This window comes from Allobosea sp. CS1GBMeth4 (genome assembly GCF_900185715.1).
Taxonomy (GTDB): Bacteria; Pseudomonadota; Alphaproteobacteria; order Rhizobiales; family Beijerinckiaceae; genus Allobosea.
Map to the genome: position 1 here is coordinate 1 of NZ_FYAS01000019.1, position 217,646 is coordinate 217,646.

The following is a 217,646-nucleotide window of genomic DNA, read 5'->3' on the forward strand; positions in this document are numbered from 1 at the left end:
GCGGAGGCGGCGCGGCAGGCCGGCATTCCGGCGCTGACGGCCGAGGTCGAGGCCGCGGCGCGCGTGCTGGCGGCGCCGGCGGCGCGCCTGATCGCCAAGGGCGAGGAACGCCCGCTTCTGCTCGGCGAGGTCGAGGCGCTGCTCGCCTCCGGACGCCTCGTCGTCGACGCCTGCCGCAATGTCGTGCGCGAGGCCGGCACGGCGGTGCCGCTCGCGACCCGGCCGGTGCTGTTCGCGCTCGCCCGCAGCCTGGCCGAGGCCTGGCCGGGCGACGTCTCGCGCGAGGCACTGCTGGCGCGGGCCTTCCGGGCGAAGGAGGCCGACGAGTCGCACCGCGCCCGGCTGCGGGTCGAGATCGGGCGGCTGCGCGCCGAGCTGCACGGCATCACGGAGATCGTCGCGACGCGGCGCGGCTTCGCCCTGAAACCGCGCCGCGCCGCCGAGCTCGTGGTGCTGGCCCAGCCGCTGGAGGAGGCCCATGCCGAGGTGCTCGCCCTGCTCGCCGATGGCGAGGCCTGGTCGAGCTCGGCGCTGGCGCTGGCGCTCGGAGCGAGCCAGCGCAACATCCAGCGCGCGCTCGAGGCGCTGGCCGAGGCCGGCAAGGTGCAGTCCTTCGGCAAGGCGCGGGCGCGGCGCTGGCTGACGCCGCCGGTGCCGGGTTTCCCGACAGCCTTGTTACTCCCGGCTCCGCTGCCGGATGGCTAGACCCTGTGACGGTCCAACCGAACAGAGGAGATCATCCATGACCAGGACAGCCACCATCGTCCGCGAATACGGCCCCTTCCCCGGCGTCGAAGCCATCCATGGCGTCAGCTATGATGGCAGGCAGGTCTGGTTCGGCTCGGGCGACAGGCTCAATGCGCTCGATCCGGAGAGCGGCGAGACGGTCCGCAGCTTCGACGTGCCAGCCCATGCCGGCACCGCCTTCGACGGCAAGCACCTCTACCAGATCGCCGAGGACCGCATCCAGAAGATCGACCCGGAGAGCGGGCGCGTGCTCTCGACCATCCCGGCTCCGGCCGGCGGCGCCGATTCCGGCCTCGCCTGGGCGGAAGGCGCGCTCTGGGTCGGCCATTACCGCGAGCGCCAGATCCACCAGATCGACCCGCAGACCGGCAAGGTGCTGCGCACGCTGCAATCCGACCGCTTCGTCACCGGCGTGACCTGGACGGAGGGCGAGCTCTGGCACGCGACGTGGGAGAACGACGAAAGCGAGATCCGGCGCATCGACCCCGAAAGCGGCAAGGTGCTGGAGAGCGTGCACATGCCGGAAGGGACCTTCGTCTCGGGAATGGAGGCGGGCGGCGACCGCTTCTATTGCGGCGGCGGCAAGAGCGGCGTGATCAGGGCGGTGAGCCGGCGCTAGAGCCCGTGCCGATCAGCTTGCAGCGCAAGCTGATCGCATCCGACTCTGGATCGCGCTGCCTTCGGACGGAAGTGGCCAGTTTAGAGCATGCTCGGTGCGAAAACCGTTGCCACTTTTTCGCAGCCTGCTCCAAGGCCGGGCCGGCCGCCCCGGCCCCGTCGCATCCGGCCGGCGCGGCGCGAGCGCTCCGGCCGGCGCCCTCACCATCGCCGGAAGCTCATCTTCGTCGCGGCGAAGGGCAGCGCGGCGATGCCCTCATAGGTTCCGGCCATGACCGAGACGTCCTTGCTGCCGAGGAAGCCGAACAGCTCGGCATTGTAGTCCTCGTCGTTCCACTTGACGCGGATGGTGGTGGCGTTCTTGAGCGCGTAGTTGCCGGAATTGTCGACGCTCGGGACCGGGCAATAGGCCATGCCCGGCGCCGTCTTGGCATAGACCACCGTGCCGTCAGGGTAGAAATAGTAGTAATAGGTGTTCGGGAAATCGGTGACCTGCCACCAGCCGACGAGCCAGGCCGGCGCGACGAAGGACGGCTTGGGCGCAAGCACCTCCCAGAACAGCACCGCCGGGCGGCCCCAGATCCAGTCGAGATTCATCATCGCCGTGCCGCTCTGGTTGTTGGCGATCGGGGCGCCGTTCTGCAGCACCCGGGTCTTGTCCCAGATCTCGGTATGCGCCCCGGCATAGCCCTCGCGATAGGCGAGGATGCCCTGGCGGCCGGCGAGATATTGCTCCATCGCCTTGCGGGTGCTGCGCTTCGGCGTCTTGACCACCTCGGGCTCGCCATAGGCGTCGGTGAGATGGGCCTCGAGCTCGTCGACCGCCCCGAGATGGTAGCCGCCGTCCAGCAGCGTGTTCGCCCGCCTATGGCTGGCGGAGGGAATGCGGTGCTCGCCGCCGACCGCATTGAGCGCCCAGCTGACCTGGAAGCAGCAGGGCGTGTTCAGGCCCTTCTTCTTTTTCTGGTCGTTGGGATGCGTCTTGTTCCACTCGTCGATCTCCTTGTTCTCCTTGATGATCGGCGCGTTGAGGCTGTCGAAGTGCTTCTTCATCACCGCCGGCAGCGCCGTATGGGGCGGGTAGCTCGCGATCAGCTTCGCGGCATCGAGGCGCAGCTTGCCGTCCTTCAGGCCTGACATCGCGTCCCTCCTGCGGTTGCGGACGCCGGCTGCGCTGTGGAACCCATCTCGCGAGCACGAGCCGTCCAAGCCATTCGAGGCGGCGATTATGCCCTTGCGTCAGGCGGGTTCAACAGCCGAGTGACGCAAGGTTCCGGCGCAGGACGCCGGAGCATGGCCGAGCGACACGGCCCGGCGGAGCCCGCGCTTGCCGGTTCGGCTCTAGCGCACCACGCGCCCGCGCAGTCGGGTCCCGTCCGGCAGCCGGCAGGAGCAGCGCGCGCCGGCCCGGGCCCGGCTCGGCGCGGCGCAGGTCCGGCGCGGCGTCCGGCAAATCGCCGCCAGCACGCCTTGCGGCGCTGGATCCTCGGCCGCGCCGTAGCGCGGCATATGGATCGGGTTCGACGATCGCGGCGCGCCGCGCGGGGTGCCGCCCTGGTCGAGCGGCGGGCCGGCGCCGGGTATGCCCCCCGCCCCCGGCGCATGCAGCCTGATATCGGGCGTCGAATCGAAGATCGAGGGCGGCCCCAGCCCCTGGCGCGGCCCGCCCGGCGTCAGCGGCGCATTGCCCGGTGTGCCGATCTGCGCGGCGGCGGGAGACAGGAGCAGCAGCGCGGCGAGCGCTGCCGGAATCCTCGCGCGTGCGGTCATCGCGTCCCTCGTCTTCCGCCCGCCAGGGGCCGGCGGGAATGATCCCGGCGATCCTGACCTCCGATGCGAGACCGGGCAAGCCGGAGGGATCGCGCTTTGCCGGGACCGGCGGCGGCGCTATGCTGCTCCGGCCGGCAGCCTCCGGCCTGGGTCGCGAAGGCGTGCCGGTTGTCTCCCAGCCGGGGAGGACGCCATGGGACGCAAATTCATCGACTGCCGTGAATTCCCGAGCGAGATGAACTGCTCGATCGCGATCAGCGCCGACACGGACAGCGAGCTTCTGGAGGCGGCCGTCCAGCATGCCGTCTCCGTGCACGGGCATCAGGACACGCCCGAGCTGCGCGAGCAGCTCAAGGGCGCCTTCAAGGACGGCACGCCCGCCGAGCAGGCGCCAGGCCGCGCCGCCTGAGCGCGTTTCGCCCGGACCGAACCGTCATTGCGAGCGCAGCGAAGCAATCCAGGGACGCTGTTCGCGGCCCTAAGCCACGCGCGATCGGTGCTGCGGGCATGGCGCGACGACTACAACCGCGTGCAGCCGCATAACGGCATAAGCGGGCTACTCAACGGATTTTCCAAGCCGGAAACCGAATAAAGGAGTCGATAGTCTCGGTTGAAAGAGACCCAACGAAGTTATTGCCCCAGCTACAGTCGCTACGCGAAGCGCAGGTTTCAACAAGGATTGGAATCGACTTTTTGCAGACGTTCCGGAGCTTTATCCGGTACAGCTTCGTGACCCCGGTCGAGTTCGAGGTCGACCGTCCAGCCTCACGGATGCATTGGTTCGGATCGCCAGGGTCCGTTTTCTCGGGCTGTCTTCGAACCGGGCCGCCTTGGACCGGCATTTCCTCGCCAGTTGGCGTGCGAACGGCGGAGAATGAGCACCGGCCACCAGTGTAGCCGCCCGGATCCCAGAACCCCGTCCAGGTATTTCCCGAGACCTGCCCGCTCCATGTCGCCGTTGCACCTTTCACGATTAACTGGTTTCCGCTTCGGCTTACGGAAACAGTGCCCATGCGAGCAGAAGTGCCAGATCCACCGCCCTCGGATGAAATGCTTAACGTGTCATCGGTCCATAGCGCCCAGTAATTGCACTGCAAATTCAGCTTCCAATCGCCGGCGATGCGCGTCTGCGCGAAACTACATACCGGAACCAAGGCGATCAACATGGCGAGTAAGCGGAGCATGTTAAGTTCCCCTGCGTCGTCACAGGGAAAGAAGCTCGGAAACCAGAGATTCGCAATGGCGTGGCTCATATCAGCGCCAAATGACGGAAGGTTGCCGGGATTTGGAACTGCTGCACTCGCGGAAGAATGAACGAGAAGCCCCGCCAGGCTGCGAGCGAGGCGACACGCTGTCGGTCATGGCGGGATCGTCGTCCATGCCCCGATGCAAAGCCGTGCGCCCGGTGCGCGCCCAGCAAAACTCGCTCAGGCGCGGTCCCCTCGGGGACAACATCGAAAGCTCAACGGTTTCAAAGCGAAGGCGGAAATGGTGCCCAGGGGCGGAATCGAACCACCGACACTGCGATTTTCAGTCGCATGCTCTACCAACTGAGCTACCTGGGCATCCCTGCGAAGCGCGCCGCGCTTCGGTTGGTGCGAGGCGATATAGAGGGATGGCGGCGGGCTGTCCAGCCGACAAACGATCCAGCCGGCGGGAAAATTTCGGTCCAGCCTGCAAAGGCCCGGAAACCACGGTCGGCAGGGTCTTTTGCCGTGCTGCGCGCGGCTGCTGCGCCGGCCCGGCAGGTTGCGGCATGGCTCAAGTCGCCGATATCGATCGTCGCCCGGGAACCAAAGCGCGGCGGCCGGGTTGATGCGGCGGCGCCGGTGATGGCGCCGTGCCTACCGCCGAACTCGAGCAAGCCGCGGATGTACCGGTGGCTCGATCGCGCGGGAGGCGGAATCCGGGCGATGCGCCCCACGGAAAGTCCTGACCCGTCGATGCGGCGGTCAGCGGCCCGGTGTCTCCCCCACGCGGGAGCGCCGGGCCTTTCCATGTCCGGGCGCCGGAATTGTCCGGCGTCGTCTTTCCGGCCGCAGCCTCCGGGTCGGGCCTTCGGGGGGCCGAGGACAGGCTCCGCGGAGCGCCGGACTCCATCGCAGAGCTCAGCGCCCAGCGATGGAGTCCGGAGCTGCGCGCCTGCGGCGCTTGTCCGGAATGACGGCGGCGATGATCGGACCGCCCTGGTCAGCCGTCCTCGTCGCGCCGTGTCGGCGCCTCCTCGGTCTCGTCCAGCGGCTCGCCCGGGATCACGTAATTGCCCTTGAGCCAGCGGCCGAGATCGATGTCGGCGCAGCGGGCCGAGCAGAACGGCTTGAAGCGCTGCACCGCGGGCTTGCCGCAGATCGGGCAGGGCCGCGCCGGCGGGGCCGGGTTCTCGGGTTTGTCAGGCGCCATATTGCAAGGTCACTCCGCCATCGACAGGAAGCTCGATGCCGGTGACATAGCGCGCCTCGTCGCTGGCGAGGAAGAGGGCGGCCCAGGCGACGTCCCAGGCCTCGCCCATATGGCCCATGGGCACCTGCGCGTCACGCTTGGCCCACATCGCCGCGACGTCGCCTTGGCCGTAGGACTGGGCGAGCCCGGCCGAATGCTCGACCATCGGCGTCTTCATCAGCCCGGGCAGCACCGCGTTCACCCGGATCTTCTCGCGGGCGTACTGGGCCGCGGTGGTGCGGGTGAGCTGGTTCATCGCCGCCTTGCTGGCGCCGTAGCTGGCATAGGGCACGCCGGTGTGGCGGATCGAGGCGATCGAGGAGATATTGACGATCGAACCGCCCTGCCCGCTCTGCGCGAACTGGCGCTGCATCACCGGGATGACGTGCTTCATCGCCAGGAAGCAGCCGGTCAGGTTGACCCTGAAGACGCGTTCCCAGGTCTCGAGCGGCAGGTCGACGACGCTGCCGACCTCGGCGATGCCGACATTGTTGTCGAGCACGTCGATGCGGCCATAGCGGGCGAGCGTCGCCTCGACGAGGGCCCTGAGATCGTCCTCGCTGGTGACGTCGGTGCGGATCGCGACGGCCTCGCCGCCCTCCTCCGCGATGATGCCGGCCGTCTCCTCGGCGGCCGCGAGGTTGCGGTCGGCGCAGACGACCCTGGCGCCCTCGCGGGCGAACACGGTCGCGGTCGCCTTGCCGTTGCCCCAGCCCGGGCCGATCGAGCCCGCCCCCGCGACGATCGCGACCTTGCCTTCGAGACGTTTCGTCATGCCAGTCTTCCCTGCCGGTGTTTCCTGCCCCGCGCGGCCGTTCGCTGCCGGCCTTCGCGAGCGCGCCACCATCGGCACTCGGCGCGGCCGGAGCAAGCGCGCGCCATGCAGGCCGCCATGCGCCGCCCTGCCCGCGCCCTCAGGCGAACCGCGCGGCCGCCAGGGCGACGGCCGCGGTCAGGCCGGCGACCAGCGCGAACCAGGGCCAGAGCGAGCGCAGCGCCTGCCCGGTCTCGGCGGTGGTCGCTTTGGTCAGGACCTGGCCCATGGTGACGCGCACCGGGCTGACTGCGGTCAGCAGGCTGCCGGCGACGATGGCGGCGGCGATCACGGCGAGCCTTGCGTCGCCGGCCGGGACGAGCGCGGTGGCGAGCGGCATCGAGACGGCGCCGGCACCGGTGTTCGAGCCGGTGAGATAGCCGCCGAGCGCGCCGGCGACCGGGACGATGCCGGCCGACCAGGCGCCGAGCACGGCGCTGACCGCGAGGCCGATGCCGCCGGCGAGGCCGGAACCGACCATGATCCAGGCCATGCCGACGAGCAGGAAGGTCAGCAGCACCGCGCGGCCGGCGCGCTGCACGGTCAGCCGCACCAGCGCGCCGGCCTGCCGCGCGCCGCCATGGCGGGTGGCGACGACGAGCGCGATCGCGAGCAGGGGCAGCGCCGGCGAGAGCAGCGGCGCGAAGGCGGAGGCGTCGGCGAAGGGCTTGAAGGAGAGGTGCTCCAGCCGGTCGTGGATCGCCGGGACCAGCCGCATCAGCGCCAGCGCGACGACCAGCGCGCCATAGGGCGCCAGCCGCGCGAGCAGGCCGAGATCGAGCCCGGCCATGCCCCTGACGCGCAACAGACGCAGCAGCATGACCGGCGCCAGCGCGGCCATGGCGGCAAGCTCGATCGGCAGGACGAGATTGGCGACGACGAGCAGCGCCATCAGCAGGGCGCCGAGCCCGGACCATTCGAGGCGCTCGCGCAGCGAGGCCGGCAGCCCCGCCAGGCGGGCGAGGCGCCAGAACAGCGGCAGCAGCGCCGCGAACAGCAGAGCGGTGACGAGCGCGATCCGCCAGAGCAGCTCGGCGAGCGCGACGCCGGCGATGTCGGCGCTGATCCTGGTGCCGATGCCGAGCGCGCCCCAGGGCACCAGGATCTGGCTGAAGGTCGCGAGCGCGAGCGCCGGAGCCTTGTCGACACCGAGGCGGCGCGCGCCCGAGACGGCGACGACATAGCCGACGCCGAAGCCGGTCGAGGTTTCCAGGAACGGCCCGCGCAGCAGGCAGGCCTCGGCGAGCGCGCCATACCCGGGAGGCGTGGGCTCGGTCTCGGCCTGCGCCCGCTCCAGGCTGAGCGAGAAGGCGAGCCCGGCGACGATGACGAGCACCGCCGGCAGGCCGATCCAGGCGCCGGCGGCGAAATGCAGCGCCACCGCGAGCGCATCCGGCCGGGCCGGGCCGGCGATGAAGGCGACCAGCGCGGCGCAGAGCGTGCCGAGCGCGCCGGCGGCCAGCGCCGAGCGCCCGGAGAGGATCAGGCCGAGGAAGAGGATGAGCGGCGCGAGCCAGATCAGGATCATGGCCGGCCGGCCCGCCCCCGCTCAGCCGACATTCAGCCAGCCGAGGCGGACCGGGAAGCCCTCGCCGCCGAGCAGGTTGACCGTCTCGTAGAGCGGCAGGCCGACGACGCCGGTATAGGAGCCGACGAGCTTGACCACGAAGGAGCCCGCGATGCCCTGGATGGCGTAGGCCCCGGCCTTGCCGCGCCACTCGCCCGAGGCGAGGTAGTTCTCGAGATCGTCGCCGGAGAGCCGCTTGAAGCGCAGGCGCGTCTCGACCAGCCGCTCGCGGATCGCGCCCGAGGGCATCGCCAGCGCGACGCCGGTATAGACCCGGTGCGCCCGGCCCGAGAGCAGGCGCAGGCAGGCGGCCGCCTCGTCGACGATCTCGGCCTTGGGCAGGATGCGCCGGCCGACGGCGACCACCGTGTCGGCGGCGAGAACATAGGCGCCGTCGAGATCGGCCCGGCCCTCGAGCCCGACGCGCGCGGCCTCGGCCTTGGCGCGGGCCAGCCGGCGGGCGAGATCGCGCGGGCGCTCGCCCTTGAGCGGGCTCTCGTCGAGATCGGCGGGCAGGAGGGCGTCGGGCTTGAGGCCGGCCTGCTCGAGCAGAGCAAGGCGGCGCGGCGAGGCCGAGGCCAGCACCAGCTTCGGCCGCCAGCCCGGCGGTTTCGGGGAGCTGAAGAGATTCAACTGTGTCGGCTCGCTGCGCGTCGGGTGCGGGTGTCCCGCAAGGCTTTAGAGCATGTCGCGCCGGCCTGGGAACCACTTTTGCGAGCCGGCCCCTGCCCGGCCGGAGTGCTGCCGGGCGACGATGCGCGGCCCGGGGCTTTCGCATCCTCCGAGCATTGCGCGCAATTTGGGCGCCGCCATGCACCCGTCGCGGATTGCGCTAAGTCATTTAGATTGCCACATCGGGGACCGGGCCGGCGGAAGACTGCGGGGCCGGGCCGGCGGGCCGGCCCCTGAAACACTGGAGAGCTTGCGCGATGGCGTCACGGACGGGATCGGGATCGACGGTCGTGCTGGCTGCGAACGCGCAGAGCGTTCTCACGGCCATGGTCGCGATGCAGGTCGATGCCGGGCTCACCATCGCGATGCGGCTGCCCCTCCTCGCCAGGGGCGCCTTCGGCGATGTCGGCGGCCAGCGCGAGGCGAGCAAGGCCGTGGTCGAGAAGGCGGTCGCGATGGCGGAGAGCAGCTTCGCCGTCGGCCATGCCGCGGCGCTGTTCTGGTGGAGCATGGCGCTCAACCCGCTGACCCCGAGCGGCCTCGGCGAGGCGGCGGCCAGGGCCGCCCACAGCACGCTCGAGCCGTTTTCACGGCGCACGCGCGCCAATGCCAGCCGGCTGACGGGGCGGCGCTAGATCTTCGGTTCCGAATCCGCCTCGACCGCCGCTTCGGCTGCGGCCGGTATCATCGCCCCCGCCGCATGGTCGCGCTCCAGCTTGCGGTAGCGCGCGACGCTGACCGGAATCAGGGCGAGATAGGCGGCGACGGTCAGCGCCAGCATCTCGAAGGGATAGGCGAAGAGCAGCCCGGCCACGACGACGACGGCGACGAAGATCGGCAGCACCTGATCGCGCGGGATGCGGGTGCCGAGCGTCTTGCCGGCATAGCAGGGGATGCGCGAGATCGTCAGGAAGGCGATGAACAGGATGTAGAGGCCGACGAAGGGCGCGCCATAGTCCTGCACCGGCAGGCCGATGAACTGGAGATACAGCGGCAGCATGGCGGTGATCGCGCCGGCCGGGGCCGGCATGCCGACGAAGAAGTTCTTCTGCCATTCCGGCCGGCTGGGATCGTCGATCATCACGTTGAAGCGCGCGAGCCTGAGCGCCATGGCGCAAGCCAGGGTCAGCACGATGACCCAGCCGAAGGAGCGCAGATCATGCAGGACGAAGGTCCAGAGCACGAAACCCGTCGCCACGCCGAAGCAGACGAAATCCGAGAGCGAATCGAGCTCGGCACCGAAACGCGAGGTGCCCTTGAGCAGGCGCGCGAGACGCCCGTCGATGCCGTCGAGCAGCGCCGCGACGAGGACGCAGATCGTCGCCGATTCGAATTTGCCGTCGACCGCGAGCCGCATCGCGGTCAGGCCCAGGCAGAGGGCGATCAGCGTCACGACATTGGGAGCGATCAGCCGGAACGGGATCGGCTTGAAGCGGGCGCGCTTGGGCTCGACGCGCTCGGGCTCGAAGGGCGGAAAGAGGTCGCTCATATCAGCGGGAATACGCGGTTTTGCGGTAGGAGGCTAGCGTGGGAGCGCCAACATGCCCCCTCTCCCCTTGCGGGAGAGGGCTGGGGTGAGGGGTCGAGCGACGGTTGCCGGCCTTGGCCTGCCAGAACGCAAACCGAAGGCGGCTGAGCGGCCCCTCATCCGGCCGGTACGCGGCCACCTTCTCCCGCAAGGGGAGAAGGGAAGGCTCAAATCCCCCGGAACGCCCGGGCGATGCCATTGCCGGAGAAATCCGCCAGCACGGTCTCGCCGGCGATCGCGGTCTGGCCCTCGCCGACCAGCGGAACGACGCCCTGCGGCAGGTAGACGTCGACGCGCGAGCCGAAGCGGATCAGGCCGAAGCGCTCGCCCTGCCCGAGCTGGTCCCCCTGCTTGACGAAGGGCACGATGCGGCGGGCGATCAGCCCGGCGATCTGGACGACGCCGACGATGCCGGCCGGCGTCTCGATCGCCAGCGCGTTGCGCTCATTGTCCTCGCTCGCCTTGTCGAGCTCGGCATTGAGGAAGAGGCCGGGCGTATAGGCCATCTTGAGGATGCGCCCGGCGACGGGGCTGCGGTTCACATGGCAGTCGAAGACGTTCATGAACACCGAGATGCGGGTCATCGGCTCGGCCGGCAATTCCAGCTCCGGCGGCGGCACGGCGGTGGCGATCTGGCTGATCCGGCCATCGGCAGGCGAGATCACCAGCCCCTCGCGCTGCGGCACGATGCGCACGGGGTCGCGGAAGAAATAGCAGATCCACAGCGTGATCAGCGTGCCGACCCAGCCGAAGGGGGCCCAGAGCTGACCGAGCACCAGCGTCGCCACCACGCCGATGGCGATGAAGACATAGCCTTCCTTGTGGATCGGCACGATCAGCCGGCGGACGGAGTCGACGAGAGACATGGGCGATAGTCCTGTTGCTCTTGTTGGCGCGGGCTCGCGCGCGGCGCTTCGCGGCGGGGTTGCAGCCACGGGACGGCGAAGCTGTTTAGGCTCTTGCGGGCTTTTGCGAAAGAGGCGCGGGGATGGCGCGACAATCAATCCCCGCCCGCGAAACCCGTCCTATGCTTCACCCGTCCCCCCGACCAAGGGGGCTGTCGCGAGGCATCGTGCGGCCGGGCGGGAGAGCGGTGTCCGTTCTGAACAGCCGTTGCGGGCTGGAATGGCGGAGGGCCTCGTCCGGGCGAAGCCGGGTCCTGCCCGACCCGAAGGCACGGCGAGGCGCCATCAGAGAACCGCGCGCGGGGTTCGGGAGCGGCGAGCATCGGCCGCCTCGACATTCGACATCGACATTCGACACAGCGGCGAAAGGCTGCCGCATCCGGACCCCGCGCACCCCTCGGGACGGCGCTTGCCTTCAAACCCTCGCGGCGGGAGCCGGCGGGGCCAATGGCGTGCGCGTAGCCGCAATCTGTCGATCCTTTGCGAACCTTGCCGCGCGCAAGTAAGAGCTTTCGGGAACGAGCCCTGCTCAGCAGCTTGCCTCTATCGGCCAGATGATATTCTCAAGATCGAACAGGCTCCCGATCCGAGCTTCCCACCCTTCGATGTAGATGTGCCGCAGATCGCTCGCACGATGCAGAACCATGAGCGTGAGCAGCCTTCGCCGCATCTCGGCTCCCAACGCCTTCGGCTCCAGACCATACCCTTCCAGGAGGCTGCGGACGCGATTGGGCAGACCCGCGCACATGAAAGCGCTCGGACCGAGAAGATCGTATTCGCGCCAGCCGGTCATGACGTCGCCGAAATCGATCAGAGCGGCGAGGCGCCATTGCCCCTGTTCTTCGGCGAGAAGGAAGTTCTCCGGTATCCACTCGCCAGTCAAGATTACGGGTGACGCATAGAGCGGCACGGTCGCTGGCACGTCTTGGAGCAGCACTTCGAGATCGGATAGGAGGCCTGATGCGAGGCCCTGACGACGGTGCCGCTCGACACAGCCAACGACCTGTCCGGTGATGAAATTCGGCCAAGAGGGTTCGATGGTCGCAAGTTCGCCGGGCACCACCGATTGCACATCCGCTATCGTCCGGCCGATTTCCCTGAGCACACGCTCCTTCTGCGGTTCAGCCAAGGTCGGCCAAGCCACCGATCCGAGAATGCCATGCAAACGGGTCATAATGAGGTAGGCCCAGCCGTCGCGATCCCCCTCAGCGATGATCTGAGGAATAGGAACCGAGAGCTTTCCATCCAGTAGGCGAAGGGTCGTGCGCTCGGAAACGAACTGGTTCCTGTAGAGAGGCGGAAATAGCTTCAGCACGACGCTGCCGTTCAGATCGACAACGAGATTTGTTCCAGTCTGATAGGGCGCGAGCGCGTCTGCTGAGACATTTTCCGATCGGGCGATGTCCTTGATGTAGGCCTGCCAGTTTTCCGGCTTCGCGCGCCAATTCGCGAAGACCTGAGTATCGGTGATGATCGGGAATGTGATCATGTTCGCTCGCAGAGATCAGGTTCTCGCTCTTTCCTTGACTGGGGGGCCTCACCCCACCGCCTGCGCCGCCGCCCTGCCCGCGATCCGGCCCGAGAAGATGCAGCCGCCGAGGAAGGTGCCCTCCAGCGCGCGATAGCCGTGCAGGCCGCCGCCGCCGAAGCCCGCAGCCTCTCCGGCCGCATAGAGCCCCGGCACCGGTTCGCCACCCTGCCCGAGCACGCGCGCCGAGAGATCGGTCATCAGCCCGCCGAGCGATTTGCGCGTCAGGATGTTGAGCCTGACCGCGACGAGCGGGCCATGGGCTGGGTCGAGGATGCGATGCGGCTTCGCCGTGCGGATCAGCCGGTCGCCGAGATAGGCCCGGGCGCCGCGCAGCGCCGTGACCTGCAGGTCCTTGCCATAGGGGTTGTCGGCATCACGGTCGCGCGCCTCGATCTCTCCGCGCAGATGCGCCTCGTCGATCAGCCCGGCGCCGCCGAGGGCGTTCATCCGGGCGACCAGCCGCGAGAAATCGCTTTCGACGATGAAGTCCTCGCCCTGCTCGAGGAAGGCCTGGACCGGCGCCGGCATGCCGGCCCTCGCGCGCTGGACGACCTGGCGCCAGCTCTTGCCGGTGAGGTCCGGGTTCTGCTCCGAGCCGGAGAGCGCGAACTCCTTGGCGACGATGCTGCGGCTGGCGACGAACCAGGAATGATCGAAGCCGGTCCGGCGCAGATATTCCAGCGTGCCGAGCGTGTCGAAGCCGGGAAAAAGCGGCACCGGCAGGCGGTTGCCGCGCGCATCGAACCAGAGCGGGGACGGGCCGGGCAGGATGCGGATCGCATGCGCCGGCCAGATCGGCGCCCAGTTGGCGATGCCCTCGACATAGTGCCACATCCGGTCGCCGTTGATCAGCCGGCCGCCGGCGGCTTCGGCCACGCCGAGCATCATGCCGTCGACATGGGCCGGCACGCCCGAGAGCATGTGCCTGGGCGGCTCGCCGAGGCGCCGCGGCCAGTTGCGGCGGACGAGCTCGTGATTGCCGCCGATGCCGCCGGAGGCGACGATCACGGCCTGGGCCGCGATCGCGAAGCTGCCGGTCACGGTGCGCGAGCTCGCCTGGCCGCGCGCGGCCGCGCTGTCCTCCAGAACCTCGCCCGCGACGCCGTCGACGGCGGCGCCGCTGCGCCTCAGGCCGGTGACGCGGTGGCGGAAGCGCAGCTCGACCAGCCCCCTGGCTTCGGCCTCGGCGATGCGGCGCAGGAAGGGTTCGAGCAGGCCGGGCCCCGTGCCCCAGGTGACGTGGAAGCGCGGCACGGAATTGCCATGCCCGGTGGCGAGATAACCGCCGCGCTCGGCCCAGCCGACGACGGGGAACCAGCGCACGCCCTGCGCATGCAGCCAGCTGCGCTTCTCCCCCGCCGCGAAATCGAGATAGGCCTCGGCCCATTGCCGCGGCCAATGGTCCTCCGGCCGGTCGAAGCCGGCCGAGCCGAACCAGTCCTGCCGGGCGAGAGCGAGCGAATCCCTGATGCGCAGCCGGCGCTGCTCGGGCGAATCGATCAGGAAGAGCCCACCGAAGGACCAGTGCGCCTGGCCGCCGAGCGACTGGCGCGGCTCCTGCTCGACGATGACGACCTTGCGGCCGGCATCGGCCAGTTCGGCCGTGGCGACGAGGCCGGCGAGACCCGCGCCGACGATGACGACATCCGCGTCGAGCGCCATGCGCCCTCCCCGCTACGAGACTCCCGCTGTGGCCGAGCTTGCCGAGAAATCGGCGGATCGCAAGGGAGCCGGGGCTGCGCGGCTCAGGCCGGCCGCGGCAGCGGCACGCCGGCGCCGAAGCGCCGCGCCGCCAGCACTGTCAGCGCGAGGAAGACGACGAGAGCCAGCGCCTGGGCGATCGCGAAGGCCGGCTCGCTCTGGGTCGGCGCCAGAGCGTGCAGCGCCGGCACCTTGAGGAAGAGCTGCGCGATCAGCACGAAGACCAGGAGATAGAAGGCGAGGACCGCGGCGATCGCATAAATCCGGCGCCAGGCCTCGCGCAGGCCGAAGCCGTAGAGCGCAAGCCCGGCGACGACGATCAGCGCCAGCGAGATCGCGCCGACGACATGCGAGGGCAGCACGCCGGCGAAGGGAAAGGCATAGCCGGTGGCGCTGGTGGCGAAGGCCGTCGACAGGAAGAGGCCGTTCCAGCGCTGGCTGAGATGGCCTTTCAGCAGCGCCGCCGTCATCGGCACGCCGGCGACGATCGCGATCAGGCTGAGCCAGGTGTGGAAGCCGACCAGAGTGGTCGGATCGAGCACGGACATGACGGTTCCCCCCGCGAACCGGCACTGTGCGTCAGGCCATCGCGGCCGCCAAGCCGCAATTTCGAGCAGCGCCGGAGAGGCCGGCTCACGGCATCAGGCTGACCCTGACGCTCTCGCCCTCTTCCTGCGTCGCGCGCTGCAGCGTCGCCTTGGCCTCGTCGACCTGGCGCTGGCGATTCCAGAGCGCGGCGTAGACGCCGTCCGCGGCAAGCAGCTCGCGATGATGGCCGCGCTCGACGATCACGCCCTTGTCGAGGACGATGATCTCGTCGGCGTTGACCACGGTCGAGAGCCGGTGCGCGATGACGAGCGTGGTGCGGCCCTCGCTGACCCGGTCGAGCGCATCCTGGATTTCCTTCTCGGTGAAGGAATCGAGGGCGGAGGTCGCCTCGTCCAGCACCAGCACCGGGGGGCCCTTCAGGATGGTGCGGGCGATGGCGACTCGCTGCTTCTCGCCGCCGGAGAGCTTGAGTCCGCGCTCGCCGACCGAGGTCTGGTAGCCTTCCGGCAGAGACTTGATGAAGCGGTCGATCTGGGCGAGGCGGGCCGCCTCCTCGATCTCGGCCTCCGTCGCCTCGGGCCGGCCATAGCGCAGATTGTATTCGAGCGTGTCGTTGAACAGCACCGTGTCCTGCGGGACCATGCCGATCGCCGAGCGCAGCGAGACCTGCTGGACCGCGGCGATGTCCTGGCCGTCGATCAGGATGCGCCCGCGCTGCGGTTCGTAGAAGCGGAAGAGCAGGCGCGAGATCGTCGACTTGCCGGCGCCCGAGGGGCCGACGATCGCGACCGTCCGCCCGGCCGGCACCGCGAAGGAGACGCCGCGCAGGATCGGCCGCTCCGGCACATAGGCGAAATGGACATCCTCGAAGGTGACGGTGCCGGCGCGGACGTCGAGCGGCGGGGCGCCCGGCCTGTCCTGGATCTCCGGATCGCGGCCGATCAGCGAGAACATCTGCTCGATGTCGAGCGTCGCCTGCTTGATCTCGCGGTAGACCGTGCCCATGAAGTTCAGGGGGATGTAGAGCTGGATCAGCATGGCGTTGATCAGCACGAAGTCGCCGACCGTGTTGGTGCCGGCGCGGAAGCCCTGCACGCACATCACCATCGAGATCGTCAGCCCGATCGCGAAAATCGCGGCCTGGCCGAAATTGAGCCAGGCGAGCGAGGTATAGGCCTTGATCGAATTGCGCTCGTAGCGCGCCATCGAGCGGTCGTAGCGGGCGGTCTCGCGCGCCTCCGCGCCGAAATACTTCACCGTCTCGTAGTTGAGCAGCGAGTCGATCGCCTTGGCGTTGGCGTCGGTGTCGGATTCGTTCATCTGGGCGCGGATGGCGATGCGCCATTCGGTGGCCTTGATGGTGTAGGCCATGTAGCCGACCACCATCGCCACCAGCACGACGACATAGCGCCAGTCGAACAGCCAGAGCAGCACGGCGACGATCAGCGAGACCTCGATGATCACCGGCACGAGCTGGTTCAGGCCGAGGCGGACCATCTCCTCGATGCCGTTGCGGCCGCGCTCGAGCACGCGGGTCAAGCCCCCGGTCTTGCGCTCGAGATGGAAGCGCAGCGAGAGATGGTGGAGATGGCCGAAGGTCTGCAGCGCCAGCGTGCGCACCGCATGCATGAAGACAGGCGCGAAGATCGCATCGCGCAACTGCACGAAGGCGGCCGCGCCGACGCGGGCGACGCCGTAGATCACCGTCAGCGCCAGCGGCGCGCCGACCAGGAAGGGCAGCCAGTCCGACAGCGTCGTCGCATTGCCGGCGAGCGCATCCGTCGCCCATTTGAAGGCGAAGGGCACGCCCATCAGCACGAGCCGGCCGATCACCAGGAGCACGAAGGCCGCGACCACGCGCCGGCGCAGATCGGCCCGCTCCGGCGGCCAGAGATAGGGCCAGAGCGCGCGGAAGGTGGCGATGAAGCCGGAGCCGGGCTGGAGGACGGCCGAGCGTGCGAGGGGTGCAGGAGCCGGCGTGGCGGGCGAGGACATTGAAACGCTTCCAAAGGAAAGCGCCGATATAGGCGGATTCTCTTGGGAATGCAGGGGGCGGGGATGGAAATTGCGGAATGGCCCGCCTCGTCCTCCGCCGTCATTCCGGCCGCAGCCCCCGGGTCCGGCCTTCGGCCGGCCCGAGGACAGGCTCCGCGAAGCGCCAGAATCCATCATGAAGAACCGCGCTCTACGATGGATTCCGGAACTGCGCGGCTCCGCCGCTTGTCCGGAACGACACGCCCTTCCCGGCGGACGACGAGCTGATCGGGATCACCCCTCCCCTGCGTTCCGCCACATGATATCCGCCCGCCGGCTGCCTGCGATGACCAGCCGCGCGTTCGGCAGGTCGTTGCCCTCGACCCAGGCCCGCGCCGCCTGCTCGCCGCGGCCGAGATCGGCCCAGCGCGCGAGAAGCCGGCGCTCCAGCTCGGCCATCGGCACGTCGAGGAAGACGGTCAGGTCGAAGAGCGGCGCGAGGCCGGACCAGGGCGCCCGGTCGAGCAGGAGGTAGTTGCCCTCGACCAGCACATAGCGCGCCTCGGCCGGGACCATCGCCGCGCCGGCGCGGGCGAGATCGGCCTCGCGATCGAAGACCGGAACCGCCACGGGCGCCTCGCCCGCCCGGATGCGCTTCAAGGTCGCCGCCAGCCCGGCGCAGTCGAAGGTCTCGGGCGCGCCCTTGCGATCACGCAGCCGCATCGCGTCCAGAACGGCATTGTCGAAATGGAAGCCGTCCATCGGCACCAGCGCCGCCTCGCCCGCCGGCAGCGCCGCGAGCAGGCGCTCGCCGAGCGTCGACTTGCCGGCGCCGGGCGGGCCGGCGAGCGCGACGACGATGCGGCGCAAGCCGCGCGCCCGCGCGACGATGCGGGCGGCGAGGTCTTCGACGGTGGGCATGGCCGCTCCCTGCCTTGTTCTCGTCGCAACTGCGATGTCAGACTGCCGCGAAGCCTTCAAGGCCGTGCCCGGAGAGGATTTCCATGACGCTTCGACGCATTCTCGCCGCCGCCTGCGCGTTCGCGCTGCTGCCCGCCCTGCCGGCACTCGCCCAGTCCCGGCCGCCGGCGCAGGTCAAGATCACCAATGGCCGCTCCGTCCCGCTCGAGTCGCTGGAGATCACCACCACGGGCGAGCAGGCCCGGCTCGTCGCCAAGCTGTCCAAGCCGCTGGCGCCCGGCAAGAGCGTGTCGCTGAAGCTGAACAAGCCCGCCGGCTGCAGCTACTACGTCCTCGGCAAGTTCGGCGACGAAAGCGAGAGCGACAATGAGGGGATCGACCTCTGCAAGGAGAAGTCGCTGCGGCTGACGGATTGACCTGCGAGCCGTCAGCGGCGGCAAGCATGTCATGCTCGGGCTTGACCCGAGCATCTCTGAATCCAGCCAGCTGGTCATGAGATTCTCGGGCCTGCGCTTCGCTCCGCCCGAGAATGACAGCTGAATGGCTACGCCGTCGCGCCTTCGCGCATCAGCTTGTAGGTGATCGAGTCGACCAGGGCCTGGAAGGAGGCGTCGATGATGTTGGCGCTGACGCCGACCGTGGTCCAGCGTGCTCCGGTCTCGTCGGCGGATTCGATGAGCACGCGGGTGACCGCGTCGGTGCCGCCCTGGAAGACGCGGACCTTGTAGTCGACGAGGCGCAGCCCTTCGATCAGGGACTGATAGCGGCCGAGATCCTTGCGCAGGGCGAGGTCGAGCGCGTTGACCGGGCCGAGCGCGCTCTCGGCGACCGAGATCAGCAACTCCGTGCCGACCTTCACCTTGACGATCGCCTCGGAGAAGGTGACGAGCTCGCCGAGCGCATTGTAGCGGCGCTCGACATTGACCTTGAAGCGCTCGATCTCGAAATAGGCCGGCAGCTCGCCGAGGATACGCTTGGCCAGCAGGTAGAACGAGGCGTCGGCGCCCTCGAAGGCATAGCCCTGCGCCTCCTTCTCCTTCAGCTCCTCCAGCACGCGCGACAGGCGCGGGTCGTCGCGGCCGAGCGTGACGCCGATGCGCTCCAGCTCGGCGACGAGGTTGGACTTGCCGCCCTGGTCCGAGACCAGCACCTTGCGGACATTGCCGACCGCGTCGGGCGCGACATGCTCGTAGGTGCGCGGGTCCTTCAGCACGGCCGAGGCGTGGATGCCGGCCTTGGTGGCGAAGGCCGAGGCGCCGACGAAGGGGGCATGCCGGTTCGGCGCACGGTTCAGCATCTCGTCGAGGGCGCGCGAGACATGGGTGAGCTCGCCGAGCTCGGCCTCGCCGACGCCGACGCTGAAGCGCCGGGCGTAGCGTTCCTTCAGCTTCAGCGTGCCGATCAGCGTGACGAGATTGGCGTTGCCGCAGCGCTCGCCGAGGCCGTTCAGCGTGCCCTGGACCTGGCGCGCGCCGGCCTCGACCGCGGCGAGCGAATTGGCGACGGCGCAGCCGCAATCGTCATGGGCGTGGATGCCGAGATGCTCGCCCGGAACGACCCTGGCGACCTCGGCGACGATCCGGCCGACCTCGTCGGGCAGCGTGCCGCCATTGGTGTCGCAGAGCACGACCCAGCGCGCGCCGGCCTCGTAGGCCGTGCGGGCGCAGGCGAGCGCGTAATCCGGATTGGCCTTGTAGCCGTCGAAGAAGTGCTCGCAGTCGAGCATCACCTCGCGGCCGGCCGCCTTCGCGGTGGCGACGCTGTCGCGGATGCCGTCGAGATTCTCCTCGAGCGAGATCTCGAGCGCGACATGGACGTGATAGTCCCAGCTCTTGGCGACGAAGACGATGGCGTCGGCCTCGGCCGCGAGCAGCGCGGCGATGCCGGGATCGTTGGCGGCCGAGCGCCCGGCCCGCTTGGTCATGCCGAAGGCGGCGAATTTCGCCCGCCGCGTCGGCTTCTCCGCGAAAAACGCCGTGTCGAGCGGGTTCGCGCCGGGATAGCCGCCCTCGACATAGTCGACGCCGAGCGTGTCGAGCAGAGCCGCCACCGCGCGCTTGTCGTCGAGCGAGAAGTCGACGCCGGTGGTCTGGGCGCCGTCGCGCAAAGTCGTGTCGAAGAGATGGATGCGGGCGAGCTTCCCTTCTCCCCCTGCGGGAGAAGGCGGCCGCGCAGCCGCCGGATCAGGGGTCGCGCCGCCCTGCCCGTCATGCCCACCCTTGTGGCGAGCATCCACGTCTCGGACACCGCTCTCGGCCGACGAAGACGTGGATGGTCGGGACAAGCCCGACCATGACGATGAAAGGTCGCCGCTCATAGCCTGCCCCTCAGCCGGTAGCGCAGCACCTTCGGCATCACCATGGCGAGCATGACGAGCTTCATCGCGATCGAGAGCGAGCCGCGGCGGCGAATCTTCGAGGCTTCGATGGTCATTGTTCTTTGGTTTCTTTCAACACGTTGACGTCGTGGATGGTCGCGCCGTCGAGGTCGTTCCAGAGCGTGTCGCCGACCTCTTCCGGGTGATGAAGAATCTCGTCATTCCAAAAGCGGCGAATGCGAAAGCCTTGCGCCTTCAACCAGATATCCCGCCGCTCGCCATAACCGCTCTCGGCATGCTGGCCGCCATCGGCTTCCACGACCAATCGCTTCGCCGGACAGACGAAATCGACGATATAGGGCCCGATCTGGACCTGTCGCCGGAACTTGAAGTCGCTGAACCGGCGATCACGAAGCAAATGCCAGAGCTTGCGCTCAGCCTCGGTCGGCTCACGCCGCATGGCGCGGGCTCGCGATTTCAGAACCTCCCGACGCGTCGGCGCGGGCCCCCCTTCTCCCCCTGCGGGAGAAGGTGGCCGCGAAGCGGCCGGATGAGGGGTCGCGCTGGCGTTTCCAACTTGCGGCTCCAAAGGCGCAGGGCCGGCAGCGTCGCGCGACCCCTCACCCCGACCCTCTCCCGCACCGAAGTCGGCTGCAGCCGACTTCGGCAAGAGAAAGTGCCCATCTCCGGCAAGCCTGAGATGGGTGGGAGAGGGGGCTGCGTCGCGGTTCATCGCTTCACCTCCCAGGTGGTCATCGGCTCGCCGGTTGCCGGATCCTTGCCGTCCTTGAGCGCGATGCCCATGGCGGCGAGCTCGTCGCGGATGCGGTCGGATTCGGCGAAGTTCTTCGCGCGGCGGGCGGCGAGGCGGGCGGCGATGAGCGCTTCGACAAGCGCTGTGTCGACACCCGCTCCTGCGATCTTTGAGGCACGCCAAGAAGCAGGGCTATGCTGAAGCAAGCCGAGAATTCTAGCTGCAGCAACGACGGCCGAAGCGGAGGCCTGGTTACGTATATCCCACCCCAATGAGCCTCCCATTGTCATCGCCCCAGCCTGGCTGGAATTGAACAGCGGGTAGAGCTCGGAAACGGCGGCAACTGTATTTAGATCGTCGAACAGAGGCTCCACGACAGAGCTGATCGGTTCGACCTCTTCGTCAATCACAATTCCGTCTAGCCACTCGTACCACCGATCCAGCGTCTTCTCCGCCTCTTCCAGCGCCTTCACCGTCCAATCGATCGGCTGCCGATAATGCGTCTTGAGCATGGCGAGCCGCAGCACCTCGCCGGGCCATTTGCGCCCGCCGAAGGTGTCGGTCGCCAGCAGCTCGTTGATCGTCACGAAGTTGCCGAGGCTCTTCGACATCTTCTCGCCTTCGACCTGCAGGAAGCCGTTGTGCATCCAGTAGTTCGCCATGCGCGGCGCGCCTTCCGCCCCGCCGAAGGCGCAGCAGCTCTGGGCGAGTTCGTTCTCGTGATGCGGGAAAACGAGGTCGATGCCGCCGCCATGGATGTCGAAGACGTTGCGGGCCGGATCGTCGCAGGTGAGGCCGCCGCCGAAGGGCGTCAGCAGCTTCGCCATCGACATGGCCGAGCACTCGATGTGCCAGCCGGGACGCCCCGGTACGGTTATCCCCTCCGGCGCGCCGTCCGGCCAGCCCCAGCCCGGATCGACACCCGCGCGGCTCGGCTTCCACAGCACGAAATCCATCGGATCGCGCTTATAGGGCGCGACGTCGACGCGCGCGCCGGCGACCATCTCGTCGAGCGAGCGGCGGGCGAGCGAGCCGTATTTCGGCGCGTCCTTCAGGCCGGCGACGGCCGGCACATGGAAGAGCACATGCTCCTGCGCGACATAGGCGATGCCGCGGGCGATCAGGCGGCGGATGATCGCCTGCATCTCCGCGATATGGCCGGTGGCGCGCGGTTCCTCGTCCGGCGGCAGGCAGCCGAGCGCGGCGACGTCGGCATGGAACTGCGCCGTGGTCGTCTGCGTGACCTTCGCGATCGCCTCGTTCAGCGGCAGGTCGGGATAGTCACGCGCCGCCCGCGCGTTGATCTTGTCGTCGACGTCGGTGAGGTTGCGGGCATAGCGGACATGGTCGGCGCCGTAGAGGTGCCGCAGCAGCCGGTAGAGCACGTCGAAGACGATCACCGGCCGGGCATTGCCGATATGGGCGTAGTCGTAGACCGTCGGGCCGCAGACATACATGCGCACGTTCGAGGGATCGACGGGGGTGAAGACCTCCTTCGTCCGCGTCAGCGTGTTGTAGAGCCTCAAGGTCGGCGACATCGCAGCAGGTCCTGGCGAAAGGCGAAAACGGGCATCCTGGCCGCTGGCCGGGGCGCTGTCTGTCGGTTCGCTTTTGAGACGAGGACGTGAGCAGCCGGCCAGCGAAAGCTAGCGGCAAATAATGCAGATAATGGCGAGGGCTCGCGTCATCGTCCCCTGATGCGCCCGGGCTGCGCTTACGTCAAGTGGCAGCTTCGCAACGCCCGCGCCGCATCTGCCCGCCCTCCCGCGATTTCCGCTCTTTCCGCCGCAATGCCGCCACAAGCGGCGGACGGTCTGCGCGCAACCAACCTTGCCGTGGTTCACGCGGCCTTAACCATTTGGAACCAGTTTGTGATGTCGAAGGTTCAGGAACCGTCGAAACTCAGGGACAGTCTCATGCGCCGCGCCGTCGCTCTGGTCGGGCTCTTCGGAATCCTCGGCGCCGGCATGTCGCTCGCGCTGCTGCCGGCGACCGGCACCGTCGCCGCACCCAAGGCCGAGCGCACCTATCTGATCCCCGCCGGAGACGGCTACGGCGTCGCCGACTGCATCGCCAGCAAGTCGGAATGCGGCCAGATCGTCGCCGACGCCTGGTGCGAGGCCCAGGGCCATCGCGCCGCCACCGCCTATGGCGTCGCCGCCCGCGAGGACGTCACCGGCTCGACGCCGCGCCCGGCCGGCCTGGCGCAGGCCGAGCAGCCGCTGACGATCACCTGCGGCGGTTGAGGCCCGCGCTCACCTCACCCATTCCGAGCATTTCGCGACCTCGCCGGTCCCGCCCCAGGGCATGATCGGCACGCTGGACGTCGAATTCTGCGGCGAGCCCTCGATCAGCTTGTCGGTGTAGACCATGTAGATCAGCACGTTGCGCTTGGCGTCGCAGCCGCGGACGATCTGCATCTTCTTCCAGATCAGCGAGCGGCGCTCGCGGAAGACGACATCGCCCTGCGAGGCCTTCTCCTTGAAGCGGATCGGGCCGATCTGGCGGCAGGCGAGCGAGACGTCCGAGACCTCCTCGGCGACGCCGAACATGCCGGAGACGCCGCCCTTCTCGGGCAGGGTGTAATGGCAGGCGACGCCCTCGACGACCGGATCGTCGACGCCGTAGACGGCGAGCTTGTCGTCCGGGGTCAGCATCTTCCAGACCGTCGACTTCTTGAAGATCAGGTCCTCCTGCGCCGCTGCCGGCGCGGCGACGCCGGAGAGCGCGAGCAGCGCCGAGGCGGCGAGGAGGCAACGACGAAAGCTCATTCCAAATCTCCCCGGCATGTTCGGCAAAAGTGCTCCGACTTTTGCGACAGGCGCATGCCCAACCGCGTTATCCTGCGGAGCGGCCGGCAGGATATGGGATGGCGCGCCCGGCCGCACCAGTGCCGGGAGCCCTGAACCAGCGGACTGCGACACTCAGCCCGCGAGCGGCCTGAACGCCAGGTAATAGCCTGCGATCGCGCCGATGAAGCCGAGCCCGGAGAGGACCAGCTTCAGCCGGGCGAAGCCGCTGGCGAAGGCAACCGTGCCCTCGTCGAGGATCGGAAAGCGGTCGAGCAGGCGGGCGATGGCGAGGTTCTCGGCGACGTCGCAGAGCCCGCCGAAGAGCCAGCCGCCGCCGCACAGCGCCGCCACCCACCAGGGATAGCCGCGCATGGAGAGGCCGGCGACGATCAGGGCGCCGACGATGGCGTAGACCAGCGCGAAGGCGAGGTCGGCCGGCAGCAGCCGGTTGCGATAGATCGCCCGGCGCTCGGGGCCGTAGAGCGAGAACAGTTTCTCGACATCCTCCCTGGTGAAGCCGTTGAGATCGCTCTCCAACGCGCGGTCGACCTTGAGGCTGCGGGCCCAGAGCCAGGAGAGCAGCAGCGTCAGCACCACCAGCACCGGCCCCCAGAAGAAGAAGCCGAGCGGGATCAGGGTGGAATAAAAGGTCGGCAGTTCTTCCATCGGCGCAGGGGCTCCGGCTCGGGCGGGCTTACGGGGATTCGCCGTCTTTCCGGGGCTTCGCGTCAGCGAAGAGCCCGGAACCCAGAACCGATGCACCTCATCGAGACGGCGAGACGGCCCCATTGCCTCTCTGAACAAGGGCATCGGTTCTGGATTCCGGGCTCAGCCCTGCGGGCTGCCCCGGAAAGACGGCATTGTATCCGAGCCGAGCCTACCCCGCCTCGCGCGCCAGCGCCACGGCCTCGCGCAGGAGCGCCTCGTCGCCGATCTGGTTGGCGAGGATCAGGACGAGGCGGGCATTGAGCGCGGCGCTCTCGCGCTCGCCGAGATCGCGATGCGCCTGTGCCAGCAGGCGGAAGGCGGCATCGGGATCGGCGAAGCGCGATTCGCGCGCGAGCCGGCCGGCGGAGGCATCGGAGACCTCGGTGCTCATCCCCTGCCCTCCATCCGCTCGATCGCCGCCGCGACCGCGGCGCGCGTGGGTCTCCTGAACCGGGCGGCGACATGGCCGTCCGGCCGCAGCAGCACGGCCGCCCCGCCATCGAGGGCATAGCGCCGGCACAAGGTCGCGTCGCCCGGAGCCGGCTCGATCGCGAGGACGTGGTCGGGCGCAAACGAGAGCGCCCCTTCGCCGAGCAGGATCGCCCGCCCCTTCGCGAAGGCCTCGCTCAGCCAGGCGAACGCGCCGCCCTGCAGCGGCGCGTCGAGGAAAGGCGCGCCGGGCGCCAGCCCGCCCTCCGCGTCGTCGTCCTCCGTCGAGAGCGGCGAGCCGGCATAGGCCGAGGGCAGCGAAAGCCGGCCGGAGTTGACGAAGCGCTTGGCGAAGCCGGTCAGCGGCGCCAGCGACAGCGCCGCCTCGCGCAGCAGGCGCTCGCCGGGCGAGCGTGGCGCGATGAAGTCGGTCGCCCGCGTCGAGTTCAGGATGTTCTCGTCGGCGGCGGCGGTACGCTCGCGGTCATAGCTGCCGAGCAGGGAGACCGGGCTCCGGCCCTGCACGACCAAAGCCAGCTTCCAGCCGAGATTGTCGGCGTCCTGGATGCCGGAATTGGCGCCGCGCGCGCCGAAGGGCGAGACCTGATGGGCGGCATCGCCGGCGAAGATCACGCGGCCGTGCAGGAAACTGTCGAGCCTGCGGCACTGGAAGCGGTAGACCGAGACCCATTCCAGCGCGAAGTCGCCATGGCCGAGCATGCGCTCGATCCTGGGCCGCACGATCTCCGGCCGCTTCTCGTGATCGGGGTCGGCGTCGGGGCCGAGCTGCAGGTCGATGCGCCAGACATCGTCCGGCTGCCTGTGCAGCAGCGCCGACTGGCCGGAATGGAAGGGCGGATCGAACCAGAACCAGCGCTCGGTCGGGAACGGCGCGGTCATCTTCACGTCGGCGATGAGGAAACGGTCCTCGAAGGCTTCGCCGCGGAACTCCAGCCCGAGCAGATCGCGCGTCGGCGAACGCGCGCCGTCGCAGGCGATCAGCCAGTCGGTTTCGAGAGAATAGTCTCCATCCGGCGTGGCGATGGTCAGCGCCGCCCAGTCCTCGCGGACGTCGAGCCCGGCGAGGCGGTTGCTCCAGCGCAGATCGACCAGCGGCTCGGCCAGCACGGCGTCGACCAGCGCCGCCTCGACATGGAACTGCTGGAGGTTGATGAAGGCCGGCTGCTTGTGGCCGCCCTCGGGCAGGAGGTCGAACTCGTAGAGCTCGGCCTGCCCGCGAAAGACCCTGCCCTTGCGCCAGGTGACGCCCTTCCCGACCATCGCCTGCGCCAGACCGAGCCGGTCGAAGATCTCGAGCGTGCGCTTGGCGAAGCAGATGGCGCGCGAGCCCTCGCCGATCCGATCGGCATCGTCGATCAGCACGACCGGGATCTGCCGGCGCGCCAGATCGAGCGCCAGCGTCAGCCCGACGGGCCCCGCGCCGACGACGACCACCGGATGCCGGACAGGCGTCGACGCATCCTGATCCGGACTGCGGCGATAGGCGAACTGGCGGAAGGGCTGCATCAAGCCGACTCCTTGACCGGTACGCGATACGTATCATAGATTAAATAATGATCCTGAGCTTCGCCGACAGGGATACGGAGCGCTTGTTTCGCGGCGAAGCCTGCGCTGCCCGCTGGCGAGCGATCGAACGGATCGCACTGCGCAAGCTCGATATGCTCGACGGCGCCGTGACGATTGGCGATCTGCGCTCGCCGCCGGGAAACCGCCTGGAACCGCTCAAGGGCGATCGCAAGGGGCAATGGAGCATCCGGATCAACGACCAGTGGCGACTCTGCTTCCGTTGGGACGGCGACGGCCCGGCGGATGTCGAGATCGTCGACTACCATTGAGGAGAGATGGCGATGGCACGGATCAGAACCCATCCCGGCGAGGTCTTGCGCGAGGAATATCTCGAGCCACTCGGAGTGAGCGCCCGCGCGCTCGCCAAGGCGCTCGGCGTACCCGGCAATCGGATCAGCGACATCCTGCGCGAGCGCCGTGACGTCTCCGCCGACACGGCGATCCGGCTCGGCCGCTATTTCGACACCGATCCGCGCTTCTGGCTCAATCTCCAGGCCGCTCACGACCTGTCCAAAGCCGAAGCCGAGCAGGATTATTCCGCAATCCATCCCCGCGCCGCCTGATCGCCTTCAGCCCCTGAGCTCCGCCCACATCTGGCGGTCGCGCTCGTCGGTCCAGATGCGCGGATGGTCGAGGCCGCCGGCCTCGTCATAGGCGCGGGTGACGTTGAACGGCAGGCAGTGCTCGAAGATGACCCAATCGCCATAGGCGGGCTTCAGCGCCTCGTGCACGCGCTCGAAGGTCTCGCGCAGCGAGCGGCCGGCGGCGACATGGCCCTTCACCGCCTCGTAGAGGTCGGAAAGGAAGGCGCGCGTGCCCTTGATGCCGTCGGCGACCATGCCGCGATTGGTCAGCGCCGCGCCGCGGCCCGGCACCATGGCGGCCGGGGCGAAGGCGGCGAGCGCATCGAGCGTCGTCGGCCAGTCGGTGAAATGGGCGTCGCCGCAATAGGGGGTCGCGCCGTATTCGACGAGGTCGCCGGCAAAGATCACGTTGCTGTCGGGCATCCAGGCGACGATGTCGCCGGCGGTGTGGCCGCGGCCGAGCCTCATCAGCCTGACCTCGCGGCTGCCCAGCCAGATCGAGGCGTTGTGCGAGAAGGTCGTGCTCGGCCAGGTCAGGCCCGGGCGGATCGAGTCGGCGCCCTGGAAAAGCCGCGGGAAGCGGCCGATCTCGCTCGCCTTGTCCTCCTCGCCGCGCTCGACGATCATCGCGCGCGCCGCATCCGAGCAGACGATCTCGCGGGCGCCGTAGGCCGGCGCGCCGAGCACGCGCACGGCGTGATAATGCGAGAGCACGACATGGCTGACCGGCTTGTCGGTGACCTCGCGGATCTTGGCGATGACACGCTGCGCCATGGTCGGCGTCGCCTGCGCGTCGAAGACGAGCACGCTGTCGTCGCCGACGACGATGCCGCTATTGGGGTCGCCTTCGGCGGTGTAGGCGTAGACGCCCTTGCCGATCTCCTCGAAGGAGACGGTCTTCTCGCCGAGATCGGCGGTGGAGGCGAAAGCGGGGGAGGACATCGAACCACCTCGTAAGCTTGTCGATACTGGCGTCATGCTCGGGCTTGACCCGAACGTCTCAGGCCGCAAGGGGCGCTGGGAAGCGCCTCCTTGTCAGGAGATTCCCGGGTCTGCGCTTCGCTTCGCCCGAGAATGACGGCGCGGGCTACCCCGCATGCGGCAGGATCTCCTGCTCGATCGCGCCGAAGATCGAATGGCCGGCGGTGTCCTTCATCTCGATGCGGACGCTGTCGCCGAAGCGCAGGAAGGGCGTCTTGGGCGCACCGTGCCGGATGGTCTCGACCATGCGCTGCTCGGCGATGCAGGCATAGCCGAGCCCTCCCTCCACGACGGGCCTGCCCGGCCCGCCATCGGCGTCGCGGTTGGAGACGGTGCCGGAGCCGACGATGCTGCCGGCGACGAGCGGGCGGGTCCTGGCGGCATGGGCGATGAGCACCCCGAAATCGAACGTCATGTCGACGCCCGCCTCGGGCCTGCCGAAGGGCTTGCCGTTGACCTGGGCGAGCAGCGGCAAATGGAGCTTGCCGTCCTGCCAGGCAGCGCCGAGCTCGTCCGGCGTCACCGCCACCGGAGAGAAGGCGGAAGACGGCTTTGACTGAAGGAAACCAAAGCCTTTCGCCAATTCGTTCGGAATCAGATTCCGCAAGCTCACATCGTTGACGAGCATGACGAGGCGGATCAGCCCCCGCGCCGCCTCGGGCGTGACGCCCATCGGCACGTCGCCGGTGACGACCGCGATCTCGGCCTCGAGGTCGATGCCGTAATCCTCGCTCGCGAGCCTGACCGCCTCGCGCGGGCCGAGGAAGGAATCGGAGCCGCCCTGGTACATCAGCGGGTCGGTCCAGAAGCTTTCGGGCATCTGCGCGCCCCTCGCCTTCCTGACCAGCTCGACATGGTTCACATAGGCCGAGCCGTCGAGCCATTGATAGGCGCGCGGCAGGGGCGAGGCGCAGTCGTGCTCATGGAAGCGGAAGGACGGCACCGAGCCGTGCTCGAGGCTCTCGGCGAGGTCGGCGAGGCGCGGCGCGCAGCGGTTCCAGTCGTCGAGCGCGCCCTGCAGCGTCGCCACCACCGGGAAGGCGTCGGTGGCGCGGGTCAGGTCGCCGGAGACGACGACGAGGCGGCCATCCCGGCCGTGCATGAGGGATGCGAGTTTCATCTCTTTTCAATCCTCGCCGAACAGTGATGATGGCAGCAAACCGATCCTAGAGCGGGATACGCGGAAACGCGAACCGGCCTTTCGCATGAATCCCGCTCTAACCTGTTGGATTCGATCACGTTCTATGATCTTGGATCGGCCTGATCCGGAAATCGTCGTGATCCAGGGAGGAAAGTCCATGCAACGCCGTACGTTTCTGAAGACGGGCGCGCTCGCCGCGGCCGCCGCGCCGATCGCGATGCCGGCGATCGCGCAGTCGATGCCGGAGGTGAAGTGGCGCCTGACCTCGAGCTTTCCCAAGCAGCTCGACACGATCTACGGCACCGCCCAGCAATTCGCGAAGCTGATGGCCGAGGCCACCGACGGCAAGTTCCAGATCCAGACCTTCTCGGCCGGCGAGATCGTGCCCGGCCTGCAGGCGCTCGACGCGGTCACCTCCGGCACGGTCGAATGCGCGCATACGCCGACCTATTTCTACATCGGCAAGGAGCCGGCGCTCGGGCTCGGCACCGGCATCCCCTTCGGCCTCAACGCGCGCCAGCAGCACAGCTGGTGGTTCTTCGGCGGCGGCGAGGAGATCGTCAACGGGGCGCTCGCCAAGTTCAACGCCTACTCGATCCCCTGCGGCAATTCCGGCTGCCAGATGGGCGGCTTCTTCCGCAAGGAGCTGACCTCGCTCGACGACCTCAAGGGCCTGAAGTTCCGCATCGGCGGCATGGGCGGGGCGGTGCTGGCCAAGCTCGGCGTGGTGCCGACGCAGATCGCCGGCGGCGACGTCTACCCGGCGCTGGAGCGCGGCACGATCGACGCGGCCGAGTTCGTCGGCCCCTATGACGACGAGAAGCTCGGCTTCGTGAAGGTCGCCAAATACTACTACTATCCGGGCTGGTGGGAGGGCGGCGCGATGCTGCACCTCGTCATCAACCAGGAGCAGTGGGAGAAGCTGCCCAAGCACTACCAGGCGATCGTCCGCAATGCCTGCGAGGCGGCGAACAACTGGATGCTCGCCAAATACGACGCGGTGAATCCCGGCGGCCTGCGCCGGCTGATCGCCCAGGGCGCGCAGCTGAAGGCCTTCCCGCAGCCGATCATGGAAGCCTCGCTCAAGGCGGCCGAGGAGTACTACGCCGAGACCTCGGCCAAGAGCGAAGCCTTCAAGAAGGGCTACGAGTCGATGGTCGCCTTCCGCGGCGAGAACCTGCTCTGGTGGCAGGTGGCCGAACTCTCCTACGACGCCTTCATGAACCGGCTGCGCAGCCGCTGAGTCGTTACGCTCCTGCACACCGTCATGCTCGCCCTTGTGGCGAGCATCCACGTCTTGACCAGCGCATTGCACCGAGGAAGACGTGGATGGTCGGGACAAGCCCGACCATGACGGAAAAGATGTGGCCAAGAACTTCGGGCTCTTCGCTGCGCGAGGCCCCGGAATGACCGCAGTGCTCACCATGCCTCGCGCTTGCTCGGGTCGAAGCGCTTCTTCAGCCCGCTCCAGCACTCGCTGTAGTTCTCCTGCAGCTCGGGCAGGCCGGCGGCATAGCCGGTCACCCGCTGCGGGAATCTGGTCTCGAACATGAACGCCATGGTGCCGGTGAGCTTGACCGGCTTCAGCTCGACGGTGCTGGCATGCTCGAAGGCCTGGGTGTCGGGCCCGTGCGGCAGCATCATGTTGTGCAGGCTGAAGCCGCCGGGCGTGAAGCCCTCCGGCTTGGCGTCGTAGACGCCGTAGATCAGCCCCATGAACTCCGACATGATGTTGCGATGGTACCAGGGCGGCCGGAAGGTATTCTCCGCCACCATCCAGCGCTCGGGGAAGATGACGAAGTCGATATTGGCGGTGCCGGGCGTCTCGGAGGGCGCCGTCAGCACGGTGAAGATCGACGGGTCGGGATGGTCGAAGGAGATCGCGCCGACCGGCGAATAGTGCCGCAGATCGTATTTGTAGGGCGCGTAGTTGCCGTGCCAGGCGACGACGTCGAGCGGCGACTGGCCGAGTTCGGTCGAGAACAGCTCGCCGCCCCATTTGGCGTAGAGGGTCGAGGGCTCCTCGATATCCTCATAGGCCGCGACCGGGGTGAGGAAGTCTCTGGGATTGGCGAGGCAGTTGGCGCCGATCGGCCCGCGATCGGGCAGCGTGAACGAGCCGCCATAATTCTCGCAGACATAGGCGCGCGCCGGCCCGCCCATCAGTTCGACGCGGAAGACGACGCCGCGCGGGATGATGCAGATCTCGCCCGGCTCGATCTCGATGATGCCGAATTCGGTGAAGAAGCGCAGGTTTCCCTCCTGCGCGACGACGAGATACTCGCCGTCGGCGTTGAAGACGTATTCGCGCTCCATCGACGCCGTGACGAGGAGCATGTGCGCCGCCATGCCCGCCTGGGTATCGGCATCGCCGGCGGTGGTCAGGGTGCGCAGGCCGGTGAGGAAGGTGAGCTTCGCCTGCGGCAGTGGGATCGGGCTCCAGCGCAACGGTCCGAGCGCAGGCGGCGTCTCGTCGCGGCAGGGCGCGGTGCGGATCAGCCCCTTGTCGACCGGCTTCCAGCGCCCGCCATGCTTGACGCTGGGGCGGATGCGGTAGAGCCAGGAGCGCTCGTTGGAGGAGCGCGGCGCCGTGAAGGGCGAGCCGGAAAGCTGCTCGGCATAGAGCCCATAGGCCGCCTTCTGCGGCGAGTTGCGGCCGACCGGCAGCGCGCCCGGCAGGCTCTCGGTCTCGAAGGAATTCCCGAAGCCGGACATGTAGCGGCGTCCGCCCCGGACCTGCTCGCCGAAGCTCGACTGAACCGTGGTCTGCACGTTCATGGCTGGGCCTCCTCCTGTCTCGCCGCTTTGACAGGCGCTGCCGTTGCGCAATGATCGCGGGCGCGGCCTTCAGCGGCTCGTGTCCCGCCCTGGTTAGTTACATGTGCAACTAATGTCAACGAAGCAAAAGCCCGCCGACCGCGCCCTGCATCTCGAGCAGTTCCTGCCCTACCGCCTCAACGTCGTCGGCTTCTTCGCCAGCCGGGCGCTCGGGCGCGTCTACGGCACGCGCTTCGGCATCGGTATCCCGGAATGGCGGGTGATCGCGCAGCTCGGCGAGTTCGGGCAGCTGACCTCGCGCGACATCGGCGAGCTCTCCCAGATGCACAAGACCAAGGTCTCGCGCGCCGTGACGGAGCTCGACAAGCGCGGGCTGGTGACGCGCAGCGAGAACCGGGCCGACCGGCGCGAGGCCTTCGTCGCGCTGACGCCGGCCGGCCAGCGCATCTACGCCCAGATCGTGCCGCTCGCACTCGCCTTCGAGGAGCGCTGGGTCGAGGGCATCGCGGCGGAGGAGTTGCGCACCTTCGAGCGCGTGCTCGCCGTGCTGACCGAGCGCGGGCGCCACCTCGCGGGCGCCTATCACGCCGAGGAAGCGTGATCCCGCGAGCGCCCGTCATTTGCCGTCATCGGCGCGATATGCGAAGCGCTGACTGACGAAAAGCGGGCGCCGAATCGGCGGTTCCGGGCCGGTGTCCGGGCGCCTCCTTAGTTCCGTCGCGTTTCTAGCATGTGCTTCGCCGGTGCCGACCACCGGCGTCGGCGCAGGACGAGCCACAGGGATTCCACGCTGCCTTCGATGATTTTCGCCTCGCTCCGACGCGCGCTCGCCCCGGCGCTGGCCTTCGCCGCGCTTGCGAGCGCGGCCGTGGCGCAGTCGCCGGCCTGCGACAATTGGCGCGCCGAGCTCGCCGGGCTGCAGGGCCAGCGCGGCGGCGATGCCCGCGCCGCCCAGGCGGCGCAGCGGGTCGCCGGCCAGCTGGCGCAGCTCTCCAGCCAGTACCGCGCTTTGGGCTGCGACCGCGGCGGCTTCCTGTTCTTCGGCGAGCAGCCGCCGCCGCAATGCGGCGGCATCCGGGCTCAGCTCGGGGCGCTGCAATCGCAATACGCACAGCTCCAGCAGCAGGCGCAGGGCGGCGGCATCGAGCGCCGCCGGGCCCAGCTCGCCGCGCTGATCGACAATAATTGCCGGGCGCAGCCGCGCGGCTTCTTCGAGACGATCTTCGGGCTCGAGCCGCGGCGCGGCGAGATCGATTCGACCTTGCCCGAGCTCGACCCCGACGAGCCGCGTGACCCCGCCGAGGGTGGCGGACGCCAGGGCGGGCCCTACACCGTCTGCGTGCGCAGCTGCGACGGCTACTTCTTCCCGCTCGCCAACAGCCCCGGCGGGCGCGAGGGCCAGGACGAGATGTGCCAGTCGCTCTGCCCCGGCACCGAGACGCTGGCCTATGGCATGAGCAGCGGCGGCGACATCCAGAACGCGGTGGCGCGCACCAGCGGGCAGCCCTATTCCGCCCTGCCCAACGCGCTGAAATACACCCGCAGCTTCGACGCCGCCTGCACCTGCCGGGCGCCGGGGCAGAGCTGGGCCCAGGCGCTGGCGAACGCCGAGCAGATGCTCGACCAGCGCAAGGGCGACATCATCGTCACCGAGCAGCGCTCGCAGGAACTGTCGCGGCCGAAGCCCGAGCAGCCGCAGCGCGGCAAGAAGGGCGCGGCCAATGCGCCCGAGGCCAAGCCGGCCGCGCCGACCGGCCCGGCGCCGACCATGCTCCAGGCCGCTCCCGGCGACGAGCCGACGCCGGCGGCGAACGTGCCGACCGCCAGCACCGAATCCGCCGGCGTCGGCCCGCAGCAGATCGACGGGGAGAAGACGCTGCAGCAGGGCGACGGGCTGAAGCGCGAGAGCAAGAGCGTCACCGGCGAGCGGCGCACCGTGCGCATCGTCGCGCCGAACCTCGCGCCCAATCTCGGCGTCGGGGCGACGGCGCGGCCCTGAGGCCGCGGCAGGCTGGAGGCCCGCGAGCCCCGTCCCGGGGAGGAGGCGACGCCCGCGTCTCGAAGGATGAGGGCCGGCCCCTGTTCGGAGGAGGCGGCGCCGCCATGCGCCGGAAGCAGTCCAGGCCAAATCTCGCGCGGCTGACCAGCCCGGAACGCAGGGCTTAGATCGGCGTTCACCTGCCGGCGCCGCGACTGCTCGCGCCGCCACCCGATCCGGAGCGAGCCATGTCCGACCCAGCCATCACCACGCCGGCCCCTCGCGGCCTCGATGTCGCCGACACCGCGCGACGGCTCAAGGCGATCTTCATCGGCTCGGTCGGCAATCTGGTCGAATGGTACGATTTCTACGCCTATACCGCCTTCGCGCTCTATTTCGCGCCGAAGTTCTTTCCCTCGCACGATCCGGTGGTGCAGCAGCTCAACGCCGCGACCCTGTTCGCCGCCGGCTTCATCGTGCGCCCGATCGGCGGCTGGCTGTTCGGCCATCTCGCCGACCGCTACGGGCGCCGGCTGTCGCTGACCGTCTCCGTGCTGATGATGTGCTTCGGCTCGCTGATCATCGCGGCGACGCCGACTTACGAGACCATCGGCTTCGCCGCGCCGGTGCTGCTGGCGCTGGCGCGGATCATCGAGGGGCTGAGCCTCGGCGGCGAATACGGCGCGAGCGCGACCTATCTCAGCGAGATCGCCGATCCCGAGCATCGCGGCTTCTATTCGAGCTTCCAGTACGTGACGCTGATCGGCGGGCAGCTCACCGCGATCCTGGTGCTGCTCCTGCTGCAGAACGTCTTCCTGACCCATGAGCAGCTCGTCGACTGGGGCTGGCGCATCCCGTTCGTCATCGGCGCGCTGCTGGCGATCACCGCCATGTTCATGCGCCGGCACATGCACGAGACCGAGGCCTTCACCGCGGCGAACGCGGTCAAGAAGCGGGAGAGCTCGCTGCGCGGCCTGCTGAAATACCCGCGCGAGGTCGCGATCGTGGTCGGGCTGACGGCGGGCGGCACCGCCGCCTTCTACACCTTCACCACCTATATGCAGACCTTCGTGAAGCAGACGGTCGGCCTCTCCGACATCGTCACCACCTATGTGATCGCCGGCTCGCTGATCTTCGCCTCGCTGCTGCAGCCGCTCTACGGCGCGCTCTCCGACCGGATCGGCCGCAAGCCGCTGCTGATCTTCTTCGGCGTCGCGGGGACGCTGCTGACCGTGCCGATCCTGACGACGCTGGCGCAGACGAAATCGCCCTTCGTCGCCTTCCTGCTGATCTCCGGCGCCTGGCTCTTCGTCGCCGGCTACACCTCGATCAACGCCGTGGTGAAGGCCGAGCTGTTCCCGACATCGATCCGTGCCACCGGCGTCGCCGTGCCCTATGCGCTGACCATCTCGATCTTCGGCGGCACCGCGCCGGCGATCGCGCTGTTCTTCAAGCAGCAGGGCCACGAGCAGTGGTTCTACTACTATCTCTCGGGCGTGATCTTCGTCTCGCTGCTGGTCTATGCGACGATGCGCGACACCAAGCACGCCTCGGCGATGCACCGGCACGAGTGAGGGCCGGGACCGTCATTGCGAGCGAAGCGAAGCACCCCCCGGCAGAAAACCAAACCCTGTCCGGATTGCTTCGTCGCTTCGCTCCTCGCAATGACGGGGCGGCTTACGCCCTCTCCCCCTTCAGCCGCTTCAGCGCCTTCTCACGCCCGATCAGGGGCAGCAGCGCCGCCAGTTCCGGGCCATGGTCGCGGCCGGTCAGGGCCTGGCGCAGCGGCATGAACAGCGCCTTGCCCTTGGCACCGGTCGCGGCGGCGACGGCCTGCGTCCAGCTCTTCCACGTCGTCTGATCGAAGGGCTCCGCCGGCAGGAGGGAGGCTGCCGTGGCCGCGAAGGCCGCGTCGGCGACGAGCGTCTCGACCGGCCCCTCGACCACCTGCCACCACTCCCGGGCCTCGGCCAGCCGCGCGAGATTGCCGCGCACGGCGAGCCAGAACGGCTCGCTCGCGGGAATGCCGAGCTGCCTCAGCCTGTCCTCGACCGCGGCGAAATCGAGCTGGTGCAGGGTGCGGGCCGAGAGCGTCTCGAGCTCGTGCTCATCGAACCTGGCCGGGGCGCGCGAGACATGGGCGAGATCGACCAGCCCGGCGAGCTCGTCGAGGCTGGAGACCGGCCGCACCGCGTCGGAGGAGCCGGTCAGCACCGCCAGCGCCGCCACGGCGAGCGACTCGATGCCGGCCTCACGCAGGCCCCTGAGCGAGAGATGGCCGAGGCGCTTCGACAGCCCCTCGCCGCTCGCCGTGGTCAGGAGGTTGTGATGGCCGAAGGCCGGCAGCGCGCCGCCGAGCGCCTGCATGATCTGGATCTGCACGGCGGTGTTGGTGACGTGGTCCTCGCCGCGGATGACATGGGTGATGCCGATGTCGAGATCGTCGACGACCGAGGGCAGCGTGTAGGGATAGGTGCCGTCCTCGCGCACCAGCACCGGATCGGAGAGCGAGGCGCAGTCGACATGGGACGGGCCGCGCACCAGATCGTTCCAGCCGATCTCCTCCCAGTCGAGCAGGAAGCGCCAATGGGCCTTGCGGCCCTCCGCCTCGAGCCGGGCGCGGTCCTCGGCGGTCAGCTTCAGCGCGGCGCGGTCATAGACCGGCGGCAGGCCGCGGGCGAGCTGGCGCTTGCGCTTGCGGTCGAGCTCGTCGGCGCTCTCATAGCAGGGGTAGAGCCGCCCCGCGGCGCGCAGCTTGCCCGCCGCAACGTCGTAGAGCGCGATCCGCTCCGACTGCCTGATGCTGGCATCGGGAACGACGCCGAGCCAGGCGAGGTCCTCGGCGATCGCTTCGGCGAATTCCGGCTTCGAGCGCGCCAGGTCGGTGTCGTCATAGCGGAGCAGGAAGCGCCCGCCATGACGCCTGGCGAAGAGCCAGTTGAACATCAGCGAGCGGGCGTTGCCGATATGCAGATAGCCGGTCGGCGACGGGGCGGTGCGGACGAAGGGAGCGCTCATGGCGGCTGCTTGTCGCGCGGGAACGGCGCGAGGGCAAGGGCACGGCATGGCCCCCGGAGAAGGAGATCGACAACCGCCCAGATTGACGCAAGGGTGGGCGGCAACGGCGATGCCGATATCTGCGCGGGAGGCGAGGATGAGCATCACGGCTTCGGTCGGGTTCGGCGGCAAGAACACGGTTCCCGACACCCGCCTGGTCCAGGCGATGATCAACCCGCATGCGGCGACGCTCGGCATCGACCAGCTCGAGGTCGACGGCGATTGCGGGCCGCTGACCAGAGGCGGGATCAAGCGCTACCAGCAGGTCTTCCTCAAGATGGCGCACCCGGATTCGCGGGTCGATCCGGGCGGCCAGACCTTCCTGCACATGGCCAACAACCCGGCTCCGGCCGGCGTCGTGGTCAGCGCCTCGCGCCTGCCGGTCAAGCTCAAGGCCGGCGACTTCCTGCAATTGCCGGTGGTGATGGATCCGGCCGACGGGACGGTGCAGGACGCCTACACCGCCTTCGAATACGAGATCTTCGACAAGGGCGCCCGCATGGTCGGGAACGACTACGCCTTCGGCGTTCCCAACGAGATCGAGGTCTGGCCGAACGCGCAGGTCAGGATCGGCGTGACGCTGACACCCGCCCTGCTGGCGCATGAGCAGTTCCACTACGATGTCGGCTTCGTCGTCTGCCGGGCGCTGGCGCACCAGCTCACCATCGCCCGCGCTCCGACGATCGCCGGGCTGGTCAGCCAGCTCAACAGCCTCGTCGAGCTGCACATCAACAAGCGCGTCAAGCTGATCCAGCGCCGCTACGACATCGACACCCAGCACGGGCTCAACGCCAAGTACCAGCGCATCTGGCTCGACCGGATGACCGCCTGCCTCGCCAATCCGGCGGCGAACCAGATCGGCGGCTTCTGGCTGTAGGGCGCCGTCATCTTTCCGGGGCAGGCCGTCAGGCCTGAGCCCGGTACCCATGAACACGGCGCCGCTCCAGCCGTCATGCTCGCCCTTGTGGCGAGCACCCACGTCTTGAACACCGCACGCGATCAGTGAAGCGAAGACGTGGATGGTCGGGACAAGCCCGACCATGACGGGAAGGGCCAGATTGTGACGGAAAAGTCGGTGTTCATGGTTTTCCGGGCTCGCCGCTATGCGGCGCCCCGGAATGACGGCGCGTTCCTCGGACTAAAAATCGAAGCTCTCGCTTCCCGCCTTGCCGACGCCCTTGACCAGCGACTGATCCGGCTCGTGCGCCGGCTCGCCGGGGTCGCGGAAGCGGTTGACGATCGGATAGCGCCGGTCGCGGCCGAAATTCTTGCGGGTGACCTTGACGCCCGGCGCCGCCTGCCGGCGCTTGTACTCGGCGAGATAGAGCAGGCGCTCGACCTTCTGCACCGTCTCGAGATCGTGGCCGCGGGCGACGATGTCGGAAAGGCGCATCTCGTGCTCGATCAGGCAGGCGAGGATATCGTCGAGCACCTCATAGGGCGGCAGCGAATCCTGGTCCTTCTGGTTCTCGCGCAGTTCGGCCGAGGGCGGCTTGACGATGATGTTCTGCGGGATCACCTCGCCATCCGGCCCGAGCGCGCCCGCCGGCTTCCAGCGGTTGCGCAGGGCCGAGAGCCGGAAGACCTCGGTCTTGTAGAGATCCTTGATCGGGTTGAAGCCGCCGTTCATGTCGCCATAGAGCGTGGCGTAGCCGGCCGACATCTCCGACTTGTTGCCGGTCGTCACCACCATCGGCCCGAACTTGTTCGAGATCGACATCAGCAGCGTGCCGCGCACGCGGCTCTGCAGGTTCTCCTCGGTGATGCCGCGGTTGGTTCCGGCGAAGAGATCGGCCAGCGCCCGCTCGAAGCCCTCGACCGGCTCGGCGATCGGGACGACCTCGTAGGCGACGCCGAGCGCGTCGGCGCAGGCCCTGGCGTCGACGAGGCTCTCCTGCGAGGTGAAGCGATAGGGCATCATCACGCAGCGCACGCGCTCCGCCCCGAGAGCATCGACCGCCATGGCGGCGCAGATGGCGGAATCGATGCCGCCGGAAAGGCCGAGCACCACGCCGGGGAAGCGGTTCTTCTCGACATAGTCGCGCAGGCCGAGCACGCAGGCCGAATAATCGGCCTCGTCGCCGCTCTCGAGCGCCGCGACCTCGCCCGGCAGGCAGCGCCAGCCCTCGGGCCCGCGCTGCCATTGCGTGATCGTCACCGCCTCGCGGAAGGCCGGCAGCTGGTGGGCGAAGCTGCGGTCGGCATTGAGGACGAAGGAGGCGCCCTCGAAGACGAGCTCGTCCTGGCCGCCGAGCTGGTTGAGATAGACCAGCGGCAGGCCGCTCTCGACGACGCGCGCGACGGCGACGTTGAGCCGCTCCTCGACCACGCCGCGGCGGAAGGGCGAGCCGTTCGGGACGAGCAGGATCTCGCCGCCGGTCTCGGCGATGCACTCGACCACCTCCTCGCCCCAGATGTCCTCGCAGATCGGGATGCCCAGGCGGACATGGTCGCGGAAGACGATCGGCCCCGGCAGCGGGCCGGGCTCGAACACCCGCTTCTCGTCGAAGACGCCGTAATTCGGCAGGTCGACCTTGAAGCGCACCGACTGGATCTGGCCGGCATCGAGCAGGGCATAGGCGTTGTAGAGCTTGCCGTCCTCGCGCCAGGGCAGGCCGACGAGCACGGCCGGGCCGCCATCGGCGGTCTCGCGGGCGAGTTCCTCGCAGGCCTTGCGGCAGGCGTCCTGGAAAGCCGGCTTCAGCACCAGGTCCTCGGGCGGATAGGCCGCGAGGAAGAGCTCCGGGAACATCACGAGATCGGCGCCGCCGGCGGCCGCCTCGCGGCGGGCGGCGCGCACCTTCGCGGCATTGCCGGCGACGTCGCCGACGATCGGATTGAGCTGGGCGAGCGCCAGGCGGAAGGAAGTCGCGGTCATGAATTGGATTTAGCCTGCCTGCCCCTGCCCCAGCAACGGCCCGATGTCGCAGACGGCCCTGCCGCGAGGACATCGTTCAAATTTTTAACCCGACGTTAGGGTTAACCGCGCATGAATCGTCTCCGAGCCGGTGCATCCCCCGCCGCCGGCCGCGTTCGGAGAGACAGCGATGCGTGCTGCATCAATCGCCGCCCTCGCCCCCGTCCTGATGATGGCCTGCGCGCTGCCGCAGGCAGCCCGGGCGGCGGATTATCTCAGGGGTTCGCAGATCGAGCAGCCGGTCGAGCCGCCGCCGCTGTTCGGCGGCGGGCGCTTCGACTGGTCCGGCTTCTATGTCGGCGGCGGCGCCGGCGTGAGCGAGACCAAGTTCAAGCCGGGCGAAGGGTTGCGCGCATTGGCCAACTCCGCCTTCCGCAACACCGACCTCGTCGCCGAACGCGACATGGGCTCGTTCATCAACGACCTGCCCGACAAGCGCGACAGCGGATCCCAGTTCTTCGGGATCGTCGGCTACAACTATCTGTTCGACGATGTCGTGCTCGGTCTCGAAGCCGACTATACCCGCTCCGGCCACAATTACCGCGTCACCGATTTCATCTCGCGGCGCAGCGCCCTGTCGACCGGCAACGTCTACGACTGGTCGATGACGACCAACCAGGCGGCCAAGCTCGACGACTATGCGACGCTGCGCCTGCGCATGGGCTGGGCCTATGGCAGGATCATGCCCTTCGCCACCATCGGCGGCGCGCTCGGACGCTTCAACACGGCTTCGACGATCGACGCCGACATTGCGATCGTCAGCAATGCCGGCCAGGCCAATGAATCCAGCGTGCGGGCTGTGGGCTACCCGCTCCGCGTCGGCTCGGTGAAGAAGAACACCTACGCCTTCGGCCTCTCGGCCGGCGCCGGCGTCGACTGGGCCCTGACCGACAATCTGTTCCTGCGCGCCGAGTACCAGATCATCCGCTTCGCCGAGATCGAAGGCACTACGACCACGGTCAATACCGGCCGCGTCGCCGCCGCGCTGAAGTTCTGACGACCCCATAATCCCCGAAACGAGAAGGGCCGCAGCGCTGCTGCGGCCCTGTTTCGTCGGCGGGAGCGCCGCGGCTCACTCGGCCGCTTCGACCTCCGGCCGGGTCCGGCCGGCGCGCTCGCGCTTGAGCAGGTCGGCGACGAGGAAGGCGAGCTCCAGCGCCTGCTCGGCGTTGAGGCGCGGATCGCAGACCGTGTGGTAGCGGTCGTTGAGATCGGCATCGGTCATGCCGCGGGCGCCGCCGGTGCATTCGGTGACGTTCTTGCCGGTCATCTCGAGATGCAGGCCGCCGGCATGCGTCCCTTCCGCCTGGTGGACGGCGAAGAAGTTCTTCACCTCGCTCAGGATCAGGTCGAAGGGCCGGGTCTTGTAGCCGCTCGCCGCCTTGACCGTGTTGCCGTGCATCGGATCGCACGACCACACGACGTTGCGCCCTTCCCGCTTGGTGGCGCGCACCAGCGCCGGCAGATGGTCGAAGACCTTGTCGGCGCCGAAGCGGCCGATCAGGGTCAGGCGGCCGGGCTGGTTCTGCGGATCGAGCACCTCGATCAGCTTCAGGAGCTCGTCCGGCTTCAGCGACGGGCCGCATTTCAGGCCGATCGGATTGCGGATGCCGCGGAAATACTCGACATGGGCATGGTCGAGCTGGCGCGTGCGGTCGCCGATCCAGACCATGTGGCCGGAGGTGGCGTACCAGTCGCCGGTGGTCGAGTCGACGCGGGTCAGCGCCTGCTCGTAGCCGAGCAGCAGGGCCTCGTGGCTGGTGTAGAACTCGGTGGTGCGCGTCTCCGGATGCGCTTCCGGGTCGATGCCGATGGCGCGCATGAAGTCGAGCGACTCGGTGATCCGGTCGCCGAGCTCCTGATAGCGGTGCGACTGCGGGCTGTCCTTGACGAAGCCGAGCATCCAGCGATGCGCGTTGTCGAGATTGGCGTAGCCGCCGGTCGCGAAGGCGCGCAGCAGGTTGAGCGTCGCGGCCGACTGCCGGTAAGCCTCGAGCTGGCGGCGCGGATCGGGGATGCGCGCCTCGCCGGTGAAGGCGATGTCGTTGATGATGTCGCCCTTGTAGCTCGGCAGCTCGACCTCGCCGATCGTCTCGTTCGGGGCCGAACGCGGCTTGGCGAACTGGCCGGCGATGCGGCCGACCTTCACCACCGGCGAACCGCCGGCGAAGGTCAGGACCACCGCCATCTGCAGGAACAGCCGGAAGAAGTCGCGGATATTGTCGGCGGAATGCTCGGCGAAGCTCTCCGCGCAGTCGCCGCCCTGAAGCAGGAAGGCCTCGCCGGCCGCGACCTTGCCCAACGCCCGTTTGAGCTTGCGCGCCTCGCCTGCAAAAACCAGCGGCGGAAAGCCGGCGAGCTGCTGCTCCACCGCCTTCAAGGCTGCCTGATCCGGATAATCCGGCATCTGCTGGACGGGCTTTGCCCTCCAGCTGTCGGGCGTCCACCGCTCGGACATGGGTATTGCTCCTGATTTCACGCGCCGCGCCAGCCTTGACCTCGTTCGGGCGCGACGGCCGGCCTATACACCCGCGGGCGGCCGCTGACCACCATCGTGGCGCGGAGCGTGCCCGCCGCCATGCCGCAGCCCGAAAGAGCGAGTCCCGCCAGGGAGATGGCGCGGCCGGCTGTCAAACCGATTCCGGGCTTTGCCATGCCGGTTCAAGGCGCTTCGAACCTGATTCAACCGGGCCCGGAGCCCGATCAGCGATCGGCGGTCGGGTGAGCGCGCGACGGTGCCCGTTGATGCGAAAGGCGGATCAATCGTCCCGGCATTTGCATTTCACAGGCGCTTCCAGAGGCCGTTGTCTCGGCCGGGCGGTGCGAGCGAAACTGCCCGCGACCAACAACGCCGATCACGGCGACGGGAGGGATCATGAGACGTCACGTTCTGGCGGCCGCTTTCGGCCTGGCCTGCGGCCTCGGGGCGGCGCAGGCGCAGGAGCCGATCAGCCTGCGGGCGATGGGCTCCTTCCATGTCGGCGGCAAGCTGGTCGAGATCTCCGGCCGACAGGTGAAGGATGTCGTGTTCACGCCGGGGGGCACGCCCGCCCGCGTCGACCCGAACGGCACCTACCAGACAGGGCAGATGTATGTTCAGTACTTCCTGCCGCAGAACGAGCGCGGCAGCGTCCCGCTGCTGCTCTGGCATGGCGGCGGCATGACCGGGGTCAACTATGAGACGACGCCCGACGGGCGCCAGGGCTGGCTCGAATTCTTCCTGCGCAAGGGCTGGGCGGTCTACAATTCCGACGCCGTCGAGCGCGGCCGCTCCGGCTGGGCGATGTATCCCGACGTGATCCCCGGCGAGCCGCTGTTCCTGACCACGGCGAACCCGTTCGAGCGCTTCCGCATCGGCGCGGCCGGCGGCTACGACGCCGACGCGGGCAAGCGCAGATACCTGCCCGGCAGCCAGTTCCCGGCCGAGGGCTACGACAACTTCGTCAAGCAGATCGTGCCGCGCTGGACCTCGACCGATCAGATGATCATCGATGCCTATATCGCCGAGGTCGACAGGGTCTGCCCCTGCGTGATCTCGTTCCACAGCCAGTCCGGACAGTTCGGCTTCAAGGTGGCACAGGCGCGGCCGGACAAGGTCAAGGCGCTGATCGCGGTCGAGCCGGCCGGCATCGGCGATCCGGCCAAGGCCGCGGCGCTGAAGGACATCCCGGTGCTGATGGTGTTCGGCGACTATATCGAGCAGGATTCGCGCTGGCCGGCGATCCGCAGGACCGCGACCGATTTCGGCGACAAGATCACGGCGGCGGGCGGCTCGGTCGAGGTCGTCAACCTGCCCGCCGTCGGCATCAAGGGCAACTCGCACATGCTGATGATGGACAAGAACAACCTCGCCGTAGCGCAGCTGATCCAGGACTGGCTGGCGAAGAAGGGGCTCTACAGATAGCGCGCCCGCGCGTCTGCGCGCCGTCCCCCGCTCGCGCTCGCGGCGCTCGCGTCAGAGCACGCTCTTGCGCGGCGTGCGCATGGTGACGAGCTCTTCCGCGGCGCTCGGATGCAGGGCGATGGTGCGGTCGAAATCGGCCTTGGTCGCGCCCATGGTGACGGCGATGGCGACCGACTGGGCGATCTCGCCGGCATCGTGGCCGAGCATGTGGACGCCGATCACCCGATCGGTCTGCGCATCGACGACGAGCTTCATGTAGATGCGCTCGTCGCGGCCCGAGATCGTCGCCTTCATCGGGCGGAATCCGGTCTCGAAGATGCGCAGCTCGCGGCCGGCGGCGAGCGCCTGCTGCTCGGTGAGGCCGACCGTGCCGAGCTCGGGCGTGGTGAAGACGGCCGAGGCGACGAGCGTATGGTCGACCGTCCACGGCTTGCCGCCGAAGGTCGAGTCGGCGAAGGCGTGGCCCTCGCGGATCGCGACCGGAGTCAGGTTGACCCGGTCGGTGACGTCGCCGACCGCGGCGATCGACGGGACGCTGGACAGCGAGGCGGCATCGACCAGGACCTGCCCGGTCGGGCCGAGCTTGACGCCGGCGGCCTCGAGGCCGAGCCCGGCCGTGTTCGGGCGGCGGCCGGTGGCGACGAGGACGACGTCGGCATCGATCGGCGCGCCATGGGCGCAATGGGCCCGGCGCGTGCCGTTAGGCAGCAACTCGATGCGATCGACCGTGCAGCCGAGGCGCAGGGCGATGCCGGCATGGCCGAGCGCATCGCGCAGACGGGTGCGCAGGTCCTCGTCGAAGCCGCGCAGGACGTTATCGCCACGGTGCAGCAGGGTGACGGCGACGCCCAGGCGGGCGAAGACGCTGGCGAATTCGAGCGCGATATAGCCGCCGCCGACCACCAGCATGCGCCGCGGCAGGCTGGGAAGATGGAAGATCTCGTTGGAGGAGATGCCGAGCTCGCCGCCGGGGATCGGCGGCTCGAAGGCGGGACGCCCGCCTGTGGCGACGAGGATGTGGCGGGCGCGGATCGTCTGCCCGCTCTGCTGGAGCCTGACCTCGTGCGGCCCGGCGACGACGGCGCGTTCCTCCCTGATCGCGACGCCGGCGCCGTCGAGGCCCTTGCGGTAGAGGCCGGAGAGCCGCGTCACCTCGCGGGCGACGGCGTCGCGCAGCGTCGGCCAGTCAAAGACCGGCCTGGCGAGCTTCCAGCCGAAGCCGGCGGCATCCTCGAACTCGTCGGCGAAGCGGCTGGCATAGACGAAGAGCTTCTTGGGCACGCAGCCGCGGACGACGCAGGTGCCGCCGATACGGTCCTCTTCCGCGATCATGACCCGGGCGCCGTGGCCGGCGGCGATGCGCGCGGCGCGCGTGCCGCCCGATCCCGCGCCGATGACGAAGAGGTCGACGTCGAACTCAGCCATGATGGTCTCCCTGCCGCGGCGCGGCGTCGATCGTGGCATCGCTGCCGAACCAGAGAATGGCGGCTCCGAGCGCGGCGATCCACCAGCCCTGCCAGGCGCCGTGCCCGACGGCGGCGATCGCGAACGCCGCGGCGAACAAGGCGAGCCGCGGCGCCAGCTCCGGCGCCGGCCGGCGGCGCAGGCCGGCGAGCAGCAGAAGACCCGCGAGCGTCAGCAGCCCGGCGCCGATCGCGCCGGTCTCCGCCCAGGCCTGCAGCGGCATATCGTGCGGATGCCCCACCCCCAGCAGCGTCCTGTGCGCCGCGGAGACCTCGGCCGCGACCTCGTGCTCGTGCATGGTCGCGGAGGTGCCGAAGCCGGCGCCGGCGATCGGCCGCGCCCGCGCCACCTCGCCGAAGCTGTCCCAGATGTCGATCCGGGCCCGGGCGCTCATCACGTCGAGACGATCGAGCACGAAGGACGGCACGAGCCGCTCGGCCATCGGACCGAGCACCGGAGCGAGCGCCATGGTCAGGACGAAGGCGAGCGCGGTCGCCGCGAGAGCGAGGCGCGGCGCCAGGGCGGCGAGGGTCCAGCACAGCATCAGCACCAGCGCGCCGAGCTTGGCGGCCTCGCTCTCGGAGCGGAAGACGAAAACGAGGACGACGGCCGCCAGCAGCGCCGCGAGGGCTCGATCCGGCCAGCCGGCCGGCCGCGACCAGAGGCCATGGACGGTCGGAACCGCGAGCAGCAGCAGGACGATGGCCGGACGATTGAAGACGAAGGCCATCATCTTGCCGGTGCCCAGCGCCGCGCGCTGCGACAGCCCCGAAGCGAGCTCGACCATCACCAGCGCCGCCGCGACGATGATCGCCAGAGCGAGCGCGCGCAGCAGGCGCGGCGCCGGCCGCCACTGGCCGGATACGGCGATCGCCAGAGCGAGGACCACCGGCAAGACGAGCTCGCCCCAGGCCTGCAGCGACGACGGCGGCCGATGGCTCCAGCCGATCGAGACCAGGGCCCAGGCGAGGAAGGCGGCGACGATGGGCGCCGGCATGGCGGCGAGCAGGCGGCGCAGGCGGGCGGCGATCGCGGCGGCGGGCCCGGTCAGCAGGGCCGCACCGAGGAAGGCGGCGGCGGCGAGGCCGAGCATCAGCGGGGCGGAGCGGTTCGCCAGCCACATGGCGAGCGGCATCAGAACGAGGCAGGCCTCGCCGACCGCGCGAAGGGCCCGGCTCGCCCCTCGCTCGCCCGCGCCGGGCAGCAGATCGGGATGGGCTGACGGTGGGATCGGACTCATGGGCGCCGGCTTACGCGATGGCGGATGGGCCGCCTAGAGGTTTGCGCCGATGGCGGCCATTCGTCGAATGTCATGCGCCCGCGAGGCGTCAAAGCGAAACATCTTGACTTGTGATTATGCAATCGGGCGCAATTGATCCGCGGTCCGATGCAGTGCCACAGGCGAGCGTCAACAATCGGCGCATCGAGCGCGCCACCGGGGAGGTAACTATGCTCACGTCCTTCTTCAAGCGCGGGGCCGTGGCCGCCGTCGCTCTCGCAGGCCTCACCACGGCGGCGTTCGCCCAGATGGAACTGAAGATCATGGCCCCGGCCGCGCCCGGCGGCGGCTGGGACGGCACCGCCCGCTCGATGCAGCAGGCGCTGACGGCGGCGGGCATCGCCAAGAGCGTCCAGGTCACCAACGTCACGGGCGCCGGCGGCACGATCGGCCTCGCGCAGCTGATCGGCGCCAAGGGCGACGGCCACCAGCTGATGGTCAACGGCTTCGTCATGGTCGGCGCCATCCTGCTCAACAAGTCACCGGTGAACCTGACCCAGGTGACGCCGATCGCGCGCCTGACCGCCGAGGCGGAGGTGATCGTCGTTCCGGCCGATTCCCCGCTGAAGACCGCCAAGGATCTCGCCGAGCGCCTCAAGGCCGATCCCGCCAAGGTGACCTGGGCCGGCGGCTCGGCCGGCGGCACCGACCATATCCTGGCGGCACTGTTCGCCCAGGCCGTCGGCGCCGACGCCAAGAAGATCAACTACATCCCGTTCTCGGGCGGCGGCGAGGCGCTGGCCGCGATGCTCGGCGGCCGCGTCACCGCCGGCATCTCCGGCTACGGCGAGTTCGAAGGCCAGATCAAGGCCGGCAAGCTGCGCGTGCTCGCCGTCTCCTCCGCGAAGCGCCTCGCGAATGCTCCCGACGCGCCGACGCTGAAGGAGCAGGGCATCGATCTCGAGCTGCTCAACTGGCGCTCGGTCGTGGCGCCTCCCGGCCTCTCGGCCGACCAGACCAAGGCGCTGGTCGACGCCACCGACAAGATGGTCAAGTCGAAGGAATGGCAGGAGATCCTGAAGGCCCGCGGCTGGGACGACGCCTATCTCGCCGGCGCCGCCTTCGAGGGCTTCCTGAAGGAAGAGATCGCCCGCGTCTCCAAGGTCATGACCGAGGTCGGCCTGGTGAAGTGAGCCGACAGCGGCAAGACTGATCGCGGGGCCGGGAAACCGGCCCCGTTTTTTCCTCTCCCGGCCGCGACGCGGCGGGCAATGACGGATCGCCGAAATGAGCCAGGAGCCCCTCGCGCACCGACCGGACAAGCCGGCCCTCCTCGTCGGGCTGCTGCTGCTCGCCGTCGCCGCGATCGTCGGCTACGACGCCTCGACCCAGACGATCACCTCGAATTACGGCCTGGGGCCGACGGCGATGCCCTATGTCGTCTGCGCCGGCCTCGTCGTGCTCGGGCTGGCGCATCTCGTGGTGGCCTTTCGCGAAGGGCTGCCCCGGCCGGAGGAGGCCGACCGCAGCGCGCTGCTCTGGATCGCGGCCGGCCTCGCCGGGCTGATCGCCTCGATCGCGCTCGGCGGCGGCTTCGTACTGGCGACCACGCTGGTCTTCGCCTGCACCGCCCGCGGCTTCGGGCGCCGCGCCTTCCTCGTCGATGCGATCATCGGCTTCGTGCTCGGGCTCGTCATCTTCCTGGTCTTCGCCAAGCTCCTGACGCTGATCCTGCCGTCGGGTCCGTTCGAGCAGCTCTTCCTCTGAAGCCGAAGGCGGGTACACCATGGACACTCTGCTTGCCCTGCTGAACGGCTTCAGCGTCGCCTTCGAGCCCTCGAAGCTGCTGTTCTGCCTGGTCGGCGTCTTCCTCGGCACCGCCGTCGGCGTGCTGCCGGGCATCGGCCCGGCGCTGACCGTCGCGCTCCTGCTGCCGGTCACCTTCAAGCTCGACCCGGCCGGCTCGCTGATCATGTTCGCCGGCATCTACTATGGCGGCATGTATGGCGGTTCGACCACCGCCATCCTGCTCAACGCGCCGGGCGAGAGCGCCTCGCTCGCGACCGCGCTCGAAGGCTCGAAGATGGCGAAGGCCGGCCGCGGCGGCCCGGCCCTGGCGACCTCGGCGATCGGCTCCTTCGTCGCCGGCCTGATCGCCACGATCGGCCTCGCCTTCCTGGCGCCATGGCTGGTCGAAATCGCGGTGAAGTTCGGGCCGTGGGACTATTTCGCCCTGATGATCGTCGCCTTCGTCACCGTGTCGGCGACCTTCGGCGATTCCCCCCTGCGCGGGCTCACCAGCCTGTTCGTCGGCATCACCCTCGGCCTGATCGGCATCGACAAGCTGACCGGCCAGGCGCGGCTGACCTTCGGCGTTCCGGAGCTGCTCAACGGCGTCGAGGTGACGACGCTCGCGGTCGGCCTGTTCGCGGTGGGCGAGGCGTTCTACGTCGCCTCCAAGCGCTTCCGCGAGCCGGAGGAGATCATCCCGATCAAGGGCTCGCTCTGGATGAGCAAGCAGGACTGGAAGCGCTCCTGGGCGCCCTGGCTGCGCGGCACGGCCTATGGCTTCCCGATCGGCGCGCTGCCGGCCGGCGGCGCCGAGGTGCCGACCTTCCTGTCCTATTCGACCGAAAAGAAGCTCTGCAAATACCCGGACGAGTTCGGCAAGGGCGCGATCGAGGGCGTGGCAGGACCCGAAGCCGCCAACAACGCCTCCGCGGCCGGCACGCTGGTGCCGCTCCTGACGCTCGGCCTGCCGACTTCGGCGACCGCGGCGATCATGCTCGCCGGCTTCCAGCAATACGGGCTCAACCCCGGCCCGCTGCTCTTCGCCGAGAAGCCGGACCTGGTCTGGGGCCTGATCGCCTCGCTGTTCGTCGCCAACGTCATGCTGGTGATCCTGAACCTGCCGCTGATCGGGCTGTGGGTGAAGCTGCTCGCCGTGCCGCAGCCCTGGCTCTATGCCGGCATCCTCGTCTTCGCGACGATGGGCACGCTCGCTGTCAACAGCTCGCCGGTCGAGCTCGGCATGCTCTTCGCCTTCGGCTATCTCGGCTATCTCATGCGGCGCTACGACTATCCGGTCGCGCCCATGGTGGTGGGGCTCATCCTCGGCCCGATGGCGGAGGCGCAGCTCAGGCGGGCGCTGCAGATCAGCCTCGGCGACCCGATGATCCTGCTGGAGAATCCGGGCTCGGCGACATTGCTCGGCATCGCCTTCATCGCCCTCGTCGCGCCCTTCGTGATGAAGGGGCTGAACCGCTTCAAGGCGGCCGAGGACTGATCGCGGGAGGCGCAACCGGCGCGCACGCCCCGGTTGCGCCCGAACCATTATGGCGTGACTGTGTTCTCCCCTTCACCGGCCCCGCGGCCTGTCGAGCGAGGATGAACCATGAGCGATACGACGCTGTCTCCGTCCGCCGTCCAGAGCAAAGCCGCCGAGCCGAGCCTCCACCGCGTGATGGGCCCCTGGCTGCTGCTGCTCTTCATCGTCGGCGACATTCTGGGCACCGGCATCTACGCGCTCACCGGGCAGGTGGCGAAGCAGGTCGGCGGCGTGGTCTGGCTGCCCTTCCTGGTCGCCTTCGTGGTCGCGATGATCACGGCGTTCAGCTATCTCGAGCTCGTCACCAAGTATCCGCGCGCCGCCGGCGCGGCGCTCTATGCGCACAAGGCATTCGGCGTCCATTTCATCACCTTCATCGTCGCCTTCGCGGTGATGTGCTCGGGCATCACCTCGGCCTCGACCGCCTCGCGCGCTTTCGCCGCCAATATGTCTAGCGCGTTCGGGCTCAACCTCGCCGGAGGCATCGGCATCACTCTCCTCGGCCTCGCCTTCATGGCGATCGTGGCGGCGGTGAACTTGCGCGGTGTCGGCGAGAGCGTGAAGGCCAATGTGGTGCTGACCTGCGTCGAGCTGACCGGCCTGCTGATCGTGATCTTCGTCGGCCTGTGGGCGATCGCCGCCGGCCAGGGCGACGTCTCGCGCATCACCCAGTTCAAGCCGGCGGGCGACGGCGGCCTGTTCTGGCCGGTGATCGCGGCGACCACCCTCGCCTTCTTCGCCATGGTCGGCTTCGAGGACTCGGTCAACATGGCCGAGGAGACCAAGGACCCGACACGAATCTTTCCGAAGATCCTGCTCGCCGGCCTGGTCATCACCGGCGCGATCTACGTGCTGGTCTCGATCTCGGCGATCACGCTGGTCTCACCCGAGCAGCTCGGCGAGGGCGAGACGCCGCTGCTCAAGGTGGTGGCGGCCGGCGCGCCGAACTTCCCGATCTGGATTTTCGGCTTCATCACCATGTTCGCCGTCGCCAACAGCGCCCTGATCAACATGCTGATGGCGAGCCGGCTGGTCTACGGCATGAGCCGCGAGCACGTGCTGCCGCCGGCGCTCGGCAAGGTGCACGCGACCCGGCGCACGCCTTATGTCGCGATCGCCTTCACGACGCTGCTCGCCTTCGCGCTGATCACCTTCGTCGGCGAGGTTCCGGCGCTCGGCGGCACCACCGCGCTGCTGCTGCTCTGCGTCTTCACCGTCGTCAACATCGCGGTGCTGATGCTGCGCAAGGACAGGGTCGAGCACGAGCACTTCCGCACGCCGACGCTGCTGCCGGTGCTGGGCGCGGCCTTCTGCGCCTTCTTCGCCGGCCCGTGGACCGGGCGCGACCCGGTCCAGTACAAGATCGCCGGCGTCCTGGTCGGGATCGGCATCGTGCTCTGGCTGGTCACGATCATGGTCAACCGCGCCGCCGGCGTGCGTCCGAGCGAGCCGACCATGGAGGATATCGGCGGGCACGGCCCGGTGAACTGAGGCTTGAGCCCGTTCCGATCGGCTTGCACCGCAAGCAGATCGGTAAAGCGGTCTCCAAGCTGAAAGTGAGAGACGGATTCACCGATCAGATCGAGTCAATCTGATCGGATCCGGCTCTTGGCCGAAATGGACAAGGCCGCCGGTTCACCCGGCGGCCTTGTCTCGTTGACGGGGCCTGCGGCTCAGAGCTGGTGGCCGCGCTTGCGCATCTCGGCCTGGAAGAGGTCGTAGAGGCGGTTGCTGGTCGCCGTGCTCCAGGGCTGCAGCAGCGCGAAGATCTCGTCGATCACCTGCGGGCGATAGGAGTTGTAGCGCTGGCCGACCGGCGAGTTGAAGAAGGCGGCGACCTCCTTCAGATCGGCCTCCGTCATCTTGCTGGCGAAGATGCGGGCCGAGGAGTCGACGATCTCGTCGCGGCGCAGATCGGCCTCCGCCTTGAGCGCGGTCAGGACCTCGTCCATGTCCTTCTTCAGCTCCGGCCGGGTCGCGCCGATGTTCTGCCGGACGCCGGCGACGAACTCGGCGTAGATCGACTCGAAGGACTGCGACAGGCCGGAGGAGATCACCACTTCGCGGGCGGCCTTGAGGTGCTCCGGCGTCGGCGCCTGCTGCGCCAGCGCGGGCACGGCGAACAACGCCAGCGAGAGAAGCGCGCCTGCCAGGCTGTGACGGATCATGCGGTTACCCCTTCGTCGATCGTCCGGAATGCGGCGATTCCATTGTTTTGCGCGGCAACGTCCCTGACCGGGCGCAGCCGCCGGCCGCTCTTAGAGCATGTTCCGCAAAAGTGGAAACCACTTTTGCGACGGGAACATGCAGCGCGGTCGGCCGTCAGCGGCGCTCGGCGGCAGGATCGCCGAGGACGCGCACGCCGTCGGCACCGGCGAGAAAGGCTGCCGTCGCGAGGCCGAGGAAAAGGCCGTGCTCGACCACGCCGGGCACCTGGCTGAGCGCCAGCGCCAGAACCTCCGGCAGCTCGATCCGGCCGAGATGGGCATCGAGGATGTAATGGCCGCCATCGGTCAGGAGCGTCGAGCCGTCGGGGCGGCGGCGCAGGACGAGCTCGCCATGCGCGCCCGCCGAGGCGATGGCGGCCGCGACCGCCCGGCGCGTCGCCTCCAATCCGAAGGGCACGACCTCGATCGGCAGCGGGAAGCGGCCGAGCGTCTCGACCTGCTTGCCGGTGTCGGCGATGACGATCATGCGCTTCGAGGCGGCGGCGACGATCTTCTCGCGCAGCAGCGCGGCGCCGCCGCCCTTGATCAGCCGCAAGGCGCTGTCGAGCTCGTCGGCGCCGTCGACGGTGAGGTCGAGCTCCGGCGTCTGGTCGAGCGTCGACATCGGGATCGACAGGCTGATCGCCTGCGCCTGCGTGGCCTCCGAGGTCGCGACGCAGACGACCTCCAGTCCCGCCGCCACCCTGGCGCCGAGCCCGTCGACGAAGTGCTTCGCGGTCGATCCGGTGCCGAGGCCGAGCCGCATGCCCGGCCGCACCAGCTCCAGCGCCGCCAGCGCGGCGGCCTTCTTGAGATCCTCGCTCACGCGCCGAGCCCACCCATCAGCATGTACTTGATCTCGACGAACTCCTCGATGCCGTGGAGCGAGCCCTCGCGGCCGAGGCCGGATTCCTTGACGCCGCCGAAGGGCGCGACCTCGGTGCCGAGAATGGCCGAGTTGACGCCGACCATGCCGTATTCGAGCTCCTCGGCGACACGGAAGGCGCGGCCGAGATCCTTCGTGTAGAAATAGGCCGCCAGGCCGAAGGGCGTGTCGTTCGCCATCGCGACGACCTCGTCCTCGCTCTTGAAACGGTAGACCGGCGCGATCGGGCCGAAGGTCTCCTCGCGCGTCACCAGCATCCGCGTGGTGACGCCGGCGAGCACGGTCGGCTCGTAGAAGGTGCGCCCGAGCGCATGGCGCCGGCCACCGACCATCACCTTCGCACCGTGGGCGACCGCGTCGGCGACATGGCGCTCGACCTTCTCGACCGCGCGCGCGTTGATCAGCGGCCCCTGCACGACGCCGACCTCGGCGCCGTTGCCGACCTTCATCCTCGCGACCTCGCCGGCGAACTTCGCGACGAAATCGTCATGGATGCCGTCCTGGACGAAGAGCCGGTTGGTGCAGACGCAGGTCTGCCCCATATTGCGGAACTTGGCGATGATCGCGCCCTCGACCGCCCTGTCGAGGTCGGCATCGTCGAAGACGATGAAGGGCGCGTTGCCGCCGAGCTCGAGCCCGACCTTCTTCACGGTGGCGGCCGCCTGCTGCATCAAGAGCTTGCCGACCGGAGTCGAGCCGGTGAAGCCGATGAAGCGCACCGCCGGATGGGCGGTCATCACGCCGCCGATCGCGACCGCGTCGCCGGTGACGATGTTGAGGACGCCCTGGGGGAAGCCGGCCCGCTCGGCGAGCGCGACCAGGGCCAGCGCCGTCAGCGGGGTGTCGGGCGCCGGCTTGACCACGAAGGTGCAGCCCGCCGCCAGGCCGGGCGCGCATTTGCGGGTGATCATCGCCGCCGGGAAATTCCAGGGGGTGATCGCGGCACAGACGCCGACCGGTTGCTTGGCGACGATGATGCGCGAATTCGGGAAGGGCGAGGGAATGGTCTCGCCATAGATGCGCTTGGCCTCCTCCGCGTAGAACTCGACGAAGGAGGCGGCGTAGGCGACCTCGCCGCGCGCCTCGGCCAGCGGCTTGCCCTGCTCGGCCGTCATGATCTGCGCCAGATCCTCCTGGTTCGCCATGATCAGCTCGAACCATCTGCGCAGGATGAGCGAGCGCTCCTTGGCGCTCTTGCGCGCCCAGGGCTTGAAGGCGCGCGCGGCGGCCTCGACCGCGGCGGTGGTCTCGTCGGCACCGAAGCGCGGCACCTTGGCCAGGACCTCCCCCGTCGCCGGATTCTCGACCGGATCGACGCCCTCCCCGATCCAGGCGCCGTCGACATGGCATTGCGAACGAAGGAGCGAGGGATCCTTGAGGGTGAGCATGCGAGCCTCGGCGGTCGTGAATGGGGGTTGCCGGCGCTCTAGCACGCGGCGCGAGCGCTTGCCGATAGCAAAACGCCGCATGCCGGCGGTGCAGGATCAGAGCCTGCTCTAAAATGTCCTCAGGACGAGGGCTGCGGGTTCTCGAGCGGGCCGCTGGCGCCAGCGCTACTTCGCCATGGGCGTGCAGACGACCTTGTCGTCGAAGACGTAGCAGACGCTGAGCTCGCCGGTGCGGACATTGGCGCGGAAGATGCCGCCTTCGCGCTCATGGCGCGAGGGAACGAGCACGTAGTCGCTCGGCGCCTGCGGGCCTGCGCCCTCCCCGGCCGGGAAGCAGACGGTGACGCCGACGCCACCCTCCTTGAGCTGGAACTGGCAGGCGCCGACCTCGCCGGTCGCCTTGTCGATGCGATAGACGCGGTTGAGGTCGGTCTGCGGCGCCGGCGCGAACTCGAAGGGCGCGGCGAGCGCCGCCCCGAGAGCCGGGACCGCGAACAGGCCGGCGCCGAGCGCCCGGACAAGGAAACGGCCAAAGGAGCTTCCGGAACAGCTCGACAGTCTCGGCACCGCTACGACCCTTTTCGACGATTCGGGCGGAGGCTATCATGCTGCTCGGCGCCGATCACCTTTATGACTCGCTCTTGCCATCGTGGCGTGCAAGGCTCGCTTAAGGTCGCTCCTTCATGGTGCTTCCAATGGCAAAGCTCCGCCATAGGAGCCGGGATGACTGCAGCCCAGTACACATTTCACCTCGCAGGCTTCACGCCTGAGACGCTGCCGATGGCGAGACTGGCCGATTATCTGAGCGATCTCGCTCAGCTTCTCGGTTCGAAGGAGCACGTCCATCTCGATCGTATACAGGCCGGGAGCATCGAGCTCGCGGTGGCCGTCGACCAGGAGGCGCGGCCTCTTGTGGGTCCGCGCGTGCGAAGCGCTGCGCTGGGCGAAGGTCCCAACGATGCGCTAGCCGCGTGGCTCCGACTGAACGAGCGGCTAGGGAAGGACGGCGCAAGCGCCACGCTCAAGCTTCCGGGCGGCGAGGTCATTCCCTTTCCCGGAGCAGCGCCACTGTCGAAGCCGATTGGTCCACTGAGGCAAGAGACGACGATTCAAGGACGTTTGGTCCGCCTACAGGGTAATGGCGACGATGTCTCTGTAGGTCTGGACGATGAAGAGGGGCTGATTGGCCGGATCGTGGTTCGCGCGGAACTGGCGCGTGAACTCGGCAATCATTTTCACCGCCACGTGCGCCTTTCGGGTCGCGGACGATGGCGCCGCAATGCAGAGGGACAGTGGTGCCTGGAGCATTTGGATGTCGCCGGCTTTGTACCGCTTGACGACAAGCCCCTTGATGACGTGCTCCGTCATGCAGGCAGCCTGCTTCCGGAGGGCTCCGCGCAGAAGGCTATTGATCTGATCCACGAACTAAGGCGCGCATGATCGTAGTCGATGCGAACTTTCTTGTGCTGCTCCTGGATCCCGGCGCAATGCCTCACCTCGATCGAGGCCGTGAGCGCGTCGAATTCTTCATCCAAGAACTAACTCGGCAGAAGACCGAGCTTGTCATTCCAGCGCCAGTTGTAGCGGAGATCGTCGCCGGACGGATCGAGCGCATCGAAGAGATCGTTGCCACTCTTATCCAAAGCCGCTTTTTCACAGTCCAGCCGTTCGATGCTGTAATCGCTATCGAGACCGGCGAAATGATCAAAAGAGCACAGGACCGTATTCCTCCTGCGGAACGACTGCCCGGATGGCGTGTCAAGATGAAATACGACGCGATGATCGCCGCAACAGCCAAAGTGCGTAGGGCTAAAGCTATTTGTACCGACGACTACGGTCTGCGCATACATCTCCGAGACAGCGGAATCGACATCATCTGGATCGACGATCTGCCGCTTCCGCCAGAAGATCCACAAGGTGCCTTTGAGGGCGTCTAAACGGCTTGCCAAGCCGTGTCTCCCGGCCTTTATGCGGGTGACCACGCTACAGGATGGATCATGTCGCCTCCCCCGATCGTCGTCTTCGATCTCGACGGCACCCTCGCCGAGACCGCTCCCGACATCATGCGCACGCTCAACGTCATCCTCGAACAGGAGGGGCTCGCGGCGCTGCCGGTCGAGCGGGCGCGAGAACTGGTCGGGGCCGGAGCGCGCGCCCTGATCGAACGCGGCTTCAAGGTCAGCGGCCGCCCGCTCGAGGCCGACCGGCTGGAGCAGCTTTTCGAGACCTTCCTCGGCATCTATGCCGACGGCGTCGCGGGCAGCAGCTTCATCCATGAAGGGGTCGGCGAAGCGCTCGACGAGCTCGCCGCCGACGGCTTCGTCTTCGCCGTCTGCACCAACAAGCCGCTTCGCCACACCCGGCTGTTCCTCGACCATTTCGGGTTGAGCGAGCGCTTCGCCGCGATCGCCGGCCGCGACAGCTTCGCCTTCTGCAAGCCCGATCCGCGGCATCTGACCGAGACGATCGCGCAGGCCGGCGCCGACCCCGCGCGTGCAGTGATGATCGGCGATTCCCGCACCGACGTGAACACGGCCCGCGCCGCCGGGATTCCGGTGATCTGCGTGCCGTTCGGCTATACCGACGTGCCGGTCGAGGCGCTGGCGCCCGATCTGGTGATCCAGCATTTCAGCGAACTGCCCGATTCCGTGCGCCGGCTGGTCGGGCGCGAGCCGGTCCTCGCTGCGCATTCTTGACGGCGCGGGCGCGCGCCACTAGGAACAGCGCGGTCCGGGCGGCTAGCTCAGCGGTAGAGCACTCCCTTCACACGGGAGGGGTCACAGGTTCGATCCCTGTGCCGCCCACCATTCCCTTTCCGATTTGACGATTCGTCGGCGCGCTGAGCGGAGCGAGCGCACGACCGCGCAATGTTCGAGCAAGCCGACGCGCCGATCCCTCCACCGGGGCCACCGTGGAGACAGGATCATGCGTTTCGGCAATGGGCAGTCGGCGGCGTTCGCCGGCCGCGCCCTGCACGCCTATCTGGATTTCGTGAAGCGGACGACCCGCTTCAAGCCGGCGATCCCGGGGGCGAGGCCGTGGGAGCGCAGCCGCGAGCCCTTCATCGCGCTGACCTGGCACGGGGGCTCGCGCGCGCCACGGGCCGGCCGATCTACCTCTTCGCCGCCGTGACCAGCGCGCGCCTCGAGCTCGACAATTGGGACAAGGCCAGCATCGCCCTGCCCTTCGGCCGCGGCTGCGTGCTCTGGTCGGAGCCGCTCCATGTCCGTCGCTGCGCGGACGCGCGCGAGATGGGCCTGATCGCGCTCGACATCGCCGGCCAGCTCGACGACCTGCATGCCACGGCCCACCGCCTCCTCGCCCGGCGTTGAGTCTCGGCGCCGGTCGATCGGGAAGCCGTCAGCGGCCGGGCGGCGCGCAGTCGGCCGGCGTGGCGCAGATCCGGCCCGGCGGGCGCAGTTGCTCCGTCGCGCCCGCGGGCTCGACGACGATGCGGCTGAGATCGCCGGAGAAGCGCAGGCCGAGGCCGGAGGAGATCAGCACGATCCGGGCTCGGGGCGAGGCCAGGATGGTGGCGTTGGCGCCGGCGAGGAAATGGGCGCTGCCGCCGAGGCTGGCATAGGTGCCGAACACGTCCTCCCTGCGGTCGAGCCCGTAGACCAGCATGATCACCCGGCCGTAATCGGCGCCGAGGCCGATGCCGACCGAGAGCGCCGACCAGCTGACCGGGATCGGGTTTCCGTCGGAGAAGCGCAATTCGCCGCTGCCGTGCCGCCCGCCGAGCACGAAGGAGCCGCTGAGCTCGCCGCCGACGATATAGGCGTTCGGCTCGCCGAAGAGCGCGAGCGAGCGCTCGATCGGGATGCTGACCGTCCTGGAGGCGGTGTCGAACACGCCCTCGACCAGGCGGACGATGTCCTGCCGCGAGGTCGTCGGCAGCTGCCCAGCCCGAATATCCCCCTCCGGCGCCTGCGCCTGCGCGAAGAGCGGCGCGAGGACCAGCAGCGCCGCCAGCAGAACGCGCAGCGCAGGCCAGCTCCGGACGAGGCGGAACGCACGCATCAGGCCGGCAGCTCCGGGAGAGAGTTGAACGGCAAGGGCGATACGGTCCATGCAGAGACAGGAAGGGGCGAGGAGCCCCGCTGCGCCATGCATATCCTGATCGAGGTTCCGTGACGACCCGCAATGCCGCATCGATCGCCACCGGGCCGTGTCCGGCGGGCCTGCCGTTCCGGGCGGCTCGCGACGCCGCCCGGCAGCGTGACGGATACCGGCCATGACGTCGCTGTCGCGCGCCCTCACCATCCGGCTGTCGCTGTTCGGCATCGTCCTGTTCACCGCCTTCATCGGCGCCGTCATCGCCTTCGCGCTGGTCACGGAAGATCCCGGCGTCCTGCGCAACGACGTCACCTCACAGATCATCCAGCAGAGCGTCCGCCAGCCCTCCGGCGACGCCTTGCAGGTCGAGAAGACCGCGGGGCTGACCCGGATCGAGCAGAGCAGCCCGACGCTCTGGTACCTGGTGTCCGACGGACGTTCCGTCGTCGAGTATGCGCCAGAGTTGCGGCCGGGCCTGCCGATCGATATCCGGCTCGACGGCCCGACCATCGCCGCGCAGATGCGGGTCGGCGGCGACAATGCGCTCGCCTTCGACGTGATCGAGAAGGACGGGACCCGCATCATCGTCGCGACCGGCGGCGGCCGGCCGGGCTGGGACCTGATCCTCGGCTATCACCTGCGCGGGATCGCCGGCTCGGCGCTGGCGATCTCGGTGATCTTCGGCCTGCTGATCGCCGGCGCGATCGCGATGTCGGCGTCCTATATCGGCGAGCGGCTGCGCAGCGCGGCCGAAGCGGCGGCAAGGATCGACCCGAGGGCGCCGCGCGGCCTGCTGCCGACCGAGGAGACCGCGATCGAGCTGATGCCGCTGACCACCGCGCTCAATGCCGCGCTCGACCAGATCGCCGGGACCATGGCGGTGCAACGGCGCTTCATGAACAATGTCGCGCATGAGCTGCGCACGCCGCTGACCGTGATGCGCAGCCGGATCGACGCGCTGCCGGACGACCAGACGCGGCTCGCGCTCACCACCGATGTCAGCCGGCTGACCACCATCGTCTCGTCGATGCTGCAGCTCGCCCGGCTGCACAGCACCGAGCTGCCCTTCGAGCCGCTGCAGCTCAACCGCATCGCGCGCGCGGTGCTGGCCGATCTCGCGCCGCTGATCCTCAGCAACGGCGCCGATGTCGCGCTCGAGGAGGAAGGCGACCGCCGCTCGCCGATCGAAGCCAACGAACCGACGGTGCGGGCAGCCATCGCCAATCTCGTCGACAATGCGCTGCGCCATGCCCAGGCGAGGTCGACGATCCTGGTGAAGGTCATCGACGGCGCTGTGATCGAGGTCGCCGACGACGGGGTCGGCATCGCGGCCGCCGACCGCTCGCAGGTGACCGAGCCGTTCAACCGGATGTCGCAGAGTTCGACCGGCGCCGGGCTCGGCCTGACGATCGTGCGGGACATCATGGCCGCCCATGGCGGGACGCTCACCATCCTCGGCCGGCCGGGCGGCGGTACCGTGGTGCGTCTCGCCTTCCCGCCGCGCGAAAGCGAGGGCGCCTGAGGTGCGGCGCTTCGGTTGAGATTGCCCGTCGTTCCAAGGCTTCACGCAGCGATGAGCCCGGACAGACGGCGTGTTTCAGCACACCGCTTCCGACACCCGCAGCATGTAGCCGATGCCGCGCAGCGAGGTGATCTCGACGCGGGCGCCGGCCTCCTTGAGCTTGCGCCGCAGCCGGGAGATCTGGGCCTCGAGGGTGTTGGATTCGATCAGGTCGTCGAAGCCGTAGACGGCCTCGATCAGGACGTCGCGGGTGACGACGCGGCCGACGCGCTGGACCAGCGCCTCCAGGATCAGCGCCTCGCGCCGCCGCAGATCGAGCCGCTCCGGGCCGACGCTGGCGCAGCGGCCCTCGAGATCCAGCGAGAGGTTGCCGGCCGTGATCACCAGCGAGCGCCGGGGATGACGCCGGCGCATGATCACACGCAGCCGCGCCAGCAGTTCCTCCGGCTCGAAGGGCTTGACCAGGTAATCGTCCGCTCCGCCGTTCAGCCCCTCGATCACGTCCATCTTGGCGTCGCGGGCGGTCAGGATCAGGAAGGCGGGCCGCGTCTCGGCCGCGCTCAGCGCCTTGACGATCGACAGGCCGTCGCCGTCGGGCAGCTTCCGGTCGACGATGGCGACGTCGAACGGGGTCGAGCGCAAGGCGGCGAGCGCCAGCTCGATCGTGGCCGTGCGATCGGCGATCAGGCCGGCATTGGTGAGGAGCGAGGACAGGAAAGCCATCAATTGTGGCTCGTCCTCGACGATCAGTGCGCGCATGGAGGGGACAGATCAGGGTGCACGGATGGAGCGTGATGCCGGAATAGGGGCGAAATATCCAGACGCATCGCACTCCATCCATGCCAGGGCACGGCCACGGGGCCGCAGGATGATCCGGGCCGGTCGCCGGCCCGGAATCTCGGGGTTCAGAACCGGTAGTTCAGGCCGGCCTTGACGAGATGCTCGCTGACGCCGACGCGGGCGCGGCCGCCGCTGAACTGGAAGGCCTGCTTGCCGAGCGAGACGTAATTGTATTCGAGCTTGGCCGAGAGGTGGTCGGTGATGCCGTATTCGGCGCCGGCGCCGACGACATAGCCGAGCTTGCTCTTCTCCTTCGAGACAAGGCCGTCGCTCGCCTTCAGGCTGCCATAGGCGACGCCGCCGAGGCCGTAGACCAGGAAGCGGTCGAAGGCGAAGCCGGCTCTGGCCTTCAAGGTGCTGACATAGCGCATGTCGGCGCTGATGCCGCCGGCGCGCCTGGCGTCCTTGCCGAGCCCGCCCGCCGAGATGTCGGCCTCCAGACCGGTGACGAGGCCGCCCATCTGGAAGTTGTAGCCGAGCTGGCCGCCGAGCAGCAGCTCGTTGCGGCTCTTGCGGGCGGTGCCCTCGAAACGGTCGAAGGCGCCGCCGGCATGCACGCCGACATAGACGCCGTTCCAGTTGTAGGCACGCGGCTGCGTATAGGCCGGCCATTCCTGCGCACGCACGGGGCGATCGGCCGCCGCGGCAGGAAGCGCGAGCAGGGCCATGAGGCCGAGGCCGGCCATCGGGATGAGACGGGACATGAAGACTCCTTGCGGCGGCTTCGTCGCCGCCGACGCATCAGGCTTGCGACCGCGGCGCCGCGCATCGGGCCGGGTCAGCGCCGTGCAGATTGCGGGCGAAGATTACGGCAACGTTGCCCGGCGACAGGCGGAGCGGAGCGCCGGAATTGCGGTGCGATCGCCGCGCAGTGCGCCGCTGCGGCCGGAATGACTGCCCAATCCGATCGAAAGGGCTCAGCCCTGGGCGACCCGCCCCGGGCGCGTCTGCGCGCCTCTCGTGCTCGCCCATTCGGCCAGCGGCGCGGTCGCCATGAACTGCTCGATCGCGAGCAGCGTGATGTCGCCGGAATGGCCGGAACGGCGCAGGCCGAGAATCAGGCGCGCGAGCCACTCGCGATGGGGAGTCTCGAACGGGCCGCCGATCGGGCCGACATGCTGCCACGCCTCGTGAAAGGCGAGGCTCAAGGCAGCGAGTTCTTCCGGCCCGGCATTGACTTGGCACGCAGGCATGGCGAGCCTCCCGGAGTTTTCCGAAACGGAGCAGAGCCCGCCCGGCATTGCAATCGGAAGTTGCCTTGGGACGTGATTGTAAGGCGAATGACGGGTTAACGGCAATCGCCGGGATCGTCGCATCGCAGCCGACTCGCCAGGGCGGGCGCGCAATCGCAGGCGCAGGCCAGGAGGGCCGCCGCAGCGCCGCGCCTTCGCCCGAAAACCGCCCAGATCGAGCCAAGCAGACCCGCAGACGACAGCGCCTGTTGCAGCGCCGCAACGGGCGCATCGAAAGCTCGGAAGGTCGCGCCGATGTGAAGACCGATCGATTGAACGGCAGCCACCGCTCTGCCAGAGATTTGGGGAATTGTTGACGTTTTTCCGTCACCTTTCCTCGCGCCCGCCCATCCCCGAACCGCCCCCGAGGCCGCCATGCTCCGCTTCTTCCGTTTGGCCCTGATCGCCGGCACGGCCTTCGCCGCCACCGCGACCGCCGCCGTCGCCGAAATCGACCCGCTCACCCGCCAGCCGCTCGTCACCTATGTCGACCCCGCCAAGGCGCAGGCGACCGCGATCCCGCGCGAGATCGTCTCCTATGACGGCAAGCAGCGGCCCGGGACGATCGTGATCAACACCGCCGAGCGCCGCCTCTATTTCGTGCTGCCCGAAGGCAAGGCCGTGCGCTACGGCGTCGGCGTCGGCCGTCCCGGCTTCGAATGGGGCGGAACCCAGACCATCACCCGCAAGGCCGAGTGGCCGAGCTGGACGCCGCCGTCGCAGATGCTGAAGCGCCGCCCCGACCTGCCGCGCTTCATGCCCGGCGGCCCGGAGAACCCGCTCGGCGCCCGCGCCATGTATCTCGGCTCGACGCTCTACCGCATCCACGGCTCGAACGAGCCGGAGACGATCGGCCAGGCGGTCTCCTCGGGCTGCATCCGCATGCTGAACGAGGACGTGATCGACCTCTACGAGCGCGCCAAGGTCGGCACCCGGGTGGTCGTGGCGCGCTGAGCCGCGGCACGTTTCAAGGATCGCGGAAGGCCGGCGTTTCGCCGGCCTTTTTGTTTGGCGCTTGGCTAACGGGCTGTTTGGTAACGGAGAGTGTGACCGCTTTCGACCTAAGCTGACTTCCTTGGGCAGCCGCACTTTTCGCAAGCCTCTTCCCAGAGGAAACGCAGTCCCAATTCGTTGGCCAATTGCTCAACGCTCTCAAGGGATTGGCAAATCGATGATTCACCGAATTCCGCAGCAGCTTCAAGAATCATTCGCGACAACGCTCCCTGTCGCAACCAGCCATGAAGCCGTGGAAGTGCTGTCAGGTCGTGGCGCCGGGCAAGCCCCACCATCGCCTCTTCTTGTACGTTCTCGCTCTCATCTTCTAAGCACCGATGGAGAGCTACGGTGACCTCCGCTCTATCGACATCAGCGTGCGCGAGTAGAAACGTCGCCCAGTCGCGGTTGGAGAGATCGCTGTCGCGTGTGTAATACAGCAGCATATGCAAATTCGCGTCGGCGAACTCGCTTCCAGTGAGCGGCACCTCGCCATTCGCGACCATGATGAGAAAATCTGACGCCGGTTGGTAAAGCTCGCTCATGAGGTCTGATATTGGGCAAGCGCGCTTAATGGCCGCTTACGACCCGTTGCGGGCCTGACGCCCACGCGGCAAATTTGCTGTAACTAGGAGGCACGAGCGTGTGCAACTCAGTCATCGCGAACGGGCGTTCGTATGACACGCCTCGGCAACTAGCGATGCTCATCGGCGGCGAAGACAGACTCATCTGGCAAAGCCAAAATCCGTTTGTGCGCTGGCCGGAAGGCAAGGACTGGCACGACTTGGATTTGTGCCTCTGCCCCATCGACCTAACTGCAACGCTTGAAAAGGCGGGATTGAGCTACCGACGGGGCGACGATCCTATGGAATGGTTCGTGTCGCCGCGCTCATGACGGCCGCTGTCGACCCATCGTTGACACGGCGCGCCGGCAGCATCGCCCTCTCACCGCCGCCCCCGCTCCCGCGACAGGCCCTTCGCCGCCAGCGCGTCGCAATAGGCCTGCATCTTCGCCTCGCCGTGCCGGCCGAGTTCGCGCAGATAGTCCCAGCCATAGATGCCGGTGTCGTGCATGTCGTCGAAGGTCAGGCGCACGGCGTAGTGGCCGACCGGCTCGACCTTGAGGATCTCGACCTCGCGCTTACCCGGCACGGTCTGCTTCTGGGACGGGCCGTGGCCCTGCACCTCGGCCGAAGGGCTCTCGACCCGCAGCAATTCGGCCGGCAGCGCATAGCTCGCCCCGTCCTCGAAGGAGACGTGAAGGGTGCGCCTGTCCTTCGACAGGCGGATCTCGGTCGGCCAGGCTGACATCTTCGTGTTCTTTGCCAAAGGGATGTGACGATCGCCGCTATTGACGCCGCGCGCGGCGATGCCAATGTTCGGCGGGTTATAGCAATCCGGCGGACGCCTTGCACCGTGCGCGCAGGGGTCGATACGCGACAGGGACGAAACCAGAGTGCTGCAAGCCCCCGTCAAACCGCTGAGCCGCGCGCCGCTGACCGACCCGTTCGGCCGCGACATCTCCTACTTGCGCATCTCGGTGACGGATCGCTGCGATTTCCGCTGCGTCTACTGCATGTCCGAGGACATGGCCTTCCTGCCCAAGCGCGACCTCTTGACGCTCGAGGAGATCGACCGCGTCGCCAGCGCCTTCGTCATGCGCGGCACCCGCAAACTGCGCATCACCGGCGGCGAGCCGCTGGTCCGCCGCGACATCATGAACCTGTTCCGCTCGCTCTCGCGCCATCTGGCCTCGGGCGCGCTGGACGAGCTCACCCTGACCACCAACGGCTCGCAGCTCGCCCGTTATGCGCAGGAGCTGGCCGATTGCGGGGTGCGCCGCGTCAACGTCTCGCTCGACACGCTCGACCCCGACAAGTTCCGCAAGATCACCCGCTGGGGCGATCTCGCCAAGGTGCTCGCCGGCATCGAGGCGGCGCGCGCGGCGGGGCTGCGGGTCAAGATCAACGCGGTCGCGCTGAAGGGCGTCAACGAGGACGAGATCGAGGGGCTGATGCAGTGGGCCCACGGGCTCGGCATGGACCTGACGCTGATCGAGGTGATGCCGCTCGGCGAGATCGAGCCGGCGCGGCTCGACCAGTTCCTGCCGCTCTCGCTGGTGCGGGCCCGGCTGATGGAGCGCTACACGCTCGACGACGATCCGTACCGCACCGGCGGGCCGGCGCGCTATGTCCGGGTTGCCGAGACCGGCGGGCTCGTCGGCTTCATCACGCCGATGACCCATAATTTCTGCGAGAGCTGCAACCGCGTGCGCCTGACCTGCACCGGTACGCTCTATATGTGCCTCGGCCAGGAGGACGCCGCCGACCTGCGAGCCCCGATCCGCGCCTCCGGCGACGACGCCCTGCTCTACCGGGCGATGGACGAGGCGATCGCCCGCAAGCCCAAGGGCCATGATTTCGTGATCGACCGCAGGCGCCCGCGCGCGGCGGTGGGACGGCATATGAGTGTGACCGGGGGCTAATCGCTCTCTTCGTCCGGCGCTCGCCACCAGACATGGCCGTCGGCGGGGGGCGGCACCGGAAAGGTGCGGGTCTCGATCGCATCGACGGAGCGCTGCTCGCCACCTGCCTGCCAGTCAGCGAGGACCTTTTCGACCGAATGGCGGCTCTGCGCAGCGATTCCGATGTGCCTGCTTGCTTTCCAACCGGCCGGCGCCTGCTCGTGATCATGGCGGTGTGGCAGGCCATAGCTGCATTTCAGGCAGATATAGGCCAGCGACTCCGTCCAGTCTTCGAGGTAGGCGACACCGGGCGCCTGCGATCTCAGCAGCGGCGCGAGCTCATCCTGGTCGGCACAGGTCACGAAGGCTGTGAATGTCGGGAAGAGTGAAGGTTCCCAGCGCTCCAGCGCGTTGAAGACGGGGACGACCTCGCCGCGAAGGTTGCGCTGGCCCGTCGCAGCTCCGTCATGCAGCACGATATCGTCGTAACAATAGCCGCTCTCAGGAAGAGGAATGTTCAGGAGCCGTGCGCGCACCGGGTCGATGCGCCTCGCAAACAGCGTCTCGCCATCGCCCCAGGCGTTCAGGCGGATGCTGACGACACCGAAATCCGCCTGGATCGGCCCCTCTTCGCCAGGCAACGCGATACCACATCTGGCCCATTGGTCGCGGGCGACGTTCCAGTCCCTGATCGCAGTCGCCGCGATCCCCGCATTCCAGGCGGAGGCTTCGTCGAACTCGTCCTGCAGCGATTGGGACATGAGGTTGTGGCGCAGAGCGTCAGGCCATCGCCTGCGGTATTTCTGTGCAAGCCCGCGCATGTAGTGAAGGCTCGCGATGTCTGGATATCGCCGGCTCAACTCATCAAAATACAGCAGCGCCCGGTCGAGCTCGCCCTGGCCGATGGCTTCATTGGCAAGTTTGTCGAGCTCCAGCGTCTCGATCGCACCGACATCCTCACCCATCTCGCTGACGCTCTCTCACCTGCTGCGCCTCGCCACCACCGATTAGTAGCTGAACCCCGTCAGTTTTCTATCCTTGCGCGCAGACAAAGCATCTCATGGTCCTCGACGTGGTCAGCGCCCGCGCAATCCGCGCACGATGGTCGCCGCCCGCCTGAGGGCGGTCACGGCGGTGCCCAGCGCGACCAGCCAGAGCGCGACAGCCAGCACCTCGTTCTGCCCGCGCCAGAGCGGCTCCGGCAGCGACAGCAGCGCCGCCGCGGTGATCGTCGCCATGCGGTGCTGCTTGGCCATCGGGCCGGAGAAATCGGCCGGCAGCCCGCAATTGCGGCCGAGCTCGCGGGTGTAGGCGGTCAGCACCGCAAAGGCGGCCGCCGCCCAGCCGAGGGCCGGCGCGCCGATGCCGTAGCCCACGCCGGCGAGGATGAGGATATCGGCGATCCGATCGGGAAACTCGTTCCAGAACGGGCCGTCGGCGGCCTGCTTGCCGCCCTCGATCGCAACCATGCCGTCGAAGAGGTTGCAGAGCAATCTGAGCTGACAGAACAGGGCGGCGGCAAGAAGCAGGGCGGCGCGGGACCCCGGAGCCGCCGTGCCCGCGAGCCAGAAGGCGGCGCCGGCGACGGCCGCCATCGCCATGCTCGCCATCGAGATCTGGTTCGGCGTGATGCCGCTGGCGCTCAGCCGGCGCGCGACCGCCCGGGCCCAGCCGGTGTCGCGGCTCGCGAGCGGACGCCGGTCGCTACCCTGGGCCATGGTTCATCGCCTTCCTGCTCCGCCACAGCGAGAGATTGTAGAGCGCCGCATAGCTGGTCGCGACGGTGAGCGGGACGGCGATCGTCCTGGCGATCTCGGGCGTGCCGCCGATGGTGTGGATGAAGGTCAACAGACTGGCAGATACAACACCGGCGATCGCCGGCGGCGCCAGCAGTGCGGCCAGGCCGATGAAACGGCTGGCGAGATATTCGATGCCCCGTTTCAGCAGCAGGGTGATGAAAGCGGACAGCGTGCCCTGGATCAGACCGGCGAGCAGCGGCGCCGGCATCGCATGGGCGCGGTTGGCGAAGGCCGCCCAGCTCCCCATTGCGAGGAAGGCGAAGCCGACATGGACGATGCTGCTTCGCATCAGGCGCGCGAGCGGCCGGGTCACGTCGTCGACCAGCCATAGCGGACGAGGTGGAAGAAGATCGGGGCGGAGAACACCACCGAATCGAGCCGGTCGAGGAAGCCGCCATGGCCGGCGATCAGCTGTCCCCAGTCCTTGATGCCGCGATCACGCTTGATCGCCGACATGACGAGCCCGCCGAAGAAGCCCATCAGCACGATCGCCAGCGCCAGGAAAGCCGCCTGCAGCGGGCTGAACGGCGTCATCCAGGACAGGGCGGCGCCGACGGCCGTCGCGCTGAGCGCGCCGCCGAGGAAGCCCTCGACCGTCTTCGACGGCGACAGCCTGGGCGCGATCTTCGTCCGGCCGAGCAGCTTGCCCCAGACATATTGCAGCACGTCGCTCATCTGCACGACGATGACGAGGAAGGCGATCAGCAGGACGTTGCGGCCCTGATAGCCGGGAATGTCGAGGCTGAGCAGCGCCGGAACATGCGAGGTGCAGAAGACGCAGATCATCAGCGCCCACTGCACCTCGGCGATGCGCACGAGGAAATGGTCGGTGTCGCCGCGCAGCGCCGCGACGATCGGCATGAGCAGGAAGGCGTAGACCGGGATGAAGATCGAATAGAGGCCGTACCAGTCGATCCAGATCAGGTAGTACTGCACCGGCAGCACGACGAAGAAGCCGGCCGCCAGCGCCCAATGGTCGGCCCGGCGCGTATTGGTCAGCGTGATGAATTCGCGCAGGGCGGCGAAGGAGCAGAAGGCGAAGAGCACGGTCACGCCGGTCTTGCCGCCGATCAGCGCCAGCCCCATCAGCACGACCATCACCCACCAGGCGCGGATGCGGTCGTTGAGATTCTCGATCACGGCGTTCGAGCCGTCCGGCGACAGCCGGCGCTGCAGCCGGTAGCCGATCGCGGAGGCCACGATCAGCACGGCGAGCAGCCCGCCCAGCACGGCGACGAGATGCGGATGCGGCATGGTCATGGCGCGCTCGCCTTCGGCGACAGGGCGAGCAGCGCCGCCTGCGCCCTCGCCAGGAAATCCTGCTTCGTCTCGCCCTCGGCGCTGGAGAGCGCGGCGCCGAAGCTGACGGTGCAGATCAGCGGCACCGGCACGAACTCGCCCTTCGGCATGACGCGGTTGAGATTGTCGATCCACACCGGCACGAGCGCCACGTTGGGCCGCGCCTGCGCCAGGTGGAACAGACCACTCCTGAACGGCAGCAGCGGCGCCTCCGTCGTGTTGCGCGTGCCTTCCGGGAAGACGATGAGAGAGGCGCCGGCATCGAGCGCCTCCGTCATCTGGACGATCGGGTCTCTGGTCCGGGTCGCGGGATCGCGATCGATCAGGACGGCGTTGAAGACGTCGCAGCCGATGAAGCGCCGCAGCCGGTTCTTCAGCCAGTAATCGCTTCCGGCGACCGGGCGGGTCGTCGATCTCATGCGGCGCGGCAGCACGGTCCAGATCAGGACGAAATCGCCGTGGCTGGCATGATTGGCGAAATAGATGCGCTGCTCGTCGGCCGGGGCGACGCCGTCCCAGCGCCCGCGGACCGCCGTGATGAAGCGGGCGAAGAACAGGATGAGCGCACCAGCCAGGCTGGTCCCGATCTCGCGCATCCGCCCCTTCCCTTCCGTCAGCCTGCGAAGACGTAGCCTTCATCTCGAGCGCTGTCGATCTTGGCGGGGGCTGGGGCGAATTCGACGGCGGGGCTCCGGCGGAGTGGCCGGAGAAGCCCTCCGACTCGGCCGCCTCGCCCGGCCTGTCGCGGCATCGCCTGACACCGGGTCCGTTCCGGGCGCCCGCAGCCTCGCCTCATGTCGCCCTTCGGCGGCGATATTGCGAAGCGGGGCGCGACAACGGCAGATAGTCACGGCCAGCGGACTCGACTGGCGGGACCTGACGGTGCGGCGGCCAGCCGAAGCGACGGAGGCAAGGTGACACGCAAGATCGGCATCGCCGTGATCGGCCTGGGCCCGGCCGCCCAGCCCCATTCGCACGGCCTGGTCGACCTGGCGGAACGGGTCGAGGTGCGGCACGTCGCCAGCCGCTCGCCGGAGCGGCTCGACGCCTATCGGCAGCGCTTCCCCTTCCCGGGCACGACCGATCTCGACGCGGTCCTCGCCGACGGCACCGTCGAGGCGGTGATCGTGCTGACGCCGCCGTCGAGCCATCTCGAGGTCGGGGCGCGCTGCCTCGCCGCCGGCAAGCATGTGCTGGTCGAGAAGCCGCTGGAGCTGACGGCGGCGCGCGGCGAGGCTCTGGTCGCGGCGGCGCGGGCTTCGGGCAAGGCCTTCGGCGTCGTGCTGCAGCACCGTTTCCGGCCGGCGAGCCTGCGGCTCAGGGCGGCGCTGGAGAGCGGCGAGCTCGGCAGCGTCGAGGCCGGCCTGCTCGTCGTGCCGTGGTGGCGGCCGCAGAACTATTACGACGAGCCCGGGCGCGGCACGCTGGCGCGCGACGGCGGCGGCGTGCTGCTGACGCAGGCGATCCACGCCTTCGACCTGTTCCGCTCGCTGGTCGGCATCTCCAGGGTCGTCGCGGCGCAGGTGCGCACCACCGCCCTGCACCGGATGGAAACCGAGGACTATGTCGGCGCCCTGCTCGAGACCGGCAATGGCGCGCCGGCGACGCTGGTCGCCACCACCGCGGCCCATCCCGGCCATCCCGAGCGCATCGAGATCATCGGCAGCAAGGGGCATGCGGCGCTGGTGGGCGGACGGCTGCAGCTCTCCTTCCTCGACGGGCGCTCGGAGGTGGTCGAGGCCGAAGGCAGGACCGGCAGCGGCGCCAACATCATGGACTTCCCGCACGACGCCCATCGCGCCGTGATCGCCGACTTCCTCGACGCGATCGAGAGCGGGCGCGATCCGATGGTGACGGGAGAAGAGGCCCTGACCTCGCAGCGCTGGATCGAGGCGATCCTGGCGGCGGGGCGCGGCTGATCAGGCCATCCGATAGGCCATGCGCACGCCGCCCCAATGGCGGCCGGCGACGCGCACCGGCGCGTCGACCTCGCGCATCAGCTGGATGCCGGCGCCGCCCATGTCGCGATGATAGGACTGGATGACGAAGGGCCGCGTCGAACGCGCCGCCGTGATGCCGGCGCGGTCGTCGAAGATCCGGCGGTCGCGGCTGTAGGCGGGGTCCCAGTCCGGATCGCCGGGCCGCTGCGGCTGCGAATATTCGGGATGATGGACCGGGATATAGCCGTTCCGGTCGATCGGCAGGGTGAAGACGAGGCGTGGATCGCCCGCCCTGGCCTGCTCCATCACCGGCGGGAGGATCGCCTGCAGCACCGGCAGGGCCCGGGTGGCGAACTGGCGCGGATTGGTGTCCGGGACCGGGACGTAATCGGTGTCGAACAGCTCGTCCTCGCTCAGGCGGCCGGTCCGCAGCGCCGCTTCGAGCAGCGCCGCGATCCGGTGCGCGAACTCCTGCGCCTGCTCGATCAGCGGGCGATAGCCATGCTCGATCTCGGCGAGCCGGCGGTGCAGCGCGGCATGGGCCGCCTCGTCGCCGCGCTCGAAGGCGACATGGAGGCCGAGATCGCTGCGCGCCATCACCCGGCAAGGCAATGACGGCAGCACCTCGATCGCCAGCATGCCGCGCGCGCCCGGCTCGATCTCGCCCTCGGCCAGGGCGAGCAAGGCGCCGCCGAAGCCGAGATCGATCGTCCGGCCGGAGGCGACGCGGCCGCCGACATCGAGCCGGACCGGGCACTCGGCCGGAAAGCGGTCATGCTGGCGCCTGTCGGCGAAGACGGTGTGGCGCAGCGTCGGGACGAAGCGCTCCAGCAGCCCTTCCGCCTGGCGTGTGCCCTCGGCAAGGGCGCGCCGCGCATCGGCATTCTCCTGGGCGGCGGCGAGCGCGACGCGGTCGACCTCGGCGACGCGGTCGCGCACCGTGTCGATGAAGCGCGCGGTCGCCTCGGCGCTGCGCGACAATTCGGCCGCGGCCGCCGCCTGCTCCTGCGAGGCCTCGCCGACGGTCGCCATGACGGGGTTGACCTCGCCGACCAGGCGGAAGGCGTCGGTGACCACGGCTGCAGAGCCCTGCGCCGCCTGGTTCAACCGGTCGACCTGGCTGCGGATATGGTCGACGGCCTCGCGGACGCCGAGCGAGAGCGACTTGACCTCCTGCGCGACGACGCCGAACCCCTTGCCCGCCTCGCCGGCGCGCGCCGCCTCGATGGTGGCGTTGAGCGCGAGCAGGTTGGTCTGGCGGGCGATCTCGGCGATGGCGTCGACGATCGAGCGGATCTCGCTGGTCGCGGTCGCGAGGCCGTTGATCATCGCAGTCGCCTCGGCGGCGCGCTCGGCGGCGGTGTCGAGCATGTCGCGGGCGCCCGTCATCGCGGCGCCGACCCGTTCGGCCGCTTCGGACACCTGCAGGGTCGCGGTCGCCAGCGCGGCCGAGTTCTCGCTGGCCTGCACGGCCGCTTCGCGGAGCTCGGCCATGCCGCCGCGGATCTCGCGCGAGCGGATTTCGGACCGCTCGGAGCACTCCTCCGCCTGGTCGAGCCCGTCATTGAGACGGCGCATCGCCGCGACGACGTCGCTCTCCAGCTCGTTGATCGCCTCGCTGATCGAGGTCTCGGCCGGGGCGGGCTGCTGCGGCGGTGGCGAGGCCTCGACCGCGGCTTGCGGCGAGGCCGACGCAGATGGGCCGGCGCGGCCCAACAGGCGCCAGACTGAGCGAGCAAGCATAGGCATTCCCGGGGGCGACACAGGAAGCCGAACCATGCACCGGCAGGGTTAACAAAGCCTGAGCCCGCGGCCGGCAGCATGATCGTCGCAGGCGCCGGCCGAGCCCTCCCCGCCCTGGGCGCAGATGGGCTCCGCGACCCGGCGGGATGGACCCGCCCTGCCCGCCCGCCTAGATTGCCGGCAGATCCGACCGGTGGCGAAGCCGGCACCTCAAGGACGGCCCATGAGCTCATCGCACTACGACGTGATCGTCGCCGGGGTCGGGGCGATGGGGTCGGCCGCCTGCTGGCATCTCGCGCAGCGGGGGCAGAGGGTGCTCGGCCTCGAGCGCTTCGACCTCGGTCACACGATGGGCTCCTCGCACGGTCTGACGCGGATGATGCGCCTCGCTTATTTCGAGGGCTCGCATTACGTGCCGCTGGTCAAGCGGGCGCACCGGCTCTGGGGCGAGACCGGCGCCGCGGCCGGGCTGAAGCTGCTGCACGTCACCGGCGCGCTCGACCTCGCGCCGGAAGGGCTCGGCCCGATCGAATCCTCGCTGCAATCCTGCCGCGACCACGGGCTCGAGCACGAGGTGCTCGGGCGCGAGGCGATCGCGCGGCGCTTTCCCGCCTTCCAGCTGCCGAGGAGCCATGTCGGGCTCTGGCAGCCGGATGGCGGCTTCCTCGCCTCGGAGAAGGCGATCTACGCCCATGTCGGCCTGGCCCAGGCCAGAGGCGCCGACATCCACACCGGCGAGCCGATGCTCGACTGGCAGCCGACCGCCGATGGCGGCGTCACCGTCCGTACGGAGCGTGGCAGCTATTCGGCGGGGCGCCTCGTCATCACGTCGGGCGCCTGGATCGCCGATGCGGTGCCCGCGCTCGCGCCGCGGGTCAGGACGATCCGGCAGGCGATCGGCTGGTTCACCACGCGCCGGCCCGAGCTCTTCCGCGAAGGCGCCATGCCGGTCTTCACCCTCAGCGTCGAGGAAGGCAATTTCTATGGCTTCCCGCTCTATGAGCATCCGGGCTTCAAGCTCGGCGGGCCGCATTTCGGGCGCGAGCCGATCGACCCGCGCGATCCGGACCGGACGCCGAGCGCGACGCAGGTGCGGCTGCTGCGCGAATGCCTGGCGCGCTACCTGCCCGACGCGAACGGTGAGCCGCTGACGGTCCGGGGCTGCATCTACACCGTCTCTCCCGACGAGGGCTTCATCATCGACGCGGTGCCCGGCCTGCCGCAGGCGGTGTTCGCCTCGGCCTGCTCCGGCCACGGCTTCAAGTTCGCCAGCGCAATCGGCGAGATCCTGGCCGAGCTCTCGACCGGCGCCCGCCCTGCCTTCGACCTTTCCGCCTTCTCCCTCTCCCGTTTCGCCGCCTGAGCCCGTAAGCACGGACGAGCGAGCGCGAATCGCCATGGTTCGGCCCGTCGAGCGGGCGGCGCCGACAGCCCGACAGGACCCCATCTTGGCCACTGCCGCCCAGAACCGCCGCGGGATCATCGCCATGACGACGGCGATGTCGCTCTTCTGCTGCAACGACGCCCTGATGAAGCTCGCGCGCGAGGCCTTCCCGACCGGCCAGGCGGTGACGCTGCGCACCGGATTCGCCATCCTGGCCGGCCTCGCCATGGTCGCGGTGATGGGCGACTGGCGCAAGCTGCCGCTCGGGCTGAGGCCGCTGGTGCTGGGGCGCGGGGTGGTCGAGGCGCTGTGCGCGCTGACCTTCATCTGGGCGCTCGGCCTGCTACCGCTCGCCAACATCACGGCGATCCTGATGGCCTCGCCGCTGCTCATCGTCGTGCTGGCGGTGCTGCTGCGGATCGAATCGGTCGGCTGGCGCCGGACGCTGGCGCTGGCGGTCGGCTTTCTCGGCGTCCTGATCGTGATGCGCCCGAGCGCTGCCGGGTTCAGCGCCGCGGCGCTGATCGCCCTCGCCAGCGCCGTCCTGGTCGCTGTGCGCGACCTGACCACCCGGATGATCGGCGACGACGTGCCCTCGACCGTGATCTCCCTGACCACGACGCTGATCGTCGGCATGCTCAGCCTCGGCATGGGCGCGCTGGAGACCTGGCATTCCCCCTGGCGGGTCGAGACCGTCTACCTGGCGCTCGCCGCCATGCTGGTGACGGCAGGCGGCTACTGCGTCATCAGCGCCTTCCGCAACACCGATGTCGGTGTCGTCGCCGGCTACCGCTACTCCGTCGTGCTCGTCGCCGTGCTGCTCGGCTGGCTGGTCTGGGGCGAGACGCCCGACCCGATCGCCTTCGCCGGCATCGCGCTGGTGGTCGGCAGCGGGCTCTACACCCTGCATCGCCAGCGCGTCCGCCCGGATTCGCAGCTGAAGCCCGAGAGCCAGAAGCCGCTATGAAGGCCGGGCCCGCGCTCACCGTCCTCGTCGCGATCTCGACGCTGCAGCCGATCGCGCTCAACATGCTGGCCCCGGCGACGCCGGCGCTCGCCCGCAACTTCGCCACCAGCTACGCGACGATCCAGCTGACGCTGACCCTGTTCCTGGTCGCGGTCGCGCTGACGCAGCTCGCGGTCGGTCCGCTCTCCGACCGTTTCGGCCGCCGGCCCTGCGTGATCGGCGGCACGGCCCTGTTCATGCTGGGATCGGTGCTCGGCGCCATGGCGGAGAATGCCGGGACGCTGCTGTTCGCCCGGGTGCTCGAGGGCGCCGGCGCCGGCACCACCTTCGCCCTGGCGCGCGCGATCATCCGCGACACGGCGAGCCGCGACGAGGCCGCCAGCCAGATCGCGACCGTGACCATGGTCATGGTGGTCGCCCCCATGGTCGCGCCCTATCTCGGCGGCCATATCGAGACGAGCCTGGGCTGGCGCATGATCTTCTGGGTGATGGCCGCGATCGCGGCGGTCGTCCTCGTGCTGGTCACGGCGCGCCTGCCGGAGACGGCCCCCAATGTCGGCGTCCGCACGTCGCTCATCGGCATCTTCCGCGCCTTCCCGGATCTCGCGCGCGATCGCAGCTTCATCAGCAATGTCGTCGCGCTCGCGATGACCTCGGCCTCGTTCTTCGCCTTCATCGCCGCGGCACCGTTCATCGTGGTCGAGACGATGGGACGCGGCTCGGACACTTACGGCGCCTACTTCGTCCTCAACGCCCTGGGCTACATGCTGGGCAACTTCGCGATGTCCCGGTTGGTCATCCGGCACGGCACCACGCGCATGGCCCGGCTCGGGGTGACGATCTCGTTCGCGGGGACGAGCGCCGCCTTCGCGATCTCGCTGACGCCCTGGTGGACGCCGCTGACGCTGTTCCTGCCGCTGGTGGTGAACGCGATCGGCAACGGCCTGACCCTGCCGGGGGCCACCGCGGCGGCGCTCTCGGCCAGGCCCGAGCTCGCCGGCTCGGCCGCCGGGCTGGCAGGCGCGATCCAGCTCGGCTCGGGCGCGCTCGCCACCGTGCTGATCAGCTGGCTGGTGGCGCATTGGCCGCCGGCGCTGATGGCGATGATGTGGCTGATGCTGGTCGTCGCCCTGCTGGCGTTGCGCAAAGAGCCGCATAGGCGAAAGGACTGATCCACAGCGCCTTGCGCGGCGCAATGTTGTGCGGCATGTAGCTTTCGTATAACCGCCCTTCGCGAACCGCATGATGCGGCCGTAATCCACGAGGTCAGGGAGGACTGAGGTGGACGCACCCCTCGCTTTGAGCCGCGCGATCGACTCGCTCAACCGCAAGATCGGTCGCTCGGTCGCCTGGCTGATCCTGCTTGCCGTCGTCGTCTCCGCGGTCAACGCCATCATCCGCAAGGTGTTCAACATCTCGTCGAACGCCTGGCTCGAGCTGCAATGGGTGCTGTTCGGCGCCGTCTTCCTGCTCTGCGCGTCCTGGACGCTGCAGGTGAAGGAGCACATCCGCATCGACATCGTGAACAATCTGCTGCCGAAGCGCGTGCAGCAATGGATCGACCTGATCGGCCATCTCCTGTTCCTGCTGCCGTTCTGCGCCTTGATGGTCTACCATTCCGGCCCGTTCTTCATCCGCTCCTACCAGGTCAACGAGCAGTCGCTCTCCGCCGGCGGCCTGCCGCAATGGCCGGCCAAGGGCCTGGTGATCGTCGGCTTCTTCCTGCTGCTGCTGCAGGGCATCTCCGAGGTGATCAAGCAGATCGCGATCATGCGCGGCAAGCTGGACGACGATGCCCATGGCGGCGGCCACGCCGCCGCCGCAGAGGCCGAGGCCCTCCGCCTGATCGAGCAGGCGAAGGCCGAAGGTCTCGCCCCGTGAGCCAAGCCGCCTTGTCCCGGACCCGTTCCATGCTCCTCGCCCGCCCCGTCCGCGCCGCCGCGCTGCTGCTCGCGCTGACCGCCGCCGCCTTCCTCAGCCTGCACACCGGCGACGCGCATGCCGCCGGCATCGGCGACTTCCTGCGCGTGAACATGGCGCCGGTGATGTTCGCCGCGCTCGTGCTGTTCCTGCTGCTCGGCTATCCCGTCGCCTTCGCGCTGGCCGCCAACGGCCTGTTCTTCGCTCTGGTCGGCATCGAGCTCGGCCTGTTCCAGGAGAACTTCCTGCAGGCACTGCCGGAACGCATCTACGGCACGATGAACAACGACGTGCTGCTGGCGATCCCGTTCTTCACCTTCATGGGGCTGGTGCTGGAGCGCTCGGGCATGGCCGAGGACCTGCTCGACACGATCGGCCAGCTCTTCGGACCGGTCCGCGGCGGCCTCGCCTATGCGGTGATCTTCGTCGGCGCGCTGCTTGCCGCCACCACCGGCGTCGTCGCCGCCTCCGTGATCTCGATGGGCCTGATCTCGCTGCCGATCATGCTGCGCTACGGCTATGACCGGCGCCTCGCCTCGGGCGTGATCGCCGCCTCCGGCACCCTCGCCCAGATCATCCCGCCCTCGCTTGTGCTGATCGTGCTCGCCGACCAGCTCGGCCGCTCGGTCGGCGACATGTACGAGGGCGCCTTCGTTCCCGGGCTGGTGTTGGCCGGGCTCTATGCCGGCTATGTCTTCCTGGTCACGATGGTGAAGCCGGAGCGCGCGCCCGGCCTGCCGCCGGACGCGCAGACGCTGCGCGACGCCGACGGCCAGACCCGGCGCTTCTCGCTGCTGGTGGTGACGATCCTCGCCTTCGCCGTCGCCATCGTCTACATGAAGTACTTCACCAAGGTCGGCGCCGGCGCGGACTTCGTCATCCTGACCATGTCGGTGGCGGTGGCGGTCTCCTTCGTGATCGCGCTGATCAACAGGCTCCTGAAGCTCAACCTGCTCTCGCGCATGACCGAGCAGGTGATCTTCGTGATGGTGCCGCCGCTGGCGCTGATCTTCCTCGTGCTCGGCACGATCTTCATCGGCGTCGCCACGCCGACGGAAGGCGGCGCGATGGGCGCCGCCGGCGCGATCCTGCTCGCCATCGGCAAGAAGCGCATGACCTTCGATTTGCTGCGCCAGGCGACGGAATCGACGGCGAAACTCTCGGCCTTCGTGCTGTTCATCCTGGTCGGCGCGCGCGTGTTCTCGCTGACCTTCTACGGCGTCAACGGCCATGTCTGGGTCGAGCACCTGCTGACCTCGCTGCCCGGCGGCCAGGCGGGCTTCCTGATCGTCGTCAATATCCTGGTCTTCCTGCTCGCCTTCTTCCTCGACTTCTTCGAGCTCGCCTTCATCATCGTGCCGCTGCTCGGCCCGGCGGCAGACAAGCTCGGGATCGACCTGATCTGGTTCGGCGTCATCCTCGGCGTGAACATGCAGACCTCGTTCATGCACCCGCCCTTCGGCTTCGCCCTGTTCTTCCTGCGCTCGGTGGCGCCGAGGACGGCCTACAAGGACAAGATCACCGGCAAGATGATGGAGCCGATCACCACGGGGCAAATCTACTGGGGCGCGGTGCCGTTCGTGGTGATCCAGTGCATCATGGTCGCGCTCGTCGTGCTCTTCCCGCAGATGGTGATGCACTACAAGAGCTCGGGCGTGCAGCTCGACCAGCAGCAGATCAACAAGCAGCTCGACAGCATCAGCATACCGGGGCTCGGCGGCTCCGGGGGATTGCCGGGGCTCGATCTCAACGCCCCGCCGACGCTGAACCTGCAATAGGGCCTGCGCGCCAGAACGACGAAGCCCCGGATCGGCCGACCCGGGGCTTTGTTGTTTCAGCCGTTATGCTCGGCGTGCCGGGCATCTTTGGCCGGACGGGACTCCGAGCAGCGTCTTCTCGTCATGAGATTCCCGGGTCTGCGCTTCGCTCCGCCCGGGAAACGCCAGCCTCACCAGCGCTGCCAGCCGTTGTTCAGATTGTTGTCGACCCGGCCGCGGCCGCTGACGACGGCGCGGACCTCGCCGAGGGAGGTCTGGCCGCGCGCCTCGCCATAGACCATCGCATCGGCGGCGGAGCCATAGCCGCGATTGCCGGAGGTCTTGCCGAACTCGACGCGCACGCCGCCGCCGACGCGGACGCAGGCCGAGGAGCCCTCCACGCGGACGAAGCCGGGCCCGTATTCCGGACAAGGCCGCATCGCCTGGACGGGCGCGGGGCGGGCCGCCGCCGGCTTCGTCTTCGCGACAGAGCGCCCCGGGATCGGCTCGCCGATCGACTGGGCGGCGGCCAGCGCCGGCAGGGCGATGGTCGCGGCGAGGATGGCGGCAGGCAGCTTCATGGGCGCCCCGATTGCGATGAAGCTGCAGTCTAGCGTCTTCAACGAGGCGGGACCAGGGCGCCTCGCCTCACTGCGACCGAACGCTCTCGGCGAGGATCGGCGCCGTCTCGACCGCGCCGACGCCGGGCACGATGCTCAGCCTGTCGACCAGTCGCGACAACGACCCGGCATCCTCGGTCTGCGCCAGCAGCACGGCATCGACCGGCCCGGCCAGCGAGTAGCAGGCGAGGACCTCGGGCCAGTCGCGGACGCGATCGAGAACGATCGTACAGGGCCGCGCGTCGATGCGCAGCGACAGCAGCGCGCGCATCGCCGGCGGCTTCGGCCTGTCGGCGAGCCGCACCGTGTAGCCGAGGATGATGCCGTCTCGCTCCAGCCTCGCGATCCGGTCCTGGATCGCGGTGCGCGAGAGCCCGGCGTCGCGCGCCAGGGCCGTGGCGGAGGCGCGGGCATTGCCCTCGAGCAATGCGATCAGCTTCCGGTCGATGGCGTCGAGCTCACCGTCGTTTCGCAAGCGACATCCCTCCAGAAACCGCCGATCGCAGCCCGTGCCGGCATCTTGCCTATGGCATGGACGCCGCCGGGGGTGAAGATTGCCGGCCTCTTCCAGCGACGGAGATCAGGAATGAGGACGATCAGGCCCCGCGACTTCACCGGCCATCGCGCCTGGGAGGCGCTCGACATCGACCGCATCGACGACGCCACGATCCGGCTGCACTGGACCGACCAACCCTATCGCTGGCACGTCAACGACGGGCCGGAGGTCTTCGTCGTGCTCGACGGCGAGGTCGACATGCACACGCGCGCCGGCGGCGTCGAGCACGTGCAGCGACTGGTGGGCGGCGACATCTTCCATGCGCAGGACGGCGACGCCCATGTCGCGCATCCCGTCGGCCCGGCGCGCGTGCTGGTCGTCGAGCGTGCCGGCAGCGTCTAGAGCATGCTCCAGACACTTGGAATCGATCACGCCGCATTTGGACGATTCCGTCCGAATGCAGCGTGATCTCGGACCTCCAGGAGCGGCGTATCGACACCAGCTCGCGCGAAGATGCTCCCCGATGTGAAAAATCCCCGGCCTCGCGGCCGGGGATCGAGGACAGCCCGCGCCGGCGGAGCGGCGCTCGCGCCCCTGCTCAGAGCATGTTCGCCGCGCGGGCGCGGATCAGGAAGTTGTCATAGGTGTATTCGGCGATCTGGAACCAGAGATATTCGTCGCCGCGGAAGGCCGACATGGCGTCGTAGACCTTCTTGAAGTCGGCGTTCTTGGCGCTGGTCTCGGCATAGACCTCCTTGGACGCCTTCAGGCAGGCTTCGAGGATCTCCTGCGAGAACGGCCGCAGCTGCGCGCCGCCGCCGACCAGGCGCTTCAGCGCCGCCGGATTGCGCGCGTCGTACTTCGCCTGCATGTCGACATTGGCGAGGCCGGCGGCCGTGGCCAGCACCGATTTGTAGCCCTTCGGCAGCTCGTCCCACTTCGCCGTGTTGATGAAGAAGTGCAGCGCGGCGCCGCCCTCCCACCAGCCCGGATAATAGTAGTAGGGCGCGACCTTGTTGAAGCCGAGCTTCTCGTCATCGGCCGGCCCGACCCATTCGGCCGCGTCGATCGTGCCCTTCTCCAGCGCCGGATAGATGTCGCCGCCGGCGATCTGCTGCGGCACGACGCCGAGCTTGCTCATCACCTGGCCGGCGAAGCCGCCGATGCGCATCTTGATGCCCTGCAGGTCGGCGACGGTCTTGAGCTCCTTGCGGAACCAGCCGCCCATCTGGCAGCCGGTGTTGCCGCCCGGCACCGCATAGATGTTGTACTTCTTGTAGAACTCGTTGAGCAGGTCCATGCCGCCGGCATGGTAGAACCAGGCGTTCTGCTGGCGGGCGTTGAGGCCGAAGGGCACGGCCGTGCCGAAGGCGAAGGTCGGATCCTTGCCGACATAGTAATAGGAGGCGGTGTGGCACATCTCGACGGTGCCGTTGGTGACGGCGTCCGCCGCCTGCAGGCCGGGAACGATCTCGCCGGCGGCGAAGACCTGGATCTGGAACTTGCCGTCGGTCGCCTCGGACACCGCCTTCGAGAGGACTTCGGACGCGCCGTAGATCGTGTCGAGCGATTTCGGGAAGGACGAGGTGACGCGCCATTTCACCTCCGGCATCGATTGGGCGATGGCGGGAGCCGCGATGACGCTGGCTGCGCCGCCGGCACCGGCGACTTTCAGGAATTGACGACGCTTCATCTCGAGAGCTCCTCCCAGAGCGATGGAGGCGCGCCGATGTTTTCGGTTCGCGCGCAAGAGCGCCAGAAGAAGCCATTCGCGGCGCCAGCGCAAGCTGGGCACATGACCCCCATGCGGTTTTCGCATGGGCATTTGGTCTAACCCCGTCTGCGCATCGACGCACCAGCCCGAGCGGAGACAGGGACGAAAAAGCCCGGCCTCGCGGCCGGGTTTCTCGGCGACGCAGCATTGCGTCCTGTTGCTTGCGCTCCGGCTTACTTGGCAGCGCGGTTGCGCACCTGGAAGATGTCGAAGGTGAGTTCCGCCACCTGCCACCAGAGATACTGGTCGCCGCGGAAAGCGACCATGGCGTCGATCGCCTTCTTGAAGTCAGGGTTCTTGGCCGAGATCTCGGCATAGAGCTCGTTGGAGGCCTTGAGCGAGGCTTCCATCACGTCCTGCGGGAACGGCCGCAGCTGCGTGCCGGCGCCGACGAGGCGCTTCAGCGCCGCCGGGTTCTGCACGTCGTACTTGGCCGCCATCTGGGTGTTGGCATAGGTGCAGGCCGCGGTCAGCGCCGCCTGATAGGCCTTGGGCAGCGCGTTCCACTTCTCCAGGTTGACGAAGGCGTGGACGCAGGGGCCGCCCTCCCAGAAGCCCGGATAGTAGTAATAGGGCGCGACCTTCGAGAAGCCGAGCTTCTCGTCGTCATAGGGGCCGACCCACTCGGCGCCGTCGATCGTGCCCTTTTCGAGCGCCGGATAGATGTCGCCGCCGGCGATCTGCTGCGGCACCAGGCCGAGCTTCTGGAGGACCGAGCCGGCGATGCCGCCGATGCGCATCTTCAGGCCGTTGATGTCGGCGACGCTCTTGATCTCCTTGCGGAACCAGCCGCCCATCTGGGCGCCGGTATTGCCGCATGGCAGGCCGTAAATGTTGAACTTCTTGTAGAATTCGTTGAAGAGCTCGTTGCCGCCGCCCTGGAACAGCCAGGCGTTCTGCTGGCGGGCGTTGAGGCCGAACGGCACCGCGGACGCGATCGCGAAGGTCGGATCCTTGCCGACATAATAGTACGAGACAGTGTGGCACATCTCGACCGTGTTGTTGCTGACGGCGTCGGCCGCCTGCAGACCCGGGACGATCTCGCCCGCGGCAAAGACCTGGATCTGGAACTTCCCGTCGGTCAGCTCGGAGACCATCTTGGCCATGACCTCGGCGCCGCCATAGATCGTGTCGAGCGATTTCGGGAAGCTCGACGCCAGACGCCACTTCACCTCGGGATTCGACTGCGCGACCGCCGGCATGGCGACAGCGGACGCGGCCGCACCGGCACCGGCGACCTGCAGGAACTGACGACGCTTCATATGGGACATCTCCTCGTTTCGACGTTCATCGCCGCGCGCGGGCTGCATTAGCATCGATGCGAGCGACGTTTATAGGACGACCTTGGTGTAATGCAGCGATGATCGGCAGCGGCGGCCCGAGGTGACCCACGGTTAGTCAGCCTGCTTCGATTCTATACTTGCACAAGATTTGCGCAGCACTCCCCAACTGTCGCATTATGGTCAACCAGCCCGGAACGCTCGACAATTGCGCGCTGAGCATGGCACGGCTGCACGGCAAGCGCATGGACCTTTTCCCCGGCCCGGTCAACCTCTTCCGGAACGAGCCTCGATCGCCTGGCCGGACGGCTGCGAACCGCCTCGCGCCACCGGCACGGCCGACGCCCGCAGGCAGGCGCCGCCGGGCGCCCGAGGCTTCTGCTGCAGCGCATGCGACGGTTGACGCGGACGGCCGCTTCCGGTTCGACCTGCGGCTGACTTTGCCCTTCCCCGGCCGGCTCCCCAGTATCGCGGGCCGGATCAACCCACGCGGAGCGAACCATGGATCAGGACAGGCTGGCGAAACTCAGGGCGCGCTATGCCGGGGCAAGCGGCGCCGACATCCATGATCCGCGTTTCGCCAAGGTCGCAGCCGACCAGTTCAAGGGCGACAAGCGCAAATGGCCCTTCGCCGACGTCGCCACCTTCATCAACGCCCCGTATCGGCCGGACGCGCTCGGCCAGCCCGATCTCGGCGGGCTCGACGTCGCGATCATCGGCCTGCCGATGGACCTCGGCGTGACCAACCGGGCCGGCACGCGGCTCGGCCCGCGCGCGGTGCGCGCCGTCGAACGCATGGGGCCGATGGACCATGTCAACGGCACCGCGCCGTTCGGCATGGTCAAGGCGGCGGATATCGGCGACGTCCCCTTCCGCTCGCGCTACTCGCTGGAGAGCTGCCATGAGGACATCGAGGCGACCTTCAAGCAGATCGTCAGGGCCGGCGTCTCGACGCTCGGCGTCGGCGGCGACCATTCGATCACCTATCCGATCCTGAAGGCGGTCGGCGAGAAGCGCCCGGTCGGGATGGTGCATATCGACGCGCATTGCGACACGTCGGGGCCTTATGAGGGCTCGAAGTTCCATCATGGCGGGCCGTTCCGCCAGGCGGTGCTCGACGGCGTGCTCGATCCCGAGCGCGTGGTCCAGATCGGCATCCGCGGCGGCGCCGAATATCTCTGGGAGTTCTCCTACGAGTCCGGCATGACGGTGATCCATGCCGACGAGGTCGACCGCATGGGCCTCGACGCCGTGATCGCCAAGGCGCTCGCCGTCATCGGCGACGGCCCGACCTATGTCTCCTTCGACGTCGACTCGCTCGATCCGGCCTTCGCGCCCGGCACCGGCACGCCGGAGGTCGGCGGCCTCACCCCGCGCGAGGCGCTCGCCATCCTGCGCGGCCTGAAGGGCCGGAACATCGTCGCCGCCGACGTGGTCGAGGTCGCCCCGCAATACGACGCGACCAGCAACACGGCGCAATGCGCGGCGCAGGTGCTCTTCCTCGAGCTCTGCCTGATCGCCGAGGCGCGCGCCGCCGGCAAGGGCAGGCCGTGACGCGCAAGGCTCCCCCGCTCGATGCGATCGACCGGCAGATCATCGCGATCCTGCGGGCGGAGGGCCGGATCACCAACCAGGCCTTGTCGGAGCGGGTCGGGCTCTCCGCCCGGCCCTGCCTGGAGCGGATGCGCCGGCTCGAGGCGTCCGGGCTGATCACCGGCTACGGCGCCAGGCTCGCGCCGGAGCTCGCCGGGCACGCCATCATCGCCTTCGCGCAGATCTCGCTGCGCGACCACTCGGTCGGCCGGCGCGAGCGGGTCGAGAAGCTGCTGCGCGCCTGCCCCGACGTCGTCGAGCTGCTGGTGATCAGCGGCGAGGCCGACTATCTCGCGCGGATCGTCGCGAGCTCGCTCGCGTCCTATGAGGAACTGACCGGCGCCTGGCTCGCCGACAGCCAGCTCGGCATCGCCCGGATCGCGACCACCTTCGCGCTCAAGGCGCTGAAGGATTTCGAGGGCTACCCGCTGCCGGAGGAATAGCCCTCCCGTCCGGCGAGATGGCCCTTCAGCATGGCGCGCAGCTCGGCGATGGCCGGGGCGCGCACGCTCTCGTCGTCATCGGCACGCAGCAGCGCCGCGACCCGGATCAGGTGCAGGGTCACGGCGGCGAGCGAGGCGACCCGCGTCTCGTCGATCGGCGGCTCGACGGCGCCGAGCAGCGCCGCGATGCGGCCGCGCAGGCGCGCGCGCGCCAGCTTCTTCACGGCAGGGTCGAGGCTGCGCCGCTCGCCGACGGCGAGGAAGGCGGGATTGGCTTCGAGATAGGCGACGAAGCGGGCAAAGAGCGCCTCCACCGCCGCCTCGACCGGCAGGCCGCGCACCTCGGCCGCGAGTAGGTCGAGCATGCCGGCGAGCGCATCGAGATGGCGCGCATGCAATGCTGCGGCGACATGCTCCTTGGTCGGGAAGAACTGGTAGAGCGAGCCGATCGAGGCGCCGGCGCGCGCGGCGATCTGCGTCATCGTCGCCGCGTCGTATCCGGCCTCGGCGAAGACCGCGCCGGCGCCGTCGAGCAGCGCCGAGACGCGCTTCAGGCCGCGGCTGCGGCGCGGCGCCTTGGCGTTCTTCTCCGGCGTGGGACTTGCTTTTTGTGAGGACATACTCATAAATCTAGAAACATGAGGATTTCCTCACATACAGGCCGGCTTCCGCAGCGCTTCCGACGGAGACGATGATGACCCTCCAGCTCGACCCTCGCAAAACCGCCCTCGTCCTCATCGACATGCAGAAGGGAACGCTCGCCTTCCCGCTCGCACCCTACGACCGGGCAACCATCATCGCCAGCACGGCCGCGCTCGGCCAGGCCTTCGCCGCGGCCGGCGCCCTGATCGCGACGGTCAACGTGGCGTTCGCGCCGGATCGCTCCGATCTGCCGCCGCAGGCCATCGACCAGCCGATGATGCTGCCGCCGGGCGGCTTCCCGCCCGATTGGTCCGAGCTGACGCCGGAGATCGCAGCGCTGCCCGCCGCCGTCCGCGTCACCAAGCGGCACTGGAGCGCCTTCTACGGCACCGAGCTCGACCTGCAATTGCGGCGGCGGCGGATCGAAACGGTGGTGATCGGCGGCATCGCGACGAATTTCGGCGTCGAATCCACGGCGCGCGACGCCTGGCAGCACGGCTACGACGTGATCGTCGCCGAGGATGCCTCGACTTCGGTGGGCGCCGACCTGCACGCCTTCGCCGTGACCTCGACGCTGCCGCGCGTCGCGCGGGTCCGCAGCGTCTCGCAGATCACGGCTGGCCTGACGCGGGCAGCCGCCTGACGGGAGGCCGTCGCGAGGTCAGCGTGCCGGCGCCGCGATCAGGCGCATCGCAGCCGGGATCGACGCCAGGCCGATATCGAGCTGGTCGGTCAGCACGTGGAACCAGTTGAAGCCGATATAGAGAGCGAGCCGCGCCTCGACCTCCCCCGCAGGAATGTCGCCGCGCGCGACGGCGGCGGCGAAGAGGCCGCGCACATCCTGCAGCCGATCGGGCAGGAACTTCTCACGCAGCACCGCGAGCGCATCGGGATCGCTCTGGGCTTCGGCGAGGAGCGCGCGGAAGGTGCGCCCCGAGGGCGTGCCGCACCAGAAGCTCCACAGCGCCGCGGTGTAGTCGGCGAGGTCGCGGGCGAGATCCTCGCTCGGCACGGCTCTGATGCCAGCCTTCTCCGCGGCATAGACCTCCATCAGCAGGTCGGCGCGGTTCTTCCACCAGCGATAAATCGTCGGCTTGCCGGCGCCGGCGCGGCGCGAGACCGCATCGATCGAGAAGCCGGCATAGCCCTCCTCCGCCAGCACGGCACGGGCGGCGGCGAGGATCGCCGCCTGCGACGCCGGGTTGCGCCTGGCCCCGATCGAGGCGCGGCGGGGCGGCGGCTCGGCTGTCACGGTCTCCGCCTCCCCTCTCCAGATCCATCGTCGATGCGAGCACGTCCTCTGCAAGCGCGCGCTTGCAGCAATCGACTTGATAACGGAACGGATCGTGTCTATCAATCATAACGAAACGGAACGTTTCGTTATGGAGCCAATGATGACCACCGCCGCCCGCCCCGTTCTGGCCCGCCTGCGCTTCCTGGGAACGCTGATGCTCGGCGCCTATCTGCTGATCAACCTGATTCTGGTCGCGCTGGCTCCAGTGACGATCGGCTGGTCGACCTGGTCGGTGACGGCGCTGGCCGTGCCGCCGATGGTGCTCGGTATGGTCTACCTGGTGATGCCGCTGGCGCGCCGCGGCATGAACGCCAGCGCGGCGGCGGCACGCGGCGAGGCGCGCTCATGTTCGGCGACCGCTTCGCCATGCCGCTGCTGGTCGGCGCCATCGCGCTCGGCACCGGTTGGCCCGCATCCGCCGACCAAGCGGCTCGAAACGCCATGCTCCACCCGATCAATCCTCCCGGTCCCGCCATTCCCGGCATCTCGCAAGGCATGCTGATCGAAGGAGGGCAACTCCTCGTCCTGTCGGGACACGTGCCCTTCGACGCACAGGGGCGGGTTCCCGAGGGATTGCCGGCCCAGCTCGAACAGGTTCTGCGCAATCTCGACGCCACGCTGCGCGCGGCGGGAAGCGATTTTCACTCCGTCGCCCGCCTGACGATCTATGTCCGGGATTATGCGCCGGCACAGCTCGCCGAAATACGCAGGGTACGCGACCGGTGGGTCAGCGCCGAACGTCCCCCAGCGAGCGCCTTGATCGGCGTCGCCTCGCTGTTTCACCCAGATGTGCTGGTCGAGGTCGACGCCCTCGCCATCGTGACACGCTGAGAGTCGTGCAGCCGAGAGGCACTTCATGACCGTCCCGAATCTGTCGCCGCCGCGACAGATTCGGCTGCATCGCGACGGCGGTGCAGTCCACCCCGGCTGCAACGGCGCGCCTATCCTCGAGGCGACGAGGGAGAACCGCCATGAATGCGATCGTGCTCGAACGCGAGGTCTGCGCACAGAATTACGCGCCCATGCCGATCATGCTGAGCCATGGCGAAGGGGTCTGGCTCACCGACGTCGCCGGCGTCCGGCGCCTCGACATGATGAGCGGCTACTCCGCCGTCAGCCTCGGCCATGGCCATCCGCGCATCCTGAAGGTGCTGAACGAGCAGGCGAAGCGCCTCGCCGTCACCAGCCGCGCCTTCCATGCCGAGCCGCTCGGCCCCTTCCTGGCGAAGCTCTGCGCCGTCGCCGGCCAGGAGATGGCGCTGCCGATGAACACCGGAGCGGAAGCGGTCGAGACCGCGATCAAGGCGGCGCGGCGCTGGGGCCACAAGGTCAAGGGCATTCCCGACGGCAGGGCACGGATCATCGTCGCCGACAATAATTTCCACGGCCGCACCACGACCATCGTCGGCTTCTCCTCGGAGGCGAGCTATCGCGACGGCTTCGGCCCGTTCGCGCCCGGCTTCGACAGCGTGCCATTCGGCGATGCGGCCGCCGCCGAGGCGGCGATCACGCCGGACACCGCCGCGATCCTGATCGAGCCGATCCAGGGCGAGGCGGGGATCGTAGTGCCGCCGGACGGCTATCTCGCGGCGCTGCGCGCGCTCTGCGACCGGCACGACGTCCTGCTGATCCTCGACGAGATCCAGTCCGGGCTCGGCCGCACCGGCCGCTGGTTCGCGCATCAGCACGAGGGCGTGACGCCGGACGGGCTGATCGTCGGCAAGGCGCTCGGCGGCGGGGTCTATCCGGTCTCGGCCTTCCTGTCCTCGCGCAGGGTGATGCAGCTGTTCGGGCCCGGCTCGCACGGCTCGACCTTCGGCGGCAATGCGCTCGCCGCCGCGATCGGCCACGAGGCGCTCCGCGTCATCGAGGAGGAGAGGCTGGTCGAGCGCTCGGCCGAACTCGGCGCTTACATGAGAGAGCGGCTCACGGCGATGACGGGCGGCCTCGCGAGCGAGGTGCGCGGGCGCGGCCTCTGGATCGGCGTCGAGATCGCGGAGGGTGCCGGCGACGCCAGCGAGATCGTCGCCCGCCTCGCCGATGCCGGCGTACTGACCAAGGAGACGCATGAGCGCACGATCCGCTTCGCGCCGCCGCTGACGATCAGCCGGGAGGAGCTGGACTGGGGGCTGGAGCGCTGCGAGAGCGTCTTCGCGACGCGCGAGCGCTGAGTCCATCGCAAAAACCGTGGGCCGCGGCTTTCGCCGCACTCGCGGAAAAATCGGCGGGCAAGAGCGATTTCCACAACAAAAACAGTTTCTTGCCTTGCGCCATCTTTGTGCGGACAGGCCCAGAAAAGCTGCAGCCCCCTACTTGCGGCCGGGCCCGATGATCGCACAAGCTGTCGCACCCATGCCGGACGGGAAGCCGAAACGCCCGGGCGGCCGCATCCAAGGGGAGGTCCCATGAAAGGTTTCGCGAAGTTCATCGCCGCCGCGGCGCTCACGGTCGCGGGCGCCACCGGCGCGCTCGCCCAGGCCAAGGAATGGAAGGAGATCCGGATCGGCACCGAGGGTGCCTATCCGCCCTACAACAATCTCAACGCCAAGAAGGAGCTGGAAGGCTTCGAGATCGATTACGGCAACCTTCTCTGCGAGAAGATGAAGGTGAAGTGCACCTGGGTCGTGCAGGACTGGGACGGCATCATCCCGGCGCTGCAGGCGAACAAGTACGACATCATCCTCGCCGGCATGAACGCCACCGACGAGCGCCGCAAGCAGGTCGACTTCACCTCGGTCTACAGCAAGACGCCGATCTGGATGATCGGTTCGAAGAGCGTGACCTCGACCGACATCTCGCCGGCGGCGCTGAAGGGCAAGACGATCGGCGCGCAGGGCTCGACGATCCACGCCAACTATGTCGAGAAATTCTACAAGGACTCGACGCCGCGCCTCTACCCCACGCAGGAAGAGGCCAATCTCGACCTGCTCAACGGCCGCCTCGACTACATCGTCGCCGACGCCCTCGCCCTCGCCGACTTCCTCAAGGGCCAGGGCAAGGACTGCTGCAAGAAGATCGCCGAGGTGAAGCGCGACGATGCGATCCATGGCGCCGGCGTCGCCGGTGCGGTCCGCAAGGCCGACACGGCGCTGAAGGCGTTGGTGGACAAGGCCATCGCCGAGACGGTCGCCGACGGCTCGCTGAAGAAGCTCGAGGACAAGTGGTTCAAGTACGAGTGAGCCGGCGCCGCTGACACCTGCCCGCCGGCCGGCCAAAGGCCGGCGGGTCCCGGTGCAAGTCCATTTCCGTTCGAGCGCGGCCTTGCTCCCAGCCCACGTCGTGTCGCGTTTCCCGACGGCGAACCGGTCCCCGGCTCCGCCTGGAAGCGCTCCAGCCCCTCGCGCGCCGGCCCTTTCATGTTCGACAAATTCGCTCTGCTCGGCTTCGGACCCGGCGGCTGGGGATGGGCTCTGCTGCAAGGCGCGGCCAACACCATCTCGGTGGCGCTCGCGACATTGCCCTGCGGCCTGGCGCTCGGCCTCGCCGTCGCCCTGTGGAAGCGGTCCGACAAGATGCTGCTGCGGGCGCTCGGAACGGTCTACACCACGGTCTTCCGCGGCGTTCCCGAGCTGCTGACGCTCTACATCATCTATTTCGGCATCCAGGTGCTGGTGCAGCAGCTCTGGACCGGCTTCTCGATCCCGCCCTTCGTCGCCGGCATGGTCGCGCTCGGGCTGGTGCTCGCCGCCTTCTCCAGCGAGGTCTGGGTCGGGGCGCTCAACTCGATCCAGAAGGGCCAGCGCGAGGCCGCCGCCGCGCTCGGCCTGTCGAAGGCGCAGGCCTTCCGGCTGGTGGTCTTCCCGCAACTGATCCGCGTCGCGCTGCCGGGTCTCGGCAACAACTGGATGGTGCTGCTGAAGGAGACCTCGCTGATCTCGGTCATCACGCTGCAGGACATCATGTTCATCGCGACGCGGGCCAATGTCGTGACCAAGGAGCCGTTCCTGTTCTTCGGCGCGGCGATGCTGCTCTATTTCTTCTTCTCGCTGGTCTCGGCCTGGGGCATCGGCAAGCTCGAGCAGCGCACCAATCGCGGCTACGCCGCCTTCGGCGGAGCGACGCGATGAGCTGGTGCGAGTATCCCGGCCAGCTGATCGGCAGCGAGGTGCTGCAGAACTATGGCTGCCGCATGGCGAACGGGCTGTGGATCACCTTCGAGCTGGTGGTGCTGTCGGTCGCGCTCGGCTTCGTGCTGGCGCTCGGCCTCGCCGTTGCCCGGCTCTACGGGCCGCGCTGGGCGAAGCTGGCCATCCAGGGCTACACCACCTTCTTCCGCGGCACGCCGCTGCTCTGCCAGCTTTTCCTGGTCTATTACGGCTTCGGCCAGTTCCGGCTGTTCTGGCAGGATGTCGGCCTGTGGTGGTTCTTCCGCGAGCCGTTCTACTGCGCCCTCTTCACCTTCACCATCAACACCGCCGCCTATCAGGCCGAGATCCTGCGCGGCGCCATCCAGTCGATCCCGCGCGGCCAGTTCGAGGGCGCCCTCGCGCTCGGCCTGCATCGCTGGGCGACGCTGCGCCGCGTGGTCCTGCCGCAGGCGATGATCCTGGCGCTGCGCCCGCTCGGCAACGAGCTGATCGTGATGATCAAGTCCAGCGCCATCGCCTCGCTGGTGACGCTGTTCGACCTGATGGGCGCGACCCGCCTCGCCTTCGCGCGCTCCTTCGACCTGTCGATCTATCTCTATGCGGCGCTGATCTATCTCGCGCTGACCGAGCTGATCCGCCGGATCTGGGACCGGATCGAGCTCAGGCTGACGCGGCACATGGCGCTGCGGTGAAGACGGCGCAGAACTTGACAATCCTTGCCAAAGATTGCCAAAATCGACCTTTATGGAGATCGATATGGCCACGATGAACGTGTCCTTGCCGGCTTCGATGAAGGACTGGGTCGAGGCTCAGACCGAGACAGGCCGCTATGCCAATGCGAGCGACTATGTGCGCGACTTGATCCGCCGGGATCAGGAGCGCAACGACAAGGTCGCCGCGATGCAGCGTTTCGTCGACGAAGGCCTGAACAGCGGGGTCAGTACAGATTCAAGCGACGCGCTCTTTGCCGCCGCCGTCCAGCGCGCGGCCACTCCATCCGGCAATCGATAGTGCGTTTTCGCCTGTCGCTGGCAGCAAAAGAAGACATCATCGGCATCGCCGAGCAAGGAATACGCCTCTTCGGTCAGGCCCAGGCCAGACGATACCATGACGAGCTGTTCGCGATCTTCGACATGATCGCGGCCTATCCCCGCATCGCACGGGAGCGCAAGGAGCTATCGCCGCCGATGCGCATCTACCCGTTCAAGGCGCATCTCGTGGTCTATCGTGTCGAACAGGACGGTAGTGTCTTGATCGCCCGTGTCCGCCACGCGCATGAAGATTGGGCAGAAGTCTAGTCACTCACCCCGGCAAGGTCAGCACCAGCGGGCCGTTGGCCGTCGCGACCACGGTGTGCTCGTACTGCACGGTCGGCGCGCGCGGCTCGGAGTAGAGTGTCCAGCGGTCGTCGCCTTCATGCTCGGCCCAGTCGGCGCCGAGCGACAGGAACGGCTCGACGGTGAAGACCAGCCCCTTCTGCATGACGCGGCGCTCGGAGCCCTCGGGCCAGGTCGCGATCTCCTTGGGCTCCTCGTGCAGCGAGTGGCCGATGCCGTGGCTGGCGAGGTTGCGCACCAGCGTATAGCCGTTCTTCTCGGCGAAGCGGCCGACCGCCTCGCCGATCCCGGCGATCGGCTTGCCGGCGCCGACCTGGCCGAGCCCGGCCCAGAGTGCGCGCTTGCCGTCGCGACAGAGCCGCTCGATCCGCCGATCGACCGGCGGCACCGCGAAGGACGCGCCGGTATCGGAGAAATAGCCGCCCTTCTCGGCTGAGACGTCGATGTTGACCAGATCGCCGGCAGCGATCCGGCGCGCTCCCGGAATCCCGTGCGCGACCTCCTCGTTGACGCTGATGCAGGTGGCGCCCGGGAAGCCGTAGACGGTCTCGGGGGCGGAGCGTGCGCCATGCCGCTCGAGCCTGTCGCGGCCGATCGCGTCGAGCTCGGCCGTGGTGATGCCCGGCTCGAGCGCCCGCCCCATCGCCGCCAGCGCATCGGCCACGATGCGGCCGATCTCGCGCAGCCCCCGAAGCTCGTCGTCATTGGTGATCGTCATGACCGGTTCCTGACGGATTCCGCCGAGGGCGGCAAGCGTATGATCCTTGCGGAATCGCGATCGCTGCTATCGCGCCTGCATCGCTTCCCTCGCCCACCCGGGCGCGCTAAAGCCGCTGTGACCTTTCGGATGATGCAGCGGAGCACCTCATGGCCAAAGTCGCTTTCCTCGGTCTCGGCGTGATGGGCTATCCCATGGCCGGCCATCTCAAGGCCAAGGGCCACGAGGTCACCGTCTACAATCGCTCGCCGGAGAAGGCGCAGAAATGGGTGGCGCAGCATGGCGGCGCCTCCGCGCCGACGCCGGCCCAGGCCGCCGAGGGCCAGGAGATCGTGTTCGCCTGCGTCGGCAACGACGACGACCTGCGCTCGGTGACCACGGGCGAAGGCGGCGCCTTCGCGGCGATGGGCAAGGGCACGGTCTTCGTCGACCACACCACCGCCTCGGCCAATGTCGCGCGCGAACTCGACGCCGCCGCGCAAGCGGCCGGCTTCGGCTTCATCGACGCGCCCGTCTCCGGCGGCCAGGCCGGCGCCGAGAACGGCGTCCTGACCGTGATGTGCGGCGGCGCGCCCGAGACCTATGCCCGGGTCGAGCCGGTGATCGGAAGCTTCGCCCGGATGTGCAAGCTGATGGGTCCCGCCGGCTCCGGCCAGCTCACCAAGATGGTCAACCAGATCTGCATCGCCGGCCTCGTCCAGGGCCTCGCCGAGGGCATCCATTTCGCCAAGCGGGCCGGCCTCGACGTCGAGGCGATGCTGGAGGTGATCTCGAAGGGCGCCGCCGGGTCCTGGCAGATGGAGAACCGCGGCAAGACGATGAACGCCGACAAGTTCGATTTCGGCTTCGCCGTCGACTGGATGCGCAAGGATCTCGGCATCGTGCTCGACGAGGCGCGCAACAACGGCGCCCGCCTGCCCGTCACGGCGCTGGTCGACCAGTTCTACGCCGACGTGCAGAAGCTCGGCGGCGGGCGCTGGGACACGTCGAGCCTGCTGAAACGCCTGGAGCCGTAAGGGCGGACACAGTCATTGCGAGCGCAGCGAAGCAATCCAGAGCGGCAGAGCGCCACGTCGCCTGGATTGCTTCGTCGCTGCGCTCCTCGCAATGACGCTTGGGCTCACCCCACCAGCCGCGCCACCTCGGCCCGCAGCACCGGCACCAGCTCGGCCTCGAACCAGGGCTGTTTCCTGAGCCAGCCATTGTTGCGCCAGGACGGATGCGGCAGCGGCAGGATGCGCGGCCGGCGCTCCTGGGCGAAGATGCTGCGCCAGTCGGCAACGGTCGCCGTCAGGTCTGCCGCCGCCTTCGGGCCGAGATGCCAGGCCTGCGCATAGCGGCCGATCACCAGGACCAGTTCGAGATGCGGGAGCGCGGCCAGCACCCTCGCCCGCCAGGCCGGCGCGCATTCGCGGCGCGGCGGCAGGTCGCCGCCCTTGGCGTCATGTCCCGGGAAGCAGTGGCCCATCGGCACGATCGCGACGCGCGAAGCGTCGTAGAAGCGTTCCTTGTCGAGGCCGAGCCAGTCGCGCAGCCGGTCGCCTGAACGGTCGGTGAAAGGGCGTCCGCTGGCATGGACACGGGTTCCCGGCGCCTGGCTTGCGATCAGCAGGCGCGCGCTCTCCTGCGCCTGGATCACCGGCCGGGGCTCGTGCGGCAATGGCGGGCCATGGAGCGGCGCGTCGCGGCAGATCCGGCAGGCGCGCAGTGCGGCGAGGACGGCCTCGAGCGCTTCCGGCGGGCCGCTCCCCTGTCCGCTCCCGCTCATCGCCGCGCCAGCCGCTCCCGGCCGTGACGCCGGGAAATGAGCCCGTCGCAATGCCAGACCGGCGCCTTGTCGGCGTGCTTCTCGGGATCGCCCGGCTGGACGGTGGCGACGCCGTTGATGCGGCCGCTGCGGTAGGTCTTCAGCACGTAGAGCGTGCCGCTGCGCTCGACGGCGAAGCAATAGGTCCGGCGTGTCTCGTGCGGCCCGTAATAGTAGCAGACCGCGTCCTCCGTCGTCGTCCAGCAGGCGTCCGTGTTCTGCAGGTGGCGGTTATGCCCGGTCGCCCGGCCGTCCCGGTGATGGTATTCGCTGAAGGGCGCGCCGTTGTTGTAGCGGCCGGCCACGGTGTTGCCCTCGAAGAGCTGGCGGATCTCCTGGCCGGTCAGCCGCTCGACCGCAGCAGCGCCCGTCGCACCGGCGCCGAGCGCGAGCAGCGCCGCGACCGTCGCGGACCGCCTCATCGCGACGCCACCCGACGGGACATCGGAGCCTGCGGGCCGCCGCGCGAGATCAACCCGTCGCAATACCAGGGCTTGCCGCCGTCGCCATGATTGCGCGGATTGGCGAGCTCGACGGTCGCCACCGCGTTGATCCGGCCATTGTCGAGATTGCGCAGGATGTAGAGCCGATCGGTGAGCTCGACCGTGAAGCAATGCGTCGTCCGCTCGTTGGGCGGGCCGTAATAATAGCAGACGGCGTCGTCCTTGGTGATCCAGCAGGCGTCGCGGTTCTCCTGCCAGCCATTATTGCCGAGCGCGCGCCCGTCGGGGTCGTGATATTCGGTGAAGAAGCCGCCGCCGGTATAGCGGCCGCTGACCGTGTTGCCGCTGAAGGCCCGGTTGATCTGCTCGCCGGTCAGCTTCTCCGCCGCCGAGGCGGCGGCCGGAAGGATCAGCGCGAGCGCGAGCGCCGAGAGGCGCATGATCAGGCTTTCCAGCTCGGCCTGGCCGAGAGTTCGCCGTGCCAGCGCCGGATGTTGACGCAATCCTCGGGCAGCGGAACGCGCGAGGGCTTCATGAAGTCGATGGCGATGCCGGCGGTGATGTCCGCGACCGTCAGCTGGTCGCCGCAGACGAAGCGGTTGCCGCCGAGCTGCAGCTCGAGCAGCATGAGATGGTCGTCGATCATCTCGCGATTGGCTTCGGCCCATTCCGGAATCTGGTCCTCCAGCTCGGCCATGGCCGGGTGGCTGTGGCGGAACACGGCCGAGACGGCCGTGAACAGGCCGAGCTCGATCCGCCGGTTCCACATCTCGATCAGCGCCGCCTCCTTGGGCTCGGAGCCGAACAGCGCCGGCTTCGGATGCAGGCTCTCGATGTAGCGGCAGATCGCCATGGTCTCGGCGAGCGCCGTGCCGTCGTCGAGCACCAGCACCGGCAGGCGCTGGGAAGGGTTGATCCGGGTGAATTCCGGCGTCCGATGCTCCTTCCTGGCGATGTCGATCGGGACGAGCTCGGGCAAGGGCACGCCCTTCTCGGCGAAGAAGATGCGGACTCGCCGCGGATTGGGCGCCCGCCCGCCGTCATAGAGCTTCATGCCCTCTGCCTTTCGCCATGCTGGGACCACGCGGTTTCACGGTGCGGGCCCGGCTCTGTCAAGAGTTCAGCCCGCAAACACGGCGGCAAGACGACGAGCCGTCCGCCCGACGGAACAAGCCGCCCCTGCCGCGATTGATGGTCACGAGGGACGATCGCCATGCCGCAGGATTGGAGCTTCGTCGTCTGGATCGTCATCCTGGCCGTACCGGTCGGGCTGATGCTCGCCACCTTGTGGGCACGCTCGCGCGAGCCCGGCGCCGCGCAGCTCGGAAGCGCGTCCGAGGACGATCCGCGCGAGCCGCGCTGAACGATCAGCCCGGCGCGAGCAGGATCAGCGCAAGCGGCACCGCCAAGGCGGCCAGCACGGTCTGCAGCGCGCAGATGCCGGCCATCAGCGGCGCATCGCCGCCGAGCTGGCGCGCCATCACGTAAGAGGACGAAGCCGTCGGCAGCGACTGGAACAGGATGGCGAGCGTCGCCGCCGGGCCTCCGAGACCGAAGCCCTTCAGCGCAGCATAGGTCACCAGCGGCATCAGCACGAACTTGACGAAGGAGGCGACCAGGGCCGGCTTCATGCCGCGGCCGAGCGCATGCCAGTCCAGCGCCGCACCGACGCAGAGCAGGCCGATCGGCAGCGAGGCCTGGCCGAGCGCCTTGAGGAAAGCGTCGAGTCCGCGCGGGAGACCGAGGCCGCTGACCTGCAGCACGATGCCGAGAACGCAGGACATCAGCAGCGGATTGAGGGCGAGCCCCCGGAGAACGCCGCGCAGGGTCGGCTGAGCCGAGCCCCAGCGGGCGAAGACGAGAACGCAGAGCACGTTGACGGTCGGCACGATCGCCGCATTGGCCACGGCAGCCAGCGGCAGGGCCGACGCCCCGAGCATGCTCCCGGCCGCGCTCAGGCCGACATAGTTGTTGAAGCGGACACCGCCCTGGAAGACCGAGGTGAAGGCGGCATCGCCATAGCCGAGCCAGCGCTTCGCCAGAACCAGGATTCCGGAGACGACGATGATCGCGCTCATCAGCGTCAGCGCCAGCGCGGCGACGGGCAGCCCCCTGAGATCGGCCGTCGCCAGCACATGGACGAAGAGCGCCGGCAGGAGCACGTAATAGCTCAGGCGCTCCGCCTGCGGCCAGAACGCGTCAGGCAGGAAGCGCAGGCGGTGCATGCCATGGCCGAGCGCGATCAGCAGGGCGATCGGCACGAGCGCGAGCAGGATGGCGCCGATCATGCCGGCAACCCGGGTCGGCTTGCGGCCGGCGATGTCATGCGGGGAACAATCCTGAGGGAACGATAGCGGAAGGACCTTCTTTAGGTCGCTCGCGCCGGAGACGGAAATACCTCAACCGCCAACGGGATTGTGAAATCCGCATGGCCGAGCGGAGAGCTCAGCGCGGATGGCTCCTGCGCCACTCCTCCGGCCGCTCGAAGCGCAGCGCCCAGATGCCGCGCCCCGCCGCCTTCGCCTCGGCCTCCTCCGCCTGGTAGCCGCCATAGGCGAGCGCCTGGCCCTGGCGGACCAGCGCCGCGTTGATCTCGGCATCGCCCTGCCGGCAGCGCGCCAGCCCGCGGCCATAGCGGTCGACGCGCGAGACCGTGCAGGTGACGTTGCCGAGCGCCAGCATGGCCGCCAGCGCACGCCGTGCCTGCCGGCCGCAGGCGACCTGCCCGCCGCCCCGGTCCAGGCAGGTCTGGCGGTATTCCGGTGCGTCGATGCCCTCGAGACGGAGCTCCTCGCCGAGCAGCCTCAACGAATCGCCGTCGATCGCCTCGGCCGCGCCGACGAGGCTGCGGCCGGAGCCGAGGCGGTATTGCAGCACCGCGCCCGCGATCGCCAGAAGCACAAGGAAACCAAGGGCCACGACGAAATCGACCGAGCGGCCGACCCGCCGCCAGCCGAACGGCCCGTAATTGCTTGTCCCGAATCCGAAGCGCCCCATCAGGATAAGCTTAACGATTTATCGCCGATCATGGCGAGCCGCGGTGCGTCGGTGCGCGCCGGGCTGGAGCTCGTTTCCTCGGACCATGGCGGAATTGACAGCCGAACAGGTGCAGCGCGGTCGCGGGCCCGACCCGTCCGCGCTCGCGCGCCGCAAGCTGATCAACCGCGAGGTCCGGTCGGCGCGCGAGAAGCTGACCTCCTCGACCGGCCTCGAGCGCGCCTTCGACTACGAGCTCGTCCGGGTGTTCGCGCAATACCGGCTGAACGGCGCCGCCGGTGTGCTGCTGCTCGCCCTGCTGGTCGCCGCGGCCGCCTGCGTCTGGGTGCCGGTCTACAAGGTCTCGGGCTGGCTCGGGCTCGTCCTGCTGACCACCGGCTTCACGGCGCTGCTGTGCCGGCGCTTCCTGGCCGAACCCTCCGCCGCCGCACGCATCGCCTTCTGGCGCAGGCTGCTGCCGGCGGCGGAGCTGCTGCACGGGCTGTCCTGGGCGCTGCTGGCCACCCTGTTCCTCGGCGTCGACGCTCCCGGCGCCCGCTTCTTCGTGATGACGGCGCTGCTGATCGTCAGCGCGCTGACGGTCACGCTTGCGGCGACGATGCCGGTCGCGGTCTATTCCGGCCTGGTGCCGATCGTCGCGGCGATCGTCCTGTACTTCGCCGGACGCAACGACATCGACAGCGTCACCATGCTGCTGATGGCCGCCTGCGCGCAGCTGTTCTTCATCTTCCTGACCAATCGGCTCTATTCGACCTCGGTCGAGACCATCGAGTTTCGCGCCGAGAAGGACGCGCTGATCGCCGAGCTCGAGACCGCGACCGCCAATTCGGACGAAGCCAGACGCAAGGCCGAGGAGGCCAATCTCGCCAAATCACGCTTCCTGGCGACGATGAGCCATGAATTGCGCACGCCGCTCAACGCCATCCTCGGCTTCTCCGAGGTGATGAAGAACGAGGTCTTCGGCCCTCACGCCAACGCGGCCTACAAGGAATATTCGGGCGACATCCACTCGTCGGGCCAGCACCTGCTCACGCTGATCAACGAGATCCTCGACCTGTCGCGCATCGAGGCCGGCAAATACGAGCTGAACGAGGAGGCGATCAGCCTCGCCGGCATCGTCGACGACGCCGCGCACATGCTGAACCTGCGCGCCAAGGCCAAGGCCCAGACGATCCGCCAGGCGATCGAGCCGGACCTGCCGCGGATCTGGGCCGACGAGCGCGCCATCCGCCAGGCGGTGCTCAACATCCTCGCCAACGCCATCAAGTTCACCCCGCAGGGGGGCGAGATCTCGATCAAGGTCGGCTGGACGGCCACCGGCGGACAATATGTCACCATCACCGACACCGGCCCCGGCATCCCCGAGCACGAGATCCCGGTCGTGCTCCAGACCTTCGGACGCGGCTCGCTGGCGATCAAGACGGCCGAGCAGGGCTCCGGCCTCGGCCTGCCGATCGTCAAGGGGCTGATCGACCTGCATGGCGGCGGCTTCCAGATCAAGTCGAAGCCGCGCGCCGGCACCGAGGTGACGATCACGCTGCCGGCCGAGCGCGTCATGGACACGCTGCCGGCGCTTCCGGAGCCGGATGCGCGATCGGCGGCGTAACCCGCCGCCCGCTAGAGACCGTTTCACCGATCAGCTGATTCAATCTGATCGGATCCGGCTCTAAGCGACCCTGGAGAGGGCCGGTTCGCTCTCCCGCCCGGCCTCGATCTCCTCCCACCAATCGCCGAGCGCGTCGATCAGCGGCACGAGGCGAAAGCCCGCCGGGGTCAGCGTGTAGTCGACCCGGCGCGGATAGCCCTCATGGTCGATCCGCCGGACGATACCGGCCGCTTCGAGCTTGCGCAGTTCCAGCGTCAGCATGCGGTGCGAGACGGTCGGGTTGTCGCGCCTGAGCTCGCCGAAACGCTTGCTGCCGTCCTTCAGATAGTAGAGCAGCAAGGTCGGCCAGCGGCCGCTCAGCACCCGCATGACGCTTTCGATCGCGCAGTCCGAAACGACGTCCTTCATGCTCCGGTCCGCCTGGTTACAGAAAAGTGCGTGATTTACATGGGCCGGCGGGCGGCTAGGTTCCACCCCGCTGCGCAGCGTTTCCCAACCCGAATGGAAAACGCACGATGGAACCGATCCTCGTCTATGGCTACCCGTCCGGCACCTCGATGGGGCTGGTCGCGGCCCTCGAATGGCTGGGCCGACCCTATAAGCTCTGCCGCGTCGACATGCTCGGCGAAATGCGCGAGCCGCCCTACAGGCGGATCAATGCGCGCGTCGAGACCCCGGTGCTGATCACCGATCAGGGCCGCCCGCTCAGCGAGACCATGGCGATCGCCGCCTGGCTCGAAGCGCGCGACAGCGAACGTCGCATCAGCTTCGACCCGCTCTCGCCCGAGGCCGACCGGATGCACCAGCTCATCGGCTTCCTCAACACCGGCTTCACCAGCGCCTTCTACCCGCTCTGGGCCGCGCTGGAATTGCCCGAGCCCGATCCCGATTTCGCGGCGGCGCTGCGCCGCTTCGGACGCGAGCGGGTGATCGAGCGCCACGATCGGCTGGAGGAGATGCTCGACGGCGGCCGCTGGGTGGTCGGCGGCAAGCACACGCTCGCCGATGCGCTGCTCGCCGGCGTGGCGCGCTGGCTCGAATACCATGAGGTCGCCGAGATCTCGCGCTGGCCGAAGCTGCAGGCGCTACGCCGGCGGGTCGAGGCCGATCCGGCAGTGGTCTATGCGAGTGCTCTGGAACTCGGCGAGACGCCGGCCGCCAGCGGCGCCTGCAAGGGGCATCTGCCGCTGGCGGAGGTGATCGAGCGCTTCGGCGCCTGACAGGCGAAGACGCGCCGGGTCGAACGCCCGGCGCGGTCTTCGGAGCTACTCGCCCTTCCCCGCCACCCCGGCCTGCGCGAAGGTCGCCATGCCGGAATGGACGTTGGCTGCCGCCTTGACGAGGCCGGCGGCGAGCGCCGCGCCGGTCGCCTCGCCGAGGCGCATGTCGAGCGCCAGCAGCGGCTGCTTGCTGAGCCTGACCAGCGCCTGCGCATGCGCGCCTTCGGCCGAGAGATGGCCGGCGATGCAATGGTCGAGCGCCGAGGAGTCGAGCGCGTGCAGGATGGCGGCGGCCGCGGTGACGACATAGCCGTCGAGGATCACCGGGATGCGCTGCAGCCTGGCGGCCAGGATCGCCCCGCAGATCGCCGCCATCTCGCGGCCGCCGAAGCGGCGCAGCACCTCGAGCGGGTCGCTGAGATGGTTGGCGTGGCGCGAGAGGCCCGCCTCGACCGCGGCGATCTTGCGCTTCAGCCCGTCATCGTCGACACCGGTGCCGCGGCCGCACCAGACGGCGGCGCCGCCGCCATAGAGCGCGGCGAAGATCGCGGCGGCCGAGGTGGTGTTGCCGATGCCCATCTCGCCGAGCGCCAGCAGATCGGCGCCGCCGGCGAGCGCCTCCATGCCGAAGGCCATGGTCGCGACGCAGGCGCGCTCGTCGAGCGCGTCGCCTTCCGTGAAATCGCCGGTCGGCAGGTCGAGCGCGAGGTCGAAGACCTTGAAGCCGAGGTCATAGGCGGCGCAGATCTGGTTGATGGCGGCGCCACCGGCGGCGAAGTTCTCCAGCATCTGCCGCGTCACCGACTGCGGATAGGCCGAGACGCCCTGGGCGACGACGCCGTGATTGCCGGCGAAGACGCAGACCAGCGGCCGGTCGACCCGCGGCGGCGCCTTGCCCTGCCAGGCAGCGAGCCATTCTGCGATCTCCTCGAGCCGGCCGAGGCTGCCGGCCGGCTTGGTCAGCTCCTTGTCGCGGGCGCGCACGGTGTTGGCCGCCGCCATGTCCGGGCCCGGCATGCTGGCGATGAGATTGCGGATATCGTCGAAGGGCAGGCCGGAAGCGGGCATCGCAGACATCTGGGGAAGCCGATCTTGAGAACCTAGGGAATCGAGCGGTCCGAGGTCGCCGCCACGTTGCCGCTGCTGCTATAGGCTGGAGCGAGCGAAGACAATCCGAGGGCGGCGTGGCGCAAACCGAGAGCGATGATGCGACGCAGGCGACGCCGCCCGACGAGCCGCCGCTCTGGCCGGGCTGGCTGATCGCGACCGCGACCTGCATCCGCTTCTATTCGCGCCTGCCGGTGCCGGCGCTGCCGGGCGAGAGCGCCCATGCCGTGCCGGATTTCCGGCTGGTGCCGCGTGCCCTGCCCGTCGCGGCGCTGGCGATCGCCTTGCCGGCGGCGCTGATCGCGCTGCTCGCCGGCCTCGCGGGGGTCAATGCCGTGCTGACGGCGGCGCTCGCCGTGACCGCGCTCGTCGTGACGACCGGCGCCTTCCATGAGGATGGGCTCGCCGACTCGGCCGACGGGCTGTTCGGCGGGCACACGCCGGAGCGGCGGCTCGAGATCATGAAGGACAGCCGCGTCGGCACGTTCGGCGCGCTCGCGCTCGGCCTCTCGCTGCTGCTGCGGGTCACCGCGCTCGCGGCGATCCTGCAAGGCGCCGGAGCCTGGGCCGCGGCGGCGGCGATGCTCGTCGCCGCGCCCTGGTCGCGCGTCGAGGGCGTCCGGCTCCTCGCGACGGTCCCGCCGACCCGGCGCGACGGTGCGTCCGCTTCGGTTGGCCGGCCCGCACGCGGGGTGCTGCCGGTCGCCTACGGGCTGTCGGGCATCGTCGCGCTGCTGGCGGCCGCCGCGGGCGCCCTGCCCCTGGGCGGGGTGCTGCTCGGCCTCATCCTCTCGGGGCTGGCAGTCTCCTGGCTGTCGCGCATCGCGATCCGCCTGATCGGCGGGCAGACCGGCGATATCCTCGGCGCGGCGCAGCAGCTCGGCGAAATCGCGATCTATCTCGGCCTCGCCATCGTCATCGGCTGGGGCGGGCGTTGAGCGCGATCTCGACCCCCTGCGTCGAGATCTGCGTGATCGATCCCGCGCGCAGGCTCTGCGAGGGCTGCGGGCGGACGCTGCAGGAGATCGCGCAATGGTCGCGGCTCTCCGAGGCGGAGCGGCTCGCCGTCATGGCGACGCTGGAGGAGCGCCTCAGCCGTCAGCGAGACGGGCCAACCCCGCGCCGGTCAGCCTGAAGAACACCTTCTCCGGCTGCTGGGCCGCGCCCAGGCTCTCGTAGACGCGCAGCAGGCGCTCATTGTCGCGCGCCGCGGTCCAGTCGATCCGGCCGAGGCCCCGGGCCAGGGCCAGCCGTGCCAGCTCGGCGAGCAGCGCCCGTCCGGCGCCGAGGCCGCGGGCGGCCTTCGCCACATAGATCTCCTTGAGGAAGAAGCCGGGCCTGAGGCCGGGCCCCGGATAGATCGCCGAGAAGGCGGCGAAGCCGACGAGCGCGCCGTCCTGCTCGGCGACGAGCAGTTCGGTTCCCGCCGGCCGGCCCGTCAGACCGGCGCGGATCTCGGCGCCGGACGGGCAAGGCACATGGTAATGCGCCTGCATCTCGGCCATCACGCCGGCGAGCGCGGAATGGTCGGCCTCCTCGCAGGGGCGGACGCGCAGCATGAGGTCCGCCTCAGACGATCAAGGACCAGAAGAAGCGGGCGCAGACCACCAGCAGGAAGATGCCGAAGGCGACCTCCAGCCGGCGCTTCGACAGCCGATGGGCCAGATGCGCGCCGATCGGCGCCGTCCAGATCGAGGTCGGGATGAAGAGCAGGAAGCCGATCAGCGAGACATAGCCGAGCGAGAGCGGCGGCAGCAGGTCCATTTTCGGCCAGCCGGCATAGATGTAGCCGAGCGCGCCGGGGATCGAGATCAGCACGCCGAGGCCCGAGGAGGTCGCGACCGCCTGGTGGATCGGCCGGCCGTAGAAGGTCATGAACAGGCTGGAGAGCTGGCCGCCGCCGATGCCCATCAGGGCAGAGAGCACGCCGATGATCAGCCCGTAGATCCGCATCAGGAACGGCCCCGGCATGTCCTCGCCGAGCTTCCAGCGGTCGGAGGCGAAGAGCAGGCGCATGGCGCTGGCGAAGGCGACGGCGACGAAGACGGCCTTGAACACGTCCGGCGGGGCATAGCGGGCGATGACGCTGCCGCCGACGACGCCGAGCACGACGGGAACGGCCCAGATCCGGATGATCGAGGTATCGACCATGCCCTTGGCGAGGTGGGCCCGGTAGGAGCGGACGGAGGTCGGGATGATCACCGCGAGCGAAGTGCCGACGACGAGCGGCATGCGCACCTCCTCGACAACGCCGATCACCCGGAAGACCTCGTAGAGCACCGGCACGATCACGGCACCACCGCCGACGCCGAACAGGCCGGCGAGCAGGCCGGTCACGGCGCCGGCGAGCACCAGCGAGACGGCGAGGAAGATCAAATCGTTCAGGGGAATGCCGGCGATCATCACGCATCCGATCCAGGAAAGGTCGGGCCGGTCTTAGGGCTTTGGCGCGAAAGGGCAAGGTTCAGGCGGCAGGGCCGGCATGCGCGGGCCGGCGCGTCGCGACACGTTGCCGTGAGGGGGTCCTAGTCGCTCACCCCGTCCCGCGCGGCGATCGTCATGCAGGTCGCCGTCAGCATGGCACAGAGCTTTGGCCTGCCGTCGGTCACGGCGAAGACCTCGGCCATGGCGAGGGTCAGCGTGCGGCCAGCCTTGACCACCCTGCCCCTGGCGCGGAGCTCGTCGCCAGTCGCCGGGCTGAGCAGATTGATCTTGAATTCAGCGGTGAGCACGCCGTTGCCGGCCGGCATGGTGGTCAGCGCGGCATAGCCGGCGGCGCTGTCGGCGATGGACGAGACCGCCCCGGCATGGACGAAGCCGTGCTGCTGGCAGAGATGGGCCGAGACCGGCATGGCGATCTCGACCTCGCCCGGCGCGACGCGCACGAGCCGGGCGCCGAGCGTCGTCATGAAGGCCTGCCTGGCGAAGCTCGCCTCGATGCGGGCGAGGAGCGCGGGATCGACTGCCATATCGGCCTGCATTCTCTCACTCCGCCGCGATCGCGGGCGGCGCCTCGCGCTCGACATGCGCGACCGCGGCACGCAGTTCGGCCAGGCCGGCCCCCGCGGCGACGCAATGCTCGGCGAGATGGCGGCGGAACAGGCGCGAGCCGCGCCGGCCCGGGAACAGCCCGACGAGATGGCGGGTGAAGGCGTGGAGGCGCCCGCCTCGCTGGAGATGGGCGGCGATATAGGGCTCGAGCGCCTCCAACATCGCGAAAGCGTCGGCGACCGGCGCCGCCTCGCCGAACAGGAGCGGATCGACCGAGAGCAGCACTTCCGGGTTCTGGTAAGCCTCGCGGCCGAGCATGACGCCGTCGACATGGGTGAGATGCGGCCGCCATTCGTCCGGGGCGCGGATGCCGCCATTGAGCGCGACGATCAGGTCGGGATGGGCGGCCTTGAGACGATAGGCGCGCTCATAGTCCAGCGGCGGAACCTCGCGGTTCTCCTTGGGCGAGAGGCCCTGCAGCCAGGCCTTGCGGGCGTGGACGACGAGGGCATCGACGCCGGCCGCGCGCACGGCGGCCGTCAGCGCGTCGAGCGCGGCTTCCGGATCCTGGTCATCGACGCCGATGCGGCACTTCACCGTGACGGGGATGGCGACCGCCGCCTTCATCGCCGCGACACAGTCGCCGACGAGCGCGGGCTCGCGCATCAGGCAGGCGCCGAAGGCGCCGCCCTGGACGCGGTCGGACGGGCAGCCGCAGTTCAGGTTGATCTCGTCATAGCCGAAATCGGCGCCGATCTTCGCCGCTTCGGCCAGAAGGGCCGGATCGTTGCCGCCGAGCTGGAGCGCGACGGGATGTTCCATCGCGTCGAAGCCGATCAGGCGCTGCCGATCGCCGCGGATCACCGCCTGCGCCGTCACCATCTCGGTATAGAGCCGGGCACGGCGCGACATCAGGCGATGGACGATCCGGCAATGCCGGTCGGTCCAGTCCATCATCGGCGCGACCGAGAATGTGAGCTCCTGCTTTTCCATGCCCTTCTACAACATCACAGTGTCGGGTCGCACAAGCCGACCTGATCGACGCGGCGGCGAAGGCTCGCGAGGCGATGGCGGCGCCGAGCCCATCCAGATCGCTCGGCGCGGGGCCCGAACGAGCCCCGGGGACCTCATCGCCCCTCATATCGGCGAGATGCGCGCCCCGGGCAAGGTTCCCCTGCGCAACGAACAGGCCGTGCCATTCCGATGGGCGATAGCGGCCCGCCCGGGCCGCGCAGCGCTTGGGCGATCCATTCCCGGACGGGGGTTCGGGATCGGAACCATGACGGATAAGCTGATCCCGCGAATTGGACTGGAGGAAACCATGCTGGTCGGCGTCCCCAAGGAAATCAAGATCCACGAATACCGGGTCGGGCTGACGCCGGAAGCGGTCCGGGAATATGTCGCCGCGGGGCACGAGGTGCTGGTGGAAGCCGGAGCCGGCGCCGGCATCGCAGCCGCGGACGCCGATTACGCGGCGGCCGGCGCCGCCATCGCGGCGAGCGCGGCGGAGGTCTTTTCCCGCGCCGAGATGGTCGTCAAGGTCAAGGAGCCGCAGCCGACGGAATGGACGCAGCTGCGCGAGGGCCAGATCCTGTTCACCTATCTGCACCTCGCCCCCGACCCGGCGCAGACCGCCGGGCTGATCGAATCGGGAGTCACCGCCGTCGCCTACGAGACCGTCACGGATCGCTTCGGCGGACTGCCGCTGCTGGCGCCGATGAGCGAGGTCGCCGGACGGCTGGCGATCGAAGCCGCCGGCGCCTCGCTCAAGCGCCATGCCGGCGGGCGCGGGATCCTGATCGGCGGCGTGCCGGGCGTCCCGCCGGCCCGCATCGTGGTGATCGGCGGCGGCGTGGTCGGCACCCATGCCGCCCGCATGGCCGCGGGGCTCGGCGCCGATGTGGTGGTGCTCGACCGCTCCCTGCCGCGCCTGCGGCAGCTCGACGAATTGTTCGAAGGCCGGGTCCGGACGCGGTTCTCGACGCTCCATGCGGTCGAGGAGGAGGTCGTCGCCGCCGATGTGGTGATCGGGGCGGTGCTCATCCCCGGAGCGGCGGCGCCGAGGCTGGTCTCTCGCGCGCAGCTGTCGCGGATGAAGCGCGGCGCGGTCCTCGTCGACGTCGCGATCGACCAGGGCGGCTGCTTCGAGACTTCGCGGCCGACCACCCATGCGGATCCGACCTTCGAGGTCGACGGGGTCATCCACTACTGCGTCGCGAACATGCCCGGCTCCGTGCCGCTGACCTCCAGCTACGCCCTGAACAACGCCACGCTGCCGTTCGGACTGGCCATGGCGGGCAAGGGGCTCGACGCCATCCGCAGCGACCCGCATCTGGCGGCGGGCCTCAACGTGCATCGCGGCGAGGTCACCAACGCTTCGGTCGCGACCAGCCTGCGGATGGCCTACGTCCCGGTGGAGAAAGCCCTGGGGCCGTGACCGGGCGGGCCGGACCGGACTGATCGCCGATCCGGCTCGCCGGCGGGCGGATACCCCGCCGGGCCGCCCGGCACCATCTTACGATATTGCCGCGCCCTGCCCCCCGTGCTGCGCTGTGCGATCACGGACCGAATCAGGCATGAACGCGCACGTCTATCTCGACAGCCTCAACCCGGCGCAGCGGCGGGCCGTCGCGCATGGCGGCGGCGCGGCTCCGGCGCCGCCGGTGCTGATCATCGCCGGCGCCGGCTCGGGCAAGACCAACACGCTGGCCCACCGCGTCGCCCACCTGCTCGCCTGCGGCGCCGACCCGCGGCGCATCCTGCTGATGACCTTCTCGCGCCGGGCGGCCTCGGAGATGACCCGCCGCGTCGAGCGCATCGCCCGCAAGGTGATGGGCGAAGCCGCCGGCGTCGCGGTCGACGCCCTGAGCTGGGCCGGCACCTTCCACGGCGTCGGCGCCCGGCTCCTGCGCGACCTCGCCGAGCAGATCGGGCTCGACCCGGCCTTCACGATCCATGACCGCGAGGACGCCGCCGACCTGATGAACCTCGTGCGGCACGAGCTCGGCTTCTCGAAGACCGAGACGCGGTTTCCGACCAAGGGCACCTGCCTTTCGATCTATTCGCGCTGCGTCAACGCCGAGCAGCCGATCGAGGAGGTGCTGCGGCTGTCCCATCCCTGGTGCATCGCCTGGGTGCAGGAGCTGAAGCAGCTCTTCGCGGCCTATGTCGAGGCCAAGCAGCAGCAGAACGTGCTCGATTACGACGATCTGCTGCTCTACTGGGCGCAGGCGATGACCGACGCCGAGCTCGCGGCCGATGTCGGCGGACGCTTCGACCATGTCATGGTCGACGAGTACCAGGACACCAACCGGCTGCAGTCCTCGATCCTGCTGGCGCTCAAGCCGGATGGCCGGGGGCTGACGGTGGTCGGCGACGACGCGCAGTCGATCTATTCCTTCCGCGCCGCGACGGTGCGCAACATCCTCGATTTCCCGCTGGCCTTCTCGCCGCCGGCGGAGGTGATCACGCTCGACCAGAACTACCGTTCGACGCAGGCCATCCTCGGCGCCGCCAATGCGGTGATCGACCTCGCCGCCGAGCGCTTCACCAAGAATCTCTGGACCGACCGCGCCGCCGGCGCGGCGCCGGAACTGGTCAACGTCCGCGACGAGGCCGACCAGGCCCGCTTCATCGCCGAGACGGTGCTGGGGAACCGCGAGGCCGGCGCGCTGCTGAAGCAGCAGGCCGTGCTCTTCCGCGCCTCGCATCATAGCGGGCCGCTCGAGATCGAGCTGACACGCCGGAACATCCCCTTCGTGAAGTTCGGCGGACTGAAATTCCTCGATGCCGCGCACGTCAAGGACCTGCTGGCGCTGCTGCGCTTCGCCGAGAACCCGCGCGACCGGGTTTCGGCCTTCCGCGTCATGCAGCTCCTGCCCGGCGTCGGGCCGAGCTCGGCCCAGCGCGTGATCGAGCACCTGGCGCAGGCGCCGGACGCCGCCGACGCGCTGCGCGAGGTTCCGGCGCCGGCCCGCGCCGGAGCGGACTGGCCAGCCTTCATCGAGACGGTCGCGGCGCTGCGTTCCGGCCGTTCGGGATGGCCAGCCGAGATCGAACGGGCACGGCTCTGGTACGAGCCGCATCTGGAGCGCCTCCACGAGGATGCGACGACGCGCCAGGCCGACCTGCTGCAGCTCGAGCAGATCGCCGGCGGCTATCCCTCGCGCGAGCGTTTCCTGACCGAGCTGACGCTCGACCCGCCCGACGCCACCAGCGACCAGGCCGGCGTGCCGCATCTCGACGAGGATTACCTCATCCTCTCGACCATCCACTCGGCCAAGGGGCAGGAGTGGAAATCGGTCTTCGTCATGAACGTGGTCGACGGCTGCATCCCGATCGATCTCGGGGCGGGCGCCAGGGACGAGATCGAGGAGGAGCGCCGGCTGCTCTATGTCGCGATGACACGGGCCAAGGACGATCTGCACCTGATCGTGCCGCAGCGCTTCTTCACGCACGGCCAGTCCGCGACCGGCGACCGGCACGTCTATGCGGCGCGCACGCGCTTCATCCCCAACGCCCTGCTGAAGCATTTCGAGCGGCGCGCCTGGCCGCTCGCGACGCCCGCCGGCGAGCGCTCCGCATCGACCGGACCGAAGGTCGATGTCCGCGCCAAGATGCGGGGAATGTGGCGCTGAGGCGCGCTCAGGCCGCTTCGCGGCTGAAGCGGCAGAGGAAGAGCCGGCTGCGCGGGAGGCACGGCGCTTGCCCAGAATGACGCTTCGATGTGAGCGAAAAGCGCTTCAGCGCTCGTGGATCGCCCGGGTGTGGGCCGGCAGATCCTCGTCCTCGAACAGGTTCGGATGCTCGGCCGCGATGCGCGGCAGCGCGTTCAGGATCTCGCGCAGATGGATGCGCATGGCGGTCGCGGCCATGTCGGAATCGCCCGCCTCGAGCGCATCGACGATGGCGTTGTGCTGGGTGATCAGCAGCGGGATCGGCGAGGTGCCGGGCAAGGAGAGATAGCGCACCCGGTCGGTCTGGGCGCGGGCGCTCTCGACCACCCTGCCGGCATAGTCGCAATCGACGATCTCGGCGATCGCCTGGTGGAACGCCTCGTCGAGCACGGTGAAGCGGGTGTAGTCGCCGCGGGCGGCCGCCGCGCTCTGCTCGGCGATCAGCCGGCGCAGCCGGGCGACGCCGTCCGGATCGATCAGGCGGCTCGCCGCCCGCGCGAGCGAGCATTCCACCGCCTCGCGCACGAAGCGGGCATTGGCGACCTCGCGCAGCGAGATCTTCATGACATAGGTGCCGCGGCTCGGCAGGATCTGCACCAGCCCGGCCTCCGAAAGCTTGATGAAGGCCTCGCGCACCGGCTGGCGGCTGACGCCGAAGCGGCCGGCGATGTCCTTCTCCGACAGCGCCTCGCCGGGCCGGAGCTCGCTGGCGATGATCGCCTGGCGCAGCGCCGCGACGAGCTGCGGCGCGATCGGGTCACGAAGCCGGAGCGAGACGTCCATCAGGCAAACTCCGCAGCCAACCCCGCTCTTATCATACCGGTATGGCGGCCGGCTGCCAAACCTCAGCCGCTGCGACGGCGCAGCAGGTAGGTGTCCATGATCCAGCCATTCTCGGCCCGGGCGGCTTCGCGCTCGCGAACGATCCGCTCCGACATCTCGGCGAGCGGGCCGGAGACCAGCCGCTCCTGCGGCGCGCCGAGATAGGCGCCCCACCAGATCTCCAGCCCGGCCGGATCGATCTTGGAGAAGGCCTGCTCGCCGTCGAGCATGACGACCGTGCTGCCGTCCTCGTCGCGGAAGCCGCTTTCGGCGAGCCTGCGGCCGGTGGTGATGGTGACCGGCTCGCCGATCCGGTTCAGCACCAGGCGATGGGCCGCCGCCAGGGCCTGGACGGATGTGATCCCGGGAACGACGTCATAGTCGAATTCCAGCCCGCGGGCCCGCACGGCCGCGATGATGCGCAGCGTGCTGTCGTAGAGCGACGGGTCGCCCCAGACGAGCAGCGCGCCGGTCTGCCCCTCGCCGAGTTCCTCGCGGAACAGGCGCTCGTAGCTCTCGGCCAGCGCCGCATGCCAGTCGTCGACGCTGCCGCGGTAATCGTCGCCTGCGGCGGCCCGCTTCGGCACGCTGAGCGAGACCGTGCGCCAGTTGTCGTGCTCGATATAGCGCCGGCAGATCTCCTCGCGCAGTTCGCGCAGGGCGGCCTTCTCGCTCCCCTTGTCCGGCACGAAGACGACGTCGACCCTGTTCAGCGCCCGCACCGCCTGGATCGTGACGTGCTCGGGATTGCCGGCGCCGATGCCGATGATCCTGATCCTGCGCATGGCACCTCCGCCGTGTTCGAGGTGCCGCATACACGATCCGGCAGGGGCTCGTCATGCTCGGGCGAATACCCGAGCATCTCTTTCCGGAGATTCTCGGCTCTACGCTTCGCTTCGGCCGAGAACGACGACCCTCTGACTACCCCAACAGATTCCGGATCGTGCGCATGAAGACGCGGGCGCCCGGCGCGATCAGGGCGTCGGGGAAATCATAGTCGGGATTGTGCAGCGGCGGGGTGCCCTCGCCGGCGCCGAGCAGGAACATCGCCGATTTCGAGGCGCGGCCGAACAGGCCGAAATCCTCAGAGCCACGCTGCGGCGGCGTCTCGCCATGGCCGATGCCCTCCTCGTCGCAGGCGCGGCGCAGATGCGCCACCGCCTCGGGATGGTTCTCGCAGTGATGGAAGACGTCGTGATAATCCATCGTCACGGAGAGCCCGTCGGCGGAAGCGGCCTCGCGCACCAGCGCCTCGGCCTGCGCGCAGAGCGAGCCCATGGCCGCATCGTTCAGCGTGCGCAGCGTCGCCCAGATCTCGCCGCGGCCGGGCGTGATGCCGAAGGCCGGCTCGCCCATGCCGGCATGGGTGATCGTGACGAGCCGATAGTCCGAATCGAGGCTCCCGCCCGGGCCGAGCGCGGTCAGCGCCGGCATCAGCCGCGCGAGCGCCCGCATCGGCGAGATCGCGTGCTCCGGCGTCGCGGCATGCGAGGTGCGGCCATTGAGCACGATCCTGAGGCCGCGCGAGGCGCAGTTGGCGGGCCCCTCCGAAATCCGGACGGCGCCGAGCGGCAGGCCGGGCTTGTTGTGCAGCGAGAAGGAGAGATCGGGCGCGATCTCTTCGAACTTCGGATCCGCGATGACGGCGGCAGCGCCGGCCCCGGTCTCCTCGGCCGGCTGGAAGAGGAGGATGGCGCGCCCGCGCTGCGGCCGCTGCCGGCCGAGCCCGCGCGAGAGCGCCGCGACCGTGGCCATGTGGCCGTCATGGCCGCAGAGATGGCCCTTGCCCGCGACCTGCGAGGCGTGCGGCACGCCGGAGAGATCCTCGATCGGCAAGGCGTCGAGCTCGCAGCGCACGAGGACGGTCGGGCCGGGCTCGGCGCCTTCGTAGACGGCGGCGACGCCATGCCCGCCGAGGCCGGTCACGATGCGATCGGGCGCAGTCGGTGCGAGGAAGCCGACGATCGCCTTCGCCGTCTCGCGCTCCTCGCCGGAGATCTCCGGCGCACGGTGCAGCGCGTGGCGCAGCTCGATCAGCTCGACCATGTCGGAATTGGTGAGAAACATGCCTGGCGCTGCCCCGGATGATTTTGTCCGAGCTTCGCCAGCGCAGCTGCCGGGTTCAACCCCTGTCGCCGCCCGACTCAGGCAGACGGCTATGCATCCCGGTCACGCCGCCAGCAATCCGAGGGCCCGCTCGATGCGCGAGCACCCGCCGCGGCCTCGCGCCTTGCGATAAGCGCGGCCGAGGCGACCGCTGGCATAGGCGTTGACCACGATCTCGTGGACATAGCTCTTGCGGACCACCGCCGGCGTGTTCACCAGCCGCTCGGCGATGGCGCGCATGATGTCGGCGAGCTGGCGCTTGCGGCCGCGCTCGCTGGCGGCGATGTCGGTGGAGAGCAGGAGCTCGGCCGCCGCGGCATTGGCGGCGAGCATGCGCAGATCCTTGCTCGACACCGGCAGGCCGGCGGCGTCCTTCAGGTAGGCGTTGATGTCGGCCGCGCTGATGGCGGCGACCGAACCGTCCTCGGCGCGATACTGGAACAGGCGCCGGCCCGGCAGGGTCTGCAGCCGCAGCAGGGCGCGGGCGAGCGGAGCATCGTCGCGGCCGCAGACGATCTCCTTGCCGGCCTTGCCGCGGAAGGCGAGCGTGACACGGCTGCCGCTCACCTCGACATGGCGCTTCAGCAGGGTGGAGGCCCCGTGGCTGCCATTGGTGCGGGCGTAGACCTCGTTGCCGACGCGGATATGGCAGCGGTCGATGACCGCGGCGGCGCAGGCGAGCGCCTTGCGGCGCGACAGCGTGCGATCCGCGAGATCGGCGGCGATGCGGGCGCGCAATCTCGGCAGGGCCTCGATCAGGCGGGCGAGCCGCTTCAGCTTGCGGCGCTCGCGCACCTTCTCCCAATCGGGGTGATAGCGATGCTGGAGCCGCCCGGCATCGTCGCGCCCGACCGCCTGGAGATGGGCGCGCGGATCGGCGGCGATCAGCACATCCTGATAGGCCGGCGGGATGGCGAGCGAGCGGATGCGCGCCAGCGTTTCCGCATCGGTGATCCTCATCCCCTCGGCGTCGCGATAGCCGAAATTTCGGCCGACCCTGACGCGGCGGATGGTGAGATCGTCGACGGTCACGCGGCGCAGGCGGCCCTTGCCTGCCGCGGCGCCTTCCCTGCCCTTCGCGACCATTCGCCCCTCCGCAACTCGCCCGGCTGCGGAGGAATGCGGGAGGCGGCGCGAGGTTCCTTCGTCATTGCGAGCGAAGCGAAGCAATCCAGGGGCGTAGAGCGCTGTCGCCCTGGATTGCTTCGTCGCTGCGCTCCTCGCAATGACGAGAAGTGCCCCTAGCGCTTCGCCCGGGCCACGATCTGCGTCGGGTTGACGAAGCGCAGCGCGATCACGAGCCAGACCAGCGTCGTCACCATGTAGATCACCGCCATGGCGTCGATCGACTGCACGGCGCGCACGCCGGCGGCGAAGACCGCGTAGTAGAGCGCGACCACCAGCGTCTGGCTGGTCGGGCCGGCGGTGAGGAAGGTGAGCTCGAACATCGCGATCGTGCGCACCAGCACGAGCAGCAGCGCGGCGAGGATGCCCGGCATCAGCAGCGGCAGCAGGATGTGGACGAAGAGCTTGAAGGTGCCTGCGCCGAAGACGCGCGCCGCCGCCTCGATCTTGGTGTCGATCTGCTCGATGAACGGGATCATCACCAGGATGACGAAAGGCACGGTCGGCACGAGATTGGCGAGCACCACCCCCGACATCGAGCCGGCGAGCCCGGTCCGGTAGAGCACGGTGGCGAGCGGGATGCCGAAGGTGATCGGCGGCACCAGCAGCGGCAGCAGGAAGAGCAGCATGATCAGCTTCTTGCCGGGGAAGTCGCGGCGCGCCAGCGCATAGGCGGCCGGCACGCCGATCAGGCCCGAGAGGAAGACGACGAGGAAGACGATCTGGAAGGTGACGGTGAGCACGTCCGAGAGCTGGAACTCGCTCCAGGCCGCCGAGTACCAGCGCGTCGTCCAGCCGGCCGGGAACCAGGTGCCGAGCCAGCGCGTGGCGAAGGAGCTCGTCACCACCGTCGCGATCATCGCGAACAGGTTGAGGACGAAGAAGCCGATCAGGGCCCAGTTGGCCGCGGCCCAGAGCCTGGTCGAGAGGCGGGTGTCCTTGACCATGGCGCTCACCCTTTCCCGCCACCGGCCGGGCCGCGATAGAGCAGGCCGCGTGCGCCGAGCACCGCGACGACGATGACGAGCTGGACCACGCCCATGATCATCGCCACCGCCGAGGCCATCGAATAATCGTATTCCTCGAAGGCGGCCTGATAGGCGGCGATCGAGATCACGCGCGTCGGCCCCGCCGGCGCCCCCAGCAGCACCGCCGAGGGAAAGACCGAGAAGGCCTGGACGAAGGAGAGGCAGAAGGTGATGGCGAGTCCGGGCAGGAGCAGCGGCAGGAGGATGTGCCTGAAGCGGTCCCAGGGCCCGGCGCCGAGCGTCGCCCCCGCCTGCTCCAGTGCCGGGTCGACCCCGGTGAGATAGGAGAGCGTCAGCAGGAAGGTGAAGGGAAAGCCGGTGATGACCAGCGAGAGCATCACGCCCCAGTAGTTGTGCAGCAGCTTCACCGGCGAGGAGATGATGCCGAGCGTCATCAGCGTGCGGTTGAACCAGCCCTGCGGGCCGAGATAGTTCAGCAGACCCTCGGCGACGAGCACGGTGCCGAGCGTGATCGGGATCACCAGGATGGTGGTCAGCAGGCGCTGATGGCGCATCAGCCGGACGCGGAAGGCGATCGGGATCGCCAGCAGCAGCGTCGCGATCGTCACCGGCAGCGCCAGCCAGAGCGTGGTGGCGATCGTGCCGTAGAGGAAGGAATCCGAGAAGAAGCGCTGGTAGTTCGCCAGCGCGCCGCCCGCCTTCGGCGTGAAGGACAGGAAGAGCCCGTAGAGGAACGGGTAGATGAACAGCGCCAGCAGGAAGAGCACCGCCGGCAGGACGAGCAGCGTCAGGCCGTCGAGGCCGCGCGCGGCCAGGCGCTGGCCGAGCGGGATCGCGGGCGTGGTGGTGGCGGGTGCGCTCATGCGCCCTCTCCGAAGACGAGGACGCTGTCGGGCTGGGCGGCGAGGCGGATGTCGGTGCCGTGCGGGATGCGGCTGTCGGCGAGGAAGGTCAGCGGCGTATCGTCGGCCATGCGGGCGAAGCCGACGAACTCGCGGCCGTGGAACTCGGTCGAGACCACTTTCGCCGGCAGTCCCGGATCGCCATCGCGCACCGGGTGAAGGTCCTCCGGGCGGATCGAGACATGGGCCGCCTCGCCTGGCCGGACCGGCGTGCGGACGCGGCCCACGAGGCCGAGCCCGCCGACCGTGACCGTCGCGAGGCCGTCGGCGACCGAAGCGACGCGGCCGGAGACCTTGTTGCGGAAGCCCATGAACTCGGCGACGTCGAGATGGTCCGGCCGCGAGAACAGGTCCTCCGGCCCGCCGACCTGGCGGATCTGGCCGTCGCGCATCACGACGATGCGGTCGGCGAGCGAGAGCGCCTCCTCCTGGTCGTGGGTGACGTAGATGGTGGTGGCGCCGAGCGTGTTGTGGATGCGCCTGATCTCGGCGCGCATCTCGAGGCGCAATTTGGCGTCGAGATTGGAGAGAGGCTCGTCCATCAGCACGAGCGGCGGCTGCACCGCGATGGCGCGGGCGATGGCGACGCGCTGCTGCTGGCCGCCGGAGAGCTGGCCGGGCAGCTTCTCCTCCTGACCCTGGAGGCGCACCATCGCGACGGCTTCGGCGACGCGGCGGTCGCTTTCGGCCCTGGCGACGCCGCGCATCTTCAGGCCGAAGCCGATGTTCTTCCGCACGGTCATATGCGGGAAGAGGGCGTAATTCTGGAAGACCATGCCGAAGCCGCGCTCCTCGGGCCGGAGCGGGTCGATGCGCTTCTCGTCGAGCCAGATGCCGCCACCAGTGGCCGGCAGCAAGCCGGCGATCAGGTTGAGCGTGGTCGACTTGCCGCAGCCGGAGGGGCCGAGCAGCGCGATGAACTCGCCCTGCCTGATCGTCAGCGAGACGTCCTTGACGGCGTTATGCGTGCCGAAGTCGCGGCAGAGCCGGTCGAGCCGGAGTTCGCGGAAATTCGCGGCATGTATCGACATGAAGGACCATCGGGTTGGAACGGATGGGCTGGCGGCTGCCGGCAGGCAGCCGCAAGTCAACAGGCAGGTCAAGGGGGGCTGATGGAGGGCGGCGCATATCCCCTTCCCCCCGCTTGCGGTGGGGAAGGGTTAGGGATGGAGAGGCCGGAAAGCAGCGCTCGGGACTTCTTTCAGCGGAGCGCCGAGCGGCACTGCCCCCCACCCAACCCTCCCCACCGCAAGCGGGGGGAGGGCTTACCAACGGCGACCGCGTTGCGCCTCGAACAGCCGAGCAGGTTCACTTGCGCTTGGCGCCGCCGACCTGCTCGTCCCACATGCGGAAGGCGACGACCATCTTGTCGGGGTCGAGCGGGGTCTCCAGCGGCGCCTCGGCGATCAGCTTCTCGTATTCGGGCCGGCCGAATTCCCTGATCGCCTTCTGGCTCTCCTCCGGCGCCATTTCGAGGGTGACGCCCTTCACCGCCGGGCCCGGATAGAAATAGCCCTCGTCATAGGTGTAGGCCTGCTGCTCCTTGGTGAGCAGGAAGCTCATCAGGTCGAGCAGCACGGCGAGCTTCTCGTCGCCGACGCCCTTGGGGATGCACATGTAGTGGGCGTCGGTGACCCAGTGGAAACCCTTGATCGCGGCGACCCTGGCCTCCTTCGGCACGACGCCGAGAACGCGCGGGTTGATGTCCCAGCCGGTGGTGGTCACGGTCATGTCGCGCGAGCCCTCGCCGAGCTCCTTCATCACCGCGCCGGTGCCGGCGGGATAGTATTCGATGTTCTCGCCGAGCGCCTTGAGATAGGTCCAGGTCTTGTCCCAGCCCTTCACCGGATCCTTCGGATCGCTGTCGCCGAGGATATAGGGCAGGCCCATGATCCAGGTCCGGCCGGGGCCGGAATTGGCGGGCCGGGCATAGAAGAAGCGGTTCTTGTTCTGCCTGGTGTAGTCGAGCAGCTCCTGCGCCGTCGTCGGTACGGTCTTGACCTTGTCCGGCATGTATTCGAGCAGCGGCCCGGACGGATAATAGGTCACGACCACGCCCTGGCCGTTGGCAAGGGCCTGCATCTTGCTGGCGCCGTCGAGATAGATCTCGCCGAGCTTCGGCAAGGCGCCGGCCTGCTGCGGCAGCAGCGGAATCCACAGGCCCTGCTCGACGCCGGCCGAGAGCGCGTCCGTACCGGTCAGCACCATGTCGATGTCGACGCGGTTCGCCGCCTGCTGGGCCTTGATCTTGCCCGGCAGCTCGGGCGCGGGTGCCTTGGTGAAGGTGATGCGCGAGACGAAGTTGGGCTTGGCCTTGCGGTAGTTCTCGAACGCCTTCTGGGTCAGCGCCAGATTGCCGGCGACGTCGACGACCGAGAGCGCGACCGGCGAGGTCGGCAGCTTGAGCCCCTGCGCGAAGACGCCCGGCGCCGCCGCGAGACCGGCCATGCCAGCGACGCCGCCGAGGAATGCACGACGATGGATGATGTCCTGGACCATGTTCTCCCCTCCCGGCGGCCTCGCCGCCTGCTGTTTCCCCAGCCCCGTGGAAAGGTGCTCTTGCGGCACTTCCGACACCGGCGCTCACTGAAATTACGGCTTTCGGAGTTGACGCCTCCGTCAGGGCCGGTATCCTAGTATACTAGTGAACATGAGCTTGGCAATGGGCGTCGCCGCGACACGACAGAGCACCGACCAGATCCACCGGGCGCTGCGCGGCGACATCCTGAATGCGGCGTTGCGGCCGGGCGAGGCGATCTCGGAAGCGCGCATGGCGCTGCAGTTCGGCGTCAGCCGCACGCCCGTGCGGGAGGCGTTCAAGCGGCTGGTCGAGGAGGGGTTCCTCGTGGTGGTGCCGCAGGTCGGCACCTTCGTCGCGCCGATCGACCTCGCGGCCGTCTACGACAGCCAGTTCGTGCGCGAGACGCTGGAATGCCGCACGGTCGCCCTGGCGGCGCAGAAGATCGACGAGCCCGGAAAGGCCCGCCTCGCCGCCTTCATCCGGCAGCAGGAGCAGGCGCTCGCGGAAGGCGACCGGGCCGGCTTCTTTCGCAGCGACGAGGGCTTCCATGCGGAACTGGCACGGCTGTCGGGGCACCCGTCCGTCTGGCACCTGATCGAGAGCGTCAAGGCCCAGCTCGACCGGGTGCGCTGCCTGTCTCTCGCGACGGATGGCTGGTCGGAGATGATCCTCGGCGAACACCGCCGGATCGCCGAGGCGGTCAGCGCCGGCGACGAGGCCACGGCCGAGCGCACGATGCGGGCGCATCTGCGCACCGTGTTCGATGCCATCGAGACGATCGCGCGCGACCATGTCGACGCCTTCGCCACGCGGCTCGGCAAACCCAATTGACGATGCCGCGACAGCCGGCAGCCCTAGAGGACAGACGACGATGGAACAGACCTGGCGCTGGTTCGGCCCGGACGATGTGGTGACGCTCGCCCAGGCCCGGCAGGCGGGCGCGCGCGGTATCGTCAACGCGCTCCACCAGATTCCCTACGGCGTGGTCTGGAGCGTCGAGGAGATCGAGGCGCGCAAGGCGATCATCGAAGGCGACGAGAGCCTCGGCCTGCGCTGGGCGGTGGTCGAGAGCCTGCCCGTGCACGAGGACGTCAAAATCGGCGAAGGCGATCTCGAGGCCATCTTCGCCAATTACCGCCAGTCGCTGCGCAATCTCGCCGCCTGCGGCATCGAGGTGGTGTGCTACAACTTCATGCCGGTCCTGGACTGGACCCGCACCGACCTCGCCCAGCCTCTGCCGGGCGGAGGCACGGCGCTGCGCTTCAACCTGCACGAATACGTCGTCGTCGACCATTTAATGCTGCAGCGGCCGGGCTCCGACGAAGGCCATTCCGCCGCGGTGATGGACAGGGCCAGGGCCTGGTACGAGCGCTCTTCCGAAGCCGACCGCGCCAGGCTGATGGCGAACATCATGGCCGGCCTGCCAGGCGCCTATGACCGCTACGACGTGCCGGGGCTGAAGCGCATCCTGGCGCGCTATGCCGGCATGAGCCATGACGGGCTGCGCGCCAATCTGAAGCGCTTCCTCGAGGCGGTGATCCCGACCGCCGAGGAGGTCGGCATCCGCATGTGCATCCATCCGGACGATCCGCCGCGGCCGCTCTTCGGCCTGCCGCGCATCTGCTCCGACGAGGACGACATCGCCTTCATCCTCGGCGCGGTCGACAGCCCCGCGAACGGGTTGACCCTGTGCTCCGGCTCGCTCGGGGCCAATCCGGAGAACGACGTCCCGGGAATCGCGCGCCGCTTCGCCGAGCGGATCTGGTTCGCGCATCTGCGCAATGTCGCCAAGGATCCGGACGGCTCCTTCATGGAGGCCGAGCATCTCGGCGGCGATACCGACATGGTCGCGCTCGTCGACGTGCTGATGGCCGAGCAGACGCGGCGCAAGGCCGCCGGCTGGCGGCACTGGCGCATCCCGATGCGGCCCGACCACGGCCATGAGCTGCTCGACGATGCCAGGAAGGGCTCGTTCCCGGGCTATCCGGCGGTGGGACGCCTGCGCGGGCTGGCGGAATTGCGCGGCGTCATGACGGCGCTGGCGAGCGTGAGGGGGTATGCGAGCTGAGGCGGCCGGCCTCATCGCTTCGGAACCGGCGCGAAAGGGCGGCATGCTCGAGCTCGACCATCTGACGGTCATCGCCCCCACATTGCAGGAAGGCATCGCGCATGTGCGCGCCTGCCTCGACCTCGACGTGCCGTTCGGGCAGCGCCATCTCTATATGGGCACCTACAACCACCTGCTGCAGCTCGGCGGCACGACCTATCTGGAGATCGTCGCGCTCGATCCGCATGGCGATGCGCCGCCCTGCCTGCGCTGGTTCGGCCTCGACGACCAGCGGCAGGTCCGGGCGGACTGGGATGCGGGCCGGCGCCTGCGCGGCTGGGTGGCGAGGACCGACGCGATCGACGCCGTCATCGCCGGTCGCGAGCGCATCTTCGGCCGGAAACTCGCCCTGCCCTGGGACGAGCCGCTGTTCGACTTCGCCATCCCGGAAAGCGGCTCGCTTCCGCTTGCGGGCGCGGCTCCATCGCTCATCGACCGGCGCGGCAAGCCGCGCTCGATGGCGACGATGGCCGATCTCGGCGCCCGGCTGCGCTCGTTCTCGCTGGAGCATCCCGATGCCGGCCTGATCGCGACCCTCTATCAGGAACTCGACATCGACCGCCCGCCGATGATCGCGTCCGGTCGCGAGCTGCGCTATCGGGCGCGGATCGAGACACCGGCGGGCATGAAGGAATTGTCTTGAGCCAGCGTCGGGACGCAGACAGGCCCTAGGCTATCGGTACATCAAGACCCGGCCTGCCGGCAGGAGTTGAAGCAGATAGTCGAAATCCGTGACGTTCCTCGTGACGACCGTAAGCCCGTCCTTGTAGGCCTGGAGATACAAGATGCAGTCCTGCAGCGCCTTGCGGCGATGATCGTTCCGATAGCTGCAGAGACGGCATAGAACGCCCGAAAGGACGGCAGCACGGCCGAGCGTGTCGACGTCTGGAACTCTTATGCGATGCGCCGGCATGCTCTCGACGAGCTTTTCGATTGCGCCGATCACCCCGGCCGTTCCCGCATGGCCCGGGTCCAGGACGCCGACAGTATGCATGAGCTCCTGGATCGCGACCGCAGGGTGGTGGACATGGCGCGTATCGATCAACTGCTCGACCATAGGGTCCAATCGTCCCTGCAGCTGATCGATATAGACACAGGTGTCGAGAAGAAGCCCCGGACCCGCCAGATCTGCGCTCGTGACAAAAGGCAGATCCGTGTCGGAGCGTCGTGACAAAGCGACCGTCGGTCGTGCCAGACGCGCTGCAGACCTAAAGTCGAAAGCCGGCACGCTCAGAAGCCGAGCTCGATATCAGGATCCACAGCCCCTTTCACGCTCTTGAACGCCTCGGCGAAATTATCCTCCAGCGCCAGACTGGCCAAGGCGAACTCGATCAGTTGCGTGTTCTCCGTGATCCCTGTCCGCCGCTTGGCCTGCTCGACCAGGACCTTGCTCACGCGACCGGTTATGCGGCTGCCTTTTTCATTCAGCAGGCCCGAGGCCTTCGCCTTCTTCATGATCTCGGCGGCGACGCCCTTGAACTCGCCGATCGCGATATTTCGTGCGACCTTCCGGCCTCTCGCCGGCGTGGGCTTGCCCTCGTGATCGGACGCTTTCACTGTCCTGCGCGTCATCGCCCGCCTCTCGTTCGACAAAATCCGATATTTGTCGAACATACACCTTTATCGCTCGAATCCAAACCGCCGGCAGTCGTCGTTCGATCTCAACCGAGAACGCGCTGCTCCGCCAGATGCACCAGGCGGCCGCCGGCGATGGTCGCGACGACGCGCGGCTCGGGCCCGGGAGCGATCAGAACGAGGTCGGCGCGCCGGCCGGGCGCGACGACGCCGCGATCGACGAGCCCGAGCGCCTGCGCCGGCCCCTGCGAGACCAGCCGCCAGGCGGAAGCGAAGCTGGCGGCGCCGCTGCGCGCCAGGATGAAGGGCGCGAGCGGCAGGGCCGGATAATAGTAGTCCGAGGCCAGGATGGTGCAGAGCCCTGCCCTCACCATCTCCTCCGCCGCCGGGCAGCCGGTATGCGAGCCGCCGCGCACCACGTTCGGCGCGCCGAAGACGATGGCCTCGCCATGGGCGGCAGCCTCGCGCGCCGTCGCCTCGTCGAGCGGGAACTCGGCGACGCCGACGCCGAGGGCCCGGTACCAGCGCCGCATCTCCGGCGTCATGTCGTCATGCGACATGACCGGCACGCCGGCGGCGCGCGCCGCCGCGGCGAGGCGCTCGGTCGCGGCCGGGACCTCGTCGCGGCGGGCCCAGACATCGTCCACCAGCGCCGTGAAGTCCTCGTGCGTCAGGCCGGTGCGCTCGACCATCCTGGCGACCTTGTCCGGCCGGGCGCGCGATTTCAGGATGCCGCCGGTGTGGTCGTTGAAGGCGAGCACGCCGACGCGGCCCGATCCCAGCCAATCGATGATCTCCGCCTCGGCGGCGAGGTTGAAGGTCTCGTGGCGCAGATGGAAGCGCGTGTCGGCCCCGAGCCCGGCCTTCAGCGCCGCGATGCGCTCGACCAGCAGCCGGGCGTTCTCCGCGCCGCGCAGGCCGGGCTCCCAGGACCAGGTGACGCCGTGAAAGGCCGTGGTGATGCCGCTCGCCAGGATGGCGCGGTCGGCGTCGCGCAAGGCGAGGTCGATGGCGAAGGAGACGCCCGGCCGCGGCATGATGTGGCGCTCGAAGGCATCGCCATGGCAATCGACGATGCCCGGGAGGACGTAAAGACCGGCCGCATCGATGCGCAGAGCCCCGGCCGGAGCGGCGCCGTCGAGGCCGAGGATGTCCTCGCCCTCGGTGACCAGATCGGCACGGATCAGCGCGTCGTGGGCGAGCACCTCGCCGCCTGTAATATGCAGAGTCACGCCGCGTCTCCGTCGCTGAAGGGACGGCGCGCTTGGCCGCTCTTCATGACAGGGCGATGACGCCGGCCTCAGCCGGCGAGGAGCGCGACGCCCGCGAGCACGAGGCCGCCGCCGGCGACTCGGGCGAGAAGCGGGGCGCGGGCGGCAAGGGCGCCGGCCAGCAGGATGCCGACGAGGTGGAGCGCCGCCGTGGCGAGGACGAAGCCGAGCGCATAGGCGAGGCCGCTGGCGCTCTCGGGCAGCTCGGCGCCATGGGCGAAGCCGTGGAAGATGGCGAGGATGGCGCAGGCGAGCGTGCCCGCCGCCAGCGGCGGCGAGGCCTTCAGCGCGATCGCGGCGCCGAGGATGACCACCGAGAAGGCGATGCCGACCTCGACGCCGGGCAGCGCGCCGCCCGCCATGCCCCAGGCCCCGGCCAGCGCCATGGTGACGACGAAGGCCGCCGGATAGGCAATGCGTGCCTTGCCGCCGACCAGCCCGGCCCAGAGGCCGACCGCGACCATGGCCAGCACATGGTCGGGCCCGGTCAGCGGGTGCATCAGGCCATGGACGAAGCCGTCGACCGGGCCGGCGCCGGTATGGGCGAGAGCCGGCGCGGCGGCGAGGGTCAGCAGCATGGCGAAAAATCCGGTGGCGCGCATCATCAAACCATCCTCAGCTCAGAACCGGCGCCTTCAGGCCGCCGGCGGTCTCGATGAAGTCGACGACCAGGTCGACGCCCTCCCCCGCCCGCGTATTGGTGAAGGCATAGGGGCGCCTGCCGCGCATGGTCTTCGAATCCCGGTCCATCACAGCAAGATCCGCGCCGACATGAGGCGCGAGATCGGTCTTGTTGATGACGAGCAGGTCGGAACGGGTGATGCCCGGCCCGCCCTTGCGCGGGATCTTCTCGCCGGCGGCGACGTCGATGACGTAGATCGTCAGGTCGGCGAGCTCGGGCGAGAAGGTGGCGGCGAGGTTGTCGCCGCCGGATTCGATCAGGATCAGGTCGAGCGCGGGGAATTTGCCGCGCATCTCCGCGACCGCGGCGAGGTTGATCGAGCAGTCCTCGCGGATCGCGGTATGCGGGCAGCCGCCGGTCTCGACGCCCATGATGCGCTCCTCCGGCAAGGCGCCGGAGACGGTGAGGATGCGGGCATCCTCCTTGGTGTAGATGTCGTTGGTGATGGCGCAGATCTCGTAGCGGTCGCGCATGCGCTTGCACAGCGCCTCCATCAGCGCCGTCTTGCCGGAGCCGACCGGGCCGCCGATGCCGACGCGCAGCGGGCCATGGGGGGAGCGGGTCATGAGCGTCTCATCTCCTGATTGTCATTTGCCCGCGCCACACGTAGCGTTCGACTAACGGCCAAAAGGCTCGGGAGCGTGTCCTGATCGGAATCGTGACGATAGCGACCTATGGCACGGTGAATGGGTGGGGGACATTCAAAATGTATGCCTTGAATAGGTCCGTCCATGTCCTGCGGGTCATGACCGTAGCGGCTGTCTTTCTGGCGTTCGGCAGTAGGGCGGACGTCGCCCGTGCCCAGCAACCGAGTCCGGACAACGAAAAGCGCACTCTTGCGATTGAGATCACCCAGGCGAATCTGGAGGCTATCGACATCGACAAGCTCTCAGCCGCAGCCCTCGACCAGTCTTGGCGCAATAGCGGCAACAAGTCGAGCGAAGCTCGGCAGGTCATCTTATCGCTGGCTCCACTTATCCGCGAGGAAATCGAATCAATGAAGAGCGACCTGGTCAATATTACCTCGCGCTTCTACGAAGAGAATTTTGATGTAGAGGAGCTCAAGCAGATGCGCGCGTTTTCCGTCAGCCCTGTCGGTCGAAAGCACGCGCAACTCGGCGGAGAATTTACCGCGCGTCTGACCGTCACTCTGCAACAGACGATGGCTGCCCGCCGGCCAGCGATCGAAGCGCGCGTCAAGGCCGAACTGGAAAAGCGGGGCTACAAGCACTGAGCAGCCGGGCGAAGCCTACGACCGGAACAGCCGCGAATACTGGGTCTCGTGTCGCAAGCTCGCAAGGTCGGAGCGGAAGGCGCAGCCGCCGAGATCGTCGAGCGCCATCGCCTCGGCCCGGACCGCCGCCTGCTGCAACGCCGGCGTCAGCTTGGCGATGACCTTCTGGCCGTCGGTCTGGCCGACGATGCCGAGCCGGACGGCGGCCGAGACCAGGTTGGCGACGAAAGCGAGTGCGAAGGCCTCGAGCGAAGGCGCGAGCGGCAGGCCGTGGCCGCTGGCGGCGACGCCGACCGCGACCGGATAGGCGACGTCGCCCGGCCAGGCGGCGCGCAGGGCGTCGATGGCGGCGCAGGGCCACGAGGCCGCTATGGCGGAGGCGAAGGCGTTGCCCTGCGTCACCGTCTCCAGCCGGCGCTCGGCCGAGTTCGCCAGGGCGAGCGCCAGCTCCGCGACCTCGCGCAGCGCCGTCGCGTCACCCGCGCCGCTCGCCCGCCAGGCGGCGGCGAAGAGGATCAGGTCGTTGCGCAGCGCGCCGTGCTCGACCAGGGCATCGAGCCAATCGGCGAGGCCCTCGGCGCCCGTGAGATCGCCGGCCTCCAAGGCCCATTCCAGCCCGTGCGAATAGGCGAAGCCGCCGACCGGGAAGGCCGGCGACAGCCAGACCATCAGGGGCAGGAGCGCGCCCTGCATGGCTCAGTGATCGTGCTTGTGGCCCTTGTGGCCGTGCTCATGGCCGTGATGGCCATGGTCGTGCTTGTGGCCGTGATCGTCGTGATGGTCGTGGCCGCAGCCGCAGGAGGCGCCATGGGCGTGCTGCTCATGGCCGTGGCCATGGCGATGGCTGGCATGATCATGGTCGTGGCCGTGCTCATGACCGTGGTGATGGTCGTGATGGCCGTGGTCATGGCCGCAGCCGCAGGCATCGCCATGGGCATGGGCGTGATCATGACCGTGATCGTGATGATGATGCCCGTGGTGTTCGTGGCCGCAATTGGCGTGATCATGGTCGTAGGCGCCGCGCTCCGGCTGGAACGGCCGCTCGACCTCGCTCATCGTGCAGCCCTGGCCGCGGACCATCTCGGCCAGCACATGGTCGTGCTCGATATAGATCGCGTCGGTGGTGATCTCGGCCGGGGTGTGGCGGTTGCCGATATGCCAGGCGACGCGCATCAGGCGCAGCGGGTTCTCGGCGGTGATCTCGATCAGCTTCTGCGCCGCCGCCCTGATCAGCACGAGCGAGCCGTCCTCGAGCTTGACGGCGTCGCCGTCGTTCAGGGCCGTCGGCTTGTCGAGATCGAGCAGGATGTCGCGGCCGCCGTCGCCCTTGAGCGCGACGCGGCGGCGGTTGCGGTCCTCATGGTCGAGGGTGAGCGTCTCGACGACCCGGTCCTGCTTGACCGCGGCCTTGCGGACGACGGAGATGGCGCGCTGCATGACGAAACCCGTGGCGTGATGGATCAAAAGGCGATCAGTCGATCGCGGTCGCACCACTTCGACCACCGGAGCGGGCGCAAGGCAAGCCCCGGCATTCCCCCGGCACGGGAACCGGGATTCACAGCCCAATCCCTTAGCCGCTTAAATAATCGTGGTCCGGCGGCTGCCGATCCGATTAGATCGCCGGGGATCAGTGACCGGGGGAACCATCATGCTCAGGATTTCAGCACAGCTCGCCCGCAGTTTCGGCAGCGCTCTGGCGGGCCTCTGCCTCGCTGCGGCGCTGCCGCTGGCGGCTCAGGCCCAGACGACGCTCGAACGGGTCAGGCAGCGCGGGCATCTCGTCTGCGGCACCAGCCAGGGCGTCGCCGGCTTCTCGCTGCCGGATGCCCAGGGACAGTGGCGCGGCTTCGACACCGATCTCTGCCGGGCACTCGCCGCGGCGATCTTCAACGACCAGGAGAAGGCGAAATACATCTCCCTGGCGTCGAAGGACCGGCTGACGGCGCTGCAGAGCGGCGAGATCGACGTGCTGTCGCGGACCACCACCTGGACGCTCGGCCGCGATGCCGGCTTCGGCCTCAACTTCACCGCGATCAACTATTTCGACGGACAGGGCTTCCTGGTGCGCAAGAGCACGGGGGTGAAGGACATCAAAGCCCTCAACGGCGCCTCGATCTGCGTCGCACAGGGCACCACCACCGAGCTGAACCTCGCCGACTATTTCCGCAATCACGGCATGAAGTACGAGGTGATCGCCTATGCCGGCCTCGACGAGACGATCCAGGCCTATGAGGCCGGCCGCTGCGATGCCTACACCACGGATCTGTCGCAGCTGGCAGCCAACCGGATGAAGCTCAAGGTTCCGGCCGAGCACGAGCTCCTGCCCGAGATGATCTCGAAGGAGCCGCTCGGCCCCTGGGTCCGCCAGGGCGACGACGGCTGGTTCGATATCGTGCGCTGGACAGTCTACGCCATGCTCAATGCCGAGGAACTCGGCATCACCCAGGCCAATGTCGACGAGATGGCGAAATCGACCAATCCCGAGATCAAGCGCCTGCTCGGCAGCGAGGGCAAGTTCGGCGAGGGCCTCGGGCTGAGCAATGACTGGGTGGTGCGCATCATCAAGGCGGTCGGCAATTACGGGGAGAGCTTCGACCGGCATCTCGGCGCCAAGTCGCCGCTCAACCTGCCGCGCGGCATGAACCGGCTGTGGACGCAGGGCGGCCTGCAATACGCACCGCCGGTGCGGTGATCGCCTATAATCAACAACAAGCGTTTAGTCGCACTGGCTTGGACCAGTGCTACTAAATCGACGCCGCCGTCAGCGCGGCAGCGCCTTCACCTCGTCGTCGAACTTCTTCAGCAGGCGCGAGCGCTCGGCCGGGCTGCCCCAGCGCGGGGTGTCGTAATCGATCAGCTTGATCTCCTCGAATTTCGGCGCGTCCGGTGAGAGCTTCGCGTTCCTGTTCGAGGGGATCGAGTTGATCTTGAGCTTCGCGTTGATGTCCTGCGCCTCAGGCGACAGCGCGAAGTCGACGAACTTCCGCGCGGCCTCGGGATTCTTGCCGCCCTTGATCACCGAGACCGAGCCGGTCTCGTAGCCGGTGCCCTCGCAGGGAGCGACGATGCCGATCGGCGCGCCCTGCAGCTTCTGCGTCAGCATGTCGTGCATGAAGGCGATGCCGACCGCGGTCTCGCCGAGCGCCGTCGCCTTGACCGGGGCGATGCCGGACTTGGTGTACTGGCTGATGTTCCTGTGCAGGCTCTTGAGGAAGTCGAAGCCCTTGTCCTCGCCGAGGCGCTGGACGGTGGTGGCGAGGAAGACATAGGCCGTGCCGGACGAGCTGGGATCGGCGACCTGGACCTCGTCCTTGAACTTCGGATCGAGCAGATCGGCCCAGCATTTCGGCTCGGGCAGCTTCCGGCTCTTCAGGGTCTCGGTGTTGTAGCCGATGCCGAGCGCACCGAGATAGATGCCGGAGGTGCGGAATTTCGACTGCTCGGCATGGCGCCTGGCCCAATCGTGCAATTCGGCCAGCCTGGGCGACTTGTATTCGTCGAGCAGCCCCTCGGCGGCGGCCTGCAGATGCGGCTCGCCCGGCCCGCCCCACCAGACGTCGCCGCGCGGATTGGTCGCCTCGGCCTTGACCTGGGCGTAGACCTCGCCGGTCGACTTGCGCACCATCTGGACCTTGATCCCGGTCGCCTTCTCGAAGATCGCGGCGCCTTCGCGGCACTGCTCCTCGAGGATCGAGCAGTAGACGGTGACCTGGCCCTGGGCGGCGGCGGGCGTCGCGAGGGCGGCGAAAGCGACGCCGGCGAGCGCGGCGGCGTGGGTGAGACGGAACAAGGCAACCTCCCTGGTCGGCCGATTTTCTTTAGCCGACACAGGAAGCGAGCCGCTTCCGACTGTCAACCAGGATGTCCCACCCCTCGCATGATTGCCGTCATTCCGGGGCGGCCCAACCCACGACCACGACACGGCCAGGCGAAAATGTCGTCATTGCGAGCGTAAGCGAAGCAATCCGGGAGCGGCAGCGCTCTACGCCTCCTGGATTGCTTCGTCGCGTCGCTCGTCGCAATGACGTCGAGGCTCGCATTCCTGGATCCGGGTTCGCCGCCGCGCGGTGCCCCGGAAGATGCTCAGAACAGGAAATAGCGCTGCGCCAGCGGCAGCTCCTTCGCGGGCTCGCAGACCAGGAGTTCGCCGTCCGCCACCACCGCATAGGTCTCCGGATCGATCCGGATGTCCGGGGTCGCGTCGTTGTGGATCATGCTCTTCTTGGAGATGCCGCCGCGGGTGTTCTCGACCGCGACCATCTCCTTTTCGGTGCCGAGCCGGCCCTTCAGCCCGTTCGCCATCGCCGCCTGCGAGACGAAGACCAGCGAGGTCGCGCTCACCGCCTTGCCGAAGGCGCCGAACATCGGCCGGTAATGCACCGGCTGCGGCGTCGGGATCGAGGCGTTGGGATCGCCCATCGGCGCAGCCGCGATCGAGCCACCCTTGATGACGAGGTCCGGCTTGGCGCCGAAGAAGGCGGGCGACCAGACGACGAGGTCGGCGAGCTTGCCGATCTCGACCGAGCCGATATGGCGCGAGATGCCGTGGGCGATCGCCGGGTTGATCGTGTACTTGGCGACATAGCGCTTCGCCCGGAAATTGTCGGCGCCGGTCCCGGCATCCTCCGGCAGGGGCCCGCGCTGGAGCTTCATCTTGTGCGCGGTCTGCCAGGTGCGGGTGATCACCTCGCCGATGCGGCCCATGGCCTGCGAGTCCGATGACATCATCGAGAGCGCGCCGAGATCGTGCAGGATGTCCTCGGCGGCGATCGTCTCCTTGCGGATGCGGCTCTCGGCGAAGGCGAGATCTTCGGGAATCGACGGCGACAGATGATGGCAGACCATCAGCATGTCCAGATGCTCGTCGAGCGTGTTGACGGTGAACGGCCGGGTCGGATTGGTCGAGGACGGCAGGACGTTCGGCAGCCCGGCGACCTTCATGATGTCGGGCGCATGGCCGCCGCCGGCCCCCTCGGTGTGGAAGGCGTGGATGGTGCGGCCCTTGAAGGCGGCGACGGTGTCCTCGACGAAGCCCGACTCGTTCAGCGTGTCGGTATGGATCATCACCTGGATGTCGTATTCGTCGGCGACCGAGAGGCAGTTGTCGATCGCGCTGGGCGTCGTGCCCCAGTCCTCGTGCAGCTTGAGCGCGCAGGCGCCGGCCTCGACCATCTCGGTGAGCGCGCCGGGGAGCGCGGCATTGCCCTTGCCGGCGAAGGCGAGGTTCATCGGGAAGGCGTCGGCGGCCCTGATCATCTGGCCCAGATGCCAGGGGCCGGGCGTGCAGGTCGTCGCCAGCGTGCCGTGGGCCGGGCCGGTGCCGCCGCCGAGCATGGTGGTGAGCCCGCTCATCAGCGCATCCTCGATCTGCTGCGGGCAGATGTAGTGGATATGGCTGTCGAAGCCGCCGGCGGTGACGATCTTGCCCTCGCCGGCAATGACCTCGGTGCCGGGGCCGACGATGATCGTCTCCTCAGGCGCAAAATTGCCGAAGCCGGCCTGGATATCGGGATTGCCGGCCTTGCCGATGGCGCAGATGCGGCCGGCGCGGATGCCGATATCGGCCTTCACGATGCCCCAATGGTCGAGGATCAGCGCGTTGGTGATGACGGTGTCGACCGCGCCGTCGGCGTTCCTGACCTGCGACTGGCCCATGCCGTCGCGAATGACCTTGCCGCCGCCGAACTTCACCTCCTCGCCATAGGTGGTGAAGTCCTTCTCCACCCTGATGACGAGCTCGGTGTCGCCGAGGCGAACCGTGTCGCCGGTGGTCGGGCCGAACATCGCGGCATAGGCGTTGCGCGGAAAGGCGAAGGGCATGGGCTATCCTCGTCAACCAGCCGGCCGAGCCGGCATCTCGTCAATGCTACCGGCCGCAGCGGCGGCCGCCTGATCGAAGAGCAGATCGAGCGCGGCATTGAGACCACGGCAACCGGCGGCGACATCGGTCGCGAACCGCAGCCAATCGCGCCGGCGCGCAATGTCCCACCCCGCCGGCGGGTCCTCGGCGAGCTCGCGCAGGCCGCTGATCTTGTCGGCGAGCCGCAACAGGCGGGCCGCCTCGCTCTTCTCGCCGATCGTCTCGATCTGCATGCGATGCCGTTCCGCCTCCGGCAGGCTCTTGTCGTCGCTCACTTCGGCGACGAGGGATGCAACCCTGGGGCCAAACAGCTCCTCGATCTCCTCGAGCCCGATCTTCGTCTTCTCGACGACGTCATGCAGCCAGGCGGCCGCGACGAGGTCGGCATCGGGCTGCTCCAGCGCCTTGGCTAGCAGATCGGCGACCTCGGCGGGATGCAGGATGAAGGCCGGGCCGCTTTCGCCCTTGCGCGTCTGGCCGGCATGAACGCGCGCGGCGAAGCCGGCGGCATGCGTGACGAGGGCAATATGGTCGCGCAGAATACGATCGTATATGCGCATCGGCCGCTCCTTTCAGAACCGGCGGGTTTCTCCGTCCATCAGCCGTCGACAGGGATAGCACCGTCCTCGGTCCGCGCCTCCGCCGCGACCGCTGCCGATTTCTTCTTCGCCGCCGGCTTCTTGCGCCGCTTCGGCTTGCGGCGCGGGAGCTGCGCCTCCTGCAGCATTTCGAGCTGAACCTGCTGGATCTCGGCGAGACGCTGCCACTGCCGGGTGATCAGATGGTCGATCTTCTCGTGCAGGTGCCTGACCTCGAGCTCGGCCTTGAGGTTGACCTGGTAGTCGTTGAAGGAGCGCAGGCGGTCCTTCGCCTCCTGCCGCTTCTGACTCATCATGATGATCGGCGCCTGGATGGCGGCAAGGCAGGACAGGACGAGGTTAAGCAGGATGAAGGGGTACGGATCGAAGGCATTGGCCGCCATCGCGATATTCGCCGCCATCCAGCCGAACAGCACCACGCCGAAGCTGATCAGGAAGGCCCAGGAGCCGCCGAAGCTGGCGAGCCCGTCCGACAGGCGCTCGCCCAGGGTGCGCCGCTCGGCGAAATCGTCCTCGACATTCTCGGCGATGGTCTCCTGCCGGGCGATGCTTTCGGCGACCTCGCGGTCGAGATCGGAGTATTCGCCATGCTCCTCGCGCAGGATCTCCTCGACATAGCGGGTACGGTAGCGCGCGAGCTCCTTGAGGCTGATCAGGCTGCCGTCGTCGAGCTCGGGGAAGTCGCGCCGGATATGCTCGACCAGCGAAGGCCGCAGCGCCTCGAGCGCGATCAGGCTCTTGCGGCTGAGCTCAGCGCCGCTGATGGCGCAGACGCCGCGCTTGGCCTTGCCGGCGTCGGGCGTCGGGACGGACGGGAGCACAGCGTCGTCTTGCATTGCAGGCAGCCTTGGACTCGTCGTTCCAGCATGGCGTCGCGCGGCGAGGGAAGGAAGCCCCGATGCCGCCCGCGCGACGCTGACGGGCAATCGCGACGCAAATGCGGTCCGTCACCTCAGAGCTTGCCCATGACCTCCTGGCGGAAGCCGTAGACCTCGCGCTTGCCGGCGAGCGCGACGAGCCGGACCTCGCGGGTCTGGCCGGGCTCGAAGCGCACGGCGGTGCCGGCCGGGATGTCGAGCCGGAAGCCGCGAGCCCGCTCGCGCTCGAAGGCGAGCGCCGGATTGGCCTCGAAGAAATGGTAGTGCGAACCGACCTGGATCGGCCGATCGCCGGTGTTGGAGACGGTGAGCGTCAGGCTCTCGCGGCCCTCGTTGAGGATGAGCTCGCCCGGCAGCGTCGTGACCTCGCCCGGCTTCAGGCGGCCGGACGAGCCTCGGATCGGCTCGTGCACGGTGACGAGCTTGGTCCCGTCCGGGAAGGTCGCCTCGACCTGCACGTCGTGCAGCATCTCGGCGATGCCGTCCATGACCTGGTCGGCGGAGAGGACATGGGCGCCGCCTTCCATCAATTCGGCGACGGATCTGCCGTCGCGCGCACCCTCGACCACGAAGTCGGTGATCAGCGCGACGGCCTCGGGATGGTTGAGCTTGACGCCGCGCTCGAGCCTTCGCCTCGCCACCATGGCCGCCATGGCGACGATGAGCTTGTCCTTTTCGCGCGGCGTCAGATTCATGCCTTGACCTTCTCGTCCTCGTCTTCGGCGACTTCGTCCTCGTCGTCCTCGGCGACGTCGGCGTCCTCGCCGTCTTCCTCGTCCTCGTCCGTCCCGGTCTCAGCCTCGTCCTCGTCCTCGTCGTCGAGGCTGGCGTATTCGTAGGCGAAGACGATCTCGCCCGTCGCCGGGTCGAAGCTGCTCGAGGTCGACTCGTCGAAGGCCTCGATCAGCATCTCGGCATCCTCGGGGCCGTCGACATCGAAGCGGCGCAGGGCTTCCTCGCCCTCGCCCTTCAGCGCGAGCTCGATCGCCCAGCCGCGGGAGCCGGTATCATAGACGCATTTCAGTCCCTGGATCGCCAGCATGACGCTCTCCTCACGTTGACCAGGTGCGCGGCAGCGCACGGCCGATCACATGCCCGAGCAGCATGACGAGGGCGCGACGCAGCGCCTGCGCATCGGGCGAGAGGAGGCGGATCAGGAGGAAGCCGTCGAGAATGCCGGCGCCGGCCTCGACCGCGGCGAAGGCGGGATCGCCGTCGATCACGGCGCGGATGCCGGAGAGCTTGTCCGGCTGGCCCGGGCCCGCCACGAACACGGTCGCGGCGGCGCGCGCGCCCTGCCCGACCGCCTTGCGTCCCAGCGCCGCGTCGATGGCGCCGTCGAGCCGGAGATCCTCGGCGAAGATCAGCCTTCCCTCGCGGCGGATGCGCCAGCGGTCATGCAGCAGGCCGCGCGCCAGGCTCTCACCCATGGCGGAGCGGCCGAAATAGAGCGTCTCGGCGGCGATGAAGCCGGCATCGGCCGCGAGCGCGACATCGAGGCTGCGCGACAGGCGCGAGCCCGAGAACAGGATCGTCTCCTGCGGCAGCCAGGCGAGCTCGGCACCGGCTCCGACCTCGATCCGGGTCTCGACCCGCGTCTGGCTGCCCTGGCTGCGATAGATCTTCTCGGCGGCCTGCGTCGTCACCACCGCCCGGGCGCCGGGATCGAGGGCGATGCGCGTGACGGCACGGTCGCCGCCCGCCATGCCGCCGGCGGTGTTGATCAGCACCGCCTCGCAGCGCTCGTCATAAGCGGTGGGGAAGCGGGCGCGGTAGCCGCCGCTCTCCGCGAGCTCAAGGCGCATGGTGCGCGGGCCGACCCGGCCGAAGCGCAGGCGCACGCCGCCATCGGCGCGGACATAGTCCGGCAACAGCGGTTCGAGGGGCTGCGGCAGCGCGGGCGCGAACATGCGGGCGTCGATCGGCGAACGGTGCCGCAGTGTTCCGCGCCCTCCTTTGCCGGGCAAGAGGGCCCAGGCCGGAGAGCGCCCAAATAATGAGCAGATCGCGGCGCTATGGATGAGCCGCGAGGAAGGCCTCGACCTCCTCGCGCGTCGGCGTGCCGGCCCGGCCGCCGAAGCGGGTGCACTTGATCGCCGCCACCGCCGAGGCGAAGCGCACCGCCTCGCGTTCCCCCTGCCCTTCGGCCAGGGCCAGCGCGAAGGCGCCATGCCAGACATCGCCGGCGCCGAGCGTGTCGACCGCCTCGATCGGGAAGGCGGGCAGATGGGCGATGCCGCCCTTCTCCATGAAGAGCACGCCGCGCGGCCCGAGCGTCACCGCCAGCCAGTTCCGGGCATTGCGCGCGAGCGCCTCCAGCGCCGCCCGCGGCTCCTGCCCGCCGGAGATCTCGCTCAGCGCCTTCTCGCTGAAGGCGACATGGCTCGCGGTGGTGACCATTTCGGGATGGGTCGGCTGGCGGTCTCCGTCGATCACGCCGGGCACGCCCGCCGCGCGGGCGAGCTTCAGCGCGGCGAGCGAGCCTTCGCCCCAGCGCGTGTCGACCAGCACCGCGTCGACGCCGGCCGGCAGCGTCCCGGGCAGCCAGTCGGTCGCGAGCGGCGTCCCGGGATCGGTATAGGAAACGACCATCCGCTCGCCCTGGGCGTCGATCAGGATGGAGGAGACCGGCGAACGCAGGCCCGGAAAGCGCGGCGAGAGCGAGGTGTCGACGCCGTCCTGCCGCAGCTGGGCGACGATGGTGTCGCCGACCGCGTCGTCGCCGAGCCTGGTCGCCAGCCAGGCCTTGCCGCCGAGCCGGCCGATCGCGGCCGAACCGCTGCCGGCGCAGCCGCCGCCGGTGACGACGAGGTCGCGGGCCCGGTCCTTCTCGCCGGGATGGGGCACGCGCTCGACGCTGTAGACATAATCGAGCGTCGCGATACCGAGACAGAAGACGCCGGCCATGCCACTTAGGCTCCGAACCTGAATTCGCTGATCTGGCGATAGACCTCGCCGGGGCGCAGCACCGTCGACGGGAAATGCGGGAGATTGGGCGAATCCGGCACATGCTGCGGTTCGAGCGCGATCCCGGCGCAGGCGCCATAGGGCAGGCCGTCCAGCCCGGCGACGGGGGTATCCAGCTTGGAGCCGTCATAGACCTGCAGCGCCGGCTCTGTGGTCCACACCTGCATGGCGAGGCCCGAGCGGCCCGAACGCAGGGTCGCGGCATGGGCGAGTTCGAGGCCGGTCGCCGCCGTCGGCTCGCGGCGGTCGCGCCGGAGCAGGTAGTTGTGATCGTACCGGAAGCGCGCGCCGTCCGCATCGGTGCAGCGGATCGGCCGGCCCTTGCGGAAGTCGAACGGCGTACCGGCGACCGAGGCGAGCGAGCCGTCGGGGATCAGGTCGGCATCGACCGGCGTCATCAGATTGGCCCGAAGTTCCAGCTCGTGATCGAGGATGTCCGGCGCGTCGTCGAGGCGGAAATAGGAGTGATGCGCCAGGTTGACGATGGTCGGCGCGTCGGTGGTCGCGGTCAGCTCGATCCGCAGGGTCGCGGCGCCGGCCAGGCTGTAGCGGCAGAAGACCTCGAGCCGGCCGGGATAGCCGGCGTCGCCCGCGGGCGAGACCAGCGCCAAGGTCGCGCTCGCCTCGTCGTGATGCACCAGCGTCCAGGACCGCTTGCCGAAGCCCTGCCCGCCGCCATGCAGCGAATTCCGGCCGTGCTCGTTGAGCGGGGTCCGGTACTCGACGCCGTCGAGCACGAAGCGGCCGCCGCCGATGCGGTTGGCATAGCGGCCGGCGATCGCGCCCATATGCGGGGAGTGCTTCGGATAATCGGCGAAATCGGCGAAGCCGAGCACGACGCGCTGGCGCCCGCCCTTCGGGAGCGGCACGACGAGATCGCGCAGCACCGCGCCCCATTCCATCACCCGCGCCTCGGCCCCGCCGGGAGAGCGCAGCACGGCCTCGTGGATCGGCATGCCGTCGTCGAGATGACCGAACAAGGTCTTGGTCAAGGCAGAGCACTCCGAAGCTGGATGTCAGGCTCCGAAGCGGATGCCGTCGATATCGGTGTGGACGAAATCATTGCCCGTGTAGGCGAGCTTTAGGCCGGATGTCAGCGCCGCTGCATAGGCGAAGCAGTCGCCCATGTTGAGGCAGGCGGGGTGGTTGGTCAGACGATGATAACGGGCCGCGCAGACATGGGCGACGTTCATCTGCGCCATGCCCACTTCGATAATGTCGGCTTCGATCCGGTCGAGCAAACTCACGACTGCGTCGCGAGCGCTGACAAAGTCGATGCGCTTGACCGAGACGAGGCGAGAAGCCGCCTCGAACACGGCCAATGGCGAGGTTTGCAGCCGATCGGCCTCGGTGACCGCGTCCTCAATCGCGGCGATCTCCGGTTCTTTCAGTATGATCGCCACGATGATCGATGCATCCAGGAACATCAGGCGTCGCCGTATTCGCGATCCCAGAATTCCTTGTGAGTCAGCCCGTCGTCGATGGTCGGATACTGGGCGAGCCTTGCTTGCGCCGTTTCAAACGCAGCATGGATACGCGCCCGCCGCTGGGCACGATGCTCTTTTTCGAGCCGCAAAGCGTGGCCGATCGCCTCTTGCAATGTGCAATCGCGCTCCTGCGCCAACTCCCTCGCCAGGCGATCGACTTCGGGGTCCCTTATGAGGATAGCCATGCCGCCCTCCATGATATCACCATCTGATATCAGATGGTGATATCAGCGCCAACAACAACTGCGCCCGCCTCACCACGTCCCGGTGTTCGGCATGCTGAGCCAGGGTTCCGCCGGCGCCTTCGGCTCGCCCTTCTGCAGGATCTCGATCGAGATGTTGTCGGGCGAGCGGACGAAGGCCATGTTGCCGTCGCGCGGCGGCCGGTTGATGGTGACGCCGGCCTTCATCAGCCTGTCGCAGGTCGCGTAGATGTCGTCGACCTCATAGGCGAGATGGCCGAAATTGCGCCCGCCGGTATAGACCTCCGGATCCCAGTTATAGGTCAGCTCCAGCGTCGGGCGGCCGCGGCTGCCCTGCTCCTTCACCGCCGCCGCGTCATCGGGCGCAGCGAGGAAGACGAGGGTGAAGCGGCCCTTCTCGTTCTCGATCCGGCGGGTTTCGACCAGGCCGAACTTGGTCACGTAGAAATCGAGGGCGGCGTCGAGGTCGGTGACGCGGACCATGGTGTGGAGATAGCGCACTGTTCGTCTCCCGGGGTTGATCTGGCGGATGGATCGGGCCAAACCCGGCCGTATCCAAGAGGGCTCGCGCGGACCCATCATGAGCGAAACGCAGGATCGCACGCCAAACCCGGCCGGCCCGGTGTCGCCCGGAGAGGTCTCCCGGGTCAAGCAGAAGGCCGCGACGCTCTCCGTGATCGCCAGCGTGGTGCTGACGCTCGCCAAGTTCGGCGCGGCCCTGGTCTCCGGCTCGCTCGCCCTGCTGACCGACGCGCTGCAGGGGCTGATCGACATCGGCTCGACGATGTTCACCTGGTTCGCGGTGCGGGCGGCCGACAAGCCGGCCGATGACGAGCACCATTACGGCCATGGCAAGCTCGAGGCGCTGGCGGCGCTGCTGGAGACCGCGATCCTGTTCGGGCTCTCGGGCGCGATCCTGTGGGAAGCCGCCAACCGCCTGTGGACGGGCAGCGAGCCGCATGTCGCGGTGACGCCGCTCGTGGTCGGCGTGCTGCTGTTCTCGCTGATGGTCGACGCGACGCGCTGGCGCACGCTGACGACGGTCGCGAAGGAGACTCGCAGCGAGGCGCTCTCGGCCGAGGCCTTGCACTTCGCCACCGATTTCGTCGGCACGGCGCTGGTCCTGCTCGGCCTGGTGCTGACGCGGATCGGCGTGCCGATGGCCGACAGCGCGACGGCGCTGGCGCTGGCGCTGTTCATGATCGCCACCGCCTTCAGGCTGGGGCGGCGCACCATCGACACGCTGATCGACGCGGCGCCGAAGGGCGTCGCCGAGCGCCTGCGCGAAGCGGCGCAGGGCGTGCCGGGCGTCGTCAATGTCGAATGGCTGCGCCTGAGGCCCGCCGGCGGCGTCGTGCAGGGCGAGATCGGCATCCAGGTCTCGCGGACGCTGCCGCTCGATCGCGTCAGCGCGATCAAGGACGAGCTGCTGCGGGCGCTGGTCGCGGCGGAGCCGGATTCGGCGCTGACGGTCACCGCCAGCCCGGTCCAGGTCGACGACGAGACGGCGCTGGAGCGGGTGCTGCTGATCGCGCTGAAGATGAAGGTGCCGGTGCACCATGTCAGCGTCCACACGATCGGCGAGCGCCTCGCCGTCTCGCTCGACATGGAGGTCGACGCATTACTCCCGCTCGGCGAGGCCCACGAGGTCGCGAGCCGGCTGGAGAACGCGATCCGCGCCGAGTTCGGCGGCGAGACCGAGGTCGACACCCATATCGAGCCGATGGAGACCGGCCAGCCCTCCGGCCACAACGCGCCCTGGGAGGTGGTCGAGGCGATCGGCAAGGCGATCGCGCAGGAAGCCGCCCGCCTGTGCGAGGGCGGCGGCCCGATCCGCGACATCCACAGCGTCCGCGTCCGCGAGACCCGCAACGGCCTCGTGGTGAATTACCACTGCCGCGCCGACGCGGCGCTCGACATCGCCGCCGTGCACATGGCCGTCGACAAGATCGAGCGCAGGGTGCGCGAGGCCCGGCCCGATGTCTGCCGCCTGGTCAGCCATGCCGAGCCGGCGGTCACGGCCGGCAGGTTCCATGCCCTGCCCTGACGGCTTCCGCCGTCCTCTCCGGCTTCATAGATAAGAGCGACCGAAGGAAGCGAGCCGAGCCCATGCGCGCCGAAGACGCCCCGCTGATCCGCCTCGAGGACTACCGCCCCTCCGACTGGCTGATCGACACCGTCGACCTCGACATCGTCCTCGATCCGACGCGGACCAGGGTACGCGCCCTGCTGAAGCTCCGGCCGAACCCGGCCGGCCATGCCGGCGCGCCGCTCGTGCTCGATGGCGACGAGCTGACGCCGGACTCGCTGGCGCTCGACGATCGCCCGCTCGATCCGTCCGCCTATGCGGTGTCGCCGCAGGGGCTGACGATCGCCGCACCGCCGGCACGGCCGTTCTCGCTCGGGATCGAGACGACGCTCGATCCCAGCGCGAACACCAAGCTGATGGGGCTCTATCGCTCCGGCGGCGTCTACTGCACGCAATGCGAGGCCGACGGCTTCCGCCGCATCACCTATTTCCTCGACCGGCCCGACGTGATGAGCGTCTATACGGTCCGGCTCGAAGCGGACAAGGCGCAGGTGCCGGTCCTGCTCTCCAACGGCAACCTCGTCGCGGCGGCGGAGCTGCCCGGCGGCGAACGGCATTTCGCCGTCTGGCACGATCCGCATCCGAAGCCGGCCTATCTGTTCGCGCTGGTCGGCGGCAGGCTCGACCATGTCCGGCAGCCTTACGTCACGGCCGACGGCCGCAAGGTCGAGCTCGCGGTCTATGTCGAGCCGGGCAAGGCCGGGCGCGCCGGCTGGGCGCTGGACAGCCTCGTGCGCTGCATGCGCTGGGACGAGCGCGTCTTCGGCCGCAATTACGATCTCGACGTGTTCAACGTCGTCGCCGTGTCCGACTTCAACATGGGCGCGATGGAGAACAAGGGCCTCAACATCTTCAACGACAAATACGTGCTCGCCGACCCGCTGACGGCGAGCGACGGCGACTACGCCTCGATCGAGGCGATCATCGCGCACGAGTACTTCCACAACTGGACCGGCAACCGCATCACCTGCCGCGACTGGTTCCAGCTCTGCCTCAAGGAGGGCCTCACCGTCTTCCGCGACCAGGAGTTCTCCTCCGACGAGCGCTCGCGCCCGGTGAAGCGCATCGCCGATGTGCGCACGCTGCGCGCGACGCAGTTCTCGGAGGATGCCGGCCCACTCGCCCATCCGGTCAGGCCGCGTGCCTACAAGGAGATCAACAACTTCTACACACCGACGGTCTACGAGAAGGGCGCGGAGGTGATCCGCATGCTCAAGGCGCTGATCGGCGAGGACGCCTTCGCGCGCGGCATGGACCTCTATTTCGAGCGCTGCGACGGCACGGCCGCGACGATCGAGGAATTCCTCGACTGCTTCGTCGAGTCCTCCGGGCAGGATCTCGCCCATTTCGCCAGATGGTACGAGCAGGCCGGCACGCCGACCGTGGTCGCGTCCGGCAAATACGACGCGCAGGCGAAGAGCTATACGCTGCAGCTCGCCCAGTCGACGCCGCCGACGCCCGGCCAGCCGGAGAAGCAGCCGATGGTCATACCGGTCGCGCTCGGCCTCGTCGGCAAGGGTGGCGACCTGCCGCTCACCAGCATCTCGCCGGCCCTGAAGGCCGGCGGCGTGGTCGTGCTCGACCGTCCGTCGCTCTCCGTCACCTTCACCGATGTGCGGGAGGCGCCGACACCGTCGCTGCTGCGCGGCTTCTCCGCCCCGGTCAGGCTCGAGCTCGACCTCGGCGACAGCGAGCTCCTGACCCTGTTCACCGCCGACAGCGATTCCTTCAATCGCTGGCAGGCGCTGCAGACCGTGGCGACACGGGCGCTGGTGCGCGCCGGCAGGGGCGACATGACCACGCTGGATACGACGGCTTCGGCGCTCGCCGAGGCGCTGTCCGCCTTCCTCGCCGGCCCGGCCCAGGCCGACCCCGCCTTCGCGGCGCAGGCCCTGCGACTGCCGGCGCCGGCCGACATCGCCCGCGAGATCGGCGCCGATGTCGACCCGGCCGTCGTGCACGGCGCCCATCGCCGGCTCTCGGCTGCGATCGGCGCAGCGCTCGTGCGACAGCTCGCCGAGCTGCGCGGCAGCCTCGCCGAACGCGGCCCCTATTCGCCGGCCGCGGCTCCCGCCGGCCGGCGTGCGCTGCGCAACGAGGCGCTCGGCCTGATCGCACTCGGGGCTCCGGCCGAGGGCGCGCGCGCGGCGCTGGCGCAGTTCGCGGAAGCCGACAACCTCACCGACCGGCTCGCGGCGCTGGCCGCGATGACGCTCGTTCCGGGGCCCGAGCGCGAGGAGCTGATCACGCGCTTCGGCGAACTCTATGCCCGCGAGCCGCTGGTGCTCGACAAATGGCTGATGGCGCAGGCGCTCATCGCGGAGGACGGTACCCTCGCCCGGGTCAAGGGCCTGATGGGCCACCCCGCCTTCTCGCTCGGCAATCCAAACCGCGTGCGCAGCCTGATCGGCGGCTTCGCCGCCAACCTGACCCAGTTCAACCGGGCCGATGGCGAGGGCTACGGCTTCGTCGCCGACATCGTGATCGCGCTCGACCGGACCAACCCGCAGGTCGCCTCCCGCCTGCTCGGCTCGTTCAAGACCTGGCGCATGCTGGAAGCCGGGCGCCGGGCCAGGGCGGAGGCCGCGCTGCGCATGGTCCACAACACGCCGAACCTGTCACGCGACGTCGCCGACATCGCCGCCCGCTCGCTGGCCTGACGCGGGCGGCGCCGCCGATCTCCCGCTCCGCGTCGCGAGCCCCGCGGGCGGGATCGAGCAGCGCAGGGAACGCTTCCGGATCTCCGGCGCAGGCCGGGCCCGGACCCACGAGCACGGTCGCGCCGGAGGAGGCCTGGCGCAGGCAGCGGAGCCCCCGGACCGGCCCGCGCTCGAGGGTTGCGGGCCTGCCGCCGCGCAACGCCGCGGAACGGCGAAAAGGCGCTGCTCATCCCGCCGTGAATCCGCGTTAACCAGCCGCCCGGTCAAAGGTTAACGAAGTCCTGCGCGCGCAGGATTCAACCGATTCGCGACCACAACCCTTGCGCGCAAAAGCATCGAATTGGAGAAGTTTCCGCTAGACAAAATACCCCCTCCGGATTCAACTGACACTGATTCGGAGATGCGGCACGTCTCCCGATCTTACTGTCGGTACATCGCTTCCGAAGGGGGACGGGCATGACGCGTGCAGACGCGGCTTGCGCACACGTGCGCGCAAATTCAGTTCTCGGCGTAGCACGGTCCCTGACCCATCCGCTCTATCAGCGCTTCGAACAGCTGGAGCCGACGTTCCGGAAAGTCATTCCGGCGCTCGTCGCCGGCTTCGTCTTACTGCTTGCGCTCGGAGCGTATGTTCAAACCAGCGCCCTGCGCGACGACGCGCTCGACGATGCAGCAACGGACCTGGACGCACTCGCCGCATTGCTCGTGCGCGAGCTCGATCTAGCCTCGAAGGACGGCAAGCGCCCGGAAAGCACGCTGACTCCCTTGACGACCAGGCACATCGCCGGCCGCGGCCGCATCGCCTATGTCAGCGACGCCGGCGGCCGCGTCGTCGGCGGCGAGCCGGCGCTCGGCGCGAGCGAGCGCAACCTCGTCGACCTGCTCGGCCCCGGACAGGCGCTGACCGCCTTCGCCGACCGCGCCGGCGTCATGCCGATCACGCTGCCGGGCGGCATCGAAGCCCTCGCCACCGTCCGCAACCTCGCAGCCCCGCTGGGGCAGATCGCCGTGCTGCATCCGGTGAAGCGGGCGCTGTCCGCCTGGGAGGAACGCCGGCGCTCGATCCTCGTGCTGTTCAGCTCCGCGGCGATCGTGCTCGCCGGCATCACCGCCGCCTTCGTGCTGCAGTCGCGGCGCGCCCGCGCCGCCGACGAGGATTGCGACTGCGTGCGCGACCGCATCGACACGGCGCTCAGCCGCGGCCATTGCGGCCTGTGGGACTGGGACCTGGCCCGGGGCCGGATGTACTGGTCGGACTCGATGTACGCCATGCTCGGCTACGACCGCGCCGGCGAGTTCATGTCCTTCGGCGAGGTCAACGCCTTCATCCATCCCGAAGACGCCGACCTCTACGCCCTGGCCGATGCGGTCAGCCGCGGCGAGACCAATCATCTCGACCAGGAATTCCGCGTCCGCAACGCCTCCGGCGACTGGGTCTGGCTCAAGGCCCGGGCCGAGCTGGTGACGGACCGGCGCACCGGCGCGCAGCATCTCGTCGGCATCGTCGTCGACATCTCCGAGCAGCGCCGCATGGCGGCGCGCACCGCGACCGCCGACGCCCGGCTGCGCGACGCGGTCGAGGCGATTTCGGAAGCCTTCGTGCTCTGGGACGCCGAGCAGAAGCTCGTGCTCTGCAACGCCAAATACCAGCAGCTGCACAAGCTGCCCCCGGAACTGGTGAGGACCGGCACGGCCTATGAGCAGATCATGAGCCACAGCGCCCAGCCGAGCATCGACCGCGAGCCGGTGCGCAGCACGCGGGCGAGCTCCGGCAGCCACTCCTACGAGGCGAAGCTCTCCGATGGGCGCTGGCTGCAGATCAACGGCCGCCGCACCAAGGACGGCGGCTCGGTCTCGGTCGGCACCGACATCACCATGCTGAAGCAGCAGGAGGAGCGCCTGACCCGCTCGGAGCACGAGCTGCTCAAGAGCGTCACGGACCTCAAGGCCTCGCGCCAGAAGCTGGAAACGCAGGCCCAGCAGCTCGCCGAACTGGCCGAGCTCTACCTCGAGCAGAAGGCCGCAGCCGAAAGCGCCAACCGGGCCAAGTCCGAATTCCTCGCCAATATGAGCCACGAGCTGCGTACGCCGCTCAACGCCATCCTCGGCTTCTCGGAGATCATGGACGACGGGCTGTTCGGCCCCCTCGGCTCCGAGCGCTATGTCGAATATGTCCGCGACATCCGCTCCAGCGGCGGCTACCTGCTCGCTGTGATCAACGACATCCTCAACATGGCCAGGCTCGAATCCGGCAAGGTCGAACTGGAGAAGACCGAGGTCGCGCTCGACCTCGTGGTCGACGAAGCGATCAGCTGCCACCGCGAGGCGATCGCGCGCAAGCGGCTCTCCCTCACCAGCGATCTCGGCAGCGACCTGCGGCTCGAAGCGGACTCGCACGCCCTCTTCCAGATCGTCGAGAACCTCGTCGACAATGCGGTCAAGTTCACGCCCGAGGGCGGCAGGATCGCCGTGCGCATCAAGCCGGCGTCCGACGCCCTCAACCTCTATGTCGAGGACAGCGGCATCGGCATCCCGCGCGAAAAGCTCGGCCGCATCGGCCGTCCGTTCGAGCAGGTCGAGGGCGACCTCATCCGCAGCCATGGCGGGTCCGGGCTCGGCCTCGCCATCGCGCGCTCGCTGGCCGAGCTGCATGGCGGATCGCTCCGGATCCGCTCGATCATGGGCTCGGGCACGATCGTGATGGTCCACCTGCCGCTGAAGAGCCCGGCAGCCGCGGAGCTGGAACGGGCGGCCTGAACCCTCGCAGGCCTTCCTGAAGACGGCTCAGCCCTTCTGCGCCGCGCCCAGGATCTGCCTGAAGAGGCCGCGCACCATCGCCCGCCGCTCGTCGAGCTCGGCCTTCAGCATCCTGGCGTCCGGCAGGCCGACCGCCGTCGCGATCCGGCGCAGGACGCGCTCCGGGATGGCCTTGGGATCGAAGCCCTCTTCGACGGTGAAGCGCTGCCAGAGCTGGACGTCGCCGAGGAAGCGCGCCGCCCCCGCCAGACGCCCGGCATCCTCGGCCGTGACGACACCGGTGTCGCGCGCCGCGGCGAAGATCCCGGCCGTGGTCCGGGCGAGGAGCCGGGGATGGTCGTGACCATGGGCGAGCACCAGGAACTGCGCCAGGAAGTCGAGATCGGTGAGCCCGCCGGCGGCGAGCTTGAGGTCCCAGGGGTCGCCCTCGCCCTTCTCCCGGGCGATCAGCGCCCTCATCTCTGCGACCGCGGCGGCGACCTTGGCCGGCACGCGCTTGCGCAGCAGGATCTCCCGGATCGCGGTCTCGACCCTCGCTCCCAGCACGGCATCGCCGGCGACGACATGCGCGCGGGTCAGCGCCATCTCCTCCCAGATCTCGGCCTCGCCCTGGTGATAGGCCCTGAAGCCCTCGAACTGGGTGGCCGCCGGACTCTTGTTGCCGGAGGGGCGCAGCCGCATGTCGACCTGGTAGAGCGTGCCGCGCCGCGTCGGCACGGTCAGCGCCGCGACGAGACGCTGCGTGAAGCGGACATGCCAGGTCACCGGATCGAGCGGACGCCGGCCGTCGCTCGCCTCCGCGTCGTCCGGCCGGTCGTAGAGCAGCATCAGGTCGAGATCGGATGACGGGGTGAGCTCGCCGGCCCCGAGGCGGCCGAGGCCGAGCACGACCGTTTCGGCGCCTGCCACGAGGCCGTGATCGGCGGCGAAGGCGGCGCGGGTGTCGTCGAAGGCGGCGCGGATACAGGCCTGCGCCACGGCGGCATAGCCTTGCGCAGCCTGCTCCGCGTTGACCACGCCGGAGAGGAGGCGGGCGCCGACCAGGAAATTCTCCTGCCGGGCGGCGTCACGCATGCGGTCGAGCCCCTCCTCGACGCTGGGCGGCGGCGCGCCGATGATGGCGCGCACACGCTGCGCGACCTGTTCGGCGTCATGCCGCGGCGCGCTGAAGGCAGGGTCGATCACCGCGTCGAGCACGTGCGGGTAGAGCGCGGCGACCTTGGCGAGGCGCGGCGCGCTGCCGAGGATCTCGGCGAAGAGCTGCAGCAGCGCCTCGTGCGAGCGCAGCAGGGTGAGCAGCTCGACCGCCGCCGGCATGCGCACGAAGGCATTGTCGAGATGGGCGAGCGCACCGTCCGGGTCCGTCGTGCGGCCGAGCGCGACCAGCAGCGCCGGCGTCAGTTCCGTCAGCACCTCGCGGGCACGTGCACTGGTCACCGCGGGGCGCCGGCCGAAATGCCAGCCGCGTACCGTCTCGGCGGCGGCGGCCGGCTGGCGGAAGCCGAGCTTGCCCAGGGTCTCCAATGTCTCGGGATCGTTCTCGGTGCCGGTGAAGGAGAGCGACCCGGCCTCGCTGGCGAGGCTCGGCGCCTCCTCGAACAGGAGGGCGTAATGGCCCTCGACGCGCCGCGCATGCGCCTCGAGCTCCTTGCCGAAGGCCTTGGCCGAAGGATAGCCGCAGAAGCGGGCGAAGGCGTCGAGATCGGCGGCCTCCGCCGGCAGGGTCTGCGTCTGCTCGTCATGGCGCATCTGCAGCCGGTGCTCGATGGTGCGCAGCCAGCAATAGGACTCCGTCAGCTCGTCGCGCGCCTGCGGGCTGATCCAGTTCTCCTTCGTCAGCTCGCCGAGCATGTCGAGCGTGCGCGCTCCGCGCAGGGCCGGGCGCCTGCCGCCGAAGACGAGCTGCTGGGTCTGGACGAAGAACTCGATCTCGCGGATGCCGCCACGGCCGAGCTTGACGTTGTGGCCGGGCAGGCTGAGCGTCTCGAAGCCCTTCACCGACTGGATCTGGCGCTTCATCGCGTGGATGTCGGCGATGGCGGCGAAGTCGAAATATTTGCGCCAGATGAACGGGGCGAGATCGGCGATGAAGCGGCGGCCGAGATCGAGGTCGCCGGCGACGGGCCGCGCCTTGATCATCGCGGCGCGCTCCCAGTTCTGGCCGACCGTCTCGTAATAGGCATAGGCGGTCGGCAGGGCGACGGCGACATGGGTCGAGCCGGGATCGGGCCGCAGGCGCAGGTCGACGCGGAAGACATAGCCGTCGGGCGTACGCTCCTGGATGATGCGGGCGATCTGCTGGGTGAGCTTGACGAAGAAGCTCGACGGCTCGGCGACGCCGGCGGCTTCCGCCGTCTCCGGATCGAAGAAGACGACGATGTCGATGTCGGAGGAATAGTTCAGCTCGCCGGCGCCATGCTTGCCGAGCGCGAGGACGACGAGGCCGGAGCCCTTGCCGGGCGTGGCGGGGTCGGCGAGCGCGATCCGGCCGAGGCCCGCGGCCTGATGCAGCGCGTGCTCGCTGGCGAGCCTCACGGCCATGTCGGCGGTCGCGCTGAGCGCCGCGGTGACGGCCTCGACCGCCCAGGCACCGCCGATGTCGGCGAGAGCGACCAGCAGCGCCATCGCCTGGCGGAAGCGGCGCAGTTCGCGCATCAGGTCGGCGGTCGCGGTCTCGGGCGTGGCGAAGGCGGCGATGCCGGCGAGCAGCGCGTCCCGGCGTTCTCCCGGATCCGTGACCAGGGAGGCGAGCAGCCCGTCCGGGTCACGCCGCATGATCTGCGTCAGGAAGGGCGAATGCGCGAGGATCCCGGCAACCAGCGCGGCCGAGGCCTCATCGCCGGCGAGATGTGCGGCGAGGCGCTGCCCGGCCTCGGCATCGAACACGCGCTCGACCAGCTCCCCGCGCCAGATCGCCTCGACCTTGCCACGGGCCGGCAGGACAGGCGCCGCCTTCAGGCGCTCGCATAAGGGCTCGCCCACACTGACCTCCGCAACCACCGGCCCGGACCCCGTTCAGCCCACCGCGCCGTCGTCCGGTCGCCGCGGCTTGTCCGGAACGGCGGCGTCATCGGACCGACCGGGCCTCCGCGTCAAGCCGACTGGAACCCTGCGCCGTCCGGCGGCGATGTCGAGACCGCCGGCGCCTCCGCGGCCGGCCTGTCCACAGGATGCGGCTCGACGGGCAGCGACATCACGACATCGAGCCCCGGCGCATTGTCCGACAGCCGGATCGTGCCGCCATGCAGGCGGGCCACCGCCGAGGCGAGCGCGAGCCCGAGCCCGAAGCCCGGCTTGCTGCGGCTCTGGTCGAGCCGCACGAAGCGCTCGAGCACGCGGCCGCGATCGGCCTCGGGGATGCCGGGCCCATGATCGGCGACGCCGATCTCGACGCTCTCGCCGATACGTCGGGCGGCGACGGCGACGGTCGCCGGCGCGCCGCCTTCGGGCTTGCCGTATTTCAGGGCGTTGTCGATCAGGTTGGCGAGTGCCTGGCCGATCAATTCGCGGTTGCCGACTAGCGAGAGACCCGGCTCCACCGAAGCGGACAGGGTCAGCCCCGCTTCCTCCGCCAGCGGCTCGTAGAGCTCGGAGAGCCCGTCGACGATCTCGGCGAGGTCGAGCGGCGCCATGCTGTCGGTGATCTGGCGGGTCTCGAGCCGCGCGATCATCAGGAGCGCGTTGAACACCCGGATCAGCCCGTCCGCCTCGTCGATCGCGCCGTCGAGCGCGGCGCGCAGCTGCTCGGGCGACTGCGCTGTCCGCAGGGCCTCCTCGGCCCGGTTGCGCAGGCGCGTCAGCGGCGTCTTGAGGTCGTGGGCGATGTTGTCCGAGACCTGCTGCATGCCGCTCATCAACTCGCCGATGCGGTCGAGCATGGCGTTGAGGTTCTCGGCCAGCCGGTCGAGCTCGTCGCCGGTGCCGGCGATGGCGAGCCGCCCCTTGAGATCGCCCGCCATGATCGAGCGGGCGGTGTCGTTCATGCCGTCGATGCGCTTCAGCACGCGGCGCGCCACGAACCAGCCGGCGAAGCAGCCGAGCACGACCACGAGCAGGACCGACCAGCCGGCCGCGCGCTTGATCACGACGCGCAGCCTCTCGCGCTCCTCGACATCGCGGCCGACCAGCAGCCGGAAGCCCGCCGGCAGCATGAAGACGCGGACGATGGCGTGATTGGTCTGGTTGAGCGCCTCGGAGGAGCGGGCATACTCGATCTCGCTCTCGCCCTGCCGGTCGAGCGTGCCCGGCGGCAGCGCCTCGATATTGCCGGCGATGCGCTCGCCCAGCGGCGTGGTGACGAGATAGAGCGAGGCACCCGGCCCGCGCGAGCGCCGTTCGATGACCTGGACGAGCCGCCGGATGCCGCCGAGGCGCTGCTGCTCGGCCAGGCCCTGGATCTCGGCGTCGATGGTCGAGCGGATCTGGTCGTCGAGCAGGTTCTTGGCGTTCCAGGCGACGTAACCCAGCACGAAGACGGCGAAGAGCGCGAAGACGACGAGATAGATCGCCGTCAGCTTGAAGGCAGTGGTGCGGACGAGATGCGGCAGGAAGCGCAGGCGGCCGCCCGACGGCGGTGCTTCCTCGCCTGTCCGGGCCTCAGCGAGCTGTGTCACGGACCATGTATCCCGCGCCGCGGACGGTGTGGATCATCGGATGCTCGAAGCCCTTGTCGATCTTGGCGCGCAACCGCGAGACGTGCACGTCGATGACGTTGGTCTGCGGGTCGAAGTGGTAGTCCCAGACGTTCTCGAGCAGCATGGTCCGGGTCACCACCTGCCCGGCATGCTTCATCAGATATTCGAGCAGGCGGAACTCGCGCGGCTGCAGCACGATCTCCTCGCCGGCGCGGGTGACGCGGTGCGCCAGCCGGTCGAGCAGCAGATCGCCGATGCGGTAGGTCGTCGGTTCGGCGGCCGGCGCGCCGCGCCGGCGCGACAGCACCTCGACGCGGGCGAGCAGCTCGGAAAAGGCGTAGGGTTTGGGGAGGTAGTCGTCGCCGCCGGCGCGCAGGCCCTTGACGCGATCGTCGACCTGGGCGAGCGCCGAGAGGATCAGCACCGGCGTCGTCTCGCCCTGCTCGCGCAGCGAGCGGATCACCGAGAGCCCGTCCATGCGCGGCAGCATGCGGTCGACGACGAGCACGTCGTAGCCGCCGCCCTGGGCCATGGCGTAGCCCTCGAGCCCGTCGGGGGCGTGATCGGCGACATGGCCGGCCTCGCGGAGGGCCTTGACCAGATAGGCTGCCGCCTCGGCATCGTCTTCAACGATCAGGAGTCGCATGGCTGCAACCTAACCCAGGGAAAGCGGGTTCCGCAAAATCGGAGCCGCTTCTGCGAGCGGAGCAGGCCGTCGGCCGACCGGAACCCGCTCGAACGGAAAAGCGGCAGGCCGGAGGTGACGATCCGACCTGCCGCCGTGACGGCTGGCATTCCCGGCAGGGGGCGACGTGACAACCGGGAGAACCATCCGCCCGGGACATGCTCTTGCAAGTTGGACTGACGCTACGCGCCCGAGCATGCCCCGAAAGGATCGCTTCACGCCGCCGGCTGCCGGCCGACCTCGAAGCTGACCTCGCGCTCCTTGCCGTCGCGCCAGATCGTCAGGCTCGCCTTCGTGCCCGGCGCGAAGGTCGCGATCTTGCGCGAGAGCTCGCGGGCGTCGGCGATCTTCTCGCCGTTGACGGCCAGGATCGTGTCGCCGCGGCGCAGGCCGGCCTTGGCCGCCGGACCATTGTGCTGCGCCTCGGCGATCAGCGCGCCCTTGGCGTCCTTCAGGCCGATGGCGTCGGCGACCTCGGCCGTGACCGGCTGAATCTGCACGCCGATGAAGCCGCGCGCGACCGAGCCGTGCTCCTTGAGCTGCTCGACGACGCTCTGGACCGTGGCGGCGGGGATCGCGAAGGCGATGCCGACATTGCCGCCCGAGGGCGAGTAGATCGCGGTGTTGACGCCGACGACCTCACCCTTCTGGTTGAAGGTCGGACCACCCGAGTTGCCGCGGTTCACCGCCGCGTCGATCTGGATGAAATCGTCATAGGGGCCGGAGCCGATGTCGCGACCCTGGGCCGAGACGATCCCGGCGGTCACGGTGCCGCCGAGGCCGAACGGATTGCCGACCGCCAGCACCCAGTCGCCGATGCGCGGCTTGCCCGAAGCGAGCTGGACATAAGGATAATTGCCGGACTCGTTGACCTTGAGCAGCGCGAGATCGGTGCGCGGATCGGTGCCGATCACCTTGGCCGAGAGCGTCTTGCCGCCATCGGTGACGAGCTGGACCTCGGCCGCATTGGCGACGACGTGATTGTTGGTGACCACATAGCCGTCCTGGCTGATGAAGAAGCCGGAGCCCTGGGCGAGCTGCATGCGCGGCTGCTGCTGCGGCCCGCGCGGGCCGAAGCCCTCCTCGCCGAAGCGGCGGAAGAAGCGCTCGAGCGGATGGCCGGGAGGCAGGCCCTCGATGCCGGCCGGGCCGCTCTCCTCGTCGGCGCTGGCGACGACCTTGGCCTTGACCCGGACGGAGACGACGGCGGGCTTGACCCGGTCGACCACGTCGGCGAAGGACGGCAGCTGCGTCTGCTGCACGCCGGAGAGCTGGATCGGCTGCGCGATGGCGGCGCCGTGGCTGTTGAGGACGGTATCGGCGAGACCGGCCATCAGGCCGATGCTGAGCGTCGCGGCGCCGGCGACGATCGCGCCGCGCTTCAGGATCGAGCGGGCGGAGGCCGGCGAGCGGACGGTGACTTCGGGGGTGCTGTTCTCTTGCGTCGTCATGGTTCTCACCTCGATGCGGGAGGCAGGGCCTTCCCTGCTTCGTGACGAGGACCATGACGGCCGGCGCCTTACCCGGATTTCGCCCGACGATGACAGTTTCGTAAGGTTGGCGGACGCCAGACGAAGCGTGCTTGACGCCGGGACTGGCACGATGCTCCTTACGTCCGATGCGCGCGAAAAGAGCAGGTCGCAATGAGATTCGCGGTTGGACACCTGGCCTTCGCCGCATTGCTGTTCGTGGGAGACGGCGCCCTGGCGCAAGACCTGCCGGCCTATGAAACCGGCATCCGCCTGGCGCAGCGCCGCGGCTACGACGACGCCGAATGCTATGGACGGGTCTTCGCCAAACACGCGGTCGTCGTCGAACACCATAGCGGCCGGAAAAGCTGGTTCGCGGCCTCGACACCGGCTTACAACGCCGAGCTGCAACGCCGTTGCGGCGTCGACCGGCTCGGCGATCTCCGGCAGCGCAGGGCGGGCGCGTCGTCCGGCAGGGCAGGATCCGCCTATCGTGCCGGCCTGAGGGTGGCGACCCAGCGCGGATATGCCGGAGAGCAGGCCGCCTGCTTCGCCCGGACCTACGCGCACTTCGCCTATGAAACGCCCGTCGCCGGCAGCCCACGCGGCTACGCGGTTGCCGGAGGTAGCAGCAATGCTTACCGGGCGGAGCTTTTCCGGAGCTGCGGTATCAGCCGTTAGGCCGATCTAGCCGTCGCCGCGCTTCACCAGCTCGTCCAGCCTCGCCTGCTCTTCGGCCGTGAGCGCGGCATTGGCCGGGGCGAGGCTGCGATTGCGCCGGCGCCAGAGGAAGGCCGCTCCGATCAGCACGATCAGGAAGGGGGCGGCCCAGAGCGCGATCGTGCGCGCATTCAGCGGCGGGCGCAGCAGGACGAAATCGCCGTAGCGGGCCACGACGAAATCGACCACGGCCCTGTCGCTGTCGCCGGCGACCAGGCGCTCGCGCACCAAGACGCGCAGGTCCTTGGCGAGCGGCGCGTCGGAATCGTCGATCGACTGGTTCTGGCAGACCAGGCAGCGCAGGCCGGAGGAGATCGCGCGGGCCCGCTGCTCGAGCGCCGCGTCCTTCAACACCTCGCCTGGCTGGACGGCCCGGGCGGGACCGGCAAGGAGGGCGAGCGCGGAGAGGAGAAGCAGGAGGCGGCGCATCGCGGTCACTCGGCCGCCTGCGGCAGAGCCGCAGACGCCGCCGCCCGGCGCGGCGCGGCCAGGCGGAAGCGCCGGTCGGTCAGCGAGAGCGCCCCGCCCACTGCCATCACCAGCGCGCCGATCCAGATCAGCAGGATCAGCGGCTTGTCGTGCAGCCGCACCGCGATCGCGCCGCTACCGTCGGGCTCGCCGAGGCTGACATAGACCTGGCCGAGCCCGTCTGTGCGGATGCCGGCCTCGGTGGTCGGCATGGCGCGGGCCGTATAGACGCGCTTCATCGCCTCGACCGGCTTGAGCTCGGCCCCGTTCGCGACGATGCGGAAGCGCGCCGCCTCCTCGCGATAATTCGGCCCGATGCGGGGCGTCACCGCCTCGAGCGTCGCGGTATAGCGGCCGCTCGTCAGGCTCTCGCCGACCCTGAGCATGCCGATCGCCTCCGTGCCCCAGGCGACGGCCGCGATGCCGATCACGCTGAGGCCGACGCCGGCATGGCCGAGCGCCGTGCCCCAGGCCGAGCGTGGCAGGCCCTTCGCCCGCGACCATGCCGCCGAAGCGCTGCCGGCACGGCCGACGACACGCTCGCCGACTTCCCAGAACGCCCCCGCGACGAGAAAGACACCGAGGCCGATGCCGAGCGGCGCCAGGACCGGGCCGCCACGGACGAAAGCGAAGATCGCCAGCGTCGTGATCACGCCGAGCCCGAAGGCGACCTGGGCGCGCTGCGCGGCGCCGAGCAGGTCACCACGCTTCCAGGCCAGGGTCTGACCGATCGGCAGCAGCAGCAGCAGCGGCACCAGCAGCGGCACGAAGGTGGCGTTGAAGAAGGGCGGGCCGACCGAGATCTTATCGCCGGTCAGCATCTCCAGCACGAGCGGGTAGAGCGTGCCGATGAAGACGGTGGCGCAGGCGGTCGCCAGAAAGAGGTTGTTGATGACGAGCGCACTCTCCCGCGAGACCGGCGCGAACAGGCCGCCCTGCTTCAGCAGCGGCGCACGCCAGGCGAACAGCGCCAGCGAGCCGCCGATGAAGGCGATCAGGATGCCGAGGATGAACAGGCCGCGCTGCGGATCGCTGGCGAAGGAGTGCACCGAGGTCAGGACGCCCGAGCGGACGATGAAGGTGCCGAGCAGCGAGAGCGAGAAGGTCAGGATGGCGAGCAGGATCGTCCAGACCTTGAGCGCGTCGCGCTTCTCCATCACCACAGTCGAGTGAATCAGCGCGGTGCCCGCGAGCCAGGGCATCAGCGAGGCGTTCTCGACCGGGTCCCAGAACCACCAGCCGCCCCAGCCGAGCTCGTAATAGGCCCAGTAGGAGCCCATCGCGATGCCGAGGGTCAGGAAGGTCCAGGCCAGCAGGGTCCAGGGGCGGACGGCGCGCGCCCAGACCGCGTCGATCTTGCCCTCGATCAGCGCCGCGACGGCGAAGGCATAGGTGATCGAGAAGCCGACATAGCCGACATAGAGCAGTGGCGGGTGGATGGCGAGGCCGAGATCCTGGAGGATCGGGTTGAGGTCCTGCCCCTCGCCCGGCGCCGGAACGAGGCGCCGGAACGGGTTCGAGGTCAGCAGCGTGAAGGAGAGGAAGGCGACGCTGATGCTGCCCTGCGCCGCGAGCGTGCCGGCCCGCAGCTTCACCGGCAGCGAGCGGCGTGACAGCGCGACCAGCGCTCCGAACAGCACCAGGATGAGGCTCCAGAGCAGCATCGAGCCCTCATGGTTTCCCCAGACGGCGGTCAGCTTGTAGATCAGCGGCTGCGTCGAATGCGAATTGGCCGCGACGTTCTCGACCGAGAAATCGGACAGCGCATAGGACATCGTCAGGCAGCCGAAGGCGAGCGCGACGAGGAGGAAGCAGGCGATCGCGGCCGCCGGGCCGACCGCGGCCAGGGCCGGGTCGTTGCGGGCCACGCCCCAGAGCGGGACGATGGTCTGGACGACGGCGACGCCGAGCGCCAGCGCCAGGGCGAAATGACCGATCTCGACGAACACGGGCGCAGCCCTATTTCGAGGCCGGCGCCGCGGGCGCGCCGGCCTTGGTTTCGCCGGGCTGCCAGTGGCCCTGCTTCTTCAATGCGTCGGCAACCTCGCGCGGCATATAGGTCTCGTCATGTTTGGCGAGGACGGAATCGGCCCGGAAGCGCCCCGGCGCTTCCAGCACGCCCTCGGCGACGACCCCCTGCCCCTCCCGGAAGAGATCCGGCAACAGGCCGGTATAGCTGACGACGGCCTTGGTCTTTCCGTCCGTGACGGCGAAACTCACGCGCTGGTTGGGGCCACGCTCGACCGAGCCGGCCTCGACCAGCCCGCCCAGGCGCAGGCGGGTGCCGGGGCTGAGGTTCTTCTCGACGATTTCGGTCGGCCCGTAGAAGAAGACGATCGAATCGCGCAGCGCATAGGCGACCAGCCCGGCGGCGAGGCCGAGCACGGCGCCGGCCGCGGCGATCACGACAAGGCGCCGCTGCTTGCGCGTCATGCCCTTGCGCGGGGGTGTGGTGGGGATACCGGCCTGGATGGTCATCGTGCGGCCTCCTGCAGGCCGAGCTCGTTGCGCAGGCCGTCGAGGGCTGCCACGGCGGAGGGATCGGTTCCCAGCCGCTCACGCGCGGTCGCGAGCGATTTCAGCGCCGCCTCGCGCTCGCCGAGGACCGCTTGCGAGCGGATCAGCCGGGACCATTCGGCGAGGCTGCCGCCGCCTTCCGCCAGCCGCGCGGCGAGGCTGTCGACCATGCCGCGGATCGCGGTCGTGCGATCCGCCTCGGGCAGGCTGGCGATCGTCTCCGCGGTGCTGGGCTTGCCCTCCAGCCGCTCGAGGCGGGAGCGGACCGGGCCGGCCCACGGGGCTCCGGCCGGCGCGTCGGCGAGCAGGGCCTTGAGCGCCGCGATCGCGGCCGGCACCAGCCCGTCCTGTTCCTGCGCGATCGCCATGAAGAAGCGGGCGCGCGGATTGGCGGGTTCGAGCGCCAGGGCGGCGGCGAGGCTCTCGCGCGCCGCGGCGGTGACCACGCCGCCGGCGGCGAGCACCTGCGCCTCGGCCTGGCCGGCCTGGCGATCTGCGGTCGCGCCGTCGTAACGGATGGCGTTGGCGAAGGCCTTGGCGGCATCGTCGAAGCGGCCCTGGCGCAGATAGACCGGCGCCAGCACGCTCCAACCCTTGCCGTCGGTGGGGTTGGCGGCGAGATGCGCCTCGATCCTGGCCAGCGCCATTTCGAAATCCTGCGCCGGATTGGCCTTCATCCGGGCTGCGAGCGGCTGATCCGGGATGGTCGGCGAGCCATAGGCGCCGTAGATCAGCAGAGCCAGCAGCGGGACACAGGACAGCGCGATGGCGGACGCGGCGCGCCGGCGGCGCAGCGACGGCTCGCTCTCGCCGGCGGGCTCGGATTCCTCCGCCGTCGTGCGCAGCAGCCTGCGCGCAGCCTCGGCCTTGGCCGCCTCCGCCTCGGCCGCACCGATCAGCTTGCGCCCGAGATCGCGGTCGATCTCGGCCACCTGCGCGCGATAGAGCGCCGTCGCCCCGGCCGCATCGGCGAAGAGCGCGGGAGCCCGGCGGCCGAGCGGCCAGAGCACCGCCAGGACCGCAGCCCCCGTCATGGCCGCGAAGATGATCCAGATCAGCATGCGCCGTTCATAGCGTTTCCAAGGAACCTATTCATGTCCGAAGATGGCGACAAAGGGTCACGCGGACCTTGTCCGCGGTCAAACTGCCGGCAAAAGCAGGCGCGCCCGGAGTCCGCCGAGCGGCGAGGGCTCGAGCGAAAGCCCGCCGCCATAGAGCTTGGCGAGATCGACGACGATCGACAGGCCGAGGCCGGAGCCCGGCGTGGTCTCGTCGAGCCGGCGGCCGCGCTTGAGAACCTCGGCCATCGCCTCGTCGGGAAGGCCCGGCCCGTCATCGTCGATCAGCAGAGCAAGGCGCCCCTCCGGTGCGTCCACCTCGGGCGCGAGGCTGACCCTCACCTCCGAACGGGCCCATTTGAAGGCGTTGTCGAGCAGGTTGCCGAGCATCTCCTCGAGATCCTGCTTCTCGCCGCGGAACCGAATGCCGGGGGGGACGCTGTGGCTGCCTTCGATCGCCCTGCCCGCCGCGATCTTCTCGAAGGTCCGGATCAGGGCATCGAGCGAGGGCGCGATCTCGGAGACGCCGCCGAGCGCGCCTGACAGCGCGGCGGCCCGGGCGCGGTCGAGATAGTACTGGACCTGGTCCCGCATGATCGCGGTCTGGTGCCGAACCGTCTGCGACAGCGCGCCCTGGCCCGCCTCCGCCTCGTTCTGCATCACGCTGAGCGGCGTCTTCAGGGCATGGGCCAGGTTGCCGACCTGGGTGCGGGCGCGCTCGAGGATCTCGCGATTGGCATCGATCAGCTGGTTCAGCTCCCCCGCGAGCGGAGCAAGGTCGGGGGGGTAGCGCCCGGCGATGCGCGTGCTCTCGCCGGTGCGCACCGTGCCGACGGCGGCGCGCAGCCGCGCCAGCGGGCGCAGACCGAAGCGGACCTGGGCGATGGTCGATGCGACGAGCGCCAGGCCGAGGAAGAGGAAGGTCAGCGTCAGGGCGAAACGAAAATCGCGGATGTCGCCTTCGATCTCGTCCGCAGGGGCCGCGACCCCGACGGTGAAGCGGCCGTCCTCGCCGACATCGATCTCGCGCTCGAGCACGCGCAGGCGCCGCTCGTCCGGTCCCGAGATGTAGCTCTCGCGCAGGCCGCGGGCATTCGGGCGCAGATTCTGGTCGAGCAGCTTCGGCAATTGCCCGCCGACCAGCGAGCGCGAGGTGCGGATCGTCGGGCGCTCGCCGTCGAGCCTGATGATCTGCCAGTACCAGCCGGAGAGCGGCAGGTCGAAGCGCGGCTCGCCGAGATCGCCGATCGCCTGGCGCTCGGCTTCAGGCGGCGCCGCGAGATCGGCGACCAACTCCTTGATGTAGACGCTCAGGCGCTCGTCGAAGCCCCGCTCGGCGGCACGCCGGTAGAAGGTGGTGAGGCCGAAGCCGGCCAGGATCAGCACCAGCGCGCAGCAGATCGCGGCCGAGATGAAGAGCCGGGCGCCGAGCGAGAAACGCTGCCGCGTGACCGGCATGGCGGCCTCAGGGTTTCGCGGCGGCGATGTAGCCGAGGCCGCGCACGGTTTCGATGACGTCGACGCCGAGCTTCTTGCGCAGGCGGCCGACGAAGACCTCGATCGTGTTGGAGTCGCGGTCGAAGTCCTGGTCGTAGAGATGCTCGACCAGTTCGGTGCGGGAGACCACTCGCCCCTGATGATGCATCAGATAGGCGAGCAGGCGGTATTCGTGCGAGGTGAGCTTGACCGGGTTGCCGTCGACGACGACGCGGCTGGCGCGCGTGTCGAGGCGGACGGGGCCGCAGATCAATTCGGCTGTCGCATGCCCGGCCGCGCGGCGTAGCAGGGCGCGGACGCGGGCGAGCAATTCCTCGATGTGGAAGGGCTTGACGACGTAGTCGTCGGCGCCGGCGTCGAAGCCGGCGACCTTGTCGCTCCAGCGGTCCCGCGCCGTCAGGATCAGTACCGGCATGGTCTTGCCGGCCCGCCGCCAACCCTGCAGCACGGCGACCCCGTCGACCTTGGGCAGGCCGAGATCGAGGATGACCGCGTCATAGGGCTCGTTTTCGCCGAGATAGAGACCTTCCTCACCATCGAACGCCTTGTCGACGGCATAGCCGGCATTCTCCAGCGCATTGACGATCTGGCGGTTGAGGTCCTTGTCGTCCTCGACGACGAGCAGTCGCACGGCGGCTTTTCTCCGATTGGCGGATCAGGGACGCGGCATAGCCGAACTAACGGATATCCGCCACCTTGCCGGAGGCGCCGTCGAGCGTGACCCGGGCGACGCGGCCGTCACGCTTCATCGTCGTCACCACATAGACGAACTCGTCGCCCTGGCGGCAGAGCCTGATCCGCAGGACCTCGCCGGGCGCGGCCTCGCGGGCGTGGCGGGAGGCCGCGGTGGGCTGCATGACCTTGCCGTCCGACACCGCCTCGCGCGTCTCCTGGGCCGAGAGGCAGGAGATCGGCTGCGACGAGTCGGCCGTCACCACCGGCGAGGCGGCGGCAGTGACGAGCGCGAGAATCGCGGCGTTGGGGTCGAGCAGCATCATCGTCCTGCGCTAGCCCTGTGCGCGTGAATACGCCATGAACATCGGCGTGAGGTCGAGCCGACGCGGCCGCGAGGCTAGCTCAGCGAACCGTGACGAGTCCACGTCGGGCGAGGCCGGCTCCCGCGACGGCGCCGAGCTGCGACAGCTCGACGTCGAGCTCGGTCTGGGGGCTGCCGAAATCGGCGAGTTCGTCCGGCAGCTCGTAGAGCATGGCCGATGTGGCGACCTCGACGACCCTGCGGATTTCGCCGCCGGCGCGGATCGTGACGCGGTAGCGCTCGCTGTCTTCGCCCAGCGGAATCTCGGCGGCTTCCCAGGAATCGCCGTCGATCCGGCTGCGCCGGATCCAGCTCAGCGAGACGCCGGACGGCCGGCGGCGCGCCTGGAGACGCACCGGTGCGAGCGGCCGCAGCGGCGCGGCCGAGACCGTCGCCGACAGCTCGCGCATCGATGGCGCAGCGACATCCGCATCCGGCGGACCGATCCGATAGCGGATATGGCGGCCGATATCGTCGGGGCTCGTCGTCAGCGGGATCGCCGTGCCGTCGAGCACCACCACGCGCGCACCGGGAGCCAAGCTCCGCGCCGCCGCCGGTTCGGTGCCGCCGAGCCCGCGCACCAGCTGCGACAGGCGGAAGATGCGGGGCCCGATCAGTTCGACGCGCGCCGCCGTGACGATCTCGATCTCCCCCGTCGAATCGATGAGGGCGAGCGCGTTCGCGCCGGCCAGCGCGGCGTCCGGCGAAACCGAGGCCAGGACGCCGCCGCGCAGACGCATGTCGACGGAGGCGTGCCGATCGGTCCGCCAGAGCGGGCCCGGCGCGAGCTCCGTCAGGGTCTCGCCCATGATCGAGGCGACCTGGACCATTCCGGCCAGCGCGAAGGGCGTGCCCTCGCCCGCGCGCCAGATCGCGAGACCGCCGGGCCAGGGATCGGCGAAAGCCGCGAGCGACTGCAGCGGCGGCGGCGTCTCGCGCGCGATCGGGAGCGCGAGGATCAGGGCATCGGGCCGCCCCGCGATCCGCGGCGTCACCTTCGGAGTGCGCCCGGCCTCCCCCGCCCCGGCCGCCGTGCCGCGATAGATCGCCGGCTCGACGGCGCGCCCTTCGGCCCGCCGCGTCGGGCCGTCGCTGAGGCGGGTCAGCCGGAACAGGCGCGGCTGGCCGGCGACCGGGAGCGAGACGACGTCGCCGGCCTCGAGGCCGATGCAGCGCGGCGACAGCTCCAGCTCGAGCGTCTCGCGTCCGGCCCAGACCTCCTGCAGCCGTTGATCGGCGAGGCGCTGCCCCTCGGCCCGGCGCGTGACCAGCGGAAGTTCGACGGCGTTCTCCCGGCGCGCGGCTCCGGCGAGGCGGCGCGAGCGGGCGGTCGCCTGGCGATAATCGTTGTCGCCGTCGATATGGACCAGACGCAGCTCGCGCGGCAGCTCGCTCTCCTGCGCCCGGCGCAGCTCATAGGGCCGCCCCTCGCGATCGAGCACCAGATCGTCCATCGACAAGGCGCGCGCGACCGTGGCGGCGCGGCCGCGGAAGGCGAGCTTTCCGGACGAGATCGCCGCGTCGAAGCCGAAGGCCTGGGCGAGCGGCTCGAGCGCCTGCCGGGCGGAGATCGGCCGATCGAGGACATAGCCGTCGACGAAACCGTCGATCGCCAGTTCGTCGGGCGCGGGCAGGCCGTAATCGGCCAGGATGGCCCGTACCAGCCGGTCGAGCGTGGCGCCTTCGAGCCGTCCGTTGATCCAGTGGCCGGTCTCGTAGTTCGCCCCGTCCGCCCAGACCGAGGTCAGATCGGGAAAAGCCGGGAAAGGCCTGGCGTCCCAGGTCCAGACGAAGACGTTCGCCGGATCGACCATTCGCGAGCCGAGCGCCAGCCAGGTCGGGTTGCGCACGGGGTCGAAGCCGGGCAGCGCCGGGTCGAAGCCCGAGAGGATCGCCTCCAGCCCGCGCGCCTGGACCAGATCGTCGCGCATCCTCGTGGAGAAATGCGGATAGCCGCCGTCGGCCGATTTCGGATCGGGGAAGACGTTGGGCGCGTTCCCGCCCTTGTCGACGGCGGGCACGCCGATCTCGGTGAGCCAGACGGGCTTCGAGCCCGGGAGCCAGCCGGTTGCGCCGACCTCGACGCCGGCGGAACGCTCGACATGCTGATTGAGCCACCAGTTCGGCAGGTCCTTCGGCCGGAAGACCCAGGGCTTGCCATGGGTGCCGTCGGTGATCGGCAGCCGGGCCTGGGCGTAACGGGCGGAGATGTCGGCGTAGTGCCAGTCGTAACCTTCTCCGGCTGTCAGGCGGCTGCGCAGATAGTCGACATCGGCAGGGCCGCGGGCAATGGCGAGATCGGCATGATCCGGCGTGTCGCGCCAATCCGAGAGTGGCGCATAATAGTCGATGCCGATCGCGTCGATATGCGCGCCCGCCCAGAGCGGATCGAGCGGAAAACGAACCTCCTGCCCACCCTCGCGGACATGGGCGCCGTACTCGGTCCAGTCGGCGGCGTAGGTCAGCTTCGTCACAGGCGGCGGCAGGATCGCCCTGACCTCGCCCGCGAGCGCGATCAGCCCCTGCACCATCGGGTAGGAGCCGGCTGCGCTGCGCACCCGCGTCAGGCCGACGAGCTCCGAGCCGATGATGAAGCCCTCGACGCCCCCGGCCGCCTTCGCCAGCATCGCGGCATGGAGGACGGCGCGCCGGAAGCTCCACTCCGCCGGCCTGGCGCAGACGACCTTGTCGCCGTCGAGGGAGAAATCGGCAGCGACGGCGGAGCCGAGGAAGGCCGCGATCTGGCTGCCGGCCTCCGCCGTGCCGTCGGGGGATCCGGGCAGGCCCGGCGCGGGCGAGCAGGTGATCCGGCCACGCCAGGGATAGGGTGGTTGCGAGGGGTTTCCGGTATGCGGATCGGGCAGCGCGTTGTTCTGCTCGATATCCATCATCACGAAGGGATAGAGCACCACCTCAAGGCCATAGACCTGGCGGAGCCGGCGGATCAGCGCGACCACCGTCTGGTCCGACGGGGTGCCGCCATAGGCCGGCTTGCCGCCGGACTGGGTGACGACGCGCGCCCCGGCACGGTCGATGCCCGCCACCGACCAGGTGGAGTCCGGCGTGTTCTTGTCGGCGATCTCCACCCGGGGCGCGACGGTGCAATGGCCGGCGCGCAGATCGTCGCCGAACCAGCTCACCACCAGGGACACGCGCCGCAGGCTCGGGCACAGCCCCAATAGGTGGGCGATCGCTCCGTCGACATCGGTGGCGCTGTGCAGCTGGTGCCTGTTCTCGGCGATGCTCACCCCGGCTTCCGGCTCCTGATTCACCAGGGTCGGCTGGTAGATGAACTCGCTCGCACCGGGGATCAGGGTGACGGCGCGGATCATCTCGCCCAGGCCCGGTACCGCTCGCACCACCTCGAAGGAGAATTGCGGCACGCGGTTGCCGTAGCCGGCGAGCGGAAAGCGCTCGAACACGACATAGGCCATGCCGCGATAGGCCGGAGCCTCCCCCGCCTCCTTCGCCGCGATCAGCGGATCGAGCTCCTGATTCTCGAAGCCGCGATGGACCCGCAGCGCGACCGTGTTGAGATCGACTTCGCGACCGTCGGCCCAGATGCGGCGCAAGAAGGCGATCGGCCCCTCGCAAATCGCGACCGCGAGGTTCGCATGATAGCTGTAGGTGGTCTCGTAGGTCTTCTGCGCCTTCTGCCCGCCTTTCCCGCCGCTCTTCGTGCGGGTGACGGTGGTCGTCACCACTTCCTCGAAGCGCGTGGCCCAGATCAGCTGACCGCCGAGCCGGGCCCGGCCGTAGACGCGCGGGACCGGCGCGCCTTCCGTCGAGGCGAGGCCGTCGATCTCCTTCAGGCGCGGCCCCTCGACGATCCGTGTCCCGCCAGCGCCGCCGAACAGTCCCTGGTCGAGCCGGGCGCCGGCGAGCGCGCCGAGCGAGCGGCCGATCATGGCGCCGAACGGGCCTCCGACGGCGGCGCCGAGGACGGAGCCGGCGACCTGCAGAACGAGCGTGGCCATCAGAGGTCGAGCTCCGGAAATGCGAAGGCATGGCTGAGATGGCGCCGCCACCAGCCGGTGAACGCGACCTCGCCGACCGACGCCCCGTCATGGGCGTGCAGGATGCGGTCCGGCTCGGTCATGATGGCGCAGTGCGACGCCGGCAGATGCGCGCGCCAGCGGAAGAGCAGCACGTCGCCGGGGCGCGCGGCCTCGATCGCCACGGGCATCAGGTGGCGCTCCGCGGCCTGCGCCAGCGTCTCGCCATGACCCTGCTCGGCCCAATAGGGCGAATAGGGCGGCGTCGGCTCGGGCTCGCTGCCGTAGAGGTCGCGCCAGACGCCACGCACGAGGCCGAGGCAGTCGCAGCCCACTCCGCGCAGCGAGGCCTGGTGATGATAGGGCGTGCCGAGCCAATCGCGTGCCGCCGTGACGATGCGCCCCCGCAATGGCGTGGTGCCGTTCATCGGAACAGGCTCCCGCCGTCGAACGGTCCGGCGCCAGGATCATCGGCGCCGGCGCCGCCAATGATGAAGTCGTTGCCCGGCAGATGCGGGAAGCCGCGGAAATTGACGCCGTTGCCGAACTTGTTGCGGCAGGTGGCGAAGCGCTTGTCGCAGCCGGCCTCCGCCGTGAAGGCGTCCCCGACCATGATCGGCCGCGGCGCGGCCTGCCAGAGCTGCAGCACGACAGTGCCGCCATCGGCGCGATGGCTGCGAATCTCGGTGGCGAAGCCGGGATTGGCGCCTGCCGTGAAGACCAGCCGGCCGCCGCCGAGGTGGCCGTCACCATAGCCGGAGAGCGCCGGCGCAGTGATCGAGAGCCGTCCGTCGGTTGCGGCGACGACCGCGGCGGACAAACCCGGCGTGACGCCGCAGCGGGCATCGCCGAGATCGGCCGAGCAATTCGCGGTGTAGAGCCGGCCGCGCTCCTCGTCGAAGGCCTTGCCGAGGCCGCGCACCTCGGCCGTGAAATTGCTGTCGCTGCGCTTCACCTCGCCGACGAAGCCGCTCTCCAGCAGGATGCGCTGACCCAGGTCAGCCCAGTTCACCAGCCAGAGAAGGACGCGCGCATCGTCGTAGAGGCCGCGTGACAGGTCCTCCTCGCCGAGCCCGCTCGCGGCCAGCGCGCCCAGGACCTCGCCGCCGCCGGTCGAGAAGCCGAGTTCCGAGCTGGTCTCCGCGGCTTCCAGGCCGGATCGGGCGAGGAACTGGATGCCGTCGAAGGACAGGTCACGATCATGGTCGGTGAAGCCGAGGACGAGCCCGTCGCGGCGCGTCAGGCTCCAGCAGCGGCAAAGCGTGGTCGCCTCGCCGGCGACATGCGCGGCGAGTGCCGGGGAGAGTATCCGCATGGCGAGCCTCAGTCGGCGATTTCGACGATCGGAATCCTGGGAATGTCGCCGGCCTCGAAAGCCGACAGGTCGACCTCGATCGCATCGGTGTCGAAGCGGACCGGGACGTCGAAGGCGAAACCGGCGCTCACGACCGAGCCGGCCGGAGGGACATGACCGATGGCGAAGGTGATCTGCCCGCTGGCGTGATCGCAGGACACGGCCGCCGGCTGCGCCTGCACGATACCGTCTACGGCGATCAGCACCGTGCCTGCCACGGGCTTGGCGATGCGGCGGATATAGGGAGCGTGCAGGCCGCCATAGAGCTTGCACAGCTGGAAGATCCGGCTCGCGCCGTCGCCGATGCCGATCTGCTGGTCGTTCGCCGCGGGCGAAGCGGACGGGGCGCAGCTCTTCCAGTCGAGCCGATCGCGCCAGCGGAAGCCGTAGAGCCGGCCACGCCGTTCCTCGAAGAAGGCGACGACCTCGGCCAGTGCATCCAGGGTGCGGATGCCGACGCCGGCATCGTAGCGCCGCCGCGAATGGGCCCAGCGGCTGTTGCGGACCTCTCGGCCGGAAGCGAGCGTCACCACCTGGGTCAGCCGCTCCGGCCCGCCCCGGGCACCGCGTGCGATTTCCGTCGGAAAGCGCACCTCATGAAAGCCGCTCATGCCGCCTCTCCATGCCCTGACACGGTGCCGTCTTCAGAGTGCGCGGCTGCCGCGCGCGACGGCCCGGGCGATCGCCGCCGAGACCTGCGCCTCGGAGCGGCGGAAGCTGTCGGCGTCGGGCGTCGAGACCTGGACGGTGACGCTCAACGGACGCCGCTCGCCGCCACCGGCCCGCACGCCGAGCTTGCCGTCGGGACCGCGGGACAGGGGCATGATCGCTTCCGCCCCGCGCTCTCCCATCAGCCCGAGCCCGCGGCCCATGGCGAAATAGGACGGTGCGGCGACGACGCCGCCATCGGCGAAGAAGGTGGCCGGCGGAGCGCCGCCGCCGGTGCGGCCGCCGAAGAGGCCCGCCAGGCTGTTGATGCCGGAGCCGATCCAGCTCGAGATCGTGCTCTGCAGCGGCTTCAGCGCCGATTTCAGCAGGGTCTGGCTCAGCGAGGTGCCGATGCTGCGCAGCACGTCCTCGAAGCGCTTGCCCTCGACGACGCCGCTGACGAAGGCCGAGGTGATCGACTTGCCGAAGGCCTGCGCGGCCTTGGTCAGGTTCTGGGTCAGCATGTTCAGCGTGCGCAGGCCGCCGAAATCGAATGCGGAGGAGGTGTCTTCTTCAGCCATCGGGAAGCGCTTTCAATCGAGGGGTTCGTAGGCGACATCCGGATGCGCCTGCATCAGGGTGCTCAGCGCCGCGCGCGAGGGCGCATCGCCCGCCAGCAGCGGCCGATAGGCCTCGATCGCGGCGAGAATCTCGCGCGGGCTCGCGGCCCAGAAGGCGTCCGGCGTCCAGCACAGGCGCCCGAGCCCGAAAGCCATCGCCTCGCGCCAGGGAAAGGGTACGGCCGCCGGCGTCGCTAGGATGCCGGCGGCTCCGGAGGGCGTGACTGCTGCGCCGTCCCCGCCGGGGCGAAGGTCGCGTCGAGCAACGTGATTGCCGCGGCGATGGCGCCGTTGAGCCCGCCGTCGAAGGGCAGCGCGGCGACCTCGTCCACGGCCAGCATGCCGCCGGCGCCGCGCAGCCCGGCAGCGAGGATGCGCGCGATGTCGCGGGCCGAGAGCCGGCCGGCGGCGAAGCGCTCGCCCAGCGCCGGCAGGTTCTCGACGCTGAAGGCGTCCTCCAGCTCTGCGAGCGCACCCAGGGTGAGTCGCATCGGCAGCGCCCGCCCCTCGACCATCAGGGCGACCTCGCCCCTGTAGCGATTGACCATCGGATCCCCCGTCAGGCGAGCGTGAAGGCGAGCTGGCCGGCCGATTCCAGCGACAGCTCGAAGGTGACCTCCGCGGCATGATCGCCACGATATTCGAGCGTCGAGAGCTGGAACGGCCCGGTGATCGTGCCGAAATCGGGCACGATCACCTGCCAGTCGCGGATCGCGCCGTCGAAGAAGATCTGGCGGACCAGCGCATCCGATGTCTCGTCCTTGAAGATGCCAGCCCCGCTGATGCTGGCGCGGCGCATGCCGGCGCCGGCGAGCAGCTCGCGCCAGCGCCCGGCCGATTCGGCATGGGTGACGTCGACCGCCTCGGCGTTGAACGCGATCTGGCGGGCGCGCAGGCCCGCGACGGTGACGAAGCTGCCGCCGGCATCGGCGGCCTTGAGCAGCAGGTCCTTGCCATTCTGGGCGGGCATCGGCTCTCCTTTCATTCGGTCAAAGCGTCTCGGTGACGGCCCGGAAGGTCAGCGTCACCGTCGGCAGATGGGTCTTGGGATCGCGGGCCAGCTTCGAGGCGAGCCAGGTGAGATTGACCAGCCGATGGCCCTCCGGCGCGAGCGGGGCGTTCGCCAGGCTGGCGACGATCGCCGCGGCCGCCTCCAGCGCCTTGCTCGAGGAGGCGCTCTCCCCGGCCCAGACGACGAGGGAGAGCCTCTGCTCGCAGCCGCGGTCGCTGCCGGTCGACCAGTCCTCGGCCGTAACCTCGCCATGCACGACGTAAAGCCCGGCCATGGCCCGCGGCGGTTCGTCATGGATTCGCCCGGCGCCGATCAACGCCGCCAGTCCGGCATCGGCCGCGAGATGCGCTTGGACGGCGCGCCGCAGCGGCAGGATGGCGTCGCTCATCGGCTCACCTCCTCGGCCAGGCAGACGAGGCGGCGGCCGCCGCCATCGGGATCGCCGACCGCACGGATATCGAAGATCTGCTCGCCGTCGCGCAGGCGCTGGCCGGCATCGACGCCGGCGCGCCAGCGCAGGGTGATCCGGTGGCTCGCAGCCTGTTCGGGCCGCTCGCCGCGCCAGCGTTCGTCGCCCGAGAGCCATTCGACCTGGGCCCAGACCGCGGCGAGGATCTCGAAGCTGCGAAGGCGGCCGCCGGCGCCGTCCGAAATCTCGACCGGCGCCTCGAGCAGCAGGCGGCGGCGCAGCGCGCCGACGGGACGGCGGCCTTTCGACGTCTCGCGGAGCATCACAACCTCGCGCGTCGATATGGAGCGACCAGCGCGGCGATCTCGGCCGGCAGCCGCGCGGCGTCGCGGCTGACAACGTCGCCGCGATGCTCGAACCAGCGGCAGGCGAGCCGCAGCACAGCCTGGCGCAGCGGCGCCGGGACCGTGTCGCGCGTCGTGCCGAAGCCGGCGACGAGGTCGATCTCGATCCCGGCGCGGTCGCGGCCGGGCTGCGGGACAGGGCCTGCGATCGCGACCAGCGGCGGATCGGAGCCGGCGACCAGCGTCAGCGAGGAGGGCGCGACCGGCTCGGCGCCGCCTTCGGCGGGGTAGACGCGGGCCGCGAGCAGGCTGCGCGCCGGAGAGAGCGGCAGGCGAATCTCGCCGCCCTGCGGCCAGCGATCCAGCGCGAGGCGCCAACCCTGCTCGATCAGGAGGCGCCCGGAGGCCGCCTCGATCATCAGCCGGGCGGCGGTGATCAGCGTCGCGAGCAACTCATCCTCGTCATCGGCGAGTATCCGCAGAAAATCCTTGGCTTCCGACAGCGAGACGGGCTCGATGGCCGGCGGCGTCAGGGCGAGCGGCGTCATGATCTGTCCTTCCTCGGGTTTGAACGACGCCCGCGATGCGCTATCGAGCCCGCCCGACAGCGGAGGCCTCTCGATGCACGGCAGGACGGTGATTGGACTGGTGATGCTGGCGGCGGCGCTCGCAGCGCCGCCCGCCTCGGCCGTGGTCGGCGGTCGCGAGGGCGGCCCTGGCGCCGATGCGACCCTGATGGTCCTCAATGCGCGCGGCGGCGTTTGCACCGGGATCGTGCTGTCGCGCCGCGCCATCCTCACCGCCGCTCATTGCGCCGATGCCCGGATCGATCTCCGCATCCACTGGCGCGAGGGCGGCGAGCCGGTGCTGATCGAGCCGGCGGCGATCGCTCTGCACCCGGAATTCAACTCCGGATCGGTCGCGAACCGGCAGCGCTCGATCGATCTCGCGCTCATCAGGCTGGCGGAGCCGCTGCCGGCTCGCTTCTCGGCCGCGACACTGGTCGATGGCGGCCTGCCGCGGGCCGGATCGCCGGTCACGCTCGCGGGCTACGGTGTCGCACGCGAAGGCGAGGCGAAGACGACCGGCACCTATCGTTCGGCCTCGCTCACCGCGGTCGAGCCCTACGGCCCCGGCCGCGTCCTGATCTGGACGGCCGACCCGGCGGCGGGCGGCAAGCGGCCGGGAGCCGGGGCCTGCCAGGGCGATTCCGGCGGGCCGATCGTCGCAGACTCAGGAGGCGTCGTCGCCGTCACGAGCTGGTCGACAGGTCCATCCGGCAAGCAGTGCGGCCTGCTCAGCCAGGGTGTTCTGGTCTCGCCTCAGCGCGGCTGGATCGATCGCACCTTGTCCGGCTGGGGCGAGCGTGCGGACTGGACCACCGCACCTTGATGGCGTCGCGGCGCGAACAGCGCTGGACTGCGCCGCACCAAACCATAAACTGGCATCATGGCAGCGATGGCCTCGACCATGTTTCTCAGCAGATGCGCGGCGACCGCCGCGCTGGCAATTTGCGCCGGCCTGCAGATGACTGCGCCGGCGCAGGCCGTGATCGGCGGCACGAAGGCGCGTAGCGTCGACGGGGTGCGCGCCTCGACCTTGCGGATCGAGACCAGCCGCGGCGAGCTCTGCTCCGGCGCTGCGATCTCGTCCGAGCTGGTCCTGACGGCGGCACATTGCCTGATGACCGGCGGCTCGGTGCGGGTGATCAGCCTCGACAAGCGCTTCCGCAACCGAACGCATGCGGTGGCGGCGGTGCTGCCGCACCCGTCCTTCGTTCCCGGAACGACGCCACGGACCCAGCCGGGCGCCGATCTGGCGCTCCTGCGGCTCGCTGCGCCGTTGCCGGCCGACATCCAGCCGCTCTCGCTCGGCAGCGGCCTGTGGCAGGGCGAGACCGTGACCATGGCCGGCTTCGGCCTCGCCTCGGAGAACAACAAGAAGACGGCGCGCGTGCTGCGCGAGGTGACCTTGGTCAATGCCGGCAACTACACCACAGCCAACACGGTCAAGGTCGCGGTCGACACCGAAAACCGAGGCGAGGTTCTCGGCGCCGGGGCCTGCCGTGGCGACTCCGGCGGGCCAGTGCTGCGCGGCCCCTCCGGATCGCGCGATCTCGTCGGCATCGTCTCCTGGTCGAGCGGGCCGCTCAGCTCGCGCGTCAAGATGATCTGCGGCGGCTTCACCGCGATCACCCCGATCAGCGACCACCGCGCCTGGATCGCGGAGGCGAGCGAGCGCCTGCTCAATTACGACGAGCCGCGCCAGGTGCGCGAGACTGCGCGCCCGAGCGCGAGCTACAGCTGGTGGTTCGGCCGCTGACGCGCCCGAAACGAAGCTCAGGCCGAGAACGCCAGCCCCTTGATCGCAGCGAAATCCTGCACGCCGCCGCCGACGCGCTTGGTGGTGTAGAACAGAACATGCGGCTTGGCGGAGTAGGGATCGCGCAGGATTCGGACGCCCGCCCGGTCGACGACCAGATAGCCGCGCCGGAAATCGCCGAAGGCGATCGCGACCGTGTCCGTCGCGATGTTCGGCATGTCCTCGGCCTCGACCACCGGGAAGCCGAGCAAGGTCGCCTGCGCGCCCGCCGCTGCCGGCGGCTGCCACAGATACTGGCCGGTCGAGTCCTTGAACTTGCGCACCGCGGCCTGCGTCTTGCGGTTCATCACGAAGCTGGCGTTCTGTCGATAGCCGGCCTTCAGCGCATAGACGAGATCGACCAGGACGTCGGACGGGTTCGCGGCCGGGAAGGCCCCGGCGACGCCGGTCTTCAGCGTGCCGATATTGCCCCAGCTCCAGCTGGCGTCGGCGACGGTCGGATAGGCGAGGAATCCCTTCGGCTTGTCGATGCCGTCGCCGTCGACGAAGGCTGCGCCCTCCTGTTCGGCGAATGCGCTCTCGACCTCCTCGGCGATCCACTGGTCGATGTCGACGATGGCGTCGTCGAGCAGGGTCTGCGTCGCCGCCGGCATGGCGTAGAGCTCCATCGCCGGGAAGGAGAGCTCGGCGAGCGTCGGCGTGCCGGTCTGCGGGCGCGCGGCCGTCTCGGCGACCCAGCCGGAGGCGGGGCCGGTGGTCGAGAACGCCTTCTTGTAGGTGCCGGAGGAGATGGTCCGCACCGTCGCGATCGAGCGGATCGGCGACACGGTGGCGAGGCGACGCAGGATCTCGCCCTCGACGGTCGACGGCGCGAGATAGCCGCCATCCGGGCCGGACCCGGCCGACAGGGCCTTGGCTTCGAGCCGCTTCAGCCCGAGCGCCTCGCCGTGACGGACATAGGCCGCGAAGGCGGCCTTGTGCTCGGCAACGGCCGGGTCGCGCTCCTCGCTCGCGCCCAGCGCCGGGCGATTCCGGTCGAGGCTCAGCCGGTCGAGGCGGCGGCGCGTGTCGTCGAGCGCGTGGTCGAGACGGGCGAGCTTCTCGTCGGTCAGGACGTCGCCGCCCATCCGGGTCTCGAGCTCGGCCAGGCGCTCGTCATTGGCGGCGCGATAGGCCTCCAAGGTGTAGCGCAGATCGTCATAGGCGGCAGCGACATCTCCGGTCGCCTTGGTCTCGGGAGCCTGGTTCGGCGCAGTCATGGGAACTCCTGTGGTTGTGCGGCTTGAAGGGCGATGTCAGGCGAAGGCGGCACGGCCGGGCGGACGCAGCGCCTTGACGGCGCTGACGCGGGCCTGCGGCAGCATCGGGAAGGTGACGAGCGAGATCTCCCAGAGATCGACCTTCACCAGCCGGCGCAGGCCGGAGCGCGGCTCGCTGCGGACGCGCTGCGAGCGGAAGCCGATCGAGAGCCCGTCGACCGCGCCGTCGCGCATCAGGGCATGCAGCTCGCGGGCTCGAGCCACAGCGAGGGAGAGCCGGCCGCGGACGTAAAGCCCGCGCGAATCCTCGCGCAATTCGAGCCAGCGCCCGATCGGTTCGGTCGGGTCGTGCTGCCAGAGCATCTTGATTCCGGCTGCGCCGCGGCGGGAGAGGCTGTCGCGGAAGGCGCCGGGCTCGACCACGTCCTTGCCGAGATCGGCGATGCGGAACAGGCTGGCATAGCCCTCGAAGGCGCCGTCGGGCTCGACCCTGGCCAGCGGTTGCGCCAGGAACTTGGCCTCGCGCGTCAAAGCGGGGCAGCGGAGCGTCGCGGCTCTCATCGGGCCCCTCCCCGCCCGGCGCGGCCATTGGTGTCGAGCCGCCCCAGCGTCTCGAAGAAACGACCGAACACCTCGCGCGGCGGGCGGCCGGAACGCGGCGCGGCGGTGGCCGACCGGATGCCGGCCGGCGCCGGCCGGGGTGGCGGCTTGCCGGCGGTCTTGCTCATGAATCTCCTCCCTCGTAGCGGGCGTTGAAGCGGGCGAATTCGCGCACGAACTCGTCGAAGCGCCGGTTGGCGGCGATCAGCTCGCGCAGGGCGAACAGCGCCAGCCCCGAGGCGCAGAAGGCCCAGAGCAACAGCGCGAGATGGCCGAGATCGCCGCGCGCGACGATGCCCGCCGCGGCTTCATCGAACGGACTCATGACGACACCTCCCGGCGGCCGTACCCGACCGCCTCGCGCTTCTCGTCCTCGTCGAGGAAACTCGCCGCCTCGACCCGCCGCCAGAGCGATTCCCGCTCGTCGGCCAGCACCTCGATCGCGTCGAGATCGGGCTCGAGCGTCAGCGCATCGCCGAAGGCCGGGCCGAGCCATTGCGCCAGCGACTGGGCCGTGCGCCGGATCAAGGGGATCAGCGTCTGGCGCCAGAAGGCGCGGTTGGCCTCCGCGAAATTGGCGTGGGTGTTGTCGCCGGGCAGGCCAAGCAGCAGCGGCGGCACGCCGAAGGCGAGCGCGATCTCGCGCGCGGCGACGCCCTTGGCCGCGACGAAATCGAGCTCGGCCGGCGACAGGGACAGCGGCTTCCAGTCGAGCCCGCCTTCGAGCAGCAGCGGCCGCCCGGCATTGCGGGCGCCCTGGAAGCCGTCCTCCAGCTCCTGCTTCAGCCGCTCGAACTGCGCCTCGGTCAGGGTGCCGCCCTCCGGACCGTCATAGACCAGCGCACCCGAGGGGCGCGCGGCATTGTCGAGCAGCGCCTTGTGCCAGCTGCCCGCGGCATTGTGGACGTCGAGCGAGCAGGCGGCGGCCTCGACCGGCGAGAGGCCGTAATGGTCGTCGACCGGGTGGAATAGCGAGAGATGCAGGATCGGCGGCAGCGCACCCTCATCCTGGCGGAAGCGGATGGTCTGGGCGCCGACGGTGTAGTCATAGGCCTCGGGCCAGCCGTCGCGCCCGGGCACCACGCGCATGCGGTCGGGCCGGAGCGCGTAGAGCTCGCGCGGCTCGCGGCCGATGCTCGCCGCCTCGACATAGGCGTTGCCGGCGACGAGCAGGTGGCCGTAGAGCATCTCGCGGAAGGCGATGCCGCCCTGGCGCGGATTGGGCCGCTCGATCAGCGCCAGGGCCGGATGCTCCGGCATCTCGCGTTCACCGGCCTTGGCGATCAGCGGCGTCTGCGCCGCCGCCTCGGCGATCAGCCGGACGCAGCGATGCACCACCGGATTGCGCTGGTAGCCCTCCCTTGCCAGGGCGCCATAGTCGCGGGGCGTCCAGATCGGGCGCCCGGCCTCGTGCAGGGCGATCAGCGGCCCGACACGCGAGCGTTTCTGCTCCGGCGCGGCGGGGCCGCGCAGGCTGCGAAGGAAATCGAGCATGGGTTTCTCGCTATGAAGCGCATGAGATGCTCGGCCTTGAGCCGAGCATCTCATGCAGGATGGTCCTGAGATTCCGGCTCCGCTTCGCGGACCGGGAATGGCGGCTGGGCCTAAAGCCCTCTCACCCGCGGCCGGCCCTTCGGCCCGAGCATCAGATGCGTCAGCGCCCAGACCAGCGCGTCGAGCCGGTCGGGCGAGCGCCCGGAGCTCAGGCCGGTGGGGCCGAAGTCACACATCTCGTCCTCCAGCGCCGGGAAGGTGCCGGCATGGCGCACCCGGCCCTGCGCGTAGAGCGCCGCCACCGGCTCGGCCCTGAGGAACTTGCCGCGCGAGGCCCGGACCGGCGTCACCGGCACACCGGCGTCGACCTCGCGGATGACGCTTCCCACCATCTCGCCGCCTTGGTTGACCTCGACGACCAGCGCGTCGGCCTCGAGCCGGCGATAGAGCGCGACGGCGGCCGCAGCCCATTCGTGCGGCTTGGCGCCGGCGAGCGTGGCATCCGCCAGGACATGGCCGGTGCCGTCGCGATCGAGACCGGCTGCGACGAGCCCGCAGCAATCGGCCCGCTTCGACGAGGAGGCCGGCGGATCGACCGCGACGACGATCCGCGCCAGAGGCGGCGCCTCGTGCTCGCGGCTGTCCTCGATCAGAGAACGACTCCAGAGCGCATCAGCGCTCTCCTCGACGATCTCGCCTTCGAGTTCCTGCCGGCCGAGCCGCGTGCCGCCATAAGCCTGCTGCACGCTGTCGAGAAAGCTCGGCGCCAGGTTGAAGCGGTTGGCGCGCGTCGCCGCCCGGCTGACGGCGACGCGCGGATCGTCGAGCAGCCGCTTGATCAGCGGCAGCGGGCGCGGCGTCGTCGTCACCACCTGGCGCGGCCGGTCGCCGAGTCTCAGGCCGAGCTGCAACATGTCCCAGGTCTCCTGGAGATTCGGCCATTTCGCCAGTTCGTCGGACCAGGCGGCGCCGAATTGCGGGCCGCGCAACCCTTCCGGGTCCTCGGCGGTGAACACCTGCGCGATCGCGCCATTGCCCCATTCGAGCCGGCGCCGCGACGGCGACCAGACCGGCTTCTCCCAGCGATGATGGATCGCGAGCAGACCGGAGACGCCCTCGATCATCACGTCACGGACCTGTGCTTGCGTCTCGCCGACGAGGGCGATGCGGCCGACGGGCTCGCGCGCTATGGGGGCCAGCCCCAACGCCATGCCCTTGACCCACTCGGCCCCGGTCCGTGTCTTGCCGGCGCCACGGCCGCCAAGAACGAGCCAGGTCCACCAGGGCGGCAAGCGACGGGACTTCTGGTCGGGCCGCCCGTAATAAGTCCACTCCCGATCGACGAGCCTAACCAGCTCCGGCGTCAGATCCGGCAGCAGCTTGAGGAACAGCTTCACCTGCGTAGTCTGCGATAAGGCGTTCCATGCGTCGTGCCAGCTCTCGTCGCAGCTCTTCGACCCGGCGCAGTCCTTCAGCGGGGCTGGGCTCATCCTCGGGCTTTCCTCCCTCCCCCGCCGCGGCAGTATCCAGCGCGACCAGCTCGCGCACGGTGCGGGCCAGCGTCGCCAGCGTCTTGGCGTCGGCCTCGCTCGCGGCCGTGCCGGCCGGCAGCTCGGCGAGATGCGCCTCATGCGCTTCGAGCTGGGTCTGCGCCGCCTTCCAGAGCTTGCCGATCACGGCCTTGCGACCACCGCTCCGTGCAGGCTTGCGCTTCGCCGCCGGCCGAGCCGGGGCCGCATCGTCGTTGTCGTCGATCATCGGAAAAACCTTTGCTCGCGAACCGACCCGTCATTCCGGGGCAGGCCGAAGGCCTGAGCCCGGAACCCAGAACCGATGCCACCTCCGGAAAAGGCGGCGCCAGCGTTGCGTCATCTTTCCATGATGTGTCGGTTCTGGGTTCCGGGCTCGACGCTTCGCGCCGCCCCGGAAAGACGGGCGAGTTTGCGGACTACTGCGTCGGACATGCGAAAACCGCCGGCTGGGCAGCGCGGCGGCTTCGTTCGTCTCAGGCGCAATTCGTGAGCGTTCTTAATCTCTATCCGATCAGCGTCACGATGTCAAGGACAAAATTCCTATCCCCAAGAGAGAGGCCTCACACCTCCTCCTTCTCCACCCATTTGATCTGAGTCTGCGGCTTGTAGGCGTCCATCTTGTCGAGCAGCGCCGCCGGATCGGTCTCCATCATCGCCATGTCGCGATGGGCCTGCCACATGAAGCCGGCCCTGGTGGTGTTGTCGAGGAAGGCGGCGAGCGGGTCGTAGAAGCCGGCGATGTTGAGGAAGCCGAGCGGCTTGCCGTGGATGCCGAGCTGGCCCCAGGTCCAGATCTCGAAGATCTCCTCGAAGGTGCCGATGCCGCCGGACATGGCGATGAAGCCGTCGGAGAGCTCGGCCATGCGCGCCTTGCGGATATGCATGGTCTCGACCACGTCGAGCCGGGTCAGCTTGTTGTGGCCGACCTCCTTCTCGCGCAGCGCCCGCGGGATCACGCCATGGACCTCGCCGCCGGCTTCGAGCGCGGCATTGGCGACGATGCCCATCAGGCCGACGGCGCCGCCGCCATAGACCAGCGTCAGGCCGCGCCTGGCAATCTCGGCGCCCATGGCGCGGGCGCCCTCGGCATGGACGGGATCATGGCCCGGGCTCGAGCCGCAGAAGATGCAGACCGATTTCATGAGGCGAGTGCCTGCAGGATGCGGGCCCAGGAGCGCTGGCCCTTATGGAAGGAGGAGAGGTCGTATTTCTCGTTCGGCGAATGGACGCGGTCGTCGTCGAGGCCGAAGCCGACAAAGAGCGTGTCGAGGCCGAGCGTGCGCTTGAAATCGCCGCCGACGGGAATAGAGCCGCCGCTGCCGATCGAGACGACGCGGCCGCCCCATTCCTCGGCGAGCGCCTTGCGCGCCTTCTGCAGCACCGGGGAATCGACCGGCACCGCCAGCGCCGGCGAGCCGGAATGGCCGATGAACTCGGCCGTGACATCCTCCGGCAGGCGCTCGCGCACGAATTGGTGGAAGGCGGCGGCGATCTTCGCCGGGTCCTGATCACCGACGAGGCGGAAGGAGACCTTGGCGGAGGCCTTGGCCGGGATGACGGTCTTGCTGCCCTCGCCGGTATAGCCGCCCCAGATGCCGTTGACGTCGCAGGTCGGGCGCGACTGGATCTGCTCGATCAGCATGCGGCCCTTCTCGCCGATCGAATGCTTGAGGCCGACCTGGCCGAGGAACTCCTTTTCGGTCAGGTTGAGATCGGCCCATTCGGCCTTCTGCGCATTGGTCGGCTCGTGCACGCCCTCGTAGAAGCCCGGGATGGTGATCCGTCCGCTCTCGTCGTGGATCTCGGCGAGGATCCTGGTCAGCACATGGATCGGATTGGCGGCCGCGCCGCCGAACAGGCCGGAATGCAGGTCGCGGTCGGCCGCGATCAGGGTCACCTCCTGATAGACCATGCCGCGCAGGGTCGAGGTGATCAGCGGCGTCGCCCGGTCCCACATGCCGGTGTCGCAGACCAGCGCGAAATCGGCCTTCAGCTCGGCGGCGTTGGCCTTGATGAAGCCCGGCAGGTTGACCGAGCCAGATTCCTCCTCGCCCTCGACCAGTATGGTCAGGCCGACCGGCAGGTCGCCGGTCTCGGCGAGCGTGGCGCGGATTGCCTCGATGAAGGTCATCACCTGGCCCTTGTCGTCGCAGGCGCCGCGGGCGAGGATCGCCTTGCGCCCCGGCTCGATCTCCTTGACGACCGGCTTGAACGGATCGTTGTCCCACAGCACCAACGGATCGACCGGCTGAACGTCATAATGGCCGTAGAACAGCGCATGCGGGGCGCCGGGCTTCGGGCGATGCGCAAGCACGACCGGGTGCCCGCCAGTCTCGCGCAGCTCGGCCCTGAAACCGAGGCCTTCGAGATCGGCTCGCAGCCATTCAGCAGCCTGGCGAGTCTGCGCATTGAAGGCCGGATCGGTCCCGATCGAAGGGATTTCGAGCCAGGACGACAGGCGCGCCAGCGAGCCGTCGAGATCGGCGTCGAGGCGGGAGAGAACTGCGGGAAGCTGGGACATGGCGCTCACTGGAGGCTGATTCCGGTGGCGCCATCATGACGGTTCGCCAGCCGGATGCCAGCCGTCCGTGCGCATGACGGCGTGCTTCATAGGACGCCTCTACGCCTCGTCCATGTCTTCCGGCCACATCCGGGCACCGTGCAGGACACGAAGAATCCGGATCTTGCCTGCGGTCACAGCATAGACGGCGATATAGGGCGTGCGCGCAACGATCAGTTCACGGGTGCCCGCGACCCTGCCGGGCCTACCGCTCTCCGGAAACCGAAGAAGGTGCTGCACAGCCGAGGCGATCCGCTCGTCGATTTCGGCAGCCGTTTTCGGATTGTCGGCCTCGATGTAACTGAAAATCTCGTCGCGGTCGGCAAGAGCGAACTGCGACCAGACCAAACGCCTCAGGCTTTTCCGCCGGCCTTGCGGAGGGCCGTCGCACGGCGCTCGGCGAAGCGAGCCTCGGCCTTGGCGTCCTCGACATCAGGACGCTCGTCCGCCAGAGCCTGCAATACCTTGGCGCGGAACCAGGCGTCGTGCGCCTCGCTGTTGCTGACAAGTTCCAGCGGCAACGCGCCCTCATTAGCCGTACGAGTCAGCAGGATGCGCACGGCGTCGGACACGGTCAGGCCCATGCCTTCAAGGACCGCCGTCGCGCGGTCCTTCACGTCGGCGTCGATCCGCGCCTGCACCAAAGCATTCGAGGCCGTCACGATGCTCCCTTCAGAACACAACGTAATGCATTTGAATGACAACCGCCAGATGCAAGCCGAACCTTGCTACCGCCGCCCGCCGGTCAGCGAGCCGAGCACGCCGCGCAGGATCGCGTTGCCGACCTGCCGACCGATCGTGGTCGCGGCCGAACGCGCGGCGGAGGTGAGGACCTTCTCGGCCATGCTCTGCGGCAAGGGGCCGCCGCGCGAGCCCGGCCCGGTCTTCGGACGTTCCCGCGTTCCGCCGAGCCAGCCGCCGATCGTGTCGAGGATGCCGCCGCCCCCCTCCGTCGAGGCCTCGACCGGCGAGCCGTCGCCGTTCAGCCCCTTGCGCTTCATCAGCGCCTCATAGGCGGAGTCCCGGTCGACCATGGTGTCGTATTTGCCGGCGAAGCCGGAGTCGCGCAGGCACTGGGCCCGCTCCTGCGGCGTGATCGGCCCGACCTGCGCCATCGGCGGGGCGATCAGGCAGCGCTCGACCATGGTCGGCGAGCCCTTGCCCTCGAGCGTCGACACGAGGGCCTCGCCGACGGCGAGCTGGGTGATCGCCTGCTCGGTGTTGATCTTCGGGTTCTGCCGGAAGGTCTCGGCGGCCGCCCTGACCGCCTTCTGGTCGCGCGGGGTGAAGGCGCGCAGGGCGTGCTGGACGCGGTTGCCGAGCTGGGCCAGCACGGTGTCGGGGATGTCGAGCGGGTTCTGGGTGACGAAATAGACGCCGACGCCCTTGGAGCGGATCAGCCGCACCACCTGCTCGATCGCGGTCAGCAACGCCTTGGGCGCACCGTTGAAGAGCAGATGCGCCTCGTCGAAGAAGAAGACCAGCTTGGGTTTGTCGAGGTCGCCGACCTCGGGCAGCTGCTCGAACAGTTCCGAGAGCAGCCAGAGCAGGAAGGTGGCATAGAGCCGCGGATTCGCCATCAGCTTGTCGGCGGCCATGATGTTGACGATGCCGCGGCCCTCGCGATCGGTCTTCATCAGGTCGCCGATGTCGAGGCCGGGCTCGCCGAAGAACAGGTCGCCCTTCTGGTTCTCCAGCACCAGCAATTGCCGCTGGATGGCTCCGACCGAGGTGGCCGAGACATTGCCGTACTTCGTCGTCAGCTCCGAGGCGTTCTCGGCGATGAAGGCGAGGACCGCGCGCAGGTCCTTGAGATCGAGCAGCAGCAGCTTCTGCTCGTCGGCGATGCGGAAGGCGATATTGAGCACGCCTTCCTGAGTATCGTTGAGGTCGAGCAGGCGCGCCAGCAGCAGCGGCCCCATCTCCGAGATCGTGGCGCGGACCGGATGGCCCTGCTCGCCGAACACGTCCCAGAACACTGTCTTGAACTGGTCGGGCTCATACTTCAGCCCGAGCTCCTCGGCGCGCTTGACGAAGGGCGCCTTGGCATTGCCCGGCGCAGCGATGCCGGAGAGGTCGCCCTTGATGTCGGCGGCGAAGACCGGAACGCCATGCTTGGCGAAGCCCTCGGCCAGCACCTGCAGCGTCACCGTCTTGCCGGTGCCGGTCGCGCCGGTGATCAGGCCATGACGGTTGGCGAGCTTCAGCAGCAGCACCTCCGGCTTCTCGCTCTTGCCGATCAGGATCGTGCCGTCATCCGCCATGGTCGCGCCTGTTCCGTTGCCATAAGGTCGTCGGATGGGTGTAGCGAAACGAGAACTGGGGCGGAAGCATGAAGATCGCTTCCGCCCGAGATAGTTTATGTGTAAACTATCTGCCGGAGCAGCGATTGGCTCGACATGAGAGGACCGCACGATGGATGAATTGATCTCCCGCATCATGGCCGCTTCCGGCCTCGACGAGACGCTGGCCAAGAAGGCGGTCGGGATCATCCTCGCCTTCCTGCAGAAGGAAGGCCCCTCAGCCGAGATCGGCCAGCTCTTCGCTGCCTTGCCGGGCGCGCAGGAGCTCGCCGCGGCCGAAGGCGGCGCCAAGGGCGGGCTGCTCGGCACGATCGGCGGCATGATGGGCGGCGGCGGCGTGATGGCGCTCGGCGGCCAGCTGATGGGCGCGGGCCTGTCGATGGGCCAGATCCAGAGCGTCTCGAAGGAGATGTTCGCGGTCGGCCGCGAGAAAGCCGGCGAGGACGCGATGGGCGCCATTGTCGGCGCGATCCCGGGCCTCGGCCAGTTCGTCTGAGCCGGCGCATCCGGCGCAGGATGCTGGAACGCCGCCCTCGCGGGCGGCGTTTTCGTTTGCGAGCATAGACGTTTCCCGTCGCCGGGATCGGCATTTCGGCACGGCTTTCCGACGAACGGGGCATTTGCGTTCGCCGCGAGCCATGGCAATCAGGACTTCGCGGGCGCACAATGGGCCGCCAATCGGCGTGGGTTTCACCGCCTGACGGGAATGGCGGGAGGAACGCGTGCAAGGAGTTCGCTGCTGATGACCTCGACAGTCCTCGCCGCCCTTCCCTTCATGGACGCCTTTCCCAGGCCGGATGAAGCGCAGTGGCGCGCGGCCGTCGACAAGGTGCTGAAGGGCGCCGATTTCGAGCGGAAGCTCGTCGGGCGGACGGCGGACGGCATCCGCATCGAGCCGCTCTACCCGGCAGCTACCGGGCAGGACGCCCGCCCCCTGCGAGCGCAGGCCGGGCGCTGGCACGTCGCGGCGCGCGTCGACCACCCCGACGCGGCCGAAGCGGCGAGGCTGGCCCTGGCCGAGCTCGAAGGCGGAGCGGATTCCCTGAGCCTCGCCTTCGCCGGAGCCCCGGCGGCGCGCGGCTTCGGCCTGAGCACGCCCGACGTCGAAGCGCTCGACGCCGCGCTGGCGGGCGTCATGCTCGATCTGGTCAGGCTGCGCCTCGACCCCGCCCCGGGCGGGCGCAAGCAGGCGCTGCTGGTCGCCGATCTCGTCGAGCGGCGCGGCCATGCCCCCGCTTCCGTGAAGGTCGATTTCGGCATGGATCCGCTCGGCGTGCTCGCGAGCAGCGGTGCGCTCGCGGTCTCGCTGCCGGAACTCGGCAAGCGTATCGCCGAGACGATCCGCAGCTTGACGTCGCGCGGCTTCGCCGGCCCCTTCCTCGCCGCCGACGGCCGGACCTGGCACGAAGCCGGCGCCACCGAGGCGCAGGAGCTCGGCGCGGTGCTCGCGACGGCGGTGAGCTATCTGCGCCTGCTGGAGGAGGACGGCTTTTCGCTCGCCGAGGCGCGCGACGCCATCTCCTTCACCCTCGTCGCCGACACCGACGAGTTCGTCACCGTCGCCAAATTGCGAGCCGCCCGCCTGCTCTGGGATCGGGTCCAGCGCGCCTGCGGGCTCGAACCCAGGCCCGTCTTCATCCATGCCGAAAGCGCCTGGCGCTCGCTGACCCGGCGCGATCCCTGGGTCAACCTGCTGCGCGGCACCATCGCCGCCTTCTCGGCCGGGATCGGCGGCGCCGACTCGATCGGGGTCCAGCCCTTCACCGCGGCGCTCGGCCTGCCCGACGGCTTCGCCCGGCGCATCGCCCGCAATACCCAATTGATCCTGCTGGAAGAAGCCAACCTCTGGCGGGTCGCCGATCCGGCCGCCGGAGCCGGCGGTTTCGAGGCGCTGACGCAGGCGCTGTGCGAACAGGGCTGGCGCAAATTCCAGGATCTCGAAGCGGAAAGCTCCGGAGACCTGACCGGGATCGTCGGCGCGCTTGCCAACGGCCATATCCAGAAGGGGTTGGCGCGCGAGCGCGACGCGCGGGCCAAGGCGATCGCGCTCCGGCGTGAGCCGATCACCGGCACAAGCGAGTTCCCGAACCTGTCGGAAGCGGCGGTCTCCGTGCTGGCGCCGCCGCCCGCCGCCTCGGCCGAGCGCGCCGGTAGCGACGACGCGATCACCGTCGAGGCGCTGCCGAGCATCCGCCTGGCCGAGCCATTCGAGGCGCTGCGCGCCAGCGCCGACATCGCCGCAGCCGCCGGCGAGCAGCCGAAGGCCTTCCTCGCGACGCTGGGCGCGATCGCCGGCTTCACCGCCCGCGCCGGCTTCGCCCGCAACCTGTTCGAGGCCGGCGGCATCGCCGCGACCTCCGGGGACGGTTTCGCCAAGACCGGCGCAACCGATCTCGACGCGCTCGTCGCGGCCTTCCGGGCCTCGGGCGCGAAGCTCGCCTGCCTCTGCGGCTCCGACGAAAGCTATGCCGCCGAGGCCGTCCCCGCCGCGACGGCTTTAGCCGCAGCAGGCGCCACGGTCTGGGTCGCCGGCCGCCCGGGCGAACAGGAAGCGGCGCTGCGCGAGGCCGGCGTGACGAATTTCGTCTTCGCCGGCTGCGACGCCATCGCCGTGCTGCAGGATGCGCTGGCGATCGCCACATCCCCGGTCAGCACCAGCAAGGGGGGATGATGCCGATCGCGCTCACCATCGCGGGCTCCGACTCCAGCGGCGGCGCCGGCATCCAGGCCGACCTCAAGACCTTCGCCGCGCATCAGGTCTATGGCGCGAGCGTGATCGTCGCGCTGACCGCGCAGAACACCACCGCCGTGACGGCGATCCATCCGGTGCCGGCCGGTTTCGTCGCCGCGCAGATGGATGCCGTCTTCGACGACCTCGCCGTCGATGCGGTCAAGATCGGCATGCTCGCCACCGCCGAGCTGATCGAGACCGTCGCCGACGGGCTGGAACGCCACGGCGCCCGGAACATCGTGCTCGATCCGGTGATGATCGCAGCTTCCGGCGGGCGGCTGCTCCAGGAGGACGCGATCGAGGCGCTGAAGCGCCGCCTGCTGCCGCTTTGCACGATCGTCACGCCGAATCTGCCAGAAGCCGCAGCCCTGCTCGGCACCGCCGTGGCGGAGACGGAGGACGCGGCAGCCGAGCAGGCCGAGGCCCTGCTCGCGCTCGACGCCGCCAATGTGCTGGTCAAGGGCGGACATGGCAGCGGCGCCGACAGCGTCGACACCCTGGTCGGCAGCAGCGGCCGCCGCGAGCGCCTGGTCGCGCCGCGCATCGCGACGCAGAACACCCACGGCACCGGCTGCACGCTATCCTCGGCGATCGCCGCCGGCCTCGCCCACGGCATCGCGCTCGACGAGGCCGTCGCCCTGGCCAAGCGCTACATCTCGGCCGCGATCGCGGCCTCGGACGCGGTCAAGGTTGGCCGCGGCCACGGGCCGGTGCATCATTTCCACCATTGGTGGGACAGACCAGACGGGAACAAGCCATGACCGCGATCCCGGATTTCACGAAGCTCGCCTTCGCCGATACGGCAGGCGCCGCGGCCACTCCACAGAGCACTGGCGAGCTCTGGCAGACGCCGGAGGACATCCCGGTGAAGCCGCTCTACACGGCCGCCGATCGCGATGGCCTGCCTTTCGTCGACACCCTGCCAGGCATCGCGCCCTATCTGCGCGGGCCCTACCCGACGATGTACGTCAACCAGCCCTGGACGATCCGGCAATATGCCGGCTTCTCCACGGCCGAGGACTCGAACGCCTTCTACCGGCGCAACCTCGCCGCCGGGCAGAAGGGACTCTCGGTCGCCTTCGACCTCGCCACCCATCGCGGCTATGACAGCGACCATCCGCGGGTCGCCGGCGATGTGGGCATGGCCGGCGTCGCGATCGATTCGATCTACGACATGCGCACGCTGTTCTCGGGCATCCCGCTCGACCAGATGAGCGTGTCGATGACGATGAACGGCGCGGTGCTGCCGGTGCTGGCGCTCTACATCGTCGCGGCGGAAGAACAGGGCGTGCCGGCGGCCAAGCTCTCGGGGACCATCCAGAACGACATCCTCAAGGAGTTCATGGTCCGCAACACCTATATCTATCCGCCCTCGCCCTCGATGCGGATCATCGGCGACATCTTCGCCTATACCTCGGCCAACATGCCGAAGTTCAACTCGATCTCGATCTCCGGCTATCACATGCAGGAGGCGGGGGCGACGCAGGACCTCGAGCTCGGCTACACGCTCGCCGACGGCGTCGAATACATCCGCGCCGGCCAGCAGGCGGGCCTGGGCGTCGACGTCTTCGCGCCGCGGCTCTCCTTCTTCTGGGCCATCGGCATGAACTTCTTCATGGAGGTGGCGAAGCTCAGGGCCGCGCGGCTGATCTGGGCCAAGCTGGTCAAGGATTTCGGGGCGCAGAACGAAAAGTCGCTGCCCCTGCGCACCCATTGCCAGACCTCCGGCTGGTCGCTGACCGCGCAGGACGTGTTCAACAACGTTCCGCGCACGATGATCGAGGCGATGGCGGCGACGCAGGGGCATACGCAGTCGCTGCACACCAACGCCCTCGACGAGGCGCTGGCCTTGCCGACCGACTTCTCGGCCCGCATCGCCCGCAACACCCAGATCCTGCTGCAGCAGGAAAGCGGCACGACGCGGATCATCGATCCCTGGGGCGGCTCCTATTATGTCGAGCGGCTCACCGCCGAGCTCGCCGCCAAGGCCTGGGGCCACATCCAGGAGGTCGAGAAGCTGGGCGGCATGGCCAAGGCGATCGAGGCCGGTATCCCGAAGCTCCGGATCGAGGAGGCCGCCGCCAAGACCCAGGCACGCATCGACGCCGGCCAGCAGGCGATCATCGGCGTCAACTGCTTCAAGCCCGAGAACGAGGCGGCGATCGACGTGCTCAAGGTCGACAACGCCTCGGTCCGCGCCCAGCAGCTCGACAAGCTCAGGCGCCTCAAGGCCGAGCGCAACGAGGCCGAGACGCAGTCCGCGCTCACCGCCCTCACCAATGGCGCGGCGGGCAATGGCAACCTGCTCGATCTCGCCGTCAAGGCGGCGCGGGCCAAGGCGACCGTCGGCGAGATCTCGCTGGCGATGGAGAAGGTGTTCGGGCGCCACCGCGCCGAGATCAAGGCGATCTCGGGCGTCTACAAGCGGGAGGTCGGCGAGATGAACCCAGCCGTGACGCGCGTGCAGCTGATGTGCGAGGCCTTCGAGGAGGCCGACGGGCGCCGCCCGCGCATCCTCGTCGCCAAGATGGGCCAGGACGGGCACGACCGCGGCCAGAAGGTGATCGCCTCGGCCTTCGCCGATCTCGGCTTCGACGTCGATATCGGCCCGCTCTTCGCCACCCCGGACGAGGCGGCGCGCCAGGCGGTCGAGAACGACGTCCACATCGTCGGCGTCTCCTCGCTGGCCGCCGGCCACCTCACGCTGGTGCCGGAGCTCAAGGCGGCGCTCGTCAAGGCCGGCCGGCCCGACATCATGATCGTCGTCGGCGGCGTGATCCCGCCGCAGGACTTCGAGGCGCTCATGGAAGCCGGCGCCTCGGCGATCTTCCCGCCCGGCACCGTCATCGCCGATGCGGCCGAAAAGCTGCTGGAGGAGCTCAACCGGCGCCTCGGCTATACGCAGCGCAGTGCGGCGGAGTGAACCGCCGCGCCCGGTTCCCCATGAAGGTCACCAATCGTCGCGCCAGCGATAATAGAAGCGCGGCGGCGGAGGCGGTGGGCCGTAGAAGCGCGGGCCGTAATAATGGCGCCGCCAGCGCGGCACGCCCCAATAGCCGTAGGGCGGCGGTGCGCGCCAGCCATAGGCGGGGCCATCGTAATAGGCCGGCTGGATCAAGACGCCGGCCTGCGCTTCGCTGGGCGATGCCGCACCGATCCCGAGCGCGGCGGCAGCGACGAGGCCGGCAGAAGCGAGCGTGCGAAACATCATGATGTCTCCTCTTGCCGGAGCGGAAGGAGGTTCCGCTCTGGTTCGCAGTCTCGCGCGGCCGGGCTGAACCGGTTTTGAGCGGGATGTTCAGGGGGCGTTTAGGTCAGCGCCCCGCCAGCGCCTCGCGCTTCATCAGCAGCGACGCCCCGATCACCGCGACCGCCACCGCCGCGATCATGATCGTGCAGGCGGCGTTGATCTCGGGCGTGACGCCGAGCCGGATCGCCGAGTAGAGCCGCATCGGCAATGTCGTCGCGCCGGGGCCGGTGGTGAAGCTCGCGATCACGAGATCGTCGAGCGAGAGCGTGAAGGCGAGCATCCACGCGGCGGCGACCGCGGGCCAGATCAGCGGCAGTGTCACGGTGAAGAAGGTCGCGAACGGCGTCGCCCCGAGATCGCGCGCCGCCTCCTCGAGCGAGCGGTCGAAGCCGGCGAGCCTCGCCTGCACGACGATGCAGGCGAAGCCGAGGCTGAAGGTCGCGTGGGCGATCACCACGGTCCAGTAGCCGCGCTCGACATCGCCGGCGACGAAGAGCAGCAGCAGCGACAGGCCGGTGATCACCTCGGGCATCACCAGCGGCGCCATAACCATGCCGGAAAACAGAGTGCGGCCGGCGAAGAACCGGTAGCGGGCCAGCGCCAGCGCCGCAAGCGTCCCGAGCACCGTCGCCAGCGTCGCCGAAACCAGCGCGACGCGGATCGTCAGCCAGGCGGCGTCCAGTAAAGGCTCGTTGCGCAGCAGCGCGCCATACCAATGCGTCGAGAACCCGCCCCAGACCGTCACCAGCCGCGAGGCGTTGAAGGAATAGGCGATCAGCGCGACGATCGGCAAATAGAGGAAGGCGAAGCCGGCGACGAGCGCGGCGAGATGGAAGGCTCCGAAGCGCCTCATCGCGCATCCCCCGGCGCCGCTCCCCTCGCCCGCTGCAGCAGCATCAGCGGCAGGACGAGAACGACGAGCAGCACGATCGCCACAGCCGACGCCAGCGGCCAGTCGCGATTGGAGAAGAACTCGTTCCAGAGCACCTTGCCGACCATCAGCGTGTCGGAGCCGCCGAGCAGGTCGGGAATGACGAACTCGCCGATCGCAGGGATGAAGACGAGCGCCGAGCCGGCGAGGATGCCGGGGCGCGAAAGCGGCAATGTCACCGTCAGGAAGGTCGCGAGCGGCGTCGCACCGAGATCGGACGCGGCCTCCAGCAAGGTGCCGTCGAGCTTCTGCAAGGCCCCGAACAGCGGCAGCACCATGAAGGGCAGGTAGGAATAGACCATGCCGATCAGCACGGCGGCGTCGCTGTTGAGCAGGCGCAGGGGCTCGGTCGTCAGGCCGCTTCCCATCAGCGCCATGTCGAGCAGGCCGTCCGGCCGCAGGATGCCGATCCAGGCGTAGACGCGGATGAGGAACGAGGTCCAGAACGGCAGGATGACGAGGACGAGCAGGATGCCCTGCCAGCGCTTCGGCGCCAGCGCCATCGCATAGGCGAGCGGATAGCCGATCGCGAGCGCGATCAGCGTGGTCAGGGCCGCGATGCGCAGCGAGGAGAGATAGCTCTGCCAGTAGAGCGGGTCGTCGCCGAGCAGGCGGAAGTTCTCGAAGTCGAGCGCGCTCAGGAACTCGCCGAGCTGACTGATGCCGGGGAAATGCGGCGCATAGGGCGGCAGGTCGGTCGCGGCGTCGGACAGCGCGATCCTGAGCACGATCGCGAAGGGCGCGAGGAAGAAGGCGACGAGCCAGAGATAGGGAATGGCGGCGACCAGAAGGCCGCGCCCCGCGCCGCCGCTTCGGGGAACCGGCATGTTCACGATAGTGCTCCGCGGTCGTTCCGGGACGCTGCGTCGCAGCGAGCCCGGAACCCACGACCACGACGCTCCCTGTCATCGCGAGAAGCGAAGCGACGAAGCAATCCAGAGCCGCCTAGCTCTACGCCCAGCTGGATTGCTTCGCTGTCGATCGCAATGACGGAGTGGAAACCCGACATGTCGTGTTCATGGGTTCCGGGCTCAGCGCTGCGCGCTGCCCCGGAATGACGGAGGTAATTCCCGAGCGCGCTCACGACGCCAGCACCATGCCGGCCTCGACGTCCCAGGAGAGCCAGACCCTGTCCTCCCAGGCGAAGGGCCGCTCGATCCGGCGTGTGCGGTTGGTCAGCGAGACCTTGAAGAGCTGTCCCCCGTCGCCGCCGACCATGACCTGGACCATGGTCATGTCGCCGAGATAGCCGAGGTCCCAGATCTCGCCCGCGACCTTGTTGACGCCCTGCGCGGGCTCGTCATGGCTGAGCGCGATCTTTTCCGGGCGCAGGCCGACGGTGAGCGCATCGCCCGGCTGGCAGGCCGGCGCATCCTCGTCGAGCTCGATCGGACCGACATGCTGGTTCTCCAGCCTGACGAGATCGCCGTCGACGGCAGTGACCTTGCCGGCGATCAGGTTGATGTCGCCGACGAACTCGGCGACGAAGCGATTGGACGGCGCCTCGTAGATCAGGTCGGGCGGCGCGATCTGCAGCAGCCGGCCATGATCCATCACCGCCATGCGGTCGGCCATGGTCATGGCCTCGTCCTGATCGTGCGTGACCACCATGAAGGTCAGGCCGAGATCGGCCTGGAGGTCCATCAGCTCGTACTGCGTCTCCTCGCGCAGCTTCTTGTCGAGCGCCCCCAGGGGCTCGTCGAGCAGGAGGAGCTTGGGCTGCTTGACCAGGGCGCGGGCGAGCGCGACGCGCTGGCGCTGGCCGCCGGAGAGCTGGTCCGGCCGGCGCTTCTCCATGCCCTTCAGGCGGACGCGGCCGAGCATGGCATCGACGCGCGCGGCGATCTCGGCCCTGGGGAGGCCGTCGCGCCGGAGCCCGTAGGCGATGTTGTCGCCGACGGAGAGATGCGGAAACAACGCATAGGACTGGAACATCATGTTGACCGGCCGCCGGTGCGGCGGCACGGCCGTGATGTCGGCGCCGTCGAGCAGGATCTCGCCCTCGTCGGGCTGCTCGAAGCCGGCGAGCATGCGCATCAGCGTGGTCTTGCCGCAGCCGGACGGCCCGAGCAGGGCGAAGAACTCGCGCTGGTGGATCGACAGCGACAGCCGGTCGACCGCGACCGTCGCGCCGAAGCGCTTGGTCACGTTGCGGAACTCGACCAGCGGCCTGGCGGTGGGGTCGTTCCAGGGCTGGAAGTCGCGCCGGACGCTGCCGGGCGAGGCGCGCCTTCCAGCCGCCTCCGGCCGTTTCACCGCCCGCTCTTGACGCGGGTCCACAGCCGGTTGACCAGCCGCTGCGTCTTCTGGTCGTAAGGCGTGATCGTATAGAGCCGTGCCATCACCGCCTCGGGCGGATAGATGCCGGGATTGTCGCGGACCTCGGCCGACAGCAGCGGCCTCGAGGCGATGTTGCCATTGGCATACTGGATGAAGTCCGAGTTCTTCGCCGCCATGTCGGGCCGGTTGACGAAGTCGATGAACTTCAGCGCCGCGTCCTGATTGCCGGCGTCCTTCGGGATGACGAAGGAGTCGAACCACATCAGCGCCCCTTCCTTGGGGATGGAATAGGCGATCTCGACCTTGTTCTTGGCCTCAGAGGCGCGCTTCCTGGCCTGCAGCACGTCGCCGGAATAGCCGACGGCGAGGCAGATGTCGCCGTTGGCGAGCGCGTTGATGTATTCCGACGAGTGGAATTTCTGGATGTGCGGCCTGATCTTGCGTAGCAACTCGCCGGCCTTGTTGAGATCGGCCTCCTTCTTGGAGTCCGGATCGAGGCCGAGATAGCGCAGCGCCGCCGGGAACATCTCCTCGACCGCGTCGAGCACGTGCACGCCGCAATTCGAGAGCTTCTTGAGCTTCTCCGGATCGAAGACGACGCTCCAGCTGTCGATCACGGCGTCGTTGCCGAGCCGCTCCTTGACCTTGGCGACGTTGTAGCCGATGCCGGTCGTGCCCCACATATAGTTCACGGCGAACCTGTTGCCGGGATCGTATTTCGACAGGCGCTGCTGGATCTCCGGCCAGGCGTTCTTGAGGTTCGGCACCTTGGCGCTGTCGACCGGGGCATAGAGGCCGAGCGGAATGTGCCTCGGCAGGAAGGAGGCGGTGACGACGACGAGGTCGTAGCCGGTCTTGCCGGCGAGCAGCTTGGTCTCGACCGTCTCCATCTGGTCGAACGTGTCGTAGACGACGGTGATGCCGGTCTCTTTCTTGAAGGCGTCGAGCACCTCCGGATTGACGTAATCCGACCAGTTGAAGATGCGCAGTTCCTTGCTGTCCTGCGCCTCGGCCGGGCCGGCGGCGAGAGCGAGCCCGAGAGCCGCCGCGGCGGCCAACCTATGCATAACCGACGTCACCGTGCGCAATCTGCCCCTCCTCCGATGTCGCGGCCGCACGCTAGCAGCTTGCCGGAAAGCCTCAACCTCGATTTCGTGATCGGCGACCTCGCGCCGCGCCTTGTGGCGCCTGGACATCGCCCCCTATTTTCCACGGAAGCATGGTCCGGCGCCTTCTTCTCTTCTTCGCAGTCGTTTTTCTCCTGCCTCTCGGCACTCACGCCGCCTGGTGGCACTGGCAGCCGCTGGCCTCCGACTGGGCCCGCGCCGACTGGTCGAGCGCCGCGCTGCTCCCTGCCCCAGCCATCGAGCCCGAGGCGACCGTCCATATCTTCGCCGCCCGCGTCGGCCGCTGGCGCGGCGTCTTCGCCCATCACTCCTGGGTGGTGGTGAAAGAGAAGGACGCCTCGGCCTATACGCGCTTCGACGTGGTCGGTTGGGGCAACCCGGTGCGGGTCAACGTCCGCGTCGCCGATGGCCGCTGGTACGGCAATGTTCCCGAGGTGGTCGGCGAGATCAGGGGCGCGGCGGCCGAGGCGCTTATCCCCCGCATCCGCGAGGCGGTGAAGAGCTATGGCTACAGCAGCAATGGCTCCTATGCGGCCTGGCCGGGACCCAACTCGAACAGCTTCGTCCAGCACATCCTCGCCGAGGTGCCGGAGCTCGGCCGCGCCCTGCCGCCGACCGCGATCGGCAAGGACTGGCGCGAAAGCGGACTCTACGCCGGCTTCACGCCGAGCCGCACCGGCCTGCAGGCCTCGCTCTATGGGCTCGCCGGCATCACCCTCGGCTGGGTCGAGGGCGTCGAGATCAACCTGCTCGGCCTCGTCGCCGGCTTCGACCTGCAACGGCCGGCGCTGAAGCTGCCGGGCTGGGGGCGGGTGGGGCTGTGAGCCATTGCCGTCATTCCGGGGCGCTGCGATGGCGGCTCACCTCTTCAACGGCGATGTTCATAGATTCTGGGCTCATCGCTGAGCGATGCCGCGGAGTGACGGCGCAACGCCTCAGTTCCGCAGCACCAGACAAGCCCCGCCCGCCTGCCGCAGGCGGTTGCAGGCCAGAGTCGCCTCGCGCAGGCTCTGCGCCGGCAGCCTGACGCGGTAGAAGCGGCCCCTGCCCCGCCCCGCGACGGCCGATCCTAAAATCATGGTCGGCTTGCCGGCGAGCAGCGAGGAAAAGCGGGCCACGACCCGCTGATAGGAGGCGACGGCGCGCGCCTTCGAGGTGTTGCCGGCGAGCTGCACGCCGAACGGGCCATAGGCGCCCTCGACCAGCACGGCGGGGGGGGTGATGCGGATCGAGGCCACGGTGGCGAGACAGTCGGTCTCGTCGCGCGTCGCCGGCGGCGGAAGCTCGCCGGCACCTAGCCGCCACTCCTCCACGGAACGGCCGGTGACGAAGCGGACATAGGCCTGCGTCTCGTAAGGCAGCATGCCGCCGCGCTCGACCCAGCGCGCCAGCCGGTTCGGCCCGCCATTATAGGCGGCCGCCGCGAGGCCGAGATTGCCGAACCGATCCTTCAGCGCCGCGAGGAAAGACGCCGAGGCCGGGATTGCAGCCTCGGGATCGAACGGATCGGCGAGGCCGCGCTCGTTCGCCGTGCCCGGCATGAACTGGGCGATGCCCTGCGCTCCGGCCGGGCTGACGACATGTGGCCGGAAGCTGCTCTCACGCCAGATCAGACGGGTGAGGAAGGCGACCGGAAGATCATGCGTCTTGGCGGCGCCGTCGATCAGCCGGCAGATGGTCTGCGCCACGCTCTCGGTCTGCGGCTCGGCCGGGGCCGGGCTGGCCGGGAGCATCACAGCGAACGCGACCACAAGGCTGGTCTGCCATCGTCCTTTGACTTGCGCTGATTGTGGTCGCCCACGTTCCATCGAATTCGCGCCGTCATCCCGGACAAGCGGCAAAGCCGCGCGGCTCCGGGATCCATCATGGGCCGCCGGCGCTCTACGATGGATTCCGGCGCTCCGCCTCGCTGCGGCCGGAACGACGGCGCAGCGGACCAAAGCGGACCATCATCATGGCGATCGCATCACGCCGCGTCGAGCGCCTGGGCCAGGTCCGAGATCAGGTCCTCGATGTTCTCGATGCCGACCGAGATGCGGATCAGCGCGTCGGTGAGGCCGATCTCCTCGCGCAGCTCGCGGGCGACGCCGGAATGCGTCATCGCGGCCGGATGCGAGACCAGCGTCTCGGTGCCGCCCAGGCTGACGGCGAGCTTCATGATCTGGAGGTTGTCGAGCACGGCAAAGGCCTCCTTCTCGCCGCCCTTGACGTCGAAGGCGAAGGTCGAGCCGGGCGCGGTGCACTGGCGGTCGAAGACGGGCTTGCGCGGATCGCCCTCGGCGAGGTCGCCGAGATAGTGCACCTTGGCGACCTTCGGGTGCTTGCGCAGGTATTCCGCGACCTTGCGGCCGTTCTCGTTGGCGCGCTGCATGCGGATATCGAGCGTCTCGAGCGAGCGCATCAGCATCCAGCAGGAATTGGGATCGAGCTGCGTGCCGAGCGAGCCGCGCCAGCCCTTGACCTGCCGCACCAGTTCCTTCGCGCCGCTGATCGAGCCGCCGACGAGATCGCTGTGGCCGCCGACATATTTGGTCAGCGACAGCAAGGAAAGATCGGCGCCGTGCTTCAGCGGTTTCTGGAAGATCGGCCCGAGCATGGTGTTGTCGACCACGACCGGCGGGCGGTGGCCTTGGCTCTCGCCGAGCTCGTCGGCGATCGCCTTGCACGCGGCGAGGTCGACGAGGCCGTTGGTCGGGTTGGCCGGGGTCTCGACCAGGATCATCGCGACGCGGCCCTTGGCGGCGGCAGCCTGCGCGACCTGGCGCATCTGCGCGACATCGACGCCGTCCGTGAAGCCGAAGGCGGTGACGCCGAAGGCACCCATCTGGTTCTTCAGCAGCGTCTCGGTGCCGCCATAGAGCGGGCGGCTGTGGACGATGGTATCGCCCGGGCGCAGGAAGGCGAAGCAGGTCGTCGCGATCGCCGCCATGCCGCTGGCGAAGACGGCGCAGGCTTCCGCCTCGTCCCAGATCGCCAGGCGATCCTCGAGGATCTCCATGTTCGGATGGTTGAAGCGCGAATAGACCAGACCCGATTTCTCGCCGGGCTTGAGCTGGCGGCGGCCGGCGGTGAGGTCGAAGAAGTCCTTGCCCTGCTGGGCATTCTCGAAAACGAAGGTCGAGGTCAGGAAGACGGGCGGCTTGAGCGCGCCTTCCGACATGGCCGGCGAATAGCCATAGCCCATCATCAGGGTCTCGGGATGGAGCCGGCGATTGGCGATCCGGTCCTTGTGGTAATTATCGTCACTCATGACTGCCTCCTCGCCGGTGCCAGCGCGGCCCCGCAACGCGAGCCTAGGCCGATCGCAAGGCCATTGCATGAACGATCATTCGTATTCTAGAGCAAGTTTTTGCAGCTTCCTGCCCTACTGAGTGCCCAGAGGAGCAGATCATGCTCGATACGATCGACCGCCGCATGCTCCACCTCCTGCAGGAGGATGGCCGCATGACCAATCAGGACCTGTCCGAGAAGGTCGGCCTGTCACCGACCCCATGCCTGCGCCGGCTCAAGCGGCTGGAGGAGACCGGCGTCATCAAGGGCTATTCGGCGATCGTCGATCCGAAGGCCTATGGCCTGCCCTTCAGCGTCTTCGTCTCGGTGCGCCTCAGCCAGCAGAACCAGGAGCACATCGCCGAGTTCGAGAAGGCCGTCGAAGGCTGGTCCGAAGTGGCCGAGTGCTACCTGATGACGGGAAGCCAGGACTATCTGCTGCGGGTGCTGACCGACGGCATCGAGGGCTATGAGCGCTTCCTCAAGCAGAAGATGACGCGGCTGAAATGCGTCCAGTCGGTCGAATCCAACTTCGCCCTGGCGACGATCAAGAAGCGGGTCGGCCTGCCGCCGCTGTAGCTCAGCCGCCGGCGCGGTCGATCGCCCGGCGCACCACCTGCGTGACCTCGCTGTTCGACAGGAAGAGGTCGTGCCGCAGCAGGCTCCAGCCGCGCCCCGCCGTATCGGCGACCCGCACGCCGAGCTGCTCCAGCCGCTCGCGGTCGGCGGAGCCGGCGCGGGCGACGCCGCCGGCGATGCGCGAGGAGACCGCGAGCGCCTTGTCGCCGGGATCGACGATGACGGTCATGCGCCGGGCGATCGAGCCGAGCCGCGGCACGGTCTGCTCGAAGGCGTCGATGTCGACGTCGGGCGAAGCCAGCACCACCGCGCCGATCCGGTCCGACAGGCCCTCGAAATCGCGCAGCTCGCGCAGGCCTTCCAGGGTCAGGAAGCTGCCCATCGAATGCGCGACGATGTTGATCCGCCCGATCGTCGGATTGGCGACCAGCGCCTTCAGGGTCTGGACGAAGCCGTCGCGTGACCAGAGCGCGCTTTCGCGGTCATAGGCATAGGCGAGCAGGCCGCCGCCGGACGGCCAGGTGAAGAGGGCGGTGCGGCCGTCGAAGGCGAGCGCATGCGAGAGCTGGCCGGCGCTGCGCGCGGCCGATTCGAAGGTCTCGTTGAAGCCGTGCACGTATAGCAACACGTCGCGGCCCGTGGCGGCCTCGGAGAAGGCACGGGCGGCGTCGGCGGAGCTGCGCCGGGCGACGCCGAGCACGGCCCAGTCGCCGCTGACGACCGAGCTCACCTGGGCCGCGACACCCCGCCCCGGCGCCGACAGCCTGACCTCGGCGAAGGTCAGCCCGCTGCCGCGCTCCGAGCCGAAAAAGGGCGGCCGGTCGCCGGTCGGCTTGCGCGTGGTCGCGACCAGCAGCTGCGGCTCCTTGCCGAAGCTGGAGGAATCCGCGGGCCCGATGAAGGGAGAGACAGAGGCTTCGCTCTGCGCGCAGCCAGCCAGTCCGAGCCCGAGCAGGGCGACGAAGGAGCGGCGTGAAACGGCGTGTCGCGAAGGCGAGGTCACTGGCGAGATCCGGAATTTGGGGGTGCGAACCTTCTGGCCGCGCAATCCTTAAGGCCAGACCAACGCGGCCAGAATGGGGCAGGAGCGACCGATCCGTCGAACTCGCAAGGCGAGGCGGCAGGAACGCTTCCGCTGCGCGCCCTCTCTTGCTACCAGCGAGGCATGGTCGACCTGTCAGCACTCGGCGATGCGATTCTCAAGGGCGAGCGCGCGGCGCTGGCGCGGGCGATCACGCTCGCGGAAAGCCGGCGCGCCGACCATCGCGAACAGGCGCAGGCCCTGCTCGCCCGGCTCCTCCCGCAGACCGGGCATGCGATCCGCGTCGGCATCACCGGCGTGCCCGGCGTCGGCAAGTCGACGACGATCGATGCGCTCGGCAGCCATCTCACAGCGCAGGGCCGCAAGGTCGCGGTGCTCGCGGTCGACCCATCCTCGACGCGCAGCGGCGGCTCGATCCTCGGCGACAAGACCCGCATGGCGCGGCTGGCCGTTGATCCGAATGCCTATATCCGGCCCTCGCCATCGTCGGGCACGCTGGGGGGCGTCGCGGCCAAGACGCGCGAGACCATGCTGCTCTGCGAGGCGGCCGGCTTCGACGTCATCCTGGTCGAGACGGTCGGGGTCGGCCAGTCGGAGACGGCGGTGGCCGATCTGACCGATTTCTTCCTGGTGCTGATGCTGCCCAATGCCGGCGACGAGTTGCAGGGCATCAAGAAAGGCATCATCGAGCTCGCCGACATGCTCGCGGTCAACAAGGCCGATGGCGCGGGAGCGACCGCCGCGCGCGCCGCGGCAGCGCAATACAAGGCGGCGCTGCACATCCTCGCACCGGCCTCGCCGCTGTGGTCGACGCCGGTCGTGACGATCTCGGGCCTGACGGGGGCCGGCCTCGACACGCTCTGGGCGAGGATCGAGGAGCACCGAGCCCGCTTCGAGGCCAAGGGGCTGATTGCCGAGAAGCGCCGGCGGCAGGACGTGAAATGGATGTGGGCGATGGTGCAGGACCGCCTGCAGGCCAAGCTCCGGCACGATCCGGCGCTGAAGGCGCGCACGCCGAAGCTGGAAGCGGCCGTCGCCGCCGGCGAGATCGCGCCGACCGCGGCCGCCGACGAAATCGCGAAGGCGCTCGGCCTGTGACCCGGCAGCGGAGCCCGGACCTGCTCGTCACCGGCTTCGGCCCCTTCCCGCATGTCCGCGTCAACCCGACCGCCGGGCTGGCGCGGGATGTCGCCACCTCGTTGCGCCGGGCCGGCATGGCGGCCGAAGCCCTCGTCCTCGAAACCAGCTATGCCGGCGGTCTGCCCGCCCTGAGGGGGCATCTCGCCGAGACCAAGCCGCGCGCCGTACTGATGCTCGGCCTCGCCGCCCGCGCCCGCTTCGTCCGGGTCGAGCTGTTCGCGCGCGGCCGCTCCAGCCGGCTCCACGCCGACGCGCGCGGCGGCGGTCCGGCAGCGGCGGCTCCGGGGCGCTCCCTGCCGCAGCGGACCAGCGTCAGTGCCGGCACGGCGCTCGCGGCCCTGCAGCGCGCCGGCATCCGCGCCCGCACGTCGCCCTCGGCGGGGCGCTATCTCTGCGACGCCAGCTATGCGCTGGCGCTGGGCGCATGCGATCGGTGCGTCCCCGTGATCTTCATCCATGTCCCCTGGCTGCGACCGATGCCGGGGCTCAGGCCGCCCGGCACAGTGGGTGCTTTCCGCCCCGGACGAGAGCGCCTGATCGCAGCGTTGGCGGCAATGGGGCGCAGGCTCGCGATGGCCGGCCGATCGCCGCCGGGGCCCGCACGATAGGCGCAACGCGCGGCGAAAGCTCCCGCTCAGCCCGTTGCGCCGGCCGGCCGCACCATCTGCGTCGCGCGGACGCGGCCGACCTCGATGCCGTTCCAGTTCTTGAGGACGGTCTCGCGGAAGGGCGCGAAGTCCGCTTCGTCGCCCGCCTGCCGCGCCAGAAAGCGCTCGATCAGCGCGGTCATGGCGATCTCGGCGGCACGGCCGGCGCCGTCGTCGCATTTGAGCGCGATGCCGAAGCCCAGCTCCGGCAAGGCGCCGCAATAGACGCCCTCCGCCCCGGTCTTGATGAAGGCGCGGGCGCCGAAGACTCCCATGAAGCGGGTGTCGAAGCGGCCAGTTCCGGCGACCATGAACGGGTTGGCGGCGACCGCCTCGCGGATGCGCCGCGCCGCCTCGGCGCGTCTGGGACCGAAGCCATTGCCGGTGCCGAAGCGGGCGAAGCCGAGCGCCAGCGCCCTGAGCGGCACGGCATAGGTCGGGATCGAGCAGCCATCGGTGCCGGAGAGTTCGGCCGTGTGGGCGGCGCCCGTCACCTCCTCCAGCGCGCCCCGCACCGCCTGCTGCACCTTGTGGCCCGCCTTCACATAACCGGCCGGGTCCTCGTCGATGCCGCAGGAGAGACAGACGAATCCGGCATGCTTGCCGGAGCAGTTGTTGTTGAGCGCGGTCGGCTCGCGCCCGGCCCTGGCGAGGGCGCGCGCCGCCGCCTCGCCCATCGGCCAGTGCGCGCCGCATTCGAGACAGCCGGCGTCGCGACCGGCCTTCCTCAGCATGGCGAGCGAGGTCTCGGCATGGGCCTCCTCGCCGGAATGGGAGGCGACCGCGAGCGCGATCTCGGCCGGCGTCAGGCCATAGCGGTCGGCGGCGCCGCTCTCGAGCAGCGGCAGGGCCTGGAGCGCCTTGACCGCCGAGCGCGGGAAGACCGGCCGCTCGACATCGCCGAGCGAGAGCACGACCGCCCCGTCCGCATCGACGACGATCGCCGCGCCGCGATGGCGCGATTCGACCGTGCTGCCACGGGTCACTTCGGCGAGAACGGGGTTGTCCATCTGGCATCTCCGGCGGAACGGCATCGCCTTGTCGCGTTTGTCTCTCGACCTGTCAAAGCGCATGGCGCACAGTGCGGGCGCTGGGCCGATCAGCGCCCCGGCCACCCCGCCAGCTTGAGCAGAGCCATCGCCGACGAGGCTTGGCCCAGGATCCGATGAGCGACACCAGCACGGCCCCCGACTACGAGACCGAGTACAACAACCGCGCCCGGGTGCCCGAGCACCCCGGAATCATCGCCGGCTGGCAGCGCGACGCGGCGGCCTATCGCGAGGTCGCCGTGAGCGAGCTCGGCATCCGCTATGGCGAAGGCCCGCGCCAGACATACGACCTGTTCAAGCCCGTGACCGCGACGAGCGGGGCGATCGTGCTCTTCGTCCATGGCGGCTACTGGCAGGCGCTCGACCCGAGCTTCTTCTCCCATATGGCGCGCGGACTGAATCAGCGCGGCGTCCCTGTCGCGGTCGCAGGCTACGATCTCTGCCCGCAGGTCGAGCTCGGCCACATCGTCTGGGAGCTGCAGCAGGCCGCGGCCGCGATCTGGCGGCGCTACAACCTGCCGGTGGTCGCGGCCGGGCATTCGGCCGGCGGCCATCTCTCCGCCTGCCTGCTGGCGAGCGACTGGACGAATGTCGACGCCGGGCTGCCGGAGCAGCTGGTCCCGGCCGCCTACGGCATCTCCGGCCTCTACAATCTGAAGCCCCTGACCGAGACCAGCATCAACACGGCGCTGGGACTCACGCTCGAAGGGGCCGAACGCGAGAGCCCGCTGTTCTGGCCGGCGCCGTCGGGGCTCGTCATGGACGCCGTCGTCGGCAGCACGGAGAGCGCCGAATACCACAAGCAGAGCCGCCGGCTCGTCGACGTCTGGGGGCTGGAGGGCGTGCGTACCCAGTATGAGGAGATCGCCGGCGCCAATCATTTCACCGTTATCGCCGGGCTGGCCGATCCGCAGGACGCGATGACGCGCCGCATCGCCGAGCTCGCAGGCGCTTGACCGCCCCGCGGCAGGCTCTATCCAGAAGCGACAGGATTCCGGAGTGCGCGATGCAGACCTTCTTCGTCGAGATCAAATGCAGGCTCGGCAAGACCTATGAGGTCGCCAGCGAACTCGCCGATCGCGAGATCGCCTCGGAGATCTATTCGACCGCCGGCAATTACGACATCCTGGCCAAGTTCCATGTCGCGGCCGATGTCGACATCGGCCATTTCGTCGCCCAGAAGGTGCAGTCGATCCCGGAGATCGCCGACACCCACACGATCATCACCTTCAAGGCGTTCTGAGCGCCGCGGCGCCGGGTTATGAACAACTGTAAACTGTAGAAGAAAATTCTACGTCGCCCGCTGGCGGAGGCACCCCCGCTTGGCCTAAATAGCGCCAGAAATCGGGAGGTTCCCAGACATGACGACGATCACAAAATCCCTCGCGGCCGCCCGGGCGGCTGCGCTGGCCGCGCCGCTCGCCCTGCTCGCCGGCGCCGCCGGCGCCCAAGAGCTCAGGATCGGCCTGTCGGCCGAGCTCAGCGCGATGGATCCGCACTATCACAACGTCTCGCCCAACAACATGCTGGCCCGGCACATCTACGAGCCGCTTGTCGGGCAGGACGAGAAGCAGGCGCTGAAGCCCCTGCTCGCCGAGAGCTGGAAGGCGATCGACGACACGACCTGGGAGTTCAAGCTGCGCCAGGGCGTCAAGTTCCATGACGGCACGCCGTTCACCGCGGACGACGTGATCGCCACCATGCAGCGCGCCCCGAACGTGCCGAAGAGCCCGTCGAGCTTCTCAGCCTATGTGCGCGGCAAGGAATTCACCAAGGTCGACGACTTCACCGTCCGCGTGAAGACGGCGGCGCCGGCGCCGCTGGTCCCGACCGACCTCTCGACCTTCGGCATCATCCCGGCCAAGTGCAAGGACACCAGCACCGAGGACTTCAATCTCGGCAAGTGCACCACCGGCGGCACCGGGCCCTACAAGCAGGCCGAATACGTCGCCGGCGACCGCGTCGTGCTGACGCCGAACGAGACCTATTGGGGCGGCAAGGAGCCCTGGTCGAAGGTCACCTTCCGGATGATCACCTCGGCCCCGACGCGCGTCGCGGCACTGCTCGCCGGAGACCTCGACGTGATCGAGAACGTGCCGACCTCCGACGTCGCCCGCCTCAAGGGCGATTCCAAGCTCGCCGTCGCCAGCACGGTCTCGAACCGGGTGATCTATTTCCACATGGATCACTTCCGCGAGGTCTCGCCCTTCATCAAGGGCAAGGACGGCTCGGAGATCAAGAATCCGCTGCGCAACCTCAAGGTCCGCCAGGCGCTGTCGATGGCGATCAACCGCCCGGGAATCGTCGATCGCATCATGGAGAAGGAGGCGATCCCCGCCGGCCAGCTCCTGCCCGACGGCTTCTTCGGCACCTCGAAGAACCTGAAGCCGGTCGCCTATGATCTCAACGGCGCCAAGAAGCTGCTCGCGGAGGCCGGCTATCCGAACGGCTTCAAGATGAAGCTGCACGGGCCGACCAACCGCTATCTCAACGACACCAAGATCATCGAGGCGGTGGCGCAGATGTTCTCGCGCCTCGGCATCGAGACCGAGGTCGAGACGCTGCCGGCGGCGAACTTCTTCACCCGCGCCTCACAGGGCGGCCAGGGCAATGTGCCGGAGTTCTCCTTCATCCTGGTCGGCTGGGGCGCCGGCACCGGCGAATCCTCCGATTCGCTGAAGGCGCTGCTCGCCACCTTCAATCCGCAGAAGGGCATGGGAGCGACCAATCGCGGCCGCTATTCCAATCCCACCTTCGACGCGAAGCTCGAGGAGGCGCTGCGCACCGTCGACGACGCCAAGCGCGCTGCCGCCCTGGCCGAGGCGATGGAGATCAGCATGAACGATGTCGGCCTGATCCCGACGCACTACCAGCTGAACACCTGGGCCTCGCGCAAGGGCGTCAAGGTGCAGGCCCGCACCGACGAGTACACCCTCGCCACCGGCATCCGGAAGGAATGAGCCGGGCGGGTCGAGCATCGTCCGGGCTGGCTTGAAGCCCGGTCCGGACGGGGCGACACTCTTTTCCTGTTGACGTGCAGGGTGCCATCCCGCCGGCCCGAACCGGGCGGGATGGCGCCGCGCACCCAGATCCGGAAGGCACCGGACCATGCTGGCATTCGTCCTGCGCCGCCTGGCGCAAGCCCTCTTCGTCGTCGCGGCGATGCTCGTGATCGTCTTCTTCGGCGTGAACGTCGTCGGCGATCCGATCTACATGCTGATCTCGCCCGAGATGGACCAGCAGCAGATCGCCGAGACGGCCCGCGCGCTCGGGCTCGACCGGCCGATCTGGGAACAGTTCCTGGTGTTCCTGAAGAACGCCGCCCAAGGCGATCTCGGCCGCTCCTTCGTCCATGGCGAATCCGCCATCAAGCTGATCCTGCACCGCATGCCGGCGACGCTGGAGCTCGCCTTCGTCGCCCTGGTCCTGGCGATCCTGATCGGCCTGCCGCTCGGCCTCTATGCCGGGCTCAAGCCCGAGAGCCGGCTGTCGCGCTTCATCATGGCGGTCTCGATTCTCGGCTTCTCGTTGCCGACGTTCTGGGTCGGGCTGATGCTGATCCTGACCTTCGCGGTCAGCCTCGGCTGGCTGCCGGCGACCGGACGCGGGCCGACCGTCTCGATCCTCGGCTTCGAGACCTCGCTGCTCTCTCTCAAGGGCTGGCAGCATGTCGCCCTGCCGGCCTTCAACCTGGCCCTGCTCAAGATCTCGCTGGTGATCCGGCTGGCGCGGGCCGGCGCGCGCGAGGCGGCGCTGATGGACTATGTCAAGTTCGCACGGGCCAAGGGCCTGTCGCAGAGCCGGATCATCGGCGTCCACATCCTCAAGAACATCATGATCCCGATCGTCACCGTGCTCGGACTGGAATTCGGCTCGCTCGTCGCCTTCTCGGTGGTGACCGAGACGATCTTCGCCTGGCCCGGCATGGGCCGCCTGCTGCTCGAGGCGATCACCCGGCTCGATCGGCCGGTGATCGTCGCCTATGTCATGGTCGTCGTCGTGCTGTTCGTCACCATCAATCTCCTGGTCGACCTGATCTATTCGGCGCTCGACCCACGCGTGCGCCTGACGGAGGCGACATCATGAGCGAAGCCGCCCTGCCCGCCGCCGCGGCCACCCCGCCCGCCGCTCCCGCGAGGGAGGAGACGCCTTTCCGGCGTTTCGTCCGCTCCTTCGTCGAGGACCGGCTGGCGCTGTTCGGCCTCGCACTGTTTCTGCTGATCGTGCTGCTCGCCCTCGCTGCCCCGCTGATCGCGCCGCAGAACCCCTACGACCTGGCGAGCGTCGACGTGATGGATTCGCGCCAGCCGCCGGGCGCGGTCTCCGGCGAGGGCTTCACCATGTGGCTCGGCTCGGACGGCGTCGGCCGCGACCTGCTCTCCGGCATCCTCTACGGCCTGCGCATCTCTCTGATGGTCGGGGCCTTCTCCGGCATCCTGGCGGCGACGCTCGGCGCGGCGATCGGCCTGATCGCGGCCTATGCCGGCGGACGCACCGAGACGGTGATCATGCGCCTCGTCGACCTGCAGCTCTCGCTGCCGTCGGTGCTGGTCGCGCTGATCCTCGTCGCGGCCCTCGGCAAGGGCGTCGACAAGATCATCGTTGCCCTCGTGATGGTGCAATGGGCCTATTACGCCCGCACCGTGCGCGGCTCGGCGCTGGTCGAGCGGCGCAAGGAATATGTCGAGGCGGCGCAGTCGCTCGGCCTTTCCCATGCCCGCACCGTCTTCCGGCACATCCTGCCGAACTGCCTCGCGCCGGTGATCGTCATCGTCACCGTGCAGACGGCGCACGCGATCTCGCTGGAAGCGACGCTCTCCTTCCTCGGCGTCGGCCTGCCGCAGACCGAGCCCTCGCTCGGCGTCCTGATCGCCAACGGCTTCCAGTACATGCTCTCGGGCAGCTACTGGATCTCGGTCTTCCCCGGCTTCGCGCTGCTCCTGACGATCGTCTCGATCAACCTCGTCGGCGACCGCCTGCGCGACGTGCTCAACCCGCGGCTGGAGAAGTGAGCATGGCGCCAGTTCTCGAAGTCAGCGGGCTCAAGACCCATTTCTTCACCCGCGCCGGCACGGTGAAGTCGGTCGACGGCGTCTCCTTCCATGTCGAGCGCGGCGAGGTGCTGGGCCTCGTCGGCGAATCCGGCTCGGGCAAGTCGGTCACCGGCTTTTCGGTGATGGGGCTGATCGATCCGCCGGGCAGAATCGTCGAGGGCTCGATCAGGCTCAACGGCAAGGAGCTGGTCGGGCTCGACGAGGAGGGCTTCCGCAAGGTCCGCGGCCGCGAGGTCGCGATGATCTTCCAGGATCCGATGATGACGCTGAATCCGGTCCTGCGCGTCGACACGCAGATGATCGAGGCGGTCACCGCCCATGACAGGGTCTCGCACAAGGCGGCGCGCGAGCGCGCGCGCGACGCCCTCGCCAAGGTCGGCATCCCCTCGCCGGAGGAGCGGCTCAACGCCTATCCGCACCAGTTCTCCGGCGGGATGCGCCAGCGCGTCGCGATCGCGATCGCCCTGCTGCATCGCCCGCCGCTGATCATCTGCGACGAGCCGACGACGGCGCTCGACGTCACCATCCAGAGCCAGATCCTCGCCGAGATGCAGGCGCTCTGCACAGAGACCGGCACGGCACTGGTCTGGATCACCCATGATCTCGGCGTCGTCGCCGGCCTCGCCGACCGGATCGCGGTGATGTATGCCGGCCGCATCGTCGAGACCGGCCCGGTCGATCCGGTGCTCGACACGCCGCTTCACCCCTACACCAGCGGGCTGCTCGGCTCGCTGCCCGCCGAGGGCGAGCCCGGCGCGCCGCTGCGCCAGATCAGGGGCTCGACGCCTTCTCTGGCACGCCTGCCGCAGGGCTGCGCCTTCGCGCCGCGCTGCGACTATGCGCAGGCCGACTGCCTCGCCACCGCGCCGGAGCCGACCCCCTTCCCGGGCGGACGCGCCGCACGCTGCCACCACCCGCTGAACCTCGCCGGAGTCGCCGCATGAGCGCGCCGATCCTGACCCTCGAAGGCGTCTCGAAGCGCTTCACCAAGCCGCTCGACGCCGCCTCGAAATTCGCCAATCTGCTCGGCGCGAACTACAGCGAGCAGACCGTCCACGCCGTCGACAGCGTCGATCTCTCGGTCCGCCAGGGCGAGGTCGTCGGCCTCGTCGGCGAATCGGGTTGCGGCAAGTCGACGCTCGGGCGCGTCGTCGCCGGCGTCCACCAGGCGAGCTCCGGCCGCGTCTCCTGGCGCGGGCGCTACACGGACGAGATGTCGGCACCGGAGCGGAAGGCGGCGACGCTCGCCATCCAGATGATCTTCCAGGACCCGATGTCCTCGCTCAATCCGCGCCTGCGCGTCACCGACATCGTCGGCGAGGCGCCGGTCGTGCACGGGCTGGTGGCGAAGGCGCAGCAGGACGCCTATGTCGCCGAGGTGCTCGACCGGGTCGGGCTCGATTCGACCTATCGCCGCCGCTATCCGCACCAGTTCTCGGGCGGGCAGCGCGCCCGTATCGGCATCGCGCGGGCGCTGGCGGTCAAGCCGCAATTCCTGGTCTGCGACGAGAGCGTGGCCGCACTTGATGTATCGATTCAGGCCCAGGTCCTGAATCTTTTCATGAAGCTGCGCGACGAACTTAACCTGACTTATCTCTTCATCAGCCATGATCTCTCGGTGGTCCGCCATCTCTCCGACCGGGTCGTGATCATGTATCTCGGCCGCGTCGTCGAGGCCGCGCCGGCGCGCGAGCTGTTCAAGGGCCCGCAGCATCCCTACGCGCAGGCGCTGCTCGCCAATGTCCCGACGATCAGCGCCCGCAAGAAGCGTTTCGCGGCGCTGAAGGGCGAGATCCCCTCGCCGCTGCATCCGCCGCCCGGCTGCCATTTCCACCCGCGCTGCCCGATGGCGGGGCCGCGCTGCAGGGCCGAGCGCCCGGCGCTCAAGGAGATCGCCGCCGGCCATGTCGCCGCCTGCCATCTGCACGATGGCGGCGTCGGCGCGCTGGCGGCCTGAGCGGGTTGCGTTCTGAACCAGGATTATTGCCGCGACGGCGCTTGACGCGGACGGGCGTTCCGCGCGACCTCGGGGCTTGCAGCGACTAGCGCTGGCAGGCAGCCCGGGGGAACCGAAGCAATGAAAGGCACCTTGTCGACGGATCTCCGTTCGGGCGCGCTCGTCTATCACCGTCTTCCCAAGCCCGGTAAGCTCGAGATCCAGGCGACCAAGCCGCTCGGCAACCAGCGCGACCTCGCGCTCGCCTATTCGCCCGGCGTCGCCGCGGCCTGCGAGGCGATCGTCGAGGACCCCGCCCAGGCCGCCGAGCTGACCTCGCGCCAGAACCTCGTCGCCGTCATCACCAACGGCACGGCCGTGCTCGGGCTCGGCGATATCGGCCCGCTCGCCTCCAAGCCCGTGATGGAGGGCAAGGCCGTCCTGTTCAAGAAGTTCGCCGGAATCGACTGCTTCGACATCGAGGTCGAGCAGAAGAACATCGACAAGTTCGTCGACGTGGTCGCGGCCCTCGAGCCGACCTTCGGCGGCATCAACCTGGAGGACATCAAGGGCCCCGAATGCTTCGAGATCGAGGAGAAGCTGAAGGCCCGGATGAACATCCCGGTCTTCCATGACGACCAGCACGGCACGGCCATCATCGTCAGCGCCGCCGTGCTGAACGGGCTCGACCTCGCGGGCAAGAAGATCGGCCAGGTCAAGATCGTCGTCTCCGGCGCCGGCGCGGCCGCGCTCGCCTGCCTCAACCTCCTGGTCTCGCTCGGCGCGACGCGGGAGAACATCTGGGTCACCGATCTCGACGGCGTGGTCTACAAGGGCCGCAACACGCTGATGGACCGCTGGAAGGAGGTCTACGCGCAGGAGACCGAGGCGCGCACCCTCGCCGACGTCATCCCCGGCGCCGACATCTTCCTCGGCCTCTCGGCCGCCGGCGTGCTGAAGCCCGAGATGGCCAAGGAAATGGCGGCGAAGCCGCTGATCCTGGCGCTCGCCAACCCCTATCCAGAGATCATGCCGGAGGAGGCGCTGGCCGTCCGCCCGGACGCGATGATCTGCACCGGCCGCTCCGATTATCCGAACCAGGTCAACAACGTCCTCTGCTTCCCCTATATCTTCCGGGGCGCGCTCGACGTGCAGGCCACCACGATCAACGAGGCGATGAAGCTCGCCGCCGTGCGCGCCATCGCCGCGCTCGCCCGCGAGGCGACCTCGGACGTGGCGGCGCGCGCCTATGGCGGCGAGGCCTCGACCTTCGGCGCGACCTCCCTGATCCCCAACCCGTTCGACCCGCGCCTGATCCTGCGCATCGCGCCGGCGGTGGCGGAGGCGGCGATGACGACGGGCGTCGCCAAGAAGCCGCTGATCGATCTCGAAGCCTATCGCGAGGACCTGTCGCGCTTCGTCTTCCGCTCCGGCTTCCTGATGAAGCCGCTCTTCGCCAAGGCCAAGGCCGACCCGAAGCGGGTGATCTACGCCGAAGGCGAGGACGAGCGCGTGCTGCGCGCCGCCCAGGTCGCGATCGAGGAAGGCATGGCGATCCCGATCCTGATCGGCCGGCCCTCGGTGATCGAGACGCGCATCAAGCGCTTCGGCCTGTCGATCCGGCCCGGCGTCGATTTCGAGCTGGTCAATCCCGAGGACGACCCGCGCTATCGCGACTACGTCCAGACCTATCTCGACATCGCCGGCCGCCGCGGCATCACGCCCGAGGCGGCGCGGGTACTGGTGCGCACCAACAATACGGTGATCGCGGCGCTGGCGGTGATGCGCGGCGAGGCCGACGCGATGATCACCGGCCTGGAGGGCCGTTTCCTCTCCCGGCTGCGCCATATCCGCGACATCATCGGGCTCGAGCCCGGGGTGTGCGATCTGGCTGCGATGACGCTGATCATCACCAGCAAGGGCGGCTTCTTCCTGGCAGACACCCATGTGAAATACGACCCCACCGCCGAGGAAGTCGCCGACATGGCGGTCCTGGCGGCGGGCCATGTCGCGCGCTTCGGCATCGAGCCCAAGATCGCCCTGCTCTCGCATTCGGATTTCGGTGCGGCCGACACGCCGAGCTCGACCAAGATGCGCAAGGCGGTGAAGCTGATCCAGGAGCGGGCGCCGGAACTGGAATGCGACGGCGAGATGGAGGCCGACACCGCCCTCCTCGCCGCCATCCGCGAGCGCGTTCTGCCCTCCTCGAAGCTGAAGGGCGTCGCCAACGTCCTGATCTTCCCCAATCTCGACGCCGCCAACATCGCCTATCAGTTCGCCAAGGTACTGGCGGACGCGCTCCCCGTCGGACCGATCCTGATCGGAGCCGCCAAGCCGGTGCACATCCTCACCGGCTCGGTGACGGCGCGCGGCGTCGTCAACATGACGGCGGTCGCGGTCGCGGAAGCCCAGGGCCGCTCGGCCGCCGGATGACCTTGCGGGAACGCCTGTCCGGAACCGGTGCTGTGGCGGCTTTCCGAGCGAGGCCAGCAGCTTAGCGAGAGCGGTTGATACCGGCTTTTCGCTCTTGGCGGGCGCGGCGGGATAGGCTCATACTTCGCTTCGGGACGGGGAAAGGGGCCCGCCCCGGAACGTTCGGAGAGCGCCCATGCGTGAGATCCACCGCCAATCCGGATTCCGGCGCGCCATTCGGCCGCTCGCCCTGGCGAGCGGCCTTTTTCTTGCGTTCAGCAGCGCCGCCATGGCCCAGGCCGTATTCCATCGCGGCAATGACGGCGATCCCGAGACGCTCGATTCGCACAAGACCTCCACGGTGAGCGAGGCTCACCTGCTGCGCGACCTCTCGGAAGGCCTGGTCATCCACCACATCAATGGCGAGGTCGTCCCCGGCGTCGCGGAAAGCTGGACGGTGGCCGCGGACGGCAAGAGCTACACCTTCAGGCTGCGTGCCAACGCCAAATGGTCGAACGGCGACCCGGTCACGGCAGGCGACTTCGTCTTCTCGTTCCGGCGCATGGTCGATCCGGAAACCGGAGCGAAATACGCCAACATCCTCTACCCGATCCGCAATGCCGAGAAGATCAACAAGGCGGCCGAGGGCGCCAGGCCCGAGGACCTCGGCGTCAGGGCGATCGACGACCGCACGCTCGAGATCGCGCTGGAGCGGCCGACGCCCTATTTCCTCGAACTGCTGACGCACCAGACGGGGCTACCGGTCCATCCGGCCTCCGTGCAGAAATTCGGCAAGGAGTTCGTGAAGCCGGAGAACTGGGTCTCGAACGGCGCCTATGTCCTCAAGGAATTCGTGCCGAACTCGCATATCCGGCTGGAGAAGAACCGGGCCTTCCACGACGCCGCGAACGTCAAGATCGACACGGTCCTCTACTATCCCAGTCCCGACCTCGCCGCCGCCGCCCGCCGCTTCATCGCGGGCGAGCTGCACATGACGACGGACATCCCGGCCGACCAGATCCAGCAACTGCGCGAAAGGCTCGGCAAGGAGCAGGTCAAGGTCGCGCCCTATCTCGGCACCTATTTCCTGATCGTCAACACCGCGAAGAAGCCCTTCGACGACCTGCGGGTGCGCCGGGCGCTCTCGCTGGTGATCGACCGCGAATTCATCGCCGAGGAGATCTGGTCCGGCACCATGCTGCCGGCCTATGGCGTGATCCCGCCGAACATCGGCAACTATGGCGAGCGGGCCGAAGCCGATTTCAAGGCCTCCTCCCCGCTCGACCGCGAGGAGGAGGCGAAGAAGCTGCTCGCCGCCGCCGGATTCGGCCCCGGCATGCCGCTGCGCGTCCAGCTGCGCTACAACACCACCGACAACAACAGGCGGACCGCGATCGCCATCGCCGAGCAATGGAAGGCGATCGGCGTCGAGACCAGCTTCATCAACACCGACGGCAAGACGCATTTCGCGCTGCTGCGCGACGGCGGCGACTTCGACATCGCCCGCTATGGCTGGATCGGCGACTATTCCGATCCGCAGAATTTCCTGTTCCTGTTCCAGAGCGACAATACGGGCTTCAACTCCGGCAAGTACAACAACCCGAAGTTCGACGCGCTGATGAAGCAGGCGGCCGACGAGATCGACCTTGCCAGGCGCGCCGCGATCCTGCGCGAGGCGGACGCGATCCTCGCCGCCGAGGTGCCCTGGATCCCGGTGCTGTACTATTCCTCGAAGAATCTGGTCTCGCCGAAGCTTCGCGGCTTCCAGCAGAACCTGCGCGGCGCGCTGCCGACGCGCTTCATGAGCCTGAGCCCGTGACGAGAAGCACGTCATGGCCGGGCTCGACCCGGCCATCTCAGGCCGAAGCGGGCGACCGCCAGCGATCATGAGATGCTCGGGTCAAGCCCGAGCATGACGTAGGGACCGCCCCGTGCTCACCTACATCCTGCGCCGTCTCTCCGCCGCGATCCCGACGCTGTTCGTGATCGTGACGCTCTCCTTCTTCCTGATGCGCGTCGCGCCTGGCGGGCCGTTCGATCTCGAGCAGCCGCTCGAGGCCAAGGTGATGGAGAACCTGCGGCGCATCTACAAGCTCGACCAGCCGCTGTTCCAGCAGTACCTGACCTATCTGGCGGCCCTGCTGCGCGGCGATTTCGGTCCTTCCTTCTATTTCCGCGATTTCTCGATCGCCGAGCTGTTCGCGCAAGGGCTGCCGGTCTCGATGCGGCTCGGCGCCTCGGCACTGCTGCTGGCGCTGGCGATCGGCGGCCCGCTCGGCATGCTCGCCGCCTTCCGCCAGAACCAGGCGGCCGACCATGCCGTGATCGGCTTCGCCACGGCCGGCATCACCGTACCCAATTTCGTCGTCGCGCCGGTGCTGCAGATCGTCTTCGGCCTGAGCCTGGCCTGGCTGCCGGTCGGCGGCTGGAACGGCGGGGCCTTCCGCAACACCGTGCTGCCGGTCGCGACGCTCGCCCTGCCGCAGATCGCCGTGATCGCGCGGATGACGCGCGCGGCGATGATCGAGACGCTGCGCGCCAACCATATCCGGACGTTGCGGGCCCAGGGTCTTTCGACCTCGACCATCGCGCTGCATGCAGCGCGGGCGGCGGCGCTGCCGGTCGTCTCGTATCTCGGCCCGGCGGCGGCGAGCCTGCTCACCGGCTCGGTCGTGGTCGAGACGATCTTCGCCATTCCCGGCATCGGCCGCTATTTCGTCGAAGGTGCGCTCAACCGCGACTACACGCTGGTGATGGGCACGGTCGTCGTGGTCGCGATCTTCGTGCTGCTGTTCAACCTCGTGGTCGACGTGCTCTACGCGCTGCTCGATCCGCGCGTCAGGCTGGACTGAGCCGATGAGCGACACCGCCGCCTTCACCGTCCCGCCCGCCGGCCGCTCGCTCTGGCAGGACGCCCGCATCCGCCTGCTGCGCAACCGCGCCGCCGTGGCGAGCCTGGTGGTGCTGGCGCTGATGGCGCTCGGCTGCGTCGTCGGCCCGCTCCTGACCGGCCACCCTTACGACCGGGTCTATCAGGACTATGTCCGCGTCCCCGCCAGCCTGTCCTCCTACCCCAAGGCCGAGGCATTGCCCGGCGCCGTGCAGCGCATCGCCGCTCGGATCCGGGCGACGCCGAGCGAGATCGCGGCGCGGAGCGACCGCGTCCGGCTGGTGCTGACCGCGCAGCGGCCGATCGACCAGCGCCTGCTCGTCTATTTCGACCGCTCCGACCAGTTCGGCACACCGGTGATCGCCGGAAGCGAGCAGGAGGGGCGGCGGCTCGTCCTGGAGGTGCCGGTAAAGCGCCGCCATTTCCTGTTCGGCACCGACTCGAACGGCCGCGACCTCCTCACGCGCACGCTGATCGCCGGCCGCGTCTCGCTCGCCATCGGCCTGCTCGCCACCGGTGTCGCCCTGGTGATCGGCGTCGCCTATGGGGCGACCGCCGGCTATCTCGGCGGGCGCATCGACATGGTGATGATGCGCATCGTCGATGTGCTCTATTCGCTGCCCTTCATCTTCTTCGTGATCCTGCTGGTCGTCTTCTTCGGCCGGAACTTCGTCCTGATGTTTCTCGCCGTCGGCGCGATCGAGTGGCTCGACATGGCCCGTATCGTCCGCGGCCAGGCCCTCTCGATCAAACGCCATGACTATGTGCTGGCCGCCGAGGCGCTCGGCGTCTCGACCGGCGGCATCCTCAGGCGCCATGTCATCCCCAACACGCTCGGGCCCGTGATCGTCTACGTCACGCTGCTGGTCCCGAAGGTGATCCTGCTCGAGAGCTTCCTCTCCTTCCTGGGCCTCGGCGTACAGGAGCCGATGACGAGCTGGGGCGTGCTGATCTCGGACGGCGCCCGCGCCATCCAGGCGACGCCGTGGATGCTGATCTTCCCCGCCGCCTTCCTGGTGACGACGCTGTTCTCGCTCAACTTCCTCGGCGACGGCCTGCGCGACGCGCTCGATCCCAGGGATCGCTGAGATGGGCGCCCCCATCCTCGCCATCCGCGACCTCAAGGTCCGCTTCCGCACCAATGACGGGCTGTGCGAGGCTGTGCGCGGCATCGATCTCGATGTCGGCCCCGGGGAGTTCGTCGCGGTGGTCGGCGAATCCGGCTCCGGCAAGAGCCAGAGCGCGATGGCGGCGATGGGGCTCCTCGCCAGCAATGGCGAGGCGTCAGGCACCGTCCGCTATCGCGAGGTCGACCTGCTCGCGCTGCCGCCCGCGGCCCTGAACGGCTATCGCGGCCGGAAGCTCGCGATGATCTTCCAGGAGCCGATGACCTCGCTCGACCCGCTGTTCCGGATCGGCACGCAGATGGCGGCGCCCCTGCGCCAGCATCGGGGCCTGTCGCGCAAGGCGGCGCGGGCGCGGGCGCTGGAGCTGCTGAAGCTGGTCCGCATCCCGCATCCGGAGCGCCGGCTCGATTCCTATCCGCACGAGCTCTCCGGCGGCCAGCGCCAGCGCGTGATGATCGCGATGGCGCTCGCCAACGATCCCGACATCCTGATCGCCGACGAGCCGACGACGGCGCTCGACGTCACCATCGAGGCCGAGATCCTCGCGCTGATCGCCGAGCTCCGGCAGCGGCTGGGCATGGCCGTGATCCTGATCAGCCACGATCTCGGCCTCGTCCGCAAATATGCCGAGCGCGTCTATGTGATGAAAGCCGGCGAAGTCGTCGAGAGCGGCCCGGCGCAAGCGATCTTCGAGGCGCCGCAGCACCCCTACACCAGAGCGCTGCTCGCCGCCGAGCCGCAGGGCCGCAAGACCCCGCCACCGCCGGACGCGCCCGTTCTGCTCGAAGCCCGCGGCCTGCGCGTCAGCTTCGACCTGTCGCGCGGCTTCCTCAAGCGCGACCGCGTCGTGCTGCACGCCGTCGACGGCGTGGACCTGACGCTGAGGCGCGGCCAGACCATCGGCATCGTCGGCGAATCCGGTTCGGGAAAGTCGACGCTCGGGCGCGCTTTGCTCAAGCTGCTGCCCGCGTCCGGCCTCGTGCGCTTCGAGGACCGGGCACTGGGCCCGCTCGACCGTGCCGCGATGCGTCCCCTGCGCCGGAGCCTGCAGGTCGTGTTCCAGGACCCGTTCGGTTCGCTCTCGCCGCGCCTCACCATCGGCGAGATCGTCACCGAGGGACTGCTGGTGCACGAGCCGGGCCTCTCGCGCGCCGAACGCGAACGCAAGGCGGCGGCGGCGCTGACGGAGGTCTGCCTCGATCCGGCGCTGCGCAACCGCTATCCGCACGAATTCTCGGGCGGCCAGCGCCAGCGCATCGCGATCGCCCGCGCCATGATCCTGCATCCGGCGCTGGTCGTGCTCGACGAGCCGACCTCGGCGCTCGACCGCACCATCGAGGCGAGCATCGTCGCGCTGCTCAAGGATCTCCAGGCGAGGCACGGCCTCTCCTATCTCTTCATCAGCCACGATCTCGCCGTCGTCCGCGCCATGGCCGACGAGATCATGGTGATGAAGGACGGCAGGGTCGTCGAACGCGGACCGACCGAGGCGATCTTCGAGACGCCGCGGGAGGACTATACCCAGCGCCTGATCGCCGCGGCGCTGAAGCGCTGAAACGGAAAACGCCGCCTCGCGCAGCGAAGCGGCGTTCCGCCGGTCTCCGGCCAGGGGAAGCCACCGACACCGGCTAAAGTATTCCTATTATCGCATTTTCCTCACGCGAACCGGTATCCACGTCGCTCGAAAATGCTCTGACCGTCAGTTCTCGACATAGGTGATCTTGCCGTCCGCGCCCTTCTTCCAGGTGTAGACGGTGTAGTCGAGATTGGTGCGATCGCCCTTCTTGTCGTAGGACATGTCGCCGAGCACGGTCTTGAACGTCATGCCCGAATGCATCGCGGCGGCGATCTTCTTCGGGTCGAGCGATTTGGCCTGCTCGGCCGCCTGCTTCATGATCTGGACCGCGGCGTAGGAGTAGAGCGTATAGGCCTCGGGATTGATGCCCTTGGCCGCGAAGCGCTTGACCACCTCGGCCGCCGCGGCGCGCTTGCGCGGATCGGGCGGGAAGGTCATCAGCGTGCCCTCGGTGCCCGGACCGCCGATGACGGCGTATTCGTCGGAGGTGATGCCGTCCGCGCCCATCGCCACCGTCGTCAGGCCCTGGTCGCGCATCTGGCGCACGATCAGGCCGAGCTCGGTGTGCAGCCCGCCCCAATAGAGCAGATCGGCCTTGGCGGCCTTGATCTTCGAGACCAGCGCCGAGAAGTCCTTCTCGCCGGTGTTGACGCCTTCATAGAGCACTTCCTTGATGCCCGCCGCGTGCAGGCCCTTGCGGGTCTCGTCGGCAAGCCCCTGGCCATAGGTCGTCTTGTCGTGGACGACGGCGACGACCTTGCCCTTGAAGGTCTTGGCGATGTGGCCGGAGGCGACGACGCCCTGCTGGTCGTCGCGTCCACAGGTGCGGAACACGTTCCAGAGACCGCGTTCGGTGATCTTCGGATTGGTCGCCGACGGGCTGATCATCAGCATGCCGTTCTCGGCATAGACCTCGGATGCCGGCATGGTGACGCCGGAGTTGAAGTGGCCGACGACGAGCTTGACGCCGTCGCCGACGAACTTGTTGGCGACCGAGACGCCCTGCTTGGGATCGCCGACATCGTCGCCGCTCGAAAGCACGATCGTCTGGCCGAGGATGCCGCCCGCGGCATTGATGTCGGCCACCGCCTGCTCGACCCCGTTCTTCAATTGCGCGCCGAAGGCGGCGCTCGCGCCGGTCATCGGGCCAGCGACGCCGAGCTTGATCTGCGCCAGCGCCGCGCCGTGCGACATCGCGAGCACGCCCGCGGCGAGCGTCGCGACCCAATAGGTTCTCATCTCCGTTCTCCTCCACGGTCCAAGCCGTGGCCGGACGCTACGTCGCTTGCCTTAACCTGTAAATCTGAGATAGCTGGTTACATGACAGTCGATCGCACAGGCGGCCCCAGCCGCGCCGGTTCCTTGCCGCTCGTGGCGAGCGAGCTCGCCTTCGATTTCACCAACACCACCTCCGATCGCGGCGGTCCCAACCAGCTCGAGCATCTGCGCGAAGGGCGCGACGTGGTGATCTGGGCGCGTCACGCCAAGGTGATCAGCGACAGCGACCGGGATGCCGCCCTGGCCGCCGTGGCCGCTGACGAGGCGCTGGCGGGGCGCCTGCTCGACGAAGCGCTCGAGCTGCGCGACACGATCTACCGGATCGGCCTCGCGCTCAGCCGCCGCCAGCCGCCGGCAGAGGACGACCGGACGCGACTCGCTGCGATCCATGCGCATTGCCTGGCCTGCGCGAAGCTGTCTCCCTTCGGCGACGGCTTCGTCTGGCGCTGGGATTCGCAGCTGACCCTGAGCGAGGCGATCCGCGGGCCGATCGCACTCTCGGCGCTGACCGTGCTGACCCAGCAGAACCTCGCCCGCATCAAGCAGTGCGAGGGCGACCATTGCGGCTGGCTGTTCTTCGACACGACCAAGAACCGGCTGCGGCGCTGGTGCGAGATGGCGGTCTGCGGCAACCGCGCCAAGGTCCGCGCGTTCAGGGCCCGGCATTTCGAAGCGAAGACGACCGGCTGAAGGCATGTCCGCCGCGCGAACCGGCATCCGCTTCGCCCGAGCCTGCTCCAGCGCCGCCCTGCATCGGACGCCGGTCGGCACGCCGGCACGCGATCTCGCCTCGCGCCTCAGGCTCGGCTAGGAAGGTCCGTCCTTCCCGCATGAGACCCTCTCCATGAGCCGCATCGTCTACGTCAATGGCGCCTATCTCCCCGAGGAGGAGGCCAAGATCTCGATCTTCGACCGCGGCTTCATCTTCGGCGACGGCATCTACGAAGTCTCGGCGGTGCTCGGCGGCAAGCTCGTCGACTGCGAGGCGCATCTCGCCAGGCTGGAGCGCTCGGCGGGAGAGCTCGGCCTCGCCCTGCCCTGGTCGAAGGCCGAACTGGTTGCGATCCACGAGGAGCTCATCGCCCGCAACGACCTGGACGAAGGCAGCATCTATCTGCAGGTGTCGCGCGGCGCCGCCGATCGCGACTTCGCCTTCCCCAAGGATGCGAAGCCGACCCTGGTCCTGTTCACGCAGGCGCGGCAGTTCGCCGACACGCCGCTGGCAAGGACTGGCATCAAGGTGGTCAGCACGCCCGATCTGCGCTGGGCCCGCCGCGACATCAAGAGCGTCAACCTGCTCGCTCCGGTGCTGGCCAAGCAGTTCGCGGCCGAAAGCGGCGCGCAGGAGGCCTGGATGGTCGAGGACGGCGTCGTCACCGAGGGCGCCTCGTCGACGGCCTGGATCGTCAAGGGCAAGACCCTGATCTCGCGCCCGCTCTCGCACAAGGTGCTGCCCGGCATCACCCGCAAGGCCGTGCTCGCCTTCCTGGCCGAGAGCGGGTTCTCCTTCGAGGAGCGCGAGTTCACGCTCGAGGAGGCGCTCGACGCCGAGGAAGCCTTCATCACCTCGGCGACCAGCCTGGTGATGCCGGTGACGACGATCGACGGCCACAGCATCCACAACGGCGCGCCCGGCCCGGCGACGCTCCGGCTGCGCGAGATCTATCTGGAGTACGCCCGCAAGGGCGGCGTGCTGGGCTGAATGCGCGTCATGCTCGAGCTCGACCCGAGCACCTCAGGACAAGAACGCGCCCTATCCTGCGAGAGATTCTCGGGTCGCTGCTACGCCGCGCCCGAGAATGACGGCAACTCCACCCGCTCTCCCATGACATAGGTCGCGACGACGTTGCGCTCGTCGCCGAGCGTGACCAGGACGAAGAGCTCCTCCGCCAGCTCGCGCACCGTCTCCAGCCGGTGCGCCATCGCCCGTGTCGCGGCGGGGTCGAGCACGACGATATCCGCCTCGCGCCCCGGCTCGAACGAGCCGATCAGGTGATCGAGGCCGAGCGCCGCGGCATTGCCCAGCGTGATCGCGTGCAGCGCCGCGAAGGCCGAGAGCGACTGGCCCTGCAACTGCAGGATCTTGTAGGCTTCCGCCATTGTGCGCAGCATCGAATAGGAGGTGCCACCGCCGATATCGGTCGCGACCGCGACCTTGACGCCCTCGTGCCGGGCGCGGGCCCAGTCGAACAAGCCCGAGCCGAGGAAGAGGTTGGAGGTCGGGCAGAAGACCGCGACCGCGCCATGCTCGGCGAAGGCGCGCCATTCGCGCTTCGTCATATGGATGCAGTGGCCGAGGAGGCTCCTGCAGCCGAGCAGCCCGTAATCCTCGTAGATGCCGGCATAGTCGGCGGCGTCCGGATAGAGCTCGCGGGCGAAGGCGATCTCGGCCCGGTTCTCGTTGATATGGGTCTGGACGAAGCAGTCGGGATGCTCCTCGACCAGCCTCTGCGAAGCCGCCATCTGCTCCGGCGTCGAGGTCACGGCGAAGCGCGGCGTGATCGCGTAGAGCTGGCGGCCCTTGCCGTGCCAGCGGCCGATCAACGCCTTGCTGTCGGCGTAGCCGCTTTCGGCGGTGTCGGTCAGCGCCGGCGGGGCATTGCGGTCCATCATCACCTTGCCGGCGATCATTCGGGTGTTGCGCCGGTGCGATTCTGTGAAGAAGGCCTCGGCCGACCGCTTGTGCACGGAGCAATAAACCGCCGCCGTGGTCGTGCCGCTCGCCAGCAATTCGTCGAGCAGGAAGGCGGAGAGCTTCTCGGCATGGCCCTGCCGGGCAAGCTTCTGCTCTTCGACGAAGGTGTATTTGTTGAGCCACTCCATCAATTGCGCGCCATAGGAGGCGATCACCTGCGTCTGCGGCATGTGGAGATGGGCGTCGATGAAGCCCGGCATGATCAGGTGCGGGCGATGATCGGCGATGACGGCGCCCGCCGGCAGCGTCGGCATGAGTTCCTTCGCCTCTCCGGCGGCGCGGATCAGGCCGCCTTCGATGACGAGCAGACCGTCCTCGACATGGCGATGCGCGGCCTCGCCCGCCCGGTGTGGATCGTCGACGAACCAGAGAAGCCGGCCGCGCAGGGCCGATACCGCACCGTCTTTGCTCAAGGCTCGCCGCTCCGGCTCAAATCGCGATCATATCTGCACCAAATGAAAGCTTCCGGCCAAGCCGCGAACGTGCCTAATCTCAGGGCATGAACCCGATTTGCGAGCGGCAGTGCCGCGATGCGTGAGAACGTGCGTTTCCTGCTCGGTGACGAGCTGGTCGAGATCGCATCCTGCGATCCGACCCGCACCGTGCTCGACTGGCTGCGGCTGGACCGGCGCCGCACCGGCACCAAGGAGGGCTGCGCCGAGGGCGATTGCGGCGCCTGCACGATCGTCGTCGGCCGGCTCGACGGCGGCCGGCTGCGCTATGAGGCGATCAACGCCTGCATCCGCTTCCTGCCGACGCTGGACGGCTGCCATGTGCTGACGGTCGAGCATCTCAGGGGTTCCGACGGAGCGCTCCACCCGGTGCAGCAGGCAATGGTCGACTGCCACGGCTCGCAATGCGGCTTCTGCACGCCCGGCTTCGTGATGTCGCTGCTGGCGCTCTGGCTGAACGAGAGGTCCCTTTCGGTCCAGCGCATCGAGGACGCCCTCGCCGGCAATCTCTGCCGCTGTACGGGATATCAGCCGATCATCGCCGCCGCGCAGCGCATGAATGCCGCCGGGCGCGAGCAGAACCGCTTCGTCGCCGCGATGCCGACGATCACCGCCCGGCTGAAGGCGCTCGCGGACGAGGAGACGATCGCGATCGGGAATGGCGAGCGCCATTTCTACGCTCCCGCCACGGTCGAGGCGCTGGCCGAGCTCGTCAGCGCCCAGCCGCAGGCGACGCTTGTCGCCGGGGCGACCGATGTCGGGCTCTGGGTCACGAAGGGCATGCGCCGACTCGATTCGGTGATTTCTCTCGGCCGGATCGACGCATTGCGCGAGATCTCCGACGAGGGCGATCATCTGCGCCTCGGCGCGATGGCGAACCAGATCGCCGTGCGCGCGGCGCTCGCCGGCATCTCGCCGCAGCTCGACGAGATGATGCGCCGTTTCGGCGGCGAGCAGGTGCGCAATGCCGGCACGATCGGCGGCAATATCGCCAATGGCTCGCCGATCGGCGACCTGCCGCCAGCGCTGATCGCGCTCGGCGCGACGCTGGTGCTGCGCAAGGGCAACGAGCGCCGGGAGCTCCCGCTCGAAGCCTTCTTCCTCGACTACCGCAAACAGGACCGGCGGCCGGGCGAATTCGTCGAGGCTGTGCTGGTGCCGAAGCTGCAGGCGGGCGCACTCTACCATATCTCGAAGATCTCGAAGCGCTTCGACGAGGATATCTCCGCGGTGTGCGGAGCCTTCCATCTGCGACTGGACGAGACCGGCCGCGTCAGCGATGCCCGGCTCGCCTATGGCGGCATGGCCGGCATCCCGAAGCGGGCGAAGGCAGCGGAAGCGGCCCTGCTCGGCCGTTCGTGGGACAACGCCGCGGCCGCAGCCGCCTGCGCCGCGCTGGCCGAGGATTTCACGCCGCTGACCGACATGCGCGCCTCGGCCGCCTACCGGCTCAAGGTCGCCGGCAACCTGCTGCGTCGCTTCCTGATCGAGACGACTGCTCCCCGGACCGCGACCCGTGTCGCTGGCCTGCTGGCGGAGGCCGGCCATGGCTGACGCGCGCAAACGGCTCGACGCCTTTGAATCCCGGCCGATCGTCGGCTCGC

General features: G+C 69.0%; 222 protein-coding genes, 2 tRNA genes and 2 pseudogenes (1 of these 226 running past the window's edge). 90 read left to right on the forward strand and 136 right to left on the reverse strand.

Features of this window, described 5'->3' with window-relative positions; genetic code table 11:
• Window positions 1-705 (forward strand): annotated as a pseudogene (locus CS1GBM4_RS11245) (helix-turn-helix domain-containing protein); the annotation flags it as partial.
• A gap of 37 nt (window positions 706-742) precedes the next feature.
• A complete protein-coding gene (locus CS1GBM4_RS11250) occupies window positions 743-1,366 on the forward strand; it encodes a glutaminyl-peptide cyclotransferase (RefSeq protein ID WP_186418814.1) in 624 nt (207 codons plus the stop codon).
• 200 nt (window positions 1,367-1,566) lie between these two features.
• Here the strand turns inward: CS1GBM4_RS11250 and CS1GBM4_RS11255 are convergent, their stop codons facing one another.
• Together CS1GBM4_RS11255 and CS1GBM4_RS11260 are read right to left on the reverse strand one after the other, a co-directional pair.
• Entirely contained in the window at window positions 1,567-2,505 is a 939-nt protein-coding gene (locus CS1GBM4_RS11255) for a T6SS effector amidase Tae4 family protein (protein ID WP_186418815.1), read from the reverse strand.
• Window positions 2,506-2,706: 201 nt separating this feature from the next.
• Window positions 2,707-3,135 carry a hypothetical protein gene (locus CS1GBM4_RS11260; RefSeq protein ID WP_186418816.1) on the reverse strand — a complete coding sequence of 143 codons (429 nt, stop codon included), beginning with the start codon at window positions 3,133-3,135 and terminating at the stop codon, window positions 2,707-2,709.
• Between the two features lie 193 nt (window positions 3,136-3,328).
• On the opposite strand from CS1GBM4_RS11260, the gene CS1GBM4_RS11265 reads away from it, so the two are divergent.
• On the forward strand, window positions 3,329-3,544 hold the full coding sequence (locus CS1GBM4_RS11265; RefSeq protein WP_186418817.1) for a DUF1059 domain-containing protein: 216 nt from the start codon (window positions 3,329-3,331) through the stop codon (window positions 3,542-3,544).
• 1,080 nt (window positions 3,545-4,624) lie between these two features.
• Here the strand turns inward: CS1GBM4_RS11265 and CS1GBM4_RS11275 are convergent.
• The 5 genes from CS1GBM4_RS11275 to CS1GBM4_RS11295 form a co-directional block, all read right to left on the reverse strand.
• Window positions 4,625-4,700 (reverse strand) — tRNA-Phe (locus CS1GBM4_RS11275).
• Window positions 4,701-5,325: 625 nt separating this feature from the next.
• Window positions 5,326-5,535, reverse strand: coding sequence for a DNA gyrase inhibitor YacG (gene yacG, locus CS1GBM4_RS11280; RefSeq protein ID WP_186418819.1), 210 nt, complete (start codon window positions 5,533-5,535; stop codon window positions 5,326-5,328).
• On the reverse strand, window positions 5,525-6,349 hold the full coding sequence (locus tag CS1GBM4_RS11285) for an SDR family oxidoreductase (RefSeq protein WP_186418820.1): 825 nt from the start codon (window positions 6,347-6,349) through the stop codon (window positions 5,525-5,527). Before CS1GBM4_RS11285 ends, yacG begins: the two co-directional genes overlap by 11 nt.
• A gap of 139 nt (window positions 6,350-6,488) precedes the next feature.
• A complete protein-coding gene (locus CS1GBM4_RS11290) occupies window positions 6,489-7,916 on the reverse strand; it encodes a hypothetical protein (protein WP_186418821.1) in 1,428 nt (475 codons plus the stop codon).
• Window positions 7,917-7,937: 21 nt separating this feature from the next.
• Window positions 7,938-8,588 carry a Maf-like protein gene (locus CS1GBM4_RS11295; RefSeq protein ID WP_186418822.1) on the reverse strand — a complete coding sequence of 217 codons (651 nt, stop codon included), beginning with the start codon at window positions 8,586-8,588 and terminating at the stop codon, window positions 7,938-7,940.
• Between the two features lie 329 nt (window positions 8,589-8,917).
• Here CS1GBM4_RS11295 and CS1GBM4_RS11300 point away from each other — a divergent pair, with 329 nt between their 5' ends.
• Window positions 8,918-9,262, forward strand: coding sequence for a hypothetical protein (locus CS1GBM4_RS11300; RefSeq protein WP_186418823.1), 345 nt, complete (start codon window positions 8,918-8,920; stop codon window positions 9,260-9,262).
• Here the strand turns inward: CS1GBM4_RS11300 and CS1GBM4_RS11305 are convergent.
• The 7 genes from CS1GBM4_RS11305 to CS1GBM4_RS11335 form a co-directional block, all read right to left on the reverse strand.
• A complete protein-coding gene (locus CS1GBM4_RS11305) occupies window positions 9,259-10,116 on the reverse strand; it encodes a phosphatidylcholine/phosphatidylserine synthase (protein ID WP_186418824.1) in 858 nt (285 codons plus the stop codon). The genes CS1GBM4_RS11300 and CS1GBM4_RS11305 overlap by 4 nt on opposite strands.
• 206 nt (window positions 10,117-10,322) lie before the next feature.
• Window positions 10,323-11,090, reverse strand: a complete 768-nt coding sequence (locus tag CS1GBM4_RS11310; RefSeq protein ID WP_280177706.1) for a phosphatidylserine decarboxylase — start codon at window positions 11,088-11,090, stop codon at window positions 10,323-10,325.
• A gap of 499 nt (window positions 11,091-11,589) precedes the next feature.
• Complete coding sequence (locus tag CS1GBM4_RS11315) at window positions 11,590-12,549, reverse strand: aminoglycoside 3'-phosphotransferase/choline kinase family protein (protein ID WP_186418826.1); 960 nt, start codon at window positions 12,547-12,549, stop codon at window positions 11,590-11,592.
• Between the two features lie 48 nt (window positions 12,550-12,597).
• Window positions 12,598-14,253, reverse strand: a complete 1,656-nt coding sequence (locus CS1GBM4_RS11320) for an FAD-binding dehydrogenase (RefSeq protein ID WP_186418827.1) — start codon at window positions 14,251-14,253, stop codon at window positions 12,598-12,600.
• A gap of 83 nt (window positions 14,254-14,336) precedes the next feature.
• Window positions 14,337-14,840, reverse strand: coding sequence for a hypothetical protein (locus tag CS1GBM4_RS11325; RefSeq protein WP_186418828.1), 504 nt, complete (start codon window positions 14,838-14,840; stop codon window positions 14,337-14,339).
• Between the two features lie 85 nt (window positions 14,841-14,925).
• Window positions 14,926-16,836, reverse strand: a complete 1,911-nt coding sequence (locus tag CS1GBM4_RS11330; RefSeq protein WP_186418829.1) for an ABC transporter ATP-binding protein/permease — start codon at window positions 16,834-16,836, stop codon at window positions 14,926-14,928.
• 273 nt (window positions 16,837-17,109) lie between these two features.
• Window positions 17,110-17,736, reverse strand: coding sequence for a nucleoside triphosphate hydrolase (locus CS1GBM4_RS11335; protein ID WP_186418830.1), 627 nt, complete (start codon window positions 17,734-17,736; stop codon window positions 17,110-17,112).
• 83 nt (window positions 17,737-17,819) lie between these two features.
• On the opposite strand from CS1GBM4_RS11335, the gene CS1GBM4_RS11340 reads away from it, so the two are divergent.
• The gene (locus CS1GBM4_RS11340) at window positions 17,820-18,152 is read left to right on the forward strand and encodes a hypothetical protein (protein ID WP_186418831.1); all 333 of its coding nucleotides are present in this window, start codon (window positions 17,820-17,822) and stop codon (window positions 18,150-18,152) included.
• Between the two features lie 128 nt (window positions 18,153-18,280).
• On the opposite strand, the gene cimA is transcribed toward CS1GBM4_RS11340, so the two are convergent.
• From cimA to cysS, 3 genes are all read right to left on the reverse strand, one after another.
• Window positions 18,281-19,864: a citramalate synthase gene (gene cimA / locus CS1GBM4_RS11345; protein ID WP_186419079.1), complete on the reverse strand. Its 1,584-nt coding sequence runs from the start codon at window positions 19,862-19,864 to the stop codon at window positions 18,281-18,283.
• A 301-nt stretch (window positions 19,865-20,165) separates the two neighbouring features.
• Window positions 20,166-20,786: an endonuclease domain-containing protein gene (locus CS1GBM4_RS24830; RefSeq protein ID WP_186418832.1), complete on the reverse strand. Its 621-nt coding sequence runs from the start codon at window positions 20,784-20,786 to the stop codon at window positions 20,166-20,168.
• Entirely contained in the window at window positions 20,783-22,345 is a 1,563-nt protein-coding gene (cysS, locus tag CS1GBM4_RS11355) for a cysteine--tRNA ligase (RefSeq protein WP_186418833.1), read from the reverse strand. Before cysS ends, CS1GBM4_RS24830 begins: the two co-directional genes overlap by 4 nt.
• A 378-nt stretch (window positions 22,346-22,723) precedes the next feature.
• Here cysS and CS1GBM4_RS11360 point away from each other — a divergent pair, with 378 nt between their 5' ends.
• Entirely contained in the window at window positions 22,724-23,053 is a 330-nt protein-coding gene (locus tag CS1GBM4_RS11360; protein ID WP_186418834.1) for a hypothetical protein, read from the forward strand.
• Window positions 23,054-23,062: 9 nt separating this feature from the next.
• On the opposite strand, the gene CS1GBM4_RS11365 is transcribed toward CS1GBM4_RS11360, so the two are convergent.
• The 4 genes from CS1GBM4_RS11365 to CS1GBM4_RS11380 form a co-directional block, all read right to left on the reverse strand.
• Window positions 23,063-23,578, reverse strand: coding sequence for a CreA family protein (locus tag CS1GBM4_RS11365; RefSeq protein ID WP_186418835.1), 516 nt, complete (start codon window positions 23,576-23,578; stop codon window positions 23,063-23,065).
• Between the two features lie 153 nt (window positions 23,579-23,731).
• A complete protein-coding gene (locus tag CS1GBM4_RS11370) occupies window positions 23,732-24,265 on the reverse strand; it encodes a hypothetical protein (RefSeq protein WP_186418836.1) in 534 nt (177 codons plus the stop codon).
• A gap of 211 nt (window positions 24,266-24,476) precedes the next feature.
• Window positions 24,477-24,698: a DUF2783 domain-containing protein gene (locus CS1GBM4_RS11375; RefSeq protein WP_186418837.1), complete on the reverse strand. Its 222-nt coding sequence runs from the start codon at window positions 24,696-24,698 to the stop codon at window positions 24,477-24,479.
• Window positions 24,695-26,263, reverse strand: coding sequence for an FAD-dependent oxidoreductase (locus CS1GBM4_RS11380; RefSeq protein WP_186418838.1), 1,569 nt, complete (start codon window positions 26,261-26,263; stop codon window positions 24,695-24,697). Before CS1GBM4_RS11380 ends, CS1GBM4_RS11375 begins: the two co-directional genes overlap by 4 nt.
• 47 nt (window positions 26,264-26,310) lie before the next feature.
• On the opposite strand from CS1GBM4_RS11380, the gene CS1GBM4_RS11385 reads away from it, so the two are divergent.
• Window positions 26,311-26,592 carry a type II toxin-antitoxin system RelE/ParE family toxin gene (locus CS1GBM4_RS11385; protein ID WP_186418839.1) on the forward strand — a complete coding sequence of 94 codons (282 nt, stop codon included), beginning with the start codon at window positions 26,311-26,313 and terminating at the stop codon, window positions 26,590-26,592.
• Between the two features lie 12 nt (window positions 26,593-26,604).
• Complete coding sequence (locus CS1GBM4_RS11390) at window positions 26,605-26,886, forward strand: HigA family addiction module antitoxin (protein WP_186418840.1); 282 nt, start codon at window positions 26,605-26,607, stop codon at window positions 26,884-26,886.
• Between the two features lie 6 nt (window positions 26,887-26,892).
• On the opposite strand, the gene CS1GBM4_RS11395 is transcribed toward CS1GBM4_RS11390, so the two are convergent.
• Window positions 26,893-27,849 (reverse strand): MBL fold metallo-hydrolase, encoded by a 957-nt coding sequence (locus CS1GBM4_RS11395; RefSeq protein ID WP_186418841.1) that lies wholly within the window; start codon window positions 27,847-27,849, stop codon window positions 26,893-26,895.
• 145 nt (window positions 27,850-27,994) lie between these two features.
• Entirely contained in the window at window positions 27,995-29,008 is a 1,014-nt protein-coding gene (locus tag CS1GBM4_RS11400; RefSeq protein ID WP_186418842.1) for a fumarylacetoacetate hydrolase family protein, read from the reverse strand.
• 178 nt (window positions 29,009-29,186) lie between these two features.
• On the opposite strand from CS1GBM4_RS11400, the gene dctP reads away from it, so the two are divergent.
• Entirely contained in the window at window positions 29,187-30,272 is a 1,086-nt protein-coding gene (gene dctP, locus CS1GBM4_RS11405; RefSeq protein ID WP_186418843.1) for a TRAP transporter substrate-binding protein DctP, read from the forward strand.
• 176 nt (window positions 30,273-30,448) lie between these two features.
• Here dctP and hmgA read toward each other — a convergent pair whose 3' ends face one another.
• Window positions 30,449-31,807 carry a homogentisate 1,2-dioxygenase gene (gene hmgA, locus CS1GBM4_RS11410; protein ID WP_186418844.1) on the reverse strand — a complete coding sequence of 453 codons (1,359 nt, stop codon included), beginning with the start codon at window positions 31,805-31,807 and terminating at the stop codon, window positions 30,449-30,451.
• A 112-nt stretch (window positions 31,808-31,919) separates the two neighbouring features.
• On the opposite strand from hmgA, the gene CS1GBM4_RS11415 reads away from it, so the two are divergent.
• The 3 genes from CS1GBM4_RS11415 (at window position 31,920) to CS1GBM4_RS11425 (ending at window position 35,359) form a co-directional block, all read left to right on the forward strand.
• Entirely contained in the window at window positions 31,920-32,408 is a 489-nt protein-coding gene (locus CS1GBM4_RS11415; protein ID WP_186418845.1) for a MarR family transcriptional regulator, read from the forward strand.
• Window positions 32,409-32,606: 198 nt separating this feature from the next.
• Entirely contained in the window at window positions 32,607-33,806 is a 1,200-nt protein-coding gene (locus CS1GBM4_RS11420; protein WP_186418846.1) for a DUF2865 domain-containing protein, read from the forward strand.
• A 227-nt stretch (window positions 33,807-34,033) separates the two neighbouring features.
• Window positions 34,034-35,359, forward strand: coding sequence for an MFS transporter (locus CS1GBM4_RS11425; RefSeq protein ID WP_186418847.1), 1,326 nt, complete (start codon window positions 34,034-34,036; stop codon window positions 35,357-35,359).
• A 103-nt stretch (window positions 35,360-35,462) separates the two neighbouring features.
• Here CS1GBM4_RS11425 and gltX read toward each other — a convergent pair whose 3' ends face one another.
• A complete protein-coding gene (gene gltX, locus CS1GBM4_RS11430) occupies window positions 35,463-36,803 on the reverse strand; it encodes a glutamate--tRNA ligase (protein ID WP_186418848.1) in 1,341 nt (446 codons plus the stop codon).
• A gap of 136 nt (window positions 36,804-36,939) precedes the next feature.
• Between gltX and CS1GBM4_RS11435 the strand changes: the two genes are divergently transcribed.
• Window positions 36,940-37,719: a hypothetical protein gene (locus tag CS1GBM4_RS11435; protein ID WP_186418849.1), complete on the forward strand. Its 780-nt coding sequence runs from the start codon at window positions 36,940-36,942 to the stop codon at window positions 37,717-37,719.
• A gap of 261 nt (window positions 37,720-37,980) precedes the next feature.
• Here CS1GBM4_RS11435 and CS1GBM4_RS11440 read toward each other — a convergent pair whose 3' ends face one another.
• Window positions 37,981-39,720 carry an NAD+ synthase gene (locus CS1GBM4_RS11440; RefSeq protein ID WP_186418850.1) on the reverse strand — a complete coding sequence of 580 codons (1,740 nt, stop codon included), beginning with the start codon at window positions 39,718-39,720 and terminating at the stop codon, window positions 37,981-37,983.
• A gap of 169 nt (window positions 39,721-39,889) precedes the next feature.
• Here CS1GBM4_RS11440 and CS1GBM4_RS11445 point away from each other — a divergent pair, with 169 nt between their 5' ends.
• Window positions 39,890-40,756: an outer membrane beta-barrel protein gene (locus CS1GBM4_RS11445; RefSeq protein ID WP_186418851.1), complete on the forward strand. Its 867-nt coding sequence runs from the start codon at window positions 39,890-39,892 to the stop codon at window positions 40,754-40,756.
• Between the two features lie 75 nt (window positions 40,757-40,831).
• Here the strand turns inward: CS1GBM4_RS11445 and CS1GBM4_RS11450 are convergent, their stop codons facing one another.
• Window positions 40,832-42,217 carry a 3-deoxy-7-phosphoheptulonate synthase class II gene (locus CS1GBM4_RS11450; protein ID WP_186418852.1) on the reverse strand — a complete coding sequence of 462 codons (1,386 nt, stop codon included), beginning with the start codon at window positions 42,215-42,217 and terminating at the stop codon, window positions 40,832-40,834.
• Between the two features lie 417 nt (window positions 42,218-42,634).
• On the opposite strand from CS1GBM4_RS11450, the gene CS1GBM4_RS11455 reads away from it, so the two are divergent.
• Window positions 42,635-43,663 (forward strand): esterase, encoded by a 1,029-nt coding sequence (locus tag CS1GBM4_RS11455; RefSeq protein ID WP_186418853.1) that lies wholly within the window; start codon window positions 42,635-42,637, stop codon window positions 43,661-43,663.
• A gap of 51 nt (window positions 43,664-43,714) precedes the next feature.
• Here the strand turns inward: CS1GBM4_RS11455 and gor are convergent, their stop codons facing one another.
• Both gor and CS1GBM4_RS11465 read right to left on the reverse strand, forming a co-directional pair.
• On the reverse strand, window positions 43,715-45,088 hold the full coding sequence (gor, locus tag CS1GBM4_RS11460; RefSeq protein ID WP_186418854.1) for a glutathione-disulfide reductase: 1,374 nt from the start codon (window positions 45,086-45,088) through the stop codon (window positions 43,715-43,717).
• Entirely contained in the window at window positions 45,081-46,367 is a 1,287-nt protein-coding gene (locus CS1GBM4_RS11465; RefSeq protein ID WP_186418855.1) for an O-antigen ligase family protein, read from the reverse strand. The genes gor and CS1GBM4_RS11465 overlap by 8 nt, the downstream gene beginning before the upstream one ends.
• Window positions 46,368-46,654: 287 nt before the next feature.
• On the opposite strand from CS1GBM4_RS11465, the gene CS1GBM4_RS11470 reads away from it, so the two are divergent.
• From CS1GBM4_RS11470 to CS1GBM4_RS11485, 4 genes are all read left to right on the forward strand, one after another.
• Window positions 46,655-47,539: a tripartite tricarboxylate transporter substrate binding protein gene (locus CS1GBM4_RS11470; protein WP_244607193.1), complete on the forward strand. Its 885-nt coding sequence runs from the start codon at window positions 46,655-46,657 to the stop codon at window positions 47,537-47,539.
• Between the two features lie 94 nt (window positions 47,540-47,633).
• Entirely contained in the window at window positions 47,634-48,113 is a 480-nt protein-coding gene (locus CS1GBM4_RS11475) for a tripartite tricarboxylate transporter TctB family protein (RefSeq protein WP_186418857.1), read from the forward strand.
• Between the two features lie 19 nt (window positions 48,114-48,132).
• Window positions 48,133-49,632 carry a tripartite tricarboxylate transporter permease gene (locus CS1GBM4_RS11480; protein ID WP_186418858.1) on the forward strand — a complete coding sequence of 500 codons (1,500 nt, stop codon included), beginning with the start codon at window positions 48,133-48,135 and terminating at the stop codon, window positions 49,630-49,632.
• Between the two features lie 108 nt (window positions 49,633-49,740).
• Complete coding sequence (locus CS1GBM4_RS11485; RefSeq protein WP_186418859.1) at window positions 49,741-51,165, forward strand: APC family permease; 1,425 nt, start codon at window positions 49,741-49,743, stop codon at window positions 51,163-51,165.
• Between the two features lie 182 nt (window positions 51,166-51,347).
• Here the strand turns inward: CS1GBM4_RS11485 and CS1GBM4_RS11490 are convergent, their stop codons facing one another.
• The 4 genes from CS1GBM4_RS11490 to CS1GBM4_RS11505 form a co-directional block, all read right to left on the reverse strand.
• Entirely contained in the window at window positions 51,348-51,842 is a 495-nt protein-coding gene (locus CS1GBM4_RS11490) for a DUF2059 domain-containing protein (protein WP_186418860.1), read from the reverse strand.
• A gap of 154 nt (window positions 51,843-51,996) precedes the next feature.
• Window positions 51,997-52,707 (reverse strand): ribose-5-phosphate isomerase RpiA, encoded by a 711-nt coding sequence (rpiA, locus tag CS1GBM4_RS11495; RefSeq protein ID WP_186418861.1) that lies wholly within the window; start codon window positions 52,705-52,707, stop codon window positions 51,997-51,999.
• Complete coding sequence (locus CS1GBM4_RS11500; RefSeq protein ID WP_186418862.1) at window positions 52,704-54,155, reverse strand: NAD-dependent succinate-semialdehyde dehydrogenase; 1,452 nt, start codon at window positions 54,153-54,155, stop codon at window positions 52,704-52,706. The genes rpiA and CS1GBM4_RS11500 overlap by 4 nt, the downstream gene beginning before the upstream one ends.
• Before the next feature lie 165 nt (window positions 54,156-54,320).
• Entirely contained in the window at window positions 54,321-54,653 is a 333-nt protein-coding gene (locus CS1GBM4_RS11505; protein WP_244607195.1) for a hypothetical protein, read from the reverse strand.
• A 225-nt stretch (window positions 54,654-54,878) separates the two neighbouring features.
• Here CS1GBM4_RS11505 and CS1GBM4_RS11510 point away from each other — a divergent pair, with 225 nt between their 5' ends.
• The 6 genes from CS1GBM4_RS11510 to CS1GBM4_RS11535 all read left to right on the forward strand — a co-directional run bounded on the left by CS1GBM4_RS11510 (window position 54,879) and on the right by CS1GBM4_RS11535 (window position 57,487).
• The gene (locus CS1GBM4_RS11510) at window positions 54,879-55,595 is read left to right on the forward strand and encodes a hypothetical protein (protein WP_186418864.1); all 717 of its coding nucleotides are present in this window, start codon (window positions 54,879-54,881) and stop codon (window positions 55,593-55,595) included.
• Window positions 55,592-56,092 (forward strand): PIN domain-containing protein, encoded by a 501-nt coding sequence (locus CS1GBM4_RS11515; protein WP_186418865.1) that lies wholly within the window; start codon window positions 55,592-55,594, stop codon window positions 56,090-56,092. The genes CS1GBM4_RS11510 and CS1GBM4_RS11515 overlap by 4 nt, the downstream gene beginning before the upstream one ends.
• Before the next feature lie 60 nt (window positions 56,093-56,152).
• The gene (locus CS1GBM4_RS11520) at window positions 56,153-56,851 is read left to right on the forward strand and encodes an HAD family hydrolase (protein ID WP_186418866.1); all 699 of its coding nucleotides are present in this window, start codon (window positions 56,153-56,155) and stop codon (window positions 56,849-56,851) included.
• A gap of 36 nt (window positions 56,852-56,887) precedes the next feature.
• Window positions 56,888-56,962 (forward strand) — tRNA-Val (locus CS1GBM4_RS11525).
• 118 nt (window positions 56,963-57,080) lie between these two features.
• A complete protein-coding gene (locus CS1GBM4_RS11530; protein ID WP_186418867.1) occupies window positions 57,081-57,287 on the forward strand; it encodes a hypothetical protein in 207 nt (68 codons plus the stop codon).
• Window positions 57,284-57,487, forward strand: coding sequence for a hypothetical protein (locus CS1GBM4_RS11535; protein ID WP_186418868.1), 204 nt, complete (start codon window positions 57,284-57,286; stop codon window positions 57,485-57,487). Before CS1GBM4_RS11530 ends, CS1GBM4_RS11535 begins: the two co-directional genes overlap by 4 nt.
• A 28-nt stretch (window positions 57,488-57,515) precedes the next feature.
• Here CS1GBM4_RS11535 and CS1GBM4_RS11540 read toward each other — a convergent pair whose 3' ends face one another.
• Window positions 57,516-58,178, reverse strand: a complete 663-nt coding sequence (locus CS1GBM4_RS11540) for an EipA family protein (RefSeq protein ID WP_186418869.1) — start codon at window positions 58,176-58,178, stop codon at window positions 57,516-57,518.
• A 214-nt stretch (window positions 58,179-58,392) separates the two neighbouring features.
• On the opposite strand from CS1GBM4_RS11540, the gene CS1GBM4_RS11545 reads away from it, so the two are divergent.
• Complete coding sequence (locus CS1GBM4_RS11545) at window positions 58,393-59,736, forward strand: HAMP domain-containing sensor histidine kinase (protein ID WP_186418870.1); 1,344 nt, start codon at window positions 58,393-58,395, stop codon at window positions 59,734-59,736.
• Between the two features lie 75 nt (window positions 59,737-59,811).
• On the opposite strand, the gene CS1GBM4_RS11550 is transcribed toward CS1GBM4_RS11545, so the two are convergent.
• The 3 genes from CS1GBM4_RS11550 to CS1GBM4_RS11560 all read right to left on the reverse strand — a co-directional run bounded on the left by CS1GBM4_RS11550 (window position 59,812) and on the right by CS1GBM4_RS11560 (window position 61,769).
• Window positions 59,812-60,495 (reverse strand): response regulator transcription factor, encoded by a 684-nt coding sequence (locus CS1GBM4_RS11550; RefSeq protein ID WP_186418871.1) that lies wholly within the window; start codon window positions 60,493-60,495, stop codon window positions 59,812-59,814.
• A gap of 146 nt (window positions 60,496-60,641) precedes the next feature.
• Window positions 60,642-61,280, reverse strand: coding sequence for an outer membrane protein (locus CS1GBM4_RS11555; protein WP_186418872.1), 639 nt, complete (start codon window positions 61,278-61,280; stop codon window positions 60,642-60,644).
• 213 nt (window positions 61,281-61,493) lie between these two features.
• Entirely contained in the window at window positions 61,494-61,769 is a 276-nt protein-coding gene (locus tag CS1GBM4_RS11560; RefSeq protein WP_186418873.1) for a hypothetical protein, read from the reverse strand.
• Between the two features lie 414 nt (window positions 61,770-62,183).
• On the opposite strand from CS1GBM4_RS11560, the gene CS1GBM4_RS11565 reads away from it, so the two are divergent.
• The gene (locus tag CS1GBM4_RS11565) at window positions 62,184-62,762 is read left to right on the forward strand and encodes a L,D-transpeptidase (RefSeq protein ID WP_186418874.1); all 579 of its coding nucleotides are present in this window, start codon (window positions 62,184-62,186) and stop codon (window positions 62,760-62,762) included.
• A gap of 107 nt (window positions 62,763-62,869) precedes the next feature.
• Here the strand turns inward: CS1GBM4_RS11565 and CS1GBM4_RS11570 are convergent, their stop codons facing one another.
• The gene (locus tag CS1GBM4_RS11570) at window positions 62,870-63,346 is read right to left on the reverse strand and encodes a lyase (RefSeq protein ID WP_186418875.1); all 477 of its coding nucleotides are present in this window, start codon (window positions 63,344-63,346) and stop codon (window positions 62,870-62,872) included.
• A gap of 98 nt (window positions 63,347-63,444) precedes the next feature.
• Here CS1GBM4_RS11570 and CS1GBM4_RS11575 point away from each other — a divergent pair, with 98 nt between their 5' ends.
• Entirely contained in the window at window positions 63,445-63,696 is a 252-nt protein-coding gene (locus CS1GBM4_RS11575; RefSeq protein ID WP_244607175.1) for a hypothetical protein, read from the forward strand.
• Window positions 63,697-63,746: 50 nt separating this feature from the next.
• On the opposite strand, the gene CS1GBM4_RS11580 is transcribed toward CS1GBM4_RS11575, so the two are convergent.
• The gene (locus CS1GBM4_RS11580) at window positions 63,747-64,112 is read right to left on the reverse strand and encodes a DUF971 domain-containing protein (RefSeq protein ID WP_186418876.1); all 366 of its coding nucleotides are present in this window, start codon (window positions 64,110-64,112) and stop codon (window positions 63,747-63,749) included.
• A 145-nt stretch (window positions 64,113-64,257) separates the two neighbouring features.
• On the opposite strand from CS1GBM4_RS11580, the gene moaA reads away from it, so the two are divergent.
• Complete coding sequence (gene moaA / locus CS1GBM4_RS11585; RefSeq protein ID WP_186418877.1) at window positions 64,258-65,286, forward strand: GTP 3',8-cyclase MoaA; 1,029 nt, start codon at window positions 64,258-64,260, stop codon at window positions 65,284-65,286.
• Here moaA and CS1GBM4_RS11590 read toward each other — a convergent pair.
• The 5 genes from CS1GBM4_RS11590 to CS1GBM4_RS11610 form a co-directional block, all read right to left on the reverse strand.
• Window positions 65,283-66,230, reverse strand: a complete 948-nt coding sequence (locus CS1GBM4_RS11590) for a hypothetical protein (RefSeq protein WP_186418878.1) — start codon at window positions 66,228-66,230, stop codon at window positions 65,283-65,285. The two genes, moaA and CS1GBM4_RS11590, sit on opposite strands and share 4 nt — an antisense overlap.
• Before the next feature lie 111 nt (window positions 66,231-66,341).
• Window positions 66,342-66,983 (reverse strand): CDP-alcohol phosphatidyltransferase family protein, encoded by a 642-nt coding sequence (locus CS1GBM4_RS11595; protein WP_186418879.1) that lies wholly within the window; start codon window positions 66,981-66,983, stop codon window positions 66,342-66,344.
• On the reverse strand, window positions 66,970-67,377 hold the full coding sequence (locus CS1GBM4_RS11600) for a hypothetical protein (protein ID WP_244607176.1): 408 nt from the start codon (window positions 67,375-67,377) through the stop codon (window positions 66,970-66,972). Before CS1GBM4_RS11600 ends, CS1GBM4_RS11595 begins: the two co-directional genes overlap by 14 nt.
• Window positions 67,374-68,324: a phosphatidate cytidylyltransferase gene (locus CS1GBM4_RS11605; RefSeq protein ID WP_186418880.1), complete on the reverse strand. Its 951-nt coding sequence runs from the start codon at window positions 68,322-68,324 to the stop codon at window positions 67,374-67,376. Before CS1GBM4_RS11605 ends, CS1GBM4_RS11600 begins: the two co-directional genes overlap by 4 nt.
• Window positions 68,321-68,959, reverse strand: coding sequence for a lysophospholipid acyltransferase family protein (locus tag CS1GBM4_RS11610; protein ID WP_186418881.1), 639 nt, complete (start codon window positions 68,957-68,959; stop codon window positions 68,321-68,323). Before CS1GBM4_RS11610 ends, CS1GBM4_RS11605 begins: the two co-directional genes overlap by 4 nt.
• Before the next feature lie 318 nt (window positions 68,960-69,277).
• Between CS1GBM4_RS11610 and CS1GBM4_RS11615 the strand changes: the two genes are divergently transcribed.
• Window positions 69,278-70,282: a Gfo/Idh/MocA family oxidoreductase gene (locus tag CS1GBM4_RS11615; protein WP_244607177.1), complete on the forward strand. Its 1,005-nt coding sequence runs from the start codon at window positions 69,278-69,280 to the stop codon at window positions 70,280-70,282.
• On the opposite strand, the gene CS1GBM4_RS11620 is transcribed toward CS1GBM4_RS11615, so the two are convergent.
• Entirely contained in the window at window positions 70,283-72,046 is a 1,764-nt protein-coding gene (locus CS1GBM4_RS11620; RefSeq protein ID WP_186418883.1) for a methyl-accepting chemotaxis protein, read from the reverse strand.
• A gap of 223 nt (window positions 72,047-72,269) precedes the next feature.
• On the opposite strand from CS1GBM4_RS11620, the gene solA reads away from it, so the two are divergent.
• The 5 genes from solA to CS1GBM4_RS11645 all read left to right on the forward strand — a co-directional run bounded on the left by solA (window position 72,270) and on the right by CS1GBM4_RS11645 (window position 78,095).
• Window positions 72,270-73,409, forward strand: a complete 1,140-nt coding sequence (solA, locus tag CS1GBM4_RS11625; RefSeq protein ID WP_186418884.1) for an N-methyl-L-tryptophan oxidase — start codon at window positions 72,270-72,272, stop codon at window positions 73,407-73,409.
• 85 nt (window positions 73,410-73,494) lie between these two features.
• A complete protein-coding gene (locus tag CS1GBM4_RS11630) occupies window positions 73,495-74,397 on the forward strand; it encodes a DMT family transporter (RefSeq protein WP_186418885.1) in 903 nt (300 codons plus the stop codon).
• On the forward strand, window positions 74,394-75,569 hold the full coding sequence (locus tag CS1GBM4_RS11635) for a multidrug effflux MFS transporter (RefSeq protein ID WP_186418886.1): 1,176 nt from the start codon (window positions 74,394-74,396) through the stop codon (window positions 75,567-75,569). The genes CS1GBM4_RS11630 and CS1GBM4_RS11635 overlap by 4 nt, the downstream gene beginning before the upstream one ends.
• A 109-nt stretch (window positions 75,570-75,678) precedes the next feature.
• The gene (locus CS1GBM4_RS11640; RefSeq protein WP_186418887.1) at window positions 75,679-76,278 is read left to right on the forward strand and encodes a TRAP transporter small permease subunit; all 600 of its coding nucleotides are present in this window, start codon (window positions 75,679-75,681) and stop codon (window positions 76,276-76,278) included.
• Window positions 76,279-76,406: 128 nt separating this feature from the next.
• Entirely contained in the window at window positions 76,407-78,095 is a 1,689-nt protein-coding gene (locus tag CS1GBM4_RS11645; RefSeq protein WP_186419082.1) for a TRAP transporter large permease subunit, read from the forward strand.
• Between the two features lie 170 nt (window positions 78,096-78,265).
• Here the strand turns inward: CS1GBM4_RS11645 and CS1GBM4_RS11650 are convergent, their stop codons facing one another.
• A complete protein-coding gene (locus CS1GBM4_RS11650) occupies window positions 78,266-78,655 on the reverse strand; it encodes a porin (protein WP_186418888.1) in 390 nt (129 codons plus the stop codon).
• A gap of 67 nt (window positions 78,656-78,722) precedes the next feature.
• Window positions 78,723-79,169: an Lrp/AsnC family transcriptional regulator gene (locus tag CS1GBM4_RS11655; protein ID WP_186418889.1), complete on the reverse strand. Its 447-nt coding sequence runs from the start codon at window positions 79,167-79,169 to the stop codon at window positions 78,723-78,725.
• A 111-nt stretch (window positions 79,170-79,280) separates the two neighbouring features.
• Between CS1GBM4_RS11655 and CS1GBM4_RS11660 the strand changes: the two genes are divergently transcribed.
• On the forward strand, window positions 79,281-79,592 hold the full coding sequence (locus tag CS1GBM4_RS11660; RefSeq protein WP_186418890.1) for a cupin: 312 nt from the start codon (window positions 79,281-79,283) through the stop codon (window positions 79,590-79,592).
• 196 nt (window positions 79,593-79,788) lie between these two features.
• Here CS1GBM4_RS11660 and CS1GBM4_RS11665 read toward each other — a convergent pair whose 3' ends face one another.
• On the reverse strand, window positions 79,789-80,883 hold the full coding sequence (locus CS1GBM4_RS11665; RefSeq protein WP_186418891.1) for a TRAP transporter substrate-binding protein: 1,095 nt from the start codon (window positions 80,881-80,883) through the stop codon (window positions 79,789-79,791).
• 254 nt (window positions 80,884-81,137) lie between these two features.
• Window positions 81,138-82,226 (reverse strand): TRAP transporter substrate-binding protein, encoded by a 1,089-nt coding sequence (locus CS1GBM4_RS11670; protein ID WP_186418892.1) that lies wholly within the window; start codon window positions 82,224-82,226, stop codon window positions 81,138-81,140.
• Window positions 82,227-82,745: 519 nt separating this feature from the next.
• On the opposite strand from CS1GBM4_RS11670, the gene speB reads away from it, so the two are divergent.
• On the forward strand, window positions 82,746-83,798 hold the full coding sequence (gene speB / locus CS1GBM4_RS11675) for an agmatinase (RefSeq protein ID WP_186418893.1): 1,053 nt from the start codon (window positions 82,746-82,748) through the stop codon (window positions 83,796-83,798).
• Window positions 83,795-84,280: an Lrp/AsnC family transcriptional regulator gene (locus CS1GBM4_RS11680; RefSeq protein WP_186418894.1), complete on the forward strand. Its 486-nt coding sequence runs from the start codon at window positions 83,795-83,797 to the stop codon at window positions 84,278-84,280. Before speB ends, CS1GBM4_RS11680 begins: the two co-directional genes overlap by 4 nt.
• Here the strand turns inward: CS1GBM4_RS11680 and CS1GBM4_RS11685 are convergent.
• Entirely contained in the window at window positions 84,259-84,900 is a 642-nt protein-coding gene (locus tag CS1GBM4_RS11685; RefSeq protein ID WP_244607178.1) for a TetR/AcrR family transcriptional regulator, read from the reverse strand. The genes CS1GBM4_RS11680 and CS1GBM4_RS11685 overlap by 22 nt on opposite strands.
• A 74-nt stretch (window positions 84,901-84,974) precedes the next feature.
• On the opposite strand from CS1GBM4_RS11685, the gene CS1GBM4_RS11690 reads away from it, so the two are divergent.
• Entirely contained in the window at window positions 84,975-85,565 is a 591-nt protein-coding gene (locus tag CS1GBM4_RS11690) for an isochorismatase family protein (protein WP_186418896.1), read from the forward strand.
• Between the two features lie 18 nt (window positions 85,566-85,583).
• Here the strand turns inward: CS1GBM4_RS11690 and CS1GBM4_RS11695 are convergent, their stop codons facing one another.
• Window positions 85,584-86,174, reverse strand: a complete 591-nt coding sequence (locus tag CS1GBM4_RS11695; protein WP_186418897.1) for a TetR/AcrR family transcriptional regulator — start codon at window positions 86,172-86,174, stop codon at window positions 85,584-85,586.
• Between the two features lie 142 nt (window positions 86,175-86,316).
• Here CS1GBM4_RS11695 and CS1GBM4_RS11700 point away from each other — a divergent pair, with 142 nt between their 5' ends.
• The 8 genes from CS1GBM4_RS11700 to CS1GBM4_RS11735 all read left to right on the forward strand — a co-directional run bounded on the left by CS1GBM4_RS11700 (window position 86,317) and on the right by CS1GBM4_RS11735 (window position 91,602).
• Window positions 86,317-86,718, forward strand: a complete 402-nt coding sequence (locus CS1GBM4_RS11700; RefSeq protein WP_186418898.1) for a hypothetical protein — start codon at window positions 86,317-86,319, stop codon at window positions 86,716-86,718.
• The gene (locus tag CS1GBM4_RS11705; protein ID WP_244607179.1) at window positions 86,712-87,047 is read left to right on the forward strand and encodes a RidA family protein; all 336 of its coding nucleotides are present in this window, start codon (window positions 86,712-86,714) and stop codon (window positions 87,045-87,047) included. The genes CS1GBM4_RS11700 and CS1GBM4_RS11705 overlap by 7 nt, the downstream gene beginning before the upstream one ends.
• A gap of 140 nt (window positions 87,048-87,187) precedes the next feature.
• Entirely contained in the window at window positions 87,188-88,387 is a 1,200-nt protein-coding gene (gene rocD / locus CS1GBM4_RS11710) for an ornithine--oxo-acid transaminase (protein WP_186418899.1), read from the forward strand.
• A gap of 234 nt (window positions 88,388-88,621) precedes the next feature.
• Window positions 88,622-89,395, forward strand: coding sequence for a transporter substrate-binding domain-containing protein (locus CS1GBM4_RS11715; RefSeq protein ID WP_186418900.1), 774 nt, complete (start codon window positions 88,622-88,624; stop codon window positions 89,393-89,395).
• A 177-nt stretch (window positions 89,396-89,572) separates the two neighbouring features.
• On the forward strand, window positions 89,573-90,283 hold the full coding sequence (locus tag CS1GBM4_RS11720) for an ABC transporter permease subunit (protein WP_186418901.1): 711 nt from the start codon (window positions 89,573-89,575) through the stop codon (window positions 90,281-90,283).
• A complete protein-coding gene (locus tag CS1GBM4_RS11725; RefSeq protein ID WP_186418902.1) occupies window positions 90,280-90,996 on the forward strand; it encodes an ABC transporter permease in 717 nt (238 codons plus the stop codon). Before CS1GBM4_RS11720 ends, CS1GBM4_RS11725 begins: the two co-directional genes overlap by 4 nt.
• Before the next feature lie 64 nt (window positions 90,997-91,060).
• On the forward strand, window positions 91,061-91,315 hold the full coding sequence (locus CS1GBM4_RS11730) for a type II toxin-antitoxin system ParD family antitoxin (protein ID WP_186418903.1): 255 nt from the start codon (window positions 91,061-91,063) through the stop codon (window positions 91,313-91,315).
• On the forward strand, window positions 91,315-91,602 hold the full coding sequence (locus CS1GBM4_RS11735; protein ID WP_186418904.1) for a type II toxin-antitoxin system RelE/ParE family toxin: 288 nt from the start codon (window positions 91,315-91,317) through the stop codon (window positions 91,600-91,602). Before CS1GBM4_RS11730 ends, CS1GBM4_RS11735 begins: the two co-directional genes overlap by 1 nt.
• 4 nt (window positions 91,603-91,606) lie before the next feature.
• On the opposite strand, the gene map is transcribed toward CS1GBM4_RS11735, so the two are convergent.
• A complete protein-coding gene (map, locus tag CS1GBM4_RS11740; protein ID WP_186418905.1) occupies window positions 91,607-92,359 on the reverse strand; it encodes a type I methionyl aminopeptidase in 753 nt (250 codons plus the stop codon).
• A 149-nt stretch (window positions 92,360-92,508) separates the two neighbouring features.
• Between map and CS1GBM4_RS11745 the strand changes: the two genes are divergently transcribed.
• Window positions 92,509-93,375, forward strand: coding sequence for an NAD(P)-dependent oxidoreductase (locus CS1GBM4_RS11745; RefSeq protein ID WP_186418906.1), 867 nt, complete (start codon window positions 92,509-92,511; stop codon window positions 93,373-93,375).
• A 104-nt stretch (window positions 93,376-93,479) separates the two neighbouring features.
• On the opposite strand, the gene CS1GBM4_RS11750 is transcribed toward CS1GBM4_RS11745, so the two are convergent.
• From CS1GBM4_RS11750 to CS1GBM4_RS11765, 4 genes are read right to left on the reverse strand one after another with little or no spacing between them, the layout of a single operon-like run.
• Window positions 93,480-94,127: a uracil-DNA glycosylase family protein gene (locus CS1GBM4_RS11750; RefSeq protein WP_186418907.1), complete on the reverse strand. Its 648-nt coding sequence runs from the start codon at window positions 94,125-94,127 to the stop codon at window positions 93,480-93,482.
• Window positions 94,124-94,588 (reverse strand): hypothetical protein, encoded by a 465-nt coding sequence (locus tag CS1GBM4_RS11755; protein WP_186418908.1) that lies wholly within the window; start codon window positions 94,586-94,588, stop codon window positions 94,124-94,126. The genes CS1GBM4_RS11750 and CS1GBM4_RS11755 overlap by 4 nt, the downstream gene beginning before the upstream one ends.
• Window positions 94,585-95,049 (reverse strand): hypothetical protein, encoded by a 465-nt coding sequence (locus CS1GBM4_RS11760; RefSeq protein ID WP_186418909.1) that lies wholly within the window; start codon window positions 95,047-95,049, stop codon window positions 94,585-94,587. Before CS1GBM4_RS11760 ends, CS1GBM4_RS11755 begins: the two co-directional genes overlap by 4 nt.
• 2 nt (window positions 95,050-95,051) lie before the next feature.
• Window positions 95,052-95,663, reverse strand: coding sequence for a glutathione S-transferase (locus tag CS1GBM4_RS11765; RefSeq protein WP_186418910.1), 612 nt, complete (start codon window positions 95,661-95,663; stop codon window positions 95,052-95,054).
• Between the two features lie 159 nt (window positions 95,664-95,822).
• Between CS1GBM4_RS11765 and CS1GBM4_RS11770 the strand changes: the two genes are divergently transcribed.
• Window positions 95,823-95,972: a hypothetical protein gene (locus tag CS1GBM4_RS11770; RefSeq protein WP_186418911.1), complete on the forward strand. Its 150-nt coding sequence runs from the start codon at window positions 95,823-95,825 to the stop codon at window positions 95,970-95,972.
• A gap of 4 nt (window positions 95,973-95,976) precedes the next feature.
• On the opposite strand, the gene CS1GBM4_RS11775 is transcribed toward CS1GBM4_RS11770, so the two are convergent.
• Together CS1GBM4_RS11775 and CS1GBM4_RS11780 are read right to left on the reverse strand one after the other, a co-directional pair.
• On the reverse strand, window positions 95,977-96,897 hold the full coding sequence (locus tag CS1GBM4_RS11775) for an AEC family transporter (RefSeq protein WP_186418912.1): 921 nt from the start codon (window positions 96,895-96,897) through the stop codon (window positions 95,977-95,979).
• Window positions 96,898-97,054: 157 nt separating this feature from the next.
• Window positions 97,055-97,606, reverse strand: a complete 552-nt coding sequence (locus CS1GBM4_RS11780) for a thermonuclease family protein (protein WP_186418913.1) — start codon at window positions 97,604-97,606, stop codon at window positions 97,055-97,057.
• Window positions 97,607-97,691: 85 nt separating this feature from the next.
• Between CS1GBM4_RS11780 and CS1GBM4_RS11785 the strand changes: the two genes are divergently transcribed.
• Window positions 97,692-99,212, forward strand: a complete 1,521-nt coding sequence (locus tag CS1GBM4_RS11785; protein WP_186418914.1) for a HAMP domain-containing sensor histidine kinase — start codon at window positions 97,692-97,694, stop codon at window positions 99,210-99,212.
• A gap of 60 nt (window positions 99,213-99,272) precedes the next feature.
• Here CS1GBM4_RS11785 and CS1GBM4_RS11790 read toward each other — a convergent pair whose 3' ends face one another.
• Entirely contained in the window at window positions 99,273-99,620 is a 348-nt protein-coding gene (locus tag CS1GBM4_RS11790; RefSeq protein ID WP_186418915.1) for a helix-turn-helix domain-containing protein, read from the reverse strand.
• A 107-nt stretch (window positions 99,621-99,727) separates the two neighbouring features.
• On the opposite strand from CS1GBM4_RS11790, the gene CS1GBM4_RS11795 reads away from it, so the two are divergent.
• Window positions 99,728-100,432 (forward strand): glutathione S-transferase family protein, encoded by a 705-nt coding sequence (locus CS1GBM4_RS11795; protein WP_186418916.1) that lies wholly within the window; start codon window positions 99,728-99,730, stop codon window positions 100,430-100,432.
• A 45-nt stretch (window positions 100,433-100,477) separates the two neighbouring features.
• Here CS1GBM4_RS11795 and cobT read toward each other — a convergent pair whose 3' ends face one another.
• Window positions 100,478-101,509: a nicotinate-nucleotide--dimethylbenzimidazole phosphoribosyltransferase gene (cobT, locus tag CS1GBM4_RS11800; protein ID WP_186418917.1), complete on the reverse strand. Its 1,032-nt coding sequence runs from the start codon at window positions 101,507-101,509 to the stop codon at window positions 100,478-100,480.
• A gap of 107 nt (window positions 101,510-101,616) precedes the next feature.
• Between cobT and CS1GBM4_RS11805 the strand changes: the two genes are divergently transcribed.
• Both CS1GBM4_RS11805 and CS1GBM4_RS11810 read left to right on the forward strand, forming a co-directional pair.
• Window positions 101,617-102,477 carry an adenosylcobinamide-GDP ribazoletransferase gene (locus tag CS1GBM4_RS11805; protein ID WP_186418918.1) on the forward strand — a complete coding sequence of 287 codons (861 nt, stop codon included), beginning with the start codon at window positions 101,617-101,619 and terminating at the stop codon, window positions 102,475-102,477.
• Complete coding sequence (locus CS1GBM4_RS11810; protein WP_186418919.1) at window positions 102,474-102,674, forward strand: DUF1289 domain-containing protein; 201 nt, start codon at window positions 102,474-102,476, stop codon at window positions 102,672-102,674. The genes CS1GBM4_RS11805 and CS1GBM4_RS11810 overlap by 4 nt, the downstream gene beginning before the upstream one ends.
• Here CS1GBM4_RS11810 and CS1GBM4_RS11815 read toward each other — a convergent pair.
• The 4 genes from CS1GBM4_RS11815 to dusA all read right to left on the reverse strand — a co-directional run bounded on the left by CS1GBM4_RS11815 (window position 102,631) and on the right by dusA (window position 105,523).
• Window positions 102,631-103,098 (reverse strand): GNAT family N-acetyltransferase, encoded by a 468-nt coding sequence (locus CS1GBM4_RS11815; protein ID WP_244607180.1) that lies wholly within the window; start codon window positions 103,096-103,098, stop codon window positions 102,631-102,633. The genes CS1GBM4_RS11810 and CS1GBM4_RS11815 overlap by 44 nt on opposite strands.
• 10 nt (window positions 103,099-103,108) lie before the next feature.
• The gene (locus CS1GBM4_RS11820) at window positions 103,109-103,942 is read right to left on the reverse strand and encodes a sulfite exporter TauE/SafE family protein (RefSeq protein WP_186419085.1); all 834 of its coding nucleotides are present in this window, start codon (window positions 103,940-103,942) and stop codon (window positions 103,109-103,111) included.
• Between the two features lie 122 nt (window positions 103,943-104,064).
• Window positions 104,065-104,508, reverse strand: a complete 444-nt coding sequence (locus tag CS1GBM4_RS11825; RefSeq protein WP_186418920.1) for a PaaI family thioesterase — start codon at window positions 104,506-104,508, stop codon at window positions 104,065-104,067.
• A gap of 16 nt (window positions 104,509-104,524) precedes the next feature.
• The gene (dusA, locus tag CS1GBM4_RS11830) at window positions 104,525-105,523 is read right to left on the reverse strand and encodes a tRNA dihydrouridine(20/20a) synthase DusA (protein WP_186418921.1); all 999 of its coding nucleotides are present in this window, start codon (window positions 105,521-105,523) and stop codon (window positions 104,525-104,527) included.
• A gap of 328 nt (window positions 105,524-105,851) precedes the next feature.
• Here dusA and ald point away from each other — a divergent pair, with 328 nt between their 5' ends.
• Together ald and CS1GBM4_RS11840 are read left to right on the forward strand one after the other, a co-directional pair.
• Window positions 105,852-106,967 carry an alanine dehydrogenase gene (gene ald / locus CS1GBM4_RS11835; RefSeq protein WP_186419086.1) on the forward strand — a complete coding sequence of 372 codons (1,116 nt, stop codon included), beginning with the start codon at window positions 105,852-105,854 and terminating at the stop codon, window positions 106,965-106,967.
• A gap of 139 nt (window positions 106,968-107,106) precedes the next feature.
• Window positions 107,107-109,167: an ATP-dependent helicase gene (locus CS1GBM4_RS11840; protein WP_186418922.1), complete on the forward strand. Its 2,061-nt coding sequence runs from the start codon at window positions 107,107-107,109 to the stop codon at window positions 109,165-109,167.
• Window positions 109,168-109,272: 105 nt separating this feature from the next.
• Here the strand turns inward: CS1GBM4_RS11840 and CS1GBM4_RS11845 are convergent, their stop codons facing one another.
• The 8 genes from CS1GBM4_RS11845 to CS1GBM4_RS11880 form a co-directional block, all read right to left on the reverse strand.
• Window positions 109,273-109,989 carry a GntR family transcriptional regulator gene (locus CS1GBM4_RS11845; protein ID WP_186418923.1) on the reverse strand — a complete coding sequence of 239 codons (717 nt, stop codon included), beginning with the start codon at window positions 109,987-109,989 and terminating at the stop codon, window positions 109,273-109,275.
• A gap of 62 nt (window positions 109,990-110,051) precedes the next feature.
• Complete coding sequence (gene cobF / locus CS1GBM4_RS11850; RefSeq protein WP_186418924.1) at window positions 110,052-110,813, reverse strand: precorrin-6A synthase (deacetylating); 762 nt, start codon at window positions 110,811-110,813, stop codon at window positions 110,052-110,054.
• 136 nt (window positions 110,814-110,949) lie between these two features.
• Window positions 110,950-112,095: an amidohydrolase gene (locus CS1GBM4_RS11855; protein ID WP_186418925.1), complete on the reverse strand. Its 1,146-nt coding sequence runs from the start codon at window positions 112,093-112,095 to the stop codon at window positions 110,950-110,952.
• A 102-nt stretch (window positions 112,096-112,197) separates the two neighbouring features.
• Window positions 112,198-113,220, reverse strand: a complete 1,023-nt coding sequence (locus CS1GBM4_RS11860) for a DNA topoisomerase IB (protein WP_186418926.1) — start codon at window positions 113,218-113,220, stop codon at window positions 112,198-112,200.
• 155 nt (window positions 113,221-113,375) lie between these two features.
• A complete protein-coding gene (locus CS1GBM4_RS11865; protein ID WP_186418927.1) occupies window positions 113,376-114,206 on the reverse strand; it encodes an ABC transporter permease subunit in 831 nt (276 codons plus the stop codon).
• Window positions 114,207-114,211: 5 nt separating this feature from the next.
• A complete protein-coding gene (locus CS1GBM4_RS11870) occupies window positions 114,212-115,111 on the reverse strand; it encodes a sugar ABC transporter permease (RefSeq protein ID WP_186418928.1) in 900 nt (299 codons plus the stop codon).
• Window positions 115,108-116,181, reverse strand: a complete 1,074-nt coding sequence (locus CS1GBM4_RS11875) for an ABC transporter ATP-binding protein (protein WP_186418929.1) — start codon at window positions 116,179-116,181, stop codon at window positions 115,108-115,110. The genes CS1GBM4_RS11870 and CS1GBM4_RS11875 overlap by 4 nt, the downstream gene beginning before the upstream one ends.
• Before the next feature lie 277 nt (window positions 116,182-116,458).
• Window positions 116,459-117,649: an extracellular solute-binding protein gene (locus tag CS1GBM4_RS11880; RefSeq protein WP_186418930.1), complete on the reverse strand. Its 1,191-nt coding sequence runs from the start codon at window positions 117,647-117,649 to the stop codon at window positions 116,459-116,461.
• A 151-nt stretch (window positions 117,650-117,800) separates the two neighbouring features.
• On the opposite strand from CS1GBM4_RS11880, the gene CS1GBM4_RS11885 reads away from it, so the two are divergent.
• From CS1GBM4_RS11885 to CS1GBM4_RS11895, 3 genes are read left to right on the forward strand one after another with little or no spacing between them, the layout of a single operon-like run.
• Window positions 117,801-118,502, forward strand: coding sequence for a GntR family transcriptional regulator (locus CS1GBM4_RS11885; protein WP_210201574.1), 702 nt, complete (start codon window positions 117,801-117,803; stop codon window positions 118,500-118,502).
• Window positions 118,503-118,542: 40 nt separating this feature from the next.
• Window positions 118,543-119,739, forward strand: a complete 1,197-nt coding sequence (gene uxuA / locus CS1GBM4_RS11890; protein WP_186418931.1) for a mannonate dehydratase — start codon at window positions 118,543-118,545, stop codon at window positions 119,737-119,739.
• A gap of 43 nt (window positions 119,740-119,782) precedes the next feature.
• Window positions 119,783-120,421: a VOC family protein gene (locus CS1GBM4_RS11895; RefSeq protein ID WP_186418932.1), complete on the forward strand. Its 639-nt coding sequence runs from the start codon at window positions 119,783-119,785 to the stop codon at window positions 120,419-120,421.
• 30 nt (window positions 120,422-120,451) lie between these two features.
• Here CS1GBM4_RS11895 and CS1GBM4_RS11900 read toward each other — a convergent pair whose 3' ends face one another.
• From CS1GBM4_RS11900 to ureG, 5 genes are all read right to left on the reverse strand, one after another.
• Window positions 120,452-120,835, reverse strand: coding sequence for a DNA-binding protein (locus CS1GBM4_RS11900; RefSeq protein ID WP_348522323.1), 384 nt, complete (start codon window positions 120,833-120,835; stop codon window positions 120,452-120,454).
• Between the two features lie 173 nt (window positions 120,836-121,008).
• Window positions 121,009-121,392: a hypothetical protein gene (locus tag CS1GBM4_RS24570; RefSeq protein ID WP_244607181.1), complete on the reverse strand. Its 384-nt coding sequence runs from the start codon at window positions 121,390-121,392 to the stop codon at window positions 121,009-121,011.
• A 47-nt stretch (window positions 121,393-121,439) separates the two neighbouring features.
• Window positions 121,440-122,585 carry an alpha-D-ribose 1-methylphosphonate 5-triphosphate diphosphatase gene (locus tag CS1GBM4_RS11910; protein WP_186418934.1) on the reverse strand — a complete coding sequence of 382 codons (1,146 nt, stop codon included), beginning with the start codon at window positions 122,583-122,585 and terminating at the stop codon, window positions 121,440-121,442.
• Window positions 122,586-122,653: 68 nt separating this feature from the next.
• Entirely contained in the window at window positions 122,654-123,229 is a 576-nt protein-coding gene (locus CS1GBM4_RS11915) for a HupE/UreJ family protein (RefSeq protein WP_186418935.1), read from the reverse strand.
• Window positions 123,230-123,239: 10 nt separating this feature from the next.
• On the reverse strand, window positions 123,240-123,872 hold the full coding sequence (gene ureG, locus CS1GBM4_RS11920; protein WP_186418936.1) for an urease accessory protein UreG: 633 nt from the start codon (window positions 123,870-123,872) through the stop codon (window positions 123,240-123,242).
• Between the two features lie 92 nt (window positions 123,873-123,964).
• Between ureG and CS1GBM4_RS11925 the strand changes: the two genes are divergently transcribed.
• Window positions 123,965-124,540 carry a DUF2059 domain-containing protein gene (locus CS1GBM4_RS11925; RefSeq protein ID WP_186418937.1) on the forward strand — a complete coding sequence of 192 codons (576 nt, stop codon included), beginning with the start codon at window positions 123,965-123,967 and terminating at the stop codon, window positions 124,538-124,540.
• Window positions 124,541-124,555: 15 nt separating this feature from the next.
• Here the strand turns inward: CS1GBM4_RS11925 and CS1GBM4_RS11930 are convergent, their stop codons facing one another.
• On the reverse strand, window positions 124,556-125,233 hold the full coding sequence (locus CS1GBM4_RS11930) for an urease accessory protein UreF (protein WP_186418938.1): 678 nt from the start codon (window positions 125,231-125,233) through the stop codon (window positions 124,556-124,558).
• Between the two features lie 3 nt (window positions 125,234-125,236).
• Window positions 125,237-125,977, reverse strand: a complete 741-nt coding sequence (locus CS1GBM4_RS11935; RefSeq protein WP_186418939.1) for an urease accessory protein UreE — start codon at window positions 125,975-125,977, stop codon at window positions 125,237-125,239.
• A gap of 211 nt (window positions 125,978-126,188) precedes the next feature.
• Between CS1GBM4_RS11935 and CS1GBM4_RS11940 the strand changes: the two genes are divergently transcribed.
• Entirely contained in the window at window positions 126,189-127,232 is a 1,044-nt protein-coding gene (locus CS1GBM4_RS11940; protein ID WP_186418940.1) for an amino acid ABC transporter substrate-binding protein, read from the forward strand.
• Window positions 127,233-127,301: 69 nt separating this feature from the next.
• Here CS1GBM4_RS11940 and CS1GBM4_RS11945 read toward each other — a convergent pair whose 3' ends face one another.
• From CS1GBM4_RS11945 to CS1GBM4_RS12000, 12 genes are all read right to left on the reverse strand, one after another.
• The gene (locus CS1GBM4_RS11945) at window positions 127,302-128,330 is read right to left on the reverse strand and encodes an ABC transporter substrate-binding protein (RefSeq protein WP_186418941.1); all 1,029 of its coding nucleotides are present in this window, start codon (window positions 128,328-128,330) and stop codon (window positions 127,302-127,304) included.
• Between the two features lie 293 nt (window positions 128,331-128,623).
• Window positions 128,624-130,360 (reverse strand): urease subunit alpha, encoded by a 1,737-nt coding sequence (gene ureC, locus CS1GBM4_RS11950; protein WP_186418942.1) that lies wholly within the window; start codon window positions 130,358-130,360, stop codon window positions 128,624-128,626.
• Between the two features lie 12 nt (window positions 130,361-130,372).
• Window positions 130,373-130,960 carry an HD domain-containing protein gene (locus tag CS1GBM4_RS11955; RefSeq protein WP_186418943.1) on the reverse strand — a complete coding sequence of 196 codons (588 nt, stop codon included), beginning with the start codon at window positions 130,958-130,960 and terminating at the stop codon, window positions 130,373-130,375.
• A 38-nt stretch (window positions 130,961-130,998) separates the two neighbouring features.
• A complete protein-coding gene (locus CS1GBM4_RS11960) occupies window positions 130,999-131,835 on the reverse strand; it encodes a DUF1003 domain-containing protein (protein ID WP_186418944.1) in 837 nt (278 codons plus the stop codon).
• A gap of 116 nt (window positions 131,836-131,951) precedes the next feature.
• Window positions 131,952-132,572: an urease subunit gamma gene (locus CS1GBM4_RS11965; protein ID WP_186418945.1), complete on the reverse strand. Its 621-nt coding sequence runs from the start codon at window positions 132,570-132,572 to the stop codon at window positions 131,952-131,954.
• The gene (locus CS1GBM4_RS11970; RefSeq protein ID WP_186418946.1) at window positions 132,569-132,919 is read right to left on the reverse strand and encodes a hypothetical protein; all 351 of its coding nucleotides are present in this window, start codon (window positions 132,917-132,919) and stop codon (window positions 132,569-132,571) included. Before CS1GBM4_RS11970 ends, CS1GBM4_RS11965 begins: the two co-directional genes overlap by 4 nt.
• 10 nt (window positions 132,920-132,929) lie before the next feature.
• Window positions 132,930-133,787 (reverse strand): urease accessory protein UreD, encoded by an 858-nt coding sequence (locus CS1GBM4_RS11975; RefSeq protein ID WP_186418947.1) that lies wholly within the window; start codon window positions 133,785-133,787, stop codon window positions 132,930-132,932.
• Window positions 133,788-133,890: 103 nt separating this feature from the next.
• Window positions 133,891-134,784: a PfkB family carbohydrate kinase gene (locus CS1GBM4_RS11980; RefSeq protein WP_186418948.1), complete on the reverse strand. Its 894-nt coding sequence runs from the start codon at window positions 134,782-134,784 to the stop codon at window positions 133,891-133,893.
• Between the two features lie 5 nt (window positions 134,785-134,789).
• Entirely contained in the window at window positions 134,790-135,836 is a 1,047-nt protein-coding gene (locus tag CS1GBM4_RS11985; protein ID WP_186418949.1) for an aldose epimerase family protein, read from the reverse strand.
• Between the two features lie 24 nt (window positions 135,837-135,860).
• Window positions 135,861-136,271 (reverse strand): type II toxin-antitoxin system VapC family toxin, encoded by a 411-nt coding sequence (locus CS1GBM4_RS11990; protein WP_186418950.1) that lies wholly within the window; start codon window positions 136,269-136,271, stop codon window positions 135,861-135,863.
• Window positions 136,271-136,516 carry a type II toxin-antitoxin system VapB family antitoxin gene (locus tag CS1GBM4_RS11995; protein ID WP_186418951.1) on the reverse strand — a complete coding sequence of 82 codons (246 nt, stop codon included), beginning with the start codon at window positions 136,514-136,516 and terminating at the stop codon, window positions 136,271-136,273. The genes CS1GBM4_RS11990 and CS1GBM4_RS11995 overlap by 1 nt, the downstream gene beginning before the upstream one ends.
• 69 nt (window positions 136,517-136,585) lie before the next feature.
• Complete coding sequence (locus CS1GBM4_RS12000; protein WP_186418952.1) at window positions 136,586-137,035, reverse strand: VOC family protein; 450 nt, start codon at window positions 137,033-137,035, stop codon at window positions 136,586-136,588.
• A 79-nt stretch (window positions 137,036-137,114) separates the two neighbouring features.
• Here CS1GBM4_RS12000 and CS1GBM4_RS12005 point away from each other — a divergent pair, with 79 nt between their 5' ends.
• From CS1GBM4_RS12005 to CS1GBM4_RS12015, 3 genes are all read left to right on the forward strand, one after another.
• Window positions 137,115-138,581, forward strand: a complete 1,467-nt coding sequence (locus tag CS1GBM4_RS12005; protein ID WP_186418953.1) for a cation diffusion facilitator family transporter — start codon at window positions 137,115-137,117, stop codon at window positions 138,579-138,581.
• A 62-nt stretch (window positions 138,582-138,643) separates the two neighbouring features.
• Entirely contained in the window at window positions 138,644-141,283 is a 2,640-nt protein-coding gene (gene pepN, locus CS1GBM4_RS12010) for an aminopeptidase N (RefSeq protein ID WP_186418954.1), read from the forward strand.
• 765 nt (window positions 141,284-142,048) lie between these two features.
• Entirely contained in the window at window positions 142,049-144,040 is a 1,992-nt protein-coding gene (locus CS1GBM4_RS12015; protein ID WP_244607182.1) for an ATP-binding protein, read from the forward strand.
• Between the two features lie 27 nt (window positions 144,041-144,067).
• Here CS1GBM4_RS12015 and CS1GBM4_RS12020 read toward each other — a convergent pair whose 3' ends face one another.
• From CS1GBM4_RS12020 to CS1GBM4_RS12035, 4 genes and pseudogenes are all read right to left on the reverse strand, one after another.
• Window positions 144,068-147,022 (reverse strand): bifunctional [glutamine synthetase] adenylyltransferase/[glutamine synthetase]-adenylyl-L-tyrosine phosphorylase, encoded by a 2,955-nt coding sequence (locus tag CS1GBM4_RS12020; protein WP_244607183.1) that lies wholly within the window; start codon window positions 147,020-147,022, stop codon window positions 144,068-144,070.
• A 110-nt stretch (window positions 147,023-147,132) separates the two neighbouring features.
• Entirely contained in the window at window positions 147,133-148,596 is a 1,464-nt protein-coding gene (locus tag CS1GBM4_RS12025; protein WP_186419089.1) for an ATP-binding protein, read from the reverse strand.
• A gap of 40 nt (window positions 148,597-148,636) precedes the next feature.
• Window positions 148,637-149,320: a response regulator transcription factor gene (locus tag CS1GBM4_RS12030; RefSeq protein ID WP_186418956.1), complete on the reverse strand. Its 684-nt coding sequence runs from the start codon at window positions 149,318-149,320 to the stop codon at window positions 148,637-148,639.
• A gap of 284 nt (window positions 149,321-149,604) precedes the next feature.
• Window positions 149,605-150,810, reverse strand: a pseudogene (locus CS1GBM4_RS12035) (trypsin-like peptidase domain-containing protein); the annotation flags it as partial.
• Window positions 150,811-151,002: 192 nt separating this feature from the next.
• Between CS1GBM4_RS12035 and CS1GBM4_RS12040 the strand changes: the two are divergent.
• The gene (locus CS1GBM4_RS12040) at window positions 151,003-151,509 is read left to right on the forward strand and encodes a hypothetical protein (RefSeq protein ID WP_186418958.1); all 507 of its coding nucleotides are present in this window, start codon (window positions 151,003-151,005) and stop codon (window positions 151,507-151,509) included.
• Window positions 151,510-151,515: 6 nt separating this feature from the next.
• Here CS1GBM4_RS12040 and CS1GBM4_RS12045 read toward each other — a convergent pair whose 3' ends face one another.
• The 18 genes from CS1GBM4_RS12045 to CS1GBM4_RS12130 all read right to left on the reverse strand — a co-directional run bounded on the left by CS1GBM4_RS12045 (window position 151,516) and on the right by CS1GBM4_RS12130 (window position 167,054).
• Window positions 151,516-151,977: a cytochrome c-type biogenesis protein gene (locus tag CS1GBM4_RS12045; protein WP_186418959.1), complete on the reverse strand. Its 462-nt coding sequence runs from the start codon at window positions 151,975-151,977 to the stop codon at window positions 151,516-151,518.
• Window positions 151,978-151,982: 5 nt separating this feature from the next.
• A complete protein-coding gene (locus tag CS1GBM4_RS12050; RefSeq protein WP_186418960.1) occupies window positions 151,983-153,965 on the reverse strand; it encodes a heme lyase CcmF/NrfE family subunit in 1,983 nt (660 codons plus the stop codon).
• A 10-nt stretch (window positions 153,966-153,975) separates the two neighbouring features.
• A complete protein-coding gene (gene ccmE, locus CS1GBM4_RS12055; RefSeq protein ID WP_186419090.1) occupies window positions 153,976-154,449 on the reverse strand; it encodes a cytochrome c maturation protein CcmE in 474 nt (157 codons plus the stop codon).
• A gap of 41 nt (window positions 154,450-154,490) precedes the next feature.
• Entirely contained in the window at window positions 154,491-155,594 is a 1,104-nt protein-coding gene (gene ccmI, locus CS1GBM4_RS12060; RefSeq protein ID WP_186418961.1) for a c-type cytochrome biogenesis protein CcmI, read from the reverse strand.
• Between the two features lie 78 nt (window positions 155,595-155,672).
• Window positions 155,673-157,049, reverse strand: coding sequence for a sensor histidine kinase (locus tag CS1GBM4_RS12065; RefSeq protein WP_186418962.1), 1,377 nt, complete (start codon window positions 157,047-157,049; stop codon window positions 155,673-155,675).
• Window positions 157,050-157,056: 7 nt separating this feature from the next.
• Complete coding sequence (locus CS1GBM4_RS12070) at window positions 157,057-157,719, reverse strand: response regulator transcription factor (RefSeq protein WP_186418963.1); 663 nt, start codon at window positions 157,717-157,719, stop codon at window positions 157,057-157,059.
• 46 nt (window positions 157,720-157,765) lie between these two features.
• Entirely contained in the window at window positions 157,766-158,083 is a 318-nt protein-coding gene (locus CS1GBM4_RS12075; protein WP_186418964.1) for a hypothetical protein, read from the reverse strand.
• A gap of 82 nt (window positions 158,084-158,165) precedes the next feature.
• On the reverse strand, window positions 158,166-162,101 hold the full coding sequence (locus CS1GBM4_RS12080; protein WP_186418965.1) for a glycoside hydrolase/phage tail family protein: 3,936 nt from the start codon (window positions 162,099-162,101) through the stop codon (window positions 158,166-158,168).
• Entirely contained in the window at window positions 162,101-162,547 is a 447-nt protein-coding gene (locus CS1GBM4_RS12085; RefSeq protein WP_186418966.1) for an NlpC/P60 family protein, read from the reverse strand. Before CS1GBM4_RS12085 ends, CS1GBM4_RS12080 begins: the two co-directional genes overlap by 1 nt.
• Window positions 162,544-163,434 (reverse strand): DUF2163 domain-containing protein, encoded by an 891-nt coding sequence (locus CS1GBM4_RS12090; protein WP_186418967.1) that lies wholly within the window; start codon window positions 163,432-163,434, stop codon window positions 162,544-162,546. Before CS1GBM4_RS12090 ends, CS1GBM4_RS12085 begins: the two co-directional genes overlap by 4 nt.
• Before the next feature lie 8 nt (window positions 163,435-163,442).
• Window positions 163,443-164,084 (reverse strand): DUF2460 domain-containing protein, encoded by a 642-nt coding sequence (locus CS1GBM4_RS12095; RefSeq protein ID WP_186418968.1) that lies wholly within the window; start codon window positions 164,082-164,084, stop codon window positions 163,443-163,445.
• A gap of 33 nt (window positions 164,085-164,117) precedes the next feature.
• The gene (locus CS1GBM4_RS12100) at window positions 164,118-164,702 is read right to left on the reverse strand and encodes a phage tail tape measure protein (RefSeq protein WP_244607184.1); all 585 of its coding nucleotides are present in this window, start codon (window positions 164,700-164,702) and stop codon (window positions 164,118-164,120) included.
• Window positions 164,703-164,714: 12 nt separating this feature from the next.
• Window positions 164,715-164,942, reverse strand: a complete 228-nt coding sequence (locus CS1GBM4_RS12105; RefSeq protein ID WP_280177712.1) for a phage tail assembly chaperone — start codon at window positions 164,940-164,942, stop codon at window positions 164,715-164,717.
• Window positions 164,936-165,289 carry a gene transfer agent family protein gene (locus tag CS1GBM4_RS12110; protein ID WP_186418970.1) on the reverse strand — a complete coding sequence of 118 codons (354 nt, stop codon included), beginning with the start codon at window positions 165,287-165,289 and terminating at the stop codon, window positions 164,936-164,938. The genes CS1GBM4_RS12105 and CS1GBM4_RS12110 overlap by 7 nt, the downstream gene beginning before the upstream one ends.
• 11 nt (window positions 165,290-165,300) lie before the next feature.
• The gene (locus CS1GBM4_RS12115; RefSeq protein ID WP_186418971.1) at window positions 165,301-165,711 is read right to left on the reverse strand and encodes a phage major tail protein, TP901-1 family; all 411 of its coding nucleotides are present in this window, start codon (window positions 165,709-165,711) and stop codon (window positions 165,301-165,303) included.
• Window positions 165,712-165,730: 19 nt separating this feature from the next.
• Window positions 165,731-166,141: a DUF3168 domain-containing protein gene (locus CS1GBM4_RS12120; RefSeq protein WP_186418972.1), complete on the reverse strand. Its 411-nt coding sequence runs from the start codon at window positions 166,139-166,141 to the stop codon at window positions 165,731-165,733.
• The gene (locus CS1GBM4_RS12125; protein ID WP_186418973.1) at window positions 166,138-166,485 is read right to left on the reverse strand and encodes a phage head closure protein; all 348 of its coding nucleotides are present in this window, start codon (window positions 166,483-166,485) and stop codon (window positions 166,138-166,140) included. Before CS1GBM4_RS12125 ends, CS1GBM4_RS12120 begins: the two co-directional genes overlap by 4 nt.
• Entirely contained in the window at window positions 166,485-167,054 is a 570-nt protein-coding gene (locus tag CS1GBM4_RS12130; protein ID WP_186418974.1) for a phage head-tail connector protein, read from the reverse strand. Before CS1GBM4_RS12130 ends, CS1GBM4_RS12125 begins: the two co-directional genes overlap by 1 nt.
• Window positions 167,055-167,127: 73 nt before the next feature.
• Here CS1GBM4_RS12130 and CS1GBM4_RS12135 point away from each other — a divergent pair, with 73 nt between their 5' ends.
• Both CS1GBM4_RS12135 and CS1GBM4_RS12140 read left to right on the forward strand, forming a co-directional pair.
• On the forward strand, window positions 167,128-167,898 hold the full coding sequence (locus CS1GBM4_RS12135) for a trypsin-like serine protease (protein WP_186418975.1): 771 nt from the start codon (window positions 167,128-167,130) through the stop codon (window positions 167,896-167,898).
• A 78-nt stretch (window positions 167,899-167,976) separates the two neighbouring features.
• Complete coding sequence (locus CS1GBM4_RS12140; protein ID WP_186418976.1) at window positions 167,977-168,828, forward strand: trypsin-like serine protease; 852 nt, start codon at window positions 167,977-167,979, stop codon at window positions 168,826-168,828.
• Window positions 168,829-168,845: 17 nt separating this feature from the next.
• On the opposite strand, the gene CS1GBM4_RS12145 is transcribed toward CS1GBM4_RS12140, so the two are convergent.
• The 12 genes from CS1GBM4_RS12145 to CS1GBM4_RS12195 form a co-directional block, all read right to left on the reverse strand.
• The gene (locus CS1GBM4_RS12145; RefSeq protein WP_186418977.1) at window positions 168,846-170,087 is read right to left on the reverse strand and encodes a phage major capsid protein; all 1,242 of its coding nucleotides are present in this window, start codon (window positions 170,085-170,087) and stop codon (window positions 168,846-168,848) included.
• Between the two features lie 36 nt (window positions 170,088-170,123).
• Window positions 170,124-170,648, reverse strand: a complete 525-nt coding sequence (locus CS1GBM4_RS12150; RefSeq protein WP_186418978.1) for an HK97 family phage prohead protease — start codon at window positions 170,646-170,648, stop codon at window positions 170,124-170,126.
• Entirely contained in the window at window positions 170,645-170,815 is a 171-nt protein-coding gene (locus CS1GBM4_RS12155) for a hypothetical protein (protein ID WP_186418979.1), read from the reverse strand. The genes CS1GBM4_RS12150 and CS1GBM4_RS12155 overlap by 4 nt, the downstream gene beginning before the upstream one ends.
• Entirely contained in the window at window positions 170,812-171,012 is a 201-nt protein-coding gene (locus tag CS1GBM4_RS12160) for a hypothetical protein (protein WP_186418980.1), read from the reverse strand. The genes CS1GBM4_RS12155 and CS1GBM4_RS12160 overlap by 4 nt, the downstream gene beginning before the upstream one ends.
• Window positions 171,009-172,181: a phage portal protein gene (locus CS1GBM4_RS12165; RefSeq protein WP_186418981.1), complete on the reverse strand. Its 1,173-nt coding sequence runs from the start codon at window positions 172,179-172,181 to the stop codon at window positions 171,009-171,011. The genes CS1GBM4_RS12160 and CS1GBM4_RS12165 overlap by 4 nt, the downstream gene beginning before the upstream one ends.
• Before the next feature lie 110 nt (window positions 172,182-172,291).
• A complete protein-coding gene (locus CS1GBM4_RS12170) occupies window positions 172,292-173,473 on the reverse strand; it encodes a terminase family protein (protein WP_244607196.1) in 1,182 nt (393 codons plus the stop codon).
• 55 nt (window positions 173,474-173,528) lie between these two features.
• Window positions 173,529-173,939, reverse strand: a complete 411-nt coding sequence (locus tag CS1GBM4_RS24575; protein ID WP_244607185.1) for a hypothetical protein — start codon at window positions 173,937-173,939, stop codon at window positions 173,529-173,531.
• Window positions 173,940-174,273: 334 nt separating this feature from the next.
• The gene (locus CS1GBM4_RS12175) at window positions 174,274-174,855 is read right to left on the reverse strand and encodes a TIGR00730 family Rossman fold protein (protein WP_186418983.1); all 582 of its coding nucleotides are present in this window, start codon (window positions 174,853-174,855) and stop codon (window positions 174,274-174,276) included.
• A complete protein-coding gene (locus tag CS1GBM4_RS12180) occupies window positions 174,852-176,234 on the reverse strand; it encodes a M20/M25/M40 family metallo-hydrolase (RefSeq protein WP_186418984.1) in 1,383 nt (460 codons plus the stop codon). Before CS1GBM4_RS12180 ends, CS1GBM4_RS12175 begins: the two co-directional genes overlap by 4 nt.
• A 99-nt stretch (window positions 176,235-176,333) precedes the next feature.
• Window positions 176,334-176,630, reverse strand: coding sequence for a type II toxin-antitoxin system RelE/ParE family toxin (locus tag CS1GBM4_RS12185; RefSeq protein WP_186419092.1), 297 nt, complete (start codon window positions 176,628-176,630; stop codon window positions 176,334-176,336).
• The gene (locus tag CS1GBM4_RS12190) at window positions 176,627-176,935 is read right to left on the reverse strand and encodes a type II toxin-antitoxin system RelB/DinJ family antitoxin (RefSeq protein WP_186418985.1); all 309 of its coding nucleotides are present in this window, start codon (window positions 176,933-176,935) and stop codon (window positions 176,627-176,629) included. The genes CS1GBM4_RS12185 and CS1GBM4_RS12190 overlap by 4 nt, the downstream gene beginning before the upstream one ends.
• A 66-nt stretch (window positions 176,936-177,001) precedes the next feature.
• The gene (locus tag CS1GBM4_RS12195; protein WP_186418986.1) at window positions 177,002-178,537 is read right to left on the reverse strand and encodes a helicase HerA-like domain-containing protein; all 1,536 of its coding nucleotides are present in this window, start codon (window positions 178,535-178,537) and stop codon (window positions 177,002-177,004) included.
• 151 nt (window positions 178,538-178,688) lie between these two features.
• On the opposite strand from CS1GBM4_RS12195, the gene CS1GBM4_RS12200 reads away from it, so the two are divergent.
• The 4 genes from CS1GBM4_RS12200 (at window position 178,689) to scpA (ending at window position 184,230) form a co-directional block, all read left to right on the forward strand.
• On the forward strand, window positions 178,689-179,072 hold the full coding sequence (locus CS1GBM4_RS12200; protein WP_186418987.1) for a DUF2267 domain-containing protein: 384 nt from the start codon (window positions 178,689-178,691) through the stop codon (window positions 179,070-179,072).
• 246 nt (window positions 179,073-179,318) lie between these two features.
• The gene (locus tag CS1GBM4_RS12205) at window positions 179,319-181,247 is read left to right on the forward strand and encodes a methylmalonyl-CoA mutase subunit beta (protein WP_244607186.1); all 1,929 of its coding nucleotides are present in this window, start codon (window positions 179,319-179,321) and stop codon (window positions 181,245-181,247) included.
• Window positions 181,244-182,068: a bifunctional hydroxymethylpyrimidine kinase/phosphomethylpyrimidine kinase gene (gene thiD / locus CS1GBM4_RS12210; protein ID WP_186418988.1), complete on the forward strand. Its 825-nt coding sequence runs from the start codon at window positions 181,244-181,246 to the stop codon at window positions 182,066-182,068. Before CS1GBM4_RS12205 ends, thiD begins: the two co-directional genes overlap by 4 nt.
• On the forward strand, window positions 182,065-184,230 hold the full coding sequence (gene scpA, locus CS1GBM4_RS12215) for a methylmalonyl-CoA mutase (RefSeq protein WP_186418989.1): 2,166 nt from the start codon (window positions 182,065-182,067) through the stop codon (window positions 184,228-184,230). Before thiD ends, scpA begins: the two co-directional genes overlap by 4 nt.
• A gap of 27 nt (window positions 184,231-184,257) precedes the next feature.
• On the opposite strand, the gene CS1GBM4_RS12220 is transcribed toward scpA, so the two are convergent.
• The 5 genes from CS1GBM4_RS12220 to CS1GBM4_RS12240 all read right to left on the reverse strand — a co-directional run bounded on the left by CS1GBM4_RS12220 (window position 184,258) and on the right by CS1GBM4_RS12240 (window position 188,835).
• On the reverse strand, window positions 184,258-184,518 hold the full coding sequence (locus tag CS1GBM4_RS12220; RefSeq protein WP_186418990.1) for a hypothetical protein: 261 nt from the start codon (window positions 184,516-184,518) through the stop codon (window positions 184,258-184,260).
• 103 nt (window positions 184,519-184,621) lie between these two features.
• On the reverse strand, window positions 184,622-185,410 hold the full coding sequence (locus CS1GBM4_RS12225) for an ABC transporter permease (protein ID WP_186418991.1): 789 nt from the start codon (window positions 185,408-185,410) through the stop codon (window positions 184,622-184,624).
• Complete coding sequence (locus tag CS1GBM4_RS12230) at window positions 185,407-186,315, reverse strand: ABC transporter permease subunit (RefSeq protein ID WP_186419094.1); 909 nt, start codon at window positions 186,313-186,315, stop codon at window positions 185,407-185,409. Before CS1GBM4_RS12230 ends, CS1GBM4_RS12225 begins: the two co-directional genes overlap by 4 nt.
• 253 nt (window positions 186,316-186,568) lie before the next feature.
• On the reverse strand, window positions 186,569-187,744 hold the full coding sequence (locus CS1GBM4_RS12235; protein ID WP_186418992.1) for an ABC transporter ATP-binding protein: 1,176 nt from the start codon (window positions 187,742-187,744) through the stop codon (window positions 186,569-186,571).
• Window positions 187,741-188,835 (reverse strand): polyamine ABC transporter substrate-binding protein, encoded by a 1,095-nt coding sequence (locus CS1GBM4_RS12240; RefSeq protein ID WP_186418993.1) that lies wholly within the window; start codon window positions 188,833-188,835, stop codon window positions 187,741-187,743. The genes CS1GBM4_RS12235 and CS1GBM4_RS12240 overlap by 4 nt, the downstream gene beginning before the upstream one ends.
• Window positions 188,836-188,987: 152 nt before the next feature.
• On the opposite strand from CS1GBM4_RS12240, the gene CS1GBM4_RS12245 reads away from it, so the two are divergent.
• Window positions 188,988-189,719, forward strand: a complete 732-nt coding sequence (locus CS1GBM4_RS12245) for a DUF3750 domain-containing protein (protein WP_186418994.1) — start codon at window positions 188,988-188,990, stop codon at window positions 189,717-189,719.
• Between the two features lie 111 nt (window positions 189,720-189,830).
• On the opposite strand, the gene CS1GBM4_RS12250 is transcribed toward CS1GBM4_RS12245, so the two are convergent.
• Both CS1GBM4_RS12250 and CS1GBM4_RS12255 read right to left on the reverse strand, forming a co-directional pair.
• The gene (locus CS1GBM4_RS12250; protein WP_244607187.1) at window positions 189,831-190,628 is read right to left on the reverse strand and encodes a lytic transglycosylase domain-containing protein; all 798 of its coding nucleotides are present in this window, start codon (window positions 190,626-190,628) and stop codon (window positions 189,831-189,833) included.
• Between the two features lie 233 nt (window positions 190,629-190,861).
• Window positions 190,862-192,145 carry a cystathionine gamma-synthase family protein gene (locus CS1GBM4_RS12255; RefSeq protein ID WP_186418996.1) on the reverse strand — a complete coding sequence of 428 codons (1,284 nt, stop codon included), beginning with the start codon at window positions 192,143-192,145 and terminating at the stop codon, window positions 190,862-190,864.
• A 140-nt stretch (window positions 192,146-192,285) separates the two neighbouring features.
• Here CS1GBM4_RS12255 and CS1GBM4_RS12260 point away from each other — a divergent pair, with 140 nt between their 5' ends.
• Window positions 192,286-192,744, forward strand: coding sequence for an Lrp/AsnC family transcriptional regulator (locus CS1GBM4_RS12260; protein WP_186418997.1), 459 nt, complete (start codon window positions 192,286-192,288; stop codon window positions 192,742-192,744).
• Window position 192,745: 1 nt separating this feature from the next.
• Here CS1GBM4_RS12260 and CS1GBM4_RS12265 read toward each other — a convergent pair whose 3' ends face one another.
• A complete protein-coding gene (locus CS1GBM4_RS12265) occupies window positions 192,746-193,747 on the reverse strand; it encodes an alpha/beta hydrolase (RefSeq protein ID WP_186418998.1) in 1,002 nt (333 codons plus the stop codon).
• A 162-nt stretch (window positions 193,748-193,909) separates the two neighbouring features.
• On the opposite strand from CS1GBM4_RS12265, the gene meaB reads away from it, so the two are divergent.
• Complete coding sequence (gene meaB, locus CS1GBM4_RS12270) at window positions 193,910-194,884, forward strand: methylmalonyl Co-A mutase-associated GTPase MeaB (RefSeq protein WP_186418999.1); 975 nt, start codon at window positions 193,910-193,912, stop codon at window positions 194,882-194,884.
• Window positions 194,881-195,534, forward strand: coding sequence for a peptidase C15 (locus CS1GBM4_RS12275; protein ID WP_186419000.1), 654 nt, complete (start codon window positions 194,881-194,883; stop codon window positions 195,532-195,534). The genes meaB and CS1GBM4_RS12275 overlap by 4 nt, the downstream gene beginning before the upstream one ends.
• Before the next feature lie 26 nt (window positions 195,535-195,560).
• Here CS1GBM4_RS12275 and CS1GBM4_RS12280 read toward each other — a convergent pair whose 3' ends face one another.
• Entirely contained in the window at window positions 195,561-196,583 is a 1,023-nt protein-coding gene (locus CS1GBM4_RS12280; protein WP_186419001.1) for an asparaginase, read from the reverse strand.
• 155 nt (window positions 196,584-196,738) lie between these two features.
• Between CS1GBM4_RS12280 and CS1GBM4_RS12285 the strand changes: the two genes are divergently transcribed.
• From CS1GBM4_RS12285 to CS1GBM4_RS12340, 12 genes are all read left to right on the forward strand, one after another.
• Complete coding sequence (locus tag CS1GBM4_RS12285; RefSeq protein ID WP_186419002.1) at window positions 196,739-197,578, forward strand: alpha/beta hydrolase; 840 nt, start codon at window positions 196,739-196,741, stop codon at window positions 197,576-197,578.
• A 50-nt stretch (window positions 197,579-197,628) separates the two neighbouring features.
• A complete protein-coding gene (locus CS1GBM4_RS12290; RefSeq protein ID WP_061964496.1) occupies window positions 197,629-197,865 on the forward strand; it encodes an Lrp/AsnC ligand binding domain-containing protein in 237 nt (78 codons plus the stop codon).
• Window positions 197,866-197,983: 118 nt separating this feature from the next.
• The gene (locus CS1GBM4_RS12295; protein ID WP_186419003.1) at window positions 197,984-199,582 is read left to right on the forward strand and encodes an ABC transporter substrate-binding protein; all 1,599 of its coding nucleotides are present in this window, start codon (window positions 197,984-197,986) and stop codon (window positions 199,580-199,582) included.
• A 148-nt stretch (window positions 199,583-199,730) separates the two neighbouring features.
• Window positions 199,731-200,708, forward strand: a complete 978-nt coding sequence (locus CS1GBM4_RS12300; RefSeq protein ID WP_186419004.1) for an ABC transporter permease — start codon at window positions 199,731-199,733, stop codon at window positions 200,706-200,708.
• A complete protein-coding gene (locus CS1GBM4_RS12305) occupies window positions 200,705-201,634 on the forward strand; it encodes an ABC transporter permease (protein WP_186419005.1) in 930 nt (309 codons plus the stop codon). The genes CS1GBM4_RS12300 and CS1GBM4_RS12305 overlap by 4 nt, the downstream gene beginning before the upstream one ends.
• A 2-nt stretch (window positions 201,635-201,636) precedes the next feature.
• The gene (locus tag CS1GBM4_RS12310; protein WP_186419006.1) at window positions 201,637-202,620 is read left to right on the forward strand and encodes an ABC transporter ATP-binding protein; all 984 of its coding nucleotides are present in this window, start codon (window positions 201,637-201,639) and stop codon (window positions 202,618-202,620) included.
• Window positions 202,617-203,633, forward strand: a complete 1,017-nt coding sequence (locus CS1GBM4_RS12315) for an ABC transporter ATP-binding protein (protein ID WP_186419007.1) — start codon at window positions 202,617-202,619, stop codon at window positions 203,631-203,633. The genes CS1GBM4_RS12310 and CS1GBM4_RS12315 overlap by 4 nt, the downstream gene beginning before the upstream one ends.
• Before the next feature lie 120 nt (window positions 203,634-203,753).
• Complete coding sequence (locus tag CS1GBM4_RS12320) at window positions 203,754-206,045, forward strand: NADP-dependent malic enzyme (protein ID WP_186419008.1); 2,292 nt, start codon at window positions 203,754-203,756, stop codon at window positions 206,043-206,045.
• Window positions 206,046-206,313: 268 nt separating this feature from the next.
• Window positions 206,314-207,843 (forward strand): peptide ABC transporter substrate-binding protein, encoded by a 1,530-nt coding sequence (locus CS1GBM4_RS12325; protein ID WP_244607188.1) that lies wholly within the window; start codon window positions 206,314-206,316, stop codon window positions 207,841-207,843.
• A 112-nt stretch (window positions 207,844-207,955) separates the two neighbouring features.
• Window positions 207,956-208,876, forward strand: coding sequence for an ABC transporter permease subunit (locus tag CS1GBM4_RS12330; protein ID WP_186419010.1), 921 nt, complete (start codon window positions 207,956-207,958; stop codon window positions 208,874-208,876).
• Between the two features lie 4 nt (window positions 208,877-208,880).
• Window positions 208,881-210,002, forward strand: a complete 1,122-nt coding sequence (locus tag CS1GBM4_RS12335; RefSeq protein WP_186419011.1) for an ABC transporter permease subunit — start codon at window positions 208,881-208,883, stop codon at window positions 210,000-210,002.
• Between the two features lies 1 nt (window position 210,003).
• The gene (locus CS1GBM4_RS12340; RefSeq protein WP_186419012.1) at window positions 210,004-211,596 is read left to right on the forward strand and encodes an ABC transporter ATP-binding protein; all 1,593 of its coding nucleotides are present in this window, start codon (window positions 210,004-210,006) and stop codon (window positions 211,594-211,596) included.
• 144 nt (window positions 211,597-211,740) lie between these two features.
• On the opposite strand, the gene CS1GBM4_RS12345 is transcribed toward CS1GBM4_RS12340, so the two are convergent.
• Window positions 211,741-212,856, reverse strand: a complete 1,116-nt coding sequence (locus tag CS1GBM4_RS12345; RefSeq protein ID WP_186419013.1) for a branched-chain amino acid ABC transporter substrate-binding protein — start codon at window positions 212,854-212,856, stop codon at window positions 211,741-211,743.
• 81 nt (window positions 212,857-212,937) lie between these two features.
• Between CS1GBM4_RS12345 and CS1GBM4_RS12350 the strand changes: the two genes are divergently transcribed.
• Complete coding sequence (locus CS1GBM4_RS12350; protein WP_186419014.1) at window positions 212,938-213,585, forward strand: CGNR zinc finger domain-containing protein; 648 nt, start codon at window positions 212,938-212,940, stop codon at window positions 213,583-213,585.
• A gap of 154 nt (window positions 213,586-213,739) precedes the next feature.
• Window positions 213,740-214,597 (forward strand): D-amino-acid transaminase, encoded by an 858-nt coding sequence (locus CS1GBM4_RS12355; protein WP_186419015.1) that lies wholly within the window; start codon window positions 213,740-213,742, stop codon window positions 214,595-214,597.
• An 80-nt stretch (window positions 214,598-214,677) separates the two neighbouring features.
• Here the strand turns inward: CS1GBM4_RS12355 and guaD are convergent, their stop codons facing one another.
• Window positions 214,678-216,003, reverse strand: coding sequence for a guanine deaminase (guaD, locus tag CS1GBM4_RS12360; protein WP_244607189.1), 1,326 nt, complete (start codon window positions 216,001-216,003; stop codon window positions 214,678-214,680).
• A 117-nt stretch (window positions 216,004-216,120) separates the two neighbouring features.
• Between guaD and xdhA the strand changes: the two genes are divergently transcribed.
• Both xdhA and xdhB read left to right on the forward strand, forming a co-directional pair.
• Window positions 216,121-217,596, forward strand: coding sequence for a xanthine dehydrogenase small subunit (gene xdhA / locus CS1GBM4_RS12365; RefSeq protein ID WP_186419016.1), 1,476 nt, complete (start codon window positions 216,121-216,123; stop codon window positions 217,594-217,596).
• A protein-coding gene (xdhB, locus tag CS1GBM4_RS12370; RefSeq protein WP_186419017.1) for a xanthine dehydrogenase molybdopterin binding subunit crosses the window boundary here: on the forward strand, window positions 217,589-217,646 show its beginning. It continues 2,291 nt past the right edge of the window; the window shows 58 of its 2,349 coding nt (coding positions 1-58); its start codon is at window positions 217,589-217,591; the stop codon falls past the right edge of the window. Before xdhA ends, xdhB begins: the two co-directional genes overlap by 8 nt.

Excerpts from the sequence above, each read along its gene's own strand:
- CS1GBM4_RS11955 (WP_186418943.1), bottom strand. The coding sequence starts at position 130,960 with ATGCGCATATACGATCGTATTCTGCGCGACCATATTGCCCTCGTCACG.
- CS1GBM4_RS24575 (WP_244607185.1), bottom strand. The coding sequence starts at position 173,939 with ATGATCGACGACAACGACGATGCGGCCCCGGCTCGGCCGGCGGCGAAG.
- ccmI (WP_186418961.1), bottom strand. The coding sequence starts at position 155,594 with ATGCTGATCTGGATCATCTTCGCGGCCATGACGGGGGCTGCGGTCCTG.
- CS1GBM4_RS11415 (WP_186418845.1), top strand. The coding sequence starts at position 31,920 with ATGTCAACGAAGCAAAAGCCCGCCGACCGCGCCCTGCATCTCGAGCAG.
- CS1GBM4_RS11915 (WP_186418935.1), bottom strand. The coding sequence starts at position 123,229 with ATGATGCGCGCCACCGGATTTTTCGCCATGCTGCTGACCCTCGCCGCC.
- CS1GBM4_RS12255 (WP_186418996.1), bottom strand. The coding sequence starts at position 192,145 with ATGAGTGACGATAATTACCACAAGGACCGGATCGCCAATCGCCGGCTC.
- CS1GBM4_RS11590 (WP_186418878.1), bottom strand. The coding sequence starts at position 66,230 with ATGGGTGAGGATGTCGGTGCGATCGAGACGCTGGAGCTCGACAAACTT.
- CS1GBM4_RS11865 (WP_186418927.1), bottom strand. The coding sequence starts at position 114,206 with ATGGTCAAGGACACCCGCCTCTCGACCAGGCTCTGGGCCGCGGCCAAC.
- yacG (WP_186418819.1), bottom strand. The coding sequence starts at position 5,535 with ATGGCGCCTGACAAACCCGAGAACCCGGCCCCGCCGGCGCGGCCCTGC.
- CS1GBM4_RS11685 (WP_244607178.1), bottom strand. The coding sequence starts at position 84,900 with ATGTCCTCACAAAAAGCAAGTCCCACGCCGGAGAAGAACGCCAAGGCG.
- gor (WP_186418854.1), bottom strand. The coding sequence starts at position 45,088 with ATGGCTGAGTTCGACGTCGACCTCTTCGTCATCGGCGCGGGATCGGGC.
- CS1GBM4_RS12300 (WP_186419004.1), top strand. The coding sequence starts at position 199,731 with ATGCTGGCATTCGTCCTGCGCCGCCTGGCGCAAGCCCTCTTCGTCGTC.
- CS1GBM4_RS12195 (WP_186418986.1), bottom strand. The coding sequence starts at position 178,537 with ATGGCGGATGACGGCACGATCCTGATCGGCAAGAGCGAGAAGCCGGAG.
- CS1GBM4_RS12120 (WP_186418972.1), bottom strand. The coding sequence starts at position 166,141 with ATGAGCGACGCCATCCTGCCGCTGCGGCGCGCCGTCCAAGCGCATCTC.
- CS1GBM4_RS11285 (WP_186418820.1), bottom strand. The coding sequence starts at position 6,349 with ATGACGAAACGTCTCGAAGGCAAGGTCGCGATCGTCGCGGGGGCGGGC.
- cobF (WP_186418924.1), bottom strand. The coding sequence starts at position 110,813 with ATGCGCAGGATCAGGATCATCGGCATCGGCGCCGGCAATCCCGAGCAC.
- CS1GBM4_RS11550 (WP_186418871.1), bottom strand. The coding sequence starts at position 60,495 with ATGCGCGCACTGATCGTCGAGGACGAGCCACAATTGATGGCTTTCCTG.
- CS1GBM4_RS11325 (WP_186418828.1), bottom strand. The coding sequence starts at position 14,840 with ATGTCCGTGCTCGATCCGACCACTCTGGTCGGCTTCCACACCTGGCTC.
- CS1GBM4_RS11995 (WP_186418951.1), bottom strand. The coding sequence starts at position 136,516 with ATGGCTATCCTCATAAGGGACCCCGAAGTCGATCGCCTGGCGAGGGAG.
- CS1GBM4_RS12130 (WP_186418974.1), bottom strand. The coding sequence starts at position 167,054 with ATGACGCCGCTCGCCCTGACGCCGCCGGCCATCGAGCCCGTCTCGCTG.
- CS1GBM4_RS11445 (WP_186418851.1), top strand. The coding sequence starts at position 39,890 with ATGCGTGCTGCATCAATCGCCGCCCTCGCCCCCGTCCTGATGATGGCC.
- CS1GBM4_RS11395 (WP_186418841.1), bottom strand. The coding sequence starts at position 27,849 with ATGTCCTCCCCCGCTTTCGCCTCCACCGCCGATCTCGGCGAGAAGACC.
- CS1GBM4_RS12110 (WP_186418970.1), bottom strand. The coding sequence starts at position 165,289 with ATGGTCAATCGCTACAGGGGCGAGGTCGCCCTGATGGTCGAGGGGCGG.
- CS1GBM4_RS12180 (WP_186418984.1), bottom strand. The coding sequence starts at position 176,234 with ATGTCCCAGCTTCCCGCAGTTCTCTCCCGCCTCGACGCCGATCTCGAC.
- CS1GBM4_RS12145 (WP_186418977.1), bottom strand. The coding sequence starts at position 170,087 with ATGACTGCGCCGAACCAGGCTCCCGAGACCAAGGCGACCGGAGATGTC.
- map (WP_186418905.1), bottom strand. The coding sequence starts at position 92,359 with ATGACGATCACCAATGACGACGAGCTTCGGGGGCTGCGCGAGATCGGC.
- CS1GBM4_RS12220 (WP_186418990.1), bottom strand. The coding sequence starts at position 184,518 with ATGATGTTTCGCACGCTCGCTTCTGCCGGCCTCGTCGCTGCCGCCGCG.
- CS1GBM4_RS11250 (WP_186418814.1), top strand. The coding sequence starts at position 743 with ATGACCAGGACAGCCACCATCGTCCGCGAATACGGCCCCTTCCCCGGC.
- CS1GBM4_RS11855 (WP_186418925.1), bottom strand. The coding sequence starts at position 112,095 with ATGTTTCTCACCAATTCCGACATGGTCGAGCTGATCGAGCTGCGCCAC.
- CS1GBM4_RS12225 (WP_186418991.1), bottom strand. The coding sequence starts at position 185,410 with ATGAGGCGCTTCGGAGCCTTCCATCTCGCCGCGCTCGTCGCCGGCTTC.
- CS1GBM4_RS12030 (WP_186418956.1), bottom strand. The coding sequence starts at position 149,320 with ATGCGACTCCTGATCGTTGAAGACGATGCCGAGGCGGCAGCCTATCTG.
- CS1GBM4_RS12100 (WP_244607184.1), bottom strand. The coding sequence starts at position 164,702 with ATGGCTGAAGAAGACACCTCCTCCGCATTCGATTTCGGCGGCCTGCGC.
- CS1GBM4_RS11425 (WP_186418847.1), top strand. The coding sequence starts at position 34,034 with ATGTCCGACCCAGCCATCACCACGCCGGCCCCTCGCGGCCTCGATGTC.
- CS1GBM4_RS12285 (WP_186419002.1), top strand. The coding sequence starts at position 196,739 with ATGAGCGACACCAGCACGGCCCCCGACTACGAGACCGAGTACAACAAC.
- thiD (WP_186418988.1), top strand. The coding sequence starts at position 181,244 with ATGATGCCGATCGCGCTCACCATCGCGGGCTCCGACTCCAGCGGCGGC.
- CS1GBM4_RS11490 (WP_186418860.1), bottom strand. The coding sequence starts at position 51,842 with ATGATCCGTCACAGCCTGGCAGGCGCGCTTCTCTCGCTGGCGTTGTTC.
- CS1GBM4_RS11500 (WP_186418862.1), bottom strand. The coding sequence starts at position 54,155 with ATGCTCACCCTCAAGGATCCCTCGCTCCTTCGTTCGCAATGCCATGTC.
- CS1GBM4_RS11665 (WP_186418891.1), bottom strand. The coding sequence starts at position 80,883 with ATGAAGCGTCGTCAATTCCTGAAAGTCGCCGGTGCCGGCGGCGCAGCC.
- CS1GBM4_RS12240 (WP_186418993.1), bottom strand. The coding sequence starts at position 188,835 with ATGCATAGGTTGGCCGCCGCGGCGGCTCTCGGGCTCGCTCTCGCCGCC.
- CS1GBM4_RS11880 (WP_186418930.1), bottom strand. The coding sequence starts at position 117,649 with ATGGTCCAGGACATCATCCATCGTCGTGCATTCCTCGGCGGCGTCGCT.
- CS1GBM4_RS12175 (WP_186418983.1), bottom strand. The coding sequence starts at position 174,855 with ATGAAATCGGTCTGCATCTTCTGCGGCTCGAGCCCGGGCCATGATCCC.
- CS1GBM4_RS11765 (WP_186418910.1), bottom strand. The coding sequence starts at position 95,663 with ATGAAGCTCTATGACGGCGGGCGGGCGCCCAATCCGCGGCGAGTCCGC.
- CS1GBM4_RS11605 (WP_186418880.1), bottom strand. The coding sequence starts at position 68,324 with ATGACCATGCCGCATCCGCATCTCGTCGCCGTGCTGGGCGGGCTGCTC.
- CS1GBM4_RS12320 (WP_186419008.1), top strand. The coding sequence starts at position 203,754 with ATGAAAGGCACCTTGTCGACGGATCTCCGTTCGGGCGCGCTCGTCTAT.
- CS1GBM4_RS12245 (WP_186418994.1), top strand. The coding sequence starts at position 188,988 with ATGGTCCGGCGCCTTCTTCTCTTCTTCGCAGTCGTTTTTCTCCTGCCT.
- CS1GBM4_RS12115 (WP_186418971.1), bottom strand. The coding sequence starts at position 165,711 with ATGCCCGCCCAGAATGGCAAGGACCTGCTGCTCAAGGCCGCCGATGCC.
- CS1GBM4_RS11305 (WP_186418824.1), bottom strand. The coding sequence starts at position 10,116 with ATGAGCGACCTCTTTCCGCCCTTCGAGCCCGAGCGCGTCGAGCCCAAG.
- CS1GBM4_RS11340 (WP_186418831.1), top strand. The coding sequence starts at position 17,820 with ATGACGCTTCGACGCATTCTCGCCGCCGCCTGCGCGTTCGCGCTGCTG.
- CS1GBM4_RS11705 (WP_244607179.1), top strand. The coding sequence starts at position 86,712 with ATGCTGATCGAAGGAGGGCAACTCCTCGTCCTGTCGGGACACGTGCCC.
- CS1GBM4_RS11520 (WP_186418866.1), top strand. The coding sequence starts at position 56,153 with ATGTCGCCTCCCCCGATCGTCGTCTTCGATCTCGACGGCACCCTCGCC.
- CS1GBM4_RS12075 (WP_186418964.1), bottom strand. The coding sequence starts at position 158,083 with ATGCTGCTCGACCCCAACGCCGCGATTCTCGCGCTCGTCACTGCCGCC.
- CS1GBM4_RS12325 (WP_244607188.1), top strand. The coding sequence starts at position 206,314 with ATGGCCCAGGCCGTATTCCATCGCGGCAATGACGGCGATCCCGAGACG.
- CS1GBM4_RS12080 (WP_186418965.1), bottom strand. The coding sequence starts at position 162,101 with ATGGCCACGCTCGTTCTGCAGGTCGCCGGCTCCGTCCTCGGCGCCGCC.
- CS1GBM4_RS11570 (WP_186418875.1), bottom strand. The coding sequence starts at position 63,346 with ATGAGCGAGCTTTACCAACCGGCGTCAGATTTTCTCATCATGGTCGCG.
- CS1GBM4_RS12090 (WP_186418967.1), bottom strand. The coding sequence starts at position 163,434 with ATGCGGATACTCTCCCCGGCACTCGCCGCGCATGTCGCCGGCGAGGCG.
- CS1GBM4_RS12005 (WP_186418953.1), top strand. The coding sequence starts at position 137,115 with ATGAGCGAAACGCAGGATCGCACGCCAAACCCGGCCGGCCCGGTGTCG.
- CS1GBM4_RS11385 (WP_186418839.1), top strand. The coding sequence starts at position 26,311 with ATGATCCTGAGCTTCGCCGACAGGGATACGGAGCGCTTGTTTCGCGGC.
- CS1GBM4_RS11260 (WP_186418816.1), bottom strand. The coding sequence starts at position 3,135 with ATGACCGCACGCGCGAGGATTCCGGCAGCGCTCGCCGCGCTGCTGCTC.
- CS1GBM4_RS11440 (WP_186418850.1), bottom strand. The coding sequence starts at position 39,720 with ATGACCGCGACTTCCTTCCGCCTGGCGCTCGCCCAGCTCAATCCGATC.
- CS1GBM4_RS11990 (WP_186418950.1), bottom strand. The coding sequence starts at position 136,271 with ATGTTCCTGGATGCATCGATCATCGTGGCGATCATACTGAAAGAACCG.
- CS1GBM4_RS12230 (WP_186419094.1), bottom strand. The coding sequence starts at position 186,315 with ATGCCGGTTCCCCGAAGCGGCGGCGCGGGGCGCGGCCTTCTGGTCGCC.
- CS1GBM4_RS11530 (WP_186418867.1), top strand. The coding sequence starts at position 57,081 with ATGCGTTTCGGCAATGGGCAGTCGGCGGCGTTCGCCGGCCGCGCCCTG.
- solA (WP_186418884.1), top strand. The coding sequence starts at position 72,270 with ATGAGCTCATCGCACTACGACGTGATCGTCGCCGGGGTCGGGGCGATG.
- CS1GBM4_RS11895 (WP_186418932.1), top strand. The coding sequence starts at position 119,783 with ATGCTCGAGCTCGACCATCTGACGGTCATCGCCCCCACATTGCAGGAA.
- CS1GBM4_RS11940 (WP_186418940.1), top strand. The coding sequence starts at position 126,189 with ATGCTCAGGATTTCAGCACAGCTCGCCCGCAGTTTCGGCAGCGCTCTG.
- CS1GBM4_RS11820 (WP_186419085.1), bottom strand. The coding sequence starts at position 103,942 with ATGATCGCCGGCATTCCCCTGAACGATTTGATCTTCCTCGCCGTCTCG.
- ald (WP_186419086.1), top strand. The coding sequence starts at position 105,852 with ATGCTGGTCGGCGTCCCCAAGGAAATCAAGATCCACGAATACCGGGTC.
- CS1GBM4_RS11610 (WP_186418881.1), bottom strand. The coding sequence starts at position 68,959 with ATGCGCGAGATCGGGACCAGCCTGGCTGGTGCGCTCATCCTGTTCTTC.
- CS1GBM4_RS11465 (WP_186418855.1), bottom strand. The coding sequence starts at position 46,367 with ATGAGTCCGATCCCACCGTCAGCCCATCCCGATCTGCTGCCCGGCGCG.
- cysS (WP_186418833.1), bottom strand. The coding sequence starts at position 22,345 with ATGTCGCCGACCTTGAGGCTCTACAACACGCTGACGCGGACGAAGGAG.
- CS1GBM4_RS11555 (WP_186418872.1), bottom strand. The coding sequence starts at position 61,280 with ATGTCCCGTCTCATCCCGATGGCCGGCCTCGGCCTCATGGCCCTGCTC.
- CS1GBM4_RS11825 (WP_186418920.1), bottom strand. The coding sequence starts at position 104,508 with ATGGCAGTCGATCCCGCGCTCCTCGCCCGCATCGAGGCGAGCTTCGCC.
- CS1GBM4_RS11745 (WP_186418906.1), top strand. The coding sequence starts at position 92,509 with ATGGCCAAAGTCGCTTTCCTCGGTCTCGGCGTGATGGGCTATCCCATG.
- CS1GBM4_RS11885 (WP_210201574.1), top strand. The coding sequence starts at position 117,801 with ATGAGCTTGGCAATGGGCGTCGCCGCGACACGACAGAGCACCGACCAG.
- CS1GBM4_RS11370 (WP_186418836.1), bottom strand. The coding sequence starts at position 24,265 with ATGGAAGAACTGCCGACCTTTTATTCCACCCTGATCCCGCTCGGCTTC.
- CS1GBM4_RS11690 (WP_186418896.1), top strand. The coding sequence starts at position 84,975 with ATGACCCTCCAGCTCGACCCTCGCAAAACCGCCCTCGTCCTCATCGAC.
- CS1GBM4_RS11595 (WP_186418879.1), bottom strand. The coding sequence starts at position 66,983 with ATGGCCCAGGGTAGCGACCGGCGTCCGCTCGCGAGCCGCGACACCGGC.
- CS1GBM4_RS12095 (WP_186418968.1), bottom strand. The coding sequence starts at position 164,084 with ATGAGCGGCTTTCATGAGGTGCGCTTTCCGACGGAAATCGCACGCGGT.
- CS1GBM4_RS11255 (WP_186418815.1), bottom strand. The coding sequence starts at position 2,505 with ATGTCAGGCCTGAAGGACGGCAAGCTGCGCCTCGATGCCGCGAAGCTG.
- CS1GBM4_RS12125 (WP_186418973.1), bottom strand. The coding sequence starts at position 166,485 with ATGCTCCGCGAGACGTCGAAAGGCCGCCGTCCCGTCGGCGCGCTGCGC.
- CS1GBM4_RS11755 (WP_186418908.1), bottom strand. The coding sequence starts at position 94,588 with ATGAGGCGGTCCGCGACGGTCGCGGCGCTGCTCGCGCTCGGCGCCGGT.
- CS1GBM4_RS11635 (WP_186418886.1), top strand. The coding sequence starts at position 74,394 with ATGAAGGCCGGGCCCGCGCTCACCGTCCTCGTCGCGATCTCGACGCTG.
- CS1GBM4_RS24830 (WP_186418832.1), bottom strand. The coding sequence starts at position 20,786 with ATGAACCGCGACGCAGCCCCCTCTCCCACCCATCTCAGGCTTGCCGGA.
- CS1GBM4_RS12200 (WP_186418987.1), top strand. The coding sequence starts at position 178,689 with ATGGATGAATTGATCTCCCGCATCATGGCCGCTTCCGGCCTCGACGAG.
- CS1GBM4_RS11400 (WP_186418842.1), bottom strand. The coding sequence starts at position 29,008 with ATGAAACTCGCATCCCTCATGCACGGCCGGGATGGCCGCCTCGTCGTC.
- CS1GBM4_RS11515 (WP_186418865.1), top strand. The coding sequence starts at position 55,592 with ATGATCGTAGTCGATGCGAACTTTCTTGTGCTGCTCCTGGATCCCGGC.
- CS1GBM4_RS12040 (WP_186418958.1), top strand. The coding sequence starts at position 151,003 with ATGAGATTCGCGGTTGGACACCTGGCCTTCGCCGCATTGCTGTTCGTG.
- xdhA (WP_186419016.1), top strand. The coding sequence starts at position 216,121 with ATGCGTGAGAACGTGCGTTTCCTGCTCGGTGACGAGCTGGTCGAGATC.
- dctP (WP_186418843.1), top strand. The coding sequence starts at position 29,187 with ATGCAACGCCGTACGTTTCTGAAGACGGGCGCGCTCGCCGCGGCCGCC.
- ccmE (WP_186419090.1), bottom strand. The coding sequence starts at position 154,449 with ATGACGCGCAAGCAGCGGCGCCTTGTCGTGATCGCCGCGGCCGGCGCC.
- gltX (WP_186418848.1), bottom strand. The coding sequence starts at position 36,803 with ATGAGCGCTCCCTTCGTCCGCACCGCCCCGTCGCCGACCGGCTATCTG.
- CS1GBM4_RS11965 (WP_186418945.1), bottom strand. The coding sequence starts at position 132,572 with ATGAATCTGACGCCGCGCGAAAAGGACAAGCTCATCGTCGCCATGGCG.
- CS1GBM4_RS11375 (WP_186418837.1), bottom strand. The coding sequence starts at position 24,698 with ATGAGCACCGAGGTCTCCGATGCCTCCGCCGGCCGGCTCGCGCGCGAA.
- speB (WP_186418893.1), top strand. The coding sequence starts at position 82,746 with ATGGATCAGGACAGGCTGGCGAAACTCAGGGCGCGCTATGCCGGGGCA.
- CS1GBM4_RS11795 (WP_186418916.1), top strand. The coding sequence starts at position 99,728 with ATGGAACCGATCCTCGTCTATGGCTACCCGTCCGGCACCTCGATGGGG.
- CS1GBM4_RS11840 (WP_186418922.1), top strand. The coding sequence starts at position 107,107 with ATGAACGCGCACGTCTATCTCGACAGCCTCAACCCGGCGCAGCGGCGG.
- rocD (WP_186418899.1), top strand. The coding sequence starts at position 87,188 with ATGAATGCGATCGTGCTCGAACGCGAGGTCTGCGCACAGAATTACGCG.
- CS1GBM4_RS11265 (WP_186418817.1), top strand. The coding sequence starts at position 3,329 with ATGGGACGCAAATTCATCGACTGCCGTGAATTCCCGAGCGAGATGAAC.
- CS1GBM4_RS11790 (WP_186418915.1), bottom strand. The coding sequence starts at position 99,620 with ATGAAGGACGTCGTTTCGGACTGCGCGATCGAAAGCGTCATGCGGGTG.
- meaB (WP_186418999.1), top strand. The coding sequence starts at position 193,910 with ATGGTCGACCTGTCAGCACTCGGCGATGCGATTCTCAAGGGCGAGCGC.
- CS1GBM4_RS11870 (WP_186418928.1), bottom strand. The coding sequence starts at position 115,111 with ATGAGCGCACCCGCCACCACCACGCCCGCGATCCCGCTCGGCCAGCGC.
- CS1GBM4_RS11475 (WP_186418857.1), top strand. The coding sequence starts at position 47,634 with ATGAGCCAGGAGCCCCTCGCGCACCGACCGGACAAGCCGGCCCTCCTC.
- CS1GBM4_RS11845 (WP_186418923.1), bottom strand. The coding sequence starts at position 109,989 with ATGGACGTCTCGCTCCGGCTTCGTGACCCGATCGCGCCGCAGCTCGTC.
- CS1GBM4_RS11510 (WP_186418864.1), top strand. The coding sequence starts at position 54,879 with ATGACTGCAGCCCAGTACACATTTCACCTCGCAGGCTTCACGCCTGAG.
- CS1GBM4_RS11875 (WP_186418929.1), bottom strand. The coding sequence starts at position 116,181 with ATGTCGATACATGCCGCGAATTTCCGCGAACTCCGGCTCGACCGGCTC.
- CS1GBM4_RS11290 (WP_186418821.1), bottom strand. The coding sequence starts at position 7,916 with ATGATCCTGATCTGGCTCGCGCCGCTCATCCTCTTCCTCGGCCTGATC.
- CS1GBM4_RS12305 (WP_186419005.1), top strand. The coding sequence starts at position 200,705 with ATGAGCGAAGCCGCCCTGCCCGCCGCCGCGGCCACCCCGCCCGCCGCT.
- CS1GBM4_RS11320 (WP_186418827.1), bottom strand. The coding sequence starts at position 14,253 with ATGGCGCTCGACGCGGATGTCGTCATCGTCGGCGCGGGTCTCGCCGGC.
- CS1GBM4_RS11670 (WP_186418892.1), bottom strand. The coding sequence starts at position 82,226 with ATGAAGCGTCGTCAGTTCCTGCAGGTCGCCGGTGCCGGTGCGGCCGCG.
- CS1GBM4_RS12310 (WP_186419006.1), top strand. The coding sequence starts at position 201,637 with ATGGCGCCAGTTCTCGAAGTCAGCGGGCTCAAGACCCATTTCTTCACC.
- CS1GBM4_RS11730 (WP_186418903.1), top strand. The coding sequence starts at position 91,061 with ATGGCCACGATGAACGTGTCCTTGCCGGCTTCGATGAAGGACTGGGTC.
- CS1GBM4_RS11930 (WP_186418938.1), bottom strand. The coding sequence starts at position 125,233 with ATGCAGGGCGCGCTCCTGCCCCTGATGGTCTGGCTGTCGCCGGCCTTC.
- CS1GBM4_RS12350 (WP_186419014.1), top strand. The coding sequence starts at position 212,938 with ATGACAGTCGATCGCACAGGCGGCCCCAGCCGCGCCGGTTCCTTGCCG.
- CS1GBM4_RS11560 (WP_186418873.1), bottom strand. The coding sequence starts at position 61,769 with ATGCCTGCGTGCCAAGTCAATGCCGGGCCGGAAGAACTCGCTGCCTTG.
- CS1GBM4_RS11470 (WP_244607193.1), top strand. The coding sequence starts at position 46,655 with ATGGAACTGAAGATCATGGCCCCGGCCGCGCCCGGCGGCGGCTGGGAC.
- CS1GBM4_RS11540 (WP_186418869.1), bottom strand. The coding sequence starts at position 58,178 with ATGCGTGCGTTCCGCCTCGTCCGGAGCTGGCCTGCGCTGCGCGTTCTG.
- CS1GBM4_RS12250 (WP_244607187.1), bottom strand. The coding sequence starts at position 190,628 with ATGCTCCCGGCCAGCCCGGCCCCGGCCGAGCCGCAGACCGAGAGCGTG.
- CS1GBM4_RS11935 (WP_186418939.1), bottom strand. The coding sequence starts at position 125,977 with ATGCAGCGCGCCATCTCCGTCGTCCGCAAGGCCGCGGTCAAGCAGGAC.
- CS1GBM4_RS11900 (WP_348522323.1), bottom strand. The coding sequence starts at position 120,835 with ATGGTCGAGCAGTTGATCGATACGCGCCATGTCCACCACCCTGCGGTC.
- CS1GBM4_RS11960 (WP_186418944.1), bottom strand. The coding sequence starts at position 131,835 with ATGCAAGACGACGCTGTGCTCCCGTCCGTCCCGACGCCCGACGCCGGC.
- CS1GBM4_RS11860 (WP_186418926.1), bottom strand. The coding sequence starts at position 113,220 with ATGGTCGCGAAGGGCAGGGAAGGCGCCGCGGCAGGCAAGGGCCGCCTG.
- CS1GBM4_RS11785 (WP_186418914.1), top strand. The coding sequence starts at position 97,692 with ATGGCGGAATTGACAGCCGAACAGGTGCAGCGCGGTCGCGGGCCCGAC.
- scpA (WP_186418989.1), top strand. The coding sequence starts at position 182,065 with ATGACCGCGATCCCGGATTTCACGAAGCTCGCCTTCGCCGATACGGCA.
- CS1GBM4_RS11480 (WP_186418858.1), top strand. The coding sequence starts at position 48,133 with ATGGACACTCTGCTTGCCCTGCTGAACGGCTTCAGCGTCGCCTTCGAG.
- CS1GBM4_RS11580 (WP_186418876.1), bottom strand. The coding sequence starts at position 64,112 with ATGTCAGCCTGGCCGACCGAGATCCGCCTGTCGAAGGACAGGCGCACC.
- CS1GBM4_RS11650 (WP_186418888.1), bottom strand. The coding sequence starts at position 78,655 with ATGAAGCTGCCTGCCGCCATCCTCGCCGCGACCATCGCCCTGCCGGCG.
- CS1GBM4_RS12165 (WP_186418981.1), bottom strand. The coding sequence starts at position 172,181 with ATGCTCGATTTCCTTCGCAGCCTGCGCGGCCCCGCCGCGCCGGAGCAG.
- CS1GBM4_RS11390 (WP_186418840.1), top strand. The coding sequence starts at position 26,605 with ATGGCACGGATCAGAACCCATCCCGGCGAGGTCTTGCGCGAGGAATAT.
- CS1GBM4_RS11565 (WP_186418874.1), top strand. The coding sequence starts at position 62,184 with ATGCTCCGCTTCTTCCGTTTGGCCCTGATCGCCGGCACGGCCTTCGCC.
- CS1GBM4_RS11420 (WP_186418846.1), top strand. The coding sequence starts at position 32,607 with ATGATTTTCGCCTCGCTCCGACGCGCGCTCGCCCCGGCGCTGGCCTTC.
- CS1GBM4_RS11700 (WP_186418898.1), top strand. The coding sequence starts at position 86,317 with ATGACCACCGCCGCCCGCCCCGTTCTGGCCCGCCTGCGCTTCCTGGGA.
- CS1GBM4_RS24570 (WP_244607181.1), bottom strand. The coding sequence starts at position 121,392 with ATGTTCGACAAATATCGGATTTTGTCGAACGAGAGGCGGGCGATGACG.
- CS1GBM4_RS11545 (WP_186418870.1), top strand. The coding sequence starts at position 58,393 with ATGACGTCGCTGTCGCGCGCCCTCACCATCCGGCTGTCGCTGTTCGGC.
- CS1GBM4_RS11450 (WP_186418852.1), bottom strand. The coding sequence starts at position 42,217 with ATGTCCGAGCGGTGGACGCCCGACAGCTGGAGGGCAAAGCCCGTCCAG.
- cobT (WP_186418917.1), bottom strand. The coding sequence starts at position 101,509 with ATGTCTGCGATGCCCGCTTCCGGCCTGCCCTTCGACGATATCCGCAAT.
- CS1GBM4_RS11715 (WP_186418900.1), top strand. The coding sequence starts at position 88,622 with ATGAAAGGTTTCGCGAAGTTCATCGCCGCCGCGGCGCTCACGGTCGCG.
- CS1GBM4_RS11750 (WP_186418907.1), bottom strand. The coding sequence starts at position 94,127 with ATGAGCGGGAGCGGACAGGGGAGCGGCCCGCCGGAAGCGCTCGAGGCC.
- CS1GBM4_RS12295 (WP_186419003.1), top strand. The coding sequence starts at position 197,984 with ATGACGACGATCACAAAATCCCTCGCGGCCGCCCGGGCGGCTGCGCTG.
- CS1GBM4_RS12160 (WP_186418980.1), bottom strand. The coding sequence starts at position 171,012 with ATGAGTCCGTTCGATGAAGCCGCGGCGGGCATCGTCGCGCGCGGCGAT.
- pepN (WP_186418954.1), top strand. The coding sequence starts at position 138,644 with ATGCGCGCCGAAGACGCCCCGCTGATCCGCCTCGAGGACTACCGCCCC.
- ureC (WP_186418942.1), bottom strand. The coding sequence starts at position 130,360 with ATGCCCTTCGCCTTTCCGCGCAACGCCTATGCCGCGATGTTCGGCCCG.
- CS1GBM4_RS12315 (WP_186419007.1), top strand. The coding sequence starts at position 202,617 with ATGAGCGCGCCGATCCTGACCCTCGAAGGCGTCTCGAAGCGCTTCACC.
- CS1GBM4_RS12355 (WP_186419015.1), top strand. The coding sequence starts at position 213,740 with ATGAGCCGCATCGTCTACGTCAATGGCGCCTATCTCCCCGAGGAGGAG.
- CS1GBM4_RS11315 (WP_186418826.1), bottom strand. The coding sequence starts at position 12,549 with ATGATCACATTCCCGATCATCACCGATACTCAGGTCTTCGCGAATTGG.
- CS1GBM4_RS12345 (WP_186419013.1), bottom strand. The coding sequence starts at position 212,856 with ATGAGAACCTATTGGGTCGCGACGCTCGCCGCGGGCGTGCTCGCGATG.
- CS1GBM4_RS11485 (WP_186418859.1), top strand. The coding sequence starts at position 49,741 with ATGAGCGATACGACGCTGTCTCCGTCCGCCGTCCAGAGCAAAGCCGCC.
- CS1GBM4_RS12340 (WP_186419012.1), top strand. The coding sequence starts at position 210,004 with ATGGGCGCCCCCATCCTCGCCATCCGCGACCTCAAGGTCCGCTTCCGC.
- CS1GBM4_RS11380 (WP_186418838.1), bottom strand. The coding sequence starts at position 26,263 with ATGCAGCCCTTCCGCCAGTTCGCCTATCGCCGCAGTCCGGATCAGGAT.
- CS1GBM4_RS12205 (WP_244607186.1), top strand. The coding sequence starts at position 179,319 with ATGACCTCGACAGTCCTCGCCGCCCTTCCCTTCATGGACGCCTTTCCC.
- CS1GBM4_RS11780 (WP_186418913.1), bottom strand. The coding sequence starts at position 97,606 with ATGGGGCGCTTCGGATTCGGGACAAGCAATTACGGGCCGTTCGGCTGG.
- CS1GBM4_RS12260 (WP_186418997.1), top strand. The coding sequence starts at position 192,286 with ATGCTCGATACGATCGACCGCCGCATGCTCCACCTCCTGCAGGAGGAT.
- CS1GBM4_RS12280 (WP_186419001.1), bottom strand. The coding sequence starts at position 196,583 with ATGGACAACCCCGTTCTCGCCGAAGTGACCCGTGGCAGCACGGTCGAA.
- CS1GBM4_RS11725 (WP_186418902.1), top strand. The coding sequence starts at position 90,280 with ATGAGCTGGTGCGAGTATCCCGGCCAGCTGATCGGCAGCGAGGTGCTG.
- CS1GBM4_RS11365 (WP_186418835.1), bottom strand. The coding sequence starts at position 23,578 with ATGAGCTTTCGTCGTTGCCTCCTCGCCGCCTCGGCGCTGCTCGCGCTC.
- CS1GBM4_RS11455 (WP_186418853.1), top strand. The coding sequence starts at position 42,635 with ATGAGACGTCACGTTCTGGCGGCCGCTTTCGGCCTGGCCTGCGGCCTC.
- dusA (WP_186418921.1), bottom strand. The coding sequence starts at position 105,523 with ATGGAAAAGCAGGAGCTCACATTCTCGGTCGCGCCGATGATGGACTGG.
- CS1GBM4_RS11360 (WP_186418834.1), top strand. The coding sequence starts at position 22,724 with ATGCGCCGCGCCGTCGCTCTGGTCGGGCTCTTCGGAATCCTCGGCGCC.
- uxuA (WP_186418931.1), top strand. The coding sequence starts at position 118,543 with ATGGAACAGACCTGGCGCTGGTTCGGCCCGGACGATGTGGTGACGCTC.
- ureG (WP_186418936.1), bottom strand. The coding sequence starts at position 123,872 with ATGACCCGCTCCCCCCATGGCCCGCTGCGCGTCGGCATCGGCGGCCCG.
- CS1GBM4_RS12290 (WP_061964496.1), top strand. The coding sequence starts at position 197,629 with ATGCAGACCTTCTTCGTCGAGATCAAATGCAGGCTCGGCAAGACCTAT.
- CS1GBM4_RS11770 (WP_186418911.1), top strand. The coding sequence starts at position 95,823 with ATGCCGCAGGATTGGAGCTTCGTCGTCTGGATCGTCATCCTGGCCGTA.
- CS1GBM4_RS12045 (WP_186418959.1), bottom strand. The coding sequence starts at position 151,977 with ATGCGCCGCCTCCTGCTTCTCCTCTCCGCGCTCGCCCTCCTTGCCGGT.
- CS1GBM4_RS12155 (WP_186418979.1), bottom strand. The coding sequence starts at position 170,815 with ATGAGCAAGACCGCCGGCAAGCCGCCACCCCGGCCGGCGCCGGCCGGC.
- CS1GBM4_RS11970 (WP_186418946.1), bottom strand. The coding sequence starts at position 132,919 with ATGCTGGCGATCCAGGGACTGAAATGCGTCTATGATACCGGCTCCCGC.
- CS1GBM4_RS11760 (WP_186418909.1), bottom strand. The coding sequence starts at position 95,049 with ATGCGCCTCTCGGCGCTCGCGCTCGCGCTGATCCTTCCGGCCGCCGCC.
- CS1GBM4_RS11620 (WP_186418883.1), bottom strand. The coding sequence starts at position 72,046 with ATGCTTGCTCGCTCAGTCTGGCGCCTGTTGGGCCGCGCCGGCCCATCT.
- CS1GBM4_RS11975 (WP_186418947.1), bottom strand. The coding sequence starts at position 133,787 with ATGTTCGCGCCCGCGCTGCCGCAGCCCCTCGAACCGCTGTTGCCGGAC.
- CS1GBM4_RS12085 (WP_186418966.1), bottom strand. The coding sequence starts at position 162,547 with ATGAACGGCACCACGCCATTGCGGGGGCGCATCGTCACGGCGGCACGC.
- CS1GBM4_RS11775 (WP_186418912.1), bottom strand. The coding sequence starts at position 96,897 with ATGATCGGCGCCATCCTGCTCGCGCTCGTGCCGATCGCCCTGCTGATC.
- CS1GBM4_RS12135 (WP_186418975.1), top strand. The coding sequence starts at position 167,128 with ATGCACGGCAGGACGGTGATTGGACTGGTGATGCTGGCGGCGGCGCTC.
- CS1GBM4_RS11720 (WP_186418901.1), top strand. The coding sequence starts at position 89,573 with ATGTTCGACAAATTCGCTCTGCTCGGCTTCGGACCCGGCGGCTGGGGA.
- CS1GBM4_RS11660 (WP_186418890.1), top strand. The coding sequence starts at position 79,281 with ATGAGGACGATCAGGCCCCGCGACTTCACCGGCCATCGCGCCTGGGAG.
- hmgA (WP_186418844.1), bottom strand. The coding sequence starts at position 31,807 with ATGAACGTGCAGACCACGGTTCAGTCGAGCTTCGGCGAGCAGGTCCGG.
- CS1GBM4_RS11435 (WP_186418849.1), top strand. The coding sequence starts at position 36,940 with ATGAGCATCACGGCTTCGGTCGGGTTCGGCGGCAAGAACACGGTTCCC.
- CS1GBM4_RS12150 (WP_186418978.1), bottom strand. The coding sequence starts at position 170,648 with ATGAGAGCCGCGACGCTCCGCTGCCCCGCTTTGACGCGCGAGGCCAAG.
- CS1GBM4_RS12335 (WP_186419011.1), top strand. The coding sequence starts at position 208,881 with ATGAGCGACACCGCCGCCTTCACCGTCCCGCCCGCCGGCCGCTCGCTC.
- CS1GBM4_RS12140 (WP_186418976.1), top strand. The coding sequence starts at position 167,977 with ATGTTTCTCAGCAGATGCGCGGCGACCGCCGCGCTGGCAATTTGCGCC.
- CS1GBM4_RS11980 (WP_186418948.1), bottom strand. The coding sequence starts at position 134,784 with ATGGCCGGCGTCTTCTGTCTCGGTATCGCGACGCTCGATTATGTCTAC.
- CS1GBM4_RS11815 (WP_244607180.1), bottom strand. The coding sequence starts at position 103,098 with ATGCTGCGCGTCCGCCCCTGCGAGGAGGCCGACCATTCCGCGCTCGCC.
- CS1GBM4_RS11330 (WP_186418829.1), bottom strand. The coding sequence starts at position 16,836 with ATGTCCTCGCCCGCCACGCCGGCTCCTGCACCCCTCGCACGCTCGGCC.
- CS1GBM4_RS12065 (WP_186418962.1), bottom strand. The coding sequence starts at position 157,049 with ATGCCGGTCACGCGGCAGCGTTTCTCGCTCGGCGCCCGGCTCTTCATC.
- CS1GBM4_RS11335 (WP_186418830.1), bottom strand. The coding sequence starts at position 17,736 with ATGCCCACCGTCGAAGACCTCGCCGCCCGCATCGTCGCGCGGGCGCGC.